The 230,686-nt window shown below is 36.1% G+C and carries 210 protein-coding genes, 8 pseudogenes and 2 riboswitches (2 of these 220 running past the window's edge); of the genes and pseudogenes, 194 read left to right on the top strand and 24 right to left on the bottom strand.

Annotated elements, in window-relative coordinates; genetic code table 11:
• A protein-coding gene (gene purU, locus MHI02_RS15625; RefSeq protein ID WP_060667747.1) for a formyltetrahydrofolate deformylase crosses the window boundary here: on the top strand, positions 1-247 show its 3' portion. Its footprint begins 653 nt before the window's first position; 247 of the gene's 900 nt are visible here — the last part of the coding sequence; its start codon lies beyond the left edge, outside the window; it ends in the stop codon at positions 245-247.
• A 224-nt stretch (positions 248-471) separates the two neighbouring features.
• Positions 472-1,083 carry an NAD(P)H:quinone oxidoreductase gene (wrbA, locus tag MHI02_RS15620; RefSeq protein WP_257454521.1) on the top strand — a complete coding sequence of 204 codons (612 nt, stop codon included), beginning with the start codon at positions 472-474 and terminating at the stop codon, positions 1,081-1,083.
• 302 nt (positions 1,084-1,385) lie between these two features.
• Here the strand turns inward: wrbA and MHI02_RS15615 are convergent, their stop codons facing one another.
• Complete coding sequence (locus tag MHI02_RS15615; RefSeq protein WP_165589174.1) at positions 1,386-1,562, bottom strand: hypothetical protein; 177 nt, start codon at positions 1,560-1,562, stop codon at positions 1,386-1,388.
• A gap of 91 nt (positions 1,563-1,653) precedes the next feature.
• Here MHI02_RS15615 and MHI02_RS15610 point away from each other — a divergent pair, with 91 nt between their 5' ends.
• Both MHI02_RS15610 and yiaA read left to right on the top strand, forming a co-directional pair.
• The gene (locus tag MHI02_RS15610) at positions 1,654-2,310 is read left to right on the top strand and encodes a hypothetical protein (RefSeq protein WP_244986862.1); all 657 of its coding nucleotides are present in this window, start codon (positions 1,654-1,656) and stop codon (positions 2,308-2,310) included.
• Between the two features lie 196 nt (positions 2,311-2,506).
• Positions 2,507-2,974 (top strand): inner membrane protein YiaA, encoded by a 468-nt coding sequence (gene yiaA, locus MHI02_RS15605; RefSeq protein WP_060667745.1) that lies wholly within the window; start codon positions 2,507-2,509, stop codon positions 2,972-2,974.
• Between the two features lie 36 nt (positions 2,975-3,010).
• Here the strand turns inward: yiaA and MHI02_RS15600 are convergent, their stop codons facing one another.
• Positions 3,011-3,403 (bottom strand): ribonuclease HI family protein, encoded by a 393-nt coding sequence (locus MHI02_RS15600; RefSeq protein WP_060667744.1) that lies wholly within the window; start codon positions 3,401-3,403, stop codon positions 3,011-3,013.
• An 84-nt stretch (positions 3,404-3,487) separates the two neighbouring features.
• On the bottom strand, positions 3,488-3,688 hold the full coding sequence (gene cspD / locus MHI02_RS15595; protein WP_047184109.1) for a cold-shock protein CspD: 201 nt from the start codon (positions 3,686-3,688) through the stop codon (positions 3,488-3,490).
• Positions 3,689-4,304: 616 nt separating this feature from the next.
• Here cspD and metA point away from each other — a divergent pair.
• The 3 genes from metA (at position 4,305) to MHI02_RS15580 (ending at position 5,967) form a co-directional block, all read left to right on the top strand.
• Entirely contained in the window at positions 4,305-5,213 is a 909-nt protein-coding gene (gene metA, locus MHI02_RS15590) for a homoserine O-acetyltransferase MetA (protein WP_047184108.1), read from the top strand.
• A gap of 160 nt (positions 5,214-5,373) precedes the next feature.
• Positions 5,374-5,631 (top strand): DUF2187 family protein, encoded by a 258-nt coding sequence (locus MHI02_RS15585; protein WP_341166043.1) that lies wholly within the window; start codon positions 5,374-5,376, stop codon positions 5,629-5,631.
• A gap of 204 nt (positions 5,632-5,835) precedes the next feature.
• Positions 5,836-5,967 carry a YuzL family protein gene (locus tag MHI02_RS15580; protein WP_083452488.1) on the top strand — a complete coding sequence of 44 codons (132 nt, stop codon included), beginning with the start codon at positions 5,836-5,838 and terminating at the stop codon, positions 5,965-5,967.
• 322 nt (positions 5,968-6,289) lie between these two features.
• Here the strand turns inward: MHI02_RS15580 and MHI02_RS15575 are convergent, their stop codons facing one another.
• Positions 6,290-6,904: a CorA family divalent cation transporter gene (locus MHI02_RS15575; RefSeq protein ID WP_341166042.1), complete on the bottom strand. Its 615-nt coding sequence runs from the start codon at positions 6,902-6,904 to the stop codon at positions 6,290-6,292.
• Positions 6,905-7,076: 172 nt separating this feature from the next.
• Here MHI02_RS15575 and MHI02_RS15570 point away from each other — a divergent pair, with 172 nt between their 5' ends.
• From MHI02_RS15570 to MHI02_RS15515, 12 genes are all read left to right on the top strand, one after another.
• Positions 7,077-7,439: a recombinase family protein gene (locus MHI02_RS15570; RefSeq protein ID WP_257454549.1), complete on the top strand. Its 363-nt coding sequence runs from the start codon at positions 7,077-7,079 to the stop codon at positions 7,437-7,439.
• A 327-nt stretch (positions 7,440-7,766) separates the two neighbouring features.
• A complete protein-coding gene (locus MHI02_RS15565) occupies positions 7,767-10,544 on the top strand; it encodes a UPF0182 family membrane protein (RefSeq protein ID WP_341166041.1) in 2,778 nt (925 codons plus the stop codon).
• 437 nt (positions 10,545-10,981) lie between these two features.
• Positions 10,982-11,812 (top strand): ATP-dependent sacrificial sulfur transferase LarE, encoded by an 831-nt coding sequence (gene larE / locus MHI02_RS15560; RefSeq protein ID WP_145524219.1) that lies wholly within the window; start codon positions 10,982-10,984, stop codon positions 11,810-11,812.
• 176 nt (positions 11,813-11,988) lie between these two features.
• Complete coding sequence (locus MHI02_RS15555) at positions 11,989-12,903, top strand: LarC family nickel insertion protein (protein WP_257454555.1); 915 nt, start codon at positions 11,989-11,991, stop codon at positions 12,901-12,903.
• Positions 12,904-12,935: 32 nt separating this feature from the next.
• Positions 12,936-13,679 (top strand): nickel pincer cofactor biosynthesis protein LarB, encoded by a 744-nt coding sequence (gene larB, locus MHI02_RS15550; RefSeq protein WP_047184193.1) that lies wholly within the window; start codon positions 12,936-12,938, stop codon positions 13,677-13,679.
• Between the two features lie 17 nt (positions 13,680-13,696).
• Positions 13,697-14,161: a nickel insertion protein gene (larC, locus tag MHI02_RS15545; RefSeq protein WP_341166119.1), complete on the top strand. Its 465-nt coding sequence runs from the start codon at positions 13,697-13,699 to the stop codon at positions 14,159-14,161.
• A 329-nt stretch (positions 14,162-14,490) separates the two neighbouring features.
• Complete coding sequence (locus MHI02_RS15540; protein ID WP_257454563.1) at positions 14,491-16,035, top strand: ABC transporter substrate-binding protein; 1,545 nt, start codon at positions 14,491-14,493, stop codon at positions 16,033-16,035.
• Positions 16,036-16,101: 66 nt separating this feature from the next.
• Positions 16,102-17,046 (top strand): ABC transporter permease, encoded by a 945-nt coding sequence (locus MHI02_RS15535; RefSeq protein ID WP_257454578.1) that lies wholly within the window; start codon positions 16,102-16,104, stop codon positions 17,044-17,046.
• Positions 17,046-17,861: an ABC transporter permease gene (locus MHI02_RS15530; protein WP_257454581.1), complete on the top strand. Its 816-nt coding sequence runs from the start codon at positions 17,046-17,048 to the stop codon at positions 17,859-17,861. Before MHI02_RS15535 ends, MHI02_RS15530 begins: the two co-directional genes overlap by 1 nt.
• Positions 17,862-17,891: 30 nt before the next feature.
• Positions 17,892-18,881, top strand: a complete 990-nt coding sequence (locus tag MHI02_RS15525; RefSeq protein WP_257454584.1) for an ABC transporter ATP-binding protein — start codon at positions 17,892-17,894, stop codon at positions 18,879-18,881.
• The gene (locus MHI02_RS15520) at positions 18,878-19,723 is read left to right on the top strand and encodes an ABC transporter ATP-binding protein (protein WP_240473204.1); all 846 of its coding nucleotides are present in this window, start codon (positions 18,878-18,880) and stop codon (positions 19,721-19,723) included. Before MHI02_RS15525 ends, MHI02_RS15520 begins: the two co-directional genes overlap by 4 nt.
• A 704-nt stretch (positions 19,724-20,427) precedes the next feature.
• Positions 20,428-22,167, top strand: coding sequence for a phospho-sugar mutase (locus tag MHI02_RS15515; protein WP_060667736.1), 1,740 nt, complete (start codon positions 20,428-20,430; stop codon positions 22,165-22,167).
• Positions 22,168-22,230: 63 nt separating this feature from the next.
• Here MHI02_RS15515 and MHI02_RS15510 read toward each other — a convergent pair whose 3' ends face one another.
• The gene (locus MHI02_RS15510) at positions 22,231-22,680 is read right to left on the bottom strand and encodes an Hsp20/alpha crystallin family protein (protein WP_341166040.1); all 450 of its coding nucleotides are present in this window, start codon (positions 22,678-22,680) and stop codon (positions 22,231-22,233) included.
• Between the two features lie 408 nt (positions 22,681-23,088).
• On the opposite strand from MHI02_RS15510, the gene MHI02_RS15505 reads away from it, so the two are divergent.
• Both MHI02_RS15505 and MHI02_RS15500 read left to right on the top strand, forming a co-directional pair.
• Positions 23,089-23,868, top strand: coding sequence for an ABC transporter ATP-binding protein (locus MHI02_RS15505; RefSeq protein ID WP_257454596.1), 780 nt, complete (start codon positions 23,089-23,091; stop codon positions 23,866-23,868).
• Between the two features lie 250 nt (positions 23,869-24,118).
• Positions 24,119-24,814, top strand: coding sequence for an abortive infection system antitoxin AbiGi family protein (locus MHI02_RS15500; RefSeq protein ID WP_047184099.1), 696 nt, complete (start codon positions 24,119-24,121; stop codon positions 24,812-24,814).
• 14 nt (positions 24,815-24,828) lie between these two features.
• Here the strand turns inward: MHI02_RS15500 and coaW are convergent, their stop codons facing one another.
• Positions 24,829-25,629 (bottom strand): type II pantothenate kinase, encoded by an 801-nt coding sequence (gene coaW, locus MHI02_RS15495; protein WP_341166039.1) that lies wholly within the window; start codon positions 25,627-25,629, stop codon positions 24,829-24,831.
• Positions 25,630-25,909: 280 nt separating this feature from the next.
• On the opposite strand from coaW, the gene MHI02_RS15490 reads away from it, so the two are divergent.
• From MHI02_RS15490 to tnpA, 75 genes and pseudogenes are all read left to right on the top strand, one after another.
• Entirely contained in the window at positions 25,910-26,551 is a 642-nt protein-coding gene (locus MHI02_RS15490) for a 5-bromo-4-chloroindolyl phosphate hydrolysis family protein (protein WP_341166038.1), read from the top strand.
• Entirely contained in the window at positions 26,552-27,709 is a 1,158-nt protein-coding gene (locus MHI02_RS15485) for a toxic anion resistance protein (RefSeq protein ID WP_341166037.1), read from the top strand.
• A 534-nt stretch (positions 27,710-28,243) separates the two neighbouring features.
• Complete coding sequence (locus tag MHI02_RS15480) at positions 28,244-29,473, top strand: NRAMP family divalent metal transporter (protein WP_060667724.1); 1,230 nt, start codon at positions 28,244-28,246, stop codon at positions 29,471-29,473.
• A gap of 32 nt (positions 29,474-29,505) precedes the next feature.
• The gene (gene pxpB, locus MHI02_RS15475; protein ID WP_341166036.1) at positions 29,506-30,231 is read left to right on the top strand and encodes a 5-oxoprolinase subunit PxpB; all 726 of its coding nucleotides are present in this window, start codon (positions 29,506-29,508) and stop codon (positions 30,229-30,231) included.
• A gap of 5 nt (positions 30,232-30,236) precedes the next feature.
• The gene (locus MHI02_RS15470; RefSeq protein WP_047184093.1) at positions 30,237-31,001 is read left to right on the top strand and encodes a LamB/YcsF family protein; all 765 of its coding nucleotides are present in this window, start codon (positions 30,237-30,239) and stop codon (positions 30,999-31,001) included.
• A 1-nt stretch (position 31,002) separates the two neighbouring features.
• A complete protein-coding gene (locus MHI02_RS15465; RefSeq protein ID WP_145523502.1) occupies positions 31,003-31,956 on the top strand; it encodes a 5-oxoprolinase subunit C family protein in 954 nt (317 codons plus the stop codon).
• 33 nt (positions 31,957-31,989) lie between these two features.
• Positions 31,990-32,772, top strand: a complete 783-nt coding sequence (locus tag MHI02_RS15460; RefSeq protein WP_341166118.1) for a putative hydro-lyase — start codon at positions 31,990-31,992, stop codon at positions 32,770-32,772.
• A gap of 314 nt (positions 32,773-33,086) precedes the next feature.
• The gene (locus MHI02_RS15455; RefSeq protein WP_328149864.1) at positions 33,087-34,496 is read left to right on the top strand and encodes a hypothetical protein; all 1,410 of its coding nucleotides are present in this window, start codon (positions 33,087-33,089) and stop codon (positions 34,494-34,496) included.
• Positions 34,497-34,632: 136 nt separating this feature from the next.
• Positions 34,633-35,841, top strand: coding sequence for an acyl-CoA dehydrogenase (locus MHI02_RS15450; protein ID WP_341166035.1), 1,209 nt, complete (start codon positions 34,633-34,635; stop codon positions 35,839-35,841).
• A gap of 20 nt (positions 35,842-35,861) precedes the next feature.
• Positions 35,862-36,641 (top strand): SDR family oxidoreductase, encoded by a 780-nt coding sequence (locus MHI02_RS15445; protein WP_341166034.1) that lies wholly within the window; start codon positions 35,862-35,864, stop codon positions 36,639-36,641.
• 140 nt (positions 36,642-36,781) lie between these two features.
• The gene (locus MHI02_RS15440) at positions 36,782-37,345 is read left to right on the top strand and encodes a TetR/AcrR family transcriptional regulator (RefSeq protein ID WP_341166033.1); all 564 of its coding nucleotides are present in this window, start codon (positions 36,782-36,784) and stop codon (positions 37,343-37,345) included.
• A gap of 102 nt (positions 37,346-37,447) precedes the next feature.
• On the top strand, positions 37,448-38,515 hold the full coding sequence (locus tag MHI02_RS15435) for a phosphotransferase family protein (protein ID WP_047184884.1): 1,068 nt from the start codon (positions 37,448-37,450) through the stop codon (positions 38,513-38,515).
• A gap of 130 nt (positions 38,516-38,645) precedes the next feature.
• Entirely contained in the window at positions 38,646-39,620 is a 975-nt protein-coding gene (locus tag MHI02_RS15430) for a quinone oxidoreductase family protein (protein ID WP_047184883.1), read from the top strand.
• 38 nt (positions 39,621-39,658) lie between these two features.
• On the top strand, positions 39,659-41,302 hold the full coding sequence (locus MHI02_RS15425) for a long-chain-fatty-acid--CoA ligase (RefSeq protein WP_047184926.1): 1,644 nt from the start codon (positions 39,659-39,661) through the stop codon (positions 41,300-41,302).
• 58 nt (positions 41,303-41,360) lie between these two features.
• Positions 41,361-42,962 (top strand): long-chain-fatty-acid--CoA ligase, encoded by a 1,602-nt coding sequence (locus MHI02_RS15420; protein WP_341166032.1) that lies wholly within the window; start codon positions 41,361-41,363, stop codon positions 42,960-42,962.
• A gap of 21 nt (positions 42,963-42,983) precedes the next feature.
• On the top strand, positions 42,984-43,868 hold the full coding sequence (locus tag MHI02_RS15415; protein WP_060667633.1) for a 3-hydroxyacyl-CoA dehydrogenase family protein: 885 nt from the start codon (positions 42,984-42,986) through the stop codon (positions 43,866-43,868).
• A gap of 142 nt (positions 43,869-44,010) precedes the next feature.
• Positions 44,011-44,214, top strand: a complete 204-nt coding sequence (locus MHI02_RS15410; protein WP_145523508.1) for a hypothetical protein — start codon at positions 44,011-44,013, stop codon at positions 44,212-44,214.
• Complete coding sequence (locus MHI02_RS15405) at positions 44,195-44,764, top strand: carboxyl transferase domain-containing protein (protein WP_341166031.1); 570 nt, start codon at positions 44,195-44,197, stop codon at positions 44,762-44,764. Before MHI02_RS15410 ends, MHI02_RS15405 begins: the two co-directional genes overlap by 20 nt.
• Before the next feature lie 6 nt (positions 44,765-44,770).
• Entirely contained in the window at positions 44,771-46,246 is a 1,476-nt protein-coding gene (locus MHI02_RS15400; protein WP_225344038.1) for an AMP-binding protein, read from the top strand.
• A 5-nt stretch (positions 46,247-46,251) separates the two neighbouring features.
• Positions 46,252-46,461 carry an acetyl-CoA carboxylase biotin carboxyl carrier protein subunit gene (locus MHI02_RS15395; RefSeq protein ID WP_047184880.1) on the top strand — a complete coding sequence of 70 codons (210 nt, stop codon included), beginning with the start codon at positions 46,252-46,254 and terminating at the stop codon, positions 46,459-46,461.
• 56 nt (positions 46,462-46,517) lie between these two features.
• The gene (locus tag MHI02_RS15390; protein ID WP_225344029.1) at positions 46,518-48,176 is read left to right on the top strand and encodes an AMP-binding protein; all 1,659 of its coding nucleotides are present in this window, start codon (positions 46,518-46,520) and stop codon (positions 48,174-48,176) included.
• Between the two features lie 29 nt (positions 48,177-48,205).
• Entirely contained in the window at positions 48,206-49,504 is a 1,299-nt protein-coding gene (locus tag MHI02_RS15385) for a GntP family permease (RefSeq protein ID WP_047184878.1), read from the top strand.
• Between the two features lie 43 nt (positions 49,505-49,547).
• A complete protein-coding gene (locus MHI02_RS15380) occupies positions 49,548-51,533 on the top strand; it encodes an acetoacetate--CoA ligase (RefSeq protein WP_047184877.1) in 1,986 nt (661 codons plus the stop codon).
• A 55-nt stretch (positions 51,534-51,588) separates the two neighbouring features.
• Positions 51,589-53,127, top strand: coding sequence for an acyl-CoA carboxylase subunit beta (locus MHI02_RS15375; RefSeq protein ID WP_047184876.1), 1,539 nt, complete (start codon positions 51,589-51,591; stop codon positions 53,125-53,127).
• 261 nt (positions 53,128-53,388) lie between these two features.
• Positions 53,389-54,369, top strand: coding sequence for an NADPH:quinone oxidoreductase family protein (locus MHI02_RS15370; RefSeq protein WP_047184875.1), 981 nt, complete (start codon positions 53,389-53,391; stop codon positions 54,367-54,369).
• A gap of 62 nt (positions 54,370-54,431) precedes the next feature.
• Positions 54,432-56,081, top strand: a complete 1,650-nt coding sequence (locus tag MHI02_RS15365) for a long-chain-fatty-acid--CoA ligase (RefSeq protein ID WP_240473196.1) — start codon at positions 54,432-54,434, stop codon at positions 56,079-56,081.
• A gap of 44 nt (positions 56,082-56,125) precedes the next feature.
• Entirely contained in the window at positions 56,126-56,869 is a 744-nt protein-coding gene (locus tag MHI02_RS15360) for an SDR family NAD(P)-dependent oxidoreductase (RefSeq protein WP_060667627.1), read from the top strand.
• 46 nt (positions 56,870-56,915) lie between these two features.
• Positions 56,916-57,353 carry a hypothetical protein gene (locus MHI02_RS15355; protein WP_047184873.1) on the top strand — a complete coding sequence of 146 codons (438 nt, stop codon included), beginning with the start codon at positions 56,916-56,918 and terminating at the stop codon, positions 57,351-57,353.
• Between the two features lie 21 nt (positions 57,354-57,374).
• Complete coding sequence (locus tag MHI02_RS15350; RefSeq protein ID WP_047184872.1) at positions 57,375-57,584, top strand: hypothetical protein; 210 nt, start codon at positions 57,375-57,377, stop codon at positions 57,582-57,584.
• A gap of 18 nt (positions 57,585-57,602) precedes the next feature.
• Positions 57,603-58,802, top strand: coding sequence for a sodium:solute symporter family protein (locus MHI02_RS15345; protein ID WP_047184871.1), 1,200 nt, complete (start codon positions 57,603-57,605; stop codon positions 58,800-58,802).
• A gap of 5 nt (positions 58,803-58,807) precedes the next feature.
• Positions 58,808-59,107 (top strand): hypothetical protein, encoded by a 300-nt coding sequence (locus MHI02_RS15340; protein WP_047184870.1) that lies wholly within the window; start codon positions 58,808-58,810, stop codon positions 59,105-59,107.
• Between the two features lie 26 nt (positions 59,108-59,133).
• On the top strand, positions 59,134-59,997 hold the full coding sequence (locus MHI02_RS15335; RefSeq protein WP_047184869.1) for a branched-chain amino acid ABC transporter permease: 864 nt from the start codon (positions 59,134-59,136) through the stop codon (positions 59,995-59,997).
• Positions 59,997-60,998 carry a branched-chain amino acid ABC transporter permease gene (locus MHI02_RS15330; RefSeq protein WP_047184868.1) on the top strand — a complete coding sequence of 334 codons (1,002 nt, stop codon included), beginning with the start codon at positions 59,997-59,999 and terminating at the stop codon, positions 60,996-60,998. The genes MHI02_RS15335 and MHI02_RS15330 overlap by 1 nt, the downstream gene beginning before the upstream one ends.
• Entirely contained in the window at positions 60,998-61,783 is a 786-nt protein-coding gene (locus MHI02_RS15325; RefSeq protein WP_047184867.1) for an ABC transporter ATP-binding protein, read from the top strand. Before MHI02_RS15330 ends, MHI02_RS15325 begins: the two co-directional genes overlap by 1 nt.
• Positions 61,755-62,474 (top strand): ABC transporter ATP-binding protein, encoded by a 720-nt coding sequence (locus tag MHI02_RS15320; protein ID WP_047184866.1) that lies wholly within the window; start codon positions 61,755-61,757, stop codon positions 62,472-62,474. Before MHI02_RS15325 ends, MHI02_RS15320 begins: the two co-directional genes overlap by 29 nt.
• A 26-nt stretch (positions 62,475-62,500) precedes the next feature.
• Positions 62,501-63,529 carry an ABC transporter substrate-binding protein gene (locus tag MHI02_RS15315; RefSeq protein ID WP_052771683.1) on the top strand — a complete coding sequence of 343 codons (1,029 nt, stop codon included), beginning with the start codon at positions 62,501-62,503 and terminating at the stop codon, positions 63,527-63,529.
• Between the two features lie 73 nt (positions 63,530-63,602).
• The gene (locus MHI02_RS15310; RefSeq protein ID WP_047184865.1) at positions 63,603-64,838 is read left to right on the top strand and encodes an ABC transporter substrate-binding protein; all 1,236 of its coding nucleotides are present in this window, start codon (positions 63,603-63,605) and stop codon (positions 64,836-64,838) included.
• Between the two features lie 160 nt (positions 64,839-64,998).
• Positions 64,999-66,174, top strand: a complete 1,176-nt coding sequence (locus tag MHI02_RS15305; protein WP_047184864.1) for an acyl-CoA dehydrogenase family protein — start codon at positions 64,999-65,001, stop codon at positions 66,172-66,174.
• A gap of 21 nt (positions 66,175-66,195) precedes the next feature.
• Positions 66,196-66,960 carry a 3-oxoacyl-ACP reductase FabG gene (gene fabG / locus MHI02_RS15300; RefSeq protein ID WP_047184863.1) on the top strand — a complete coding sequence of 255 codons (765 nt, stop codon included), beginning with the start codon at positions 66,196-66,198 and terminating at the stop codon, positions 66,958-66,960.
• A 17-nt stretch (positions 66,961-66,977) separates the two neighbouring features.
• Positions 66,978-67,427, top strand: a complete 450-nt coding sequence (locus MHI02_RS15295) for a MaoC family dehydratase N-terminal domain-containing protein (RefSeq protein WP_216883391.1) — start codon at positions 66,978-66,980, stop codon at positions 67,425-67,427.
• Positions 67,424-67,825: a MaoC/PaaZ C-terminal domain-containing protein gene (locus tag MHI02_RS15290; protein ID WP_060667619.1), complete on the top strand. Its 402-nt coding sequence runs from the start codon at positions 67,424-67,426 to the stop codon at positions 67,823-67,825. The genes MHI02_RS15295 and MHI02_RS15290 overlap by 4 nt, the downstream gene beginning before the upstream one ends.
• Before the next feature lie 20 nt (positions 67,826-67,845).
• Positions 67,846-69,015: a thiolase family protein gene (locus MHI02_RS15285; RefSeq protein ID WP_060667618.1), complete on the top strand. Its 1,170-nt coding sequence runs from the start codon at positions 67,846-67,848 to the stop codon at positions 69,013-69,015.
• 48 nt (positions 69,016-69,063) lie between these two features.
• Positions 69,064-69,504 (top strand): acyl-CoA thioesterase, encoded by a 441-nt coding sequence (locus tag MHI02_RS15280; RefSeq protein WP_341166030.1) that lies wholly within the window; start codon positions 69,064-69,066, stop codon positions 69,502-69,504.
• 247 nt (positions 69,505-69,751) lie between these two features.
• Positions 69,752-70,984, top strand: a complete 1,233-nt coding sequence (locus MHI02_RS15275; RefSeq protein WP_216883389.1) for an acyl-CoA dehydrogenase family protein — start codon at positions 69,752-69,754, stop codon at positions 70,982-70,984.
• A gap of 96 nt (positions 70,985-71,080) precedes the next feature.
• The gene (locus MHI02_RS15270; RefSeq protein WP_145542806.1) at positions 71,081-71,872 is read left to right on the top strand and encodes an MBL fold metallo-hydrolase; all 792 of its coding nucleotides are present in this window, start codon (positions 71,081-71,083) and stop codon (positions 71,870-71,872) included.
• A 66-nt stretch (positions 71,873-71,938) separates the two neighbouring features.
• The gene (locus MHI02_RS15265; protein ID WP_145523511.1) at positions 71,939-72,967 is read left to right on the top strand and encodes an NADP-dependent oxidoreductase; all 1,029 of its coding nucleotides are present in this window, start codon (positions 71,939-71,941) and stop codon (positions 72,965-72,967) included.
• 100 nt (positions 72,968-73,067) lie between these two features.
• The gene (locus MHI02_RS15260; RefSeq protein ID WP_060667614.1) at positions 73,068-73,910 is read left to right on the top strand and encodes a crotonase/enoyl-CoA hydratase family protein; all 843 of its coding nucleotides are present in this window, start codon (positions 73,068-73,070) and stop codon (positions 73,908-73,910) included.
• Between the two features lie 40 nt (positions 73,911-73,950).
• The gene (locus MHI02_RS15255; protein WP_145523513.1) at positions 73,951-74,721 is read left to right on the top strand and encodes an SDR family NAD(P)-dependent oxidoreductase; all 771 of its coding nucleotides are present in this window, start codon (positions 73,951-73,953) and stop codon (positions 74,719-74,721) included.
• A gap of 105 nt (positions 74,722-74,826) precedes the next feature.
• Entirely contained in the window at positions 74,827-76,386 is a 1,560-nt protein-coding gene (locus tag MHI02_RS15250; RefSeq protein WP_341166117.1) for an acyl-CoA synthetase, read from the top strand.
• A 435-nt stretch (positions 76,387-76,821) separates the two neighbouring features.
• On the top strand, positions 76,822-78,084 hold the full coding sequence (locus MHI02_RS15245; protein ID WP_257454676.1) for a dihydrolipoamide acetyltransferase family protein: 1,263 nt from the start codon (positions 76,822-76,824) through the stop codon (positions 78,082-78,084).
• 16 nt (positions 78,085-78,100) lie between these two features.
• Positions 78,101-79,180 (top strand): pyruvate dehydrogenase (acetyl-transferring) E1 component subunit alpha, encoded by a 1,080-nt coding sequence (gene pdhA, locus MHI02_RS15240; RefSeq protein ID WP_244986858.1) that lies wholly within the window; start codon positions 78,101-78,103, stop codon positions 79,178-79,180.
• 10 nt (positions 79,181-79,190) lie between these two features.
• Entirely contained in the window at positions 79,191-80,171 is a 981-nt protein-coding gene (locus MHI02_RS15235; protein WP_047184852.1) for an alpha-ketoacid dehydrogenase subunit beta, read from the top strand.
• A 268-nt stretch (positions 80,172-80,439) separates the two neighbouring features.
• Positions 80,440-81,492, top strand: a complete 1,053-nt coding sequence (locus tag MHI02_RS15230; protein ID WP_047184851.1) for a zinc-dependent alcohol dehydrogenase family protein — start codon at positions 80,440-80,442, stop codon at positions 81,490-81,492.
• A 244-nt stretch (positions 81,493-81,736) separates the two neighbouring features.
• Positions 81,737-82,324: a TetR/AcrR family transcriptional regulator gene (locus MHI02_RS15225; protein WP_047184850.1), complete on the top strand. Its 588-nt coding sequence runs from the start codon at positions 81,737-81,739 to the stop codon at positions 82,322-82,324.
• A 21-nt stretch (positions 82,325-82,345) separates the two neighbouring features.
• The gene (locus MHI02_RS15220) at positions 82,346-83,116 is read left to right on the top strand and encodes a 3-hydroxyacyl-CoA dehydrogenase (RefSeq protein ID WP_047184849.1); all 771 of its coding nucleotides are present in this window, start codon (positions 82,346-82,348) and stop codon (positions 83,114-83,116) included.
• A gap of 199 nt (positions 83,117-83,315) precedes the next feature.
• Positions 83,316-84,467, top strand: coding sequence for a thiolase family protein (locus tag MHI02_RS15215; RefSeq protein WP_047184848.1), 1,152 nt, complete (start codon positions 83,316-83,318; stop codon positions 84,465-84,467).
• A 40-nt stretch (positions 84,468-84,507) separates the two neighbouring features.
• Complete coding sequence (locus MHI02_RS15210; protein WP_204797659.1) at positions 84,508-85,644, top strand: CaiB/BaiF CoA transferase family protein; 1,137 nt, start codon at positions 84,508-84,510, stop codon at positions 85,642-85,644.
• A gap of 81 nt (positions 85,645-85,725) precedes the next feature.
• A complete protein-coding gene (locus MHI02_RS15205; protein ID WP_047184846.1) occupies positions 85,726-86,496 on the top strand; it encodes an enoyl-CoA hydratase in 771 nt (256 codons plus the stop codon).
• 19 nt (positions 86,497-86,515) lie between these two features.
• Positions 86,516-87,502, top strand: a complete 987-nt coding sequence (locus tag MHI02_RS15200) for an NAD(P)H-dependent flavin oxidoreductase (protein WP_047184845.1) — start codon at positions 86,516-86,518, stop codon at positions 87,500-87,502.
• Between the two features lie 25 nt (positions 87,503-87,527).
• On the top strand, positions 87,528-88,304 hold the full coding sequence (locus tag MHI02_RS15195; RefSeq protein ID WP_257454685.1) for an enoyl-CoA hydratase/isomerase family protein: 777 nt from the start codon (positions 87,528-87,530) through the stop codon (positions 88,302-88,304).
• A gap of 32 nt (positions 88,305-88,336) precedes the next feature.
• Positions 88,337-89,377, top strand: a complete 1,041-nt coding sequence (locus tag MHI02_RS15190) for a phosphotransferase family protein (protein ID WP_341166029.1) — start codon at positions 88,337-88,339, stop codon at positions 89,375-89,377.
• 231 nt (positions 89,378-89,608) lie between these two features.
• On the top strand, positions 89,609-91,222 hold the full coding sequence (locus MHI02_RS15185) for a long-chain fatty acid--CoA ligase (RefSeq protein ID WP_186301031.1): 1,614 nt from the start codon (positions 89,609-89,611) through the stop codon (positions 91,220-91,222).
• A gap of 300 nt (positions 91,223-91,522) precedes the next feature.
• Positions 91,523-93,139: a class I adenylate-forming enzyme family protein gene (locus MHI02_RS15180; RefSeq protein WP_341166028.1), complete on the top strand. Its 1,617-nt coding sequence runs from the start codon at positions 91,523-91,525 to the stop codon at positions 93,137-93,139.
• A gap of 14 nt (positions 93,140-93,153) precedes the next feature.
• A complete protein-coding gene (locus MHI02_RS15175) occupies positions 93,154-94,179 on the top strand; it encodes a phosphotriesterase family protein (RefSeq protein ID WP_047184843.1) in 1,026 nt (341 codons plus the stop codon).
• A gap of 270 nt (positions 94,180-94,449) precedes the next feature.
• Positions 94,450-95,591 (top strand): annotated as a pseudogene (locus MHI02_RS15170) (acyl-CoA dehydrogenase family protein).
• Positions 95,592-95,631: 40 nt separating this feature from the next.
• Positions 95,632-96,404: pseudogene (locus MHI02_RS15165) on the top strand (SDR family oxidoreductase).
• An 89-nt stretch (positions 96,405-96,493) separates the two neighbouring features.
• Entirely contained in the window at positions 96,494-98,128 is a 1,635-nt protein-coding gene (locus MHI02_RS15160; RefSeq protein WP_341166027.1) for an acyl-CoA synthetase, read from the top strand.
• A 295-nt stretch (positions 98,129-98,423) separates the two neighbouring features.
• Complete coding sequence (locus MHI02_RS15155) at positions 98,424-100,013, top strand: long-chain-fatty-acid--CoA ligase (protein ID WP_145542792.1); 1,590 nt, start codon at positions 98,424-98,426, stop codon at positions 100,011-100,013.
• Positions 100,014-100,291: 278 nt separating this feature from the next.
• Positions 100,292-101,176 (top strand): NAD(P)-dependent oxidoreductase, encoded by an 885-nt coding sequence (locus tag MHI02_RS15150; protein WP_341166026.1) that lies wholly within the window; start codon positions 100,292-100,294, stop codon positions 101,174-101,176.
• Between the two features lie 211 nt (positions 101,177-101,387).
• Entirely contained in the window at positions 101,388-102,722 is a 1,335-nt protein-coding gene (gene rpoN, locus MHI02_RS15145; RefSeq protein ID WP_052771681.1) for an RNA polymerase factor sigma-54, read from the top strand.
• A 244-nt stretch (positions 102,723-102,966) separates the two neighbouring features.
• The gene (locus tag MHI02_RS15140; protein WP_165589171.1) at positions 102,967-103,794 is read left to right on the top strand and encodes an aldo/keto reductase; all 828 of its coding nucleotides are present in this window, start codon (positions 102,967-102,969) and stop codon (positions 103,792-103,794) included.
• A 200-nt stretch (positions 103,795-103,994) separates the two neighbouring features.
• Complete coding sequence (locus MHI02_RS15135) at positions 103,995-104,297, top strand: heme biosynthesis protein HemY (protein ID WP_047184837.1); 303 nt, start codon at positions 103,995-103,997, stop codon at positions 104,295-104,297.
• A gap of 250 nt (positions 104,298-104,547) precedes the next feature.
• Positions 104,548-106,443, top strand: coding sequence for a PrkA family serine protein kinase (locus tag MHI02_RS15130; protein WP_047184836.1), 1,896 nt, complete (start codon positions 104,548-104,550; stop codon positions 106,441-106,443).
• Positions 106,444-106,907: 464 nt separating this feature from the next.
• The gene (yhbH, locus tag MHI02_RS15125; protein ID WP_047184835.1) at positions 106,908-108,077 is read left to right on the top strand and encodes a sporulation protein YhbH; all 1,170 of its coding nucleotides are present in this window, start codon (positions 106,908-106,910) and stop codon (positions 108,075-108,077) included.
• Between the two features lie 237 nt (positions 108,078-108,314).
• Positions 108,315-108,782 (top strand): IS200/IS605 family transposase, encoded by a 468-nt coding sequence (gene tnpA, locus MHI02_RS15120; RefSeq protein ID WP_216884347.1) that lies wholly within the window; start codon positions 108,315-108,317, stop codon positions 108,780-108,782.
• A 131-nt stretch (positions 108,783-108,913) separates the two neighbouring features.
• On the opposite strand, the gene MHI02_RS15115 is transcribed toward tnpA, so the two are convergent.
• Positions 108,914-109,267, bottom strand: a complete 354-nt coding sequence (locus MHI02_RS15115) for a hypothetical protein (protein ID WP_341166025.1) — start codon at positions 109,265-109,267, stop codon at positions 108,914-108,916.
• A gap of 208 nt (positions 109,268-109,475) precedes the next feature.
• Between MHI02_RS15115 and MHI02_RS15110 the strand changes: the two genes are divergently transcribed.
• The 4 genes and pseudogenes from MHI02_RS15110 to MHI02_RS15095 all read left to right on the top strand — a co-directional run bounded on the left by MHI02_RS15110 (position 109,476) and on the right by MHI02_RS15095 (position 114,705).
• Positions 109,476-110,885 (top strand): SpoVR family protein, encoded by a 1,410-nt coding sequence (locus tag MHI02_RS15110; protein ID WP_145523876.1) that lies wholly within the window; start codon positions 109,476-109,478, stop codon positions 110,883-110,885.
• A 267-nt stretch (positions 110,886-111,152) separates the two neighbouring features.
• A complete protein-coding gene (locus tag MHI02_RS15105) occupies positions 111,153-113,114 on the top strand; it encodes a catalase (protein WP_445668985.1) in 1,962 nt (653 codons plus the stop codon).
• A gap of 77 nt (positions 113,115-113,191) precedes the next feature.
• Positions 113,192-113,380 carry a hypothetical protein gene (locus tag MHI02_RS15100; protein ID WP_047184832.1) on the top strand — a complete coding sequence of 63 codons (189 nt, stop codon included), beginning with the start codon at positions 113,192-113,194 and terminating at the stop codon, positions 113,378-113,380.
• Positions 113,377-114,705 (top strand): annotated as a pseudogene (locus MHI02_RS15095) (amidase). Before MHI02_RS15100 ends, MHI02_RS15095 begins: the two are co-directional and overlap by 4 nt.
• 197 nt (positions 114,706-114,902) lie before the next feature.
• Here the strand turns inward: MHI02_RS15095 and MHI02_RS15090 are convergent.
• Both MHI02_RS15090 and MHI02_RS15085 read right to left on the bottom strand, forming a co-directional pair.
• The gene (locus MHI02_RS15090) at positions 114,903-116,615 is read right to left on the bottom strand and encodes a putative bifunctional diguanylate cyclase/phosphodiesterase (RefSeq protein ID WP_145523875.1); all 1,713 of its coding nucleotides are present in this window, start codon (positions 116,613-116,615) and stop codon (positions 114,903-114,905) included.
• Between the two features lie 168 nt (positions 116,616-116,783).
• Entirely contained in the window at positions 116,784-118,205 is a 1,422-nt protein-coding gene (locus MHI02_RS15085; RefSeq protein ID WP_047184830.1) for an FMN-binding glutamate synthase family protein, read from the bottom strand.
• 180 nt (positions 118,206-118,385) lie between these two features.
• Between MHI02_RS15085 and mbcS the strand changes: the two genes are divergently transcribed.
• Positions 118,386-119,966, top strand: a complete 1,581-nt coding sequence (gene mbcS / locus MHI02_RS15080; RefSeq protein WP_047184829.1) for an acyl-CoA synthetase MbcS — start codon at positions 118,386-118,388, stop codon at positions 119,964-119,966.
• 300 nt (positions 119,967-120,266) lie between these two features.
• Positions 120,267-121,220, top strand: coding sequence for a dipeptidase (locus MHI02_RS15075; protein ID WP_341166024.1), 954 nt, complete (start codon positions 120,267-120,269; stop codon positions 121,218-121,220).
• A gap of 196 nt (positions 121,221-121,416) precedes the next feature.
• On the opposite strand, the gene MHI02_RS15070 is transcribed toward MHI02_RS15075, so the two are convergent.
• Positions 121,417-121,878 (bottom strand): CoxG family protein, encoded by a 462-nt coding sequence (locus tag MHI02_RS15070; RefSeq protein ID WP_060667593.1) that lies wholly within the window; start codon positions 121,876-121,878, stop codon positions 121,417-121,419.
• A 224-nt stretch (positions 121,879-122,102) separates the two neighbouring features.
• On the opposite strand from MHI02_RS15070, the gene MHI02_RS15065 reads away from it, so the two are divergent.
• Positions 122,103-122,297 carry an alpha/beta-type small acid-soluble spore protein gene (locus tag MHI02_RS15065; RefSeq protein ID WP_047184826.1) on the top strand — a complete coding sequence of 65 codons (195 nt, stop codon included), beginning with the start codon at positions 122,103-122,105 and terminating at the stop codon, positions 122,295-122,297.
• A gap of 126 nt (positions 122,298-122,423) precedes the next feature.
• On the opposite strand, the gene MHI02_RS15060 is transcribed toward MHI02_RS15065, so the two are convergent.
• A complete protein-coding gene (locus MHI02_RS15060; RefSeq protein WP_341166023.1) occupies positions 122,424-123,515 on the bottom strand; it encodes a branched-chain amino acid aminotransferase in 1,092 nt (363 codons plus the stop codon).
• Between the two features lie 169 nt (positions 123,516-123,684).
• Between MHI02_RS15060 and MHI02_RS15055 the strand changes: the two genes are divergently transcribed.
• A complete protein-coding gene (locus MHI02_RS15055) occupies positions 123,685-124,470 on the top strand; it encodes an HAD family hydrolase (protein ID WP_257454727.1) in 786 nt (261 codons plus the stop codon).
• Positions 124,471-124,611: 141 nt separating this feature from the next.
• Here the strand turns inward: MHI02_RS15055 and serA are convergent, their stop codons facing one another.
• Complete coding sequence (serA, locus tag MHI02_RS15050; protein ID WP_047184823.1) at positions 124,612-126,198, bottom strand: phosphoglycerate dehydrogenase; 1,587 nt, start codon at positions 126,196-126,198, stop codon at positions 124,612-124,614.
• 1,297 nt (positions 126,199-127,495) lie between these two features.
• Here serA and ilvB point away from each other — a divergent pair.
• From ilvB to opp4A, 13 genes are all read left to right on the top strand, one after another.
• Positions 127,496-129,220, top strand: a complete 1,725-nt coding sequence (ilvB, locus tag MHI02_RS15045) for an acetolactate synthase large subunit (RefSeq protein WP_341166022.1) — start codon at positions 127,496-127,498, stop codon at positions 129,218-129,220.
• Complete coding sequence (gene ilvN / locus MHI02_RS15040; protein ID WP_047184821.1) at positions 129,217-129,735, top strand: acetolactate synthase small subunit; 519 nt, start codon at positions 129,217-129,219, stop codon at positions 129,733-129,735. The genes ilvB and ilvN overlap by 4 nt, the downstream gene beginning before the upstream one ends.
• Before the next feature lie 52 nt (positions 129,736-129,787).
• The gene (gene ilvC, locus MHI02_RS15035) at positions 129,788-130,822 is read left to right on the top strand and encodes a ketol-acid reductoisomerase (protein ID WP_341166021.1); all 1,035 of its coding nucleotides are present in this window, start codon (positions 129,788-129,790) and stop codon (positions 130,820-130,822) included.
• A complete protein-coding gene (locus MHI02_RS15030) occupies positions 130,809-132,353 on the top strand; it encodes a 2-isopropylmalate synthase (protein ID WP_341166020.1) in 1,545 nt (514 codons plus the stop codon). The genes ilvC and MHI02_RS15030 overlap by 14 nt, the downstream gene beginning before the upstream one ends.
• Before the next feature lie 421 nt (positions 132,354-132,774).
• On the top strand, positions 132,775-133,842 hold the full coding sequence (gene leuB / locus MHI02_RS15025; RefSeq protein ID WP_060667589.1) for a 3-isopropylmalate dehydrogenase: 1,068 nt from the start codon (positions 132,775-132,777) through the stop codon (positions 133,840-133,842).
• A gap of 134 nt (positions 133,843-133,976) precedes the next feature.
• Entirely contained in the window at positions 133,977-135,389 is a 1,413-nt protein-coding gene (gene leuC, locus MHI02_RS15020; protein WP_047184817.1) for a 3-isopropylmalate dehydratase large subunit, read from the top strand.
• A 13-nt stretch (positions 135,390-135,402) separates the two neighbouring features.
• Positions 135,403-135,990 (top strand): 3-isopropylmalate dehydratase small subunit, encoded by a 588-nt coding sequence (gene leuD / locus MHI02_RS15015; RefSeq protein ID WP_047184816.1) that lies wholly within the window; start codon positions 135,403-135,405, stop codon positions 135,988-135,990.
• 116 nt (positions 135,991-136,106) lie between these two features.
• Positions 136,107-137,069 (top strand): threonine ammonia-lyase, encoded by a 963-nt coding sequence (ilvA, locus tag MHI02_RS15010; RefSeq protein WP_341166019.1) that lies wholly within the window; start codon positions 136,107-136,109, stop codon positions 137,067-137,069.
• A 328-nt stretch (positions 137,070-137,397) separates the two neighbouring features.
• Positions 137,398-138,393, top strand: a complete 996-nt coding sequence (locus MHI02_RS15005; protein ID WP_328150008.1) for an ABC transporter ATP-binding protein — start codon at positions 137,398-137,400, stop codon at positions 138,391-138,393.
• 3 nt (positions 138,394-138,396) lie between these two features.
• The gene (locus MHI02_RS15000) at positions 138,397-139,335 is read left to right on the top strand and encodes an ABC transporter ATP-binding protein (protein ID WP_047184813.1); all 939 of its coding nucleotides are present in this window, start codon (positions 138,397-138,399) and stop codon (positions 139,333-139,335) included.
• A gap of 245 nt (positions 139,336-139,580) precedes the next feature.
• The gene (gene opp4B / locus MHI02_RS14995; RefSeq protein WP_047184812.1) at positions 139,581-140,543 is read left to right on the top strand and encodes an oligopeptide ABC transporter permease; all 963 of its coding nucleotides are present in this window, start codon (positions 139,581-139,583) and stop codon (positions 140,541-140,543) included.
• Between the two features lie 25 nt (positions 140,544-140,568).
• Positions 140,569-141,474 carry an ABC transporter permease gene (locus tag MHI02_RS14990; protein ID WP_341166018.1) on the top strand — a complete coding sequence of 302 codons (906 nt, stop codon included), beginning with the start codon at positions 140,569-140,571 and terminating at the stop codon, positions 141,472-141,474.
• A 79-nt stretch (positions 141,475-141,553) separates the two neighbouring features.
• On the top strand, positions 141,554-143,332 hold the full coding sequence (gene opp4A / locus MHI02_RS14985) for an oligopeptide ABC transporter substrate-binding protein (RefSeq protein WP_225344035.1): 1,779 nt from the start codon (positions 141,554-141,556) through the stop codon (positions 143,330-143,332).
• Positions 143,333-143,862: 530 nt separating this feature from the next.
• Here the strand turns inward: opp4A and MHI02_RS14980 are convergent.
• A complete protein-coding gene (locus MHI02_RS14980) occupies positions 143,863-144,648 on the bottom strand; it encodes an HAD family hydrolase (RefSeq protein ID WP_341166017.1) in 786 nt (261 codons plus the stop codon).
• Positions 144,649-144,879: 231 nt separating this feature from the next.
• Between MHI02_RS14980 and MHI02_RS14975 the strand changes: the two genes are divergently transcribed.
• Positions 144,880-145,167 carry a hypothetical protein gene (locus tag MHI02_RS14975; RefSeq protein WP_047184809.1) on the top strand — a complete coding sequence of 96 codons (288 nt, stop codon included), beginning with the start codon at positions 144,880-144,882 and terminating at the stop codon, positions 145,165-145,167.
• A 47-nt stretch (positions 145,168-145,214) separates the two neighbouring features.
• Here the strand turns inward: MHI02_RS14975 and MHI02_RS14970 are convergent, their stop codons facing one another.
• Positions 145,215-146,072, bottom strand: coding sequence for a CvfB family protein (locus MHI02_RS14970; RefSeq protein WP_047184808.1), 858 nt, complete (start codon positions 146,070-146,072; stop codon positions 145,215-145,217).
• Positions 146,073-146,580: 508 nt separating this feature from the next.
• Between MHI02_RS14970 and MHI02_RS14965 the strand changes: the two genes are divergently transcribed.
• Both MHI02_RS14965 and MHI02_RS14960 read left to right on the top strand, forming a co-directional pair.
• Positions 146,581-147,483: an AEC family transporter gene (locus MHI02_RS14965; protein ID WP_240473191.1), complete on the top strand. Its 903-nt coding sequence runs from the start codon at positions 146,581-146,583 to the stop codon at positions 147,481-147,483.
• A 90-nt stretch (positions 147,484-147,573) separates the two neighbouring features.
• Positions 147,574-148,365, top strand: coding sequence for an SDR family oxidoreductase (locus MHI02_RS14960; RefSeq protein WP_047184806.1), 792 nt, complete (start codon positions 147,574-147,576; stop codon positions 148,363-148,365).
• Between the two features lie 55 nt (positions 148,366-148,420).
• On the opposite strand, the gene ytaF is transcribed toward MHI02_RS14960, so the two are convergent.
• Positions 148,421-149,047 carry a sporulation membrane protein YtaF gene (gene ytaF, locus MHI02_RS14955; RefSeq protein ID WP_047184805.1) on the bottom strand — a complete coding sequence of 209 codons (627 nt, stop codon included), beginning with the start codon at positions 149,045-149,047 and terminating at the stop codon, positions 148,421-148,423.
• Positions 149,048-149,221: 174 nt separating this feature from the next.
• Between ytaF and MHI02_RS14950 the strand changes: the two are divergent.
• The 6 genes and pseudogenes from MHI02_RS14950 to MHI02_RS14935 form a co-directional block, all read left to right on the top strand.
• Positions 149,222-150,322: pseudogene (locus MHI02_RS14950) on the top strand (DNA topoisomerase); the annotation flags it as partial.
• Between the two features lie 705 nt (positions 150,323-151,027).
• Positions 151,028-151,627, top strand: a complete 600-nt coding sequence (locus MHI02_RS18590) for a reverse transcriptase domain-containing protein (protein ID WP_445668984.1) — start codon at positions 151,028-151,030, stop codon at positions 151,625-151,627.
• Positions 151,628-151,780: 153 nt separating this feature from the next.
• Positions 151,781-152,446, top strand: a complete 666-nt coding sequence (locus MHI02_RS18585) for a hypothetical protein (protein WP_338115002.1) — start codon at positions 151,781-151,783, stop codon at positions 152,444-152,446.
• On the top strand, positions 152,443-152,703 hold the full coding sequence (locus MHI02_RS18580; RefSeq protein ID WP_312030822.1) for an HNH endonuclease signature motif containing protein: 261 nt from the start codon (positions 152,443-152,445) through the stop codon (positions 152,701-152,703). The genes MHI02_RS18585 and MHI02_RS18580 overlap by 4 nt, the downstream gene beginning before the upstream one ends.
• A 103-nt stretch (positions 152,704-152,806) precedes the next feature.
• Positions 152,807-153,877: pseudogene (locus tag MHI02_RS14940) on the top strand (DNA topoisomerase); the annotation flags it as partial.
• A 160-nt stretch (positions 153,878-154,037) separates the two neighbouring features.
• The gene (locus MHI02_RS14935; RefSeq protein WP_060667583.1) at positions 154,038-154,277 is read left to right on the top strand and encodes an indolepyruvate ferredoxin oxidoreductase subunit alpha; all 240 of its coding nucleotides are present in this window, start codon (positions 154,038-154,040) and stop codon (positions 154,275-154,277) included.
• Between the two features lie 122 nt (positions 154,278-154,399).
• Here MHI02_RS14935 and MHI02_RS14930 read toward each other — a convergent pair.
• A pseudogene (locus MHI02_RS14930) lies at positions 154,400-156,481 on the bottom strand (thioredoxin domain-containing protein).
• A 112-nt stretch (positions 156,482-156,593) separates the two neighbouring features.
• Between MHI02_RS14930 and MHI02_RS14925 the strand changes: the two are divergent.
• The 7 genes and pseudogenes from MHI02_RS14925 (at position 156,594) to MHI02_RS14895 (ending at position 161,753) form a co-directional block, all read left to right on the top strand.
• Positions 156,594-156,827 (top strand): hypothetical protein, encoded by a 234-nt coding sequence (locus MHI02_RS14925; RefSeq protein WP_047184801.1) that lies wholly within the window; start codon positions 156,594-156,596, stop codon positions 156,825-156,827.
• Positions 156,828-156,896: 69 nt separating this feature from the next.
• Positions 156,897-157,190: a hypothetical protein gene (locus MHI02_RS14920; RefSeq protein ID WP_257455263.1), complete on the top strand. Its 294-nt coding sequence runs from the start codon at positions 156,897-156,899 to the stop codon at positions 157,188-157,190.
• The gene (locus MHI02_RS14915) at positions 157,184-157,426 is read left to right on the top strand and encodes a hypothetical protein (protein WP_047184799.1); all 243 of its coding nucleotides are present in this window, start codon (positions 157,184-157,186) and stop codon (positions 157,424-157,426) included. Before MHI02_RS14920 ends, MHI02_RS14915 begins: the two co-directional genes overlap by 7 nt.
• 27 nt (positions 157,427-157,453) lie before the next feature.
• Entirely contained in the window at positions 157,454-157,762 is a 309-nt protein-coding gene (locus MHI02_RS14910) for a hypothetical protein (protein ID WP_047184798.1), read from the top strand.
• A pseudogene (locus MHI02_RS14905) lies at positions 157,687-158,520 on the top strand (VWA domain-containing protein). The gene MHI02_RS14910 and the pseudogene MHI02_RS14905 overlap by 76 nt, the downstream one beginning before the upstream one ends.
• 100 nt (positions 158,521-158,620) lie before the next feature.
• Positions 158,621-158,971 (top strand): hypothetical protein, encoded by a 351-nt coding sequence (locus MHI02_RS14900; protein ID WP_047184795.1) that lies wholly within the window; start codon positions 158,621-158,623, stop codon positions 158,969-158,971.
• Positions 158,972-159,689: 718 nt separating this feature from the next.
• On the top strand, positions 159,690-161,753 hold the full coding sequence (locus MHI02_RS14895) for a cation:proton antiporter (RefSeq protein WP_341166016.1): 2,064 nt from the start codon (positions 159,690-159,692) through the stop codon (positions 161,751-161,753).
• Between the two features lie 157 nt (positions 161,754-161,910).
• On the opposite strand, the gene MHI02_RS14890 is transcribed toward MHI02_RS14895, so the two are convergent.
• A complete protein-coding gene (locus MHI02_RS14890; protein WP_341166015.1) occupies positions 161,911-162,342 on the bottom strand; it encodes a ferritin-like domain-containing protein in 432 nt (143 codons plus the stop codon).
• A gap of 327 nt (positions 162,343-162,669) precedes the next feature.
• Between MHI02_RS14890 and ilvD the strand changes: the two genes are divergently transcribed.
• From ilvD to MHI02_RS14870, 4 genes are all read left to right on the top strand, one after another.
• The gene (ilvD, locus tag MHI02_RS14885) at positions 162,670-164,349 is read left to right on the top strand and encodes a dihydroxy-acid dehydratase (RefSeq protein ID WP_412758739.1); all 1,680 of its coding nucleotides are present in this window, start codon (positions 162,670-162,672) and stop codon (positions 164,347-164,349) included.
• A gap of 305 nt (positions 164,350-164,654) precedes the next feature.
• Complete coding sequence (locus tag MHI02_RS14880) at positions 164,655-165,944, top strand: hemolysin family protein (RefSeq protein WP_240473213.1); 1,290 nt, start codon at positions 164,655-164,657, stop codon at positions 165,942-165,944.
• Between the two features lie 144 nt (positions 165,945-166,088).
• Positions 166,089-166,190: riboswitch (purine riboswitch) on the top strand.
• 143 nt (positions 166,191-166,333) lie between these two features.
• A complete protein-coding gene (locus MHI02_RS14875) occupies positions 166,334-167,629 on the top strand; it encodes an NCS2 family permease (RefSeq protein ID WP_047184791.1) in 1,296 nt (431 codons plus the stop codon).
• 90 nt (positions 167,630-167,719) lie between these two features.
• Positions 167,720-168,469: an acyl-[acyl-carrier-protein] thioesterase gene (locus MHI02_RS14870; RefSeq protein ID WP_047184790.1), complete on the top strand. Its 750-nt coding sequence runs from the start codon at positions 167,720-167,722 to the stop codon at positions 168,467-168,469.
• A gap of 360 nt (positions 168,470-168,829) precedes the next feature.
• Here the strand turns inward: MHI02_RS14870 and MHI02_RS14865 are convergent, their stop codons facing one another.
• Positions 168,830-170,239: an ISLre2 family transposase gene (locus MHI02_RS14865; protein ID WP_341165841.1), complete on the bottom strand. Its 1,410-nt coding sequence runs from the start codon at positions 170,237-170,239 to the stop codon at positions 168,830-168,832.
• Positions 170,240-170,359: 120 nt separating this feature from the next.
• Here MHI02_RS14865 and MHI02_RS14860 point away from each other — a divergent pair, with 120 nt between their 5' ends.
• From MHI02_RS14860 to MHI02_RS14805, 12 genes and pseudogenes are all read left to right on the top strand, one after another.
• Positions 170,360-171,613: an ISL3 family transposase gene (locus MHI02_RS14860; RefSeq protein ID WP_341166014.1), complete on the top strand. Its 1,254-nt coding sequence runs from the start codon at positions 170,360-170,362 to the stop codon at positions 171,611-171,613.
• Between the two features lie 488 nt (positions 171,614-172,101).
• Positions 172,102-173,409, top strand: a complete 1,308-nt coding sequence (locus MHI02_RS14855) for an ABC transporter substrate-binding protein (RefSeq protein WP_060668003.1) — start codon at positions 172,102-172,104, stop codon at positions 173,407-173,409.
• Between the two features lie 89 nt (positions 173,410-173,498).
• Complete coding sequence (locus MHI02_RS14850) at positions 173,499-174,359, top strand: carbohydrate ABC transporter permease (RefSeq protein ID WP_047184788.1); 861 nt, start codon at positions 173,499-173,501, stop codon at positions 174,357-174,359.
• Complete coding sequence (locus tag MHI02_RS14845) at positions 174,359-175,177, top strand: carbohydrate ABC transporter permease (RefSeq protein WP_341166013.1); 819 nt, start codon at positions 174,359-174,361, stop codon at positions 175,175-175,177. The genes MHI02_RS14850 and MHI02_RS14845 overlap by 1 nt, the downstream gene beginning before the upstream one ends.
• A gap of 75 nt (positions 175,178-175,252) precedes the next feature.
• Positions 175,253-176,275 carry a LacI family DNA-binding transcriptional regulator gene (locus MHI02_RS14840; protein ID WP_047184786.1) on the top strand — a complete coding sequence of 341 codons (1,023 nt, stop codon included), beginning with the start codon at positions 175,253-175,255 and terminating at the stop codon, positions 176,273-176,275.
• Positions 176,276-176,337: 62 nt separating this feature from the next.
• Entirely contained in the window at positions 176,338-177,054 is a 717-nt protein-coding gene (locus tag MHI02_RS14835; RefSeq protein ID WP_047184785.1) for a ThuA domain-containing protein, read from the top strand.
• A gap of 11 nt (positions 177,055-177,065) precedes the next feature.
• On the top strand, positions 177,066-178,097 hold the full coding sequence (locus tag MHI02_RS14830) for a Gfo/Idh/MocA family protein (RefSeq protein ID WP_060668004.1): 1,032 nt from the start codon (positions 177,066-177,068) through the stop codon (positions 178,095-178,097).
• A 5-nt stretch (positions 178,098-178,102) separates the two neighbouring features.
• Positions 178,103-179,128, top strand: coding sequence for a Gfo/Idh/MocA family protein (locus MHI02_RS14825; protein WP_341166012.1), 1,026 nt, complete (start codon positions 178,103-178,105; stop codon positions 179,126-179,128).
• Between the two features lie 29 nt (positions 179,129-179,157).
• Entirely contained in the window at positions 179,158-180,126 is a 969-nt protein-coding gene (locus tag MHI02_RS14820) for a sugar phosphate isomerase/epimerase family protein (protein ID WP_341166011.1), read from the top strand.
• A gap of 63 nt (positions 180,127-180,189) precedes the next feature.
• Positions 180,190-180,879 carry a YesL family protein gene (locus MHI02_RS14815; RefSeq protein WP_328150013.1) on the top strand — a complete coding sequence of 230 codons (690 nt, stop codon included), beginning with the start codon at positions 180,190-180,192 and terminating at the stop codon, positions 180,877-180,879.
• A 179-nt stretch (positions 180,880-181,058) separates the two neighbouring features.
• Positions 181,059-182,710, top strand: a pseudogene (locus tag MHI02_RS14810) (glycoside hydrolase family 13 protein).
• A gap of 253 nt (positions 182,711-182,963) precedes the next feature.
• Positions 182,964-183,422, top strand: a complete 459-nt coding sequence (locus MHI02_RS14805) for a flavodoxin (protein WP_047184780.1) — start codon at positions 182,964-182,966, stop codon at positions 183,420-183,422.
• 44 nt (positions 183,423-183,466) lie between these two features.
• Here MHI02_RS14805 and MHI02_RS14800 read toward each other — a convergent pair whose 3' ends face one another.
• Positions 183,467-184,789, bottom strand: a complete 1,323-nt coding sequence (locus MHI02_RS14800) for a short-chain fatty acid transporter (protein WP_047184779.1) — start codon at positions 184,787-184,789, stop codon at positions 183,467-183,469.
• A gap of 279 nt (positions 184,790-185,068) precedes the next feature.
• Here MHI02_RS14800 and MHI02_RS14795 point away from each other — a divergent pair, with 279 nt between their 5' ends.
• From MHI02_RS14795 to MHI02_RS14785, 3 genes are all read left to right on the top strand, one after another.
• Positions 185,069-187,072 carry a chemotaxis protein CheA gene (locus tag MHI02_RS14795; protein WP_341166010.1) on the top strand — a complete coding sequence of 668 codons (2,004 nt, stop codon included), beginning with the start codon at positions 185,069-185,071 and terminating at the stop codon, positions 187,070-187,072.
• A gap of 19 nt (positions 187,073-187,091) precedes the next feature.
• The gene (locus MHI02_RS14790; protein ID WP_047184777.1) at positions 187,092-187,550 is read left to right on the top strand and encodes a chemotaxis protein CheW; all 459 of its coding nucleotides are present in this window, start codon (positions 187,092-187,094) and stop codon (positions 187,548-187,550) included.
• Positions 187,551-188,207: 657 nt separating this feature from the next.
• Positions 188,208-188,942, top strand: a complete 735-nt coding sequence (locus MHI02_RS14785) for a Cof-type HAD-IIB family hydrolase (RefSeq protein WP_047184776.1) — start codon at positions 188,208-188,210, stop codon at positions 188,940-188,942.
• Positions 188,943-189,063: 121 nt separating this feature from the next.
• On the opposite strand, the gene MHI02_RS14780 is transcribed toward MHI02_RS14785, so the two are convergent.
• Positions 189,064-190,071, bottom strand: coding sequence for a YeiH family protein (locus MHI02_RS14780; protein WP_216883367.1), 1,008 nt, complete (start codon positions 190,069-190,071; stop codon positions 189,064-189,066).
• A gap of 119 nt (positions 190,072-190,190) precedes the next feature.
• On the opposite strand from MHI02_RS14780, the gene MHI02_RS14775 reads away from it, so the two are divergent.
• The 4 genes from MHI02_RS14775 to MHI02_RS14760 all read left to right on the top strand — a co-directional run bounded on the left by MHI02_RS14775 (position 190,191) and on the right by MHI02_RS14760 (position 193,430).
• The gene (locus tag MHI02_RS14775; protein ID WP_047184774.1) at positions 190,191-191,066 is read left to right on the top strand and encodes a LysR family transcriptional regulator; all 876 of its coding nucleotides are present in this window, start codon (positions 190,191-190,193) and stop codon (positions 191,064-191,066) included.
• Between the two features lie 90 nt (positions 191,067-191,156).
• Positions 191,157-191,339, top strand: coding sequence for a cold-shock protein (locus MHI02_RS14770; RefSeq protein WP_047184773.1), 183 nt, complete (start codon positions 191,157-191,159; stop codon positions 191,337-191,339).
• 429 nt (positions 191,340-191,768) lie between these two features.
• Positions 191,769-192,806, top strand: coding sequence for a hypothetical protein (locus MHI02_RS14765; RefSeq protein WP_047184772.1), 1,038 nt, complete (start codon positions 191,769-191,771; stop codon positions 192,804-192,806).
• A gap of 168 nt (positions 192,807-192,974) precedes the next feature.
• Positions 192,975-193,430 carry an IDEAL domain-containing protein gene (locus tag MHI02_RS14760; protein ID WP_047184771.1) on the top strand — a complete coding sequence of 152 codons (456 nt, stop codon included), beginning with the start codon at positions 192,975-192,977 and terminating at the stop codon, positions 193,428-193,430.
• 34 nt (positions 193,431-193,464) lie between these two features.
• On the opposite strand, the gene MHI02_RS14755 is transcribed toward MHI02_RS14760, so the two are convergent.
• The 3 genes from MHI02_RS14755 to MHI02_RS14745 all read right to left on the bottom strand — a co-directional run bounded on the left by MHI02_RS14755 (position 193,465) and on the right by MHI02_RS14745 (position 197,322).
• Positions 193,465-195,471 carry a penicillin-binding transpeptidase domain-containing protein gene (locus MHI02_RS14755; protein WP_216883366.1) on the bottom strand — a complete coding sequence of 669 codons (2,007 nt, stop codon included), beginning with the start codon at positions 195,469-195,471 and terminating at the stop codon, positions 193,465-193,467.
• Positions 195,472-195,572: 101 nt separating this feature from the next.
• Positions 195,573-196,511: an LCP family glycopolymer transferase gene (locus tag MHI02_RS14750; RefSeq protein ID WP_216883365.1), complete on the bottom strand. Its 939-nt coding sequence runs from the start codon at positions 196,509-196,511 to the stop codon at positions 195,573-195,575.
• A 214-nt stretch (positions 196,512-196,725) separates the two neighbouring features.
• Positions 196,726-197,322 carry a class D sortase gene (locus tag MHI02_RS14745; protein WP_216883364.1) on the bottom strand — a complete coding sequence of 199 codons (597 nt, stop codon included), beginning with the start codon at positions 197,320-197,322 and terminating at the stop codon, positions 196,726-196,728.
• Between the two features lie 502 nt (positions 197,323-197,824).
• On the opposite strand from MHI02_RS14745, the gene MHI02_RS14740 reads away from it, so the two are divergent.
• The 9 genes from MHI02_RS14740 (at position 197,825) to MHI02_RS14700 (ending at position 202,947) form a co-directional block, all read left to right on the top strand.
• Entirely contained in the window at positions 197,825-198,424 is a 600-nt protein-coding gene (locus tag MHI02_RS14740) for a CalY family protein (RefSeq protein ID WP_047184767.1), read from the top strand.
• A 70-nt stretch (positions 198,425-198,494) separates the two neighbouring features.
• Positions 198,495-199,052, top strand: a complete 558-nt coding sequence (locus MHI02_RS14735; protein WP_047184766.1) for a TasA family protein — start codon at positions 198,495-198,497, stop codon at positions 199,050-199,052.
• A gap of 127 nt (positions 199,053-199,179) precedes the next feature.
• Positions 199,180-200,007 carry an amyloid fiber anchoring/assembly protein TapA gene (gene tapA / locus MHI02_RS14730; RefSeq protein ID WP_047184765.1) on the top strand — a complete coding sequence of 276 codons (828 nt, stop codon included), beginning with the start codon at positions 199,180-199,182 and terminating at the stop codon, positions 200,005-200,007.
• Positions 200,007-200,588, top strand: a complete 582-nt coding sequence (sipW, locus tag MHI02_RS14725) for a signal peptidase I SipW (RefSeq protein WP_047184764.1) — start codon at positions 200,007-200,009, stop codon at positions 200,586-200,588. Before tapA ends, sipW begins: the two co-directional genes overlap by 1 nt.
• A gap of 21 nt (positions 200,589-200,609) precedes the next feature.
• The gene (locus MHI02_RS14720; protein ID WP_216883672.1) at positions 200,610-201,245 is read left to right on the top strand and encodes a hypothetical protein; all 636 of its coding nucleotides are present in this window, start codon (positions 200,610-200,612) and stop codon (positions 201,243-201,245) included.
• Positions 201,246-201,361: 116 nt separating this feature from the next.
• Positions 201,362-201,447: riboswitch (cyclic di-GMP riboswitch) on the top strand.
• Between the two features lie 20 nt (positions 201,448-201,467).
• Complete coding sequence (locus tag MHI02_RS14715; protein ID WP_084824045.1) at positions 201,468-201,605, top strand: anti-repressor SinI family protein; 138 nt, start codon at positions 201,468-201,470, stop codon at positions 201,603-201,605.
• A gap of 55 nt (positions 201,606-201,660) precedes the next feature.
• Positions 201,661-201,993, top strand: a complete 333-nt coding sequence (locus MHI02_RS14710; RefSeq protein ID WP_047184763.1) for a helix-turn-helix domain-containing protein — start codon at positions 201,661-201,663, stop codon at positions 201,991-201,993.
• 76 nt (positions 201,994-202,069) lie between these two features.
• The gene (locus MHI02_RS14705; RefSeq protein WP_060668020.1) at positions 202,070-202,555 is read left to right on the top strand and encodes a VanZ family protein; all 486 of its coding nucleotides are present in this window, start codon (positions 202,070-202,072) and stop codon (positions 202,553-202,555) included.
• A gap of 242 nt (positions 202,556-202,797) precedes the next feature.
• The gene (locus MHI02_RS14700) at positions 202,798-202,947 is read left to right on the top strand and encodes a hypothetical protein (protein WP_165589177.1); all 150 of its coding nucleotides are present in this window, start codon (positions 202,798-202,800) and stop codon (positions 202,945-202,947) included.
• A gap of 76 nt (positions 202,948-203,023) precedes the next feature.
• Here the strand turns inward: MHI02_RS14700 and MHI02_RS14695 are convergent, their stop codons facing one another.
• Positions 203,024-203,671, bottom strand: coding sequence for a YigZ family protein (locus MHI02_RS14695; protein ID WP_047184762.1), 648 nt, complete (start codon positions 203,669-203,671; stop codon positions 203,024-203,026).
• 129 nt (positions 203,672-203,800) lie between these two features.
• On the opposite strand from MHI02_RS14695, the gene MHI02_RS14690 reads away from it, so the two are divergent.
• The 29 genes from MHI02_RS14690 to MHI02_RS14550 form a co-directional block, all read left to right on the top strand.
• On the top strand, positions 203,801-204,946 hold the full coding sequence (locus MHI02_RS14690; protein WP_145523677.1) for a sensor histidine kinase: 1,146 nt from the start codon (positions 203,801-203,803) through the stop codon (positions 204,944-204,946).
• Between the two features lie 48 nt (positions 204,947-204,994).
• Complete coding sequence (locus MHI02_RS14685) at positions 204,995-205,687, top strand: response regulator (RefSeq protein ID WP_047184760.1); 693 nt, start codon at positions 204,995-204,997, stop codon at positions 205,685-205,687.
• Positions 205,688-205,818: 131 nt separating this feature from the next.
• Entirely contained in the window at positions 205,819-206,661 is an 843-nt protein-coding gene (locus MHI02_RS14680) for a DegV family protein (protein ID WP_047184759.1), read from the top strand.
• Positions 206,662-207,081: 420 nt separating this feature from the next.
• Positions 207,082-208,218, top strand: a complete 1,137-nt coding sequence (locus tag MHI02_RS14675; RefSeq protein WP_338111374.1) for a DEAD/DEAH box helicase — start codon at positions 207,082-207,084, stop codon at positions 208,216-208,218.
• Positions 208,215-208,895, top strand: a complete 681-nt coding sequence (locus tag MHI02_RS14670) for a ComF family protein (protein WP_145523678.1) — start codon at positions 208,215-208,217, stop codon at positions 208,893-208,895. The genes MHI02_RS14675 and MHI02_RS14670 overlap by 4 nt, the downstream gene beginning before the upstream one ends.
• A 24-nt stretch (positions 208,896-208,919) precedes the next feature.
• Positions 208,920-209,345, top strand: a complete 426-nt coding sequence (locus MHI02_RS14665; RefSeq protein ID WP_047184757.1) for a TIGR03826 family flagellar region protein — start codon at positions 208,920-208,922, stop codon at positions 209,343-209,345.
• Between the two features lie 70 nt (positions 209,346-209,415).
• Positions 209,416-209,679 carry a flagellar biosynthesis anti-sigma factor FlgM gene (gene flgM, locus MHI02_RS14660; protein ID WP_047184756.1) on the top strand — a complete coding sequence of 88 codons (264 nt, stop codon included), beginning with the start codon at positions 209,416-209,418 and terminating at the stop codon, positions 209,677-209,679.
• Positions 209,680-209,706: 27 nt separating this feature from the next.
• Positions 209,707-210,198 (top strand): flagellar protein FlgN, encoded by a 492-nt coding sequence (locus MHI02_RS14655; RefSeq protein WP_047184755.1) that lies wholly within the window; start codon positions 209,707-209,709, stop codon positions 210,196-210,198.
• 23 nt (positions 210,199-210,221) lie between these two features.
• Positions 210,222-211,688 carry a flagellar hook-associated protein FlgK gene (gene flgK, locus MHI02_RS14650; protein WP_216883670.1) on the top strand — a complete coding sequence of 489 codons (1,467 nt, stop codon included), beginning with the start codon at positions 210,222-210,224 and terminating at the stop codon, positions 211,686-211,688.
• Between the two features lie 11 nt (positions 211,689-211,699).
• Positions 211,700-212,566, top strand: coding sequence for a flagellar hook-associated protein FlgL (gene flgL, locus MHI02_RS14645; RefSeq protein WP_047184753.1), 867 nt, complete (start codon positions 211,700-211,702; stop codon positions 212,564-212,566).
• A 274-nt stretch (positions 212,567-212,840) separates the two neighbouring features.
• Positions 212,841-213,395: a DUF6470 family protein gene (locus MHI02_RS14640; protein WP_216883669.1), complete on the top strand. Its 555-nt coding sequence runs from the start codon at positions 212,841-212,843 to the stop codon at positions 213,393-213,395.
• A 112-nt stretch (positions 213,396-213,507) separates the two neighbouring features.
• Positions 213,508-213,954, top strand: coding sequence for a flagellar assembly protein FliW (gene fliW / locus MHI02_RS14635; RefSeq protein ID WP_341166009.1), 447 nt, complete (start codon positions 213,508-213,510; stop codon positions 213,952-213,954).
• Positions 213,954-214,181, top strand: coding sequence for a carbon storage regulator CsrA (gene csrA, locus MHI02_RS14630; protein ID WP_341166008.1), 228 nt, complete (start codon positions 213,954-213,956; stop codon positions 214,179-214,181). Before fliW ends, csrA begins: the two co-directional genes overlap by 1 nt.
• Before the next feature lie 71 nt (positions 214,182-214,252).
• Entirely contained in the window at positions 214,253-214,606 is a 354-nt protein-coding gene (flaG, locus tag MHI02_RS14625) for a flagellar protein FlaG (RefSeq protein ID WP_244986921.1), read from the top strand.
• 13 nt (positions 214,607-214,619) lie between these two features.
• Entirely contained in the window at positions 214,620-216,095 is a 1,476-nt protein-coding gene (locus tag MHI02_RS14620) for a flagellar hook-associated protein 2 (protein ID WP_341166007.1), read from the top strand.
• A gap of 38 nt (positions 216,096-216,133) precedes the next feature.
• Positions 216,134-216,538, top strand: a complete 405-nt coding sequence (gene fliS, locus MHI02_RS14615; protein WP_047184747.1) for a flagellar export chaperone FliS — start codon at positions 216,134-216,136, stop codon at positions 216,536-216,538.
• 1 nt (position 216,539) lies between these two features.
• Entirely contained in the window at positions 216,540-216,893 is a 354-nt protein-coding gene (locus MHI02_RS14610; protein ID WP_047184746.1) for a flagellar protein FliT, read from the top strand.
• Positions 216,894-217,068: 175 nt separating this feature from the next.
• Complete coding sequence (gene hpf / locus MHI02_RS14605) at positions 217,069-217,623, top strand: ribosome hibernation-promoting factor, HPF/YfiA family (RefSeq protein WP_047184745.1); 555 nt, start codon at positions 217,069-217,071, stop codon at positions 217,621-217,623.
• A gap of 262 nt (positions 217,624-217,885) precedes the next feature.
• Entirely contained in the window at positions 217,886-219,010 is a 1,125-nt protein-coding gene (locus MHI02_RS14600; protein ID WP_257455319.1) for a YibE/F family protein, read from the top strand.
• Positions 219,007-219,789, top strand: coding sequence for a YibE/F family protein (locus MHI02_RS14595; protein WP_341166006.1), 783 nt, complete (start codon positions 219,007-219,009; stop codon positions 219,787-219,789). Before MHI02_RS14600 ends, MHI02_RS14595 begins: the two co-directional genes overlap by 4 nt.
• Before the next feature lie 277 nt (positions 219,790-220,066).
• The gene (locus MHI02_RS14590) at positions 220,067-220,234 is read left to right on the top strand and encodes a hypothetical protein (protein WP_157851570.1); all 168 of its coding nucleotides are present in this window, start codon (positions 220,067-220,069) and stop codon (positions 220,232-220,234) included.
• Between the two features lie 231 nt (positions 220,235-220,465).
• Entirely contained in the window at positions 220,466-221,875 is a 1,410-nt protein-coding gene (locus MHI02_RS14585; protein WP_341165774.1) for an ISLre2 family transposase, read from the top strand.
• Positions 221,876-222,236: 361 nt separating this feature from the next.
• Positions 222,237-224,753, top strand: a complete 2,517-nt coding sequence (secA, locus tag MHI02_RS14580) for a preprotein translocase subunit SecA (RefSeq protein ID WP_060668032.1) — start codon at positions 222,237-222,239, stop codon at positions 224,751-224,753.
• A gap of 68 nt (positions 224,754-224,821) precedes the next feature.
• A protein-coding gene (prfB, locus tag MHI02_RS14575) for a peptide chain release factor 2 (protein WP_341166005.1) occupies positions 224,822-225,923 on the top strand; the annotation gives its coding sequence in 2 pieces (ribosomal slippage) (positions 224,822-224,893 and positions 224,895-225,923; 1,101 coding nt in all).
• 246 nt (positions 225,924-226,169) lie between these two features.
• Complete coding sequence (gene cccB, locus MHI02_RS14570) at positions 226,170-226,553, top strand: cytochrome c551 (RefSeq protein ID WP_047184908.1); 384 nt, start codon at positions 226,170-226,172, stop codon at positions 226,551-226,553.
• Positions 226,554-226,796: 243 nt separating this feature from the next.
• Positions 226,797-227,483, top strand: coding sequence for a cell division ATP-binding protein FtsE (gene ftsE / locus MHI02_RS14565; protein WP_047184741.1), 687 nt, complete (start codon positions 226,797-226,799; stop codon positions 227,481-227,483).
• On the top strand, positions 227,473-228,366 hold the full coding sequence (gene ftsX / locus MHI02_RS14560) for a permease-like cell division protein FtsX (RefSeq protein WP_047184740.1): 894 nt from the start codon (positions 227,473-227,475) through the stop codon (positions 228,364-228,366). The genes ftsE and ftsX overlap by 11 nt, the downstream gene beginning before the upstream one ends.
• 133 nt (positions 228,367-228,499) lie before the next feature.
• Positions 228,500-229,930, top strand: coding sequence for a murein hydrolase activator EnvC family protein (locus MHI02_RS14555; protein ID WP_047184739.1), 1,431 nt, complete (start codon positions 228,500-228,502; stop codon positions 229,928-229,930).
• Positions 229,931-230,164: 234 nt separating this feature from the next.
• Positions 230,165-230,686, top strand: partial view of a S41 family peptidase gene (locus tag MHI02_RS14550; RefSeq protein ID WP_047184738.1) — the 5' end (the start) only. Its footprint extends 945 nt past the window's final position; only the first 522 of its 1,467 coding nucleotides appear in the window; the start codon lies at positions 230,165-230,167; the stop codon falls past the right edge of the window.

Raw genomic sequence — 230,686 nt, 5'->3', positions numbered from 1 at the left:
GAAACCGTACGAACGTGCTTATGCTCGGGGAGTAAAAATGATTGGTGCCACTTCCCATTATGTAACAGGTGACCTAGATGAAGGTCCAATCATAGAGCAAAATATTGGCCGTGTTGATCATCGTGATAATGCTAGCGATATGAAAAAAATCGGCCAATCCATTGAACGTAGTGTATTAGCAAGTGCAGTAAAATGGCATTTAGAAGATCGAATTATTGTTCATGAAAATAAAACGATTGTATTTTAAATAATAAACATAGCAGTTCAATTCACGTATGAGTTGAGCTGCTTATTTTTTTGCGATTTCTATCATAAGGAAGGAAATGCTAAAGGGAAGATAGTAATTCACTGCAAATATCTCAAAGTTATATGAATCAAATAAATATTATTCCTGATAATCGGGAATAATAAAATGGTGAAATATATGGGATTATTAAAAAATACTTGGAACACCAAAGGAGAATTGAAAATATGTCAAACGTTAAATTAGCTGTCATTTTTTATTCAATGGGTGGAACAAACTATCAACTATCCAAATGGGCAAAAGAAGAAGCAGAAGCTGCAGGTGCGGAAGTTCGTTTATTAAAAGTTCAAGAGTTAGCACCAGATTCGGTGGTTGAAGCAAATGCAGCTTGGAAAGCAACAGTGGAAGCTACAAAAGACGTTACGGTGGCAACTTCAGAAGATTTGGAATGGGCAGATGCAATCATATTTAGTGTGCCTACACGATTTGGAAATATAGCTTCTCAAATGAAACAGTTCCTAGACCTTCAAGGTGGACTTTGGGCAAATGGTAAGACGATCAATAAGGTTGTCAGTGCGATGACTTCCGCACAGAACCCACATGGTGGTCAAGAAGCAACATTGTTGTCCCTATATACTTCTATGATGCATTGGGGTGCAATCATTGCAACACCAGGTTATACAGATCCAGTCCTATTTAGTGCAGGTGGAAACCCATACGGAACAAGCGTAACAGTGGATCGAGATGGTAAAATGGTAGAAGATGTAGAAGCTGCAGTGAAACATCAGGCGAAACGTACTGTGACTGTTGCCGAATGGGTTAAAAAAGGAAAACAATAATAGATTATAAAGGGGTATAGGTTCCCTTTTTGGGTACAAAACATATTCATAGTGTTTGAACGAAAAGCAACTTGGAATCCTGGTAAACATAGATTTACCAGGATTTTAATATTATACAGAAAAACAAAGATTCTGCTATTTCGTATTTAAAGGGATTACTGTTTTTAAAATAAAAGTATATTCTTTTTTTCTTAATGATTTATACTTTTTATAACAACCCATAGAACGGAGCCAATTATGAGCCGGATTAGATTTTTTGTTTATCAATTCATATTGTTTCTAGCACTTCTTGTTCTGAATATTTATTCTGATTCATACATAAGTAAACCATTTTCGATTGTTGACATAATAGCGATATGCATCAGTTTCCCTATTTTTGTGTCAATTGTCATTCTCATAGGCATGTTGTATAAGCGCTTTAATGCTAGGTTACGAAACAAGATCTTACTTTGTGGAGCAGCCTTTATTTTGGCAATCATCGTTATAGCTACAGTAGAAAATGTTTGGTTTGAAATAAAAGGGGAGATGTTGTTTAAATAAGTTCGCTAAATACGATTAAGAGAGGAGGAATTGGATGATAAGAAGCAAATTGGCACTCATTATTTCGTTTGTTATTTTAGCTATATGTATGTCTTTATATTTCCCATTCCTAATAATGCCATGTTAGGAGCGCATTTTACATTCATGTCGTTCCCACTTAGCAATCATGATGGATATATTTTTCTTGGTATCATTGGATCCGTTTTATTTGTAATCGCCATGATATTACTTGGTATTGGCATGAAAAAATATCACTGGCGTACCATAATCATCGTTGTCCTTGTGTATTCATTTTTGCCTAATATTCTTATTACCATCTACCAAGAAACATTAGCAAGTGGCATTGCAGCCATCTCATACGATAACAATGGCGAGTGTAGTTTTGAATCTGTGGGTCAAGATCTATTGGATGGGGAATGTCATCTTGTTTTACATAATCGAAGCAATGAAGATGTGTCCTTTGAATTAGAATTTATAGATTCCCCGTACATGGAGGATGGGGTACGAATGGAGTCACTTATGAATCTGGCAGGCCCATATCCAATGACGATTGAAGCCAATCAAAAAAAGCCTATTCAATTAAAGGAACTGCTTGAAGTATCAGATGATCCTAATCATATAGAAGAAGGTACATCCTATGATGTTCATATTAAGTTAATGTACGGGAAGAAAGCACGATCTCTTTAGTTAATAGTACAATTCTTGGTTATTCTTTTGCCTAAATAATTAAAATAAAATTATCTTACATTTATTGGTAGCAAATCCATATAATGTATTACCACTTTTGCATAAGATAAACTATCAAGAATTTAATGTATGTTCTAAGTGGGGTATTAGAGCAGCTTAAGAGTCGGTCGTAAATAAAAAATGGGGGGAATCATTCATGGAACGTCAAGATGAGGGATTATTAAATAAAGAAAGCGATGTAAAAATAAAAGAGGAAAGAAGAGAGGGGGAACCGACCTCAGCTTTCAAAGGGGCGTCTTGGGCAGCGCTTTTAATAGGTGTTGCAGCTTATCTAATTGGTTTATTCAATGCTGAAGCAATGCAGCTAAACGAAAAGGGATATTACTTTGCAGTATTAGTATTCGGACTTTATGCAGCAGTATCCTTACAAAAAGCAGTAAGGGATAAAGATGAGGGAGTACCAGTTACTAGTATTTATTATGGTATTAGTTGGTTGGCACTGATTATCGCAATTGCATTAATTGGTATTGGACTATTCAATGCAGGAAGTATGGTCTTAAGTGAGAAAGGATTCTATGGAATGGCATTTGTTCTCAGCATATTTGCAGCTATCACCGTTCAAAAGAATATTAGAGATACACAGAAAGCAAGAGAAAGAGATTGATCACTAATTAATGGGCAGTTCTAAATAGAAACTGCCCTATTTTTGATCTTGAATTGCCTTTCTTGCCAACCTATCCGCATTTCCATTTTGTTTTTCTGGTATCCATTTAATAAAAACATAAGCAAAATGGGTGGATAGTTCTCTAACCTTTTCTAACAGAGGTAGAAATGTTTTGTTTTTCGTATAATCACGGTCAATGGTATTTACGACGATTTGGGAATCCGATCGAAATGATAAAATTTCACCTGGAAACTCATTTTTACAGATTTCCAAAGCTTTAATAACGGCATAAAACTCGGCCTCATGGTTTGATAAATCTTTTAAAGGTATGGCATATTCATATTGTTTTTTATTTGCTTTTATGTATATACCAGCCCCGCTAGGCCCAGGATTTCCACTAGACGCCCCATCCGTGTATATTTCTATCAATTTTTTCACCTTCTTAAAATATAATAGGAAGATAAATAAAAAGCCCTTCTCAATAATGAGAAGAGCTTTTTATGTGAATGCAACTTATAGTTTTGTAACGTTAGCTGCTTGTGGTCCACGGTTACCTTCTTCGATATCGAAAGAAACTTCTTGACCTTCTTCTAAAGTTTTGAAACCGTCGCCTTGGATTGCTGAGAAGTGTACGAATACGTCGTCTCCACCTTCAACTTCGATAAATCCAAAACCTTTTTCTGCGTTAAACCATTTTACTGAACCTTTGTTCATAGAAAATTCCTCCATGTGCTCACGGCACGTTTATTACTAATTTCTGTTCTAGATAACCAAGACCATAATTACTTTGAAGAAGTATTTAGTAGTACTTGGCAGAAAGGAAAGCATAAAACCTTCTTTCTGCATAAGTGCAACTAGGCCTTCACCTAAAGGCTTGGCGAATGCCAAGTTTTTTAATATTGCACACGAACATCAATAAGTTAATAATAGTATATCACAATCCTATATATAAATATACATAAATATTATAAAATATCTTTCAGTAAAATATGGAAGGAATTTTCTCACCTAGTTTTCACTTTTTTCTTCCAATTGTCCTTCCCAATTTTATTAGCTTTTCGAATGAAGTTTGTTTTTCTGCATATGTTTGAATGGCTTTCATAATTTTAGCAGGAAATATACAAAGTCTTCTTATTGTTTCATCAATCCCGATTATAATAAGGATGGGAGCTAAACCAAGGGAAGTGAATTTTTGCTTCTCTTCTGTTATTTAGACTGTAAAAGATATTTTTCGACAAAAATGTATAGGAATCGAAGGGTGACATGGGGCTACTTTAAATTTATAATGGAATATAACATTCAGATAATTTGGGGAAGGGAGAAATGTTCGTTGCCGATTAATATACCAAAACAATTGCCAGCCCGTGAACTATTAAATAAGGAAAAAATATTTGTAATGGATGAGGATAGGGCGCTTACGCAAGATATCCGTCCACTTAATATATTAATTTTAAACTTAATGCCTGAAAAAGAAAAAACAGAACTACAGTTACTTCGACTATTGGGTAATACGCCATTACAAGTAAATATTACTTTCTTAAGGACAGCGACCCATCGCTCTACTCATGTGAGTAGTTATCATTTAGATTCCTTCTATACAACATTTGAAAAAGTAAAAAATAACCGATATGACGGATTAATTATTACTGGTGCACCCATTGAGCATCTGGAATTTGAGAAAGTAAATTATTGGAATGAACTAACTCAAATTATGGATTGGGCAAAGGAAAATGTTACATCGACACTAAACATTTGTTGGGGAGCACAAGCCGCATTGTACTATCATTACGGAATTGAGAAATATGATTTACCTAGGAAATGTTTCGGGGTATTCGAACATACCATAGCAGATCCAACAGTAAAATTAGTAAGAGGATTTGATGAAGTATTCCAAGCTCCACATTCTCGGCATACTGGTAATTCAAAAGAAGCAATTGAATCACATCCAGATTTATTTTTACTTTCGAAATCAGAGGAAGATGCGCCGTTTATTATCATATCTAGAGATGCAAAAAACATTATGATAACAGGACATTTGGAGTATGACGCGATGACACTTTCAGATGAATATCACCGGGACTTAGAACGTGGGAAAGATATAGATATACCTGTTAATTATTTTCCGAATGATGATGTAAATAAACGTCCACTACATACTTGGCGCTCACATAGTCATCTGCTTTTCTCTAACTGGTTAAATTACTATGTATACCAACAAACACCATACGTATGGAAATAAAAGAATATAAGTTCTGTTTTTTACATAGGATGATAGTATACTTGGGATGAAACTTAAAAGCGATTAAAATACACTGATGAATAAAAAAACAACAGCTAATGGGCAATATTGTAAAGGGATGATTTTGGGGAAAAATACAAAGGGAAAAAGGGTGACTATTGTGGAGAAAGTGAAGAGGAGAAAGGTAGAAGCATTTCAAGGGGATAAAGAAAAGGCAAAGCCGGGGGATGTTGTTCAATTTTTACGAAATAATATTATTTTGGAAGGGATTGCATTACCCTCAAATGCGGAAAATAGTATCGTTGTTGATTTATCATCAACGAGCTTTAAAGTATTAGAGGAAATAAATCATGGTTATTCTAATACAGTAGTGGCACATCATAAGTACCGAGTAATAGAAAAATCTAATGAAGAGTGACTGGTAAAATGGCACTTATCATTTCCATAGCATTAAACAAGGCGATCCAAAAAACTGGATCGTCTTTTCCTTTTAGATGATAGGAAAGAAAACTCTTTGCATAAGGGGACTAAGGCTTTTGCCAAGATTTATAGTGAATGTCAATTTTTCTAAAGTAACATAACCACATCATTTTAAGGAACACTAACATTGGAGGTGATTACAATGTCCAAAAGAAAAGTTAATCCACTAACACATGGTTTAGGTTCACCAGATGTAGAAGGGCAAGGAACAACAAATAGGGAAACTGGAAGGAAAAAAGCTGATTCTTCCAGAAAGAAACAAAAACGTTTTTAATATCTAGTGCTATATATTTCATGGAAAAACAGGCGGGAAAATAATTCTATCTATGTTTATTATGTTCAGGCACTCATTACGTCTATGAGAGCCAGTTCTTTGGATTTTCAATTGAGTTTGGGAACTCATTACGACGATGAGCGCCCATTCCCTAGATTTTTAATTGAGTAAGGTCACTCATAACTTCAATGAGTGACCCTACTCCAAATTTTTAATCTTGTTTGGGCACTGATCACCTTAATGAGTACCCATTTTCTAGATTTTAGCCAAGTTTGGGAACTCATTTCCATTATAAGTTCCTATACTCTATATAGCTTACCTTCTAAAACCATCCTTTTTTTCTAAACCATAATATCATCATAATCGGATTGATTGTATGCCGTAATTTGAGTAGTTCATGTCTTAAATCGAATAATTGATCTAATAAAATATCCATGCCCAAATGATGAGGATTTTCTTCCACGACATTAATTTCTTCTTCTAAGTGGTAAATGATTGGAAAAAAGTTATCTACCACTTTATCAAAAATTTCATAAAAGACACGGAATTCATCCCAATTATCCATCTTTTCTTGTTTAATCAAGTTATTCCATACTAAATTAACTTCGGCCAAATCGGTTAGGTGGAATGTTACAATAAAATGCTCTCCAAGAAAGAAACCAATTTCATGTTGATTATATTTCAATTCACCAACTGTATGGGTGATGACTAATGAAAAATCATCATAATAGTCCATTTTGGATCGTTGTTGACCTTGGATGCAGTCTTCTATAGCGAGTGGATGGAAGTTGAGCACGGATTTTAATTTATCAATTTCCTCTTCAGTGGGCTTATTAAAGTCAATCCACCACCATTTATATTTATGGGTTTCGAAATTATCTAAGTCCCTTTCTAAAACTCTCTTGTTTTCAGAAGTTACAGCTAAAATCTGAATCACAGTAAAATTCCCCTCTAATATGTATTCTTCTATATCTTTTAACTATACCCTTAAAGCCTATTGACTATTCCATACCAATTAATCTGCCAATGGTCTGAAAAGCTTTTTTCCTGCCCATACTAGAGATTAAAACCTGATATTACTAGAGTCAGAGAAAAGGAATGGGATAACGTTGAAAAAAGCTATTCTATATATGATAAGACCGCTAGAACCTAATGAACAATTTACAAGGCAAGAGTGGACGATGAATGAACATAGTAAAAAGTTTAATATCCAAATCATAAAAAAATTCTCAGACATTGGCTATCCCGCAAGTAATTTAAAACGCCCGGCTTTACAGGAAATGATTAAATTTATGGTAAATAGTAAAGAAAAAATGGACCTCATTTATTTTTATGGAATCGAACAATGTGAAAAAGATTGGATGCGAATCAAGTACTTAGAATCCACCATAAGAAGCTACGTTCATGAAATTGTATTTATAAAAGATAAGTTAGTTGAAGAACATGTCATAAATAAAAGGGAAATGAGTTAACACCAAATTACCATTTATGCAGGAAGAAAGTTTAGTTTTGTCCCACCTCAAGCTTCTGGGAAAACAAAGAAGTTAGGTGGGAGATCAACTGCTCGTAAAGGTCCGATAAGCGCGCCTAACCATCAGTGGGGATGAAGGAGAGCCCCCACTAATGGAAGTCTTCTTTATACCTCCTTTCTGTCGAAAAACAACTTCGAAAATCTTCCAAAAATTAAGCGACAATATACGGTATATCTGTTACGATATAAGTAGTTATCATTTTTTTGCAGGTAGGAAAGTATAAAAAACTTTCCCGTCTGTATAAGTGCAGCAAATAGGAGGTATGAGATGGCTTTTAGGGGAAGAACAGATGGTCCAAATGGTTCAAATGTAGAGCAGTTAAAAAAGATGAAAAAACTAGGTGGTCGCTCTGGTATTTTTATCGGATTTTTAGTTGTGCTATTCATTATCGTTGGACTTGGTTTAAGCTGGGTTACCGAATACATATGGATGGATTCGCTAGACTTTTCTTCTGTGTTTACCACCATATTAAGTATTAAGGTTATGCTTGGAGCTATAGGGTTTGTATTATTTGCAATTATTACGTATATTACCCTATTTTGGATAAAACGAACTTATCTTTCACAATTTTCTATTCACCAGCTTCCACCATTTTTACAAAGAGGCAAAACATTAAACTTAATTATTTTAGCAGGAACTTTATTTGTTGGCCTAATTGGAAGTACAACGGTGCAGGGGCTTGGTTGGGAACCAGCGCTCAAAATCATGAACTTTGTACCATTTGGTGAAACAGATCCATTTTTTAATCGGGATATTTCATTTTATATGTATGTCTTACCATTCTTGAAATTTGTAGTGAATCTACTATTAAGTTTAAGTATATTTGTTTTAATAGTAGAGGTTGCCGCTTATTCAGTCTTTCATATTTATCGTATGAATAAATCTGCCCAGTCACATTTATCTCTAACGGTATTAATTGTTGGGGTGTTGTTGGCAGTAACTCACGTTTTAGAACCGTTGGGTACGCTATTGACTAATCGTGTTAATATATTTCAACATAGTGTCGTGCACGGGCTAAGTTTTACGGACCGTATGGTTAATATTCCAGTATCTTACGTTCTTGCGGCATTTTCAATTATTGCTGCTGTTTGGATTATTCTTAGTTTACGTAAAGGAAGAATCCATAAGCTTATTATGCCAATAGCTATCTATTTTGGAATTATTATTTTGGGGCAAGGAGCATCATTTGTCGTTCAACAATTTATCGTTTCTCCAAACGAGTTTAATAGAGAGGCTCCGTACTTGGAACATAATTTGAATTACACTAGGGCGGCATATGGCTTAGAAGGAATGGAAGAAAAGGAGCACCCTGGTAATGTTGATTCATTAAGTGAAGATTTAATTAAGCGAAATCAACTAACGATTGATAATGTACGTATTAACGATGCTAGACCACTTTTAGATGTTTATAATCAATTACAAACATTCCGTACGTATTACCAATTTAATGATATCGATATTGATCGTTATAAGATTGACGGGAAGTATCAGCAAGTATTTATCGGCGCTAGGGAATTGAATACAGAAGATTTGCCGGAGCAGGCACAAACATGGGTTAACCAAAACCTACGTTATACACATGGATACGGGATTGCAATGAGTCAAGTGAATAAAGTAACTTCTCAAGGTCAACCAGAATATTTAGTTAGAAACTTACCACCACAAGGTGCAATCGATATTGAAAAACCGCAAATTTATTTTGGGGAAGAAGATTATCGAAGTGTCATTGTCGATACAGAGGTAAATGAATTTGACTATCCAGCTGGTGAAGAGAATGTATCCACCCGCTATGAAGAAGAAGCGGGAATCCCATTAACGGGTCTAAATCGTTTACTATTTGCTATTGATGAAGGATCCATTCGTATTCTAGTATCTGGACAAATCAATAAAGATAGTAAATTACTGCAAACACGTAACATTATGGAACGTGTAGAGCGTATTGCTCCATTCTTTGAGTATGATGATGATCCTTATATTTTCATACGTGATGATGGAAGTCTTGCATGGATGATAGATGCATATCTAATTGGAGAAGGATACCCATATGCGGAAAACTTTGACGGAAGAAACAACTATATTAAAAACCCTGTTAAAGTTGTAGTCGATGCTTATACAGGAGAAACAAACTTTTATATTACTAATCCTGATGAACCGCTCGTACGGACATACCAGAATATGTTCCCGAACTTGTTCACTACGGAAATTCCTGATGATGTACGCAGTCATTTCCGTTATCCGGAGCAACTATTTAAGATTGAATCCGCGATGTATGGAACCTATCATATGACAAATCTTGAACTTTTCTATAATAGAGAAGATTATTGGCAGTTTCCAACCGAAAAATACTATAATGAAGATATCGAAATGGAACCTTATTATACAACTATGAAACTTCCTGAATATGATGAAGAAGAGTTCATCCTTATGGTGCCATATGCTCCAAGAAACAGGCAAAATATGATTGCTTGGATGGGGGTTCGGAATGATGGGGAACACTACGGTGAAAAATTTGTTTATAGGTTCCCTAAACAAGAAAACGTTTATGGACCACAACAAATTGAAAACCGGATAAACCAAGATAGTGTCATTTCTCAGGAATTAAACTTATGGTCACAAGGTGGATCTTCAGTAATTCGCGGAAACTTATTCGCGTTACCGATAGAAGATACGGTTCTTTATGTCGAACCAATCTACATTGAATCTTCTAACGAGACTTCTCTTCCTGAAGTGAAACAAGTCGTTGTTGCATATGGTGATCATATTGCAATGGAAGCTACGTTTGATGAAGCGTTGCAGAAGATTGTGGATCGTGTAGAAAAGGGAATTAAACCAGAAGAAGTTCCAGATGCTGACGGTGAGGTAACAGATGAGGGCAATACAGAGGAAGATCAACAAGACCAGCCAAATACGGATCCAATTCTAAATGCGGATGAAGTACTAGGTGAAGTGTCTGATCTTTTCAATCAATACCAAAAAGCACTATCTGAAGGAGACTGGCAAAAAGCCGGAGAAATAATGAGTGAGCTAGATCAAAGATTGAAATAATATAACTTTTCGACCATCAAATTAATGTAGATTTGGTGGTCGTTGTTATTTTAAATTAATTTGGTAATACATAAGGAAGGGATAAGAATATATATGAATATGATAAATAACTTGTTAAAACCAAATTCGGAAAGTGCCCGGCATTTGGTTTGACAACTAAACAAAAAGAAAGTATTTTAAAGTTATAAGATTTTAAGATTTGGAAAATAAATAAAATGTTATTTTATCCCACCTAAACGGGCAGTAAGACTCTCACCTTAAGCTTCTGGGGAAACAAAGAAGGTAGTTGGGAGATCAACAACCCGTAAAGGTCCGATAAGTGCGACTAAGCATCAGTGGGAATGGAGGAAAATTCCCACTGATGGAAGTCATCTAGATAAAAACTTACTAAGATTAAACCTCCTTAGAGGGAAAATGTGCTGAATGGAGTGACTAGGATGTTAGAAAAGAACCGTCGTTTAGGTGAAATATTAAAGAACATGGGCCGTGTAATGGTTGCGTTTTCTGGTGGTGTTGATAGTGCAGTTGTTTTAAAGCGAGCTCAACAAGAACTTGGAGATGACAATGTATTAGCTGTTGTTGTGAATTCCGAGCTATTCCGTGATTCTGAGTTTGATGCTGCTGTTGCATTTGCGGAAGACATGGGTGTCCGTGTTCATAAGACAGAAATAAAAGAATTAGAGGATTCACGAATCGTTGCAAATAATCCAGATAGCTGGTACTACAGTAAAAAATTGTTGTACACTCATCTAAATGAACTTGCGAAAGAAATGAATTTTCCATATGTATTAGATGGAATGATTATGGACGATGAAGAAGATTTCCGTCCCGGGTTAAAAGCAAGAACGGAAGAGGGCATTCGTAGTGTACTCCAAGAAGTAAATATGTATAAAACGGACGTACGTGAACTAGCAAAAGAATTAAATCTACCAGTTTGGAATAAACTAGCATCTTGTAGTCTTGCATCAAGATTCCCTTATGGAACAACATTAAATAAAAAAATCGTTAATCAAGTAAATGAAGCAGAGCTTTATCTGAAAGGCATCGGTTTTGATGAAGTTCGTGTTCGCTATCATGACAATGTTGCACGTATTGAAGTGGCAGCAGATAAAATCATTTCCTTACTTGAGAAGCGTGAGCAAATTCAACATAAACTAGTGTCATTAGGATTTGATTATGTTTCTTGTGACCTTAGAGGGTATCGTACTGGTAGTATGAATGAAGTATTGTCTGAAGCTGCTAACGGGCAACTTGCAGCTAATGCTTAAATCGTGTTGATTTAGGGATCTATGGTAGCAGTTTTTAATCTCGACATAAGATTAAAAACTGCTTTTTTAGGTGGATTGGAAAAGTTTTTAAACGATTTCCACCTAAACGGTTAGTAAGAAGGTAAAGATGGATATGCTTTTAAAAAAGGAAATTTATAAATACGAGGGGCTTTAGAATGAAAATATTATATTTTGATTGTTTTTCAGGTATGAGCGGAGATATGACAATAGGTGCACTACTTGATGCTGGAGGAGATTTTTCTCACCTGGAGTCAGAACTTAAGAAATTGAACTTTGCGGATGAGTATGAATTGAAAATGGACAAGGTAGTGAAAAACGGAATTACAGGAACTAAATTTGATGTCGTGTTAAAAAATGGAGAACATCATCATGACCACTCACACGAACATACGCATAACCATGATCATACTCATAATCACGAACATCATCATACACATGGTGAGGGTCATGATCATCATGAGCACAATGCTGACCATGAGCACCATCATCATGTACACTCTCATGAGCATTCTCATGACCATGAACATTCCCACCATCATGATCATGGGGACCACCATCACCACCGAGCATATCGTGATATTGTACAGATGATTTCAGAATCGGATTTATCGGAAAAGGTAAAAAATATGTCCTTACAAATTTTTAAAAAGATTGGTGAAGCGGAAGGGAAAATTCATGGGATGCCACTAGAGACTGTTCATTTTCATGAAGTAGGTGCAGTGGATTCTATCATTGATATTGTAGGTACTGCCATATTATTGGAACAACTTGAAGTAGAAGAAATCAAGGCTTCCCCAATCCCAACTGGTTCTGGGAAAATTCATATCGACCATGGAATTTATCCGGTACCCGCACCAGCAACTTTAGAAATTTTACGTGGTGTTCCTATCGCAAATAGTGAAGTCAGGGGAGAGCTAACTACTCCAACAGGTGCTGCTATTGCCGCAGTGTTGGCCAAAGAATTTTGCACTTTTCCTTCGATGAAAGTGAAAAAAGTTGGCTATGGAGCGGGAACGAAAAATTTCCCTCAACATCCGAACGTATTACGCGTTGTAATAGGTGAAGAATGAAAGAATATACTTTCGGGGGGGAAGAAGGAAATATGGAAGATATTTTACTTAAAGTTCAAAATGGATCATTAAGTATTGAAGAAGCAAAGAAACAACTTGCTACATATGAGGATTTGGGCTTTGCAAAAGTAGATCATCATCGTAAGAAGCGTCAAGGTTTCCCCGAAGTTATTTATGGGGAAGGAAAAACAGTAGAACAAATGATTTCCATTTTAGAATCTATAAAAGCAAAGGAAAATGATGTTCTTATTACGAGGATTTCAGAAGAGAAGGCAAATCAAATCTTGGAAGTTCATCCAGAGTTAACGTATAAAAAATTAGCGCAGATTTTATATTGGAAATCCGCTAAAAATACGGATGGAAATAATGATGGGTATATAGCGATACTTTGTGCGGGAACTTCTGATTTAAGAGTAGCGGAAGAAGCTGCTGTAACAGCGGAAATAATGGGATGTAATGTTCGGAGATTTTACGATGTTGGTGTAGCCGGTATTCATCGATTATTAGATCAAGCGAAAGAAATTCAACAAGCCACAGTGTCGGTTGTTATTGCGGGAATGGAAGGGGCATTGCCAAGTGTTGTCGGTGGACTCGTATCACATCCTGTTATTGCTGTTCCTACAAGTGTTGGCTACGGTGCTAATTTTCAAGGTCTTTCTGCACTATTAACGATGCTGAACTCCTGTGCCAGTGGAATTAGTGTGGTGAACATTGATAATGGTTTCGGTGGTGCGTATAACGCAGTATTAATAGATCGGTTAGCACGGAAAAGTTAGGAAGGGAATGAGTGAAAGTGGAAATAAAACACCCTCCAAACGAAGAGCATATCGATAACAATATGGTGAAAATGGAAGTAAACCTTGATGACACTTCAGGGGAATTGCTTGGTTACGTGATGGAGTTATTATTTACAGCGGGTGCTAATGATGTTTTTTATACGCCCATCTATATGAAAAAAAACCGTCCAGGTGTATTGCTTCAACTTCTTTGCTCTATGGATAAATTAGAAAAAATGAAGGAAGTTTTGCTCCAAGAAACGACAACGTTGGGAATTCGCTATTATCCTATAACCGTTCACCGCATGCAAAGGAGATTTATAAAAGTGGATACCAAATGGGGCCCAGTCACTGTAAAACAAGGAATATCAAACGGCAAAGTATTTCAAAGTTCCCCGGAATATGAAGAATGTAAAACGATAGCTAAGACACATTACATACCGTTAAAAAAAGTGTATGAAGAAATATGGAAACTTCTATAAAGAACAAAGACGTTGGAGCCGGACGTGGCCTTTTCTGAATAAAGCTAGAGATTGCGATACGCAATTTTCTCTAGCTTTTTTCTTTAGGACCGGACAGTTAACCCCTAATAACGGAAGTCATCTTTATATAATCAAATCATTATAAAATTTACCAAAAAGTGCGAAAATATTTCTGATAAAAAAGGATTTTTGCCATTCTTTGGCGAAATAATAACCATGACTATCGTGTTATTTTCAAATAAGAGAAGGGTGAGATGTAGAGCTAAAAAGTTCATAAAAACAAGGGGAAAGTTTTTTTATATGATATTACTTTTGGGGGATAGTTTAAAATGAAACTAGTTAGTAAATTAGCTTACATAACCATTGCTATTCTTTTATTAGTAGCATGCTCAGGCTCTAATACGGAAGAATCCAATGGAACTGCAAAAGGTAATAAATCGGAAACAATGAATCAGGATGAAGTAATCAAAATTGCCATGAGTACAGAAGTAGATAATTTAGATCCTTACATATCGGCTGCAACAGACACACAGTCTATGATGGACAACGTATTTGACGGATTGCTAGATACAGATGAAACTGGCAAACTAATTCCAGCCATAGCTGAGTCTTATGAGATATCAGATGATGGCTTAACCTATACGTTTACATTAAAAGAAGGAGTAACATTCCATGATGGTTCTGACTTAACAGCTGAGGACGTTATCTATTCTTATGAAAGATTAAGTGGATTAAATGGAGAAGAACCTCTTTCGTCCCAATTTGAAATGATAGAAAAAATAGAAGCTCCGTCTGACTATGAAGTGGTAATTACGTTAAAAGAAAAAAACTCTGCATTTTTAGCTGCGAATATTCGTCCTATTTTACCTGCAGATTATGAAGAACAAAGTACGAACCCTATAGGTGCAGGTCCATTTAAGTTTAAGGAATATCAAGTTGGACAGAAACTAACATTGGTAAGGAACGAAGAATACTATGATCAACAAAATATACCTGAAATAAGTGAAGTTCAATTTATTGTGATGCCAGATCCAGAGGCTGCCGTTCTAGCCATGAAGTCAGGTGAAATTGACATCATTCTTGGAATCACCCCTCAAGGATTGCTTCAACTAGGTGATTCTATAAATACGGTATCTGGTCCACAAAATATGGTTCAATTAATGGCATTAAATCATGATGTGGAACCATTAAATGATGTCCGTGTCCGTCAAGCTATCAACCTAGCAATTAATAAAGATATAATTATTGAAACAGTGGCAGATGGAAAGGGTACGAAACTAGGGTCAAATTTCAGCCCAGCGATGGATTTTTACTATGAAGCGGGATTAGAAGATGTGTATGCTCCAAATATCGAAGAAGCAAAATCATTATTACAAGAAGCCGGGGTTCCGGATGGCTTCCCTTTAGAATTAACGGTACCATCTGATTATTCATTCCACGTTGATACAGCACAAGTGATTGTGGAACAATTGAGTCAAATTGGTATTGAAGTAAATATTAAACCGATTGAATTTAGTTCCTGGTTAGAAACGGTTTATCAAAATGCACAATATGAAGCAACAGTTGTTTCGTTTACAGGAAAATTAGATCCGTATGAGATACTCGTAAGATATGTAAGTGATTACCGGTCTAACTTTGTTAATTACGAGAATAAAAATTATGATGAATTAATTAAAAAGGCTATTGCTGCGACAGACATGGAAGAGATGGCAGGGTATTACAAAGAAGCCCAACGTCTATTAACAGAAGATGCGGCAAGTGTATATATTATGGACCCTGATCGTACGATTGCAATGCGAAACGATTTAGAAGGGTTAAAAATGTACCCTATTCAGAAGTTTAACTTAGAAGATTTGAAAATTACGAACCAATAGTTTTATTAAGCGAACAGTATTATTGGATCCACATACTGTTCGCATTTTAGTAAGGAGACCGAAACGATGAGATATTTTCTATATAAACTATCAAGCTTTATTACTACGATAATCATTGTTTCTATTATGATCTTTTTCGTTTTTCAACTTTTACCTGGTAACCCTGCGCAAATTATATTGGGAATCGACGCTGATCCGCATCAAGTAGCACAATTAGAGAAACAACTCGGTTTAGATCGTTCCCCAGTTGAGAGATATATGGACTGGGTAGCGGGCGTTTTGCAAGGGGATCTTGGAGAATCTTTACGATATCAACTCCCAGTTAGTGATATCGTAATAGACAGAATTCCTGTTACTGCTTCACTCGCCATTCTATCTTTATTATTTACGGTTGTAATTGGGGTACCTTTAGGAATTTTTATTGCTCGATCAGATGGAAGGTGGATTTCAATCTTTTTAAACGTATTGACCCAACTTGGAATCTCCATTCCTTCTTTTTGGTTTGGCTTTATTCTTATTTTAATTTTTGGTGTGACATTACAATTATTTCCAACCTATGGGTATGTACCATGGTCGGAAGACTTTCTTGGTGCTTTACGTTCATTTTTCTTACCATCATTTGCGATAGCGATTGGAAATATTGCTATCGTTATTCGCTACTTACGAAATACGATATTAGATCAGTCCAAAATGGATTACGTTCGCACTGCTAGGGTGAAAGGACTAAAGGAACGTTCTATTTTATACGGTCATATTTTAAGAAACTCGTTAATACCGGTATTAACCATTATGGGATTGCTTATAGCTGATACGCTTGGTGGTAGTATTATCATTGAAAATGTATTTTCCTTACCAGGACTTGGAAATTTACTCATTCAATCCATTACGTCTAGGGATTTTCCATTAGTTCAGTCGATGGTATTATACATTGCAATCATCGTTCTTCTCATTAATTTCATCGTGGATATGTTATACAAGGTTATTGATCCAAGAATTCGGCTTAAGGGGTGATGAACTTGAAGAAGGCAAAGAGTATTCCGTTTTATATAGGCATCGGATTAATTGTATTTTTACTTTTAGTAATGATTATAAGTATTTTTTATACCCCGTATGATCCGAACGCCATGGATTCCGCTAATCGTTTAGCTGCCCCTTCAATGGAACATCTATTTGGTACAGATAACTTTGGTAGAGATATTTTATCCCGAATAATGGAGGGATCTCAGACCGCATTTATCATTGGAATTTCATCTGTTACAATTGGGTTCATATTTGGCTTTTTATTTGGAGCCATTGCAGGATATTTTGGTGGTTGGTTTGATGAAGTGATTAGTAGATTTATAGATGCGATGCTTGCTTTTCCTGGTATTCTTCTTGCTATTATGCTCATTGCAGTATTTAATACAGGAATGACGAATACCATTATCGCTTTAGGGATTATGAGCATCCCATCTTTTGCTAGAATTACGCGAAGTAGTTTTATTCAATATAAAGAATATGACTTTGTTAAAGCGAGCATTGCCAAAGGAGCCGGCTCATTCCGAATCATTTTCCAACATATTTTACCAAATGCAATCTCTCCTATTTTAGTTGCTGTTGCATTAAGTTTCTCAGGAGCAGTTTTATCTGAATCAGGATTAAGTTATCTTGGGCTGGGCGTACAACCACCAGATCCTAGTTGGGGACGAATGTTAAAAGAAGCACAAGCCTATATAGCATCCGCTCCATGGTACGTTATTTTAACAGGATTAGCGATTACGTTTTTGGTTTTAGGATTTAACTTACTTGCAGATGGCTTACGGGATAAACAAGATAGAAAAGCATAACCCATTCTGTGATATGAGGAGGACAAAACATTGTGTACACCAATACTAACCGTGGAGAATATGAACGTTTCCTTCGAATTAGTTAATGGAAATTACAAGGCATTAGAAAATATAACATTCTCTGTTTATCCAAATGAGGTTGTTGGAATTGTTGGAGAATCTGGTTGTGGAAAAAGTTTAACATCTCAAGCAATCTTAAGTGTTTTGCCTAAAAATGCAATACTAGAATATGAAAAGATGGAATATAAACAAGTAAGTTTAAGGGGATTAAGAGACAAAGATTGGCGAGAAATTCGTGGAAAGGATATTTCTATGATATTCCAAGAACCTATGTCTGCTTTAAACCCTTTAATTACAGTAGGAAAACAAATAGCAGAAGTATTAAAAGTACACACTTCCCATTCAAAGGATGAAATAAAAAAACGGACGATTGAAATGATGAAAAAAGTTGGACTGCCTCGAGCTGAAGAGTTGTACAAAACATATCCCCATCAATTGTCTGGTGGGATGCAACAACGAGTTGCTATAGCAATTGCTCTTATCGCAGATCCTGATCTTATAATTGCTGATGAACCGACAACCGCACTAGATGTGACGATACAAGCCCAAATATTAGCTTTATTAAAAAAAATAAAAAGTGAGCAGAAATCATCGATGATATTTATATCTCATGATTGGGGGGTCATACGGAACATTTGTGATCGTGTACTTGTTATGTATGCTGGACATATTGTAGAAGAAGGTGCTGTATCGGAAATATTAAAAAATCCGAAACATCCCTATACAAAATCATTAATTCAATCTATACCAGATCATCGAAAACGTGGTATGGAGTTATTTACCATACCGGGAAAAGTTCCTTCTTTACAAGATAGAAAAATAGGTGTATGTCCTTTTGCTGATCGTTGTTCTCATCGCTTTGATGCATGTCATATAGAAATGCCAATGACAAAAGAAATAGAAGGAACACATACAGTAAAGTGCCATCTCTATACAAAAGGAGCTGGGCTTACGTCATGACTATACCAATCATTGAGGTAGAAAATGTATATAAATATTATAAACAAGCACGAAAAAGCTTCTCAGATAAAAATAAATATGTTAAAGCTGTCAATGGTGTAAGTTTTTCTTTATATGAAGGGGAATCATTTGGTCTCGTTGGCGAAAGTGGATCAGGTAAATCAACGCTTGGTCAGGTTATTCTTCAATTGATTAAACAAACTTCTGGAACCGTAAAATATAGGGGAAAGAATGTATCCACGTATACAAAAAAGGAATTAAAAGCATGGAGAAAACAAGTACAAATTGTTTTCCAAAATCCGTATGCATCGCTTAATCCCAAAAAGACAATTGGCTGGATAATGGAAGAACCATTAAATATTCACAGAATTGGAAATAAGGCGTTTCGTAGACAAAGAGTAATGGAGGTTCTTGAAGAAGTGGGACTGGATCATACGTTCATGGATCGCTATCCTCATGAATTAAGTGGTGGGCAGAGACAACGCATTGCTATCGCATCAGCCATTATTTTAGAACCGGAATTTATGGTAATAGATGAGGGTGTATCGGCACTGGATGCTTCCGTTCAAGCACAGATTTTAAATCTTCTAAAACGATTACAAAGAAAATATAGACTGACATATTTATTCATTTCTCATGATTTAAACGTTGTCCAATATTTTTGTGATAGAGTTGCTGTTATGTACTTAGGAGAAATTGTAGAGATTGGAGAGACGGAAGAGTTAGGAAGAAGCCCAAGACATCCATACACTAAGGCACTGTTCTCCTCGATTTTATCACTAGATGAATCGGAAGAGTTAAAACTATTGGATGGAGATTTACCTAGTCTTTTAGAAATATAGAGGCTTATCTATTTCATAAAAGATGCATGTATGTAATGGATCTTTGCAAAAACACTAAAGAAAAACGACAAAATTTAGATAATCATCATGAAGTTAGTTGTCACTTATCATTTAAAAAGTAAATAGAAAGCATTCTACCTGAATTAGTGCAAACAAGGCACTGTCAACGAAAGGCTAGTAAATGCTCGATTTCTAATTTCTTTATAAAAAAGACTATGGACTCTAATTTTGTTAGTGAATCATTTTTTACCTGTCGAATAACCTGTTTTACTTATATTCAGTGGAACATTTCCCCGGAAATAATCGGATTTTTACACTTCTGTCGAATTATTTCAAGGTTAATTAACCTTTGTGTCGATTTATAGCGCAATAAGAAGACAAGACATCTTTGATTTAACGACGTTCGGCAAGTATAATGAAATAGACTGTTAATCACATTTTATATCTCACCTAAATAGGCAGTAAGACTCCCATCTTAAGCTTCTGGGGAAACAAAGAAGGTGGTAGGCGGGAGATTAACTGCCCGTTTAGGTCCGATTAGTACGACTAACCATCCGAGGGATATGAAAGAAAACCACCATTGATGGAAGTCTTCTTTATTAAAAACTTGCGATCCGTTTTGGGCTGGGCGGATGCCTAAGTTGCACTTATGCAGTCCTACTAAAAAGATAAGTAATCTATTAGTTTGAACGGAGGAATTAGACTTGAGTTGGGAAGCGAATTACGAGAAGTGGAAACATTTTTCTGAATTGGATCCGGAATTAAAACAACAATTAGAAAGTATTGCAAATGATCCAAAACAGTTGGAAGAACATTTTTATAAAACATTAGAATTTGGAACTGGTGGAATTCGGGGAGAGCTTGGCCCTGGAACGAACCGTATGAACATATATTCAATTAGAAAAGCGACAGAAGGATTAGCCAAGTATATAGAAAGTCATGGAGAAGAGGCCAAAAAACGTGGAGTCGCCATCGCATACGACTGTCGTTTTAAATCACCTGAATTTGCAATGGAGGCCGCAAAAACATTAGGAAAACATGGAATACATACATATGTTTTTGAATCGTTAAGATCCACACCTGAATTATCTTTTGCTATAAGATATTTACATGCCTTTAGTGGGATAGTTATTACTGCAAGCCACAATCCTCCCGAATACAATGGATATAAAGTGTACGGGGAAGACGGTGCTCAAGTAACACCAGAAGTAGCGGAAGAAATTATTGCGAAAGTAAACGCTGTAGACAATGAATTGGCGGTTGAAGTAGGGGACGAGGAACAACTTAAAGCAGCTGGTCTTATTCATATGATTGGTGAAACAGTTGATCGTGCCTATTTAGAACAGCTAAAAACTGTAAACCTTAACGCGGAAGTTATTCAACAAGTGGCAGATGATTTCAAAATTGTGTACACTCCATTACATGGAACAGGAAACAAACCAGTACGTAAAGGATTAGAAGCAATTGGATTTAAATATGTTCAAGTGGTAGAAGAGCAGGAACTTCCGGATTCTAGTTTTTCGACTGTTAAATCTCCTAACCCTGAGGAGCACGCAGCGTTTGAATTAGCAATCCAATATGGTGAAGAGATTCATGCGGACATATTACTTGGGACAGATCCAGATACCGATCGTGTTGGGGTTGCAGTGCGTAATGAAAAAGGGGAATATCAAGTACTAACTGGTAATCAAGTTGGAGCATTATTATTACACTATTTAATTACAGAACAGAAAAAACAAGGTACATTAAAATCTAATGCGACCGTTCTTAAAACCATCGTAACATCTGAAATTGGACGAGATATTGCAACAACACATGGACTAGATACGATTGATACCTTAACCGGGTTCAAATTTATCGGTGAAAAAATTAGGGAATTTGAACAAACAGGAGAAAAATCCTTCTTGTTTGGTTATGAAGAAAGCTATGGTTATCTTGTGAAACCTTTTGCACGTGATAAAGATGCAGTACAAGCTTGTATGCTTATTGCAGAAGTTGCAGCTTACTATAAGACAAAGGGCATGACGTTATACGAAGGTCTTTTAGAAGTGTTTGAACAATATGGGTATTACCGTGAAGGATTAGAGTCATTGACCTTAAAAGGGAAAGATGGGGTCGAACAAATCAACTCTATTTTAACCGCTTTTCGCGGCACCCCTCCAAAAGAAATGGGTGGTAAATCCATAGTAGAAATCGAGGATTATCAATCTAGCAAGCGTCAATTAGTGAATGACGACAAAGTGGAAACGATACATCTTCCAAAATCGAATGTACTAAAATACAAACTAGAAGATGGATCATGGTTCTGTCTACGTCCATCAGGAACCGAACCTAAAATTAAATTCTACTTTGGGGTGAAAGATAACACATTAGAAGCTAGTGAAAATAAACTAGAAGGACTTCGAAATGCTGTGATGGCAAAAGTTGAAGAAATAAATAATTAAAATAAACAATAAAGGTAGTGACTTTATTAATAAGAAGTCACTACCTTTATTCATGTGGATTCATCATTCATCAATATTAATAAATTTTCGTTTCGAGTTTTTCTTCGGAATGATCACTTTTAAAAGTCCATTTTTAAAAGATGCTTTTGTTTCTTTTTCTGGAATTTCAAAAGGGACTGTAATAACTCGCTCCTTATATTGGAAGGATTCTTCATGACGATAAGAAGAATTTTGTTCATCCTTTTCAGAAAAACTTCTTCTATCTTCCACTATAATTCTTAATTGGTTTCCGGTTATTTCCAATTTAACTTGATCACGGCTATATCCTGGTAATTCTGCATGCACAATGATTTCACTATTAGTTTCTTTTACATCAATGGGAAAAGAATTTAGATTAAAATTCTTCTGAAGATGTTTAAACGATTCATTAAATACAGAATCTAACCTTCGCACGAAATTACGAACAGGTGCCATATCCAGATCAAATCCATCAGGAAAATTCCCTTTTTTCACAGAAATCACTCCCTTCTTTTTTAGCAGGTAGGAAAGTATAAAAATCTTTCCAGTCTGGGGCTCCGATTACTCGCCCCACCGTAAAGATTTGCATAAGTGCAACTAAGGCATTCGCCCAAAAGCTTGGCGAATGCCAAGTTTTCTAATCATAGTGTTAATTAAAATTAATATAGAACTTTTATTATTAATGTATGTATAATCTTAACGGAAAGTTTGGGTGCTTATCCTTTTGTTAAGGTAAAAATAAAAAAGAATTAGAACAAAAATGCTGAAGGAGAAAATTGATGAGTGCCTAAATAGGATTCAAACCCAATCATAAACATACCCTCTTATGGTTAAAGGCAGGAAAATAAAAAAAGGTGTCGAATTGTTAGAGAATATATAGTTTTTTAAAATAGGGGGATTCGTGTGGAAACAGTAGTAGATATCCAGGATGTTTCATGGAAAAGGCAGTCAAAATCAATCCTTTCTAATATAAATTGGAAAGTAGAAAGGCGAGAACATTGGGCAATATTAGGCCTTAATGGTTCTGGAAAAACAACATTACTTAATATGATTAATGGCTACATATGGCCAACGACGGGCAACATTTCTGTTTTAGGACAAACGTTTGGGCGGACAGATTTACGGGAGTTACGTAAATCAATCGGATGGGTTAGTTCATCTCTTGGGGAACGGATAAAAGGATCTTCGCTTGTAGAAGAAATTGTCTTAAGTGGGAAGTTTTCCTCCATTGGTTTATACGATTCCTATACTGAAATGGATAGAAATAGGGCTCTAGAAATGATGGAGAAGCTTGGTTGTAGTAAGCTGGTCGGGAGAACCTACCAAACTTGTTCCCAAGGTGAGAAACAAAAAGTGTTGATTGCTAGAGGACTAATGGGATCACCTAAACTGCTTATATTAGACGAGCCAACAAATGGCCTTGATTTTCTTTCTAGAGAAGATTTACTTCTAACAGTGGATCGGTTAGCTCGGCAAGAAAACGCTCCTACGATTATATTCGTAACACATCATGTGGAAGAAATTTTACCTGTTTTTTCTAAAACATTATTATTACGAGAAGGTTCGGTTTACGCTCAAGGCTATACAGAAGAAATTTTCACAAAAGAAAACCTATCGCAATTCTTCTCTACCTCTGTTGAAGTGGAATGGAAACGTAACCGAGCTTGGATGTCTTTGCGGTAGCTATAGATACTAAAGTCGTTGTTCCTTGTTTTAGATGCAACGACTTTTTAGTAGTTAGAATAATAATGAAGTAAAAGAATGTTGTCGAATTACAATATAAGCCTAAGGAAGTGGAGAAAGATCAAGAGAAAGTAAGGGCTTTTTTGTTAATATGTTCGTTTCTCTTTAATTGGATGAATAACTTGTTTAGATAATGTATGAAAAAAGATTGTTATTTTGGCTAGACTAAGTACTAAAAAGGGGAATGTATATGGAACTTATCCAAAGATATGTTTCCAAGGAATTGACACATTTTGTTGGTCGACATAAACCGGAGCATGAGCGATTTGACTTGCTTATTGATATCATTAGGAGCGGTTGGCTTTTACATAAAGACATTGGCGGAAACATAAAAATTAACCCAAATGCTCATGGGTTAGAGAATATTGTCATACCAGGAATTACTTGTTTTGCAGATATCCCGATAAATGATTTATCTCTCCATATGGAAAAGTATAGTAATTTTGGTTTAGCTTTTAAAAAGGATTTTCTTGTGGAAAAAGGAGCCAATCCAGTTTATTATCTTGCTACAAATGGAATAGTTGGAGATTCGAATAAATGTGCTAGGGAAGCATATTTTAAGGAAAATGTAAAAGGTTATTTTACATGGGTGAATGAATTAAAGAAGATGTTTAAAGAACAAGGATTTTCACCGGAACATCTGGAAAACCTTGAACGACTAGATTCCTTTCTCATTAAACATATTTTCGCTTATTTCAAACCTTTTGATGCCTCTAAAACAGATGCAGATGAAGATAATTATTATTTAGAAAGAGAATGGCGGATTGTCGGCGATGTGAAGTTCCATATACATGACATTACAAGAATACTGATACCAGAGCGATATGGGAAAAAGTTAAGAGAAATGCTTCCCAATTATTACGGGCAAATATCCTTTACAGAATGAAAATCGGCATCCTATTAAATGAGGGTGCCGATTGCTCCAGCATATGAGCCTTTTTCTAGAAAAATTGGTTCATATTGCATCATACCTTGAAATCCACTTAAAACTTCTTTTAAAGGTTTATTTCCGTTTAACGTACTTCCTACAAATACTATCTTTTCAACCCCTGTAATTTTGGCTGCTTGACTAGCCAAAGAAATAACCGTTTCTCCGATTAGTCGAATAAGTGCTGCTACATGATCTTCCACCCTTGCTTGCATATTGAAGTGGGCTTTGCCAAAGTTAGCTGCGGTAAGTTCTCCCGGAATTGGTGGCTCATTTGGTGCATAAATATCCCGCACCAATAAATCACTTTTTTGACTAGAGCCTTTCTCAGCAAGATTTATAAGATGTTGATAATTTCCTCTTCCAGTAAGGAGCGAGCCGAGTCCCATCAATGTTCCACCACCAATCCCACTGCCTAGAAGCCGATAAGATTCTTCTTCTTTTACGTGAAAGATAGATGTTCCCGTCCCTAGGCTTACAAGAATAAAGTCATCTTGAAAGCTTGGATTTTCACGCTTTACAAGAAAACGTGCGCCTTTTGTTACTGCTTCAAATTCTTCTATGTACACACATTTTTGCATCACTTGTTCTTTAATGGAGGTGCTTTTTCCACCAGTTATGTAGAGTGTTGCGTCGGGGTTAAGCATTGTTAGCCACTGGATTAGATTCTTTGATTCATCATTTCCGTATGTTTTTACATGGAATTTCCCTTTTTCTTCATACGCTATTTTAAGTAATGAACCCCCAGCATCAATCCCAATTTTATTTGTCATCGGAATATTCCTTTCCATATTAAATTTAATTTGAGAAAGTATTAAATTCTTTTCTTGCATAAGCACAACTAGAGTATCTCCGCAGCATAGTAGCAAATACCAAGTTTTCTAATACTCTACCATATGCGAACTATTTTGACAATTATCTGAACCCGTTCTCTAGTTTGGCTTGTTTGGACAAATTTATTAAAATGAAGATATATGAAACCTTTTGGGGTATGAATACGTATTAGAAGGGTAAATAAAAGATAACCAAGTTTAAAAATAGGAGATGAACCATTTGAGGACATTTGTTCTATTTATGATACAATCGATTTCATCATTTACTATGATGATTGCGATATGGCTTCTAAGTTTTTTAGCTTTGGAGCAAACATTTCTTCTTTCCAGTGTATATGCTTTAATTAGTGGAGGGTTAACGTTTCTAACTGTAGGAAGAGTTTCTAATAGACGTTTTGTAAAGAAAAATGGACTAACTCATAAGGAATATAAATACATTGAAAAAAACTTAAAAGAAGCGAAAGAAAAAATATTACGCTTGCAACGCGCTTTAGTAAATGTTCGTAGTATTCAACATGCGAAACGAAACATTGAAATGATTCGTACCGTTAGAAAAATATATTCCAACACCAAAAAAGAGCCGAAGCGGTTTTATAAAGCAGAAGGATTCTTTTATGAACGTTTGGATTCAGTAGTAGAGCTTGCGGAAAAATATTCTTTCCTCTCCTCACAACCAGCTAAATCAAAGGAAATGATAGTATCCTTACATGAGACAGACTCGACATTAAACAGTTTAAACGAATCCGTGAAGAAGGATTTATATATTATGCTAAATGACGATGTAGATACCTTACATTTCGAATTGGATGTAGCTAAGAATTCCATTAATCGCATGAAGAAAACGAACAGGGGGATTTATTAAATGAACGATTCAAAACGCTCGGATGAAATAGAGGATTTACTTGCCAATCCATTTGGAACTCAGGACGAATCAGCAATGGATATAACGGAGATAAAATCGAACGAAAATGTGCCGAAGAAGATGATTGACGGATTACAGGAATCGGACAAGCAAAAGGCTTATGAAATTGCGAAACAAATTGATCATAAATCACCTGACTCTGTTATTACGTATGGAACGAGTGCTCAAGCAAAGCTACATGATTTTTCTCATTCGATGTTAGAACAAGTGGATAATAATGATGTACAGGAGATTGGTGGTATTTTAAATGATTTAATGAAAAAATTACAATCCGTAAATCCAGATGAATTAAAGACGGAAAAAAGTGGTTTCTTATCAAGAATGTTTGGTAAGATCTCCGGTACGGTGAATGAAATCCTTTCAAAATACCAAAAAACAGGAGCGCAAATTGATCGGATTAGTGTGAGACTAGATCGAAGTAAAAATGCGCTTATGAAGGATAATCAACTTTTACAACAATTGTTTGATAAAAATCGAGATTTCTATGATGCGCTTAATATTTATATAGCGGCTGGAGAAGTGAAAATCCAGGAACTTGAAAAGACAGTAATACCTGAATTAAAACGAAAAGCAGAACGTAGTCAAAATCAAATGGATGTACAAGAAGTAAATGATACGATTCAATTTATGGACAGACTCGATAAACGTATTCATGATTTGAAATTAAGCAGACAAATTACAATGCAAAGCGCTCCACAAATTCGTCTCATTCAAAACACGAATCAGGCATTAGTAGAAAAAATTCAATCATCCGTTCTGACTGCTATTCCATTATGGAAAAATCAAATCGCAATTGCCCTAACATTACTACGGCAACGTAATGCTGTGGAAGCACAGAAACAAGTGACGCAGACTACGAACGATCTACTCGCGAAAAATGCGGAAATGTTAAAAACAAACACGATTGAATCTGCAAGGGAAAATGAACGGGGATTGATCGATATTGAAACATTGAAGAAAACCCAAGAAGATCTTGTTTCAACGATAGAAGAAACATTGCAAATTCAATCGGAGGGACGCCAAAAACGTAAACAAGCCGAAATAGAACTACAAAATATGGAGAATGAATTAAAACAAAAGTTATTGGAACTAAAATAGAAGGTAAAGAGGCACTGGGGCTGGAAATGCTTGGGTGCTTCTTTTTTTAAAATATAAACTAAAAACTACTTCTTCTAATTTATCGTAATTTGGGGGAGTTTGCAGTAGCCTTGGTGTTTATACTAGACAAAAAAATTAAAAATCCCTTATAATTTTACGTATACTGTAAACATTCTAACTGTATTTATCCTACCTTAACGGCAGTAAGATTCCCACCTTAAGCTTCTGGGGAAACATAAAAGTAGGTGGGAGATCAACTGCTCGTAAAGGCCCGATAAGTGCGACTAACCATCAGCAGGGGATAAAGGAAAACCCCTACCGATGGAATCCTTCTTTATCGTTTTTTTCGGCAGATAAGAATGGATAAACATTGTAATCTAGTATAAGTGCAACTAAGGCATTGGCCATAAAGGGTGGCTATGCCTTAGTTTTATAATTTCATGACAAACATTTGGGGAAACAACCTAAAGAATAGTACGAGAAAGAAGGGAAATCCTAAATATTACGAAGAAACACCTAGGAGGAAAGAATTACATGTCGGATAAGAAGAATAGTGGAAAACCATTGCTGTCAGAAAAGGAGAAAAAAAATAGAAGCCGTGCTTTGATTGGTGCTGCTTTTCTTATGGCAACTTCAGCTGTTGGACCTGGCTTTTTAACCCAAACAGCAGTTTTCACCGAAACGCTTTTAGCTAGTTTTGGATTTGTAATCCTTGTATCCATTATTTTAGATATTGGAGCACAGTTGAATGTATGGAGAATTATTGCAGTATCTGGTAAAAGAGGCCAGGAGATTGCCAGTGCAGTGATTCCCGGATTAGGAATAGTTGTTGCCCTCTTTATTGTGATTGGTGGGCTTGCCTTTAATATTGGAAATATTGGTGGTACCGGACTTGGGCTTAATGCTTTACTCGGAATTAATCCGAAAGTTGGTGCAATCATTTCAGCCGCTATTTGTATTTTTATTTTCCTGTCTAAAGAGGCGGGAGCAGCAATGGATCGAATCGTGAATATTCTAGGTGCTGTACTTCTTGTTTTAATTGCTTATGTGATGTTTGTCAGTCAACCACCCGTTGGCGATGCGGTGTATCGAACGTTTGTTCCTTTGGAATTAGATTTTTATGCGATTATTACAATTGTAGGTGGAACGGTCGGTGGTTATATTACCTTTTCTGGCGGGCATCGCTTATTAGATGCAGGAATTAAAGGGAAAGAGAGTATACCAGAGGTTACAAAAACTTCTATAACGGGAATTATAGTTGCCTCCCTTGTTCGTATTTTATTATTTTTAGCAGTATTAGGTGTTGTTTATGCCGGTGTTCATCTGGATCCATCCAATCCAGCAGCAACTGTATTCCAATATGCAGCAGGCGACATTGGGTATCGAATATTTGGTCTAGTGTTATGGATTGCCGGAATTTCTTCCGTTATCGGTGCTGCGTATACTTCGGTATCTTTTTTACGAACGTTTCATCCGAAGATTGAACAGTATTATCAGTATTGGATTATTGGATTTATTTTGTTTTCTACCATTGTTTTTGTATTTATCGGCGAGGCGGCAACATTGCTCGTTTTAGCTGGAGCAGTAAATGGACTGATTTTACCTTTAACATTAGGACCAATGCTTTTTGCAGCACATAATAAGAAAATAGTTGGTGATTATAAACATCCTTTATGGTTAACGGTGTTTGGTGCAATTGTCGTTATATTAACGGCGTATTTAGGTGTGAGAACATTGATTCAAATGATACCGCAACTATTTTAATGGAAAGAAAAACTAGTAATGGTGGGGATAAGATGTTTCAAATTGAACCGTTAGGAGATTGTGGGATAAGAGTGCAATTAGGAAATTCTATCTCAAAAGAAACAAATGCTAAAATCCGCAGCCTTTCGTGGTTTATAGAAAGAGAAAAGATACGAGGCGTTATCGAATGGATTCCTACTTATACGGCGGTTTCCATATATTATGAGCCATATATAATTACATTTGAAGAAATAAAGCAACAAATAGAAGGCATGCGAGAAAAGTTAGAAAAAATAACATTGCCACCAGCAAATGTTATTAAATTACCTGTTTATTACGGTGGTGAGACAGGACCTGACTTAGAACGGGTTGCGAATCACAACCAATTAAGTATAGATGAGGTTATTCGCATTCATACAAGCTCGGATTATTTAATCTATATGATGGGTTTCACACCTGGTTTTCCTTATTTAGGTGGGATGTCTGAAAAAATTGCTACACCTAGACTGAAAGAACCACGATTAAAAATACCAGCAGGTTCCGTTGGAATTGCTGGCTCGCAAACAGGTGTGTATCCTATGGAAACCCCGGGTGGATGGCAAATCATTGGTAAAACACCAGTGAAACTATATGATCCCATGAGAAATAAACCTATTTTATTAAAAGCTGGGAACTATATTCGTTTCGTTCAGGTAACAGAATCCGAATATAAAGAGATAGAAAAACAAGTAGAAGAAAATAGCTATGAAGTAGAAATAGCATTTTATGAAGGGGAGTGAACGTTTTGGGGAATTACGTTGATTTAAATTGTGACTTAGGAGAAAGTTACGGTCCATTTAAAATTGGTCGTGATGATGAGGTCATGAAATACATTACGTCAGCAAATATTGCTTGTGGTTATCATGCAGGAGATCATAATGTGATTCAAAAGAGCCTCCAAAAAGCAGTCGAAAATGACGTTGGAGTGGGAGCACATCCAGGCTTTATGGATTTGCACGGATTTGGTAGAAGAGAAATAAAGCTAGATGCGGACGAGCTTTATAATTTAATCGTTTATCAAATTGGAGCGGTTCAAGCTTTTGCAAGAATAAACAACTCAAAGCTAAATCATGTAAAACCTCATGGGGCATTATATAATATGGCAAGTAGAGATCAGGAGATGGCAGAAACGATAGCTCAAGCTGTTCATGATGTAGATCCAGAACTCATTTTATATGGTTTAGCAGGTAGTGAATTAATACATATGGGGAAGAAAGTTGGCTTGCAAGTAGCGGAAGAAGTTTTTGCTGATCGTACATACCAACCAGATGGAAGCTTGACATCTAGGAGTCATGCAAATGCCATGGTAACTGACCCAGATGAAGCTGTCGGACGGGTTATACGTATGGTTAAAGAAGGAAGAGTAGAAGCGGTCGACGGTTCAGATATACGGATTCAAGCAGATACCATTTGTATACACGGGGATAGTGAAAAATCATTAGAATTTGTGAAGAAATTAAATACAGAATTAACGAATAATGGAATTATTTTAAAAAGAGTAGGGATGTAACTTGGAAAATGCAGTTATAAAGGTAGAAAAATCTGGACTAACTACGTCAGTTCAGGACCTTGGAAGAACAGGATATCAACAATATGGAATGGTAGTATCTGGTGCAATGGATCCTTATGCCCTCCAAGTAGGGAATTTACTTGTTGGGAATGAACGAAACGCTGCTGGAATCGAGGCGGTAATCATGGGACCTAAATTACAATTTTTGAAAGATACTGTCATCGCTATTTGTGGTGCCGATTTATCTCCTCAACTGGATGGGAAAGATATCCCAATGTGGACTTCCATTTTCGTTCATAAAGGACAATCGCTTTCGTTTGGTCAGCCCAAGAAGGGCGTCTATACATACATTGCTGTTGCAGGTGGGATAGACGTACCGGTTGTCATGGGAAGTCGCTCTACCTATGTAAAAGCTGGGATCGGAGGAATCGAGGGTAGATTTTTACAAAAAGATGATTTGTTACCTTCTGGAAAAGTAACAGGGAAGAACAGAGTGAGAAGATTGCCCGATAATCTAATTCCTAATTATCAATCGGATCAAAAAATAAGAGTAATATTAGGACCTGATCGGGATGCCTTTTTACAAGAAAGTATCGAAACATTTTTGACTGGGACATATGAAATTACAAAACAGACGGATAGAATGGGTATGCGTTTAAATGGTCCAAAACTTCAACATGTAACAGGAGCGGATATTATCTCAGACAGTATTTTTCCCGGTACGGTACAAGTTCCAGCAAATGGTCAACCCATTATACTTTTGGCAGACCGTCAAACAACAGGTGGTTATACAAGGATTGCCACTGTCATATCAGTTGATATTGCAAGGGTTGCTCAGAATTTACCAGGTAGAAAATTGCAATTTGAGGCAATAAGTGTACATGAAGCACAAACTTTACGTATTAAACAGGAAAAAATATTACATCAATTGGCAGTTGGAGCAGGGGTTTTTTAATAATGAATTTGATGAAATTAAAGGAGGTTATGCATCGTGAGTAAAACTACAGAAGAGATACGTCAACAAATCAGAACTGGGGAATGGCAAAAGCCGACAACTGGGTTAGCACCAGGGTATACACAAGTAAACCTAGTGATTTTGCCAAAGAAATATGCGTATGATTTTTTATTGTTTAGTATGCGTAATCCTAAATCATGTCCATTAATCGAAGTAACAGATGTCGGTTCCCCTGTACCGAAAAAGACGGCACCAACTGGTGATTTGCGGACAGATATATCAAAGTATCGTATTTATAAACATGGGGAATTGGTCGAAGAAGTTACAGACATCACCCCTTATTGGCAAGATGATTTTGTTTCCTTCTTAATCGGTTGTAGTTTCACATTTGAAAAGCCTTTAATAGATAATGGAATTCCAATTCGATACATTGAGGAAGGTAAAAATGTATCGATGTATAAGACAAATATTCTTTGTGAACCTGCGGGAGTTTTCCAAGGGCCAATGGTAGTAAGTATGCGTCCAATGAAACCTAATAATGCAATTCGTGCTACGAAAATTACGTCTAGATTTCCATCTGTTCATGGGGCCCCGATTCATATTGGCGATCCTTCCATGATTGGAATTGAAGATATTAATGATCCTGATTTTGGTGATCCTGTAACCATACATGAAGGAGAAATTCCAGTATTCTGGGGGTGTGGTGTTACCCCTCAAGCAGTAGTCATGGCAAGTAGACCAGAATTAGTGATCACCCATGCTCCGGGGTATATGTTTATTACGGACATGAAAGAGGAAGAGCATGCGGTGATTTAAGTTCCCGGAGTCGAAGTAAGAATTATTCTTATTCAGCAATCTTCATTGTAATGAAATTCCTTTAATACCACAATTGAAATTCTCAAAATCAACTACATTAGTTTTTACTTCTATAATTTATGAATTTAATATGATTTACCAAAAAATTATCCCTTATTATGGAATACTTTTTTAATTTATACCTTCCAAAAGGCATTCACCTATTCTGTGGCGAATGCTTTTTTTTTTGCTAAAGTTCGACAATAATCCAACAGCTACTGTGCTATAGTGATGAAAAGGGATATAAGAGTACATAGCTGTTGGGAGACATAAACATGCAGTCATTTTTTAGCTTAGGAATAAGAATTACCATTGTGTTGTTTACCATTTTACACTTTATAACCTATTTTTTTGACAGTCGTTTTTTTACCTTAATCTTATCCATTTTTGGCTTTGGGATTTTCACGTTCACCATACTTAAACTTCATATTAAGCATATAAAAATGCCATTTGGGTTACTCGTCGTAGGCCTAATCATCCTTGTCTTTTCTGGGGAATTCGTTGTAGATGGTTTGCTTAACGGCTTAATTCAAATGCGCAATATGATAGGGTTATTAGTTATCGTTCCAATGATAAGCTGGGTGTTACGTAGTGAGGATTATATAGAATCTATCATGAGCTATGCACATAACTTTGTTGATACAAGTAGGAAATTTTATTTGGGAATTATTTCGTTTACGCAGATTATTGCTTATTTTTTATTGTTTGGTTCAATAACGATGATGTACCAATTCGTTAATGGGATTTTAAAAAATGAACACGGAGAGCCTTGGGAGAATTATAAGGGAACTGCCCTTCTTAGGGGATTTTCTTTATCTGTTATGTGGGTAATAAGTATACCGAGTTTTGCCTATGTTGTAGAAGTGATGGATGCTTCTCTTGGTATATCGATATTACAAGGGTTAGGAATCTCTATTGTAGGTGTTGTTATTGCACTTATTTTTTCTTATTTTGAAGAAAAACGTTATGGAGTTGATTTAACGGCTGGATTACAAATGGAGATTGATGATGTTTTACATCATGCAAATCAAAGATATGTGAAGCGGTACACAATAGAATTTTTAGTACTATTTCTTACATTATTCGGATCCATTCTTATTCTACAAGCGTATATTCATATTGAATTATTGGTTCTGATTCCATTAGTAGTAGTCGTTTGGGTTGTTAGTTATTACATAGTTAAAAGAAGACCAAAACAACTAACGCAAGAAATATATTCCTATGTATCGAAAAATATAGAATATCAGGCTTATCAAGTTTGCATGATGTTAGGAGCAGGCATTTTAATTTATGCACTTAACCAAACTTCTTTTGCGCAAATGGTTGTTGACGGAATTTATTCCCTTCAAGAATTAATCCCGTTTTTAAATATGTTATATTTCTTACCGTTTATCATTATCATTCTCGGTTTCTTTGGACTTGGCCCACTGACAGTAATGGTATTAGTAGCGGGAATATTGGAGTCTATTCATTTACCATATGCGAGAGAATTGGTCGTATTAGCTATCACATCGGGGAGTACCATTTCGATATTATTGTCCCCGTTAATTATGCCAGTTATTGTGTTGAGTAGTGAAAATGGGTTGAGTGCGTTGAAGAATGGGATTCGGTTTAATTGGAAGTATGCGGTTGTGATTTATGTGTTGGTACAAGTATATGTACAGACAAAAGTGTATTTAGGATAAATAAATATATTAGATGATAAATAACTGTCGGTATGAAGAGAGGGGTTTACAATTTTTAAATTTTACTATAATATTATAAATATTAGGAACATACTATACGGTAGGTATGTGAAATTATAGAGTTAGGGGAGATAAAATGGATTTTTCATATTCTGAGAAGGTTTTAGATTTAAAGAAAAAGGTTAATACGTTTATGGAAGAGCATGTTTATCCAAATGAGAAGGTTTATCAAGACCAATTAAATCAACAAAAAACTAGATGGTCTGATATACCTCCAATTATGGAGGAATTAAAGAAAAAGGCAAAAAAAGCGGGGTTATGGAACTTATTTTTACCTGAAAGCGAATATGGGGCGGGGTTAACAAATCTAGAATATGCTCCCGTATGTGAAATAATGGGAAGATCGGTGATTGGCCCTGAAGCTTTTAACTGTAGTGCGCCAGACACAGGAAATATGGAAGTCTTAGCGCGCTATGGTTCAGAAAAGCAAAAGAAGGAATGGCTTGAGCCCTTGTTAGCGGGTGAAATAAGATCATGTTTCTCTATGACGGAGCCGGATGTAGCGTCGAGTGATGCAACGAATATTTCCACAAGCATTGTAAGAGATGGTGATGAATATGTTATAAATGGGACAAAATGGTGGTCCTCTGGTGCAGGAGATCCAAGATGTAAGATTGCTATCGTAATGGGAAAAACAGATACATCAGCCCCAAGGCATGAACAACAGTCCATGATTCTTGTTCCATTAGACGCCCCTGGAGTAAAAATAAAACGAATGCTACCAGTATTCGGTTATGATGATGCGCCGCATGGTCATGCTGAAATAGAATATGATAATGTTAGAGTGCCTGTAGAAAATATGCTGTGGGATGAAGGAAAAGGATTTGCTATTGCACAGGGAAGGTTGGGACCTGGGAGAATTCATCATTGCATGCGTTTAATAGGACTTGCGGAGAGAGCTCTTGAAGATATTTGTAAGCGTATACAGGTTCGGGAGGCTTTTGGTAAAAAATTGTCTGAACATGAAGTCATCCAGGAGTGGATTGCAGATTCCCGTATTGAAATAGAACAAGCTCGTTTATTGACACTTAAAGCAGCATATATGATGGATACCGTTGGGAATAAAGTGGCGAAAAAGGAAATTGCCATGATTAAGGTAGTTGCCCCAAATATGGCATTAAAGGTTCTTGATCGTGCTATCCAAGTATTTGGTGCTGCAGGCGTGAGTGACGACTTTACATTAGCGTATCATTGGGCTAATGCAAGAACACTTCGGATTGCGGATGGACCGGATGAGGCTCACCGTCGCCAAATTGCGAGATTAGAAATGAAAAACTACCAGTAATGATAGCGGGAGGGAATAAAATGGGTGTTATGGATTTATTTAATTTAAAAGGAAAAACTGCCATTATTACAGGAGGGGGACGTGGACTTGGGGCTCAAATTGCTGAAGCCTATGCGGATGCGGGAGCAAACCTTGTTTTATGTTCTAGAAAAGTAGATGCTTGTAAAGAAAAGGCTGAAGAACTAAAAAGAAAATTTGGAACGGAAGTATTAGCCTACGGTTGCGATGTTTCCAAACTGGAGGATGTAAAAAAAGTAGTTCACGAGACAGTGAAATATTTCGGAACAGTAGATATTTTAGTGAATAATAGTGGGGCAACCTGGGGTGCACCAATAACCGAAATGCCTTTTGAAGCTTGGGAAAAAGTGATCAATGTTAATATAACTGGAACGTATTTAATGAGTTTAGAAGTCGGGAAAGTTATGATGAAAAAAGGGAAAGGAAAAATCATTAATATTGCTTCGGTTGCGGGGTTTGGCGGGACTGATCCAAACGTGATGGATACCATTGGATATAATACTAGTAAAGGTGCTGTAATGACTTTTACAAAGGATTTAGCCGTTAAATGGGGTCCACACAATATTAATGTAAATGCGATTGCTCCAGGTTTCTTTCCTACGAAAATGTCAAAAGGTTTATTAGAAAAGGGTGGAGATAAAATTCTAGCTGGAACACCATTAAATAGATTCGGTAGTGATGAAGATATGAAAGGTGCAGCCCTTTTTCTGGCATCAACAGCATCAGATTTTGTAACAGGGGATATTCTAAGAGTTGACGGTGGTTCTAGTGCCTATGCTTAGTGAACTTCTATAGACGTTGTGGTACATTATAATAAGAAAGCGCAAGCGCCATTTAGCACGAAGGTGAAGGAAGCTACGGCTTTAGCGCTTGGAGCTAGACATTAATGTACAAAAATCTTATGCGGTGAGGAACGGTTGTTATGAAAGATAAAATTACAGAAGTAAGTATCAAACTATTTGAAAAGAAAGGTTTTAGTGCAACGTCTATTCAAGATATTGTAGATGCAATCGGTGTTACAAAAGGGACTTTCTACTACTATTATTCAAGTAAAGAACAATTGTTAATGGATATTCACTATGATTATATTACAAGTCTGTTGGAAAGACAGAAACATATCGTTGATAACTCTCATCTATCCCAAAGAGAAAAAATTACAGAAATTATTACTTTATTAATTATGGATGTGACAGTAAAAGGACCAAGTGCTAGGGTTTTCTTTAGAGAGTTGAGGCATTTAAGTGAAGGGAATATAGAGAAAATAAAGGAAATTAGAAAACAGTTTTATTTAAACGTAGAAGCGGTAATTAAAGCTGGAATAGAACAAGGTGAATTCAGAAAAGCAGATCGTCCAGACATGCTAGCGTACGGGGTATTAGGTATAGTGAACTGGAGTTATAACTGGTATAACCCAGAGGGTGATGTGTCACCTAGTGAATTAGCAAAAATTTATGCAAATGTTATTTTAAAGGGCATAGAAAACTAGATTATTATCTATATATAGATAATAATTCGGGATAAATTTTTTGAATAATCATAACATACTGGTCGGATAGTATTTAAATGTTTGCCACGGGAGGGAAATGGTATGAAGTTTTCTTATAATGACACAATCAATGTAAGACAAGGTGAAGAGTTAAATGAAGCAATTGTATCTAATTTTATTAAAGAGAATCTCCCTAACATTCCAAGTGGTAATCTGGAAATTGAACAATTCGGAGCAGGGCATTCTAATTTAACCTATTTGTTAAAGATAGGGACATGGGAGGCGGTATTACGGCGCCCTCCCTATGGCCCTGTTGCTCCAAAGGCTCACGATATGGAAAGGGAGTATCGAATTTTAAGTAACCTTAACCCATTATTTTTTACTGCGCCAAAGCCGTATATTTATTCGGATGATAAGTCGATTGTTGGTAGTAGTTTTTTTGTTATGGAACGAAGAAAAGGGATAGTAATTGATACAGAATTTCCTGATTCTATCTCTTACACACCCGAAATAGGTCGTAAGCTTTCACAAATCATGGTTGATAAATTAGTGGAACTACACCAAGTTGATTATACGAAAACTGATCTATTGAATATATCTAAGCCAGAGGGATTTATGGAACGACAAGTAGCAGGATGGATAAAGCGTTATGATCTTTCAAAGACAGATGACATCTCAGGGGTTGAGAAGTTAACAAAATGGCTAGAAAAAAATGTTTCAACTCGAGAGGACTCAGCCATCATTCATTACGATTATAAGTTAAATAATGCCATGTTTTCTGAAGACTGTAGTGAAATGGTTGGCCTTTTTGATTGGGAGATGACAACGGTAGGGGACCCACTTGCTGATTTAGGAGCAGCTTTAGGCTACTGGATAGAGGCTGGTGATCCAGAAGAATTAAAAAGTGGATTCAATAAAGAGCCAGTTACGACTAGAAATGGATTTTATACTAGAGAGGAATTTATGCAAGAATATGCGAAGAAAAGTGGTAGGGATTTATCCAATATCCATTTCTATCTAACTTTTGCATATTTTAAGCTTGCGGTAATTGGTCAACAAATCTATTACCGGTTTAAGAAAGGCCAAACTCAGGATCAGCGATTTGCTAACTTGAATCGGTTAGTTGAAAGTTTAATTCATTATGCATTGAACTATAGTAGAGGTATATAAGTGCGTGTTCAAAAAGAAGGATCACCGGACTTTTTGAACAACCTCTATAAGAGGATGAAGACTAAATAAGTTTATCCAAAGTACCTAACTAAAGAAATGAAACATGAGCAAGTGGAGGAGAGAATAAGATATGAAAGTGGTCCAATTTAAGGAATACGGTGGTCCTGAAGTCTTGAAATTAATTGAATTAGATTTGCCCAACATCGGAGAAACAGAGGTGCTAATAAAAATAAAGGCAATTGGAGTAAATTATGCTGATACAGCTAGACGTGAAGGTGCATATGTAGTACCAACACCATTGCCGTTTATTCCAGGTTTGGAGATTGCTGGTGAAATTGTTGGCATGGGAGAAAAGGTAAAAGGGGTAAAAAAAGGTGACAGGGTGATGGCATTAATCGAATCTGGTGGCTATGCAGATTATGCGATAGTGAAGGCGAATCAGCTTATCCCTATTCCAGATGGAGTAGCCTTTGAACATGCTGTAGCTATACCGGTACAAGGTTTAAGCGCTTACCATATATTGAAGACAATGGGAAGGCTTAAAGAGGGGGAGACCGTCCTTATTCATGCAGCAGCAGGTGGTGTCGGAGTGTTAGCGGTTCAACTTGCAAAAATCTTCGGTGCAGGAAGAATCATTGCTACAGCTAGTACGCCTGAGAAATTGGAATTAGCGAAGGAAATGGGAGCGGATGATTTAGTTAACTACACGGAAGAGGGTTGGGAGAATAAGGTAAGAGAAATTACTGGGGGCAAAGGTGTCGATGTTGCACTAGAAATGGTTGGTGGAGATGTCTTTCATAAGACGGTAAATTGTCTAGCACCTTTTGGAAGACTTGTTATTTATGGAGTCGCGAGTGGAAATATGCCTAAATTTTACCCATCTAAACTAATGAAAAGAAATCAATCCATTATTGGTTTTTTTCTTTCACAGATTATGAAAGAGCCAGATCTATACCTTTCTAGTTTGAAGGAATTAATTAGTTTCGTAGAGCAAGGGAAAATAAAAACAACGATTGGTGGCACTTATCCATTAGAAGAAGTAGCACATGTTCATCAAATTCTACAATCTAGGAAAACAAAAGGAAAGATTATATTAATACCATAGATTTCTGAGCTCAAGAAGGAGGATAAAAAAGTAAGATGATGAGAAATACCAATCATTATAAACATTGGCCATTGAGGTTACCTAAGAACTTAACTGTTCCCCAAACAACGCTATATGAAAATCTTGAAATGTCTACTAGAAAGTATCCGGATAAAGTAGCCTTTCACTATTATGGAGCCTCTTATTCCTACAAGGAGCTTTTTAAAGAAGTGGAAAGTCTAGCGGGATATATGGAAAAAGAATGGGGGATTAAAGAAAAAGATAATATTCTACTGTTCATGCAGAACTCCCCTCAATTTATTATTAGTTTCTTTGCTATTTTACGGTTACGAGCGGTTGTCGTTCCTATTAATCCAATGAGTTTGACAAAGGACCTAGAATTCTATGTGAAGGACTGTGGGATTAATCATGCAATTGTGGGTCAAGAACTATATGAAAAAGCTCTTCCTTTAAAGAAAGAGAATTTATTAAGAAATATAATAGTGGCTACTTATTCCGATTACAGTAAAGAAGATGACGCATTCATTCAAAGGGTTGCTAAGTCAGCCGATGGTGAAATAGAAGCTATCCCTTGGAGGGAAGCATTAAATAAAGAACTTCAGGCTTCTACATATAAAGGAGAGAGTGGAGATATTGCCATAATTCCTTATACTTCAGGAACAACTGGACTACCGAAAGGGTGTGTTCATACAAATAGCACGGTTCAGGCAAATACGGTAGGGGCCTATCATTGGATGAACTTAACGGCGGATACGATTACATTAACAACCTTACCACTTTTCCACGTAACGGGATTAATACACAGCACACTGTCCCCAATTTATGCAGGAAGTACACTTGTGATTATGACGAGATGGGATCGTGAGTACGCTGCAAAAACAATAGAGAAATTTAAATGTACCCATTGGATCAATATTAGTACGATGTTAATCGACTTTTTATCTAACCAAAATTTAAAAAACTACAACATATCATCATTAGAAGTAATTGGAGGAGGTGGAGCACCTCTCCCAGAGGCGGTAGGAGAGGATTTATATGAAAGAACAGGACTCCGATTTATCGAAGGGTATGGTTTAACAGAGACGATATCTCATACCCATTTTAATCCACCTGATCGACCGAAATTGCAGTGTCTAGGAATACCTTCATTCGATGTAGATGCAAGAATTATAGATACTACTACTGGTAAAGAACTTGGGGTTAATCAAGAAGGAGAACTAATTGTAAATGGTCCTCAAGTTTTTATAGGATACTATCAACGTGATGAAGAGAATGAAAAAGCACATATAGAAATCGATGGCAAACGATTCTTCAGAACAGGTGACATTGTTCGTATGGATGAAGAAGGATATTTCTTTATTGTTGATCGTCTAAAGCGAATGATTAATGCCTCAGGTTTTAAAGTGTGGCCTACAGAAGTTGAGTCTATTTTATACAAACATCCAGCAGTACAACAGGCGTGTGTAGTACGTGCACCAGATAAAAAACGTGGGGAAACCGTTAAGGCATTTATCATTTTAAATGATCATTATAAAGGTAAAGTCAAGGAACAGGACATTATGGAATGGTCAAAAGGCCAAATGGCTGCTTATAAGTATCCAAGAATAATAGAGTTCAGGGATAGTTTCCCAACAACTAGTAGTGGAAAAATCTTATGGAGGGTACTCCAAGAAAATGAATAAAAGGTAGAAGAAGCGTGGTGTTACGATGTCTCAAACTAAATCTTGAGGGGGATTCGTAATGAAAAGATGGTTAGAACATTATCCAGAACATATCTCTAAGGAAATAACAATTCCTGATATGTCCTTATCTGATATGTTAAAGCAATCTGTTTCCAAATTCCAAAACAACACAGCAATCCACTTTTATGGGAAGGAGACGACTTATAAGGAACTTAATAATCTTGTAGATGCATTTACTGCAGCTTTACAAGATAAAGGTATCAAAAAAGGTGATAGAGCAGCTATTATGCTACCGAACTGTCCACAGTATGTAATTAGTTATTACGGTATTTTACAAGCTGGTGGTATTGTAACACAGTTAAACCCAATGCTTGTTGGTAAAGAATTAGAATATATATTAAATGATTCGGGAGCAGAAACCATAGTCATCTATGAACCGTTACTACCGGTGCTAAATCAAGTTATGGATAATACTTTTGTTAAACACGTTATTAAAGTGAACATCGAAGGCCGGGATGCAACAGATGATATGGCCACAGGATTTCAGTCTTTCTTAAAGAGTGCAAATAAGCGGCCCGTAGAAGTGGATATTAATCCTCGAGAAGATGTAGCAGTATTGCAATACACTGGTGGTACAACAGGGCGGTCAAAAGGAGTCATGTTGACGCACCGAAATCTTCTAGCAAATATTATGCAATCCTATGAGTTTTTTAAGGATACTATCAATATAGGGAAGGAACGATATTTAAGCGTTATTCCATTATTCCATGTATATGGGATGACCTCATGTATGAACTTAACGATATATATAGGGGCCATAAACATTCTATTACCTAGATTCGATTTGGAAGAAGTACTTGAGACGATTAAAAATATTCAGCCTACATCATTTCCAGGTGTTCCTACTATGTACATTGCTCTGATTAATCATCCTAAGGTAAATGAATATGGTTTAAATAGTATGGAAATTTGTAATAGCGGTAGTGCTCCTATGCCAGTTGAGATTTTACGATCTTTTGAAGAAAGAACAGGGGCAAAAATAGTGGAAGGGTATGGTCTTTCAGAGGCATCCCCAACAACACACTGTAATCCGTTATTTGCTACTAGGAAACCAGGTAGTGTCGGAATTGGTGTTCCAAGTACAGATTATAAAATTGTAGATTTAGCGACTGGGAATAAGGAACTTCCTGCTGGTGAAGTGGGAGAGATTATTATTAAAGGTCCCCAAGTGATGAAAGGATACTGGAATATGCCTGATGAAACAGACCTAACATTACGAGATGGTTGGCTTTATACGGGAGACATAGCTTATATGGATGAAGATGGCTATCTTTATATCGTCGATCGCAAAAAAGATTTAATTATAGCTAGTGGATATAATGTTTATCCACGCGATGTGGAGGAAGTATTATATGAACATCCATCTATTCAAGAAGCAGTTGTTGTAGGTGTTCCGGATCCATATCGTGGGGAAACCGTGAAAGCAGTTATTGTTTTAAAAGATGGCAGTAATTGTACGAAGGAGGAATTGATCTCCTATTGTCGGGCTAATCTTTCTGCATACAAAGTACCTCGCATTATTGAATTTAGAAAAGAACTTCCAAAAACAGGTGTTGGAAAAATTCTAAGAAGAAAATTAAAAGAAGAATTGTCACAATAATTAACAATCTAGAAGGAGGAAATGATAGTGAATCAAGTTCAAAAGGTAGCTGTATTAGGAGCTGGATCCATGGGGCATCAAATTTCCATGCTTTGTGCCCTTGGGGGTTATGAGACTTATTTACAAGATATTAACGAAAAGGCATTGGATAAGGCAAGATTAACATTGGAGAAGCGGATGAACGATTGGGTTAAGAAAGGAAAATTAACCGAGAACGAAAAAAATGAAGCTTTCTCAAATCTTCAATTAACAACGGATTTGGAAACAGCGGTTGCTGAAGCCGATCTTGTAATAGAGGCAGTAGTTGAAAAGTTAGATGTAAAAAGGGAGGTGTTTTCCAAGTTAGATAAACTAGTACCTAAGCACACAGTATTAGCAACGAATAGCTCCACGATTGTTAATTCGAAAATTGCTGATGTGACAAGTAGGCCTGACAAAGTAATTAATATGCATTTCTTCTTTCCTCCATTAGTGATGGATTGCGTTGAAGTAGTTAAAAGCGATCAAACATCCAATGAAACGGCACAGTTAGCAATGGATTTTTGTGAGAGCATTGGCAAAACGGGGGTATTACTAGAAAAGGAGATTTATGGATTTATAGCGAATCGTTTGTTATTTGCTCTTTCAAAAGAAGCTATGTACTTATATGAAAATGGCTATGCCGATTTTAAGGATATTGATTTGATAGCTAAAAAGGCTTTGAGTCACCCTCTTGGACCGTTTGAACTAGCGGATCTTTCTGGAATAGATGTAGGCTATTATGCAAATTTACAGCTCTATGAGGAAACAAGGGATCCGAGAGATAAACCAGCAAAGTCGATTGAAGAAAAAGTAAAACAAGGACACCTTGGCAGAAAAACAGGTAAAGGATGGTACGACTACTCGGAGGAATCAGTAGTAAAATAAGTAATTTAGTATCTTAGAAAGAATGGTGGAATTGCTGTTATAACAATCGACAATCCTGATTATAAATTCCATAAGTGTTGTCGGTGGGAGTAGTAATGTTTATAAGTAATATTCTTAATTGTTTGAGGAAGGAGATCAAGAAATGAGTTGGCAACCAGAAATTGATGAATTAAGAAAAAGGGAAGAACTAGCCAAGGAAATGGGGGGGAAGGAGAACGTAGAGAAACATAGATCTAGAGGGAAATTAACCGTACGAGAAAGAATCCATCATCTACTGGATAAAAACACCTTCCATGAAAAAGGGGCAATTGCTGGAAAAGCAATATATGAGGGAAATGGGAAATGAATTAAAAGAGTTTACACCTGCAAACTTCTTAATTGGAACAGGGAGGATTGGCGGAAGAAAAGTTGTTGTTGGTGCGGATGATTTTACGGTCCGGGGCGGTGCCGCTGATGGTGCAATTATGGAAAAACAGATTTATTTTGAACAAATGGCGCACGATTTACAATTGCCAATGGTAAGGCTGGTAGATGGAACTGGTGGCGGAGGTAGTGTGACCTTTCTAGAAACAGAGGGGCATACCTATGTACCGGTTAACCCCGCTTGGGATTACGTAGTGAAAAATATGGGGAGGGTTCCCGTAGTTGCAGCGTGCTTAGGTTCTGTTGCCGGATTAGGGGCTGCACGAGTTACCGCATCGCATTTCTCAGTAATGGTAGAAGAAATATCCCAATTGTTTGTTGCTGGGCCACAAATAGTTAATTATGGCGTTGGACAAAAATTGACTAAGGAAGAACTTGGTGGTTCACAGGTTCACCGCTCAAGTGGAGCAATAGATAACATAGTTAAAACGGAAAAGGAAGCTTTTGAACATATTAGAAAGTTTTTATCCTAGTTTGGAATATGGAAGGTCGGAGCCGTATTTTGTCCAATCAATTTTAATTATAAAGGCAGATTATTAACCCACCAATTAAATGATACGCAGCCAAGTATTCTCATAACAGAAAGACAGATGATTTCGTTATTAAATGAGGTACAATCCGAGTTGAACCCTATCCCTGTTGTTCTCTATGAGCCAAAGAAAGCAAGTCACGACTATCTTCTAGGATTAAAAGATATCCAAATACATGATAAGTTTCCGACTACTACTTTTGATGAAATGATTTCCGGAGATATAAACAATCCAAATATTGAGATTAAATATTATGATAGCGCAAACATAATTTATACTTCCGGGACAACGGGGAAGGCAAAGGGTGTCGTACAATCTTTTCGTTGGATACACGGGTACACGTATATGTTTCGTGTACTTAATAAGCAAGAGGATATAATTTATAATGATTTACCAATGTATCACGTTGGCGGGGCATTTGCCTTGGTTGCTAGAGGTGCTTTTATCGGGTGCACCGTTGCACTTTGGGATAAATTTAGCCCAAATGATTTCTGGAAAAGGATAAAGGTAAGCAAGGCATCCAACGCTATCTTATTAGATGTCATGATTCCTTGGCTTATGAATAAGGAGCCTAGTGAAAACGATCATATCAACACATTAACACGTGTCCATATGCAACCACTTCCCAAGTATCATCATCAAGTAGCCGAAAGATTTGGCATTCATTTTGTTTCAGCTGGCTATGGACAAACGGAAGCGGGGGTAGGATTTGTCGGAATCATAGACGAATTAGAAGAAGGTCAGGGGACGCCAACCAACTTGTACAAAGGTTACACGAAGGAAGAAACAAAAAGGATTGCGAATGAATTAGGAATTCCTTTGCGAAAGGGTAATCAAGATTTACCGAAAGGATATATGGGAAAAGTCACTCCGTTTTATGAGGCTACAATAGTTAATGAATATGATGAAGAATGTGGTCCTAATGAAACAGGTCAACTCGTTCTAAGGCCATGTTATCCTTTTCTCCAATTCAATGAATATTTTAACACTCCTAATGCCACGGTCGAAGTATTTAAGAATTTGTGGTTCCATACGGGAGATGCAGGCTATAAAGATGAACAGGAAAATTATTATTTCGTGGACCGAATGAAGGATGTAATTAGACATAAAGGCGAGAACATATCTTCCTATCAGGTTGAGGATATGATAAATCAGCATAAAGAAGTAAATGTTTGTGCAGCCTTTCCAGTACCGGCAACTCAAGGCAATGAAGATGATATTGTTATTTATGTAGTTCCTAATTCTGAAAAATTACACAAAGACGAATTGAGAAAATGGATACAGAAAACCATGCCGAAATTTATGTGGCCTAAATATATTTATATGATTTCCGAATTACCCAGAACACCGACTAATAAAGTTGAAAAATATAAATTAAAAGAATTATTTCAAAACCAAATCAATTCAAAAATTATAGGATGGTGAAATTAATGGAAATTAAAGCGAATTTGGCAGGAGTTGTTTGGCAAGTGTTGGTAAGTCACGGGGAAGAAATAATAGAAAATCAGGATGTCGTCATTTTAGAGTCTATGAAAATGGAAATACCAATTGAATCAGAAAAAAGCGGGAAAGTAAAAGAGGTTAAAGTAAAAGAAGGTGATTTTGTTAACGAAGGGGATGTCTTAATGGTAGTTGTTTAAGCTGTTGAGATTAAATAGGAAACTTTGAATATTAGAAATAAAAAGGAGGAGGAAAAGTGAAGGACGTATTAATAAAAAATTGGCCAAAAGAACTTCCAAAAACATTAAATTATCGTTTAGGTGAAAAACCCCTCCATGAATATTTAATGCAAAACGCGGTAGATTTTCCAAATCAACCCGGATATTTGTATTATGGAAATACAATCACTTGGAAGCAGTTAAGTGATTATACTCAAAAATTTGCAAGCTTTTTACAGAGTAAAGGTATCGGCAAAGGGGATCGGATTGCGCTTTATATGCAAAACTGTCCACAATATTTAATTGGACACTATGCTATTCAAATGCTAGGTGCTATTGTTGTTCCGCTGAACCCAATGTATAAGCCGTCTGAATTAATTTATTTTATATCTGAAGCTGAAATTAAAGCAATTATCTCTTCCCAAGAACTTTATCAACATATCGAATCCATAAAAAGTGAAACTCTATCCCTTGAATTTATAGTAACTACTAATTATATAGATTTACTTCCAGAGCAATTAACACTTCCGCTACCTGAAGAATTAACAATCGAAAAAAGGATTATAAATAATACCTATGACATGAAAAACATAATTCAATCCACCGATCCATTATCGAAGACCGAGGAAATTGACATATGGAATGATGTTGGGTTATTGGTATTTACCTCAGGAACGACAGGTCGTCCAAAAGCTGCCATGTTAACCTATGGAAATGCTTTATTTAAAACTGCAGCTACTGTTCATAGCTATAGATTGGGGGAAGGGGATAGAACCCTAGCCAATGCTCCGCTATGCCATATTGCGGGTATGGTAATGGGTGTTAATATTCCTGTATACCAAGCCTTATTCTGTGTCCTCTTTACTCGTTTTGATACGGAAGCTACTATTCAAGCAATAGAGAAATACAAGATTAATAAGTTTTATTCCGTTGCAACGATGAATGCTGCTATTTTAAATTATCCTGGTATTGAAAATAGAGATCTTTCATCCTTAGAATTAAATTTTGCAACTAGTTTTGGTATGAAGGTAGATGAAAAATTAGCAAATGCCTGGAAGAAGCTAACAAAAGGTTGTGTTGTACTTGAAGCATCGTACGGATTAAGTGAAACACATACATGCGATACTTTTATGCCTATCGAAAAGATCAAATTTGGCTCATGTGGAATCGCTACATACGACACAGAATTTCGAATTATTGATTTCGCAACAGGAGAAGATCTTCCACCAGGGAAACAAGGAGAAATTGCGGTAAAAAATCCAGGTGTATTTAAAGGATATTTAAATAGGCCTGAAGAAACAGCAGAAACATTACGTGATGGCTGGGTATACACTGGTGACATTGGATGTATTGATGAAGATGGTTATTTATATTTTCTAGGTCGTGTAAAAGAAATGATTAAATCCTCTGGTTTCAGTGTATTTCCAGAAGATGTTGAAGCTTTAATGAGTGATCATGAAGCTATTTCTCAGGTGGCTTGTATTGGTGTTCCCGATCCAAAACGTGGCGAAAGCGTTAAAGCATTTATCGTGCTAAAACCATCTTATAAAGGAAAAATAAGCGAGAATGAAATGATAGAATGGGCGAAAGAAAAAATGGCTGCTTACAAGTATCCAAGAGCTATAGAATTTATTGATAGTTTACCTGCCACAAGCTCAGGTAAAGTATTAAGGAGACTTTTGAAAAAGGAAGGGTAAACCTATGTAATTAAATTGGGAGGATAATTATGGAAATTGCTAGTGTTGTAGGGACGATTGTTGCATTATCACTACTAATATTTCTTGCATTAAAAGGATTTAATTTATTGATTATATCGCTAGCCGTATCAGCACTGGTCGCAATAACGAGTGGGATTACGATTGATGCGGCTTTGACAAACCATTATATAGAAGGGTTTATTGGTTTTGTAGGTAATTACTTTTTAATATTCTTATTTGGTGCCCTTTTTGGTAAGGTGATGGAAGATAGTGGAGCTGCAACTAGTATAGCTAGAGGAATCCTAAAAGTTACAGGTAAGAAAAGTAGATTATCTGTTATCATAGCAATTATGACTATCACCGGAGCATTAACCTATGGTGGGGTTAGTTTATTCGTTGTTATATTTGCAGTCATGCCAATTGCAAGACCCATTTTTAAAGAGCTAAATATTCCGTGGCCAATATTTATTGGTTCGGCATTCTTAGGTTCTGGTACGTTCACGATGACGATGCTTCCCGGAACACCGCAAATTCAAAATTTAATTCCTATTAATTATTTAGGTACTACTGCAACTGCAGCACCAATTGTCGGAATAGTAGCAACATTGACTATTATACCATTTGGCCTTTGGTGGTTAAGCCGAGAAGATAAGAGGTATCAGATGAAGAACTTGGGTTATGAAGATACAAAAGGGGATGACACTTTTAAATTTGACAACAAGCAAAAATATCCATCTTTTATTTTAAGTATTATTCCATCGGTTATCTTATTACTCTTTCTAAATATCATTAAATTAAGTATAGAAATATCATTGGCTATCGCAGTGATTGCTGCTGGAATTCTACTCTATAAATATATTGATCGGCCAATGAAAACATTTAATACTGGTGCTATGAATGTTGCTTCACCAATTTTAAATACTAGTGCGGTAGTGGGTTTTGGAAGTGTTGTTTCAGCTACAGTAGGTTTCCAAATGTTACAAGATGCTATTTTTAATATTCCTGGTCACCCACTAATCTCATTCGCAATTGCAATAAATATCATTGTTGGTATTACAGGATCAGCTTCAGGTGGACTAGGAATAGCCATGGATACGCTAGGTGGACACTATGCAACTCTTGTTGATCCAGAAGCCTTGCACAGAATTGCTACCATTAGTTCAGGAGGCTTAGATTCCCTACCTCATAATGGTGCAGTTGTTACTGGATTAACAGTCGCTGGATTGACACACAAGGAAGGTTACAAACCTGTATTCTGGATATGTTGTATTGCACCATTAATTGCCTTAATATTTGCAATAATAACGGCATTCATCATCTATGGGTAATTTATTCCGAAAATTAATAACTTTTTAAAGGGGAGAAGGCAATATGACTGTTAAAGAAGGAGAATTACTCTGGAGTCCTAGTAATAAGGAAATAGAAGGGGCAGCTATTACGGATTATAAGAAATGGTTGAGGATGAATAAAAATATTACTCTGAAAACATATGAAGATTTATGGAAATGGTCTGTTGATAATATGGAGGAGTTCTGGGAGACAATTTGGGATTACTATCAAGTGAAATCATATACTCCTTATGAATCCGTTTTAAAGAAAGAGATAATGCCAGGGGCCGATTGGTTTTCTGGATCAACTCTTAACTATGCAGAGCATATATTACGAAATGTCAAAAAGGATAAAACAGCCATTTTCTACACATCTGAGAATCAACCTTTATCAGAATTAAGTTGGACTGAATTATTGGATAAGACTGCTTCGATTGCAGCTTATTTAAAATCCATTGGTGTTAAAAAAGGTGACCGTGTTGTTGCATATATGCCGAATATACCTGAAACCATTATAGCGTTCCTTGCTACTGTAAGCATTGGAGCCATTTGGTCCAGCTGTGCTCCGGAATTTGGTGTTGGAAGTACTCTTGGTCGTTTCAAACAAATTGAACCAAAAGTATTATTTACTGTTGATGGATACAGGTATAATGGAAAACCTTTTAACAGAATTGAAACTGTTTCAAAATTAGTTGAAAATTTGCCTAGTGTTGAAAAAGTAGTCGTAGTACCATACTTAAATCAAGATCCTGATATGAGTGGTATAGAACAAAGAACTTTTTGGAAGGAAATAATCGGACTTCCCGCCAAGCTAACGTTTGAGAGAGTACCCTTTGATCACCCACTATGGATTTTATACTCGTCCGGTACAACTGGTTTACCAAAGCCAATTGTTCAAGGGCATGGGGGAATATTACTTTCTCTTTTATCCGTAAATCTGCAATCAAACATAACTTCGAATGATCGATTCTTTTGGTATACAACTACCGGCTGGGTGATGTGGAATAGTGTGGTAGGAGCTATGGTTACAGGCGCATCGGTTGTTTTATATGATGGAAGTCCTTCGTATCCAGATCACGGCGTTCTCTTTAGATTAGCTGAAAAAACAAAAATGACAATCTTTGGAACTAGCCCCAGCCATATCCTAAATTGTATGAAAGTAGGTATAAAACCGGGTGAAACATACGACTTGTCTAATCTGAATACCTTTGCATATACAGGAGCTCCTTTATCACCAGAGGGATTTAAGTGGGTATATGATTATGTAAAAAAGAGGGTGAGGATAGCCCCTATTAGCGGTGGTACAGATATAGCTGCAGGAATAGTGGCTGGAAACTCCCTATCACCAATTCATGCTGGTGAAATTCCTTCTAGATGCTTGGGGGTTTCTGTTTATTCCTATGATGACAACGGAAAGCCGGTCACAGGTGAAATAGGTGAAATGGTCATTACAAAGCCATTCCCTTCCATGCCGCTTTACTTTTGGAATGATCCAGATGATAAAAGATATAAGGAAAGCTATTTCGATTATTTTCCTGGAGTATGGAGACATGGAGACCTATTAAAAATAACGGAACGTGGTAGTGCTGTCATTTATGGAAGGTCGGATGCAACGATTAATCGAATGGGAGTAAGAAGTGGTTCAAGTGAGATTTATAATGCAGTCGAATCTGTACCTGAAGTGCTCGACAGTCTTGTTGTGGACTTAAGTGGATATCTCCATCAAGCTTATATGCCATTATTTGTGGTATTATCCGGAGAAGTTGATTTAACAGACAAGTTGAAGAAAAAAATAAATATGAAAATAAAAGAAGAAGTGTCTCCACGCCACATACCAGATGATATATTTGCTATTAAAGAAGTACCAAGAACATTAACTGGTAAGAAAATGGAGATTCCGGTTCGTAAAATTTTATTAGGTATTTCTGTGGAAAAAGCTGCAAGTGTTGATGCCATGAGTAATCCAGATTCAATTAATTATTTTGTCAGATTTGCTCAATCAGATAAATTAAGGAGTAATAATTCGTGAAGGTGCCTTCCAAGATGCATTGAATCTTACTAGAATTTCTAAAAGGAGATCATATATGGAAAAAGAAATTAAAGAGTTATTAAATAGAAAAGAAATTGCAAAGTTAGGAGGTGGAAAAGAGAAAATAAAACAACAGCATAAGCTTGGCTTTTTTACAGCAAGGGAACGAATTAATAAATTGGTGGACCCAGGCTCTTTTTTAGAGTTAGGTTTACTAGCACATTCTGATCAAGAGGGCATGGAACATAAAAGTGCTGGTGATGGTATTGTAACTGGTCTCGCAAAGGTTAATGGCCGCCCGGTAGTTGTGCAAGCTGCAGATAAAACCGTATTTGCTGGAACAGAAGGAATTGTATATTTCCGAAAGACGAAGGCACTGCATGAATACGCTTTAAAACGAGGATTCCCTTTAATAAATTTAATGGAAGGTGGAGGACTCCGCATGCCCGATGGAATGGGTTCTGACGGTATTAGTCAAATGCTATTTCCACAAGTAATGTTACGACATCAGCGAGAAGTTCCTATGGTAACATCCATCTTGGGAGATAGTTTTGGTGGTCCAACATGGCTAGCGGTATCCTCTGATTTTGTAACACAGGCAAAGGGAACGACAATGGCTGTTGCTGGACCAAGGATGTTAGAGGTGGCAACAGGAGAAAAAGTAACAAACGAAGAACTTGGTGGATGGGATGTTCATGCGAAGTATACGGGACAAGTGGATCAGTTTTCGGAAAATGAAGAGGATTCAATTGAAAGTATAAAAAAATTCCTAGACTATATGCCACAACATGCTGGTAAAGAACCAAGATGCAAAGAGACAAATGATGAACCGTATCGAAGTTTAGACAAAGTAGTCGATATCGTTACAACAAATCGTAAACGTGCCTATGACATGAAAAAAGTGATTAAGTTGATTGTAGATAATGAAGATTACTTTGAAATGAAGCCAACATTTGGAAAAGCATTAATTACTGTCTTAGCGAGAATGAATGGTAAAGTTGTCGGTATTGTAGCAAATCAACCTATGCAGTTTGCAGGCGCAGCTGGTCCCAATGAATGTGAAAAAGCAACAGATTTTATTTGTCTATGTGATTCATATAATATTCCGTTAATTTTTTTACATGATATTCCTGGTTTTCGAGTATCTAGTGACGCGGAAAAACTTAAAATGCCTACAAAAATTATGATGTGGAATCAAGCACTAGCACAGTCTACTGTACCAAAGATTTCTATTATTATTCGAAAAAGTATTGGTGCAGCATATGGCAATATGTGCGGTCCGACGATGGGAGCCGATTTTGTTGTAGCCTGGCCGACAGCCGAAATTAATTTTACGGGACCAGAGGTTGGCATTAATGTAGTATATGGTCGTCAATTACAAAATACCGAGAACAAAAAGGAAGAACGCTTAGAGTTACTGAAAAACTGGGGATTTGATAGTTCACCATATAAAGCTGCTGGTAAATATTTAATTGATGATGTTATTGATCCAAGAGACACAAGAAAGTTTTTAATTCAGACGTTAGAATATGCATGTGCTAAAAATGGGTCTCTTAGTGAGAGGAAGTTAGCAAATTGGCCAACAGGTTTTTAAAGAAATACTGTAAAAATATATTGAATATTACGAAAACAAGTTATATAATGAACCTAGAAACATACTGTACGTTTAGTATTTTACCCCACCTAAACGGGAAATAAGACCCACCTCAAGCTTCTGGGGAAACAAAGAAGCTTGGTGGTAGATCAACTGCCTGTAAAGGTCCGATAAGTGCATCAGTGGGGGATGAAGGAAAACCCCTACTGATGGAAGTCTTCTTTATATTATTTAAGAATTAAAATGTTAGGAGGAACAGAAATGCGTAGCTGGAAAGTGACTAGATTAGGTGAACCTAGAGATGTATTGGAATTGTTAGAAACGGAACGACCAGAGGTAAAGGTAGGAGAAGTATTAATAGAAGTTGAAGCGTCATCATTAAACTTTTTTGATATTTTACTTTGTCAAGGGAAATATCAGGAAAAACCGCCCCTTCCATTTACACCAGGGGCAGAAATATCAGGAATTATTTGTGAGGTAGGAGGTAATTCAGGACTTAAAGTAGGACAGCGTGTAATTGCTACACCGCCCCTTCCAAATGGAGGATTATCTAAGTTTGTTAGTGTTTCAGAGGATTCTGTTTATGTTATTCCTGATTCGATGTCGGCAAGTGAAGCAGCTGGAATGTTTATCACGTACCAAACGTCTTACTATGCTTTATTTTATCGGGCTAAACTACAAAAGGGAGAAGTCCTTCTCATCCATGCGGGAGCTGGAGGAGTTGGCTCTGCCGCTATTCAGTTAGGTAAGGCAATAGGAGCAAAAGTTATTGCAACTGCGGGTGGTCGAGAGAAAGTAAAAGTCTGTAAGGATTTGGGAGCAGACGTTGTTATTGACTATACTTCCGAAGACTTTGTTTCTACTGTTAAGAAAGAAACAAATGGTCGAGGTGCAGATGTTATTTATGACCCTGTCGGAGGAGACGTATTTGATCGTTCGCGTAAATGTATTGCCTTTGATGGGCGTATTTTAGTCATTGGTTTCGCTGGTGGACGAATCCCAGATGCCCCAGTCAACCATGCATTAGTTAAAAATTACTCTATCGTTGGTGTTCACTGGGGATTATTCGCTAGAAAATATCCAGAAGAGACTAGGAAAATTCATGATAATATAGTGAACCTATACAATGAAGGAGCTGTCCGCCCATTAATTTATAAAGAATTTCCTTTTGAAAATGTTCCAGATGCTTTAGAAGTACTTGCGGACCGTAAGACTTATGGAAAACTAATCGCCATTCCTTAAGTTTTAAGGTGAGTTACGTAAGCTGTTCCCTTAGAAAGTATATATACGAGGGAGATGAGGTCGTGAATTCAAAAGAAAAAAGATGGTTAGAGTTCTATCCTGAAAATGTAGATCCTAATATGAAAATTAAGGAAAGAACTTTAACGGAATTATTAAATAGTGCAGTTAAAAGATTTAGAAATGAAATTTCCCTTCAATTTGAAAATGAATCCTGGACCTACAAAGAGGCTCAGGAAATATCCGAAAAGTTAGCAAGTAGCCTTTTCGAGCAAGGATTGGAGAAGGGTGACCGATTGTCGATTATGTTACCAAACTGTGCACAGTATGTATTTTCTGTTTTTGGTGTTGTTCGGTTAGGTGGAATAGTTGTTCAAACAAATCCGATGTATGTAGAAAGGGAACTCGAGTACCAATTGAATGATACAGAAGCTGAATTTATGATTTGCCATGACTCGGTTTATGAACGAGTGAAAAGAGTCCAGCCTCAGACCTCTCTAAAAAAAATAATCGTTGTTCAGTTTACCGAAAAAAGAAATATTAAACTGCATGAGAATGATATGTTCTTTGATGATTTTATAAATACATATCATTCTCAAGCTCCACATATAAAAATAAATCCTAAAGAAGATATTGCCTTGCTCCAATATACAGGTGGAACAACAGGGAGATCAAAAGGCGTTATGTTAACCCATCAAAATTTTGTTAATCAAACTGAGCTAGTTAATGAGTTTCTATTAAAAGAATTTAAAAACGATGAAACTGCAAATCGTGTGGTCATAAGTTTTTTACCATTATTCCATATCTTCGGTCTAGCAAGTGTTACAATGACAGGTTATCTATTTGGATATAAACAAATCATCTTACCACGTTTTGAGACAGAGACCGTATTACATGTAATTAAGAAGGAAAAACCAATGTTCTTTTTTGGTGTACCTACTATGTTTATCTCTATGCTTCATTTTCCTAACGTTGAAACGTACGGGTTAGAACATATTAAAGTGTTTTTTTGCGGAAGTTCACCGTTGCCGTTGGAAACCTATACCAAATTTGAAAAATTAATGGGAAAGAATTCATATCTTTCTGATGGATATGGATTATCAGAAATGACTTCTGGTGCCATAAGTAATCCGCATTCCAAAATGAAAATAGGTAGTGTAGGTGTTCCTTTGCCATTAACCGAAGCTAAGGTAGTGGTGGAAACAGATAATGGATTAGAAGAAGCCCCATTTAAAACGAATGGAGAGATTATAGTCAGGGGTCCCCAATTGATGAAAGGGTATTGGAATAATCCGGAGGAAACAGAGGTAGCATTAAAGAATGGTTGGTTGCACACTGGTGACATAGGCTATATGGATGAAGATGGGTACTTTTACATTGTCGATCGCAAAAAGGATATGATCATTGCTGGCGGTTATAATATCTATCCAAGAGAAATTGAGGAAGTAATTTATCAAATTCCACAGGTTAAAGAGGCAATTGTAATTGGTATTCCGGATGAATATAGAGGAGAAACTGTAAAAGCTTATATTACATTAAAAGAAAATAAGTCAATAAAAGAAGAAGAAGTTATTACATTTTGTCGTAAAAATTTAGCAGCTTACAAAGTTCCAAGATTGATAGAATTTCGTGACTATCTTCCAAAGTCAAGTGTAGGAAAACTTTTAAAACGAGAACTTAGGGAGCAAGAATTAAAGAGATTAAAAAACAAATAGAAAATACTAACTGGTTAGTTCATTGATCAGAAAGGATGGATGACATGCGTTTAAAGAATAAGGTAGCAATTATTACTGGTGGTGGAGGGGATATTGGGAGAACTACAGCTGTTCGATTTGCAAAAGAGGGAGCAAAAGTAGTTGTAGCTGATGTCAGGGAAGAAGCGGCTAGGAAGACGGCAGCAATCATTGAGGAAAACGGTGGAGAAGCAGAGCACATTCGTTGTGATATGACGAAAGCTGGGGAAGTTAAGAATATGGTAGATCGAGCAATCGGTGTGTTTGGAAGAATCGATATTTTCTTCAACAATGCTGGGGTCAATAGTGAAGAAAAGAAACTACCAGATGTTTCCATAGAAGAATGGGAAAAGGTAATGGATATAAATATTACGGGTGTCTTTCTCGGAATGAAGTACGTTATTCCGAAAATGGAAGCAGGAAGTTCCATAGTTAATACAGCGAGTATCGCAGGTATTAAGGGGCAAAAACTTGTATCTGCTTATTCTGCATCCAAAAGTGGTGTGATGGCATTAACCAGAACGGCTGCTACAGAATTTGGAAGAAAGAATATACGTGTAAATGCAATAGCTCCAGGGATAACAGATACAAATATGGTTGAGGATTGGAAGAAAACAGATAAGTGGCCGATATTATCGACTGCGAATGCATTAAGACGAATTGGGAAACCGGAAGAAATAGCTAATGCTGTTTTATTCCTTGCATCTGATGAGGCATCCTTTATTACTGGTGAAACTCTGATTATTGATGGCGGAACATTAAACCTTTAAACGAGATGATTCTTTACTGGAGTGTTGAAAGGGGAAATGGATATAGATGTTTAATCGGAAATGGGAAGTATATGCAAATATATCCCAAAAAGAGGCGCTTCAATTGTTTAAGCAAATTATTGGAAAACAAGGAATGGACTATAAAATAGAAAAAGCACCGCCAAATATTATGTACGATCCTAACAATGAACAATTTATTATTAAGACTAAAAATTTTTCCATAAATGTAATCTATGTTTCTAATGATCCAATTACTCGTATCTTTGCTAATTTATTAGGAACGGCTCACAACTTCAAAGGAATTTCATTCTTATCTATAGGGTACAACAAAAGTAACTCTGCGGAACTACCAATCATACTAAGGAAATTTACAGAAATGAGTCCCGAATCACCTTGGAACATTACAGCGTATCCACGGTTTAGGTTTGCAGTTTTACTACAGCTTATTACAAAACAAAAGTGGAAGCGTTTTCTATATAAATAATTTTTTAATTGGAGGTTTCGTATGGGGAAAGATAGTTGGTTTCTAATACCGAAGAAAGACGGAATTTTCTTTATAGGTATTGTAGTATATGTTGTTATGTTTTTCCTCCCTTGGACACATGAAATAAAAATTCTCAATGTATCGCTACTTGCATGGGGAGGAGCACTGCTTTTCTTACTTGCACCAATAACTGGAATCATATTAACGCTTATAGATTCAACCGACAGATAAAATTAGGAGGCTATAACGTTGAAATTTATAGAGGTTACGATAATCATTTTCTATATATTGTTTTGTATCTTGTTGGGTATTTGGGCGCAAAAAAGAATCTCTACCTCTGATTCAGGGGTTGATAATTATTATGCAGCAGGGAGAAATGTTGGAACAGTAGCGAATTCTTTAGCAATCCTTGCTGCATTGGGAAGTGGCGGTTCTTTTATGGCTGGTCCAGGTTCTGTATGGCAGTTGGGAATTCCTTTTTTAACCTGGATGACAGTAGGTTCTATTGTAGGTTTTGCTTTAGCAAGTATTTTAGTTGCAAGACCTCTTCGTAATTCAAGAAAGGTTACTGTACCTGAATTTCTTAATGATAGATATGGTGGGAATAAAATCATTAAAATTGCAGTACCAATTGTAATTATATTAGGGTCAGGGATGTATCTGATGTCTCAGATGAAGGCAGGTGGATTGATTACATCTTATGTTACAGGCTTGTCCTATGAATGGGGATTAGTCGTTATTGCATTAGTCTTTATTTTATACGTGTCGATGGGTGGGATGTTGGCCGTTACATGGACGAATTTACTTCAAGGTTCTCTAATGATCCTCATTACATTAAGTTTGTTTACTGCATGTATTATTCATCTACCAACATCATGGATGGATTTCTTTAAAGAGTCCGCAACCCGGAATCCTACTTTAGGAACAGTGGGTACTACTGTGCCGATAGTAGGGTATTTAGGTGCATTTGTTACATGGGCAACAGCGGTTTGTATAACACCACATTTAGTTATGCGTATCTTTACCTCAACAGATGCCAGGTCTGCAAAATTATCTTTAAACATCAGCATGTTAATCTATGGAATATTGATGTTAGGGTTAACCTTTTTAACTGCTCCTTTTATTGGAACATTTGGGGAAGCAGTATTGCAAAATTATGCATCCGATATGTGGTTGTTATTAATAGCGGAAAGTATGTTTGGTCCAATTATGATGGGAATTATTGCTGCTGGAATTATGGCAGCAGTTATGTCCTCAACGGATTCCCTATTGCTCGCTATAAGTAGTGCAGTTGCATATGACTTGTATAAAGGAGTAATAAATCCTAAGGCAAATCAAAAGAAAACGTTGTTCATGTCTACGGTTGTAACCTGGATAATCGGTATTGTAGTAATGGTTTTAGCATTAAACCCCCCAGAATATTTGGTAGTACTTTATACAGTGCAGTAGGTTTTATGGTTGCAGCGTTATTTAGCCCTATGGTTTTAGGAATTTGGTGGAAACGGGCAAATGTTCAAGGTGCAATAGCTGGAATTTTAGTTGGAGGAAGTAGTTTTATAATTGCCTTTTCCTTTTTTGAGATGCCTTATAACTCTGAAATACTAATTGGTCTTCCATTATCCATTGTATCGATGGTGGTTGTGTCTCTAGTGACAGAGAGTCCATCGGAAGAAATCATAAAGAAAATGGAACAGTACCACTTACACGAAGCAGATGATAGGGGAAGTCAAAAGACTTTAGAAAATGTAACATAATTCGGGATTTTTTTAGGAGGGGGAAAATGGATTTATTTTTTCAGCAGCTATTAAATGGTTTATCTAATGGTAGCGTGTACAGTTTGGTAGCTCTTGGCTTAACCATGGTTTTTGGTATCCTACATGTTCCCAATTTTGCACAAGGTGCCTTTTACATGGTAGGGGCATATGTCACCCTGACCGTAATGACTATATTTGGAATTCCATATTGGATTGCAATGTTTATATCCATGTTAGCTATTGCCTCTCTCGCCGTATTATCGGAACGTATCATTTTCCATCCATTGAGAAAGGCTGAAGCATTACATCAAATGATGGGAGCAATTGGGATTCTGTTATTTCTAGTAGCCTTTGCACAAGTTATTTGGGGACCAAATTATCAACAGATGTCAAGTCCATATGGAAATGCAATAAATTTACTAGGTATTACTGTGACTCAGCAACGTTTGATTGTTATTGTTGCTACAGTGATTATCATGATAATTCTCCATCTATTTTTAACTAGAACGATGATAGGTTCCGCGATTGTCGCAATGGCGCAAAACAGAGAGGGGGCATTTTTAGTTGGAATTAATGCTAATACGGTAGCTATGTTAACCTTCGCAATATCTGGTATATTGGCTGCAGCTGCTGCAACATTAGCCTCTCCAATAAATCTAGTATTTCCGGGTATGGGGGATCTAGTCATTATGAAGGCGTTTGTCATTATCATTATCGGTGGTATGGGAAGTATTCCGGGTGCCATTATAGCAGGCTATATTTTAGGAATTGTTGAAAGTTTTGGTGCCACATATATTTCTGGGGATTATAAAGACATCATAGCTTTTGTGTTGTTAGTAATAATTTTATCTGTAAAACCAACAGGATTATTCCCAGGGAGGGTTAATTAATGGAAAAATTATTATCCAAACGCAATGGTTTAATATTCGTGTTGGTTCTAGCTCTTATCATGCCATTCATCGTACCGAATGAATATATCTTACATGTTCTAGCATTAGTCTGCATTTGGAGTATTAGTGTGTACGGAATAAATATTTTTACAGGATATACTGGAAACTTGTCACTAGCTCATGTTGGTTTCTTTGCAATAGGTGCTTATACACTTGGATTATTGACAGTAAAGGCTGAATGGAATTTTTGGCTTGCATTTTTAGCTGCTGGTGTGTTGTCTATTATCCTTGGATTCTTGGTAGGTCTAATTTCCCTTAGGACAAATGGCCACTTCTTTGCAATTTATACGATGTGTGTAGGATATATTATTTATTTGATTATTGATAAGTGGGATACATTAACAGGAGGAGTAAGGGGACTAATTGGAATACCTGGACCGACTCCGATTGGGCCGATCACTTTTGAAAGTCTAACATCACAATATTATTTATTTCTGTTCTTTCTTATTTTAACTATTTTTATAACGAAAAGAATTGTTCATTCCTTACTGGGGCGTACTTTTATTGCGATTCGAAACAGTGAAGAACTTGCCCAAACGATAGGTATTTCTACAAAGAAAAATCAACTTCTAGCCTTCGTTATTTCCTGTTTCTTTGCAGCTATTGCGGGTGCCTTATATGCATCCTTTGTACGATTTATTGGACCAGAGGTAGGAGCTATATTTTTAGGGTTTGAAATGTTGATTTATCTTGTCATCGGTGGCTTAGGTACGTTATCAGGTCCAATTATAGGTACACTTTTGATTGTATTCCTTACCCAATCACTTCAATTTATGCAAGAATACAAAATGCTCTTATTTGGGCCAATTTTGCTTATTATTGTCATTTTTTATCCAAATGGCATAGTTGGTGCGATAGAAGGTATTAAAAGAAAAATAAGACAGAGAAGGAAAAAGCCTGGTTCCAATGAAGGTTATCCCGATGTGAAGGAGGTTGGCTAATGGTATTAATAGTGGATAATTTATCTAAAACTTTTGGTGGATTACAGGCAGTGGATCAAGTTGACCTTAAGGTGGAAAAGGGGGATATTCATGCAATTATAGGACCTAATGGTGCAGGAAAATCAACATTTTTTAACTTGATTAGCGGTTTTCACCCTCCTACTTCAGGAAAGATTACATTCAATGGTAATGATATTACAAAAATGCCCCCTAATAAAATTGCCAGGTTGGGGATTGCAAGAACATTTCAAACAACGAATTTATTTGAGGATGCAACCGTTCTTGATAATGTCATCATCGGTAATCGTTTAAGAACGAAGTCGGGTCTCTGGGATGCAATTTTGCGGACGAAAAGAGAGATAAGGGAAGAAAAGGAAAGCATGGAAAAGGCATATCAGGCATTAGATTTTGTGGAATTGACGGAATTAGCGAATGAACCAATTGCGAATATTAGTCAGGAACAGAAGAAGCGAGTTGCATTTGCACTTGCACTTGCAACGGATCCAGAGCTTGTATTATTGGATGAACCTGCTGCTGGTGTTAATCCAGATGAAACAGATGGGCTCAGTTCATTAATACAAAAGATGGCAGATAGCGGGCTTACGGTATGCTTAATCGAACACAAAATGTCTATGATTATGTCCTTAGCTAATCGAATAATGGTCTTAAACCAAGGTAAACGAATTGCTGAAGGAACTCCGGATGAGATTAAAAACAATCCTGTTGTTATTGAAGCATATTTAGGGAGTGACGAAGATGAGTCAGTTGAAGTTGAAAATATCTGATTTAGAAGTAAAGTATGGTTCGTTTACTGCACTAAAGCAAATTAATATGGATGTTAGTCATGGTGAATTGGTAGTTCTATTAGGGGCTAATGGTGCAGGGAAAAGTACTATTTTCCGCGCTATTAGTGGTCTAAATAAGTCAAGTAATGGAGAAATTCGCTTTTTGGATCAAAAGGTAAACGGTATATCCCCTGACAAACTTGTCAAGTTAGGAATTGTTCAATGCGCAGAGGGTAGAAAACTATTTCCTGAAATGTCAGTATATGAGAATTTGCAAATGGGTGCATATGTTCATAGAAAAAATAAAACTGAGATTAAGAAGTCAACGGAGCACGTATATGAATTATTCCCGATTTTAGCTGATAAAAAAGACGATGCGGCTGGATCATTAAGTGGTGGTCAACAACAAATGCTTGCCATTGGTAGATCTTTAATGGCGAAACCCAAACTTCTCCTGTTGGATGAACCGTCACTAGGTTTAGCACCACTTATAGTAAAACAGATGTTTGAAATTATTCAGCAAATTAATCAAGAAGGCACTACCATACTTTTAGCAGAGCAAAATGCTAGTGCTGCATTGAAAATTGCAGATAGAGGATATGTCATTGAAAATGGTCGTATCGTTGTGAAGGGTACTAGTAATGAACTATTCAATAATGAAGAAATACGTAAGGCCTATATTGGTGCATAGATTTACTTCCAAAAAGGAGGGTAAAAATGAAGCATATTAATGTATTAAATGGACTGGAAATGGCAGCTGAAGAGATCAATCAAGAGGGTTTTGAGGTGGATGGAAAAACGTATAAAATTGAAATTGTTGCATTGGATGATAAGTATTTACCAAATGAAACCGGTGTGAATGTTCAGCGAATGATCTCAGAAAATGATCCGATAGCGGTGTGGATTCCTCATAGTGGAGGGGTATTTGCAACACAGGTTTTTAATGAACAAGAGGATTTAATCATAATGGCACAGACAAGCGAACCTAGGATGTATGAACAGGGAAATGAACTGATGATTGGCGTTTCCCCACAGTATAATATATGGCCCAAGACATTCAGTAAGTACATGATGGAGAACTTCGGGAATAAAATGGCCCTACTTCCTACCAATTCCCAGTATGGTAAGGATTGGATTAATGTAATTAAACCGGTTTGGGAAGAAATGGGTGGAGAAATTGTATATGAAGGTGAAATTGATTTTGCCAAGGAAACTGATTATTTTACGGTTATGACAAATGCATTAAATACAAACCCAGATGTTCTATTTGTTGGAGGACCTTCTGAACCAACATCTCTAGTAATTAAACAGGCAAAAGACTTAGGATTTGAAGATGGTTTTATGGTGATGGACCAGGCTAAAATTGAAGAAATGTCGGGATTTCTAGAAGAGGGCTATGATATGTTGAATGGTTCTATTGGTGCCTATCCAATTGAAGAGTATAATACGGAAGCTAGTAATATATTTGTAGAGAAATATAAATCGGTTTATAAAGAAAAGTTTGCGACAGCGGATTCGTCATTAAGTTACCAATCACTATATGTATTAGTTGAATCAATGAAGGCTGCTGGTACAGTTGATAAACCGAAAGAGATTATGGATGCTGTAAATGAAGGAATACCAAATGTTCCAGTGGAGAAAATGGTTATACCGCTAAATGAGATCAATGATGTTGGAAGCCTACAGTGGGAATTTAATGCTGGTGCCGTTAAAGATGGAGAAGTAATTTCTGTACCACTCGAATAATAATCTTTGTCCGTAATATAAATAATTAGTAATAGATTGACAGCTTACTAGAATTTAAAGTAGGGGGAATGAAATGTTCAATATAAAGAAGATTTCCTTATTTGGTTTACTTTTAATTGCTTTGATTTTAGTTGGATGTGTTGATGTCTCAAATAACCAATCAACGGATAATGATGTCGAGAGTACGGAAGCAAGTGAGGTGGAAGTAAAAACACCGAAAGTGAAAGAGGGAGAAAAAGTTGTAGAGATAGGATACAGCGGACCGTTAAGTGGCCCAGGTGCGCAATATGGCTTAAATGTTTTAAATGGATTGGAAATGGCTGCAAATGAAATTAATGAAACCGGTTTTGACGTAGATGGAACCACCTATAAGATTGAAATTGTAGCACTTGACGATAAATATTTACCGAACGAGACAGGTGTCAACGTAAAAAGAATGGTTTCAGAGAATGAACCTGTGGCCGTTTGGATTCCACATAGTGGGGGTGTGTTTGCGACACAGGTATATAATGAACAGGACAATTTTATAATCATGGCGTATACAAGTGAGCCAAGACAATATGAGCAAGGAAATGAATTGATGATTGGCATTCCACCTAAATACAATATTTGGTCTGAACCATATAGTAATTATATGATGGAAAACTTTGGGACTAAGATGGCATTACTTCCAACGAATTCTCAGTATGGGAAAGATTGGTCTGAATCAATTGTTCCAGTTTGGGAAGAAAAAGGTGGAGAAATAATTTACAAGACAGAGATAGACTTCGCGAAGGAAACGGATTATTTTACAATCATGACAAACGCTTTAGCTACAGACCCCGATGTTCTTTTTGTCGGCGGACCATCTGAACCAACTGCGCTTGTAATTAAGCAGGCAAAGGAATTGGGATTTGAAGGTGGCTTTATGATTATGGATCAAGCAAAGCTTGAAGAAATGTCAGGATTCTTGGGAGGATATGAGATGTTAACTGGTTCTATTGGCTCTCTTCCTATAGAAGACTTAAATACGGATGCAAGTACTACTTTTGTTGAGAAATATAAAGAACTTTATAATGAGCCTTATGCGACTTCGGAAACGGCATTAAATTATCAGAGTTTATATGTATTGGTGGGAGCCATGAAGGCAGCAGGTACTGTTGAAGATAGAAAAGCCATTATGAAAGCAGTTAACGAAGGGATTCAGAATCTATCTGAAGAAGAATTGGTTCTTCCTCTTGAAGGGATTGCCGAAGATGGTGCATTACAATGGGAATATGATGCTGGAATCGTAGAAAATGGTGAAGTTGGAACTTATCCCGTTGATTAATATTATTTTATAGTAAAATAAAGGGAAAATTTGAGATTCAGCGAAATATAATAAATGAAGAGGGGTATAACATCATAATTTTCCTTTTTTTAATAGAAACATACTTACTAGTTAGTATGCAGATTTTAAACTTATAACTAATAGAATAGGAGAGGATAACATGTATTTACGTTTAACAGATGAACAAAAGATGGTACAACAAACGATTAGGAAATTTGTAGAAAGGGAGTTAATTCCACTTGAAAACGAGGTACTAAGAAATGAACGAGAGGGCAGACCTAGTCTATCAAATGAAAAGTTAAAAGAGCTTCAATTAAAAGCGAAAGAGGCAGGATTTTGGGGAATCAATACTCCTGCTGAATATGGTGGAGCAGATTTAGGACAAATGATGATGGCACTTGTAATTATGGAGGTATCCAAGACCTTTGTGCCATTCCAGTTTGGAGGTACAGCAGATAATATTCTTTACTATGGAAATGATGAACAAAAGAAAAAATATCTTATTCCTACCATAAATGGGGATAAGAAGTCATGCTTTGCGATGACCGAACCAGGTGCAGGTTCAGATACGAGAAATATTAAAACGACAGCAGTAAAAGATGGCAACGAGTGGGTTATTAATGGAGAAAAGACATTTATTACAGGTGGGAATGAAGCAGATTTTGTGATGGTGATGGCTATTACGGATAAAGAGAAACATGCTCGCACAGGAAGAGAAGGGGTTACTTGTTTTATTGTAGATCGTGATATGGGATGGAAATCAGAATATATTCATACGATGGGAGAATGGGGACCAGCTGGATTAGTATTTGACAATGTCAGAGTACCGGAAGAAAACATTTTAGGGGAAGTTGATAATGGGTATCAACTTGGTTTAGAATGGATCGGTTTTGCAAGATGGGTTGTCGGCGCAACAGCAGTAGGTGCATCAGAGAGATTGTTACAAATGGCAATCGATTACTCAAAAGAACGGGAGACATTTGGTAAGCCAATTGCTGATAGACAGGCAATTCAGTGGCAAATTGCTGATTCTGCAGTTGAGATTGAAGCTGCAAAATGGCTTGTTTTAAATGCGACTTTTACCTTAGATAATGGAGAAGATAATCGTCATTTAGCATCAATGGCGAAATTATATGGAGCAAACATGGGAAATCGTGTCATTGATCGTGTCCTTCAAATCCACGGTGGAATGGGGTATACCAAAGAATTACCAATCGAACGTTGGTACAGGGAAGCTAGACTATGGAGAATTTATGATGGAACGGATGAAATACAACGTTTAATCATTTCTAGAAATTTACTAAAAGGTAATGTGAAATTAGGACAATATTTATAATAACTAGGGGGAATAAGAATTATGTCCAACCGATTTAATGAAAAAGTAGCTTATATCACAGGTGGAAGCCGTGGAATAGGAAAAGGTATTGCAAAATTATTTGCCGAAGAAGGGGCAAAGGTAGCAGTTGTAGATGTTAATGAAAAGGCTTTAAGGGAAATGGCACAAGAATTCAAAGAGGAAGGATATGAAATTTATACAAAAGTAGTAGATGTTGTTCATGCTAATGAAGTAGAAGAGTCAATGGAAGAAGTGGTTAGTCGTTTTGGCTCACTCGATATTCTTGTGAATAATGCTGGCATTATTCGGGATAATTTACTATTTAAAATGACTGATAATGATTGGGACCAGGTCATGAATGTTCATTTGAAGGGTGCATTTCATGCCACTCGTGCAGCACAAAAGTACATGGTTAAAAATAAGTTTGGAAGGATTATTAATATTTCATCCACTTCAGCATTAGGTAATCGTGGGCAAGCGAATTACGCAACTGCAAAAGCAGGTATACAAGGATTTACAAAGACTCTAGCGATAGAATTAGGTAAATATGGAATTACCGCTAATGCCATTGCGCCGGGATTTATTGAAACAGATATGACGAAAGCAACGGCAGAAAGAATCGGTATTTCTTTTGACGAGATGGTACGGTTAAGTGTAGAGCAAATTCCTGTTGGTCGCAGTGGAAAGCCTTCGGATATCGCGAATGCAGTAGCTTTCTATGCGGATGAAAAATCTGGCTTTGTCAATGGGCAAGTAATCTATGTAGCTGGAGGTCCAAAAGATTAATAGTGGAGGGAACTTTATTGTATAAAAATGTAATCGGAAAAAAATCCCAAAAAGTAAAAAATATTGTGGAAATGGGCATGGTAAAAAGATTTGCGGATTCTATAGGGGATTCACATCCATTATTTATAGATGAAGAATATGGAAAAAAGTCAAGGTATAAAGGAAATATTGCACCACCAACTTTTCCCCGAGTCTTTGATTACGGTGAAATAGAAGAATTACATCTTCCAAATGTTGGGTTAATTCATGGTGAGCAGACATATCATTATAAACGACCACTACTCGTTGGTGAAACTATTTATTGTTTTACAGAGGTAGCAGAATATTATGAAAAGAAAGCTAGTATCGGCTTGCTAGGCTTTATAGTTTTAAAAAGATACGGAGAAGATGAAGAAGGAAATACTATTTTCACAGAAAATCAAACTGTCATTATTACGGAAGCGGTTAGAAAGGAATTGGTTAAATGAACCGTTTACTAGATTTAAAGAAAGGCAATACATTAAGTGAAGTTCAGCTGAATCCTGTATCTCGTCTTGATTTAATTAAATACGCTGGAGCTTCAGGGGACTTTAACCCTATTCACACTATTGACAAGGAAGCTACAAAAGCAGGTTTACCAGGAATTATCGCCCATGGCATGTGGACAATGGGAAATCTATCTAAATTATTTACGCCTTATCTAGAAGAAGGATTTATTCAAGATTATAAGATTCGGTTTGCAGATATGGTCTTTTTGGATGATGTTATTACGTTGAAAGCAGTTTTAGATGAAGTTCATGAAGATTACTTAAATTTTGATGTGGTTGCTCTTAAAGATAATGGAAAAGCGGCTATAAAAGGTCAGGTAAGATTTAAAGTTTATTAATAGAACAGGAGTGTAAAAAAATGAAAAGAGATGCAGTTATTGTTTCCGCTGTTCGGACACCAATTGCTAGACAAGGTGGAGCGTTGGTTACTGTTCCAGCTCATGTATATGGTGCAGAGGTAATTAAAGAGTCGGTCAAACGTGCCAAGGTTAATCCAGAAGAAATTGATGATGTGATTTTTGGAAATGTTTTAAGTGGTGGTGGAAATATTGCTAGGTTAACTGCTTTACAAGCTGGATTATCTATTAATCTTCCAGGATTAACCATTGATAGACAATGTGGATCAGGAATTAATGCAGTTGCATTAGCGGCACAGGCAATTAGAGCTGGTGAAGGTGATGTGTATATAGCAGGCGGAACAGAAAGTATGAGTCGAGCACCTTATCTTATGGATCGGCCGGAAAAGCCTTATGCAGCAACGCCGCCAAAATTTAGAAGTTCTCAACTTTCTCCAAAAGAAATTGGAGATCCTCCTATGGGGATAACTGCGGAAAATCTAGCTGAAAAATATAATATTACAAGGGAGGAGCAGGACGAATTTGCTCTTCGAAGTCAACAAAGAATGGCAATCGCTATGGAAGACGGTCGGTTTGATGAACAAATTGTTCCCATTTCAGTTCCGGTCAGAAAAGGAGAGCCGGTTATATTTAAAAAAGATGAACATCCCCGTCCAAATTCAACAATAGAAGGTTTATCAAAACTACCTGCTGCTTTCGTTAAAGATGGAACGGTTACAGCTGGATCAAGTTCAGGGCTGAATGATGCAGCTTCTGCTCTTGTAATCATGTCCCGTGAAAAAGCAGAAGAACAAGGTCTAAAACCGTTAGCGGTTATTCGTGAAACTGCTGTGGCAGGAGTTGACCCTAATATAATGGGGATTGGACCTGTACCAGCAACCAAGAAAGTGATGGAAAAATCAGGCCTGCAAATAGATGATATGGATATTATCGAGCTAAATGAAGCTTTCGCTGCACAAGTAATTGCTTGTGACCGCGAACTATCATTTAACCCTGAAAAACTAAATGTAAATGGTGGTGCGATTGCACATGGTCATCCACTTGGAGCTACCGGTGCCATCCTTGTTACGAAAGCGGCTTATGAATTACAAAGAAGAGAAGGAAAGTATGCGCTTATAACGGCATGTATTGGTGGAGGTCAAGGAATAGCAACAATTATTGAAAAAGAATAGTAGCAGAATACTCCCACTTATCATTTATTAGGTGGGAGTCTACTAAAAATGGAGGAGAATATGGAAACTAATGAGATTGAAGTATATGTACGGTTCAGTGAAACAGATGCTGCTGGTCATGTGAATAATACAAGTTATTTTTTATACTTAGAAGAAGCTCGAACAAGGTTTTTTAATCATAACTTACGGCAGGATTTTAATGGGAGAGAGGGTCTATCTTTAAATAATTTTATTTTAGCTTCAACCAAATGTGATTATATTTCTCAAGCATACGCTGGGGATATTCTGAAGGTAAATACGACTGTATCTCATATAGGTAACAAGAGTTTTACTTTTAATCATGTTATTACACATGCTGATACAAAAGAAGAAGTTGTTCGTGCCACCGCTACTATGGTTAGTTTTAATTATTCAGAGCAACTATCTCAGCCGATCCCAGAAGAAATAAGAACTCATTTACAACGTAACCTAGTAAAAGAAGGTGTATGAAAAGGCAATAAAAAGTATATTTCTAAGTTGCGTATCTTGTTTATGCTTTGAATTATTGTTTAAATTTATAGAATATTATAAAACCAACATTGTGTTTAAAATAGAACGATGTTAGAATTTTAGGTATACACATTTCCTAATAATCAGAATATAGCGGAGTGCTCCGCTATCAGCCATTTGAAAGGGGATGGCTGAAAGTATATTTCTTATCATGACTTCATTAATTTTATTTAAAGGAGGAGTTTGTATGTTAAAGGAAATATCAAGTTATGCCGAACGACTCAGAGAAGAACTGATTGACTTCATGGAAGAGTATGTATACCCTGCAGAAAAAGAAGTAGAAGCATACTTGGAAACTGCTGAGGACCGTTGGACAATTCCACCAATTATTGAAGACCTGAAACAGAATGCAAAAAGACAAGGATTATGGAATCTTTTCTATGCGGATGAAAAATATGGCAAGGGATTAACGAACTATGAATATGCACATCTTTGTGAAATTATGGGACGATCTCTAATTGCTCCTGAAATCTTTAATTGTAATGCTCCTGATACCGGAAATATGGAGGTCTTAATTAAGTATGGTAATGAAGAACAAAAACAAAAATGGCTAACTCCATTATTAGAAGGTGAAATTCGGTCTATCTTTTCGATGACGGAACCATCTGTTGCTTCTTCTGATGCGACGAATATACAAACTGAAATTATTCGTGATGGCGATGAATACGTTATCAACGGGAGAAAATGGTGGTCTACAGGAGCTATTGATCCTAGATGTAAAATTGCCATTGTTATGGGGAAAACAGACCCTAGTGCGGAAACGTACAAACAACAATCGATGGTATTGGTTCCCATGGATACGCCTGGGGTAGAAATTAAACGCCCATTAAAAATATTTGGTTATGACCATGCTCCTACAGGTCATGCGGAAGTGCACTATAATAATGTACGAGTACCGGTATCTAACTTAATATTAGGTGAAGGTCGTGGATTTGAAATCGCTCAAGGTAGATTAGGGCCTGGAAGAATTCACCATGCAATGCGTGCTATTGGACAAGCGGAACGTGCCTTGGATTTATTAATAGATCGTGCGGAGGAGAGGGAGGCATTTGGATCCAACCTAATTGATAAGGATGTAGTACGTGCTCAAATTGCAGAAAGTAGATTGGAAATTGAACAAGCAAGATTAATAACACTTAGCACTGCTCATAAGATTGATCAGTATGGTGCAAAAGCAGCACGTAAGGAGATTGCGATGATAAAAGTTGCGGTTCCCCGAGCGACTCTAAATGTAATTGATCGTGCGATTGAGGTTTATGGTGGTGGAGGAGTTTCTCAAGACTTCCCATTAGCAGAACATTATGCACATGCAAGAACACTTCGAATTGTGGATGGACCAGATCAAGTGCACATTCGTGATATTGCAAAATTAGAAATTCGAGAAAGAAGAAATAAGAGATCGAAAATAACGGTGAATTAAATCGAAATTTCAGTGAGGGATTTCTTCATTTCATCCCCACTGAAATTTTAATAACTATTGCTTACGTTGGATAAGCAATAGGAGGGATTCAACAAAATGATAGATATTACAAATCATGAAAATATGACCTGTGTAAAGGCAGTGACACCAAGTAAAAATACTGTTTATCTATATTTGGTAGATGGAATGTTAATCGATACGGGTCCAAAAATATTAGAAAATGAATTAATAGCTTTTTATGACCAGTACGATTTTGATTTGGTTACGTTAACCCATAGTCATGAGGATCATGCAGGTACAGCTTCATGGATTCAAAAAAACAAAAATGTCCCCATTTATATTTACCCAAAGGGGATTACGGTTTGTGAGAAACCTGCTGACTATCCCGAATATCGTCAAATAGCATGGGGGATTCGAGAAGAATTCCACCCCTTGCCATTAGGAGAAAGTATACAATCAAGAAATGTAGAATGGGAAGTATTTTACACACCGGGGCATGCAGATGATCATGTATCCCTATTTAACAAGCAAACCGGTAGATTGTTCTCAGGAGATATTTATATTTTACCTACAGTTAAAGTACTCATGAAAACCGAATCTATTTCAAAGATAATGAATTCCATTCAAACGTTACTGAAATTAGATTTTGGAGCGATGTATTGTTCTCATGCCGGTTATTTACCTGATGGAAGAGAAAAATTGGAAACTAAGTTAGATAACTTACGAGGAATATATGATTCTGTAATGGATTTATATAAAAAAGGTTATTCTGTATCAGAAATAGACAAAACCTTATTTGCGAAGAAATATAGACTGGAAGAGTATTCAAAAGGTGAATACTCTTCTATCAATATTGTTCATTCTATTGTTTCGGACATTCAAAGCTAGAATATTTGATTATTAAATTTAAATGTCATTAAAATGGAATTGATAGATAAATATGGAGGAGTGAGAATGATTAATAGAACAAACAGGGAGTTTTTATTAGTAAGTAGACCAAAGGGAATGCCGACAGATGATAATTTTAAATTGCAAACAAAACAGGTACCTAAGGTGAACGATGGTGAAGTGCTGGTTCAAACCATTTATTTATCGGTTGATCCTTATATGAGAGGTAGAATGAATGGGGTTAAAACATACACGTCCCCATTTGAACTTAATCAAGTTTTAACCGGTGGCGTCGTAGGAAGAATTATAGAATCCAACCACGACAAATTCAAGGTAGGGGATATCGTAGAAGGACGACTAAATTGGGCTGATTATTCTGTAACAAGTGGAAAGGGATTAAGAAAGGTCGATCCTAACTTGGCTCCAATCTCTACTGCATTAGGTGTAGTAGGTATGCCTGGACTTACTGCATATTTTGGTTTACTTGATATTGGAAAACCCAAAGCAGGAGAAACGGTGGTTGTTTCAGGAGCGGCTGGAGCAGTAGGTACTGTGGTAGGTCAAATTGCTAAAATTCATGGTTGTCGTGTAGTTGGGATTGCGGGATCAGATGAAAAAAATACGTATCTGGAAAAAGAACTCGGTTTTGATGCAACGATTAATTATAAAACAGAAAATGTTAAAGCCTCACTGAAGGAAAAATGTCCGGATGGTATAGATATTTATTTCGATAATGTTGGCGGTGAAATTTCCGATGCGGTTATGAGTTTGCTGAATTTCCAAGCTAGAATAGCTGTTTGTGGCATTATTTCCGAATATAACAATACGGAACCTTCTTTTGGACCACGTATCCAACGTTATTTACTAAATCGTAGTGCGTTAATGAAAGCGTATATTGTCGGTGATTATTACGAGCGATTTGATGAAGGATACAAACAACTAGGGAAATGGGTGAAAGAAGGAAAATTAACCTATCGAGAGAATATAGTAAACGGACTTGAAAATGCACCAAAAGCGTTTACGGGGCTCTTCCGGGGTGAAAATATTGGGAAGCAATTAGTCCGGGTTCGTAACGAAAACGACGAAATCATATAAATGTATACCTTTCAATCTGCAAACTAAGAAGCCATCAAAATAAATGATGGCTTCTTAGTTATAAGTTTGTTCAGAATATATAAAAAAGGGAGGGAGAAATATGTTTAAAACGATTAAAACAAATATTATGGACAACATCATGACGATTACATTAAATCGACCGGATCGATTAAATGCGTATACCGAGTTTCTGGGAGATGAGATTATCCAGGCTTTGGATCATGCGGATGAAAACGATGAAGTGAGAGTACTCATTATGACAGGGGAAGGTAAAGCGTTTTGTGCCGGTGCCGATTTAGATAAAGATGCTAGTATATTCCGTTCTGAGACTTCTATGGAAGATTACCGTGATGGTGGAGGCTTAGTTTCTCTACGAATTTTTGAACTTAACAAACCTATTATCGCAGCGATTAATGGCCCAGCGGTTGGAGTTGGAATTACAATGACTTTACCAATGGATATACGTATCGCTTCTGAAAATGCAAAGATGGGGTTTGTCTTTGCACGAAGAGGAATTACACAAGAAGCGTGTAGTGGATGGTTTCTACCAAGAATTGTTGGGATAAGTCAAGCGATGGAATGGGTATCAACTGGTAGAGTTTTTTCAGCTCAGGAAGCAAAAGAACATGGATTAGTTAGTCGGGTAGTTCCTGCTGATGAATTATTGAGTACATCACGACAACTGGCAGCTGAAATTGTTGAAAATACATCTGCTGTGTCTGTTGCATTAAATAGACAACTGATGTGGAGAATGCTTGGAGCGGACCATCCCATGGAATCTCATAAAGTAGAATCTAAATATATTTACTGGACCGGTAGAAATGCGGATGTTCAAGAAGGGGTAGAGGCCTTTCTTGAAAAGCGTAAACCCAACTTCAGCCTGAGAGTAAGTTCCGATATGCCAGACTTCTACCCGTGGTGGGAAGAGCGAGAATTTAAATAAAAATATATCTTGAAAAAACAATAACATTAGGAGGATAACGATGAAGAGATTTGAAAATGCAATTGCGCTTATTACAGGTGCTGGTAGTGGTATTGGGGAAGCAACAGCGAAAAGGTTAGCTTCAGAAGGTGCGAGAGTAATTCTAGTCGGAAGAACTGTTTCAAAATTGGAGAAAGTAGCCAGTGAGATTAATAATAGTCGGAATAGCCAAGTAGCATTTCCTTTTGCATGTGACGTAACTTCTGAAAAGGAAGTGGAGAATTTAACGGATTATGTGGAAAAGGAGTTTGGTGATGTAACCGTTTTAGTAAATAATGCTGGAGGGCTATTTAATTCAACTATTCAACAAACCTCTTATGAGGATTGGGAGGAAATCCAAAGGCTTAATTTAAATAGTGTGTTTCTAGTATCGAAACGGATTGGGAAAGTAATGATGGACAGTTCAAGTAAGAATCCGAATGTGGATCGATCGATTATTAATGTGGCATCCCTTTCCGGACATAAGCCTGGTGCACTATTCCCGCATTACAGTGCAGCTAAAGCTTCTGTTATTAATCTAACAAAGGCAATGGCATTTGAGTATTCTAGAAATGGTATCCGAGTTAATTCGGTTTCTCCAGGTTTTGTTGAAACGTCACTGGTTGACGCGGAAAATGAGAAGTTGTTGAAGATCGTCAAGAAGAAAACCACGATGAATCGTATTGGTCAACCAGAGGAAATTGCAAATGTTATTGCATTCTTATCATCTAAAGAAGCTTCCTATGTCACGGGGACTGATATGCTAGTAGATGGTGGGTTTATGTTAACGTGAATTTTGCGATTCAGAAAATATTTTATTTTCTCAGGTCGATAAATGGAATTAATCTAATGGACTTTTCTTACACAACGAAAGAAGAAAAATTAGGAGGTGTAAGTACTGACTAGTTCATCTTTAACTTTATCAAATCAATTATTAGTAGGAGAAATGTTGAAAAGGGCTACACATAAAACACCGAGAGCAGAAGCCTATGTTTATGAAGAAGAGCGAGTAACATTTGAAGAAATCGATGTTAGAGCTTCGAAACTAGCAGCATGGTTTCAAGGAAAAGGTATTAAAAAGGAAGAAAAAATTGGATTTATGTTAAAGAACTCCATGGCTTTTCCAGAGGTTGCATTTGGAGCAGCTTTATCAGGTGGAGTTGGAGTGCCGATAAACTTCCGGCTAGGTTCAAGTGAAGTAGAGTATATTGTAAATAATTCGGATGCAAAAATTTTAATTATTGATAACGAATATATTGAATTGATTCAATACATTCGAGGTAATTTAAAAAAAGTAGAAACAATAGTAGTTGTTGGTACAAATCAAGTGCCGGACGATTTTATGAGCTATGAATCTATTTTCGAAAGTGAATTTTCATATAAACCTATTGAAAATCTAATAGATGATGATCCTTGCTATATTGTTTATACTTCCGGTACAACTGGTCGACCAAAAGGTGCAGTTTTAACACATAAGAATATTACAGTAAATACAATGAATTTAATTTACGATACAAAGTCCAATTTAGGGGATACCCAGCTAATTAGCGTTCCTCAATTCCATATTGCTGGACTACTTCTTACGATGTTAACGTGCTTAACTAGTGGAAAAACCGTTATTCACCGTGATTTTAATCCAGTTAATGTTTTAAGTACGGTGGAAAAAGAGGAAATTAACATTTTGTTTTTGGTCCCTGCCATGTGGAACTTCCTATTACAAGTATCAAACATTAATGAATATGACCTTTCTTCTGTTAAAGTTACTTCTACTGGTGCCGCCATTACACCGCTAGAAGTAAAGAAGCGAATGCTTAAAACGTTTCCGAATGCCATATTAATAGACAACTTTGGTCAGTCTGAAACAACCGCCACTACAACAAGTAACTCCGGAGAAGATGCACTTAGAAAAACGGATTCTGTAGGGAAACCTTATCTGAACGTAGAGATACGAATAGTTGACGAAAGTATGAATGATGTTCTTATAGGAGAAGTAGGAGAAATTGTTTATAGAGGACCTACCGTCATGAAAGAGTATTATAAAAATCCAGAAGCAACAGAGGAAGCCTTTAAAGGTGGTTGGTTCCATAGTGGTGACTTAGTCAAGATGGATGAAGAAGGCTTCATTTATGTAGTAGATAGAAAAAAGAATATGATCATCAGTGGGGGAGAAAATATTTATCCTGCTGAGATTGAAGAAATTCTCTATCAAATGCCTGAAATTCTGGAATGCGCAGTAATCGGAATTCCAGATAAAGATTGGGGAGAAAGTGTCAAAGCTATTGTCGTGACAAAACCAAATCATACATTAACGGCAGAACAAGTTATTGATTATTGTAAACAACATTTAGCATCCTATAAAAAGCCAAAAATGGTTAAGTTTATCGATGAATTGCCACGAAATGCGTCAGGTAAAGTATTGAAGTACGTTTTGCAAAAAGAACCTAAACAACTTAATTAAATTTTACTATGTAAGGCAGTGTCGTTTATATGATACTGCCTATCTTTATGCACTAAATTCTCTCAATCTAGGATATCTATTATTTATCCCATCTAAACGGGCAGTTAGACTTCCACCTCAAGCTTCTGGAGAAATAAAGAAGGTAGGTGGTGGGTGAAGGAAACCTTCTACTGATAGGAGTCTTCTTTATATTCCTTTTCCCGTATATTTTATAACGAATAAGAATAGAATAAAGCAATTACTCTTTATCGCGTCTTAACTGGTAGTAATTTTCCCATTTCAAGAAGTCGAGTTATAACCAAGAAATCCAAGTGGGGGTGGATAGCCTGTAGTAACCTGATTAGTTCAACTAACATTTGGTGGGGGATGAAAGAAAACCCCCATTAATGGAAGTCTTCTTTATAAAAAAATTCGATTAATTGGTGGTGAACGAAATTGAGTTATCAGTTCAAATTTCCTGATGTTGGTGAAGGGTTACATGAAGCGGAAATAGTGAGATGGCTTGTGAAGAAGGAAGACGTCATAAAAGCAGATGATCCTGTTGTAGAGGTGCAAACAGATAAATCTGTTGTTGAAATATCTTCTCCAGTTGCGGGAAAAGTTGTTTCATTAGCGGGAGAAGAAGGCAAAGTTATTCATGTCGGTGATGTATTAATCACCATTGATGAAACAGGAAAATCATCCAAAGAGGATAGTCCTCAGAAAGAAAGCAAGTCCCAACAGGAGGTAAAAGCAATCGAAAGTAAAACAATGGAGTACGGTATTAAAAATAACAATAAGCCACCTCAAAGAGTTAGAGCTGCTCCGACTGTGCGTAAATTGGCACGTCAACTGGGAGTCAATATTGAGGAAGTAGTAGGAACAGGACCAAGTGGAAGAGTAATAGAAGAAGATGTTCGGAATTTTAGTCAAACTGGTAGGCAAGCAGAAACTATTACAGAAAATCATTCAACCGTTTCCGTTCATCCAAGTTTTGATATTCATTCAACTGAATTAATAGAAGAAATACCGTTCAGAGGTTTAAGAAGAAAAATCAGTGAGAAGATGGTTCAGTCTGTCTATACAATTCCTCATGCTACAGGAATGGGTGAATTCGATGTTACTAAATTAGTAGAATTTCGAAATTCACTAAAACCATTTGCTGAGAAACATGGCTGTAAGCTCACTTATCTTCCTTTTATTATTAAAGCAGTTACGAAAGCACTGATTGAAAACCCTTACCTAAACTCATCTTTAGATACGGAAAAGGAAAAAATTATTTTAAAGAAATATTACAACATTGGTATTGCTACAGCCACAAAAGGTGGGCTAGTTGTTCCAGTCATAAAAAATGCAGACAAAAAGTCCATTATTGAAATAGCGTTGGAACTAGATCAATTATCGAATAAAGCACGTGAGGGTAAACTGCTACCAAAACATATGCAAGGTGGAACGTTTACGATAAGTAGTACTGGAAGTATGGGTGGAGGTACATATGCCACTCCAATTATAAATTATCCCGAGGCTGCTATTCTTGGCATTTATAAAATTGAAGATAAACCAGCCGTCGTTGATGGAGAAATAGTGATTAGAAAGATGATGGGGAATGCACTATCTTTTGATCATCGAATAATGGATGGTTTGGAAGTGGGTCTATTTATGAACTCGTTAACGGAAATACTAGAAAACCCAGAATCATTACTTTTAGAAGTAAGGTAAATGGAGGGAGAATTTGATGATTAATATTTTCGAAAAACATCAACCAACGGAGATGTATCAAATAGTAAATGAAAGAGGGGAATATAACGAAGCAGCGTTAAACGATTTAAACTTAAATAATGAGCTTCTTCAAAACATGCATTATTGGATGCTAAAAGGAAGAATCATGGATCAAAGATTTCTAAAGTTACACCGACAAGGAAGGATTGGAACTTATGGACCTTTTTCGGGTCAAGAAGCAGCACAGGTAGGAAGTGCCTTGGCATTATCGAAAACAGATTGGGTTGTACCAAGTTATCGAGAATCCTTAGTTTCCATGATACATGGAACAAGTTTAAAACAGTTTTTAAGCTATCTGAAAGGTTATTTTGGAGGAAATAGACCACCAGAAGATGCCAAACTATTTCCTATCCAAGTAATCATAGCTGGGCAAGTACCGCATGCTGTTGGTTGTGCTTGGGCATCTAAACTTAAGAAGGAAGATAGTGTGACAACCGTTTATTTTGGGGACGGAGCAACATCACAAGGTGATTTCCATGAAGGACTAAACTTTGCAGCTGTTTATAATGTTCCTATCGTATTTTTCTGCCAAAACAACCAATGGGCGATTAGTACCCCATTTGAAAAGCAAACAACTAGCGAAACCATTGCACAAAAAGCAATTGCGTATGGAATGAAAGGTGTCCGAGTCGATGGGAATGACGTTTTAGCTTGCTATCAAGTAGCGAAGGAAGCTATTGAAAAGGCGAGAAAGGGAGAAGGGCCAACTTTAATTGAAGCGGTTACGTATCGCAGGGAATCTCATACTACTGCAGATGATTGGACGAAATACCGAAGTCAAGAAGATGTGGACGCATGGGTTAAAAAAGATCCAATTGTTCGCTTCGAACGTTTCTTAATGAATAAAGGTTTATTAACGACAGAAAGAAAGGAAGAAATGGTTAAGCAATTTGAGGAAGAAATTGAAAAAGCCGTAAAGGATTTTGAGGGGACACCTTTACCACCCGCTCATGAAACATTTGATTATGTTTATGAAAAACCTCATCCACAGTTGTTAAAGCAAAGAGAGGAATTTAAAAATAGGCTAGAGCGTTAGGAGGAATAGTATGCGTAAACTCACGATGATTGAAGCCATTCGAGAAGCGATGGAACAGGAAATGGAAAAAGATCAAAATGTGATTATTTTAGGAGAAGATGTTGGAGTTAATGGTGGGGTTTTTCGAGCGACAGATGGCTTGCAGAAAAAGTTTGGAGAAGATCGTGTATTTGATACTCCTTTGGCAGAGTCAGGAATTATCGGAACAGCAGTTGGTTTAGCTATGAATGGAATGCGTCCAATAGCAGAAATTCAGTTCCTTGGATTCATTTATCAAACAATGGATCAAATTTGTGCACAGGCGGCTAGAATGAGGTATCGTTCTGGCGGCAGATTTACAGTCCCTATGGTAATTAGAAGTCCATTTAGTGGAAATGTAAGATCACCGGAATTACATTCTGATAGTCTAGAAGCATTATTTATGCATTCACCAGGATTGAAAGTGGTAATACCTTCTAACCCATATGATGCAAAAGGATTACTCATTTCTGCTATTCGTGAAGAGGATCCAGTGCTTTTCTTTGAACCTATGAAACTATACCGTTCTAGTCGGGAAGAGGTACCTGAAGAACCTTATGAGATTCCAATTGGAAAGGCATCCGTTATAAAAGAAGGAGAAGATGCCACCATCGCCACATATGGTGGAACCGTCCCAATGGTATTGAAAACGGCACAAGCTTTTCAAGAAAAGGGGATTAACTTGGAAGTAATTGATTTAAGAACGATTAGTCCAATAGATACAGAAGCAATTAAAGAATCTGTAGATAAAACAGGTAGATTAATGATTGTTCATGAAGCAGTGAAAACTGGCGGAGTTGGAGCAGAGATTGCAACTATTGTAAGTGAAGAATGCTTATATTCTCTAGCAGCACCAATTGTAAGGGTAACAGGTTATGATACTCCTTATCCTGTCCAAACGGTTGAGGATGATTGGCTACCGAATGTGGAGCGTATTACAGAGGGTGTAGAGAATCTATTATCGTATCAATAGATGAAAAAAAGATGGAGATTAATGTAAGGGTTATCAAAATTTGAAGTGACAAGGGAGGCTAAATAAGCTGTAATTATTCCCATTATTTAATGAATATTAGCAGATATGGATTCAGATGATTTTGTAACGATCATGTATCAAATTAAAAATATGATAAATCGATGGGGGTGAAAAATATTATTCTGTAGAGGTATGGATGTTTAATAGTAAATACGGTTTAGGGACCGTTAGCTGTCAAACTATTAATATATAAATGGGGAGGAATAACATGAAAGCAGCACAAATAATTGAGTTAAAGAAACCTTTAAGGGTAGGGAATGTACCAGATCCAACACCGGGACCACATGATGTCATTGTAAAAGTGGAGGCAAGTGGAGTTTGTCGTAGTGATTGGCATACGTGGATGGGTGATTTGGATTGGGTAGGATTAACTACAGAGCTACCGCTTATTCCAGGCCACGAGATGGGAGGAGTTGTTGCAGAGGTAGGAAAAGAGGTAAAAAACTTCAAGCCTGGTGACAGAGTATCCACACCATTTCATGAGGCTTGTACACACTGTTCCTATTGCTTAAGTGGAAGATCGAATATTTGTGAGCATTCCCAAGTGTATGGAACGGTAAAGGATGGGGCTTATGCAGAATATATAAATATACCAAATGGTGATTTTAATTTAGTTCATCTTCCGGATGAGGTGGATTCATTAACAGCTGCTGCAATAGGGTGCCGCTATATGACCGGTTTTCATGGAATTAGTCGTTCAAATATAAAACCAGGTGAATGGTTGGTAGTTAATGGAACAGGCGGAGTCGGTTTGTCAGCGGTTCAGGTTGGTAGTGCTGTTGGGGCACAAGTAATTGCAGTAGACGTTGATGATAAGAAATTGGATATGGCAAGAAAAGAAGGTGCAGTCGTAACAATAAATGCTCGTAAAGAAAATGTTCCTGAGGCTGTTAAAGAAATTACAAAAGGTGGTGCACAAGCTTCCATTGATGCACTCGGTATAAGAGAAACCATCTTAAATTCAATTCTGTCATTAAGAAAAGGTGGACGACATGTGCAAATTGGTATTACAACTAGTAAGGAGTCTGGGATTGTTGATATACCAATAGATGTAGTGACTTTAAGTGAATTGGAGATTATTGGTAGCTATGGAAATCCTAGAACAGAATACGATGGATTACTAGGATTGATAGCACAAGGAAAATTAAATCCTAAATCACTTATATCAAGAGAAATATCATTAGATGGTGTTACCGATGTGTTTAATGCAATGTCTAATTATCAAACATATGGTTTTAATATAATTACGGACTTTTCGTAATAACGTTAAATTAATTGATTGATGGTAGAGAGAAAGTTATGTCTACGCCGTAAAGATCCCATCATTGTGGGGATGAAGAACTCCCCCAATGATGGACTTCTTTATGTAACATGACCATTTACTTTTCTCATTTTGTTTTTTTAAGTGCTTTTGCGCCTTTTCAAATTTAACTTGACATTTAAAAAATGAATATTTAGAATTGTATTAACTACATAAGAATATATTACCTAAGGGATGTGTCATTTTGTCATTACGAGAAAAGAAGGCCGAAAAGAAAAAGAAAGAGATCATCCAATCTGCATTAAGTATTATTGCAGAAAAAGGCTATCATGCAACGACAATGGAAGACGTTGCTGCTAAGCTTCTGATGACAAAAGGTTCGGTGTATTATTACTTCAAAGATAAACAGGATTTATTGTTTAAAAGTCAAAAAATGCTACTAGAACAAAGTATTCAAAACATCGAGGAGATAATGTCTAAAGAATTACCTATTATTGAGAAATTGCAAAAAGTCATGGTTGTTCACATCGAATTTTTAATTACGGAACGAACTGGATTTGCAATGGGAGCAAGACCAGATCAATTTTTTGCAGGTGATCAATTACAAGAAATAATTTCGTTAAGGCAGAAATATAGTCATTGTATCGATAAACTTATTGCACAAGGGATAGAAAGCGGCTACTTTAATAAAGTAGATACGAAGATTGTTCGAAATATCATTTTAGGTGCGATGAACTATGTTATTGAATGGTATTCATCAGATGGCAGTAAAGATAAAAATGAATTAGCAAAATCTATTTCAGATTATCTATTAAGAATCCTTATTAATTAAATCATGAGGGGAGAGCTATTTATGGAATTAAATCAAGTATCAGCTGTTATTACAGGGGGAGCATCGGGACTAGGCGAAGCTACGACCCGAAATATTATTTCTAAAGGTGGAAAAGTAACGATTCTAGATTTGCAGGAAGATAGAGGAAGAAATTTAGTAGAAGAACTTGGAGAAAACGTTACGTACATTAAAACAGATGTAACTAGTGAAGAAAGTGTTCAAGCAGCTCTGGAACATGCTGTAAGTACATTCGGCAATATAAATACACTTGTTAACTGTGCTGGAATTGGAATTGCTGAAAAAACCTATAGCAGTAAAAAAGGAGTACATGACCTAGGAACATTTAACAAAGTAATACAAGTAAATTTAGTTGGAACATTTAATGCCATTCGTCTTGCTGCAGAAAAGATGAGTGAAAATGAACCAAATGAGAATGGAGAAAAGGGAGTAATTATCAATACTGCTTCGGTTGCTGCCTATGAAGGACAAATAGGTCAAGTAGCGTATAGTGCTTCGAAAGGCGGTATTGTTGGTATGACATTACCAATTGCTAGAGATTTGGCTTCTGAAGGTATTAGAGTGCTTACAATTGCACCTGGATTATTTGAAACACCATTATTTGCAACAGCATCAGAAAAAGTTAGAACGGCATTAGGTGCTATGGTTCCTTTCCCTTCTAGACTAGGATATCCTAAGGAATACGGACAACTAGTACAAAGTATCATCGAAAATCCAATGTTAAATGGGGAAACAATTCGTTTAGATGGCGCAATTCGTATGCAGCCTAGATAATCTTTCTTTTTTATATAGGTTAATGGTATAATTGCACATGTAAAATTCCGAATGTTTAAAATACAATAGACTAAATCGATGGAATATTTGTAGGTGGTCTATTTTCCAGTAAAAGTAACTATTAATCGTAAAAGGTTAATTTTGATTCTGTTTAGAATGTAAGGGATTTCAAAAATACGAATGAAAGAGGGATAGGAATATGCGTGAAGCTGTTATGGTGGAGTGGGTTAGAACGCCTGTCGGAAAAAGAAATGGTGCATTAAGTGGGATGCGTGCGGAGGATTTAGCTGCGAAACCGTTAGCGGAAGTAGTGAAAAGAGCTGGTATTTCTCCAAGTTTAGTTGAAGATGTCATTTTTGGTTGTGTTGCCCAAGTCGGGGAGCAATCATTGGATATCGCAAGGGTTGCGGCATTACAAGCAGGATTCCCTATTGAAGTCCCCGGTACCACAATAGATAGACAGTGTGGATCTAGCCAACAAGCTGTTCATTTTGCGGCGCAGGCAATTATTAGTGGCGATATGGATGTTGTTATTGCTGGCGGTATTGAAAACATGTCTCGTGTGCCGATGGGGGCGAACCGTTTAGATGTTGATTTTAGTGAAGAATTAACATCGAAATATGAAATGATCCACCAAGGATTATCAGCTGACCGCATTGCGGAAAAATGGGGATTCTCTCGTGAAGAAATGGATACGTTCTCACTAGAAAGTCATCAAAAAGCAATTAAAGCTCGTAAAGAAGGACGATTCGAGAAAGAAATTATGCCATTAGAAGTTACTTTACCAGATGGCACTACAGCGGTACTCAAAGATGATGAGGGGCCACGAGAAAATACCAGTGTTGAAAAATTGGGGAGTCTAAGACCTTCATTTAAAGAAGACGGAAATATTACGGCTGGTAACTCCAGTCAAATTAGTGACGGGGCAAATGCTATTCTTCTCATGTCACGTGAGAAAGCAGAAGAACTAGGATTAAAACCTAGATTCAAAGTCCATACGCGTACAGTTGTAGGTTCTGATCCAACATTAATGCTTACAGGTCCAATTCCAGCTACACAAAAAGCACTTGAAAAATCAGGACTTACCATTGATGACATTGATATTTTTGAAGTAAACGAAGCATTTGCGCCTGTACCTATGGCTTGGTTAGTGGAAACTGGAGCAGATCCTAAGAAATTAAATCCAAATGGAGGAGCAATCGCACTGGGTCATCCGCTTGGTGCTAGTGGTGGTCGTTTAATGATTACGATGATGAGTGAGTTAGAAAGAACTGGTGGCCGCTACGGACTACAAACGATGTGTGAAGGACACGGTATGGCGAACGCTACCATTATTGAAAGATTAGATTGATAGAAAATAATTACTTTTTAATATGAAAGGAGGAAACCCATTGCCATTAACATCCATTCGAGTATTAGATTTATCACGGTTATTACCTGGACCCTACTGCTCGATGCTTCTTGCTGATTTCGGAGCAGAGGTTATTAAAATTGAGGAACCTGGTATTGGTGATTATGCAAGGGAAAACCTACCAAAATTAGATAAGGACAGTGCATTCTTTCATTCATTAAATCGAAATAAGAAGAGTGTATGTTTGAATTTAAAATCAGCTGAAGGTAAAGAAAGCTTTCTTAGGCTTGTTAAAGAAGCTGATGTAGTAATTGAATCATTCCGACCTGGGGTAATGAAGCGATTGGGATTAGATTATGAAACGTTAAGAGAAGTGAATCCAGGTATCATTTATTGTGCGATAACAGGATATGGTCAAGATGGTCCATACGCTAATTTTCCGGGCCATGATGTTAACTATACTAGTTATGCAGGCTTGTTAAATTTGATGGGTGAAAGAAATGGAAAACCCCAAATTCCAGCAGCACAAATAGCTGATATTGGTGGAGGGGCTCTTCCAGCCGCAGTTGGTATCTTACTTGCATTATTTGGAAGGGAAAAAACTGGTAAAGGTCAAATAGTAGATATTTCGATGTTAGATGGGGTTATTTCTTGGCTACCAACCCTTTTACCAGGTTTTCTGGCTACAAATGAACATCCGAAAAGAGGAGAGTTAGTTTTAAGTGGGAAACTAGCTTGCTATGAAGTATACCAAACGAAAGATGAAAAATGGTTGTCTGTTGGGGCACTTGAACTAAAATTCTGGAATGAATTTTGTAAAGCCATAGGGAGAGAAGATTTTATTTCGAAATTAGATGCACCAATGGAAGTTCAAGATCAAATGAAAATAGAAATTCAAAACATTATTTCACAAAAGTCACTAGATGAATGGATGGGAATTTTCTCTGAGGTAGATTCATGTGTGGCACCAGTTCTTTCATTCGATGAGATGATAGAAAACCCACAAGTAAAAGCACGAGAAATGATTAAAAATGTAAATCACAGTGAATTAGGATCGATTAAACAAGTTGGAATTCCAATTAAACTATCAGAGACCCCTGGAGAAATAAAAAATCTAGCACCAAAATTAGGGGAACATACAAAAGAGATTTTGGAAGAAATCGGGGTAATCAAATAAATAGAGAAGGGTTTGCATATCTTTAGAAAAGAGAATGCAAACCTTATATTCTATTAAATAAAATATTAGGGAGATGATGACATGCTTGAATTATTATCTGTGAGTAAAAAAAATGGGGTTGCAACAGTTACGATTGATAATCCTCCAATGAATGTCCTTAGTCAACAAGTAAATAAGGAATTAGATATCGTATTTAAACAACTACAAGAAGACAACGAGATAATCTCTATTATTCTGACAGGTGCAGGAGATAGAGCTTTTATGGCTGGTGCCGATATTAAAGAGTTCCCTGATCGTGACGTAAAAAAAGAGGATGAAATTGATATTCATGCCGTTCTAAATGGGATTGAAAGTATTCCAAAACCAACGATAGCCATGTTAAATGGATTTACACTTGGTGGTGGGTTAGAACTGGCTTTAGCTTGTGATATTAGAATTGCAGAGGATCATGCGAAAATTGGACTACCTGAAGTGAATCTAGGTTTATTACCAGGCGGTGGGGGTACACAGCGCCTTCCAAGAATTGTTGGACCTTCTAAAGCGAAAGAAATGATGTTTACGGGAGATCCATTAAGTGCTGAAGAAGCTTATAGATTAGGAATTGTAAACCAAGTTGTATCAAAAGGAACAGGGATGGAAGCAGCTGAAAAACTCGCAGGTAAATTAGCGAGTCAATCTCTTCAAGCTTTAAGTAGAATAAAACACTTAGTAAATGTGGGAAGTGAATTGCCGTTAGAAGAGGGCTTACAAATGGAGAAACAATTATTTAATGATCTATTTGTAACAGCAGATGCGAAAGAGGGAGTTAGTGCATTTATCGAAAAAAGAAAACCTGTATTCACACATAAATAAATTCTATGGAGGTTCATTCATGCGTAGCGAAGCAATAGAAAGAATTAGAAATTCAGTAGATTTACCAGTTATTGTTGCACCAATGTTTTTAATTAATAGTCCTAAAATGGTTATCAATTCCTGTGCCTCAGGAGTCATTGGTACTTTTCCAGTTTTAAATGCAAGAACAGATGAAATGTTAGAGAATTGGATGAAAGAAATTACATCAGAGTTAGATAGGTTAAAACGTGAAAATCCAGATAAGAAAATTGCACCATGGGGGGTTAACTTTATCGTTCATCGTTCCAACAAACGTTATGTGGAAGATTTAGAGTTAATTAGAAAATATCAACCTCCAGTAGTTATTACCTCTCTTGGTGATCCAGAACCAGTTGTTGAAATTGTTCGTGAATATGATGGAATTGTATTTTCTGATGTAATCAATATTAAATTTGCTAAAAAGGCAATTGAAAAAGGAGCAGATGGTCTAGTTCTTGTTGCAAGTGGAGCAGGCGGACATGCAGGGACGTACAACCCAATTTCTTTCGTTCATGAAGTAAGAGAGTTCTTTGATGGACCTATCGCTTTATCTGGTGGGATGTCAAAAGGGGAAGATATTCTAATTTCGGAAATTTTAGGAGCGGATTACGCCTACATAGGTACAAGATTCATTCCATCAGAAGAAAGTATGGCACAAGATAGATACAAGGAGATGCTTGTAGAATCATCTATTGAGGATATTGTTTATACAGATGCATTTAGTGGGATCCACGCAAACTATTTAATTCCAAGTATTGAGGGAATGGGACTTGATCCAAATAATTTGAAGAAGAAAGATAAGATTGACTTCTCGGAACTTCGAAATAAGGAAGTAAAAGCATGGAAAGATATTTGGGGTGCTGGGCAAGGTATTGGACCAATTACAAAAGTTCAGACCGTTGCTGAAATTGTTGAAGAGTTAAGAGAGGGTTATGAGCAGGCGATTAAAGAGGTTGCTGAAAAAAGTTTAAAAACGTTACAAAAATAATCTTCAAAAATCGGGGTGAGAATATGTGGAAGTATTAAAAGTACGGAAAGAAAATCAAATTGCTTATCTTACCATGAATCGACCAGATAAAAGAAATTCCCTTTCCGATGATTTAGTGTCTGCGCTTCTATCTGCTCTTAAGGATGCAGAAAAAGATGATGATGTGAAGGCTATCATTTTGTCTGGAGAAGGGAAAGCCTTTTGTGCGGGAGGAGATATCGACTCCATGAAACCGGGGAGTAGCCCGAAAGAAGTGATGGATTCGATGAAAGAAACATCCGTCTTAACGAAAACAATCCTTAATTTGGATAAATTTGTGATTACGGCAGTGCATGGATTTGCGGCTGGGGCAGGATTTAGTCTTGCACTAGCTTCCGATTTTGTTATTGCTGATAAGAATACGTTATTTATTTCTAGTTTCAGGAACATAGGTTTAACTCCCGATTTAGGTCTTATCAAATTATTGGCCGATAATGTACCATTACAAACCGCAAAAGAATGGGTGGTTTCTGGTAGAAGAATTACTGCAGAAGAAGTTTATACAAAAGGAATTGTAAATCGATTATCCGAAAGCGGGAATTTACTAGAAGACGCAACAGAATTTGCACAATTCGTGGTAGAAGGACCACCAATTTCAAATCGGTTTGTAAAATATCTATTAAATCATGCAAGTGAATTCTCACATGAAATAGGCATCATGCAAGAAAATATCGTTCAATCCTTCATGTTTCAAACACAAGATTCCAAGGAAGGAATACAAGCGTTCCTAGAAAAGCGCCCCCCGAATTTCGCCGGAAAATAATAGTTGGTAAACAGAGAAAGGAGGATAGGTTAATGCAAAAGGATACAGCCGATAGATCAATAGATTGGAAGAAAGTAGAAGATTACATTCGTGCAAATTTAGATGGAATTCCTAATGGAGAAATGAAAATTAAGCAATTTACGGAAGGATATTCGAATTTAACCTACATGATTAAAATTGGAAATTGGGAAGCGGTATTAAGAAGACCTCCATTCGGATATACTCCTCCAAAGGCACATGATATGGAAAGGGAGTACAGAATATTAGATAAGATTAATCCTGTTTTTCCTTTAGCTCCAAAGCCTTTCATATATTGCGAGGATCCTGAAATAATGGATAAACATTTTTATATCATGGAAAAAAGAAATGGTGTTGTAATTGATGATGATATCCCATCGCAATTTGGAAAAACAGAAGAAACTGGTAGAAATGTATCTGAAGCGGTTATTAAAGCCTTAGTTGATTTGCAAAGTATTGATATTGAAAAATCAAATCTTCGTGATATTGGGAAACCAGAGGGATATCTATCTCGTCAGGTTTATGGCTGGATGAAGCGCCATAAAAATTCAAAGACAGATGATATAGAAGGAAACATCGAAAATATTGAAAAATGGTTAGTGGATCATCTACCTACGAATGAAGAGGCTACCATTGTTCATAATGATTTTAAATTAAATAATATGATGTTTGATCGCAACGATTCAAGTAAAATCGTTGGAGTCTTTGATTGGGAGTTAGCAACGGTAGGTGATCCACTAACCGATTTAGGCTCCACTCTTGCATACTGGATTGACGAGGATGTAGATGTCGGGATTACCGCTGTGACAAGTAATGTAGGTTTTTATAATAGAAGAGAATTTCTGGAAAGATATGTCCAATTATCTGGTCGAGATGTAACCGATATTAACTTTTATTTAACATTTGGCTTTTATAAATTAGCGGGAATTCTACAGCAACTTTATTATAGATGGAAAATTGGTGAAGTAAAGGATGAGCGTTTTTCTACTTTAAATAAAGGTATTTCTAACCTAATGGAGCTAGCGGAAGATGCGCGGAATAATAGATTGCTATAGGAACGTTTATTGATTAAATGCATCTCATCAAATGGCTCATTTAAGAAGAGTATAAAGTGCTACTTCCTAAAAAAGTAGCACTTTCCGAGAAAACATCTAGTCGTTGATGGATGAACATTAAACATCTAGTTCACTTCCAGATTAAACTTGACATTATGGTTTCAAATATTTTAAATTTATAGTATACTGTAAACGTTTGCAATGAGTCTAAAGACAAAGGAGGAATGTATCATGATGGATACACAATTAACGATAGCCTCTATGATTAAACGAACTGAGCAATATTTTCCAAAGAAAGAAGTTATTTCAAGGACACAAAATGGTGTTCAAACATTCACTTATAAGGATATCATAAGTAGAATGAAACGATTAGGCAGTGCTCTTGAATCATTGGGAGTAAAAAAAGGAGACCGTGTGGGAACACTTGCATGGAACCATCACCGGCATTTAGAGGCATATTTTGCTGTACCAAGTATGGGGGCGGTTCTTCACACTATTAATTTTCGACTGTCCAAAGAACATTTGATATATATTATAAACCATGCGGAAAACAAAGTATTGTTAATAGATGAAGATTTATTTCCACTAATTGAAAATATTAAAGACGAATTAGAAACAGTAGAAGCATTTGTTATCATGACAGATAATAATACACTCCCAGAATCCTCTCTACATCAAGTTTATTCCTATGAAGAATTGTTGAAAAGGGCTGATAATTCCTATGAATTTACAGCAGAAATTAAAGAAAATGATCCAGCGGGAATTTGTTATACATCCGGTACAACTGGAAAACCAAAAGGTGTAATCTATTCCCACCGAGGGATCTATTTACACAGTATGGCATTAAGTATGAAAGACACCCTAGCTTTGTCCGAATCGGATATTGTTTTACCAGTTGTTCCGATGTTTCATGTAAATGCTTGGGGTATGCCATTCGCAGCTACTTGGATGGGGACAACACAAGTATTTCCGGGTCCTAACATGACACCAAAAATAATTGCAGAAATGATAGAAAAATACAAGGTTACTTTTTCAGCGGGGGTTCCAACGATATGGTTAGGTTTGCTAAAAGAATTGGAAGAAGGAACATATAATACTAGCAGTCTACGGGGTTTATTATGTGGTGGTTCCGCGGCACCAAAAGGCATGATTCATATGTTTGAATCCAAGTATGGAATTCCATTCTTGCACGGATATGGCATGACAGAGACCACTCCACTTGTATCGGTAACACGTTTTAAAAGTTATCAATCAGAACTTCCAGACGATGAACGTCTAGAAATACTTTCTAAACAAGGATTAGTAGTTCCCGGAATTGAAATAAAAGCAGTGAATGAAAACGGGGAAATCAAGCCTAATGGAAAAGAAATGGGTGAACTACTCATTCGCGGTCCTTGGATTGCAGATGCTTATTACAAAGGAGATAGTAATTCGGAATCCTTTCAAAACGGATGGTTACATACAGGGGATGTCGTAACTATTGATGAGGAAGGTATTATTAAAATTGTAGATCGCACGAAAGATTTAATTAAGAGTGGTGGGGAATGGATTTCATCTGTGGATTTAGAAAATGCAATTATGGCACATGAATCCGTTTTTGAAGCTTGTGTTATTTCCGTTCCTGATCCAAAATGGCAGGAAAGACCTGTCGCTTGTATTGTCTTGAAAGACGGTCCGGGGCACCAAGTTACAAAGGAAGATATTATTGAATTTTTACGACCACAATTTGCAAAATGGTGGTTACCTGATGATGTGCTATTTTTAGATGAAATTCCGAAAACATCTGTTGGTAAATTCCTAAAGGCTAAACTTCGTGAACAGGTTGAAAACCAATTAGCGTTATAGGCATTTAATATTGATCCAAAACACCAATTATTAGGCAGGAAGTATCAACCTTTCTTTCCTGCCTAATGTATTATACACAACGCTGGTATCTATATGGACTTTATTTGCAGAATATTCTATATTGTTGTCTTCCTTAAATTCTCTCACCTTAAGCTTCTGTGAAACAAGGAAGGTAGGAGATCAATTGCTCATAAAGGTCTAATAAGTACGACTAACCTCAATGGAGGATGATGGAAAAACCTTCACTGATGGAAGTCTTCTTTATGTTAGAAAAGACTTTAATATATTGGAGGATAGGATATGCTAAGTTTTTGGAACGAATTGCAACCTCTTATCCATGAGGAAACCATTAATGGTATAAATATGAAGACCTATAAAAATAGACCTAAGAATCTTAACCAAACCCTAAAAGAAAGTGTTAAACGCTATCCGAATAAGGTTGCACTTGTTCATGGAAAAGAACGACTCACTTATCAAGAATTGTATAGACAAGTAAATAATGTAGCCTATCAGTTAAAACATGAATGTGGGGTGGAAAAAGGAGATAGGGTCGCATTCCTTTTAATGAACGGAACGCCATTTACTATAGGCGTCTATGCCACTCTGAAAATTGGAGCGATAGCAGTCCCACTTAATACAAAACTAAAATCACTAGAATTAGAGTTTATGTTACAAAATTCTGGTGCCAAGATTTTAATAGCGAATAAAGAATGGTGGCCTAATATGGAGCCAATCCTAAAAAATACAGAACTTGAAAAGATATTTATTACTGATGAAAAACCACCAAAGGGTTCTATCCCGTTTTCCTCTATTGTTGAAGATTATACTGAAGCAGAAGTTCAAGTAGAAGTTAATGAAAATGATAACGCCTTTATAATGTATACCTCTGGAACAACAGGGAGGCCAAAGGGTGCCTTAATTACTCATAGTAATATGATTCATACGATTTTAAATTACAAGTATTGCTATAACCTAGAAGAAAATGATTCTACTGTTATAGCAGTTCCGGTATTTCATATTACCGGGCTTGCTGCTCAGTTAATGCCTCTTATCTACCTAGGTGGAAAAATTGTTCTCATGCCAATGTTTAAAACAAAAGAATTCCTCGAGATATTGCAGAATGAAAAAATAACACATGTTATCGCTTCTCCGACTGTATTTGTTGTGACTATTCTTGATCCAGCACACAAAAAATATGATGTCACGAATCTAAGAGTAATAGGTTTTGGTGGTGCTCCGATGCCAGGTGAGACATTAAGGGCCTTAAAGGATTGGATACCAAATATTGAGTTGCATAATACCTATGGACTTACTGAAACTACTTCTCCTGCAGTAATTATGCCAAGGGAGCATCAATTGGATCGAATTAGTGCTGTGGGGCCTCCAACGCCTGTAACAGAATTCAAAATTGTTGATCCTGAAACAAGGGTGAAGCTGGGATGTGAAGAAGTTGGAGAATTATTATTTAAAGGACCAATGGTAATTCAAAAGTATTGGCAAAATGTTGAAGCGACACAAAAGGCTATTAAAGATGGTTGGTTTTCTACTGGAGACCTTGCGAAGGTAGATGAACAAGGTTTTATAACGATTATGGATAGAATTAAAGACATGATTAATCGTGGGGGAGAAAAGATCTTCTCTGTAGAGGTAGAAGATGTCTTATATTCGAATCCTAAAGTGATGGAAGTAGCAATTGTTGGTGTTCCTGATAAGAAATATGGGGAAGTAGTTAAGGCTTGTATTGTTCCACGAGAAGGAGAGTTTTTAACTGAAGAAGAGGTTAAAGGGTGGGTAAGGGATAGGTTAGCCAAGTTCAAAGTGCCAACTTATGTAGAGGTAATGGATTTTTTACCTAGAAACCCAAATGGAAAAGTGGTTAAAAAACAACTTAGGTATATACCATCACATATTAAATAATTAGGGGGAGAATTATGAGTGGGACAGTAAATACCGTTTTAGGACCAGTGGCAGTTGATAGTTTAGGAAAAACATTAATGCATGAACATTTCTTTTTCGGTTATGCAGGTCACACAGGAAATACTAAGTATCCTATAGATAGAGACGAAGCGATAAGAGTAGGAATAGAAGTAGCCGATAAAGCAAAACAGCACGGTGTTAAAACAATTGTAGACGCTACGCCAAATGATTCTGGGAGAGACCCAGTATTACTTAAAGAAATTGCTGAAAGAACGGGTCTCCATATAATTTTTTCTACCGGTTATTATTATGAAGGCGAAGGGGCGCCCGCATATTTTAAATTTAAGCAAGGTTTAGGAACTGCAGAAGATGAATTATATGAACTATATATGGATGAAATTCAAAATGGAGTTGGAAACACAGGTCTTAAACCAGGTGTGATTAAGCTAGGAACAGGTAAAGATGCTATTACAGATTATGAGAGAATGTTTTTTAAAGTGGCAGCAAGAGTACAAAAGGAAACAGGTATTTCCATTATTACTCATACGCAGGAAGGAACGATGGGGCCGGAACAAGCTGAATTATTAGTTTCAGAGGGGGCGGATCCTAATCGTATTCTTATTGGACATATGGATGGAAATACGGATATAAGATATCATTTACGTACTTTAGAACAAGGTGTTTATGTGGGGTTTGACCGTTTTGGATTACAAGGGTTTGTTGGAGCACCAATGGATAAAGATCGCATTGGAACTCTAATTGGGCTAATCGGCTTAGGCTATGCCGACCAAATAATGATGGCTCATGACACTGTTAATTATTGGTTAGGAAAAACCCCTGAGTGGCCAAAAGAAATGCAAAAATTAATTACAAACTGGCATGTTGGAAATATTTTTGAAAATATTGTTCCAGCATTAAGAGAGGGTGGCGTAACAGCCGAACAAATCGAACAGATTCTAGTGAAAAATCCAAACAGAATTTTTGGTGGTAGTGAATCACTTAAAGTAAGAAATAAAAATAAAGCTAGTGGTGTACGATAAGTCATTAAAAAGGGCTGAGGATTATCTCCCATACTTTTTATCCCATCTTAAGCTCTTTGGGGAAACAAAGAAGGTAGGTGGGAGATCAACTTCCACTAAAGACCCGATAAGTATGACTAACCATCAGTTGGGATGAAGGAATCCCTCCACTGATGGAAGTCTTCTTTAAATTATTATAATCAACCATGAAAATGAAGTCGTTCCCATTTGTGAGATTACATTGTCTAAATAAATAGTGAAAAAGAATAAATTTACTAGGAGAGTGCTCAAATGGAAAGAAGCATTTTTACAGAAGAACATGAAATCTTTAGAAAATCGGTTCGAAAATTTTTAGAAAAAGAGGCAATACCGTACTTAGAAGAATGGGAGAAAGAAAAGCAAGTACCACTTTTTGGAAAAAAGCAGCTGAACAAGGATTTGTAGCTCCTGCTGTAGATGAGAAATATGGAGGACTTGGTGCGGATTTCGGTTACGCTGTTGTCATATCTGAGGAATTTGAGAAAGTGGCAAGTGGATTAGGTGGAATCGGACTTCATAATGATATCGTTATCCCTTATATAGAAGCATTTGGATCAGAGGAACAGAAGGATCGTTGGCTAACAAAAGCTACTACTGGAGATATGATTAGTGCGATTGCGATGACGGAGCCAGGTACAGGTTCAGACTTGGCCGCAGTACGAACGACCGCTGTTAAAGATGGAAATAGCTATATTATTAATGGAGAAAAGACGTTTATTACGAATGGATATTCTGCGGATTTGGTAATTGTTGTTTGTAAAACGGATACGAATGTAAATCCTCCGCATAAAGGTATTAGTTTGATTGTGGTAGAGGAAGGAACACCAGGGTTTAAGAAAGGTAAAAAATTGAATAAAGTAGGACAACATGCAAATGACACGAGTGAACTAATATTTGAGGATGTACGTGTTCCTCAGGAAAATTTACTTGGCGAAGAAGGTAAAGGATTCTATTATTTAATGGAAAAATTACAGCAAGAACGATTAATGTGTTCCATACAAAGTTTGGCCTCCGTTCAACGAATGATTGATATAACCGTTGATTATGTAAAAGAACGACAAGCATTCGGTAAGAGTATTAGTAAGTTCCAAAATACTCAATTTAAAATAGCTGAAATGCAAACACAAGCTACTATTGGCCGGACTTTTGTTGATCGATTAATTGTTGACCATATAGAAGGTAAAAATGTAGTGAATGAAGTTTCTATGGCAAAATGGTGGACAACAGATTTAGCACAGAACGTTGCGATTGAATGTATGCAACTTCATGGTGGCTATGGATATATGGAAGAATATGAGATTGCTAGAAGGTACCGTGATGTTGGGGTAAATTCGATTTATGCCGGAACAAATGAAATTATGAAGGTTATTATTGCTAAAAATTTAGGTCTGTAACATAGTTCGAGCTTAATAGTGTAAAAAGGAGAATATACCGATGCATGTATACGACTTATTTAAATTAAATGGGAAAACAGCATTAGTAACAGGTGGGGGAAGGGGTCTTGGAGCACAAATTGCCGAAAGCTTTGCTGAGGAAGGTGTAAATGTAGTAGTTTGCTCAAGGAAATTAGACACATGTGAAGAAATGATGAAAAGTTGAAACAAATGGGTGTGGATTCCCTTGCTTTTGCTTGTGATGTAACCAAACAAGAAGATGTCCAAAGGGTAGTTAAAGAAACTTATAATCATTTTAGAAAGATAGACATTCTTGTTAATAATAGTGGTGCCTCTTGGGGTGCCCCAGTGCTAGAAATGCCATTTGACGCTTGGAAGAAAGTAATGGATGTGAATGTAAGTGGTGTTTTCCTTATGAGCCAAGAGGTAGGGAAAATCATGGTGAATCAAAAACAAGGAAAAATTATTAATATCGCTTCTGTTGCTGGAGTAAAAGGAGCTGATCCAAGTTATTTAGATGCGATTGGTTACAATGCTAGTAAGGGTGCTGTAGTAAACTTTACACGAGATTTAGCAGCAAAGTGGGGACAATATAATATCAATGTAAATGCAATAGCTCCTGGATTTTTCCCTACTAAAATGTCAAAAGGGGTTCTTGATCAAGCAGAGGAGAAAATCCTGGAACTAACCCCGTTAAATCGTTTAGGAAACAATGAAGATTTAAAAGGTTCCGCATTGTATCTAGCCTCTGATGCATCTAATTATGTAACGGGAGCAATATTAGCGGTAGATGGTGGAATGCACGCAGTATAATGTTTCAGCCCCCTGAATAACGGAGATAGTTGATTCAGGAATTTTTAATAGTCTGTGTTTCTGAATATTTGAAATAGGGGAGGTCAAAAATGAAATATGAGGAGCTTGTAAGTAAGTTTTCATGGGATGAAATCAGAGCATATTATGAGGGAAATCCTAATGGAGAAATGAATATTGCATTTGAAATGTGTGATCGTTGGGCCACGAATCCAAAAAGAGTTGCAATTTATTGGGAAGATGAAACCGGTAAAAAGGAAGTGTGGACTTATAATAAGTTAAAAGAGAAGTCTGATAGAATGGCGAATGTATTGAAATCAATGGGCGTTAAAAAAGGAGATTGTGTTGCAGGCCTTTTAGGGAAAGATATGGAGTTAGTTGTTACGATTTTAGCTACTTTTAAAATAGGTGCTATTTTTGTTCCCCTATTTACTGCCTTTGGTCCGGACGCAATCATGCATCGCTTAACAGATGCAGGGGTGAGTTTACTTCTTACAAATAAAGAGCAATTAAACAAATTAGAAGGACAAAATTTACCATTTGATATACTTTTAGCTGATGGTATCACAAAAGATGGAAAAACTTTTTGGGAATTAGTAGATTCATTTTCAAGCCAACATAAGATGGAAAGAACATTAGGTAATGACCCGGCGATTATTCAATACACATCGGGTACAACAGGTTTACCAAAAGGAGCAATATCTAGACATAAAACTGTATATAGTCTTTTTCCATATTGGAAATTTGCCATGGACTTAGAAGAGGATGATATTTTTTACGGTGGTGCTGATCTAGGTTGGGCTTTTGGATTAGTAGCTTGTACCATTGGTCCATTAACTTTCGGGGCAAAAGTTATCCTTTATAAAGGTCCATTTGATGCAGAAAAGATATATCGGATTTTAGATGAATATCAAGTAACAAATTTTGCATATGCACCAACTGCTTATCGTATGATGATGGCTTTAGGACCGGAAACACTTAGAAAGTATCGTATTAAAGTAAGAAAATTTAGTAGTGCGGGTGAACCGTTAGATGGGGAAGTAGTAAAATTCTTTAAAGAAAATCTTGGAAGAGCGATATATGATCACTATGGTGCTACAGAGCTAGGCATGATTGTAAATAACTACAATATTACTAATATGGCAATAAAACCTGGATCAATGGGTTTACCGCTACCGGGATACAATATTGCATTAGTGGATGGAGAGGGGAATCCGGTTAATCGAGGAGAGGCTGGTCAAATAGCACTGGATTTATCGGATGATATCACTGGCTTTGGTGGGTATTGGAAAAACCCCGAAAAAGTAAAAGAGAAAATGCTAGGTAATTGGTTTTTATCCGGAGACCTTGCTAAACAAGATGAGGATGGTTACTTTTGGTTCCAAGGCCGTGCTGATGATGTAATTTCAAGTGCCGGTTATCGCATCGGGCCAACGGAAGTAGAGGCTAGTCTAATGGAACATCCTGCAGTATTAGAAGCAGCAGCAGTAGGTAAGCCGGATAAAACAAAAGGTGAAATTGTAAAGGCATTCATTGTCCTGAATGAAAATTATGAACCATCTGCAGCACTTAAGGAAGAGTTAAGTCTTTATGTGAAGAACAAGCTGTCCAAACATCAATATCCTAGGGAAATTGAATTTATAAATGAATTTCCAAAAACTCAAAGCGGAAAGACACAACGTTACTTATTGAAGAAAAGGGAATATGAAAAGTATCCAAAGGGTTAAAAGAATATTTCTTTTGCTCGATCTTTTTCAACCTCTTTTTTGAACAATCATTTATAGGGGAATATGTAAATTAATACTAGTAAATAACTCCTTGCCAATGTAAGGAGTTATTTATTATTTCGATTAATACGAATTAACTTAATTTTATTGACAATTACTTACTCTGTCACTAAAATTAGATATATGTAATCGGTTTCAAATCAGTTGAAAAACATGGCTAATAAGATTAAGTACAAAGCACATTTTTGAGCTCGGAAGAATTAAAAGTAATTAAATAGAAAAGGAGCTGTTATGGATGATTACACCACTAACTCCACTTGATTGGAAACGAAGAGCGATTAAATATTATCCAGACAAAATTGCTGTGATTGATGAGAATAAGGAATTTACATATAGGGAATTTGGGGAGCGAACAGATCGATTAGCGGTTGCTTTACATGAAGCTGGTATCCGGGAGGGTGATCATGTTGCGGTAATGCTACCAAATACACACTATATGCTTGAAAGCTTCTATGGAATTAGTCAATTAGGTGCGGTAACGGTTCCATTAAACTATCGGATTTCAGCATCTGATATGGAATACATTATTAATCATAGTGATGCAAAAATGTTAATTGTCGATGCAGAGTTTGCTGCACCAATTGAAGAAATTATAGACAACTTATCATTAGAGAACATCATTTTAGTCCCTGTAGAAGGACACAATTCTTCGCTAAAAAGTATAGACTACGAAATATTTCTTAATCATGCATCTTCAGCTACACCTCCAGAAGTCGAAATAGATGAAAATCAGTTACTTACAATCAACTACACGAGTGGAACTACCTCAAGGCCAAAGGGCGTTATGCAAACTCATCGCAGTAATTATATTAATGCAGCAGATTTCATGTACCATCTAAACGTCAAACATGATGATGTATATTTGCACACATTACCTATGTTCCATGCAAATGGATGGGGAGGTGTTTGGGCAATAACTGCAGCTGGAGCTACACATGTCTGTTTACGAAAGGTTGATCCTCCAAAAATTCTAGATTTATTTGAACAAAAAGGAATTACTTTATTATGTGGGGCACCAACTGTAATTAATATGCTCGTTAATGATCCAAACGCAAAAGAAGCAAAGATTACGACAAGTCCACGTATGGCGACAGCGGGATCACCCCCGGCAGCGGCACTAATTCAAAAGGCGCAAGAGATTTTAGGATTAGATATGATGCATGTTTATGGTTTAACAGAAACATCGCCATTTATTTTATATTGTGAGTGGAAGAAAGCTTTTGACTCCAAGTCTATGGATGATCAAGCTTCAATTAAGGCAAGACAAGGGATTGAGCTTGCTTTTAACGGAGAAACAAAAGTAATTCGACCAGATGGTGAGGAAGTAAACTGGGATGGGGAAGAATTGGGGGAAATTGTTACTCGAGGAAACGTTGTTATGAAAGGATACTATAAGGATCCTGTAAAAACGGAAGAAGCGATTAAAGATGGATGGTTCCATACCGGTGATTTAGCAGTTACCCATCCAGATGGATATATTGAAATTCGTGATCGTGCGAAAGATTTAATTATCTCGGGTGGAGAAAACATTTCTTCTACAGAGGTGGAAGGAGTTCTTTATAAACATCAAGATGTATTGGAAGCGGCGGTTATTGCCGTACCAGATGAAAAGTGGGGAGAAGTACCAAAAGCAATTATTGTTCTTCAACCGGATGCGAAAGTAATTGAACAAGATATAATTGATTATTGTCGTAATAATATGGCGCATTTTAAGGCTCCAAAAATGGTAGAGTTTGTGGAAGATTTACCAAAAACGGCTACAGGTAAGCTACAGAAATTCCGCTTGCGAGAAATGCATTGGGGAAGTGCTAAAAAGGTGAATTAACATTCTACTATTCTGAAAGTCTCAAGATTAATTTTGCCCAAAGTAAAATGGAGTAGCTAACGTAATAGAAATATCGGTTGAAAATTATCTTCACTCAGCCAATGGATGCTGAGTGAAGGTATTATATTTAGGAAGTGGACAAGATGTCTCAATTATTATTGAGTCCTTGTTATCATTGTTTTTTGGGTATCTAAAAATAGGAAGATTTGAAAAGTCGAGTCTACTGCGGTCATTGATTATGAAGCCCATTCATGTGATATAAAAGGGGATGTTATTTTATGAAACGCATTGGTTTTGTTGGTTTAGGAAATATGGGTTTACCGATGTCAAAAAACTTCGTTAAGAATGGAAACTACCGGGTGTTGGGTTATGACTTAAATGAAAACGCTGAACGTTTGCTTCAAGAGGTGGGAGGTGGCATCAGTCCTTCGATAGCTGAAGTGGTGGAGAATAGTGAAGTAGTATTTACCAGTCTGCCTTCCACTAAAGCAGTGGAAGACGTATACTTAGGTGATGATGGGATAGTAGAAAATAGTCATCCAGATATGATATTAGTTGATACAAGTACTGTTGCTCCAGAAATGAACCAGAAAATCGCAGAAGCTGCTGATTTGAAGGGGATAGGTTTCTTGGAGGCACCTGTAAGTGGTGGGGTGATTGGGGCGGAAAATCAAACCCTTACCGTGATGGTTGGGGGTTCGAAAGCTGTATACGAGAAGGTACTTCCTACATTGAAAGTACTTGGCGAGAACATTTTCCATGTTGATGAACAAGTGGATAGCGGAACTACCGTTAAATTGATAAATAATCTTTTAATTGGCTTTTATACAGCTGGGGTCAGTGAGGCTCTGCATATAGCTAACAAAAAGAATATTGATCTAGACGACTTGTTTTCTATGTTAAACGTCAGCTACGGACAGAGCAGAATTTTTGAGCGGAATTACAAAAGCTTTATTTCTAAGTCAGATTATAACCCGGGCTTTACCTTGAAGTTACTATTGAAGGACCTTGGATTTGCTATGGAGGTTGCCGAACAGGAAGCACTTGATTTGCCAATTAGCAGGGCGTTATTTGATCGCTATCAAGAAGTAGTTACGTCTGGCTATGGTGATAAAGATATGGCCTATTTATATGAAATAGTAAGAGAGAAAACGTGGAAGTAGAATGAATAAATGAAGAGGTTTATCCCACCTATACGTATAGTAAGACTCCCACCTCAAGATTCTGAGGAAGGTGGGGGATAAAGGAAAACCCCCACTTTATTGATTAAAATGAAATAGCTTATTGCGCAATTAATGTTAGTATAGTAAAATTAATTTTAAATATTCGTACAATATTGTTCTACTATGTAAACGTATACATTGGGGGATAATGATGAAACTTGGATTGGATCAAAAGCAAACCATCAATTTGGTGATGAGTCCGGAACTTCGACAGGCAATATCTTTATTACAATATTCAACCTTGGATTTATTCCAGTTTATTCGGGAGCAGGCGATAGAAAATCCGCTTATCGAATTAGAAGAAAAAAATACATCGGTACAGTTTGAAGAAAAATATAGCATGATGGGAAGTAAATTTTATTCACGAAATGTTAATACGGAAGATGATTATGTTAGTCCACTTGATTTCTTATCCACAAAAGAAGGTGGGTTAGATCAGTATTTACTAGAACAGGTAAAATGGTTATCCATTAGCGAGGGAGAAAAATCTATTCTTACCTATCTCATATATAATATAGATGAAAATGGATACTTACCAATGTCTAATAAAGAAATTGAAGTTCAATTAGACATTTCTCCTCAGGAAGCGGAGCATGCTATTAAGTTGTTACAAGGGTTAGAGCCTTTAGGTGTGGGGGCACGAAATTTAAAGGAATGTTTATTACTGCAAGCTCAAGAGTACTATCCGGATGAGTCTTTAGTAGCTTATGTAATTAAGAATTATTTAGAGTTACTTTCAGAGAAAAAGTGGAAGAAAATCTCCACTGAATTAGGAATATCCTTATTAGAAGTAAAAAAAATCTATGAATATATTCAGACACTAAACCCTAGACCATGCTCCGATTTTACAAGTCCCCCCACCAATTATTTATATCCTGATATTTCGATAGAAAAAAAGAATGGAAACTACGTCATATCTCTGAATGACAGTTACTTACCTAATATTCATATCAATCAAGATTATGTGGGTTTAATTAGTGGAAAAGGTGATTGGTCAAAATATGTTACGGCTAATTACCAAAAATATTTATGGCTGAAAAAAAGTATTGAGCAACGCCGTTCTACTATATTAAAAATAACCGAATATATTGTAGAAAATCAGCAGGATTTTCTAGATAATGGATTTTCTTCAATAAAAGCGATGACATTAAAAGAAGTAGCAGAATCTATTGAAATGCATGAGTCGACCGTAAGCCGTGCAATTAGTAACAAAGTTATTCAAACCCCTATTGGTTCCTTTGAAATGAAAAGGTTATTCACATCTAAATTAGCTAGTAATACTGGGGAATATACATCTTCAGTAAAAGTGAAGATGCTTTTGGGGGAGCTTATACGTAATGAAGATAAACAAAAGCCATATTCTGATCAAAAGATAGCTGATTATTTGAGTAAGAAGCATGGGATAACTATTTCTCGGAGAACGGTGGCTAAATACCGTGAAGAGTTAAATATATTATCTTCTGCTAAAAGAAAAATGATCTATTAGGGCGTGCTCAAAAAGAAGGGGGAAGAGGTCAGAGGTCTGCTAAATGTGCAACGTCCTAGGCCTCCGATTGCTCGTTCCACCGTAAAGGTTTGTTGGAACGCCGATCTAGGCAGGGGCATGTCATTTTCACCGGACTTTGAACATCCTCTATTTGTTTTGAATTTAAAAAAAGTTTAGTTTCATTAACGGCAGCTGATGCATTATGATAAGATAAGGGTAGAATCTAAGAATGGGAGGAATTCTTTTGATCACCAATTTACAGGATACAGTCACGTTAAATAACGGTGTGAAAATGCCAGGATTTGGTCTTGGGGTATATAAAATGGAAGATGGTCAAAGTGTTGTTCAATCGGTTAAAGCTGCGTTGAAACATGGATATAGACTTATTGATACGGCTTCCTATTATCATAACGAAGAGGGTGTGGGGCAAGCCGTTAGAGAATCTGGTATTCCAAGAGAAGAGATTTTTGTTACCTCCAAGGTTTGGAATGATCAGCAGGGCTATGACAATACATTAAAAGCCTTTGAAGATAGCTTGGAAAAACTAGGCCTTGATTACTTAGACCTTTATTTAGTTCACTGGCCAGTTACTGGAAAGTTTAAAGATACATATAGAGCATTGGAAAAGATTTATGAAGAAGGAAAAGTACGTGCAATTGGAGTAAGTAATTTTCAAGTACATCATTTAGAAGATTTATTAAAAGACTGTAAGGTAAAGCCGGTAATTAATCAAGTCGAGTATCATCCTCATTTAACACAAGAAGAATTAAAAGTATATTGTGAAAAAGAAAATATTCAACTTGAAGCATGGGCTCCGCTTAAAAGAGGGGGAGTCTTTGATGAGCCTATTATTCAAGAGCTATCTGAAAAATATCGCAAAACCCCTGCGCAGGTTATTTTACGATGGGACGTTCAACATAATGTTGTCACAATTCCAAAGTCGGTAAAAGAACAACGAATTATCGAGAATGCCGATATTTTTGATTTTTCATTAACGAAAGAAGAAGTGAAACAAATAGATAGCCTAAATCGAAACGAAAGAAGCGGTCCTGATCCAGACACTTTTGTATAATATGTAAACGAACGAATCCAGTAGCGAATGGCTTACTGGATTTTTTACTTATAAACAATCTTAGATATTAAATATTCCATTATTGGTTAGACTGATTAAAAATAGTGCTATGTTACAAGTTTCTTTAGATGACAGTTAATAGTTGCCTGTGTGATAATTATGATGGAAAAATATTTAGAAGTGAATAGGAGTAGAAATAGATGAAGGTTAAAATAAATAGAAACGCAGCAAAAGAATTAAAGAAAATGTTAGAATCAGATGAAGCGGAAGGAAAAATGATTCGTATCCATATATCTCATATGCATGGAGACCATGCGCATTATGGGATTTCATTTGATACTCCAGGAGAGCATGATGAAGTAGTAAAAACGGATAAAGATATTGATATCATTCTGGATACTCGAGAAGAGCTTTTAGATGGAATTTGGATTCAATATTTCTATGTTGATAATGAAGGGTTTGTTATTACGAATCCTTCAAAAGGTGGACATCACCATCATTAATGAGGAAAGTCCTTGTCATTTTACGGGTGACAGGGGCTTTTTTTGTCAGAAAGCATAACACTTTCTCCCCCGCATAAGTATCACTTCTTATTCGACATTAATTCCCCGAGGATTACGAAAAGGCCTAGAATTTTGACGATAGTTATTTCTTAATGTAGAAGCGGATGTAATATTCAAACTTTTAGTGAATGAGACGAGATGTACGTGCATAGAATTTATAAACCGCAGTAATGATGGAGGGAGAGTATAAATGGATATTCTAGGTAAGGTAAGAGATTACCGTGATAAAGAGGAAAGTTTGAAATGGGAAGGTACTTTTGCGGAATACTTGGAAATTTTAAAAGAAAGGCCAGAAGTTGCACAGCCTGCCCACTCCCGTATTTATAATATGATTAAAGATGCTGGAATAGAAGAGGTTGATGGAAGAAAAACATATAAATTTTTTAGTAAAGAAATATATGGTTTGGAAGAGGCAATAGAAAGTTTAGTGGAGGAGTATTTTCACCCTGCTGCAAAACGACTTGATGTTAAAAAACGTATTTTACTATTGATGGGTCCAGTTAGTGGTGGGAAATCCACCATTGTTAGTATGTTAAAACGTGGAATGGAAGAATATTCACGTACAGATGCTGGAGCGGTGTATGCGATCAAAGGCTGCCCAATGCATGAAGATCCACTGCACTTAATACCACACCATTTACGAGATGATTTTTACGAAGAATACGGCATTCGAATTGAAGGTAGTTTATCCCCACTTAATACGATGCGGTTGGAAAAGGAATATGATGGTAAGATTGAAGACGTTGAAGTAGAAAGAATCTTTTTCTCAGAAGATAAACGGGTTGGAATTGGAACATTTAGTCCATCTGATCCGAAATCCCAAGACATTGCGGATTTAACTGGTAGTATTGATTTCTCCACCATTGCAGAATATGGTTCTGAGTCAGATCCGAGGGCCTACCGTTTCGATGGGGAGCTGAATAAAGCGAACCGTGGGATGATGGAATTCCAAGAGATCTTGAAGTCAGATGAGAAATTCCTCTGGCATTTACTATCTCTAACACAAGAGGGGAATTTTAAAGCCGGTAGATTCGCCCTGATAAGTGCTGATGAACTTATCATAGCGCACACAAACGAAGCGGAATACCGTTCGTTTATTTCTAACAAGAAAAATGAGGCGTTACATTCAAGGATTATTGTGATGCCGATTCCTTATAATCTCAGAGTGGATGAAGAAGAGAAAATCTATGAGAAAATGATAAAAACGAGTGATATGGCCCATGTGCATGTTGCTCCACATGCTTTAAAAGTAGCAGCAATATTCTCTGTTCTTACTAGATTAAAAGAATCTAAAAAACAGGGTGTGGATTTACTTAAGAAGTTACGCTTATACAATGGAGAGAGTGTGGAAGGGTTTAACGATATCGATGTAGAGGAATTAAGGAAAGAGTATTCGGATGAGGGTATGGATGGAATTGACCCGAGGTATGTGATCAACCGAATTTCATCTACCATTATTCGAAAAGATGTACCGTCTATTAATGCTTTAGATGTTTTACGTTCATTAAAAGATGGACTGGATGCTCATGCATCGATTTCGAAAGAGGATAAAGAAAAATATATGAATTATATTGCAATTGCTAGAAAGGAATATGACGAAATTGCGAAGAAAGAAGTTCAAAAAGCTTTCGTGTATTCGTATGAAGAATCCGCTAAGACGTTAATGGATAATTATCTGGATAATGTGGAAGCATATTGCAACCATAATAAACTAAGAGATCCGTTGACCGGAGAAGAAATGAATCCAGATGAAAAACTTATGCGTTCTATTGAGGAGCAAATTGGTATCTCTGAGAATGCGAAGAAAGCTTTTCGTGAAGAAATTCTAATCAGGCTATCAGCGTTTGCGAGAAAAGGAAAACGTTTTGATTATAATTCACACGAACGTCTCCGTGAAGCTATTCAGAAGAAACTATTTGCTGACTTAAAAGACGTTGTAAAAATCACAACCTCATCGAAAACACCAGATGAGTCACAGCTGAAGAAAGTAAACGAAGTTATCGCTCGTTTAATTGACGAGTACGGTTATAACTCCACTTCAGCAAACGAATTATTACGTTATGTAGGAAGCCTATTGAACCGATAAAGTGAAGCTAATTGTCGTATTCTCCCACAGATTAGGTAAACTTTTCGGGGTTCTACTGAATGTTTTCCCCACTTAAAGTGGTGGTCTTTCATCCAGTAAAGACGGATAAAAATTAGGTTTAAGCTGTATGATGTATTGTCTTTTAGAAAACAGGGCTAATATTATACATTAGTCCTGTTTTTTTTATCTATATTGGAATTGTTATTTCAGTTAGTACGATGAAAAGCTTTAGAAGCTATTAATCCAACAATCTGCACTTGTATGTATTGTCTATATTTTTGAAAAAGTAGCAATAACTAAATAGGTTTTGCATATGATAAATAAAGTAATCTAGTTACTTTTAAAAAATTCTTTTAAAGATAATATTAGAAAACTAAGGCATAGACAGGACTTTTAGCGAATGCTTTAGTTGCATATTTTGCTATCTGTTAAAGAAATTTCAAAGGAAAAGGAGAGGATCGTAATTGTCGGAAAAGCGTAAGACGAATTTCATTGTCTCCCAGGAAAACTGGACTCTCCATCGTAAAGGCTATCAAGATCAACAAAGACATATTGAAAAAGTAAAAGATGCTATAAAAAATAACTTGCCTGATTTAGTGACAGAGGAAAACATTATTATGTCGAATGGCCGTGAAATTGTAAAAATACCTATTCGTTCTCTTGATGAATACAAAATTCGTTATAACTATAATAAGAATAAACATGTTGGCCAAGGTGATGGAGATAGTCAAGTTGGCGATGTCATTGCGAGGGAACCTGGTAGAGGTGATCAAGCGCAAGGGAGCGGTCAAGGAAAGAAAGCGGGTGATCAGCCTGGAAGGGATTATTATGAAGCAGAAGTTTCCATTGAAGAAGTGGAAGAAGCTCTATTTAGAGATTTAGAATTACCGAATTTAGAACAAAAGGAACAAGATGAAATAATTGTAGAAGATATTGAGTTTAATGATGTCCGTAAGAAAGGGCTTATGGGTAACATTGACAAGAAACGAACGATATTAACTGCTCTTAAGCGAAATGCTAGGGAAGGGAAAGCGTCCATTGCACCAATTTATAATGATGACCTACGATTTAAAACATGGAATGAAGTGGTCAAGCCGGAATCAAAAGCGGTTGTACTTGCAATGATGGATACAAGTGCATCTATGGGAACATTTGAGAAATACATGGCTAGAAGTTTCTTTTTCTGGATGACAAGATTTTTACGAACGAAGTATGAATCTGTAGATATTGAATTTATTGCTCATCATACAGAAGCAAAAGTGGTATCCGAAGACGATTTCTTCAATAAAGGAGAAAGTGGAGGTACCATTTGCTCTTCTGCTTATATAAAAGCTTTAGAACTTATTAATGAGAAGTATAATCCGAAACGTTATAATATTTATCCATTCCACTTCTCAGATGGTGAAAATATTACATCTGACAATGCGAAATGTATTGATCTGCTTGGTCAAATTATGGAAGTGTCTCAAATGTTCGGTTATGGTGAGGTAAATGGATATAGTCGATACTCCACATTAATGAATGCGTATCGTACGATAGAAGATCCTAAATTTAGACACTATATTTTAAAAGAAAAACGTGACGTATATCATGCAATGAAAACATTCTTTAAAAAAGAAGAAGAGCTTGTATAATAGAGTCCCCGCATTTTGCGGGATTTTTTGTTTTAGTGTGAATGCTGGTAAAGAAACCGGCATGAGCCGGTTTCCATTTTATTATGACTTTAGTCCGTTGAGTACGCGGCAGCGTGCGAAACAGAAAACCACCTGCTATGCGGGTGGGTAACAAGTGGTTATACCAAACAAAAAACTCACTTTCTTCTATAATAGAGATTGTTCAAGCCTCTAAATATAGAAAGGAAAGTGAGTAAATTGGCCAATAAAGCAAATAGCTTGGCACACACAAAATGGTTGTGTAAATACCATATTGTGTTCACTCCAAAGTATAGACGAAAAATAATTTACAATCAATATCGAAGGAGCATAGGCGAGATACTTCGAACACTTTGTAAATATAAAGGGGTAGAAATAATCGAAGGACATCTTATGCCAGATCATGTTCACATGTTAGTGAGTATTCCACCAAAACTAGCAGTATCAAATTTTATGGGATATTTAAAAGGAAAAAGCGCTCTAATGATATTTGATAAGCATGCAAATTTAAAATATAAGTTTGGAAATAGACACTTTTGGGCTGAAGGATATTATGTAAGTACAGTTGGTTTGAATGAAGCTACCATTAGAAAATACATTCAAGAGCAAGAAAAACATGATATTGCACTTGATAAATTAAGTGTAAAAGAATATGAAGACCCTTTTAAGGGTGGCAAGAAATACTAACACTCCTTCAGGGGTTAGCAAAAGAGGCAACGACAATGAGGCTTGAATGCTATATGAAAGCCAGCGCCTTGAGACGCTGGTCGGTAGTATAGGCTTATAGCCGTTGTGCAAACCACCCGTTGGACGGGTGGTCATGATTCAATCGTTTCTATTGTGTATACACCTCTTGAAGTACTCACTATAAAACGAGAACCATCATATTCATACATTGCTGAGTCCTCGAGAGGAATTTCATATAATTCAGACGGGAGTGACTCGTACTTATTTATTGTGGTTCCAATGATACCACTTCCATTTAAATTCAGGGAATAGATTGGTTCATAACCATCGATGGTTCCCCCGTTTTTAGAATATGAAATGGCACTTAAATCCATTAACGTCTCATCAAAATCATCCAATTCATGCTTTACGATTTTAATTTGTTTCCCATTCCATTGTCTTATTAAATCGTTAAATTGTTCGATTGTTAGAAAATGCTGATTCATGTCCATCCCTCCAGTATATAAAGTTTCCTGTTTCCGATGAAATCATACAGTAATGGGAAGACTATTCACATCATTCTACAAAAGTATAACTAAGATATATTCGCTAAAGTTTTTGATGAACTCCGAGTTTTCTAGGAATTCTTTTCATTTATTCCTTACTTCATTCATAAAATGTATAAAGCGATTTTGGAGGGGATTCTACTTGTCGATGACAAAGGAGCTAGAGTTTGCGATAGAGGAGATTACGGAAATAGCCGAGCATTTTGGCCTTGACTTTTTTCCAATGCGTTATGAAATATGCCCTGCCGATATTATTTATACATTTGGAGCTTATGGGATGCCTACAAGGTTTTCACACTGGAGTTTTGGAAAACAATTTCACAGAATGAAACTCCAATATGATCTTGGTCTTAGCCAGATTTATGAGCTGGTTATTAACTCAGATCCTTGTTATGCCTTTTTACTCAACACGAATACACTGATTCAAAATAAGTTAATCATTGCCCATGTTTTAGCACATTGTGATTTTTTCAAAAATAATATTCGTTTCTCTAAAACAAGAAGAGATATGGTAGAAAGTATGACAGCAACAGCGGAACGTATTGCAGATTACGAAATGAAATATGGGAAAGATGAAGTTGAAAAATTCTTAGATGCAGTATTGTCTATTCAGGAACATATTGATCCATCTATTATTTCGTCTAGGCTTTCGTATGAGGAATTAGAATGGATGGAAGAAGAGGAAGAAAAAGTAGTGAAGCAATCTCCATATGATGACTTGTGGAGTTTGGATGAAAAGCCAAAAGAAAAGAAACCAGTAGGAAGAAAAAAGGAAAGAAAATTCCCGCCACAACCAGAGAAAGATATTTTATTATTTATTCAAGAATACAGTCGTGAGTTAGAAGATTGGCAGCGTGATATTTTAACCATGATGCGTGAGGAGATGCTATATTTTTGGCCACAGCTTGAAACGAAAATTATGAATGAAGGCTGGGCATCCTTTTGGCATCAACGGATCATGAGGGAGTTAGACTTAACTACAGAAGAAACCATTGAGTATTCTAAATTAAATGCGGGGGTTGTTCAACCGTCAAGAACACAAATTAACCCTTACTATTTAGGATTAAAGATTTTTGAAGATATTGAAGAAAGGTATAACAATCCGACTGAAGATATGAAAAAATTAGGTTATAAGCCCGGTAGTGGTCGTGAAAAAATGTTTGAGGTTCGTGAAATTGAATCGGATATCTCCTTTATTCGTAACTATTTAACGAAAGATTTGGCACAAAAAGAAGATATGTATCTGTTTGAAAAGAAAGGTAGAGACTATCGTATTACGACAAAAGATTACGAGCAAGTTCGTGACCAACTAGTGTCTATGCGTGTGAATGGTGGGTTCCCGTATATAACGGTAGAAAATGGTGATTATAACCGAAATGGTGAATTATATTTAATGCATAACTATGAAGGAATTGAATTAGACCTTCACTATTTAGAGAATGTTCTTCCTTACGTTTATCAACTTTGGGGAAGGAAAGTCCATATGGAGACTGTTTTAGAAGGAAAAAAAGCACTATTTTCCTATGATGGGAATAAGGTGATGAGAAAGAGTATGTAAGAATAATAAAGCTTGGTAAGGTTAAATGAAAAATACCTTACCAAGCTTTTTCGGTTTCAGGTCAATACCACCTCTACAATATTCAGTTACCATCTTAGAGGAATATTTACGAGATTACTAACATATGATATAAGCGGAGTTTAAATTGTAAATTAAAGGATGGGTGATTACATGGATGATAAGTCATCAAGAAACCAAAAGCCTATGAATAAAGATGCTAAATAAGAGCAGTTAGATCAATACCGTGTACAAAACACAGGAAAGCCGATGACAACAAACGAAGGGCGAAAAATTTCAAACGATGAAGAAATCTTAAAAGCTGGTGTACGCGGTCCTACATTACATGAGGATTATCACTATTTTGAGAAAATGACGCACTTTGTAAAAGAAGAGGAACCAGAAAGAGTAGTTCATGCAAGAGGTTACAGTGCCTATGGGGATTTTGAATGTTATCAGTCAATGAAGCATGTGACAAAAGCATGTCTTTTTCAAGAACCTGGGAAAAAGACTCCCTTAACCATCCGTTTTTCTACCGTACAAGGGCCTAGAGGGTCTTATGATACGGCAAGAGATTTACGTTGTCAGGGTGTTAAGTTTTATACAGAAGAAGGAAATTATGATTTAACAACGATCGCTATGCCTGTATTAATTAATCAAGATCCAATGAAGTTTCCAGATGCTATGCATGCATACCAAGCTAAGCAGGATGATGATATACCAACAGCTACTGGTGCACACGACAGGTTTTGGGATTATGTAGCCAATAACCCAGAATCACTTCATATGGTGCAGTGGATCATGTCTGATCGTGGTATTGTACGAAGTTACCGAATGATGGAGTCGTGGTCCATTAATACGTACCTATTTGTTAACGAGCAAGGAGTAGCGACATTTGTAAGATTTGTTTGGAAACCCCTCCTGGGTGTTCATTCCCTTCTTCAGGATGAGGCGCTAAAAATCGGTGGGTTAGATCCTGATTTCCACCGTAGAGACCTTCGAGAGGCGATTGACAAAGGTGCTTATCCTGAATACGAATTAGGTGTTCAACTGATTCCGCTAGAGGACGAATTCAAATACGACTTTGATGTTCTCGATCCTGCGAAGTTTTGGCCAGAAGAGCTCGTTCCTGTTCAAATAATAGGGAAGATGACATTAAATAGAAACATTGATAATTACCATACAGAATCAGAGCAAGTAGCTTTTAACCCTGCAAATGTTGTACCGGGAATTGACTTTTCCAATGATCCTGTCCTACAGGGAAGGCTAATTGCTTATCAAAGTGCACAATACCACAGAATTGGAGTCAATCATCAGGAATTACCGATTAATAAGCCAATTTGTCCGTTTCATAATAATCAACGACGAGGCCCTATGAGATATCGAATTGATGTTGATCAGGTAGACTATCATAAAAACTCACTAGCCAATAACACACCATACACAACACCACCGGAAAAAGGCGGTTATGAGCATTGTCCAAAAAAAGTGGAAGGACACGTTATACGTGGGCGTAGCGAATCATTCAACGATTACTTTTCGCAACCTAGGATATTCTGGAATAGTATGAAACCTATTGAAAAACAGCATACTATCCAAGCGTTTAGCTATCAACTCGGAAAAGTTGAGAGTGAATCTGTCCGCCAACAAAATGTCAATTTATTAGTCAATGTTGATAAGGAAATGGCGTGCATCGTTGCTGATAATATTGGTGTAGAGCGCCCAAGTGGATCCAATGTACCTGTTTCTACAAGTTATGCTTCTCTTAGCCAGTACAATACACCTAGTTATGCATATACGCAAAAAGTAGGTGTACTAATTGGTAATGGTTTTAATGGTAAAGAAGTAACAAATGTACTTAACTATTTGCAACAAAATGGGGTCTTTATAGATATTATAAGTGAAACGCTCGGTAAGGTCACAGGAAACGATGGTACAACAATCAAAGTTAATAAGACATTCCTGACAACTAGTCCTTACCTATTTGACTCGCTTTATGTCGTTGGCGGAAGTGCTAAAAATGAAGCAAAGTTCCTGCAAGACATCATGGATTTTGTAAGTAATGCCTATAAGCACTATAAGCCGATTGGTGTTGCTTCGACCGGACAGTCTTATATTCAGACATCAAAAGAAAATAATTTAGCAGGTGTTGTTTTTGCTGCAAATAATCCAAACTTTGAGCAGGATTTTGTCTCTGCAATTGCCCAACAACGCTTCTGGAATAGAACATAATACTGTTTTATAATATACAGGGGATAACTTTAGTTATTTCCCTGTAATTTTATATCCCTAAATAGGAGGTAAGTTAGATGAATGATTCAACTTTTATAAATCAAAGCCTATACCTACAAGGTTTACCTACCTACGAAACAGACATTCAACATATTCAAAACATCCTTCAAACAATCGAACAATCCGAGAAATATCTAAAAAAAATCTCCCCTAATCTAAATCCAAAAGTACCAATTACGGTTGTTGATAAGAGGCTGTTGCTATGACAGATCTAGTTTTTTTTACTGCTAGTGACCTTGCTCCTTTAATTAAAGCTAAGCAATTATCCCCAGTAGAATTGACAAAACATATATTAAACCGTATAGATACAATTGATCCAACCATTCACTCGTATATTACCCCTCTTCATGAATTGGCCCTTAAACAAGCAGGTAAAGCTGAAAATGAAATTATGTACGGGCGATATAAAGGACCTCTTCACGGAATTCCAATCGGTATCAAGGATAATTTCGATACAAAAGGCATACGCACGACAGCTGGTTCAAAGCTTTTTGTTGATTTCATACCTGACAAAACTGCAACAACGGTAGAAAAGTTGTTAGCTGCAGGTGGGATTATGTTAGGAAAGCTAAATATGCATGAGTTAGCCCTCGGATCCACCGGTACTAATCAAACCTTTGGCACTACACGAAATCCATGGAACATTGAATATATGCCAGGTGGTTCAAGTGGTGGTAGCAGTGCTGCCTTAGCAGCTGGGCTAGCAACACTTGCAACTGGAACAGATACATTTGGATCTATTCGCTTACCAGCTGCTATGTGTGGTATTTATGGGTTAAAGCCAACCTATGGGCTTGTTAGTACCTATGGGGTAATTCCTTCAGCTTAGTCATTGGATCATGCTGGTCCGATGGCACGATCGGTTTCAGATTTGGCGTTAATGCTTGATGTTATGGCAGGGTTTGATGCAGATGATCCAGCAAGCCTTCATGTACCTATTCCTAATTACACCGAAGACTTAAATAAAGGAATGAGAGGAGTAAAAATTGGTATTCCTAAGTACTATCTTGAAGGATTAGAATCAGATGTAGAAAAGCTTTTTAAAAATGCTATAACAACACTAAAAGGTTTAGGAGCTGAATTAATAGAAATAGAAATTCCTGAATTATCGATGGCAACATTTTCTGGTTATGTGACTGTATCGGGAGAAGCTTCTACTTTTCATTATGAGTGGCTACAGACTCACGTAGAGGATTACGGAGCAGATAATCGAATTTTCCTTCTATCTGGTACGTTAACAAATACACCACAATACGTCAAAGCCCAACAAGCCCGGAGGAAGATGGTGGAAGCATTTCATAATGCCTTTAAGGATATCGATATCCTCCTCGGTCCGACAATACCTATCACCACCCCAGCGTTCGCGCAGAATTGGGTCGACCAAAATTTGGAAGTTATTAGACGCTGTTTACCATTTACTGTTCCTGTCAATTTAACGGGGCTACCAAGCCTAGCAGTGCCAATGGGATTTGACCAAAAAGGACTTCCAGTTGGCATGCAATTCATTGGAAATCACCTTTCTGAAAAATAATTACTTCAGGTTGGATATGCATGGGAAAGGATTAATCCGTTTCGTTTTCGAATAGCGGATTGAATCATAATCGGTAGGGGTGTATGAAAACTTCCTCCTCGAAGTCAAGCGTTTTACCGTCCAAACATTCTTGCATAAAAGGCATTCGCTGACCCTAAAAGCGAATGCCGGGTTTTAAATTATTGCTGTTCTATTTTCTAAATAGCATTTGGTTTAAGACTTGTACATTTGTAAGCTTGTTCAAGCTCACGTGCGTCAATTGGTTTGCTAAAGTAATACCCTTGACCTTCATGACAATCTTGATCTTTAAGATAGGAGAGTTGGTAATCTGTTTCAATCCCCTCAGCAATTATATTAAATTGCAAGTTTTTCGCCATTGTTATAATGGTATTGACAATGACTTCATCATTCACGTCTAAGTCCCGTATAAATGATTGATCAATTTTTAACGTATTTATTGGTAAACGTTTTAAATAACTTAAGGAGGAATACCCAGTTCCGAAGTCATCGATAGATATATGGACTCCCAAATCTCTTAATTCTTTGAGTGTTTTCTCCGCTTTATCTATGTTGAGGATTGTCCCTTCCGTTATTTCCAACTCTAACCATACAGGGTCCATTTTGGTTTCCCTTATAATTTCCTTAACATCATGTACAAAACTTTGATTTACAAATTGGATTGGCGAAACGTTTACGGCTACTCTATCAATCGAGAACCCCTTTTTATGCCAAGAAACCATTTGATCACATACAGATTGTAAAACCCAGTTTCCCACTGGAATAATGAGTCCTAATTCTTCTAGTAAAGGAATGAATTCACCTGGAGATACCGGACCTAGTTTTTTATTATTCCATCTGAGCAATGCTTCGACACCAGTTATTTCATCATTTCTGAGATTGATAAGTGGTTGATAGACAATAGAAAATTCGTCCTCTTCTAGTGCGTGCTTTATTTCTTGTTCTAATTGATAATAACGTCTCAATTCGTCATTTTGGTCATCTGAAATAAAGCAGTGCGAATTACCTCCATTTTGTTTGGCGTGGTACATTGCTGTGTCGGCTTGTCTAATCATTTCCTCTACTAAATCTAAGTGATCACTTTCATATTGGCTCATTTTTTCTAGGCTAATCCCAATACTAGTAGTAGCAATGATCTTATTTCCATTTACGGTAAATGGTACGTTAAATTGCTTCTTAATTCTCTGTACTACTTTTAAAATATCATCTTTATTATCTACATCAGTAAGGAAGATGACAAATTCATCTCCTCCTTGTCGTACAATGAGATCGGATGTGCGAATACAGGTTTGCAATCTTTTGGCAAGTTCTTTTAGAATCATATCTCCTGTTCTGTGACCATAATTGTCATTGATCGATTTAAAACGGTCGATATCAAGAAATAGAACAGCAAGTTTACCTTCTTTATTTACGTACTCATTTAACCATTCGTTTAATAAATTTCGATTAGGTAATAAAGTCAACGGGTCATAGTATGCCATTTGTTTAATCGTTTCTTCATATTCTATTCGCTTCGTAATGTCATGTCGAATAGAAATATATTGATAAGGCCTTCCATTTTCTTTTAAGAAAGACACAATGGTAGTATCTACCCAATAATAAGTTCCGTCTTTTGCTTTATTCTTTATTTCGCCTTTCCATACCTTTCCCCTACCAATTGTTCTCCACATTTCTTTAAAGAAATCTTGGCTATGATGTCCTGAGTTAACGATATTTTGTCGACTTCCTATTAATTCATTTCTACTGTATTTTGACATATTACAAAATTTATCATTTGCAAATTGAATGATTCCTCTGTTATCGGTAATGGCAACAATGGATGATTCATTCAAAGCTAATTCTATATCTTTTAGCTTTCGTAACGCTTTTTCTAGCTCTATCTTATGGTTCATTGTTTCGCCCCCTAAATGTGGAAAGGTATACATTTTAATTATAGCTTAAAAAAACAATCATAGTTTGACAATTCCCCTACAAATTGAGAATATTTTCCGTCTTTTTTCGAAAGAGAGAGAAAAAGATAATGCACAAAGTAATCAAAGAAAGGATAGACACAACTTCATCTATCCTTTCTCAATCTGTTGTTGTTCTTCTTCCCAAGCTTTAAATGAATAAGGTATTCCAACCATTTTGGCTACATGTTCGTCATAGGATACTAAATCCTTCTTGGTTAATTCGTTTAAAGAACGCTTTCCCATTGCTCTTAACGCCATTTTCATTTCTTCAATACTAGAAGTTAGGAAACTTTCCGCTGTTTTTGCTCCTTCTTCTGCCTTGAATTGGTCTTTAAATTTACCTTCATTCCATACCGCCTGTGTTGGCGGTTCAAAAGGAAGCGCATTTAACAATTGACCATGTGCCACTGCAAACAACATCGCCGAACCTATATAAATAGCATCTGCACCAAGTGCTAACATTTTTAAAAAATGTCCCGGTATTTGCATGCCACCAGAAACAATTAAACTAACTTGATTCCTTTTGTTTCTTTTTTTCAAATGGTTTACAGCGCGGACGATAGCGTGCAAAGAAGGAATTCCCATGTCATCTGTCAAAATAGGGGGAGCACCAAGTGTGGCAGCCTGTCCACCATCTACCGCTATATAATCCACGCCTATTTCCAACAGGTAATCAATGTCCTCCTCAATCTTCCCACTTGCTCCAATTTTTGCACCGATGGGAACTCCACCAGTCATCTTTCGGAGTTCATCAACTAGTTCTTTCAAATCTTTCAATGTCTGATTTTCAAAGAAGTTATCAAAAATAACAGCATCTTCCTCTTCTTCAAGCCCCATTACTTGACGAGCATTTCCTGTTAAATTTTCTGGGGAAATTCTGGAACCTACTCCAAATAGAGCTCCTTGTCCAAACTTTACTTCAATCATGTCTGCACGTTTTATTTTCTTTGTTTCTTTGGACCACTCGGATTTACCAAATTGTAAAATATATTTACCTGCTGTATCTAACTCTTCTTGCATGACACCACCTTCGCCCGAATTAATTGCAGTGCCTGTATTTTTAGCCGCTTGAGCTAAAGCTAGTCTTACTTGTTCGCTAAGTGCGATACCATAAGCCATTCCGCTTATCATAAGTGGAATTTGGATTTTCATTGGCTTTTTTGATTTTGGTCCGATTGTAACTGCCATATCTACCTCATCTTCTCCGTCAATAAGAGGTGGAAGGATTTGTGTGGGGATAAAGGTAATAGAATCTAGATGTGGCCATTTTTTAGAAGAACCAAGTGGTCGATGCAATATATCACCTGATTCAGACCTTAGACTATTTTCTATCATGTTTTGAATTCCTGTATGTCTTAGACCAGGCATTATTTCGATAATGTTTTCTTGATAGTTATCCGATAAAACTATTTTTGCTACTGACTTAGTAATTTTTTTCATTATCCAACGCCAGCCAAATAATATGAAGATAAAGGATAAAAATATAATAAGAATCATCGCAAAAATGATATAAATTAAAAAGTCCGGCATTTACATTTCTCCTATAAAAAGTTGCACTATAAAGTTTTTCCTTTTACCTATAGTATTTCAATATTAAGGATAAATATGTTTGTAATGGTATGATGAAGTTTTCTTTCTTTCTAAAGAGCTTATTGTCTGATATAATAGTTAGGAGTTAGCATCTAGTGCTAAATTATAGGAGGATCGTACATGTCTCAAACAAATTTAATAGCACCTAAAAATTATAATATTGTAATGGAATTTGAAAAATATGCAAAAGAGCCAAATAGAAAAGCTATTATTTGGGAAGACGATAAAGGGAATCGAAAAGAAATCACATATGAAAATTTAATCAAAAATGCGAATAGAATTGGAAATGTACTATTAGAACGTGGTCTTAAAAGAGGCGATAAGATATTAGTCATGATGCCACGTATTATTGAAACATATGAGGTTTATATTGCTGCATTGAAAACGGGAATTATTATTATACCTTGTTCTGAAATGTTTCGAACAAAAGACCTACAATACCGTATTACGCATGGAGAAGTAAAAGGTGTCGTATGTAGTAATTCCTGTGTTTCACAATTTTATGATATAGATGAATACAATCAACTTATTAAATTTACTTACGGGAAATCTGTTGAAAATTGGTTTGATCTTATCGAGTTACAAGGATCTGCATCGGATGAATTAGAAATGGTTAAAACTACCAAGGATGACCTGGCCTTTTTGCCTTATACTTCTGGTACAACTGGTAATCCAAAGGCAGTAATGCATACACATGCATGGGGATACGCCCATATGCAAACAGCACCGCGACATTGGTTAGCAATTGAAGACGGTGATACGGTTTGGGCAACGGCAGCACCAGGCTGGCAAAAATGGGTTTGGAGCCCTTTCCTATCTGTTTTAGGAACAGGCGCAACAGGATTTGTATATAATGGGAAATTCGAACCGAAAAAATATTTGGATTTACTTGAGAAAAATAAGATAAATGTTTTTTGCTGTACACCAACCGAATACCGTTTAATGGCTAAGTTGGATAATTTACAGGACTACCAATTAACCTCCCTGCATAGTGCGGTTTCTGCAGGTGAGCCATTAAACCGTGAAGTAATTGATCAGTTTGAAAAGTATTTTAACGTGACAGTTAGAGATGGTTATGGTCAAACGGAGAATACGTTACTCCTTGGATTCCTAAAAGGGATGAAAGTAAAACCTGGGTCAATGGGTAAACCAACACCTGGTAATAACGTTCAACTAATTGATGAAGATGGTAATCCAGTTCCTGTAGGTAAAGTAGGGGACATTTCTCTTCCATTAGATACACCATCTTTAACTAAAGGTTATTATAAAGATGAGGAGCGCTTCAAAAAAGCATGCCGAGGTAATTTTTATACAACTGGGGATCAAGCTAGAATGGATGAAGAAGGTTATTTCTGGTTTGAAGGTCGGAATGACGATATAATTGTTAGCTCTGGTTATACGATTGGACCATTTGAAGTGGAAGATGCATTAGTTAAACATGCAGCAGTAAAAGAATGTGCAGTAGTTGCAAGTCCACATGAAATAAGGGGAAATGTAGTAAAAGCTTATATTGTGTTACAAGATGGAGTAGATCGTACTAATCCTAACCTTGTGCAAGAATTACAGAAGCATACCAAAACTTTAACTGCCCCATATAAATATCCACGTAAAATTGAATTTGTGGATGAGTTACCTAAAACATCGTCAGGTAAAATAAGACGTGTAGAATTAAGACAGCGCGAGAAAGATCTAGCTAAATAAAAATAAGATAGAGAATAGCCTCACCATGAAGTGGGGCTATTAAAGTATGGTCCATTCAATCAATTGGAATCTAGATATTAGGATAATAAGAATTTTCCCCACCTAAACGGGCAGTAGGACTCTCATCTCAAGCTTGGGGAAACAAAGAAGGTCGGTAGGGGATCAACTGCCTATAAAGATCCGATAAGTGCGTCATCAGCGGGGAGTAAGAAAACCCTCACTGATGGAAGTCCTTTCTTAATCGTAGTGAGTAAAAAAAGATATGAACGGAAAAAAACGAAGGTAAGGGGGAATTTATTCATGAAAATCATAGATACCCATTGTGATGCATTAATGAAATTACAATTAGGAAAAAGAAAACAATTTGGTTTTGACGGCCCGTTTGATTACAAAACATCAGAGAAGATAGAAACAAACTTAAACCGATTAATCCAAGGAAATGTTGCGGTACAATTTTTTGCCATTTTTATCGAACCAGACGTTCCATTTGATGAAAAATGGCAGCATGCATTGGAACAGGTGGATATTTTCTATACAGATGTCCTTGGAAAAAATCCCAAAATGAAGCATATCAAAAATTGGAGTGATTTGGATTTATTAAAAGAGGGAGAGATTGGTGCGGTACTAGCATTGGAAGGGGCAGACCCATTTGGCAACGATCTTATGAAATTAAGACAACTATACAGGTTGGGAATCATGAGTGTTGGATTGACCTGGAATTACGCTAACTATTGTGCAGATGGAATATTAGAACCCCGCGGGGCTGGATTGAGCCTCTTGGGGAAAGAAGTAATTAAGTTAAATAATGAAAATCACGTATTTAGCGATGTTTCCCATGCATCTATTCAAGCATTTTGGGATATTTTAGAAATTGCGGATTATCCAATAGCAACTCATTCCAATGCAAAAGCAATTTGTAACCATCCAAGGAATTTGGATGATGACCAGATTAAAGAAATGTTTCGGAAAAATGGTTTAATCCATGTTGTATTTAACCCACCTTTTATTAATAAAGATAAAGAAGTGGCAACCATTACTGACTTGATAAGGCATATTGATTATTTTTGTTCCTTAGGTGGTGTGAATCAGATTGGATTTGGCTCTGATTTTGACGGAATTACTTCTTTTGTGAATCATTTAGAAAACTCCTCTAACTATCAGAACTTAATTAATGAGTTATTAAAGAATTACTCAGAGGAAGAAGTTCGTGGGTTTGCCTATAAAAATTTTCTGAGCCACCGACCAGGAATATAGTGTATGAATAGGCAAACTATATCCCACCTCAAGCTACTGGGAAAAGTCCGATAGTGCGACTAACTATCAGTGGGGGATGAAGGAAAAAACCTACTGATGGAAGCCTTTTTATATTCCCAGTGAAACAATGCATAGTCATCACCAATAGCAAAAAATCAAAAATGCTTACTACAAAAAATGTAGTAAGCATTTTGTCTTAAATCGTAGCTCGAGCTGTTTCACGATCCATAATATTTGCAGCAATTTTTTCCGTAAAATCTTTTCCTACTTTTGGAATAAGGGTCTTTAACACTGGGTTAACCATTGTTCCGATCATTCCTTTTATGTGAACTTGAAGGCAACCTTTCATTTTACTCTTTGTACCATTAAGTGCCTCAACTTCAAAGTAGCCTTCCCCTTTACATGTTTCATTTGATGTGGCCATCTGGAAAATGATCGTTTCAGTCTCAATGTATTCTACAATTTCTACATTTAAAGTTACTGTTCGCTCCATAATTCCAATGTCTCCATGAATAATCCATACAGAGTGACGGTCATCGATAATTTGATGACTAACGTAACCTGGTACCAATGGGGCCCAATTATTCATATCACTCACAAAACTCCAAATGTCAGAAACTGGTTTGTCTAATTCTACACAATGAATTCCTTTTACCATTTTTAAATTCCCCCTTATGTAAGACACATACATCATCTTTAAAATCAAACATTGTTAGTATATGGAAGCAATTAATGGTTTAGAACACTTCCATAAAATTCATACGTACTTTTTACATTATAATATTAAAATTTTATCTTTCCTAACGTATAAAAATATCAAAAGGTTAAACGCTAAAAAGGAACAGAAAGATTCTGTTCAATACCCCCGAGGAGTGATTCTTCATGGCTAACAGAAATAAGTTGTTAGTACCAGGTGCGGAAAATGCTTTAAATAGCATGAAGGAAGAAATCGCAAAAGAATTCAACGTTGAACTTGGAGCGGATACAACTGCACGAGAGAACGGATCGGTGGGTGGCGAGATGGTCAAAAGAATGATTCAAATCGCCCAACAATCAATGGAAAATGAAGGTAAATAGTGTCATGTATCTAAAAAGAAGTGTTGGCCGTAATAAGCCAACACTTCTTTGATTCATCCATGTTGCAGCTGTAGGGAAAAAGGAAAACCTTCACTAATGTAAGTTTTCTTTATCACGTCTTACACTTTAGTTATTGACACTTGACTTCTCTACCTTTAAAGTCCAATTTAATGGATCCTCTAGTTTACCGTATTGGATTCCTGTAATAGTGTCATATACTTTTTTAGATAATTCACCAGTTTTTCCTTCGTTTATTACTAAGTGTTTACCTTCCCAATATAATTCACCAATTGGGGAAATAACTGCTGCAGTACCGGAACCAAATGCTTCTTCAAGGTTACCATTTTGATGAGCGTCATAAATTTCTTGCATAGAAACTCTACGTTCAGATACTGGAACATTCCAATGTTTTAATAATTGGATAACAGAGTCTCTTGTAATTCCAGCAAGAATACTTCCGTTTAACATAGGGGTTACTACTTCTCCGCTAATTTTGAAGAACACGTTCATACTACCGACTTCTTCAATGTATTTCCGTTCAACTCCGTCTAACCATAGAACTTGAGAAAAACCTTCTTTTTCAACAATTTCTTGAGCTTTTAAACTGGCAGCATAATTACCACCTGTTTTCGCTTCACCTGTTCCACCTTCTACGGTACGGACATATTTATCTTCTACAGCAATTTTAACTGGATTAATTCCTTCTTTATAATAAGAGCCTACTGGTGACATGATCACGATAAATTTATAATGATGTGAAGGTGAAACACCTAAGTATGGTTCCGTTGAAATAATAAATGGACGTATATACAATGATGTACCTTCTGCATCTGGTACCCAGTCTTTATCGATCTCAACCAGTTGTCTGATTGCTTCTAACCCAAGCTTCTCATCAATTGGTGGAATAACGAGCCGTTCGTTTGAATTATTTAAACGTTGGATATTTTTCTCCGGTCTAAATAATTGGACGTCCCCATCTTGTGTACGGAATGCTTTTAAACCCTCGAATACAGATTGACCATAATGGAAAATCATCGAAGAAGGTTCAAGTGATAATTTTTGATAAGGGACAATACTAGGATCGTGCCATCCAATACCTTCCGTGTAATCCATAACAAACATATGATCTGTAAAATTTCTTCCAAATACTAAGTTGTTGGAATCCGGTTTCGCTTTTCTAGATTGACTTTTTTCCACACGAATTGATTGATCTGCCATTTCAATATCCCCTTGCATAAAAGTTTAAAGATTTCTATTAATGATAAATTATAATTTTAATTTAAGCAAGACCTTTTTTGTGTTAAATTAGAATTGGGTGAAAAATGGAATTACGCTGAAACATTGTTTCTGAAACCCGAAATGGGCAAGTAGATACGGAGGAAAACTGATGGAAAGAATTAAGGCAGTATTTTTTGACTTAGATGATACATTATTATGGGATGAAGAAAGTGTTAGACAAGCTTTTCGCAAAACTTGTGAATTAGCACAACAAAAATATAATGTCGATCCGGAAGAATTAGAAATTGCCGTTCGTAAAAAGGCGAGAGAGTTATATGAAAACTATGAAGTATATCCTTTCACACAGATGATTGGCATTAATCCATTTGAAGGATTATGGGGAACATTTCATGATAAGGGTGAAGATTTTCAAAAACTTAGTAAAGTCGCACCTGAGTATCAAAGACAAGCATGGACTAATGGTCTTTTTGAATTAGGAATAGATGATGTGAAATTTGGGGCAGAGCTTGCTAAAGCATTTCCTGAAAATAGAAAACAAGTACCATATTTATACGAAGAAAGTTTAAAAGTACTGGATGCTCTAAAAGGGGATTACAAATTATTATTACTAACGAACGGTTCACCGGAATTACAAAATATTAAATTAGAAATTACTCCAGAATTACGTCCTTACTTTGATCAAATTGTTATTTCAGGTGATTTTGGAAGAGGAAAACCAGATCCGAGTATTTTTGAACATGCTTTAGGGTTATTAAATGTGAAACCTGAAGAAGTTTTAATGGTTGGTGACAATTTGAATACGGATATAAAAGGAGCAAATAGTGCAGGTATTGCATCCGCATGGATTAACCGCAAAGCCATGGAAGCAACTGAAGTAAAACCAACTTATGAAATGAAAAGTCTTGTAGAAATATTGGATATATTAAAAGGTTAATAATGAAATGATTTCCGAAAGCTGTCATCCTAATTTTGGCAGCTTTTTCAATTTAAATATGGAGTGGCCCGAATACACGTGGACTTAACCGTATGTGGGAAGTATAGCATATTCGGGCTAGGATTAGTTATAAAATCCAACTCACAAATCTATTGCAACGACATCTTTAATTTCATCTAATTGAAGTAACTCGTTTAAAGCTGCTTCATCTAGGTGTCGGTCAATGGTAAGGATCATGATTGCTTTCCCGCCCCTATCAGAGCGGTCCACTTGCATGGTTGCGATGTTAATATCATGTTTCCCAAGTAAACTCCCCATTCTACCAATTACACCTGGCTGGTCGATATGCTCGATAACAACCATATGGCCTTCTGGTCGAACGTCCACCCTATAATTATCTACATGAACGATACGAGGCCCTAAGCCGTTTAATAATGTACCGGCAACTTTTCTAATTTGAGATTTCGTTTTAATTTCCACTGTAATTAAATTCGTGAAGCCTTTCGCTTGGGGGGTTTTTTGCTCATTAACTACAATTTCCTTTTTTTCTGCCAAATAAAGGGCATTCACATCATTAACATGCATGCCTAAGTGGCGTTTTAAAATTCCCTTAATCGTATTTCTAGTTATTGGTGCTACTTCTATATCATAAAGTTCGCCTGCGAAGGAAACATTAATCTCCTCAGCGACTTCACTCACAAGGTCTATAAGAAAAGCTCCTAACTTCTCGGCTAAATAAAAATACGGTTCTACCTTTTTCATGATATCTTTCGGTAGGGAAGGTAAATTTACTGGATTAATGACACTTTCGCCATTTAAATGCCTAAGTACATCCTTACATACATCAACGGCAACGATTTCTTGTGCCTCAACGGTACTTGCACCAAGATGTGGGGTTGCGACTACTTCAGGAAGTTCTAATAGTTTATGATCCATAAACGGTTCTTCCTCAAAAACATCTAATGCTGCTCCAGCAACTTTTCCAGAAACAATCGCTTCATAAAGAGCATCTTCATCTATAATTCCGCCTCTAGCACAATTAACGATAAATACACCGTCTTTCATCCTTCCAAATGCTTTAGCATCTATCAAATGTCTTGTTTCTTTTAGTAATGGTGTATGGACAGTTATAAAATCAGCTTGTTGGATCACTTCTTCAAATGTTCCATAACCAATTCCCATTTTGTCTGCCTTTTCTTTTGTGAAAAAAGGATCGTAAGCAATGATATTCATGCGTTGCCCTTTTGCTCTGGTCGCAACTTCTGTACCAATTCTTCCAAGTCCAACAATTCCAAGGGTCTTATCACGTAATTCCACCCCAACAAACTTTTTCCTATCCCATCTATGTTCTTTTAGTGATAAATAAGCTTGGGGAATGTTTCTTGACAAGGCCATTAACATTGCCATCGTATGTTCCGCTGCGGAGTTTGTATTCCCATTCGGAGCATTGACAACGATAATACCGTGCTCAGTAGCGGCATTTAGATCAATATTATCAACCCCAACTCCGGCACGACCAATTATCTTTAAGTTTTTCCCTTTATTAATAATGGATCTAGTAACTTGTGTCCCACTTCGTACCAATAAGGCATCGAATTCAGTTATACGTTCTTCTAAATCTTCTTCTGATAACCCTGTTTCGATAACAACCTTGACATTGTCTGCTAGGCGTAGCGGTAAAATACCTTCTTCACTTAATGGATCACTAATTAGTACATTAAAAGTCATAAATAACCCTCCCCAAAAAAGTAAATCGTATTTAAGTATAAAAATCTTTCCTGTCTGGGGCTCCTATTACTCGCCCCACCGTAAAGATTTACATAGGTGCTACTAAGTCATTCGCCTAACCTAAAGCGAATGTCATGCTTTCTATTCGTTAGGAAAGTAAAAAAATTAGCAGGAAGTACATCGACGCAAACTGAAATTTTCACTTCCCGATCATAAGGAATCTCGTTAAATTGAAAGGTATTGGATTTAATATAGCAGTATAAAATTACTTGTCAATATTATTTTTGTATGCAAACAAAAAAGACAAAAGAAGAAAAAATACAAAAAATTCTTGTAAAAAATTCTTGTATAAATATTGAAAAATTTGACGAATAGAAATATAATTACTTATCCGACCTAAACGGGAAGTAAGACTCCATTTTAAGCTTCAGGGAAACCTAACTAATGGAAGTCTACTTTAGCAGAAAGGTAAAAAATAATCTTATCTAAATAAATTTGCTTATTTTACTAAATAGACTTTATTAAAACGCAAGTAATATATTGCATACCGCAAAATTTTTAGAATGGAGGTTAAGATTAGGATAGATGTGAATTTAATAAATTTTTTGAAAAAATTATTATTTCATAAACGCTAATGTACCGGTGCTGGAAACGGATTCAATATATTGCATATTTCTATGTTGGAGAAAAAAAGTGAAAAACCCTATTGACGTTCTTGCCAAAAAGTTATAACATAAATTCCAATATCAGAAATTTAAAATACATTCCATTTTAAATTCTTTATTGAAAATAAAACTAATATATTACTAAAACGCTGACGGGACATTTAGAAATAAAACCGTGTATTCACAGAGATCTAGGGTTGCTGGAAGCCTAGAAATACACATATTTCTATTCTCTTCCCCGAGTGCCAAGCTGAACGATTCTTTTAGTGCAATCTTTTCTAGTAAGTTTGGTCAGGTATGTTCCTTTACCTGTTATCAAAAAAGACTGTTTATTTCAGTCGGTGAGGTAGTATTCGTGAGGATGCTATGAACTGGGTGGTACCGTGAAAAGATGACTCTTTTCTCCCCAAATAGATTTCTGCAATTGTGTGCAGTATGCATTTAGGGGGAGAAGAGTCTTTTTATTTTACCCTTTAGAAGATATGGGAAGAGTCATTCAATTAGGAAGAGTTTAAGTTTTATCCGTATGGTAAGTATAACGGCATTTAGAGAGTACTCTGAACGTTGTTTTACTATAGATTAATTTAGAGAGATTTATTTGAATTTTGAAACTTATAAGGAGGTAAGTAGTAGTGAAAGTTGAGGCAAAGCCTAAGGAACTTGCAGTTGAAAAGAATACGACAACTGGTGCAGATGTTTTTATTCGTTCATTGGTAGATGCAGATGTTGACACAGTGTTTGGTTATCCGGGTGGTGCAGTCTTACCAATTTACGACGCCTTATACCGAGCTAACACACCTTTCCAGCATATCCTATGCCGTCACGAACAAGGATTGATTCATGCAGCAGAAGGATATGCAAGAGTGACAGGGAAGCCGGGTGTAGTTATTGCTACTTCAGGACCAGGAGCAACTAACTTAATTACTGGTATTACAGATGCGATGATGGATTCTTTACCAATCGTTATCTTTACTGGTCAAGTTGCAACTGGAGTAATTGGTACAGATGCATTCCAAGAGGCTGACATTATTGGGATTACTACTCCAATAACAAAATACAATTATCAAGTAACGGACTTGAAACAATTACCTAGAATTGTAAAAGAAGCATTTCACATTGCATCAACAGGACGTCCGGGGCCGGTAGTAGTAGATATTCCAAAAAATATCTCAGAAAAAATCACAGTAGATGAATTTGATACAGCGTTTCATTTGCCGGGTTATCAACCAACAGTTAAACCTAACCCATTGCAAATTCGTAAACTTGCGGACGCTTTAAGTCGTTCTGAACGACCACTACTACTAGCAGGAGCGGGTGTATTATTTGCTGATGCTGCGGAAGAATTAAAGGCATTTGCTGAAAAATATCAACTTCCAGTTACAACAACTTTACTTGGGTTAGGGAGTTTTCCTGGAACAAATGAACTTGCATTAGGTATGGCAGGTATGCATGGAACCTATACGGCAAATATGGCTATTTATGAATGTGACTTGCTTATAAATATTGGGGCAAGATTTGATGACCGTTTAACAGGAGCTATCAAACATTTTGCACCAAACGCAAAAGTAGCACACATCGATATTGATCCAGCCGAAATCGGGAAAAACATTAAAACCAAAATTCCAGTTGTAGGGGATGCAAAAGAAGCTCTTAAACAATTATTAGATGTTAATGTTAAGTTTACTAACCATGATGAATGGCTACATTCACTTAAGTCTAAGAAGGAAGATTATCCACTTTGGTATGATCGTTCTAAAGAATTAATTTCACCACAATGGTTAATTGAACAAGTATATGAAACCTCTAATGGTGAAGCAATTGTAACAACTGATGTAGGGCAACATCAAATGTGGGCTGCACAATTTTATAAATTTGATAATCCAGATAAATGGGTCACTTCCGGAGGACTAGGAACAATGGGATTTGGATTCCCAGCTGCAATTGGAGCGCAGCTTGGTAGACCCGATGAACTAGTTGTATCCATTGTGGGTGACGGTGGATTTCAAATGACATTGCAAGAACTTTCCGTTATTAAGGAACGCAACTTACCAGTCAAAGTCATCATTATTAATAATGAAGCACTTGGTATGGTAAGACAATGGCAAGAAAAATTCTATGAAGAAAGATATTCAGAATCATTATTAACTGAAAATCCAGACTTTGTTAAACTTGCAGAAAGTTATGGAGTTAAAGGGGTCAGAGTAAATAATGAAGATGATGTACCAAAGGTTCTAGAAGACGTATTTTCTTATAATGGACCTGTTGTTGTTGACTGTCGTGTTGTCAAAAGAGAATGTGTATTTCCGATGGTTGCACCAGGTACAGGGAACCACGAAATGATCGGGGTGACAAGATGAAACGGATTATAACAGCTACTGTACAAAATCGTAGCGGGGTATTAAATCGTGTTACAGGTATGATGGTAAAACGTCAATTTAATATAGAAAGTATTTCGGTAGGTCCCTCTGAAACAGAAGGAATTTCTAAAATGACATTTGTTGTAGAGGTTAGTGATGAACAGAAATTAGAACAACTAACCAAACAATTAAACAAACAAATTGATGTTTTGAAAGTTACTGATATTACGGATAAAGCAATTGTAGCGAGAGAACTAGCACTAATCAAAGTCGGAAGTTCTAGTCAAAATCGTGCAGAAATTCAAGGAGTTATTACTCCGTTTCGTGCAAGTGTCATTGATGTAAGTAAAGATAGCTTGATCATTCAAGTAACAGGTAACCCTGAAAAGATAGACGCACTTATTGATTTATTAAAACCTTATGGAATTAAAGAATTAACTAGAACGGGAGTAACGGCTTTCCAAAGAGGAAGACAGCCGGAAAACGTTCAAGAAATGAATGCATTAATATTTTAAATATTAATATAAATACAGACTAATTATTGAAATAGGAAAGGGAGAATAAATGATGACTAAAGTATTATATGAAAATGACATTAACAAAGAGGTATTACAAGGAAAGAAAGTTGCAATCGTAGGATATGGATCACAAGGTCATGCTCATGCACAAAATCTTCGTGATAGTGGTTATGAAGTTATTATCGGTCTACGTCCGGGGAAATCTCAAGCTAAGGCAAATGAAGATGGATTTGATGTTAAATCTGTAGCAGACGCAACAAAAGAAGCTGATGTTGTTATGATTCTTTTACCGGATGAAAACCAACAAAAAGTTTATGAAGAAAGCATTAAACCAAACCTAAAAGCAGGAAGTGCAATCGCATTTGCTCATGGATTCAACATTCATTTTAACCAAATTGTACCACCAGAAAACGTTGACGTGTTTATGGTAGCACCTAAAGGTCCAGGACATTTAGTAAGAAGAACTTATGAAGAAGGCGCAGGTGTTCCAGCACTATACGCTGTTTACCAAGATGTTACTGGCCAAGCAAAAGACGTTGCTTTAGCATATTCAGATGGAATTGGAGCTGCAAGAGCAGGTGTTCTAGAAACAACATTCCAGGAAGAAACGGAAACGGACTTATTCGGTGAGCAAGCTGTATTATGTGGAGGGCTTACTAGCTTGATTAAAGCTGGTTTTGAAACACTAACAGAAGCTGGATATCAACCAGAAGTTGCTTATTTCGAATGTTTACATGAAATGAAACTAATTGTTGACTTGATGTACGAAGGCGGAATGGAAAATATGCGTTATTCCATCTCTGATACAGCTCAATGGGGTGATTTCGTATCAGGACCACGTGTAGTAAACGAAGAAACGAAAGCAAGAATGAAAGAAGTACTTTCTGATATTCAAACTGGTAAATTTGCTCAAGGTTGGATCTTGGAAAACCAAACTGGTCGTCCACAATTCAACGCAATAAATAACAATGAATACAATCACCCTATTACAAAAGTTGGTAAAGAACTACGCGCGCTAATGCCATTTGTAAATCCGCAAAATAAAGAAAACGAAAAGGAAGGGAAAGTTCATGTCACGAATTAAAATTTTCGATACAACGCTTCGGGACGGAGAACAATCACCAGGGGTAAACCTAAATAAATTAGAGAAACTTGAAATTGCTAAACAACTAGAACGATTAGGTGTAGATATTATGGAAGCAGGATTCCCTGCTTCCTCAGAAGGTGATTTTGAAGCAGTTAAATTAATCGCTGATACGATCAAAGATACGTCTGTAACAGGACTTTCTAGAACGGTTAAATCAGATATCGATACTGCTTGGGAAGCATTGAAAGGTGCTGCTGAACCAAGATTGCATCTTTTCCTTGCAACATCTCCAATTCATATGGAATACAAATTAAAAATGACTCCGGAGCAAGTAGTCGAACAATCTGTGAACATGGTTTCCTATGCGAGGAAAAGATTTCCACAAGTCGAATGGTCTGCAGAGGATGCAACTCGCTCGGATTGGGACTTCTTAGCGAAAATTATTGAAAAAGTAATCAATGCTGGTGCAACTGTTATTAACCTACCAGATACGACAGGCTACACGACCCCAGCTAAATACGGAAAAATGTTTCGATATATGAGAGAAACAGTACCTAATATTCATAAAGTTGACCTTTCTTGTCACTGTCACAATGACTTAGGTATGGCAGTGGCGAACTCCATTTCAGCAGTTGAAAATGGAGTAACCCAGGTCGAAGGAACAATCAATGGTATTGGGGAACGTGCTGGTAATGTTGCGTTGGAAGAAGTGGCGATTGCTCTTAAGATAAGATCTGATTTTTATCCGTATGAGACTAGTCTAAAATTAAATGAAATTAAACGTTCTAGTGATTTGATTTCTAAATTAACAGGAATGCACGTACAAGCAAATAAAGCAGTTATCGGTAGAAATGCATATGCACATGAATCTGGAATTCACCAAGACGGCGTCTTAAAAAATCCGGAAACATACGAAATTATTACACCAGAATTAGTAGGGGTTAGCTCTAATACATTATTCCTTGGTAAACATTCTGGACGCCATGCGTTTAAAGATAAGGTGAAAGAATTTGGTATTGAATTAACGGATGAGCAAATTAAAGAAGCATTTAAACATTTCAAAAAGCTTACGGATCATAAAAAAGAAGTTACAGATGATGACATCTATACAATTGTAATGGAAATCAAGACAGATGCAGAAGGGGTTAATAAATATCAGTTAGAAACATTTCAAGTACATTATGGATCAACTGATATTCCAACTGCCACGGTATCCCTCAAGACTCCTGAAGGGGAATCTGTACAAACTGCTTGTACTGGAAAAGGTAGTGTGGAAGCATTATATAATACTCTTTCTTCATTAGTAAGTGAAGAACTAAAATTATTAGATTATCATATCAACTCTGTTGGTGGAGGTAAAGATGCTTTAGCTGAATCTCACGTTCAACTTTCCGTTAATGGGGAAGCAGTGAATGGTAGAGGTACTGCTCAAGACGTAATTGAAGCATCAGCCAATGCCTACTTAAATGCAGTAAATCGCTATATGATTAAACAACAATCTAAAAAACTAGCAGAGACAGTGAATTAATAATCTAACCACTCCATTAAGCGGGTGTTTGCCGATGAAACGCCACAAAAAAGTGGCGTTATCGGCATTTATAGAACAAAAGCGCAAGCGCCCGGTTAGGGACGTACGGACTGGACTGAGCCGCAGGAGATAAAGGAAACGCGGCGAACGGAGTGAGCCGATGTTGACTTTCACCACAAGGGTATAAGTGCGACTAAGCCTCTGGTTTCACCAATCGGCAAGTCTTCTTTATCGTACGGAGGTGAGGGAAGTCCGCTAGTCCCTGGGCGCTGGAGCTGGACGTGGCTAATCTTGTAAGAAAATTAAATACGTCAAAGTTTTATACTTTCTTATCTCATAAAGAAAGCCTCGCTAGTCTCTGGACGGTTGCTAGATTAATAAAACGGAGGCACGAGTGGATTAGTAGATTTAGGGGGACGTCATGAAAAAGCAAATTGTACTTCTTCCAGGGGATGGAATTGGGAGAGAAATCATGGAATCAGCAAAAGCAGTATTAGAAGCAATAGCAAAAAAATATAATCATGAATTTACTTTTGAAAAACATGCAATCGGTGGAGATGCTATTGATCAGCACGGTATTCCTCTTCCAGAAGAAACAGTTCAAGCATGTCAAAATGCAGACGCTATTCTATTGGGAGCTGTTGGTGGTCCGAAATGGGATACTGTCTCACCAAATATTCGTCCTGAAAAAGGTCTATTAGGAATAAGAAAAGCACTCGGTTTATTTGCTAACTTAAGACCAATCCTAGGATTTAAGGCATTACTTCATGCATCCCCTCTAAAACAGGAAATCATTGAAGGTAGTGACATCTTAATTATCCGTGAATTAACCGGCGGACTATATTTTGGTGAACCTCGTGAACGTAGAGATAACGGAAATAGTGCAGTAGATACACTTCTTTATACGAGGGAAGAAATTGAGAGAATTGTAGAAAAAGGCTTTGAGAGTGCAAGAATTCGTAATAAACATCTTACATCGGTTGATAAAGCTAACGTTTTAGAATCCAGTAGACTATGGCGAGAAATAGTGGAAGAAAAAGCAAAGGAATATCCTGACGTTCAAGTAGAACATTTATTAGTAGATGCAGCCGCTATGAAACTGATAACAAGTCCAAGTCAATTTGATGTTATTGTAACGGAAAATTTATTTGGAGATATCTTAAGTGATGAAGCATCAGTACTTACTGGATCATTAGGAATGTTACCTTCTGCAAGTGTTCGAACAGATGGAGTAGGATTATATGAACCAGTTCATGGATCGGCTCCGGATATTGCGGGAAAAGGAATAGCAAACCCATTAGGGATAATTCTTTCCGCAGCTTTGATGTTAAGACATTCGTTTGGATTAGATGAGGAAGCAAAAGAAATCGAAAGTGCTGTGAATGCTTGTTTAGAAGAAGGATATCATACAGCTGATTTGGCAATTAAAAATGGTCATCAAGTGGGAACTATTGAGATGACAAATGCTGTATTAGAATACTTAAAATAAAATGTATAAAGTAATAAGAAAACATGGCCTTCTCTATTTGGTTAGGCGAAGGAAGGCCTTAGTTGCGCTTAACGCAGATGGAGGAGATTTTTATCTGCCAAGAGAAACGGTAAGTATGAATGGAGGCGAGATTTATGAGTAAACCAAAGACAGTCATTGAAAAGATCTGGGAAAAACACGTTGTTCATCAAGAAGAGGATAAACCAGATTTAATATATATCGACCAACATCTAGTACATGAAGTTACATCGCCACAGGCTTTTGAAGGGTTAAGATTAAATAATAGAAAAGTACGTAGACCAGATTTAACTTTTGCAACAATGGACCACAATGTACCGACAAAAAATAGAGATGTTGTAAAAGACGAGATTTCTAGAAAGCAAATGGAAACACTACGTAAGAATTGTGAAGACTTTGGTATTAAGTTGGCAGATATGTTTCATCCTGACCAAGGGATTGTTCACGTTATAGGTCCACAGCTTGGTTTAACACAGCCAGGTAAAACAATCGTTTGTGGAGATAGTCATACATCCACCCATGGAGCATTTGGAGCCCTTGCATTTGGTATTGGAACAAGTGAAGTAGAACACGTTCTTGCCACACAAACGTTGATGCAAGAAAAACCAAAAACGTTAAATGTACATGTTAAAGGCGATCTAGGTCCAGGCGTAACAGCGAAGGATTTAATCTTGGCTATTATTGCAAAATTTGGCGTAAAATTTGGTACAGGATATGTCATGGAATATACAGGTGAAGCGATTCGTAACCTTTCTATGGAAGGCCGTATGACTGTTTGTAATATGTCTATTGAAGGTGGAGCAAGAGCAGGTCTAATTAGTCCGGATGAAAAGACGGTAGAATACTTGAGAGGTAGAGAGTATGTTCCAAAAGGGGAAGCTTTCGATAAAAAAGCCGAAGAATGGTTAGCTCTAGCAACGGATGAAGATGCTGTTTACGACAAAACGGTTGTTATCAATGCAGAAGAAGTAGAGCCACAAGTTTCTTGGGGAACCAATCCAAGTATGTGTGTACCAATTAGTGGAACTACTCCAAGTTTAGAGAGTGTAAAAGAACATAAAGAAGATGTCAAACGTGCACTAGAGTATATGGGATTAGAGGAAAATCAACCAATCACTTCTATTGAAATCGATCATGTATTTATTGGTTCTTGTACCAACTCTAGATTAAGAGATTTGCAAAATGCTGCAGAAATTATTAAAGGTAAAAAAGTGAAAGATGGTATTAAAGCAATCGTTGTTCCAGGATCATTTACTGTGAAACTAGAAGCAGAAAAACTAGGTATTGATAAAATCTTTATTGATGCAGGTTTTGAATGGCGTGATTCAGGATGTAGTATGTGTTTAGGAATGAACGATGACATTGTTCCAGCAGGAGGACGTTGTGCATCAACTTCTAACCGAAACTTCGAAGGAAGGCAAGGTAATGGTGCTCGTACACATCTTGTAAGTCCTGAAATGGCAGCAGCTGCTGCAGTAGAAGGACATTTCGTTGATGTTCGTAAATTCAAATCTGGAGTATTGAGCTAGGGGGTAGTTAGCAATGGAAGCAATCAAAGAACATAAAGGATTGGTTTTTCCTTTAAATCGCACAAACGTTGATACAGACCAAATTATCCCGAAACAATTTTTAAAACGTATTGAAAGAACAGGTTTTGGTCAATTTGTATTTTATAACTGGCGTTTTGATGATAATGGGAATAAAAGAGAGGATTTCGCTCTAAATAAATCCCAATTTGCTGGAACGTCCGTCTTACTCGCGGGTGAGAATTTTGGTTGTGGTTCTTCTCGTGAACATGCACCTTGGGCATTACTTGATTTCGGGTTTAAAGTAATCATTGCACCAAGCTTTGCGGATATTTTTTATAACAATGCTTTGAAAAATGGCATAATTTTGATTAAAATGGAAGAGAGCCAAATTACAGAATGGATGAAAGAAGCAGAAAACGGTGCTTTTTATCTATCGATTGATTTGGAAAAACAAGAAATTCAGGATGACGAAGGAAATGCCGTACATTTTGATATCCCTTCTTATCATAAAGAAAAATTGATCAATGGATGGGATGACATTGCTTTAACTTTATTGAATGAAGATAAAATTAAAGCATACGAAGAAGCAACACAAGCATAGGTTTTAAAAGAACGTTAGACCATACTTTATGAAATATAATTCATCTAAAAACTAAGGAGTGTGACTTAATTGGGGATTGCCTAAAAGGTGAGTTAGTCCACAACGCCTGGAAGCGTTTGGGGCATATTGTTCACCGTACACCACTATTAACATCAGCAACAACAGATAATTTATTAGGAAAGCATGTTTATTTTAAAATGGAAAACCAACAAAAAACTGGTGCATTTAAGTTCCGTGGAGCAAGTTATAAGCTTATGCAATTGAAAAAATCCCAGTTAAGAAAGGGAGTTATCACTGCTTCAGCAGGAAATCATGCACAGGGTGTAGCTCTTGCCGCTAGAAAATTAGGAGCAAAAGCAACTATATTTATGCCTGAGGGAACTCCATTAGCAAAAGTAAATGCTACTAGAAATTATGGGGCTGATGTCGTACTTACTGGAGAGAGTTTTCAAGAAGCATATAAGGCTTCTGTTGAGCATCAAAAGGAACTTGGAGCTACTTATGTTCATCCGTTTGACGATTATGATGTCATGACTGGTCAAGGAACGATGGTTATGGAAATGCTTCGTCAAGAGGATCGAATAGATACCATTCTCGTGCCAATTGGCGGAGGGGGTTTAATAAGTGGCGTTGCCGTTGCCGCAAAACACGTGAATCGAAATATTAAGGTGATCGGTGTACAAGCGAGCGGTGCACCTGCTATTTTTCAAAGTTATCACAGTAATTCGGTGAAAAAGTTAAATACAGTATCAACCATTGCTGACGGGATAGCTGTTAAAGAACCTGGTGAATTAACACTGCCGATTATTAGAAATTATGTAGATGATGTCGTAACCGTAACGGATGAAGAAATAGCATCGGCAATAGTCTATATGCTTGAACGAAACAAGACATTAATGGAAGGTGCTGGAGCAGCTGCATTAGCCGCTTTGTTTGCCCATAATGATAAGATACATTCCAGGCATTGTGGAGTAATTATAAGTGGCGGGAATTTGGATATCGGTAAGATGGCCAAGATTCAAGAACTTGCAAATCAATCACACCCAATGGAAACCAAGAAGACCTCCATTGCATTATGAAAGAGATAAAGGGCTTGTTATCCTTTTTAAAGGGTAGTAGGCTCTTTTTTGCGCTCTTCATGTTTTATTTTAGGTAAAATGTGGAACAATAAGAACCCTATCCTGATTGCTTAATCAAAAATATTTACATATACTGTTAATGATTTAGATCGATAAGTTTTCCTAACACCTATTGTGGGAATGGTTAAGTACCTTTTAAAAATTTATCCTACCTAAACGGGTAGTAAGACTCCCACCTCAAGCTTTAGGGGAAACAAAGCTAGGCGGGGGATGAAGGAGAACTCCCACTGTTGGAAGTCTTCTTTATCAAAGATGCTGGAGGGATTCCATGAGTAATAAATTACTTGAAATTAAGAACTTAAAAACATCTTTTTATATAAATGATGGGTACTATGCAGCTGTAGATGATGTTACATTGACGGTAAATAAAAATGAAATATTAGGTATTGTTGGAGAATCTGGTTCAGGAAAAAGCGCTCTAGCATTTTCTGTTATGGGTTTACATACTCGAGCAAAAATGGAAGGAAATATATTTTTTAATGGGAAAGATATTGTAAACGTTTCAAAGTCAGAATTAAATAAACTGCGCGGAAATGAAATGGCGATGATTTTCCAAGATCCCCTTACTGCGTTAAATCCCCTAATGGAAATAGGTGCACAAATTAGTGAAACTTTCATTTTGCATAGACCAACCATGACCAGAAGAGAACGTAAAGATCGAGTAATTGAGCTTCTAAAGATGGTCGGGATTCCCCGCCCTGAATATGTTTTTAGTCAGTTTCCACATGAATTATCGGGCGGCATGAGGCAGCGTGTTATGATTGCAATTGCTATTGCCAATCAACCGAAATTATTGATTGCGGATGAACCGACAACAGCCCTTGATGTAACGATACAAGCACAAATTCTTGATTTGATTCGGGAATTAAAAGCGACAATCGAATCGGGAGTTATTTTGATAACCCATGACTTAGGTGTTGTTGCTGAAATGGCAGATAGGGTTGCTGTTGTGTATGCAGGGCAAATTGTAGAAATAGCGAATGTATACACCCTGTTTAAGAAGCCATTACACCCATATACGAGATCCTTACTTCATTCGGTACCTGCGGATGGTCAAGATAAATTGCATGTTATACATGGAATTGTACCATCGTTAAAACATCTGCCAAGAGAAGGTTGTCGATTCGCCCACCGAATACCTTGGATGGATGCTAGCGATCATGAAGAAAATCCGATTTTGCATGAAGTAGAACCTGGCCACTATGTACGCTGTACTTGCTATAAGAATTTTTCCTTACAAGAAGATGAATCCAAGGAGGCATAAGACATGGCGATACTAGAGGTAAAGGATTTAAAGATTTATTTTCCGATAAAGGCTGGATTATTAAATCGAACGGTAGATCATATTAAGGCAGTTGACGGAGTCTCTTTTCAAATAGAGCAAGGAAAAACGTATGGGTTGGTTGGAGAGTCTGGTTCAGGTAAATCTACAATAGGTAGAGGAATTATTGGCTTGGAGAAGATAACTTCAGGTAAAGTGTACTTCAATGGAGTAGATATTACGAGCAAGAATGGAAAAGAAATACGAAAGAACTTACAGATGATTTTCCAAGATCCCTATTCATCTTTAAATCCGAGAAAAAGAATCTTGGATATTATCGCTGAACCATTAAGAAATTTTGAAAGGTTAACGAAAAAGGAAGAAATAAAGCGGATAGAAGAGTTGTTAGAATTAGTAGGTTTATCAAAAGAAAGTATGATGAAATATCCCCATCAATTTTCAGGTGGTCAACGACAAAGAATTGGTATAGCCAGGGCAATCGCGTTAAAGCCAAAATTAATTATTGCTGATGAACCTGTTTCCGCACTTGACGTGTCCGTTCAAGCTCAGGTTTTAAATTTTATGCAAGATATTCAAAAGGAATTGGGACTAACTTATCTTTTTATTAGTCATGATTTAGGAATTGTAAAGCATTTTTGTGACGAAATTTCCATTATGTATAAAGGCAGGTATGTGGAACAAGGAACAAAAGAAGAAATATTTAATCATCCGCAACACATTTATACGAAAAGATTATTATCCGCTATACCTGATATGAATCCTAGTAACCGAGATAAACAATTCCGAATTCGAAAAAAGGTACAGCAAGAATTTGATCAACGATACCATGATTATTTTGATAGTGAGGGATTAGCGTACAGTTTGAAGCCTATTTCCGAAACCCATCTGGTTGCTCTACAAGAGGATGTTCAAAAAGTCCGGTGAAAATGACACTTCGCATTTCTTCGTTGGCTCACTTTTCGGATACTCACGTATTAATTGCATACGTTCCGTTCCTAAAAGCTTCGCCGCCTCGAACTGCGACGCACAGGACGTGCTAGTGTCGGCGTTGCAACAAATCTTTACGGTGGGGCGAGTAATCGGAGCCCCAGGACGTTGCGCACTTAGCCGACCTCGGTCCTTTTCATCCTCCTTTTTGAACACACTCTGTAATAGAAAGGTTGATTTAAATGTGGAAATTTATTGTACGAAGGTTAGTAATTACTTTTCCTCAATTAATTTTACTGAGTGTACTTATTTTTTTGCTTGCACAAGCTATGCCAGGTGATGCTCTTACCGGTCTTGTTGATCCGAATATAGATCCAGCAACTATTGACGAGCAAAGGGAAAAATTAGGTTTAAATAAGCCATGGTATGAAAAATACATAGAATGGGTTGGTGGAGTATTTCAAGGTGACTTAGGTCAATCCTTCCGTTATAAAATACCAGTTACAGATTTAATAGAGGAACGAATCGTGAATACATTTTGGTTATCTGTTGCGACATTGATTTTTACGTATATGATTGCCGTTCCACTAGGTATGATAAGTGGGCGCTACAACGATACTATTCTTGATTCTTCTATTACTGGATATACTTATATCGGATTCGCTACTCCATTATTTATATTTGCATTGGTAATGTTATCGATTTTTGGATATCATCTTGAATGGTTTCCTACTGGCGGCAGTGTTGCACCTGAATTAAAACCGGGAACTTTGGAATATGTTCTGAGTAGAATCCAGCATCTTCTGTTACCGGCACTTTCCATTGCTCTTATTCAAACCGTATCAACCGTTCAGTATTTACGAAGTGAAATAGTAGATACGAAACAAAAGGATTTTATCATTACAGCAAGGGCAAAAGGTGCTTCTGAATCTAGAGTTTATAACAGACATATATTAAGAAATTCATTGTTGCCAATTGCTGCTTTTTTTGGCTATGAAATTACGACGTTGATAACTGGAACTATCTTTATAGAACAAATTTTTAGCTTTCCCGGTATGGGGCAGTTATTTATTGAATCGGTATTACAACGGGATTTTAGTGTGGTAAACGCTGTTGTACTTTTATTTGGTGCAGCGGCAATATTAGGTGCATTGCTTTCCGACATCATTCTAAGTATTGTTGACCCGCGTATACGGATTAAGTAGGAACTTAGATCTATGGGGTGATTATATGGAATTCGGAAAAAAGGAAACACAAAGTCAACAAAATACAGAAAATAACCAAACCGGTTTAAAAATATTTTGGAGCGAGTTAAGAAGAGATAAACTTGCCCTTCTCTCCTTCGTTTTGTTAATTGTAATCGTTGTATTTGTATATGGGATTTCTTTTGTGATGAATCAGGATGAAGTCGCAAAAATAGATTTGTTTTCCATTCACGAACCTCCATCAAAAGAATTTATATTAGGTACGGATTACGGGGGAAGGGACGTGTTTGGACAGTTGATTATTGGAACGCGCAATTCGCTCTCCATTGGATTCATTGTAACGTTTTTAAGTGGTGTCATCGGAGTAGTATTTGGTTTGGTTGCGGGATATTTTGGTGGTCATATTGACAATATTCTAATGCGTGTATTAGACTTCTTCCAAGTATTACCGTTTATTATGCTAGTAATCGTATTTGTTTCAATTGTTCCAAACTATACAATTATCGCTTTTTCTTTAATTTTTACCGCGTTCAGTTGGATGGGGATTGCCAGGCTAATTAGATCGAAGGCCTTGCAAGAAAAGGAATTGGATTATGTACAGGCATCCAAAACATTAGGCACATCCCATTTCAAAATTATATTTAGAGAAGTGATGCCGAATATTAGTTCCTTAATTATTGTAACGATGACGTTGAACTTGGCGTCCAATATTGGGTTAGAATCCGGACTTTCCTTTTTAGGCTTTGGATTTCCAGAAAGTACACCTAGCCTTGGGACACTTTTAAGTTATGCCACTAATCCACAAACACTAGAGCATCGATGGTGGATTTGGTTTCCTGCTGCAGTGATGATCATAGTATTAATGCTTGCGGTTAGAAACGTTGGTGAAGCTTTACGGCGTGCAACAGATGCAAGACAAAGGAGAGGGTAGCAATTCCTTATTGAGATCTACACCAAAGTTTAGCGTTTGTAATTAAAGGACTGATAAAACATAAAAGGAGGTTATTTAGTTGAGAACGACACACGTTAGTAAATGGCTTCTAGCCCTCATGTTTTTTATGTTTTTAGTATTGGCTGCATGTGGTAATGGTTCAGGGGACGCCATATATTCTATAGAAGACTTCTCTGAAAACGCATCAACAGAAGGTGAAGCTATCGATGGTGGTACGTTGAATTATGGTTTAGTGACAGATACAACTTTTGAGGGAACGTTAAACTATAATTTTTATTCTGGATCATTTGATAATGAAATTATTAAATGGTTCGATGAATCACTGCTTTCGGTTGATAAAAACCATAAGTATACCCAAGATGGCGCAGCGACATTTGAAGTAAGTGAGGATCATCGTACGTTTACTTTTACCATTCGTGATCATGTCAATTGGCATGATGGTGAGCCGGTTAAGGCAGAGGATTGGGCGTATGCAATCGAAGTAATTGGACATCCAGATTATGATGGACCGCGCTATGACTCCTCCTTTAGAAATATAGAAGGTATGGAAGAATACCATAATGGAGATGCGGATTCGATTTCAGGCCTAGAGGTAGTGGATGAAAAAACATTGAAAATTACATATATAGAGGGTACGCCATCTCTATTAGCTGGTGGTATTTGGCCATATGCATTACCTAAACATGTTTTTAAAGATATCCCCGTAGCTGATATGTCGGCATCAGATGCAGTTAGAAAAAATCCAATTGGCTTTGGCCCATTTAAAGTGGAAAGTGTTGTTCCAGGGGAATCTGTAAGTATGACAGCTAATGAAGATTATTGGCAAGGACCTCCTAAATTGGATGGGGTGACAGTAAAAGTAGTCAATCCACAAACGATCGTTCAGGCACTGAAGTCTGGGGACGTAGACACGGTTGATAGTTTCCCGACTGATCAATATGCAGATGTTGAAACGGAACTTACGAATGTAGAGTTTTTAGGAACTGTTGATATGTCTTACAGTTACATCGGATTTAAGTTAGGGACTTGGGATAAGAAAGCGCAAGAAGTAAAACCAAATCCAGATGCAAAAATGGCAGATGTAAACTTACGTCGTGCAATGTGGTATGCAGTCGATAATGAAGCGGTAGCTAAACAGTTTTATAATGGACTTAGATGGAATGCTAATACGCTAATTCCGCCTTCTCATCCTGATTATCATGACTCATCGATTGAGGCTCCAACCTATGATCCAGAAAAGGCTAAGCAAATTTTAGATGAAGCCGGATACTTGGATACGAACAATGATGGAATGCGTGAAAATCCAGATGGAGAAGAATTAATCATCAACTTCGCTTCTATGTCTGGTGGAGGAGATATTGCTGAACCGCTAACCAATTACTATATTCAAGCTTGGAAAGAGGTTGGATTAAACGTACAACTATTAGATGGTCGTTTAATTGAGCTTAATAGCTTTTATGACAAAATTGGACAAAACGGAGACGATGCCCCAGAAGTTGATATGTACCAAGGTGCTTGGAGTGTTGCAACAGATGTAGACCCATCTAGTTTATATGGACGCCAGGCAATTTTTAACTTCTCGCGATACGCTAGTGAAGAAAATGACCGTCTTTTGGAAGAAGGTACATCGGAAAAAGCATTTGATCCGGAATATCGCAAAAAAGTGTACAGTGAGTGGCAACAACTAATGGTAGATGAAATTCCTGTATTCCCAACGCTTTACCGCTCTAAACTGGTACCAATTAACAAACGTGTCGTGAACTATTCGATTGGAGCTGACTTTATGGGATTACACGAAGTTGGTGTAACTCAAGAAAAACCGTTTAAAGCGGAATAACGTATGGTGGAAGTTCGTTGATATGGGAAAATCTTCAAAAAGCGATAGCATACCAAATCACTGGGTGGTATGCTATTTCTATTGTTTAGCAGTAGTTTATTCATGATATTGAATGAGTGACCATTTAGTAAGAAATCTAAGTGAAAGGGTCACTCATAAGTCCGATGAGAGCCCGTTTGGAGTAGAAAACAAAGAGAAAGGTCACTCATAAATCCGATGAGAGCCCGTTTAAAGTAGGGAACAAAGAGAAAGGTCACTCATAAATCCGATGAGAGCCCGTTTGAAGTGGGGAACAAAGAGAAAGGTCACTCATAAGTCCAATGAGAGCCCGTTTGGAGTAGAAAATAGAAAGAACGGTCACTCATAAATCGTTGAGTAACCATTCTAGATACAAATCTTAGAATCGTCTTTCATAAGAAGAAATCGCAAACCTTTGGGAACATGATGAGACATTTGAGATAAGAGCGTTTCATTAGCGAAGAGAGAAAAGAAAGCAAAGCCTCCACCTTGGCTTTGCTTTCTTTTAAGAATTAATGTACTAAACCTAATTTTTTTAAACCATTAAATATACCGTCTTCTGTAACGGAAGTAGTTTTATGCTTGGCAAATTGGAATAGATTCGGGTTTGCATTTCCCATGGCAAATCCTTCTCCGACAAATTGAAGCATTTCTTTATCATTCATTCCGTCCCCAAAAGCAATGGTTTCATCAGCAGTAATATTTAATCGCTCTAATGTCTTTTTAATAGCTTCTCCTTTATTAACATTCGTACGAAGAACATCGTAGGTATCATTTAAATTATTGACTTTAACTTCAGCAAGCACAATACTAGGATCAAATTGATAAAGTGCCTTTTCATTTTCTTTGACGTTCATGATGGTTATTCCTAGTATTTGATCCGCCACATCAGATGTATAATTTTCGATGTGTTTCATTTGAAAGGTTTCACTAAAATAACGGGAAGAAGGGCTATCCACGTTTGCAAAATAACTCTTCTTATTCGTATACATAACAAATTCATGTTGTTTCTCTTTGGATATAGCTACCATTTTTTTTACTAATTCTTCACTCATTGTTTCATCTACAACGGTTTCATTATTATAAATGGCAAGTGCCCCATTATAGCCGATAAAAGAATCGATATTCAACGATGTTGCTAGTTCTTTAATTTCATGAATAGGTCTACCAGTCGCAAGAAATACTTCTATTCCTTTGTTTTTTAGTTGTTGAATCGCATCTTTTGTTTTTTCTGAATACGAATGGTCTGGTCTTAAAATTGTTCCATCAATATCTAAAAATAACGCTTTAAAAGACATATTTATCTCCTTTTAAGATTGATTTTATCCCACCTAAACGGGTAGTAAGACCCCACTGATGGAAGTCTTCTTTATGTAAATGTAGATTGGATTATCTATTATTATAAATGTTAGATCTTTTAACATTCAAGGAAAGATCATTCAAATGGACTAAAAAGGATAAACAATTGACTTTGTAAGCGTTCGAATGTAGACTAAGTTATAGGATTATTTTATAGTGGGGTGAAGAGGATGGTTGCATCAGTTTTAACATTTGGTGGTATCCTAGCATTTGTCGCATTTGTGATTAGTTTATTTTTAGTAAAAGCATCAAAAGAAAAGAACATAGGATATTATCCTGGAATACTTATTGCTGCAATCGGATTATTATGTTTGTTCGCATCTCCTTTAGCGCATGCTCAAGTTATGGGCGCGCCATTAGGTGGAATTGGAATTGCATGTATGTTCGCAGCTGCAGTTACCCTAATCCTTATTTCTGTTATTGATGCTTATCAACAACCAAATACGAAAAATGCGTAAAACAAAAAAACGATAGAACCTTAACGGAAGGGACTATCGTTTTTAGTTTATTTTATTAAATACGACTTTCCATCTCGTTGTTCCACTTTTCCCTCTTTCATTAACTTTCCAAGTGCACGTTTAAATGCTGCTTTACTAATTTGGAAAGTCCCTCGAATATCCTCTGGATCACTCTTATCTCCAAAAGGAATCATCCCACCATTTTCTTCAAGATGTTGAAGAATTGTTTCTGCATCCTCAATCATTCCGTGTTTTTTAAACGGTCGTAAGGAAACATTTAACGTACCATCTCCTTTTACCTCAATCACTCGACCAGTTACCAACTCACCTAGTCGGGGTTCTGATTTTCGTTCTGTATGATGAATAAATCCCCGATAATATTCTTCGGTAATGATAGCAGAACCTTCTTTACTCGTATGATAAACTCTCCCGCTCACCTGTTTATTTAACAAATCTTCCTTAGCTGTTTCAAATTCACGGTACAGAATACCTTCCGTTGCTGGAATAGCTAATAATTTTCCTTTTTTATCAACACCTAACGTAACAAATAATTTATCACCTGGTTTTGGCCATACCTTCGTATACAATGGTAAATCATCACTAGAAACTAAAAAGTCTTTTGTAACACCAATATCTACAAAGACACCAAGCCGAGGAATACTTTCAACGACCTCTACCCAGCCGTATTCATCCATTTGGACTTTTGGAAAACTAGTTGTTGCTGTTATATTTCCTTTTTTATCCATATAAAGAAAAACATCAATATCTTGCCCTTCTTCATGTTCCTTGTCTGTTTCATTCACATGCAATAGAGCTTGTTCACCATCTTTTTCTAAGACATAACCTGTATCAATTTTGCGTAACACCGTCATGGTTTGTACGGTGCCAAGTTTTAATCTATTCATATTTATAACCTACTTTCTGTATGTATATCTCAATCTATTTGGAAAAGGGGGTACCCTATTATAAGAGTACCCCCTTTGATTAAAAGTAACACATAAGTTTTTTTATTTTTAATTCCGATTCTTTTAGGAAAATTCAGCATGATTCATTAATTAACCGCGGTACATTATCTACACCGTTATAGCTAAGCTATCCTTCTGCCTATATAACAGGGGCTTTTGCTAATTTATTTTATGTTCTCTAACTTAACAACGTAAGCCCTACCTGCTCTTACGTCCTTGCGTCCCCTTAGACGCGCCAGTGTGAATAAGCATCTTCAAAAACATTGTAGAATGCCAGAACACTTAGTTGTTACTCTTGTGCAACTTATTAACTATACATTTATTTCACTTTAATGTCAAATTTTAAAGATAAGAGGGATACAAGATTTTGTTTCTATCAAAATCATGTAATTATGATAAACTATTATTTAGTTTATCATTATAAAAGAATTAGTCTAGTAAGATGGAGATGAAAGTATTGTCCTTATTTTTTAATGTTATTTTACCAATTATGCTTGTATTTTTATCCGGATTTATTTTACAAAGGCTTCGGGTTTTAGACGTTAAATCAGTTTCTGCTGTAACCATCTATATTCTATCACCCGCGTTGGTTTTTATTTCTTTATATGATGCAGAATTTAACAGTGCTTATGTCATGATTTTTGTTTATATGATTGTTTTATTTTATCTTATGGTTTTTCTTAATAAAATACTTGCCAAAATTTTCAAATGGTCCAAAAATGTAGAGAGTGCATCGATTTTATCTACAGGTTTCATGAATTCTGGGAACTATGGGTTACCAGTTGTTTTATTTAGTTTAGGGCAAACGGCTCTACCATACGCGGTTTTTATTATGGTTGTACAAGGATTACAAAATAACTTCTTCGGGGTTTACTATGCTTCACGTAGTTCAAGTGGAATCAAAAGAGCTTTGATAAATGTGTTTAAAATGCCAACAACCTATGCGATGATTTTAGCTTTTATTTTTCAGTTTTTCCAGATTCCAATAACTGATTCCATTCATTCCACTTTATCAATGGTTGGTGACGCATCGATTCCTGTTATGATGATCGTACTCGGAATGCAACTAGGATCGATTATGGGAATTAAATTGGATTGGCAGGTTATTACTTCTAGTGTTCTATTAAAAATGATCGTTGCACCTTTATTTGCAGCTGGATTTGTTTATTTCCTAGATATTAATCCATTGATTGGAGCAATCCTTATTATTATTTCTGCAATGCCTCCTGCAGCAACGACAACGATGTATGCGATTGAATTTGATACGGAACCTGAGTTAGTATCTAGTATAACGTTTATTTCTACCGTTACTAGTATTTTAACCATCACGATTTTGTTAAATATTATGTAATGAAATGAAGAATGAATTCAAATAGTAGGAGTATTGGAACAGGCTTGTTTATAATGGGGATAGGATAAATTTAAACAAGGGGTGAAGGAAATGGATCTAGGGTTAAAAGGAAAATCTGTCATTGTTACTGCGGCAAGTAAAGGTTTGGGAAAAGCTTCAGCACTTGAGTTTGCAAAAGAGGGAGCACACGTATTAATCAGTAGTCGAAGCAAAGATGAATTAAAGTCAACAGTAGAAGAAATAAAACGGGAAACCGGAAATGACCACGTGGCTTATATTGTTTGTGATATGAAAAAGGCAGATGATATTGAGCGCCTAGTGGAAAAGGCCATATCTTGGAATGGTACAGTCGATGTGTTAGTCAATAATGCTGGGGGACCACCAGCTGGGAAATTTTTAGATATGACAGATGAAGAGTGGTACCATGCGTTTGAATTGAACTTACTTAGTTTTGTTCGCACAATTCGAAAGGTAGTTCCATATATGCAGAAACAAAAACGCGGAGCAATTGTTAGTATAGCTTCTTCATCAATGTTTCAAAGTTTAGATAATCTTGTCCTATCCAACACGATGAGACCAGGGGTTGTTGGACTTTCGAAAACATTAGCCCGCGAACTTGCGGAGGACAATATTCTAATTAATACAGTTGGCCCTGGGATCATTCAGACGGATCGAATTAACGATTTATATCAATTTACTGCGGAACAACAAGGTGTGTCCATTGATCAAGTTATAGAAGAAGAAGTAAAAACAATTCCAATGGGGCGTTTGGGAAAACCGGAAGAATTTGCAAAAGCGATTATATTTTTAGGATCAGGAGCAAATACGTATATAACTGGGCAAACTTTAGTTGTGGATGGTGGATCGGTAAGGGCGTTATAATATAAGACAGGTTTCTTATTCGGGAAGAAATAGGAAACCTGTCTTTACGTTTATCTTAAATTAGGTTTAGTACACCTAATCCAATCAATATAGCCGGAGCAAGAAAAGAAAGTTTTTGTAACTTCTCATGTTTAGCTAAAAATATCCCAATTTTCATACCAGAAAATAAGAAAATTCCACTCATCGTTGCGATTAATAAGGCAGTTACCCAAGGAATATAACCTAATAAAGATGCGCCAATCCCTGCGCCAAAAGCATCTAGAGCAAGTGCAAAACCAAGTATGAGAGCTTCTCCAATAGAGATATTTCCGGATTTATCCAAATCGGCCTTATCAGGAGTTGCAAATACAGTTGTTATATCCTTCAATTTACTACTTGAATGATTCACTTCCATTTTTTTCCCTTTGTTTAAATTTGACCGGATGATATTAATCAAAGAAAACAATCCTAAAGAGATTAATATAACTCCACCAATCGATTGTGCGATATCAACGGAAATAAATTTTTCGAGAAAATTACCGATTGTCATGGAGGCCAACAATACAGTACCAGAACACAACATAATGATGAGTATAGCCCATATTGGTACTTTAATTTTTTGCATTCCATAAGTTATTCCCACACCGAGCCCATCGATGCTTACTGCTATAACTAATAAGAACAATCCTGTATAATATAGCATTCATAACTCATTCCTTTACAACATTACTAACATATTGTATGGATGGAAAAGATCAGGTGTGCTTCATTAATTGGGCAAATATAACATTTTTCGATGTCAGACAAGTTCTGCAAGTTTTTCATGAATGTGATAAAGTAAAATATAATGTTTTTTGGAGAAAGGAAAAATAAATTTATGAGTAAAACAGTTGTACTAGCAGAAAAACCATCTGTTGGTCGAGATATAGCGAGAGTATTAAATTGTCATAAAAAAGGGAACGGATTTATAGAAGGATCTAAATATATTGTGACGTGGGCATTAGGACATTTGGTGACATTAGCGGATCCGGAAGCCTATGATGATAAATATAAATCGTGGAAACTGGATGACTTACCAATGCTTCCGAATCATCTGAAGCTAGTAGTCATGAAAAAAACTGGTAAACAATTCAATGCGGTAAAAACACAATTAAATAGAAAAGATGTTTCAGAAATTGTTATTGCTACAGATGCAGGGAGAGAAGGAGAACTTGTTGCACGCTGGATTTTGGAAAAAGCACGTGTCAATAAACCAGTGAAGCGCTTATGGATTTCATCAGTAACAGATAAGGCGATACGAAATGGATTTAAACACTTAAAACCAGGTAAACAATACGAAAATTTATATGCTTCAGCTGTAGCTCGGTCAGAAGCGGATTGGTATGTAGGGTTAAATGCTACAAGAGCATTAACAACTAAATTTAATGCTCAGCTTTCTAGTGGCCGAGTTCAAACACCAACATTAGAAATGGTTGCCCAACGTGAGAAAGAGATTAAAGAATTCCAGCCTCGGAAATTTTATGGAATTGAAGCGAAAACGAATAAAGGTTTCAAATTTATTTGGCAAGATGATAAAAAGAATCAACGCATGTTTTCTAAAGAAAAAGCCGACAGACTACTAGAAAAATTGAAAAGCCAGTCCGCAAAAGTGGTTCAAATTAATCAAACTTCTAAGAAAAAATTTGCACCCCAATTATATGATTTAACAGAATTACAACGAGATGCAAACCGTATCTTTAACTTTTCAGGGAAACAAACGTTATCCATCATGCAAAAACTGTATGAACAACACAAAGTTTTAACATATCCACGAACAGATTCTCGTGTTATTTCAACGGATATTGTTCCAACCTTGAAGGATCGCTTAAAAGCTTGTGGAGTGGATCAATACGCCAAAATGGCAGGAAAACTATTGCAAAAGGATTTTAAACTTCCGAAATCTGTAGTAGATAATGCAAAGGTATCTGATCACCATGCTAGTGCGACACGTTAACCTGAAATTCTGATAGAAATATCAGTTGGGATGGTTTAGTAGAAAACTGAAGAATCCTTGAGGGGAATGAAAGCCGTCATGCTGTGCTGAAACCCTCACACTAATACTCCCCTAAGCAGGGAAGCAGACTATGGTGGAACTGTTTAAAGCGGGGTGAAGTCGGCGAAAGTGAACAGGAATTAAGAACTGTCACTTAGAGTAGTCGGGTGGTTGTAATATATGGTGAGAATGTGTTTATACACTGACGAACCTCTGAATGTACGAGTCTATAGGTGGTTACGGTATCTGTGATGATAACGTAGTACCAATTTGGTACGTTAGCGGAGTTGAGTAAGAATTGGCGTTATGAAAGACTCTATACCGAGCGGATGACGGTATTAAGCTAACAGGCTCAAAGGAGGCACCTAAGTATTGCGTTAACGGGAATCTTTGGAACGTGGGAAGCCAAGAACTGTATCTGTCATGACAGAAACTCATAGTCGAGGACAGTTGTAGACGAAAAGCCAGATGATATAATAAGCTACTTAATCTTGGTGAAAGTAGTGCCACAGTACCGATGAAGCAGTGATAATAAGCTGTAGAGGGATAGGCACAAGTCAAGTAAGGACAAGTTGATTGATTCAAACTATGACTCTGTTTTTCGGGTAAGACAGGGAAAGCAACATCCTTGAAAGGAGTTGTCCCAACAGAGTGGCGAACAAATACAGGTATAATGATTACTATGAGATGACACAAGTCTTTGACGACTTGTATCAAAAATCGAAAAACAACTTTTCGTTTCGTAATCTGATGAACACCATCACCAGTGAAAATAATATTCGATTGGCATTTAGAATGATAAAAACTAACACTGGAAGTCAAACAGCGGGTGTTGACAACATTACAATTAAAGACATTAAAGACAAGGATTTGGACTCTTATATTAAAATGGTTCAAGCAAATCTAAGTAACTACAAGCCTGATACTGTTAAAAGAGTCTATATTCCAAAAGCAGATGGTAAGAAAAGACCATTAGGGATACCGACAATGGTGGACAGATTGGTACAACAGAGTATTCGACAAGTCCTTGAGCCAATATGTGAGGCAAAATTTCATCCGCATAGCTATGGTTTCCGACCAAATAGGAGTACCAAACATGCAATATCTCGTATGATGTCCTTAATCAATATCGGAAAAATGTACTATACAGTGGATATTGATATAAAAGGATTCTTCGATAATGTAAATCATACAAAGTTGGTTAAACAAATGTATGCATTAGGTATTCGAGATAGGAAACTATTAGCATAATCAAAGCGATGCTAAAAGCCCCCATACAAGGAGAAGGAATACCAAATAAAGGAACTCCACAGAGAGGCATTTTATCCCCTCTACTATCAAACATTGTCCTTAATGAACTTGATTGGTGGATTTCATCCCAATGGGACCGCTGTAAAAGAGTGGTTGAATATCAGATTAAAGTTAGAAATAAGTGAAGAGAAATCAAAAATTATTAATCTGCGTAAAAATTACTCAGATTTCTTAGGAGTCAAAATAAAAGCCGTCAAAAAGGGAAAAACCTTCGGAGGATATGTAGCACAATCTCACATTTCAGACAAAGCAATTAAACGAATGAGCGATGAAATCCGAAGTCAGGTTGAGCTAATTGCTAAACAACCTGAATCCTCACATGTGACTAAGCTGAATAGCATGATTTTAGGTTGGCATGAGTATTATAGCTGTGCTACCTATGCTAATATTGACTTCTCTAAATTAGCTTTCTCTTTGGATAAGTTTATGCTCCACAAACTAAGAAATGTAGCGAACTATGGAACACCTAAACGTAGCGAATTATCACCTTTGTATAAAAAGTTCTATGGAAATTCTAAAGCGAAAACGTGGAAGATTCACAAGGTTTTCATCTATCCAATCGACCATGTTCAACACAAACCAGTTATGAATTTCAGCCAAGACATATGTGATTACACCCAAGAGGGGCGAAACAAATCCTCTAAGAAATTGGAAAACAGCACTAATAATAACATCATTCAACTCATGAAAAATTATAATCCATATGAAACGGCTGAATACAACGACAATAGAATTTCAAGAGCTTCCATGACAAAATGAAATGTGAAGTAACAAAAATAGATCTTGCTATAGACACGCTACATTGTCATCACGTCATACCAAGAGAACTTGGGGGAACAGATGGCTACCAAAATCTTAGAATTGTTCATAAAGATGTCCATAAACTTATTCATGCTACTAAACCCGAAACAATAGAAAAGTACAGCAATCTCATTGAAGATAAAAAAGCTCTTAACAAGCTAAATAAACTTCGAACTCAATGTAATCTTGAACCAATCAATCTTGTAACTACTTGATGGAACGCCGTATGAGAGGAAACTTTCACGTACGGTGTGGAGGAGGGGAAAATGAGTACACTTAACGGATAATGCCGAAGTAGAAAGTTACCTATTCCTATTTATTCCAACAGAAGAGCAAGTGGTATTAGAAGATCTTAATGACAAAGAAAGAAAAATTTATGATTTAGTTGTAAAACGCTTCTTAGCTGTTTTATCGGATCCACATGAATATGAACAGACTACTGTTTTTGCAGAAATAAATGGAGAAACATTTGTTGCAAAAGGGAAAGTAGTTAAAAAGCAAGGTTGGAAAGAAGTGTATGACAATCGTTTTGATGATGAAGAATTTTCGGATGATCAGAGATTACCGGTGATTCAAAAAGGAGAAGTTTTTACTACTGTCGTTCTTAAACAAACAGAGGGGGAAACAAAACCTCCAGAGCGTTTTACAGAAGGTGCCTTATTACAAGCGATGGAAAACCCAGCTAAATACATGAACACGAAAGAAAAAGATTTAGTAAAAACAATCAATCAAGCTGGTGGAATTGGAACGGTTGCAACACGTGCAGATATTATTGAAAAACTTTTTAACAGTATGTATATGGAATTAAAAGGAAAACATATTTTCATTACATCGAAAGGTCGTCAGCTATTGGATCTTGTACCAGATGATTTACGGTCTCCAGTACTTACCGCAGAGTGGGAGCAAAAACTTCAAGCCATTGCGGAAGGTAAGTTAAAAAAGGAGAAGTTTATCTCTGAGATAAAAGGGTATACGAAACAAATTGTTACAGAAATAAAAAGCAGTGACGAGACTTTCAAGCATGATAACATGACAGGAACGAAATGTCCGAAATGCGGAAAGCTTATGCTTGAGGTGAAAAATAAACATGGAAGAATGTTAGTTTGTCAAGATCGTTCTTGTGGCCATAAGAAAAATATTGCGAAACAAACCAATGCAAGATGCCCGAACTGTCATAAACGAATGGAACTTCGTGGGGAAGGCGATGGTCAATTATTCGTTTGTAAATGTGGTCATCGAGAAAAGGTATCAACATTTAATAAACGAAGAAGTCAAGAGAAGCAGCATAAAGTGTCTAAAAAAGATATTAATAAATACATGAAAGATCAAGATGATGGATTTAAAAATAATGCACTTGCTGAAGCCTTAGCAGCGAAATTTAAAAAATAGTATTACTCTAGTCCTCTATTTAGTATAATAGGGGACTTTTTGCATCTAAATCTAAGTTTATGATAAATGTATAAGACGTAAGCCAAATAGTTTACATCTAATCTAGAAAGCATTATCATTTAGTATAATATAAGTTTTGACATGAAGGAGGTAGACATAAATGGCATTTGTTATATTAGATCCTTGTAGGGGAGAAAAGGCTGGCGAATGTGTTAGTGTATGCCCTGTTGATTGTATAGAGGAAGGTCCAGACCAATTTTACATAGATCCAGATATTTGTATTGACTGTGGTGCTTGCAAGGCGGTTTGTCCTGTTTCAGCAATAGAAGAAGAATACGATTTAACACCGGATCAAGAAACGTTTTTAGAAAAGGCAGAAGAATTTTTTGCCAATAGATAAAAAATATATATCCCCGTTACATTTCTAATAGGAGTGTAACGGGGATTTTTATATGGGGGCCGATTTATCTTTTTGGCGATTGGATTTCGCTTTTATGTAAAAAAGTAACGCTATTGAAAACGTTACTTTTTCTTAATTGCTTTTAACGCATTTTCTATATTGGTAGTTGGTTGTCTACAAGCGAAGTTCTCGCAAATATAAACGGTTGTTTCATCATCTATTTGCTTGTACGCTGTAGCAAATGGTGCAACTTCCGAAAAATTCTCAGGTGCTTCACCGAAAAGGAAGACAACATTTGGTAAAAATTCTGTTTGAACTTCTTTTAGTAAATGAATTCCTTTATCGTTGTCCTTTTTACCTAGTATGACAACTTCTTTTGTTTTGTATTCCATCAGTTGTAGGCTTTGGAGAAAGAAAGGACTTGCGGAAGCCATTCTATTTACATCATTGAAAAAGGTAAAATACATTTCCTCTACTTTATCAAGATATGAAGTGTTCCCAGATAAATAACCTAGTCGTGTAAGCATTACTGCTGCAACACTATTTCCCGATGGAATCGCACCATCGTAAATTTCCTTATCTTTTGCAATTAGTTGCTCACTATCTTTTCCGCTAAAATAAAAGCCGCCATGTTCTTCATCCCAAAATAATTCTAGCATTTGTTCCGAAAGAAAATGTGCATGTTTTAAATGTTTTTTAGAAAAGGTTGTTTCATATAGCTCGATATATGCCCATAAAAGAAAGGCATAATCATCGATATACGCATTATATTTTGCTTCGCCTTCTCTATACCTTGCCATTAAGCGATTCTTAACAAATAGATTTTCCTCAACAAATTCCATCGCATTTTCTGCCATTTTCTTATATTCTTGATTGGAAAAAACCCGACTGGCTTTTGCTAATGCAGCAATCATCAAACCATTCCATGCAGTCAGAATCTTATCATCAACATGTGGATAGACACGTTGCTCCCGTTTTTCCAATAGTTTTGTTCTAGCTTTTTCCAATTGCTTCAATAAAGCATCTAATGGTAAGTTAATTTCCCTTGCAACGTATTCCAAATCTTGATCAATGAGATTCGGGATATTTTTTCCTTCAAAATTCCCTTCTGGTGTTAAATCATACACATCTACATAAAGCCCACCTAAATCATGACCCAGAATATCAAAAATCTCTTCATAATCCCAGACATAATATTTACCTTCGACACCTTCCGAATCCGCATCAATTGCTGAATAAAAAGCACCTTCATTACTCGTCATTTCTCGCTTAATAAAAGTAATAATTTGTTCTGAGATTTGTCGGTAGAATGGGTTCTTCGTTATTTGGTAACATTCAGTGAAAACCATTAATAACAATGCATTATCATAAAGCATTTTCTCAAAATGTGGAACGAGCCATTCTTCATCTGTCGAGTATCGGGCAAACCCATATCCAATATGATCCCATATTCCTCCCGCAGCCATATCCTTTAAGGTTTTTTCCACCATCTTAAGGGCAGCAGTATTTCCAGTGAAATAGTAATGACGTAATAGAAAAAGAAGATTTTGAGGCATCGGAAACTTTGGTGCCTCCCCAAATCCTCCATACGTAAAATCATAACCTTTGGCAAGTTGTTTATATGCTTTATCTAATGTTTCTTTTGTAAGCCGACGATCACTTTTAGGAGTGATGGAGCGGGTTAATGCATTGGTAACACTTTGAGTAACACTTGCAATATGATTCGGGTCTTCCACGTATTTCCGATGTAATTGTGTCAAAGCCTCGATTAATCCTGGTCGACCGTATTTACTTGTTTTTGGAAAATATGTCCCAGCATAAAAAGGGACTTTATCTGGGGTCATAAAAATAGTTAATGGCCAACCACCGTGTCCTGTCATCATTTGGCAAACTTTCATATAGATGGAATCGACATCAGGGCGCTCTTCACGGTCCACTTTAATGGATACGTATTTTTCGTTTAGTATTTTTGCTACTTCTTCATCTTCAAATGATTCATGGGCCATCACGTGGCACCAATGACATGTGCGTTAGATTACCAACTAGCTATACCCAATAGATAAAAAGATGGGTTTACCTTCTTGTTTCGCTTTATCGAATGCTTCTTCTTTCCACGCATACCAATCAACGGGGTTATAAGCGTGTTGTAATAGATACGGCGATTTTTCAGCGATCAATCTATTGGGTTTTCTGTTAGTTGTCATAGGGCATCACCTGCCTTTCTTTAAGGAACTGTTACGGATAATTTACCACAATCAGCAAGTTATATACAAAAAATCCACTTACTGTAATAGGTGGATAAAGACTATACGGTTATTGGAAACAATTACACCTAAAAAACTGTTAGGTGATTTGTCAAAGAGAAATAAGGCATCTGAACAAGATTTGAAAATTGTTAGGGAAGTAATGATTTCACAAAGTTTACCATCTCCAGTAATGAATGTGTTAATTCACTATGTCTTGTTACAAACTACTATTAAACTGTTCCATAAAGGGTTGTTGAAAATTTTGGGAAGAAATAAATCGTATATAGGCACTATTGAAAAATAGACAAATCACTGAAAAAGGGAAAAAGAATTGGATTTTTTTTAGGAAGAAAAGAACGAATTTTTACGTCAAATGTGGAATGATTTCGTAGTTACTTTAGGGAATCCAGTTGTTGAAAAAGATTTAAAAGCAGAGTATCTACACAACCATTTAAAGGATGATAATGGAAAGGTGTATCAAAAAGTGGTAGAAGAAACGTTGAATAATAGAAAACTTATACCGATTTTAGAACCTTTTTTAGACAAATATTATCAGAATAAATTTTTTCCTATTTTCTCTTTGTATCGGAAAGCAAGAAAAGGGAAGTTTGGAGAAATGATTGAGCGAATTCTTCTGAAGCACGGAAATGAGGGGAAAGTATGTTAGAAAAATTGATTACATCGTTTGTTGCTTATCTTAGACAAAACAATATTTCCGTTCCTACCTCTGCTATAGCAGATATTCTAAAAAGTTTACCCTACTATAATGTAACGATTAAAGAAGAATTTCAAATGGTTATTCGTCAACTGCTGATTAAGGATAGGGAACTTTTTGATCACTTTGATGCGTGTTTTAATGAATTTTTTTACATGCAATTTTACGATAAGGTATATGAAATATAAAAAGAAAGAAAAGAAAACGAAGCCCGTATGGAAATGAGTGAACTAGAAGAAAAGCAAATCAAAAAAGAAAGGAAATCGAAAACAGAAAACAAGCAGCAAATAGGAAAAGGCTGGTTACTATCAAGGCTAGGAAAGGCAGATGGAGAAATAGAGAAACTCTTTTTAAAAGAAGTTGAAAAAAGATTGAGTGAAGACTTTCAAAATCATATAAATATAATGAAAGGCCTAAAACCTGGCGATATCAACGAGTTTGCAGTATTATGTGGGAAGCGGTTTTATCAGACCAACCATCTATTGTGTTCGATGCTATCAATCAAGCTAGGAAAAATTTACTAAACATAAGAAATGAAGTAAACAAAGTGAAAAGGCGACAAGAAGAGGTACTTTCAAATGTTGAAAAAACAGAATATCGTGGTATGAGAAAAATGGTCCAAACTGAAATTGATCAATTAAAAGAAAGGCTAATTTCTTCTTTAAATAAGAGGCAAATATCACTATTAAAAGAAAGCTTGGAGCGTTCATCAACTTCATTACTAACAAAGTTCTCAAACCTAATGAAAATAGCCAAAAATGAAAATGAAATCGACATGCAACGGACCATTTCTAATAGCTTACAAACGTTTGGGGTACCTATGGAACTCGTGTTTCGAACAGCGAAGAAAAAGAAAACCAAAATCGATATTATTCAAGATGTATCGGGATCCGTTATTAAAAGTGCGGAGTTTTTATCCCTATTTGTCTTTCTTATTCATAAACAATTCCCCGGGTAAGTCCGGACTTTTGCTTTTGTCGGTAAATTGGATGAAACCACACATTTCTTTGAAACAGAGGATATAGTAAAGGTAGTGAAAGATTCGCTTATGAAAGCAAATATTGATTATAGGGGTTACTCTAATTATGATAAAGCTTTAAAAATGTATGAAGAAAACTATATGGAAAAGATTGATGATGAAACTATTATTTTTGTTTTAGGTGATGCAAGGAATAACCGGAATGATGCACGGATGAAAACATTTCTTAATCTATCCGACAGAGCAAAACATGTATTTTGGTTGAATCCTGAAGAAAAGCGAAAATTTGATAATAAATCTTGAATAGATCCTCTAGGATAATTTTTTATCCATTTTTCAATGCGAATCACTTATGTTAGAAAACTTATAGTGAATTTTACGGTAATAGAAAGGAATGAAAAGAATGAGAGAAATAACAGATAATTTAATTAAAATATTAGAGGGTTTATATGCAAGTGAAAAGCGGGTTGGCGAAATTGTATGCATTTTACAGGAAAGTCGTATAACAGGACAAGGTCTTCTAAATAAATCTATAAACGAAATAGAATATACAATCATTAAGTATTTGGGTGGAAGTAGAAAAAATCTTTATTTTTTCAGGGAACTTCTTGAAAAAGATCCATTTCATAATTTAGAACAAGGGAATATTACCAAGGAGGAATTTTTGAAGCAAATTAAAAGGGGCATTGAATTAGATCTGACGCCCGAAGCTTATCTAAAGGGTTATTGTTCCGCAGAAGATATTATAAAATAATTTCACAGTTAATAACAAACATGACACCAATAACAGGCTCCTAATTAGACACTGAATTTATAGGCCATTGAATGTATCAATGAGTGAATGGTTTCCAAAGAAGTGGATACTAAAACATCGATTACAAGTTTCGGTATGATAAATAAGCCTCAAGAGGTTGGGACAAAAATGTTTTATCAAAAGGGAAATCCGAACTTTAAATAAGTTATGGAGTAGATAAACCGCTACGGAAATATACTTCGCTTTCCGCGGGCGGCTGGTGAGCCTCCTCGTGCTCGTCGTGTTGCAAGTAATTCAGTGTTGCGGCACTCCTCGCAGAAAAGATTGCTAACGCACTGCGGGGTCTCACCCAGGCCTTTTTTCCCGCAGGAGTCTACGTATATTTCCTCCGCTAATTCTGTGGGATTGTTCGTCTTTTGAGTTAAACATATCGTTATGTCCCAACCTCTTTGAAAATCATATGAATGTTACTTTCCCACAATTCACCAAATTAATTTCAAATAAGGGGTAAAGAAATTATTTAACCGCTTTTATGCATTTGCAATGAGAGTGGTTTTTTATTGTCTTTTATAGCCAAATCTAATACTCCACAAAAATTATTTAAATAGATTTTAGACTAGTATTTTAAAATGAAATATAGTACATTATTAATTTATAATAAAGAAATAACCAAAATACAAATTATAAAATTAACATATAAAGAAAGTGAGGAATGCATATGACCCTCCCACTACAGCAACCAGTTCTCATATTTGGATTGGCTGTTTTAATTTTTTTGTTTTTCCCTGTATTAATGGGGAAACTTAGGATTCCTGCCATTATTGGACCAATTGTGGCAGGGATTATCGTTGGACCGCATGGATTAGGAATTTTAGCGCGCGATTCGACGATTGAGTTACTTGGAACGGTCGGATTATTGTTTATTATGTTTATAGCAGGACTAGAACTTGATTTTGATGGTTTTAAAAAGTACAGGAATCGCAGTATTTTCTTTGGATTACTTTCCTTTGGGATTCCTTTTATACTTGGAATAATAGTAGGTTTATTACTTGGTCTTAATACACTTTCGGCTATACTATTTGGTACCATTCTATCGTCCCATACACTGTTAGGTTTTCCTGCAGTAAGCCGTCTTGGTGTCACAAAAAACAAAGCTGTAACGACAGTACTTGGTGGTACATTAATAACAGATACATTGGCAATGCTTGTGCTTGCTGTTGTAACAGGAGCATCCGAAGGCAATTTAACATTTGGGTTCTGGGTGTATTTGATTATTGCAATGACACTTTTTGCTGCGGGTATTCTAATTATCACCCCCTACTTGACAAAGTGGTTTTTTAAACGTTCAAATAATGAGGGAACATTAGAATTTAACTTTGTTATGGCAGTTTTATTCGTAGCTGGGGCAATATCCTTATTTGTAGGCTTGGAACCAATCATCGGTGCGTTTTTGGCCGGTCTAGCTCTAAATCGGTACATTTACGATCATGGTCCATTAATGAATAGAATCACATTTACAGCGAATGCATTGTTTATTCCGTTTTTCTTATTATCCGTGGGAATGATGATGGATCTTAGTGCTCTTGTATCCAGTCCCGACGCGTTACTAGTAACAGTATTAATCTTAATTACAGGAATCATCGGTAAAATACTTGCAAGCTGGATTACGAGTAAAGCTTACGGTTATTCTAAAGTGGAAAATAGGGTAATGTTTGGACTTTCTATTTCACAAGCTGCGGCAACATTGGCAGCGACACTTGTAGGTTTTAGACTCGGGTTGATTGACCAGCAAATAGTCAATGCTGTCATTATAATCATCTTGGTATCTTGTATTATGGGTCCATATTTTTCGGAAAAGTATGCTAGAAAACTAGCTCTTTCTGAAGATAAAGCCGTACTAGATGAAACACTTCCTGAACGTATCTTAATCCCACTGGCGAATCCAAATACAATGGAATCTCTAATGGATTTAGGATTTGTTTTAAAAAGGGCGATAAATACAAATGAACCTATCTACCCATTAACAATTGTTCAAAAGGATTTGAAACAGGCAAGCAATGAAGTAGCGCAAGCGGAAAGAATGCTTGGTCGTTCTATCATGTATGCTTCAGGCGCAGAAGTATCTGTTAAACTGTTGACACGAGTAGACCATAATATTGGCTGGGGTATAGAACGCGCTGCAACGGAAGAACGTATCACAGCAATTGTTGTGGGCTGGGATGGAGTAAATGAAGGAGGTCAAAAGGTTTTCGGGAAAGTTATTGATAATTTCCTTGAGCATACGTATCAACGTGCGCTCATAACAAATATCAAGCAACCGTTGAATACGATGGAACGTGTAATTCTTATTTTACCAAATAATGTCGCCTTTAAACCAGGATTTGAAGATTCTATATCCATTATTAAGGGTATTGCTTCTCAGCTTAGTACAACAATTAAAGGACTTGTCATTCGTGATAACTTAGAGATATACGAAAAAGTTTCACAACAAGTACACCCTAATATTAAAGTCGAGTTCCAATCAGTTGAGGGGTGGGAGTCCCTCTATGAACACGATTTGAAGGATGTTAAATCAACAGACCTTGTGATTTTATTAAGTGCTAGAAGAGGGACTGTGGCATGGCACCCAGAATTAGAAACTTCACCTAGCAAACTAGCTACTTTGAATCGTGGTAACTTAATCGTGTTCTATCCAACAGAAATGAAGGAAACGGATATTCGTGGATCACGTGGTTCGGAAATTCCGAAAGAGTTACTTTTTAAAAGCGATTATGAGGCCTAATAAAATAAAAATATAGTAATTATTATTTGAAAAGAAGGATATCAAGGTGTATAAGACATCTTTATCCTTCTTTTTTAGTTTTTGATGATTTACTTACTAAATGCAGGCGGTTTTTCTTAAAATCTTTTTTATCTGTTTCTATTAGTGGTTTCTATTATCATTGAATGAGATTGTTTAATTGGTTAATATGTTCTCTGTCCTCATTTAAATTTTCTTCTACAATTTTCCTACTTTCTAAATCGATGTCGCCCCTCACAATTTCTTCCACCATTTTCATTCCTTTTTCTTGTCCATCAATAGCATCTTTTATAATTTCATCTACTGTATTAGGAAAACCTTTTAGGTTCATCATTCCCTCTTTTATGGAAAGCATTACCCCATTATCCTCAACAGCCTTACCACCAAGGTTCTGTATTCTTTCAGCGATTTTTGTAGCGTGTTTCTTATGCTCTTGTTGAATACGTTGTAGTTCTTTTTTTATAGCTGGATCAGACACTTGCTGGATGTAATGTTCATATGAGTGAATTCCCATAAACTCTCCCTTTAAGCATGCGTTTAATTCCTTAATTGCAACATCTTCATTATTCAATATCTTAACCTCCATTATGATACATAGTAAAAAGACAAGCCGTAAACATCAATATTAATATGATTTGTAAAAGTGCATTTCATTATACAGAATAATGAGACCTTAATTTATGTTTCTCTATACCTTCATTTGGAGTTTTTTCTTACATTAAACGAATGTGAATAAGCCATTGTGGGAGTGTAAACATGATTCTATATTATTCGACAATTTCTCGAATTCTATTGAAAAAATTGAAATTTTACCCCTACCCTTATTACGCCAAAAGTGTTAAAATAGGAAAAAGTTTAAAAACTTTAATTAATAGAAGTTTTAGAAAGGGGGATTATAGTGGCAGAATTACGCAGTGACATGATTAAAAAAGGTGTCGATCGAGCACCCCATCGAAGCCTGCTTCATGCTGCAGGGGTAAAAGAGGAAGACTTCGGTAAACCATTTATTTTAGTTGTTAATTCCTATATAGATATTGTTCCGGGACATGTACACTTACAAGAATTTGGAAAAATTGTAAAAGAAGCAATTCGAGAAGCTGGTGGAGTCCCATTTGAAATGAATACCATTGGTGTTGATGATGGGATTGCAATGGGCCATATTGGGATGAGATATTCCCTACCAAGTCGTGAAATCATTGCCGATTCAGTTGAAACTGTAGCAAATGCACACTGGTTTGATGGAATGGTATGTATTCCGAACTGTGACAAAATTACTCCGGGAATGTTAATGGCTTCCTTACGTGTTAATATCCCTTCAATCTTTGTTAGTGGAGGACCGATGAAAGCTGGAACGGATAGCGCAGGAAATCCTCTATCCTTAACCTCTGTTTTTGAAGGGGTTGGAGCCTATCAATCTGGTAAAATTGATGCAGCTAAATTATTAGAAATAGAACAAAATGCTTGTCCTACTTGTGGTTCTTGCTCAGGAATGTTTACTGCAAACTCTATGAACTGTTTAGCAGAAGGAATAGGACTAGCTCTTCCAGGAAATGGTACTATCTTAGCTGTTTCTGAAGAACGTAAAGAGTTTGTTAAGAAATCGGCGAAACAATTAATGGAATTAATTAAAAAAGATATTAAACCACGTGACATCGTTACAAAAGATGCTATTGATAATGCGTTTGCATTAGATATGGCGATGGGTGGTTCAACCAATACAGTATTACATACGCTGGCTCTAGCACATGAGGCAGATGTTGATTATCCACTTGAGAGAATTAATGAAGTTGCTAACCGTGTTCCACATCTTGCTAAACTTGCTCCAGCATCTGACCATCATATTGAAGATCTGCATCGGGCGGGTGGTATTAGTGCAATTATTAATGAACTACTTAAAAAGCCAGGTGCATTTAATGGGGACTGTCTAAGTGTTTCAACTAAGACCATTCGTGAAACAGTACAAGGCGCAGAAATTATGGATACAGATGTTATTCATACACTGGAAAATCCGTATTCAGAGCGTGGCGGACTTGCGGTATTATTTGGGAACCTAGCCCCAAATGGATCTATTATCAAAGTTGGTGCGGTAGATCCTAAGGTTGGCGGCTACCATAGAGGTCCAGCTATTTGCTTCGATTCACAGGAAGAAGCGATGGAAAAAATTGAGTCCGGGGAAGTGAAAGAAGGACATGTTGTCGTTATTCGCTACGAAGGACCTAAAGGTGGACCGGGAATGCCTGAAATGCTTGCTCCTACATCACAAATCGTAGGTCGTGGTCTAGGTGCTAAGGTTGGTCTAATTACAGACGGGCGATTCTCAGGTGCATCACGGGGTATTTCTATCGGTCATATCTCTCCAGAAGCGGCTGAAGGGGGACCAATTGCCTTTGTTGAAGATGGCGATATGATCGAACTTGATCTAAATAAACGCACAATTACATTAGAAATTTCCGATGAACAATTTGAAGAACGTAAGGCGAACTGGAAAGGGTTCGAACCTAAAGTGAAAAAAGGCTGGCTTGGTCGCTATTCCGCTCTGGTAACTTCAGCTAATACGGGTGGAGTTATGAAAATATAATAAATATACAATCAAAGCATTGCCTAGAGTGATTAAACTCTGGACAATGCTTTTTTACGTTAATTAAAGAAAGTTAGGTGAAGTTTATGGGCGTAGAATGTAGACAATTACACCTCAAATAAATATAATATAACTAATAAGGTAGGTGATTCATATGGGAAGGTAAATCAGTTTAATTGTTTCAACTGTGATTCATTAACATTTGTTTTACCTTATGTTTTGAATCACAATCGATTATGCCAGATATTAAAAATGGAATATCACGGAGGTGAAAATCCTTGTATCTTGTGATGCAAGGATACTAATTGGACGATATTGTTAACTTGTTTTTGGTTGCTATATTGATATTGCTAACAGCATTCTTTGTAGCAACCGAATTCGCTATTGTGAAAGTACGAACGACTAGAATTAATCAGTTGGTAGCTAAGGGAAATAAAAGTGCGGTTTATGCAAAGAAATTAATTGATAATCTGGACGATTATTTATCAGCCTGTCAGTTAGGTATTACGGTAACAGCACTTGGGTTAGGTTGGCTAGGTGAACCAACCGTTACACGCTTATTAAAACCGGTATTTAATGGGCTAAGTATTAATGGAACAGTCGCTACTTTCATATCTTTTCTAATTTCTTTTCTTCTTGTTACATTTTTACACGTCGTTATCGGGGAATTAGCTCCAAAGACTATCGCCATACAAAAGGCGGAATCTGTAACATTGTTATTTGCAAGACCTCTTATTCTTTTTCATAAAATAATGTATCCGTTTATTTGGTTATTAAACGGATCGGCAAGGTTGCTTGTTCAACTTTTAGGGTTTAAACCGGTAAAAGAACACGATGTAGCACATTCGGAAGAAGAGGTTCGAATGATTGTGACGGATAGTTATAAAAATGGGGAAATCAATTTATCTGAAATGACCTATGTAAATAATATATTTGACTTCGATGAAACGCTTGTAAGAGAGATTATGGTACCACGAAATGAAGTGGTTTGCTTTTACAAGGAAGACAATTTAACAGATAACATTGATATTATTCTAGAATCCCAATACACTAGATATCCAGTGGCAGACGGAGAAAAGGATAGTATCATTGGTCTTGTTAATATAAAAGAAGTTTTTACAAGTCATTTAGAAGGTAATCGATCCGTATCAATAGAGAATTTAATTCGCCCCATCATTCATGTACCTGAGGTAACTCCTATTAGACAACTTCTTTCAAAAATGCAAAAAGAACGGATTCATATGGCTATTGTACATGATGAATACGGAGGTACGTCGGGAATTGTAACGGTAGAAGATATATTAGAAGAAATCGTAGGAGATATCCGTGACGAGTTTGATAAGGATGAATTACCAGAGATTGAAGAAGTAAATGAAAAAATAAAAGTAGTTTCTGGTAAATTAAAATTGGTAGATTTGAACAAACTACTGGGCATCAATCTTCCAAATGAAGAAGTAGAAACAATTGGAGGATGGGTGTTTTCAAAAAATATGGAAGCTACAGTAGGTAGTTCTATCGTACACGATGGATATAAATTTATCATTGATGAAATGGATAAATATAAGGTTAAAAGGATAAAAATCGTAACAAGTTAGTTGAAAAAGCAAACTCTTTTGTGAGTTTGCTTTTTTTGGGTATAAAGTCAATGAACCTCATTAGAAATAAGGATTCAAATGAAATTTTAATGAGCTTTCCCAATTGACGTAATGGCATAATCTTGTTATCATTTCATCTGTTATATAAAATAATAGTTATCGCCTTGTATAAGTTCAAGAATATGGCTTGAACGTTTCTACCAGCTACCTTTAAATAGCCTGTCTACAAGGAGTGAAAATATGTATATTTTTTCATTTCTAGATAAAACTTTGGCATGCTGTGGTCAAAGTTTTTTTGCTTTTTAATAATGTCATAAAAAGCAATGGCTGTGGAAAGTTAAATGTATGAGCTATTCAAGGTCAATTCACCAGAATAGGAGATCGTCATCATGAAAAACTTCTTTCAGTTTACAGAAAGAAAAACTTCTTATAAACAGGAAACACTAGCAGGAATAACGACCTTTCTCTCAGTCGCTTATATTTTAGTGGTAAATCCGCTCATTTTAAGTCAAGCAGGAATGGATAGGGGAGCTGTATTTACTGCAACTGCTCTAACTGCTATTATTGGAACCTTACTGATCGGATTGCTTGCCAACTATCCGATTGCCATTGCACCGAGTATGGGATTGAATTCCTTTTTTACATTTTCCGTTTGTATTGGGATGGGAATAGAGTGGCCAGTAGCTTTAACTGGTGTATTTATAGCAGGTATTATTTTTATGATTTTAAGTTTATTGAAAATCCGGGAAAAAATTATTAATGCGATTCCTGAAGATTTAAAACATGCCATAGCTGCAGGAATTGGATTTTTCATCGCGTTTATCGGATTGAAAAATTCTGGAATAATTGTAGGAAATCCAGATACCTTTGTTACAATAGGAAATTTAACTACCCCCACGACTGCACTTGCTGTTGCAGGTCTTGTATTAACTATCGTGATGATGGTTCGAAATGTCAATGGGGCGATTTTTTATGGGATGGTTATCACTACAATCATTGGCATCATTTTTGGTTTAGTAAAGATGCCGACTTCCATTATTGGATCCATCCCTAGTCTTGAGCCAACATTCGGTGTAGTGTTTGAAAATTTACATGAAGTTTTTACACCGGACGTGTTAGCAGTTATTTTTACTTTTTTATTTGTGGCATTTTTTGACACAGCAGGAGCATTAATTGCCTTAACTAGCCAAGCGGGGATAATGAAAAATAACGAAATCCCTCGAATCGGGAGTGCATTGTTAGCTGATTCTTCTGCAGGAGCGGTCGGAGCAATTTTAGGAACTTCTACACCGGCAACAAGTGTGGAATCATCGGCCGGGATTGCGGTTGGTGGAAGAACAGGGTTTACATCGGTAATCATTGCACTATGCTTTGCAATTGCTTTATTCTTTTCTCCAATACTGTCTGTCATTACAACAGAGGTAACGGCTCCTGCGCTAATCATTGTCGGGGCATTAATGGCAATGGGAATTAAGAATATTAATTGGAGCAACTTAGAAGTCGTTATCCCATCCTTTATGACGATTATTATGATGCCTCTTACTTCAAGTGTTGCGATGGGACTAGCATTTGGTTTTGTACTTTATCCATTGGCGTTAATTGCTCAAAAACGTTCCAAAGAGATTCACCCGATTATGTACGTACTGAGTTTGTTATTTATTTTATATTTTATTTTTGTTGCTTGACTAAAGACACTCCTAAGGGGTGTCTTTATTAATTGGAATTGCATTTTGTGATAGAATTAAACTTACAATTTAGTATAAGGAGTACTTAGAATGTCTGAATCATTATTTACGAGTAAATATCATATTGATCTACGCGATGTTGATTTTAAAAAAGAGCTGAAATGGAGTGCGTTATTTAGTTATTTTCAAGAAATTGCAAGTCTAGCCGCATCAGACTTAGGACTTGGAATTGATACGTTACAAAAAGGGAATGGTCTTGCTTGGGTTTTAACGAAAATTCGTGTGGACGTAGATCGCTTACCTAGCTGGGGAGAAGAAATAATAATAGAAACGTGGCCATTAGAACCCGGAAAATTAAACTTTGATCGTGATTACATTGTACGGGATCAAGACGGGAAAAGTATTATAAGGGCTATTTCGTCTTGGGTGATAATAGATTTGAAGGAAAGGAAATTAAAAAGGTCAAAATCTATTCCATTCTCATTTCCAACTCCTAAAGTAGATAGGGCAATGAAGGATACTTTTAGCAAATTAAAACATAATGAGCAAGTGGAAACCGTCTATACAAAAACAATAGGTTATAGTGATGTTGATTTTAATGGACATTTGAATAATTCTAAATACATTGATTACATTATGGACTGTTTTGATATAAATGATCATAAAAAATACGATGTAATGTCAATTGAAGTGAATTTTATCCATGAAGCACTGCCTGGTGAAAGTATTTTATTAAAGAAAGATGTTACATTACATGATAATCAGGTTTATGTGGAAGGTATCAACGAGAAAAATAATCGAATTGTGTTTAAAGCGAAGTTAAAAGTTGTTAAACCATAATTTAAGTGATATTAAGGGGTTGTACAATAAATGACGTTGGTGGGAAAAACTCACCTACGTCATTTTTGTGTTTATAAATAGAAAACAAGTGAGATTCCCTGTAGAATTAAAGTCGCTGAAAACCATTCCTAGGAGGGAACTCACTTGTCTATATCAAATGATATTAGAAATATGTTAGATATTCAAGATAAAAATATTTATAGTATGTGTCAAGTTTTTCTCGGTGTGTCTTTCACACCAATATTTCCGGCACTCTATTTTTGTACACTTTTTCGGCTACCGCGCGACCCTTGTCGCTTGCTGTCCCCAATTTTTAGGTAACGTTCTAAAAACCAAGAACCTTACCTAAAAATCAGGGTGTTATCTAAAACTTTTTATTAACTGTCCAATAGCTGATGAATGAGCTGTATTTAGGCTTATTTTACCTTGTTTTGCTCCAATTGACGGCTGGGTTTCCTGGCGTAGAAATTCAGTCATACGAACCACTTTTTTCACGTCTCGTTGTTTTCTTACACTTCGCCTTTGGTCTCTCAAATAGACGGATCGTAATGTTTTATTTAGAATCCCTTGTTTGATCTTCACCATTGCCTCACTACCTTCTAAACTCCAATGCATTCCACGCTTTTTCATTCGGAATGAAATATGTCGTTGGTTGGATTCCATTGCACCCATGCCCCTTGCCTCTTTTGGTGGATTCTCAACTTTTTCTCTCCAATCAAAAATTCGATCCCAATTACCGCCAATATATCTACGAAAATCCTCGGCCTTTTCTAACTGCTTATCCGTTTCTAAAGTGCTCTCCAATGTATCCATCCAACGTATGAAATCATCCAGTTCGTGTTCTTTGATTGCCTTTTGTACACCTTCTTTAAACTCGCTCTTTTTAACTCCAAAAGTTCGATTCAGTGCTTTAGAAATGTGAAAGGAATCCAATTGATTTAAAACAGGATAACTAGACTGTGAGAAAGCCTCTTGAAAACGTTCTGCCGTATAACCGGGACCACCATCACTATTGGTGACAACTTGAGTGTTTTCTAAGGAATAATGATTAGCTGTATACGCCTGGACTTCTTTCCAAAAATCATTCGTTGGTTTGGTTGTCATGATGACCTGTGGATTCTTTAGGGAAATACGCTTCCCATTTTTACTCCAACCTTCATGAATGATCGCATGATGGACTTCATGACTTGTCTTTTTCTTTGTTCCACGCACAAATACACCATCTGCCTCGGCAAATAAAAAATCCAACTCATCTCCCTTTGGTAAATAAGCAGCTTCCTCTAATTCCGCTAACATTTCTTCATCAGCTCGCGCTTGTGCCTTCCCAACACGTTTCACAATACTTCCCACAGTTGTATGACTAAGAGTTACTGCGGTCCATTCACCTAATATGCGTGCCGTTTCTCGGTACGTACTCTCACTAGCCAACTCTGCCACTTTTACTTCAACTAAAGGACTATGTCGCTGATATTTTCTAAATCCAACCCACTCATCAAAAGGATAATGCGCTTTCCCATTGATATCGTGCATTAATGTATGCGTAAAACGAACTGCCCCAAAGATAAACTGAATTGTCTTTTCATCTTCTCGTTCAACCGTCCAACCCTTACTTTGCATTCTTCTTTTTATCGTTTGATTAAGTTGTGTAAATACGCTCCCCATCAGTTTAGTAAGGAGATCATATACATAAATTTGAACATGTTCCTCAAAGTCAATTAAATCATTTGTATCCTTTAATAATTCGCTGATTTTTGATATAATTGTATTCATGAAAAGGCCTCTTTCAAATGTATTTGCCGGTCAGCATACATTTATGATAGAGCGCCTTTTCTTTTTTTTCTAGAATTTTGTTTCAAATCCCCGAGAACTATTTTACACATAGATATTTATATGAGCGAAAATGCAGTAACGTATGGCAAACATAAAGGGAAGTCTTGTAAATTTATTAAGGCGAAATTAACATATGATGCAGATCAATGCCCAAATTGCCAGGTGGAGAAAGTAGGCTCTTCTATTTATAAAAACGGAACACAATTATCTCGTATTACCATTCCGACCATGGGAGTTTATCCAACATATTTATTATTAAGTAAGCAGCGTTTTATGTGTAAACATTGTGGTGTTAGTTTTACTGCACAAACAAATATCGTAAAGCGTCATTGTTTTATATCCTCAAATACAGAAGCCCAAATCATGATTAAATCAGCTGGAGCGCAGTCCGTTAAAGATATTTCCCAGGATTGTGGTGTATCTGAGGCAACTGTTCAGAGAATCATTAATAAAGAAGCAAATAAATATAAACCGCATTATAAAGCCCTACCTAAGCATCTATCGTTTGATGAATTTAAGTATGCCAAGGGCAAGATGGCTTTTGAATATATCGATGTTGAAACGGGTGACATCTTAGACATTTTAAATAGTCGTGATAACCGGTCTATTACAGATCACTTCATCACAAATTATAGCTTATCAGCTAGACAACGAGTAGAAACCGTGACAATCGATATGAACGCAGGTTATGTAAGTTTGATAAAAGAGATGTTTCCAAATGCAGATATTATTATTGATCGTTTTCACTTAGTTCAACTCATATCAAGAGCGATGAACAAAACGCGTGTTAAAATCATGAACCAACTCAGAACATCTAATGGGGAAGATCAGAAAAAGTATCGCCGCCTTAAACGTTATTGGAAGCTTTTACTGAAAAAAAGATCGAGTTTATCTTATACAGAATATAAATATTACGGCTTATTTGGCCAACGTCTTGAAAGTTCAATAGTGCAAGAAATGTTGGATTATAGTGAGGAACTTAAAGTCAATTATGGTATATATCAGGACCTGTTGGAGGCAATTGACGAAAAGGACTATCATGCATTAGAGAACACATTAAACAAAAAGTGTCCAACCCAGTCATCAACCTATTTAAGAACAAGCATTAAAACATTAAGAAAGCACTTGCCCTATACGAAAAACAGTTTTCAATATACGTATAACAATGGGCGAATTGAAGGTATTAACAATAAAATCAAGGTACTCAATCGGATTGCATATGGCTATCGGAATTTTAAGCATTACAAAAACCGAATAAGATTACATTTTAAACTGAAACCCGTAGTAAACAAATCACACTCTAGAGTAGCATAGCTTCCCTAGAGTGTGATAATCAAATACATATTAAAAGTCGACTAAAATACAGTACCAACGTCACTTGACGTAGAGCCTATTAAGGCCGAAATAGGATTTTGGTCTTTTTTTTATCCCATCTAAACGGTCGGTAAGACGCCTACCTCAAGCTTCTGGGGAACAAAGAAGATGGGGGATAAGTGCAACTAACCATCAGTAGTAGATGAGAAAATTTTTTCTAGCGGAATTTAAGCAGTATAACATAATAAACGTTCGCAATGTAATAGAGATGTTAGTAGAAAATAGGTAGTAATGACATATAAATAAATGAAATACTCTTGCCTAATATAGATATAGTGTGTTAATATAATCATGCAAACGTTTTCCCTATCTTTCGATAACAAGAGTATTTTAACAAATTACTAGAAAAGAAATCTATAAAACTATTTTTTGTTAAAATAATGAAACCGTTATCAAGGATGAGAAAGAAAAAAATAAGGAGTGAGGAAATGGGAGAAAGGAAGTTTTTATCAAAAATCTTTTTAATCGTTACTTTTTTAACAGTAATTGTTATTGCCGGTTGCAGTTCTTCAGATGACAAAACTGCATCAGAAGGTAATGGTGGTTCAGGTAAAGTTACTTTAGATGTCTTCCAGTATAAGGTTGAGTTCAAAGAACAATTTGAAAACCTTATAGCAAAATATCAAGAAGAAAATCCTGATGTAGTAATCAATGTTCAAACGGTTGGCGGAGGAAATAGTTATGCATCAGCAGTAAAATCACAGTTTTCATCCGGAAATGAACCGGATATTTTCAACGTTGGTGGTCCAACAGAAGTAGAAGAATATCATGATTATTTAACAGATTTATCAGATACAGCGGCAGCAAAAGCCGCTTTAGAAGGAACGCTTAATGGTGTAACAGAAGGGGACAAAATTCTAGGTCTTCCTTATGCCCAAGAAGGATATGGACTGATTTACAACAAGGAGATTTTTGAAAAAGCGGGAATTAATCCAGATGAATTAACAACCTTTGACGATCTTGAAAGTGCTATTAAAACATTAGATAGTAAAAAAGATGACTTAGGGATTGATGCAGTATTTGCTTTTCCTGCAAAAGAATTATGGGTAATGGGTAACCACTTAGCAAATACGTATATTGCACCAGAATTTGATAACGATGTCACAAAGGCATATGAAGCAAAAACAGTCGATTTTGAGTACGGTGATCAAATGAAGAGAATGCTTGACTTACAAAGTGAGTACTCTGTTCAACCGGTATTAAGTCTAGACTATTCACAACAAGTGGAACAATTATTTTCTTTAGGGAAGGTTGCAATAATTCAGCAAGGGAATTGGGTATATCCTACAATTGAACAAATGGATAGTGAATTTGCCAAAAACAATATTGGCATGATTCCAATGCCCGTGGAAGGTCTAGAAGGTCATTTGCCTGTTGGTGTACCTCAATACTGGGTTGTAAATAACAATAGTAGTGATGAGGAAATACAAGCTGCAAAGGACTTCTTGGATTGGATGTATACCTCAGATGAAGGTAAAGAAATGGTGCTAAATGAATTTAAGTTTATCCCTGCATATGAAGGTTATGATACAGAGCAAATTGCTGATCCCCTATCAAAAGCAGTATATAGCTATGCGGAACAAGGAAAAACGATTGGTTGGACATTCCTTGGAACCCCTGTTGGTTGGAATGAGGATGTTATAGGAGTTTATTTCCAACGCTATCTTAGTGGCGATATGGATTGGAACGGTGTACTAGAACAAGCCAAAGAAGAATGGGAAAAAGATAGAAAGTAATGTAATATGTGCAACCAACAAAATAAGAATTCCATTATTGTTGGTTGCCATCTTTCAAAGTTTTTGATTTTCGAATGGAGTTGTTATAAATGAAAAATAGAAGTGTATCATTTTGGCTATTTCTTACACCAACGTTACTTTCATTAGCACTCGTTGTTTTTGTACCATTTATTTATGGTTTTTTCTATTCCTTCACTGATTGGAACGGTTTAAAAGCGACAGAATTTATGGGACTTGCAAATTATGCGGAATTATTTCAGGATGAAGCATTCTTAAGTTCAATTTGGTTTACGATTAAATTTGCTGTTGCCTCTATCATTTTAGTAAATATAATTGGATTGGGTTTAGCCTTGCTGGTTACACAAAAGATAAAATCAAGTAATATCTTAAGAACAGTATTTTTCATGCCTAACTTGATAGGAGGGTTAATTTTAGGATTTATTTGGCAATTTATCTTCATTAGTGCATTTGACGCATTTGGTAATGCGTTAGGAATTGAAGCATTAAGTGGTTGGTTATCTACTTCAGAAACAGGTTTCTGGGGAATGGTCATCCTAAATGTTTGGCAATACGCAGGATATATTATGATTATCTATATTGCATATTTGGAAAGTGTTCCAGAGGAGTTATTAGAAGCTGCTGAAATGGATGGAGCAAATAGCTTTAAACGATTCTGGAATGTTAAATTCCCACTAGTAGCACCGGCATTTACAATTAGTTTGTTTTTGACATTATCTAATGCATTTAAACTTTATGATCAAAACCTTGCGCTAACAAATGGTGGACCATTTCGATCAACAGAAATGGTAGCTATGAATATTTATAACTCGGCGTTTAAGGAGTATGATATGGCATATGCACAGGCCAAGGCTGTTATATTCTTTATTCTTGTCGCTGTAGTTGCATTAACACAGGTTTACTACAATAAGAAACGGGAGGTTGATTTATAATGAAGAAGAAAAGGAGAAATAAATTGGTTATTGGAACCATTGGTATTCTTCTTGCTTTATTATGGTTATCCCCGTTCTATTTAATGGTTGTGAATTCTTTTAAAACAAAAAAAGGTATATTTTCTAATGTATTAGGTTTACCTGAGGAATGGACATTTGTAAACTTTAAGCAAGCATTTATTGACTTAGATTTTGTAAATGCATTCATGAATTCCTTATTTATATCTCTGGTCAGTGTTACTATAATCATATTATTTTCGTCTATGGCTGGATATGCGTTGGCTCGAAATAAAAGTAAAATAAGTAATGGCTTATTTATGGTTTTCGTTGCAGCAATGTTAATACCATTCCAATCTGTAATGATTCCGCTTATATCGCTCTTTGGTAAAGTGGATATGCTTAATCCTGATGGTCTAATTTTTATGTATTTAGGATTTGGATGTAGTCTTTCCATTTTTTTATATCACGGAGCAATGGCAAGTATACCCGCTTCGTTGGATGAGGCAGCAACAATTGATGGCGCAAACAAATGGCAGATATTTTGGAAAATTATTTTTCCAATGTTAAAACCAATTTCTGTAACGGTTATGATTTTGAACATTATCTGGATTTGGAATGACTATTTGCTTCCATCACTTGTACTGAGTGCAGAAAATGCAACAATTCCGCTAAATATGTTCTTTTTCTTTGGACAATATACGAAACAATGGCATTTAGCGCTTGCAGGATTAACGTTAGCTATTATACCAATAATTATTGTTTACTTCTTCGCTCAAAAGCAAATTATTAAAGGGGTAACTGACGGTGCGGTAAAATAAACTATATTTATGCGATGCAAAGGAAATGTTAGTATATAATGGATAAATAGTAATTAATGAAGGAATGAGATTTTAATGTCAGTTACAATAAAAGATGTAGCAAAACAGGCTAATGTATCTCCATCAACTGTGTCCCGTGTAATATCAGATAGCAATAAAATTAGTGAAAAGACGAAAAAAAGGGTAAGAAAAGTGATGGAGGAAATGGGCTATCATATTAATTTAAATGCAAGAGTATTGGTTCAAAAGTCAACACAAACTATTGGTATTGTAATGAAACACTCGGCAAGTCAAACCTTGGAGAATCCTTTCTTTCCAGAATTGTTAAGAGGAATTAGTGCGGAATGTAATGAAAAAGAATACAGTATCTTACTTACTACAGGTAATTCTGAAGAGGCTATTTTTGATGAAGTAAAAAAGTTGGTAATGGGTAAACGTGTAGATGGAATTATAGTGATATATTCAAAAAAAGATGATCCAGTTGTTCCATATTTACTTGAATCTGGAATTCCATTTGTTGTTATAGGAAAGCCAACAAAAGAACAAAATCGAATTATGTATGTGGATAATGATAATGTTCAAGCAGGAACGGATGCAACCGAGTATTTAATTAATTGTGGACATAAGAGAATTTGTTTTATCGGTGATGATCCAGAGTATCAGGTTGTGCAAGATAGAATGAGCGGATTTGATATTGCGGCAAGAAAGCATGAATTAAAAATTCCTGATAAACATTATTTGACATTCCCTATGAAAGTGGATGAGATTGCCGAGAAAAAGATAAGCGCTTTATTAGAAACGAAAGATAGACCAACAGCAATCATCTCTTCGTCTGATGTCCATACTTTAATGGTTATTACTGCATTACGTAAGAAAGAAATAAAAATACCAAATGAAATGAGTATCATTACATTTAATAATACTATTATTTCCAAATTATCTACTCCACCTTTAACATCGATAGATATTCAAACCTATCAATTGGGATTCGAGGCGGCAAAAAGTGTGATTGAACTAATAAAAAATCCAGAAATGTTTAGAAAAAGTGTGATCATACCGGCTATTATCGTAGAAAGAGAATCTGTATCAAAGTTATAGAATATATATTTTTTAGATATAAATGCAAACGTTTGCCTTTATTTAGGAGAGGAGACTTAAAAATGAATGTAGTAGTTTGGAATGAATATAGACATGAGAAAGAAAACCCTGCTGTAAAAGAAGTATATCCAGAAGGAATCCATGAAACATTAGCCACATTTTTACGGGAGGATGGGATGAATGTAAAAACCGTAACACTTGATGAACCGGAACATGGTTTAACAGATGAATTGCTACAAGAAACTGATGTTCTTGTATGGTGGGGGCACAAAGCGCATGAAGAAGTAAAAGATGATATAGCTGAAAAAGTGAAGCAACGTGTTTTAGATGGAATGGGCTTAGTTGTATTACACTCTGGGCACTTCTCTAAAGTATTTAAGAAGTTAATGGGCACAGGCTGCGACTTAAAGTGGCGTGAAGCGGATGAAAGAGAACGTCTATGGGTTGTTGATCCGACTCATCCGATTACAGAAGGTATTGGGGAATATATAGAACTTGAAAAAGAAGAAATGTATGGAGAGCATTTTGATATTCCTACACCGGATGAATTAATTTTTATAAGTTGGTTCGAGGGTGGGGAAGTATTTCGAAGTGGTGCAACCTTTAAACGTGGAAGAGGAAAGATATTTTATTTTAGGCCTGGACATGAGACTTATCCAACCTATCATAACGAAGATATTAAACAAGTTATAAAAAATGGTGTGAGATGGGCTAAAAATAAAAATACACCGACACATGTTTATGGAAATCATAAACCAATAGAAAACTTAGATAAATAGGGGATGAGATAATGGGAAAAGTACGTATTGCTGTTATAGGAACTGGAAGCATTGCACAGAATCGTCATCTACCAGAGTATGATGAAAATCCTAATGTAGAAATTGTAGCTGTTTGTGACATTGTAGAAGAAAGGGTTAAGGAAGCTGCGAAAAAGTATAATGCTAAGCCGTATACAAATTATGAACAATTACTTGAATTAGAAGAGGTAGATGCGGTAAGTGTATGCTTACCAAACTATTTACATGCTCCTGTATCGATAAAGGCACTAGACTCGGGGTGTCATGTCTTATGCGAGAAGCCAATGGCAACCTCTAGATCTGAAGCAGAAGACATGATTGATGCGGCGCAACGAAATAATAAAAAACTAATGATTGGACATAATCAACGATTCGTATCCTCTCATCAAAAAGCAAAGGCAATTATTGAAAGTGGTGAAATTGGGAAAATTTATAGTTTCCGTACCGCTTTTGGACACGCTGGACCTGAAAGTTGGAGCGCTGAAGGAAAGGGAAGTTGGTTCTTCAAGAAAGACCAAGCATTTATCGGTGCTATGGGTGATTTGGGTGTACATAAGGCAGATCTAATTCGTTATTTATTAAGCGATGAGATTAGAGAAGTCGGTGCGTTTGTTGAAACTAGTGCAAAAGAAAATGCGGATGTTGATGATAATGCTGTATTTATTTTAAAAACAGATACCGGTATTATTGGAACCCTTGCCGCAAGTTGGGCTTATACGGCTGCAGAAGATAATTCAACAGTGATCTATGCAGAAAAGGCTATTTTACGTTTAGAAGATGATCCGAGATATTCGTTAATCGTGCAATATAAGAATGGGGATACGGTTAGATATGAACTTGATGGAATACAATCAAATGAAGACGGTGGGCAATCAAAGTCCCATGTGATTGATCATTTTATTGATTCCATTGTAAAAGATAAGGAACCATTAATTGATGGGGTAGAAGGAATGAAATCATTAGACATTATTCTAGCAGCAATAGAATCAGTGAATACAAAAACTATTTACAAATTAGAGAAGTGAATGAAATGAATAAATTAAAGATGGGAATTATTGGAGCGGGAGGAATTGCTGTCTCACGGCATATTCCCGCCTACCTTTCATTAAAAGATAAAGTAACTATATTTGCTGTTCAAGATGTGAATATAGAGCGTGCTAATGAGATAGCAAGAAAATATGATATCCCTAATGTCTATCAGGATTATCATGATCTATTCAAAGTAGTTGATGCTGTTACGATCTGTACCCCAAATAAATTTCATGCGGAAATAACAATCGCAGCTTTAGAAGCTGGTTGCCATGTTTTATGTGAAAAGCCGATGGGGATGAATACTTTTGAATGCGAAAAAATGATTGAAGCCGCAAAGAGAACTAGAAGACAATTAGCAGTTGGATATCATTACCGATTTATGCCGGAAGGACAACTTGCTAAACAAGCTATTCATGAAATTGGTGATCCACTTGTAACAAGAGTACAAGCATTAAGAAGAAGAAAAGTACCGGGATGGGGGGTTTTTACTAACAAGGAACTACAAGGTGGAGGTAGTTTAATTGACTACGGTTGTCATTTACTCGATTTGTCCCTATGGCTGTTAGGGGAAATAGAGCCAGTAGAAGTAATTGGTAAAATGTATAATCGCCTTAGTAAAACACCAAATCAAATCAATGATTGGGGTACTTTTGACTATGAATCTTTTGATGTGGATGATCACGTATCCGCATACATAACCTTTACAAATGGAAGTACTATGTTGTTTGAATGTTCTTGGGCGGCAAATATTAAAGAAGATACTACGCATTTAAGTATTTCGGGATCAGAAGCGGGAATAAATGTATTTCCTTATGAATTCTATACACCTAAATATGGAACATACATGACAACAACTGCAAATATAGAAAAGGAAAAATCAGGTCTTTTACAGGCTGCAAATTTTGTAGAAAGCTGTCTTGGTGAATCGGACTTAATTGTAAAACCAGAAGAATCTTTAAAAGTAACAAAGATTATTGACGCAATCTATGAGAGTAGTCAATCAGGAAAGAGCGTACGATTTTAATAAAAAAGAAAATTAATGGAGGGGATAGTATGAAATTAGGTGTATTTTCGGTTCTATTTGCTGGTAAGACTTTCGAGGAAATGCTCGATTATGTGAAAAATGCAGGACTAAATGCGGTAGAAATAGGAACGGGTGGAAATCCGGGTAATAATTTTTGTGATCTTGATGCACTACTAGCTAGTGAAGATAAACGAAAGGAATACCTAGAAAAAATTCAATCACGAGGACTTACGATTAGTGCATTCAGCTGTCACGATAATCCTATTTCGCCTAATAGGCAACATGCGGAAGAATCACATGAAACGTTCGTTAAAACAATAAGATTAGCTGAACTAATGGGTGTTCCTGTTGTGAATACATTCTCTGGTGTCCCAGGTTCAAATGAAAATTCAAAATACCCGAATTGGCCTGTAACTCCATGGCCTACAGAATACTCCGATATTCTAAATTGGCAGTGGGAAAAAAGATTAATACCATACTGGAAAGAACAAGCGCAATTAGCAAGGGATCATGGTGTTAAAATAGGACTTGAATTACATGCAGGTTTTCTTGTACATACACCATATACTTTACTTAAACTAAGGGAAGCAACCAATGATGCTATTGGTGCCAATCTTGACCCAAGTCATTTATGGTGGCAAGGCATTGATCCCGTTGGAGCGATTAAAATATTAGGAAAAGAAAATGCCATTCATCATTTCCACGCTAAGGATACGTATATCGATCAAGACAATGTAAACATGTATGGCTTAACGGATATGCAACCTTATTCTGACGTACAGTCAAGGGCATGGACTTTTCGTTCTGTTGGGTATGGTCATAGTTTGCAAGAATGGACCAACATTGTGAGCGCATTAAGAACCTATGGATATGATTATGTAATTAGTATTGAAAATGAGGATCCTATTATGTCAATAAACGAAGGGTTCAAACAAGCAGTAAAAAATTTAAAATCTATAAATATCGAAGAACCTCCTGTAGAAATGTGGTGGACATGAAACATTAATTAGGTATCTATACGTATTTATTAAAAATAATTGGGAGGAAAGGAGGAGTTACATTTGAAATATTCAGGGGTTATGAGAGGAGTTTACGCTATAAGTATGTGGGTGATGCGTTTTTCCATTATAAATTTACTGTGGCTTCTCTTTCAATTACCAATTATTTTTATTGTTGTGAGTATACTTTATGCAAATAGCAAAGAAGATATCATTATCCTACTCCCAATTCTTATTATCTTGATACCCTTTTTACTTTTTCCAGCAACTCAAAGTATGTTTTCAACAGTTCGTGACTGGTTGATAAATGACGATGATAAAGGACTCATTCAATCATATATTAAGTATTATAAAGAAAATTATAAAAAGAGTATGAAGACAGGAATAATCTTAACAGTTGTATGGGGTATCTGGGGTTTCGATTTTTATTATTTTAGTAAGGAAAGTGTTGTATTAATGTTTATGGTTGGGTTTTTAGGATTACTTCTATACGTCTATACAATTAATATATTTTCCTTGAATGCCCATTTCCACTTAAGTTTAGCTGGACTTTTAAAAAAGTCATTGATTATTACGATTGGTAGTCCAATTTTGACCATTATCATATTGTTGAGTAATTTTCTTCTCTTAGTAATAAGTATCTATAAACTAACATTTTTAATTCCTTTCTTTACAGGTGCTTTGATAACCTTTTTATCATTCTCAGCTTTTTATCGACAGTATATAAATTTATCCCACCTAAACGGGCAGTAAGACTCCCATTCCAAGCTTCTAGGGAAACAAAGAAGGTAGGTGGAGATCAAACTGCCCGTAAAGGTCCGATAAGTGCGACTAACCATCAGTGGGGGATGAAGGAAACCCCTACTAGTGGATGTCTTCTTTATCTAGTTCGAATCTAAAACAAGAATGACTTGTTAATAAGGAGGATTGCTATGAACAGGAAATGGTGGAAAGAGGCAGTAGCTTATCAAATCTACCCACGAAGCTTCATGGATTCTAATGGCGATGGAATTGGTGATATACAAGGAATCATTTCTAAACTAGATTATGTGAAAAATCTTGGTATCGACGTCATTTGGGTAAGTCCCATTTATAAATCGCCAAATGCTGATAATGGATATGATATAAGTGATTACCAAGAGATTATGGATGAATTCGGTACAATGGAAGACTTCGATGAATTATTGAAAGAAACCCATAAGCGTGGTATGAAACTAATTATGGATTTAGTTATTAATCATACCTCCGATGAACATCCGTGGTTTGTGGAATCTAGAAAATCAAAGGAAAATTCGTTTCGTGATTATTATATTTGGAGACCGGGAAAAGAAGGAAAGGAACCAAATAATTGGGAGTCGATTTTTGGAGGATCCGCTTGGAAATATGATGAAAAGACGAATGAATATTTCTTGCATCTATTTTCAAGTAAGCAACCAGATCTTAATTGGGAAAACGAAAGGGTAAGAAAAGACTTATATAACATGGTTAATTGGTGGTTTGAAAAAGGAATTGATGGGTTCCGAGTAGATGCCATCACGCATATTAAGAAAAAACCAGGATTACCTGACCTACCAAATCCGAAAAGGTTAAAATATGTACCTTCCTATTCTGCGCATATGAATCAAGATGGGATTTTGGATTTTCTACAGGAATTGAAGAAAAATACGTTTGATAAATATGACATTATGACGGTTGGAGAAGCAAACGGAGTTCAAGCGGAGGAAGCAGAGGAATGGGTCGGAGAGAAAAAAGGGATTTTTAATATGATCTTTCAGTTTGAACATTTGGATCTTTGGGGTAAAGATACGAATACTGGCATTGAAATTCATAAATTTAAAAAGATATTAAGTAAATGGCAAGAAGGACTTGATGGTATTGGTTGGAATGCATTATTCTTAGAAAATCATGATCAGCCACGAGCTGTATCGACATGGGGAAATGACGGATATACCGTGAGATGTCCGCTAAGAGTCTTGCCACGATGTATTTTCTTATGCAGGGTACCCCATTTATATATCAAGGGCAAGAAATAGGGATGACGAACGTTCAATTCCCTTCTATTAATGATTATAATGACGTGGAAGCAAAGAACTTATATCGAAATAAACGTAAAGAAGGTATGTCTGACCAAGAAATTATGGAAATTATATGGAAAACTGTTCGTGATAATTCTAGAACTCCAATGCAATGGAATGCGGAGAAGAATGCAGGTTTTACAACTGGAAGGCCATGGTTAAAAGTGAATCCGAATTATAAGGAAATTAATGTAGAATTGGCATTGAGGGATGAGAACTCTATTTATCATTATTACAAAAAGTTAATTGAGATTAGAAAGAAATATCAAGCGCTTATTTATGGTAGCTATGATTTAATTTTAGAAAATCATAACGAAATATTTGCCTACACTAGAAAATTGGAAGACGAACAAGTTTTGGTGTTGACTAATCTTTTTGCAAATAATGCAACGTTTAACTTACCGGCTTCTTTAAAATCAAAAAAGAAGAAATTACTCTTAAGTAATTATCATCATGATTTGAAGCCATTGGAATTAAGACCATATGAAGCGCGTGTATACTTAGTTTAAGGAGGCCTATGGAGCTTCCTTTTTTTTATCCCTCCTCAAGCTTCTAGGGAAACAAAGAAGGTAGGTGGGAGTCTTAGTGCCTGTAAAGGTCCGAGAAGTGCGACTAAACATCAATGGGGGATGAAGGAAATCTCCCATTGTTGGAAGTCTTCTTTATTATTAAAAGAGTCATCAATTTGTTAAAAATTATTTACGTTATATCTTGATATTGATAATCATTATCAATTAAACTAAATCTAAGGAGGAGACACTAATGAGTGATATTTTAGTTCTTTACGCTAGCGTAAGTGGAAATACGGAAATGATAGCTAGAATTATTATCGATTCCTTGAAGGAAAAGAATATAGAATTTGATGTAAAAGTATTTGATGAAGATCCAATAAAAGCAAAAGATATCTTAGAATATGACGCCATTTTAATGGGGGTATATACATGGACGGATGGTGAATTACCATTTGAAGTTGAGGATTTCTATGATGGTGTATCCGATCTAGATTTAACTGGAAAAGTTTGTGGGGTGTTCGGCTCAGGGGATCAGTTTTATGATCATTTTTGTGGAGCTGTGGACATCATGTATGAACAATTTGAAGAGGTTGGAGCAACGATGATTGCTCATAAGGTGAAAGTAGATATGGATCCTGAGGGGGAAGAAATTATGGAATGTCAACGCTTAGCGGAAGAATTTTGTGAATTGGTCGGTGAAATAGTATAAAGGATCCCGAGCCGAATTTGGCTCGAGAATCTCTTATTCTTTTTCTAAAATATCAACAATCCCAATGCGATAGGAATAAAGCTAAATAATAGAATCATGACACAAAATCCCATAATATCACGAACTTTCAAACCGGCAATGGCAAGTACAGGTAATGCCCAGAACGGCTGAATCATATTGGTCCACGCATCTCCCCAAGCCACAGCCATCGCTGTCTTCGCAATATCAGCATTAAGCAGAATTGCTGCATCTATCATAATTGGACCTTGTACTGCCCATTGTCCACCACCAGAGGGAATAAAGAAGTTGACAATACCGGCACTAATAAAGGTAAAGAATGGTAAAGTATAGTCTGATGAAAAGCTAACAAACCAATTAGAAATCATATGAGAGAGTCCGGAACCAATCATCATTCCCATAATCCCCGCATAAAACGGAAATTGAATAATGATTCCACCAGCATTTTTAATACCTTCTGTAACAGTATCAAGGAATCTTTTCGGAGTACGGTGGAAAAGAATTCCTAAAAATAAGAATGTAAAATTCACAATATTAATGTTTAGGTCAAGCTCATTCCATACAAAATGATAAAAAATAAATACCAATCCCATCATTCCGATAACGAGGGATACGAGTTGGCTATTTTCTAATTTTTCGGCTGGTGTATCGGGAACGAAGTCATCTTCTTTTTCATCTTCCTCAGGTATGTTTAAATTAGAAAACTTTGTTTGAGCACCTATGTTAGAACTTTTTAAAAGAAATCGATTAAAAATAGGTAAGGTAATTAACATTGTGATCACAACGAAAATATTGAAGGGACTAAATATGGTTTCTGCAACGGGGATTAATTGTATTTTATCTTCTAAAAAGTGGCCGGGAGTTGCTATTGTAAGTGGAATGGATCCAGAAAAACCGCCATGCCATACTAACATCCCGCTGTAAGCACTTGCGATTAGAATGCGGTAATCAACAGCAGGAACACGTCTCGCAACGTGAATGGCAAAAAGTGCTCCAACAACAAGTCCAAATCCATAGTTGATTAAACAAGCAATAATGGCAACAAACGTAACTAAAAAGACTGCTTGTGGAGGTGTTTTTGCTAGAGAACTAAGTTTCGTTAATAGTTTCTTCACAATGGGTGTACTAGCTAAAATATAACCAGTTACAACAACTAAAGACATCTGCATTGCAAAAGCAAGCAAATCCCAAAAACCTGTTCCCCAGTGTTCTACCATTTGGACCGGTCCACTATCCGTAAAGATAATACCTAGAATAAACACGACAAAAGTTAAAATGATAGCAAAAAGAAAGGCATCTGGTAAATAACGCTGAACCATTCGATCAAAGAACGATGTTAAAGCTTTCATCGTTATACACTCCTCCTTTTTGGACTGATAGCGATTTCATAAAAGAGTATATGCAAAATAAAAAATAAATAGCCCATTTTATTTGGACAATATTAACTTACATAAGAAATAATATGAAAATGGCTTCATATATGAAGAAAATTTTCCGATATAGTAAGATAGAACTAGAAAATTATATTCTTCTTGATTTGTACGTAAATCATGTCGATATTAGAATAAAGAACGTTAACAATGTTAGGTGAAAAAACGATATACATATAGCAGAAAGAAGGAAACGGAATGGAGACAGATCAGTATTTAGATATGTTTTTGGACGAAAGTCGTGAACATTTGCAAGCAGTTAATGATCATATTTTAGAATTAGAAAAGCAGCCAGACAACATAGATTTAGTAAATGAAATTTTCCGCTCCGCTCATACATTAAAAGGAATGGCAGCGACTATGGGGTTTGAAGATATTGCTTCTTTAACGCATAAGATGGAAAACGTATTAGACGGAATAAGAAACTATAAATTAAATGTTACAACAGAAGTTATCGATGTTATTTTCGTTGCCATTGAATATTTGGAAAATATGGTGGATTCCATTGCCGCTGGAAATGATGGAAAAAAGGACGTTACAGATCTAGTGGCTCGTTTGGATATGATTGAAAAAGGAAAGTCTATAAAAAATGAGGGTGTCCAAGAGGTTGCTGCTACATTAGAAGCGGGGACGCCCACCGAATTACAATTAGATCAGTTTCAATTAGAGATTGTTCAACAAGCAAAGGAACTAGGAATCAATGCTTATCAACTAACAGTCTCTTTAGAAGACGAATGCATTTTAAAAGGTGCACGTGCTTATATGGTTTTCGATGTTATGGAAAAGAACGGTGACATCATTAAGACAAACCCTGCCATTGAAGATATAGAAGAAGGAAACTTTGACGATTCATTTTCCTTCGTCTATGTATCTAGTGAACCTCCCGAAAATATACAGGAACAGGTTTCAAAAGTTTCTGAGGTTAAAAATGTTGAGATTGTTCGTTTTGTAGTGGATAATAACTCTTCTCAACAGCAAAAACAAACAGAAGAAAAGGTAGAAAAAAAAGGTAAAAAAGTAGCTGATGAAAAGTCAGAAGTTACTCACCATACATCTAAAACTATCCGTGTGAATCTTGAACGAATTGATGATTTATTAAATATTTTTGAAGAAGTAATTATTGATCGTGGACGTTTAGAAGTTATTTCAGAGGTATTTGATAATCAAGAGTTGACAGATACAGTTGAACACCTGGGGCGAGTGACTTCAGAAATGCAAAATTTAATTTTGTCCATGCGTATGGTTCCGATTGAACAAGTATTTAATCGATTCCCAAGAATGATTCGTGGGCTTGCTAAAGAACTGAATAAGAAAATAAATTTGGAAATAATCGGATCAGAAACGGAATTAGACCGAACTGTTATTGATGAAATTGGTGATCCGTTAGTTCATTTAATCCGTAATTCGATAGATCATGGAATTGAACTACCGGAAGTAAGAGCGCAAGCGGGAAAATCAGAAGAAGGCCATTTAATATTAAGAGCGTATCATAGTGGGAACCATGTCTTTATCGAAATAGAAGACGATGGCGCGGGAATTAATCGTGAAAAAGTACAAATGAAAGCAATTGAAAAAGGATTAATATTAGCAGAAGAGGCTGAATTATTATCCGATGATGAAATTGCAAACTTTATCCTTTCATCAGGATTTAGTACGGCCGACCAAATATCGGATATTTCTGGTCGTGGTGTCGGTTTAGATGTTGTAAAAAGCAAGATGGAAGCATTAGGTGGGGAAATAAGTATTAAAACGGAAAAAGGGAAAGGAAGTATTTTCTCTATTCAATTACCGTTAACCCTTTCTATTATTGCTACTTTACTTGTAAAGGTGAAACATGAAACATATGCAATCCCTCTATCTTCTATTATTGAAACAGTCTTATTACAAGATGAACAAATTTTAAGTGCACACGGCAGAAAAGTGATGGACTTTCGAGGACAAGTGGTTCCACTTGTTTCTTTATCTGAAGTTTTCGAGGTTCCAATACGAGAGGAAAAGAATGAAAAATACCATGCTGTAGTTGTCGTGAAGAAAGGTGAGAAATTAACTGGGCTAATTGTCGATTCTTTTATAGGTCAAAAAGAAGTCGTATTAAAATCACTCGGCTCCTACTTAAAAGATGTATTTGCCATTTCAGGCGCAACCATTTTAGGTGATGGCGAAGTAGCATTAATTATTGATCCAAATGCTTTGATTAAATGATGAAAAATGAGGTGATTAAATGGATGAGATGACAAAATATATTATATTTAAACTTCAAAATCAATCATTCGGAGTGGATGTTCAACAAATTATTTCCATTGAGCGGATTCAAGAAATAACCGAAGTACCAAGGACATCCGAGTTTATTAAAGGTGTTACGCATATAAGGGGAGAGACTACCCCAGTAGTTGACCTGCGGGAAAGACTACTAATGGAGCAAAAGGATTATACAGACAGTAGTAGAATCTTAGTCGTACAAATAAAAGACATGCAAATCGGCCTAATCGTTGATGCGGCAACAGAAGTAAAAGATATTAACCAAGAATTAATTAAACCCGCACCTTCCTATGTAGGTGGTGTAAAAGATACATTTGTCAGTGGTGTAGCAAATTTAGAAGACGGTCTGTTAATTATTCTAGATTTAGAAACGATAATCAACCTTGAGGAAACAAATGAGCTTCAAGAAGTAATCGATTAAAGCATGAATAAAAGGTAGTTTGATAAAGGTTAGGAACCTATATCAAATTACTCTTTTTGTTATTGGGAAAGTATAGAAGTTCTACCAAAATACGTGCATCTAAGGCATTCGCGAAAGCTTTTGGGGCATTACCTAGTTTTTTAGCAGAGAAGAAAGTATAAAAATTTAGCTTATTAAATCTTTTCATAGGGAAGGCCGCGTCCAGCTCCAGCGCCCAGCGACTAGCGAGACTTCCTTCACCTCCGTACGATAAGTCAACATCGACTCACTCCGTTCGTCGTGTTTCCTTTATCTCCTGCGGCTCAGTCCAGTCCGTACGTCGCTAAACGGGCGCTTGCGCTTTTGTTTAATGGTATTTCATCAACAATATGACATTAAAAATATTAATCGATATTAATAGACAAAATTCAACAGTAAAAAGATTCATATTTCCCAGGAAATGCTTATGTTAGGCCAACATGATTATAAAGGATATAAAGGATCGTCGTATGTATCATATCTAACATGGATAAAAGTAGTAAACAACTCATAGAAGATGAACTACCCAACCATCGTTAATGTTTTTGGTGATAAATGGTTTTCTTATCTTTTTAGCACAACCTTTGATAAAATGGAAAACAGAAACAAATTCGCAAGAGCATCGGGAGGAATGTTGTTATGGATAGTAATATAAAATTAATTGCATTAGATATGGACGGGACATTATTGACATCCAATCAAGAGGTTTCCGATAGAACGAAAAAGGCAATTTCTGAAGCATTAGCAAAAGATGTACATGTTGTTTTAAGTACAGGACGTGCATTAAAAACAGCCTATCGATATGCGGAAGAATTAAAATTACAGTCTTATCTTATAACTGCAAATGGTGGACAAATTTATACGGTAGATAAAGAGTTACTCGATCAACATACATTGGAAACAGAGATGGTAGATAGAATGTGGAACATTGGGAAGGAAATCGGGGTCCACATGTGGCTTATATCTACTGATGACGTGTTCTATGGGGAAGCTCCTGATAATTTACATGATCATGAATGGTTAAAATTTGGCTGTCAATCGGACGATAAAGAGAAGCTAGATAAAATGGTGAAGGAATTATCCTATTACAATAACTTAGAACTCACGAACTCACTACCAACTAATATAGAAGTAAATCCAAAAGGGGTAAGTAAAGCAAATGCTCTTCGTTTTTTATGTGAAAGAATTGGAATTACGATGGACGAAGTAATGGCATGTGGGGACAGTTTAAATGACATTAAAATGATTCAAGAAGCTAAAATTGGTGTAGCAATGGGGAATGCTCAAGAAGCAATTAAAAAGGTAGCAAATCATATTACCGATACGAATGATCATGATGGAGTTGCTAAAGCAATCGAAAAGTTTGTATTGTAATAAGAACAAAGGCGCTGGAGCCGGACGTGGCCTATTCTGAATAATTTTCGACATGCAACAAATTTTATAACTTTCTAAACCATGAAAAAGGCTTGCGTAAGTGCAAGTCTTTTTCTCAATATTAAATTCCTGCAACCCAATACATCAAAATGGAAACAAGAACCGAGGTTATTAACATAGCATAAAAAGGTTTTAATGCTTTTGCTTTCAAATCTTTTAAACTTACATTTAATCCTAGCCCTACCATCGCTGAAGTCAAAATAAACGTAGTAGCGATACTTATAAAACTCATTACCGATTGCGTTACTGGGATATATACTCCTAATACATAACTACCTAATAAACTCATAGCAATAAATCCTAGTAAGAACCATGGAAATGGCACTTTTGTCGGTTCGTTTACGGAACGATTTTGCCGTCTTTTCCAAAAAATGATGACAAAGCATAATGGAACGAGTAAAAATACACGACCTAGTTTTGCCAATAAAGCGATAGCTAAGGCATCTTCCCCGGCTGGTTCTACCGCTAAAGCGACATTAGCAAGTTCGTGCAAGCTAAGTCCTGACCAAATTCCGTATTGAACATCTGAAATAGGCAGAAATGGCAAAAGCAAGGCATAAACAATGGAAAAAACAGTTCCTACTAATGCAATGATTCCCACACTAATTGCGGTATCTTCATCTTTTGGTTTAAGGATTGGAGCTACAGCTGCGATGGCCGCTGCACCGCAAACCCCCGTACCGATACCTAAAAGAAGAGAGATTTTTGAGTCAGCTTTTAATAATTTCGCCAATAATACAGTGACAAGAATAGCAAAGATTATTGTGAGTGCTCCCTTTAATACTAATCCAAGACCATCATGAAAAATTACATCCATATTTAGTTTAAGACCATATAAAATAATCGCAAAACGTAATAAATATTTAGATGAAAATTGTATTCCCGGACGAAAAAACTCTGGGTATCCCCAAATTTGCCTATAAACAATGGCAAGAATGATGGAAACAGCAAGGGGACCAACACGATTAAATATAGGTAGAAGAGCAAGTAAATAACCGATGAAAGCAAATAAAAATGTAAATCCAATTCCTAAGATAAATTTCTTCTTACCTGAAGCTTCATTCATCATTTTTATCTATCCTTTCAACTCCGCTTGCTTTTATTGTAAATTATATTTTATTATAAGGAAAATAAATTATAATGATGGTGATAATAAGTCTTCTTTATTGTATCCATAGGAGGAGTAAAATGGACCAACATCTCATCGTATTCATAGAAGTAGCGGAACGAAAGAATTTCACTCGAGCTGCGGAAGCACTTCACATGACCCAACCTGCTATCAGTCAGTATATAGCCGCATTTGAAAAGGAGATAGGAGTAAAGTTAATTGAAAGAACGAATAAATCAGTAGAATTAAATAAAGCCGGGGAAATGGTTTATCTTTATGCGAAATCCATTGTGAAAGAATATGAGCATATGAAATCACTTATCTCTGATATGAAAAGCGAGCCAGGCGGGGAATTACAAATAGGTGCTAGTTATACGATAGGGGAATATCTTTTACCCAAATTATTAGCAAAACTTCAAGAACAGTATCCTTCTATTATCCCTTATATAACAATAGGGAATACAGAAGATATTGGGTCAAAACTACTACAACGTGACATTGATATTGGTTTAATCGAGGGGGATTTTTTTCATAAACAGATTCATATTGAATCTTTTGCTACAGACGTGATGTACCTTATTGGAAGTAGCGAAGAATTTATTTCTGAACAAAAGATCACACATAAAGAACTTGAAAATCAAACGTGGATCATTCGTGAAGAGGGTTCTGGTACTCGTAGAATGCTTGAGGAGTTTTTGAAATTTAATAAAATAAATCCCAAACGGGTAATAACACTAGGAAGTACACAAACGATTAAGGAAGGAGTAGAATCTGGTTTAGGTATTAGTTTACTTTCTCAACTTACATTTCAAAAGGAATTAGAGTTACATCGGATTGTTAAACTTTCTACCTCAGGAACACCAATAAAGCGGAATTTTTCTATCATTAAATATGATCAAGTTTTTCAACCAAAGACATTACAAGTATTTCAGGAGATAGTTAAGGAATTCGCTTAAACACGTGCTTTATATCACATTTTTAGTGCCCTTTATTTGTCAGATAATAAAGTGTATAATGAAAGTAGGAACAAGAAAGGGGATGCTTTCATGGCTTTTTCACGTGGACCGAAAGAACCGGTTCCAGAGGTGGAAACAAATGTATGGTCATGCACTAGTGAGGAATGTCAAGGATGGATGCGAGAGTCATTTAGCTTTCAAACCGAGCCAGAATGTCCACTATGTCATTCCAATATGGAGCTAGAAGTACGTGTACTTCCCGAAATAAAGTAAGTATCTCCATCATTAAATATAGAAACAGAATAAAAGTTTTATCCAACCTAAATGAGCAGTAAGACTCTTACCTCAAGCTTCTGAAGAAACAAAGAAGGTAGGTATCAACTGTTTGTAAAGGTCCGATAAGTAAGACTAACCATCAGTGGGAGATGAAGGAAACCCCCACTGACGGAAGTCTTCTTTATTATGTTTTTCTTAGAAACCTTGGTTAAGGATACCGGGGTTTTTCTTTTTTAGCAGGTAGGAAAGCATAAAAATCTTTTCCGTCTGGGGCTCCGATTACTCGCCCCACCGTAAAGATTTGCATAAGTGCAACTAAGGCATTCGCTAAAGCCTAGCGAATGCCAAGTTTTCTAATGGGCTAAATTCACATATAGCCCATAAATATCATATTTTATTATAAACATAAATAAAGGATGTGTCTTTTTGAAGAAATATTACGTGACTGGAAATACTGCAAAAGGTTTAGTCAATTACATCTCTTCGAATCTTCAAAACATAAAACAAACCATTATTCTTAAGCATCCATCTGATTCTTTGAAAACAAGTTTAATTCAACAAGTTATAGATTCTTATCAGTCTAACTACGAAATCGAAGTGTTATTAAGTGCACTTAGTTCTAAGTATTTAGATGGTGTTATCATTAGAGAAAAATCACTTGCTGTTATTTGTGACCGAGTGGCAAAAAACAATAAAATACCTAATGCAGTCGAAATTGATTGTAGCTTATTTACAAAAGATAAACCAGCCATTAATACAGAATTAAAGGAAAAAATCATTCATCATACAGAAAAGGCATACAAAAATTTTAGAACAGGATTATCCATACATGATGATTTAGAAGCAATTTATATTAATGAGATGGATTTTGACCGTGCGAATGAACTTGCACAAGAATTTATTCAACGGATTATGAAGAATCAGGAGAAACAAAACCGTAAATCAACAACATATCACCGATTATTTGGAACGAACACTGCCGATGGCGTCGTGAATGAAGTACCACATATTACCGAACGAATGAAAAAGGTTTATTATATTAAAGGTCGGGCGGGAACAGGTAAGTCTACTTTTATGCGTAAAGTTGTAAAATCATGTAAAGAATATGGATTCGATATAGAGGTATATCATTGTAGTTTCGATCCAGGAAGTATGGATATGGTTTTAGTTCCGGAACTTGAATTTTGTATGTTTGACAGTACCGATCCACATGAATTTTTCCCTACACGAGAGGGGGAAGAAATCATTGACCTTTATGAAGAAGCAGTAAAGCCCGGAACTGATGAAAAATATGAAGAACAAATAACTAAAGTTCATAATCATTATAAATCTTTTATGAAACAAGGTGTTAAAGAATTAAAGAAAGCTGGAGAATATCGTGAGAAATATGAAAGCCAGTTTATTTTTACGGAAGAAGATAAGAATGCGATAGTTGAATGTATAAATCAACAAGTGATCCAATAAGAAAAGGGAGGCAGCACTCAATAGAGTACTGTCTTTTTTTCATAAGTAAACCAATCGACAAAATTTTCTAAAAAATTTCACTTGATATATTTGAAAATCTGATGTAAAATGAGTTAACAGAAAATTTAGATAGGGTCTATCGAAAAATTTGGGAGGTTGGTGAGTTGGATGGTTAGTGTAAAAATGCTTAAGCCTTATTATATTAAAACGGATAAAGAGTATGTACGTATCGTTTTAGCATATCAATATTTTTCAGTAGTAATTAATGAAAAAGATTATCAATTTATCCCTATCGAAGCAAATGAGTTCCGTATTAACCGACGAACTCAGAAGGTGGAAAATGTGGATGCTAAATTCGCATTTCAAAATGGGAAAGAGGTAGTATACTTAACTCTCGCAAAATTAATTACTCTCCCAGATTTCTTACAGCAACTTCATTCTATAGCAAGTTCTTATTATATAAAAGATGATGAGGAAAATAACGAAGGCGATATTCAGGAAGATGGTTTTGAAAGCGTAATCATTATTGAAGAACTAGAGAAAATGAATGTAAGAAGGTTAATTGACAAAGCCTTAGACGAAAGAAATGAACAAGCATTTAACGAACTTATAAAGTATCTTTAATAATATTTAAAAAAGCTACTCAAGAGAGTAGCTTTTAACGTTTCATGTTTATAAGAAGATTACTTACTTTTTTTACAGGACTTTCCGTTTTAGATTCATGGCTATTTTCCACCATCATGGCAATTAAGATATCTTGAGAGTCTGTAGGGTATGCGACAAACCATTGATTTTCTGCACCTTTTTCCTCTTGTGTATGTTTTAACTCTGCTGTTCCAGTTTTACCTGAAATCGTAACTTTATCGTTGTTTGCTTCTTTAGCGGTTCCATCTGTTACAACAGCTCTAAGTGCATCTTGGATAGTACTTGCTTGTTCCTTCGTAATGAGACCTTTCTTCCAGAACTGCCCTGTCTCTTCATCAGAGAAAAATGTAGGTTTTAGCATATTTCCATCATTCAAGAAAGTTGTATAAGCTGTAGCAAGGTGAATAGCTGTCATTTGAATTTGCCCTTGACCGTAACTTGAGTCAGCGAGCATTACTTCATTATCGATTTCCCCACTTTTTGAAATAGTCGAAGCAGTTACTGGATAAGTTAATGGAAAATCTTCGCCAATCCCAAAGTTATGAAGGCCTTTTGTGAATTTATCTTTACCCATTTCTAATGCCTGCATGGCAAAATAAATATTATCAGAGCGAACTAATGCATCTTTTAAATCAACTGGACCATTGGAAGTGGAAACACGAGTAACTTTATAATCTCCCCAAGATTCCTTGCCCCACTGTAAGCCATTGATTTCAAATCCTTCGTTAGGCTTAATGACTCCGTTTTCTAATCCAATTGCTGCCGTAATAGGCTTGAATGCAGAACCTGGAGCAAACGTAGAAACAATTCGATTGATTAAAGGTAATTGTTCATCTTTATCTAAAGCTTCCATATAGCCTTCAGTTGTGCCATACATCACCTTATTCGGATCGAAACTAGGGCTACTCACAAGTGCCAGTGTTTCACCCGTTTTAGGATCAATAGCCGCAGCTGTACCCGCATCTTCTCCGTATGAATCATATAATTCTTCTTGTAAGTTAATATCTAGAGTGAGAGTAAGATTTTTGCCATTTTCAACTTCTTTTTCAGCTAAAACAACTTTTTCATTGTTTTCTTTTTCAATATAAATAGTAGCACCAGGCTCGCCTTTTAATTGTTCTTCATATAGTCTTTCTAAACCCCTAGCGCCAATCATGTCGTCGGCAGCATATTTACTTTCATCAAATTCCTCAAAATCTTCGGCACGAACTGTTCTTAAATAACCGGTTAGATGAGCAGTGGATTCACCACCTGGATAAACTCGTCCATTTACAGTATTAATTTGAACGCCACTAATTTGTAATAATTGATTTTTTACTTTTTCATTATCTTTTGTGATTTTCGCAATCGGTACTGCCCATTCTGGCTGTACCCAGCTTTGATTTAATTTCCCATCAATACTTTCAACCGATACACCTAGAAGTTTTGCAATGTCTTTTTTCGCTTGGTCAGCCGATTCTCCTAATTTATCAGGAATAACACTGACTTCATAAATATCATCATTCAGAGCTAGAGGCATTTGATTTCTGTCTAAAATTTCTCCCCGTTTTGGTTCAGTTGTCGTATATTTAATTTCTCCACCATTTTTCAAATCTGGAAAAATAAAACCAGGATCCCAGTCCACAAACCAATTTCGATTTTCACCTTCACCTTCAAGCTTTAATGTAGCTTTATAATTAAATTGGATTGGCCCTCCAATCGTATTCATTTCAACACGGAAGGGGATTTTAGCAACTCCTTTGTCCATTGCAGCATCTAAATCATCATCTTTGATTGGACTAAAGGTAACCTTTAAATCGGTTACGTTAAGATCGTTATATAACTTTTCGTTACGTAGCACAGATTCTTCTGCTGAGAAAGTAGATTTTGCTTCCGAAGTAAACATATCATACAACTTTTCATACTTTTGTTCATTCCAGTCACTAACGAACGAATCGAAACGTTCATTCGGAGTGACGCGATCATCGGAACAAGCAACAAGCAAGATAAGAATAAATAACATAAATATTCTTTTTCTCATTATGTGACCCCCCATAAATTTCTTTTAACATTATAACACTAAACCGTTTTCTTCTAAATGAAAAGCCACGCTGTCTCGCAACAGGTGACTTTAAAGATGACTTATTTTGCTTCCATGTGGTTAGTTATTTCAGTATTTATCCGATTAAACTCTGATTCAGGTACAACGTAGTAATATACTCCGTTCATTTTTTGGCCATTACCTTTGATTTGTAGGGTTTCAATATTTTTTCTTGTACCTAAATAATTTGAGAATAGGTTTTGAATTTTTTTCATATCCAAATCGGTTTGAACATTGGACCCAACTATTCCTAAAATATCCCCAAATTTAGTAATGCTCGAAAAGTCTGCTGCTTCATCAATTGCAGCTGCAATAACTTGTCTTTGGCGATCATTACGTCCAAAGTCTCCACGTGGATCGTTTTTTCTCATTCTGGTATATTCAAGTGCTTTTTTTCCATCTAAGTGAATTTCTCCTTCTGGGAAACTATACCCACCTTGATTAAAAGCAAATGTATTATTAACAGTTACACCGCCTATTGCATCTATACCTTCTATGAAACCTTCCATATTGATACGACCATACACATGAATCGGTATATCAAATGTTTCTTCCACCGTTTGTACGGATAACTCAGGTCCACCGAATGCATAAGCATGATTTATTTTATCCATACCACGACCGGGAATGTTCACATAAGTGTCTCTTGGTATACTTAACATTTCCATTGAGTTCGTATTCGGATTTAATGATAATAGAATCATCGTATCTGAACGCCCTCTGTCACCAGCACGTTCGTCCACACCAAGTAGTAGTGCATTTATACTTTCTTTTTGTTTAAATCGACCTTCTGTTTCTTTGTAACGGTCATCATTTCCTTCTAAAGGATTGTGCATCGTTTCTACTGTATTTCCAAGTTGATTCCACACATAAAATCCAAAACCAACAACTGCGAGTATGAAGGCAAGGATGATTCCTCCTACCCAATAGAGCCATTTTCTTTTCTTATTATTTTTACGATTATTTTTTCTAGAATCCACTCGAATTCTCCTCTGATTGTTTATTTTTGTGAACTAAGAAATTTCAATAAATCAGCTGATTAAAGCCTGTCCCTGGGAAGGCCACGTCCACAAAATCCTGTATAAATTATAACCGAATTGTCGAAACTCGTCTACGAAATTTTGACTTTCCTTTAGATTATGTGGGAAAGCATTAATTATAAATGAAAAAATAACCAGTAAAAAAAGGAACAACTTACTTGTCCCCATTTCCAACTGGTAACGCAGTGATAATATAACGATCAGGAGCGCTTCCTATAAAGTTAAAAGGATAACATGTAGTAACGGTTAAAATTTCTTTCCCTTGTGGTTTAATAATCGTTCGGTCATCTGCACCCACTATTTTAGTATCTACAATTTCATAGGAAAATTCACCATAAGGAAGTTTTACAGTCAATATATCCCCAAGCTCTAACTCTCCCATTCGTTTAAATACCGTATCGCGATGACCTGATAATACAATTTGTTCTCCTTGTGTCGGATAAGCCGACCCTTTATAATGACCAACACCTTTTTCCAAATCATCCTCATCTGTTCCTTCGACTATAGGAAGATTGGATTCCAGTTTTGGGATATGTAGGATTCCAGCTGTTTCCCCCATTGATGGTGAAAAATGAGAACCATCGATTTTAACTTCGTCTTCCGATTGAATTTCTTCGGTGGAGTCGTTAATTAAATCCTTCGCTTCTGCCAAACTATTTTTCTGTGCAGTTTCTGTAGTATACCATTGATAACAACCAATACCGAGAAAGACAATTCCTGCAGTGATTAATAACATAGAAAAAATGCGCATAAGTTCATACTCCTCATTAGTACTACTTTTCATTATATATAGGATTTGAAAAACATGGAAGATGTGAAGTTAACTACATATTTGTTCTTTATAGTGATATTTTATATTTAAATATATTCAAAATGATAAGAAAGTAAGAGATAAATGATGGAAACTAAAGAAAAGTGTTCTTTATAACGCAAAAACAGGAAATTTTAGAACTTTCCTTTCTAAGCATAATGACCTATACTGCAAATGTGCTGTTCTTAATAACAAACAATTTTGGTTTTTAAAGAGAACGGTATATAAAAATCTATACATAAGTGAAGGGGGAATGACCAGATTTTTCTGAGTTAAATAATTATCTCTACCAATGAACGTTCTAAATCATTTCAGGTCTGTCTGAACCACAAGGTGGTGGGGAAGGAGATCAACTGCCATAAGTGCGACTAACCATCAGCGGCGGATGAAGGAAAACTAAGGGGCTTTTTTATTAAAAATTATATTATTGGGGGAATAGAAAATGAGTCTTAAAAAGAAAATTGGAATGGGTGTAGCAACAGCAGCATTAGGATTATCTTTAGTCGGTGGAGGAGTATTTGCTTATTTTAGTGATACGGCAGAATCCAACAATACATTTGCAGCCGGTACGTTGGATTTAAATTTAAATCCTGAAGTCGTTATTGATGTAAAAAATATTAAACCAGGGGATTGGATGAACCGAACTTTTGAATTAAAGAATGATGGTTCATTAGATATATCAAAGGTTTTATTATCAACAGATTATACCGTAACGGATGCAAAAGGTGATAATGCAGAAGATTTTGGTAAACACATTAGAGTTAACTTTTTACGAAATATAGATAAGAGTGGAGCAATAAAACCGAATGACATTATTTATAGCACAACATTACATGATTTGAAAGGTACGGCCCCTGATGCTGTTCAAAAGAAAATTTGGTCTGTTTTTGGTGAAAATAGTGGGCTAAAGGCTGGTTCTAAAGACACATTAAAAGTGCAATTTGAATTTGTAGATGATGGCGACCAAAATCAATTTCAAGGAGATTCATTGCAACTTAAATGGATATTTGATGCTAAACAAACAGCGGGTGAAAGAAAATAATAATTCCATCTGGAAGACGAGTTTAATCTCGTCTTCCCATATACATATCTAACACTTAGGAGGGGATCCTATGAGTTTTAAGAAAAATATCTTGATGGGGATGGCAATAGGGTTGGTTGGAATGGCATTGCTTAGTGGAGGCACTGTTGCATATTTTAATGATAGTGAAGATACAAAGAATGAAATTATATCTGGAACATTAGATTTAGGTGTGACAAATGTAAGTGACGGTGTTCTGTTTGAGTTCAAAAATAAACAGCCCGGTGATGTCTTTCATTATAAATTTGACCTGTCTAATAACGGAACTTTAGATATCGGAAAGGTGACTTTAATTTCCAATCATACAGTTGACGGTAAGAAAGATTTTGGAAGTCAAATAGAAGTTGTTTCGTTAAAAGTTAATGGAGAAGAGAAAATTACTTCTAATAAAAAGGTAACATTAGATGATTTAAAAGGAGTAGAAAATGCAATAGTTCTATTAAATAATTTTCCAAAAGAGAGCCAGAATGTCGAAGTGTTTGTAGAATTTAAATTTATACAGACGGAGCAAAGTCAAAATGATTATCAAGGAAATACGATGAATCTGGATTGGACTTTTGAGGCAATGCAGGTCATGAACGAAAAATAAAAGTTGTAAATTATAGGGGACTATTTTATTTGTAGCCCTAAGCATGTTATTTCTTTAATATTTTTAGAACTACAAATAAATAGCAAAAGGCACAAAATGGATTTCAATAAAAAGGCGGAGATTGTTAGTGAGAATAAGTCGTTTTCGAAAATTAAAATCAAAAAATCAGGGTTTTTGGTTTATAGCAAAAATTGCTCTGATCTGGTATTTATTTCTTTTCTCTACAACTTATTTCACTTCAACAACTTCAGCTGTTTTTTCTAGTAAGGTTGAGCCAAAAGGAAGTATTGAAGCAGCGGATTGGTTGAGGGGACAATATGAGCTTGAATTTGAGAGAAGTGGAAATCCACATAGATCGTGTATGATTGACACCGTTGTAAGAAATATAGGACCCGGAGATATGACGGAAGATGTTATATATGATGTTTTTTACGTTGAAAACGGAAATCCTGTAAAAGGTGAAAAAGTAGGCGAGGGACGAATTAATGCACTAAAAAATAGCGAATCTGAAAAAGTTAGTTATGAAGCAAATAAGACTGGCAGATATGTCTTTATCGTGAACGAAAAAGATAAAAAAGTTGAGAGTAAGAAATTTATTGTTGAATGTAATCCAAATCATAAAACAACGACTAACCCAGAACAGGAAATAGAAGAAAATAATGCTAATAAAGAAGCTGATGAAGAAGTAATTGAAAATAAAGATGAGCAGAATAAGACAGAGAATAAAGCGAAAAGCATTCAAACGGAATCCGCTAAACCTAAACACCATGAAGAACAAGTGAAAGAAGAAAAAACAGAGAAAAGCAGTCAACTCAATCAAACCACAGACAAACCTATTGAACAAAAAACTATAGAAGATCAGGAACCTGCACAAGAACAGCAACAAAAAAAGATAGAAACTAAACCCGAAGTAGAGTCTAGTCAAGAACAGGAAAACAAGGAAGGTGTTGAATAATGAAAAAGAAAACAATATTTAAATGGGTGAATCGAATAATATCTATTGTGCTAATGGTAGTACTCATAGCTGTTGCAGCATTAGTAGTTATAAACAAGGCCTCAGGAGGGGAACCGGAAATTTCAGGGTATCAATTAAAAACGGTTTTGTCTGGTTCCATGGAGCCTGGAATACAAACAGGGTCCATCATTGCAGTAAAACCGATTGAAGGTGAAGAACGTAATAATCTAACAAAAGGTGATGTCATTACATTTATGGAATCAGAGGATAAGCTAGTGACACATAGGATTATTGATATACAGACGAGCGGGGAGAATGTTATGTATACGACAAAAGGGGATAATAACAATGCCCCAGATTCAAATCCAGTATTAGCAGAGAATGTAGTTGCGGTTTATAACGGATTCACTATACCATATCTTGGATATATTTCAACCTTTGCACAGTCACCGAATGGTAGCATTGCCTTCTTGATTATACCTGGATTTCTAATGTTAGGTTATTCTATTTTTATAATTTGGAGAGCATTAAGGGAATTAGATGATCAAAAGAAACCTCAAACTAATGTAACGAATTCCTAATACTTAATGGGGAAGATGTATATGAAAATCCAGGAAAAAGCATTGGCCATCTTTTTAACAAATATACTAATTTTTACCTTTATGGGCCTGGCTACTGTTTCAGCTGAGGAAAATTTGTCCATCGAAGTACTACCACAAAAAGAGTTATTTGATGTAGGTAACATGAAACCAGGGGATTGGGCACCGCGAACGGCTACAATAAAGAATAATGGTGAAATTAGTTTTAAATATACTACTTCAGTAAAACCAGATAGTAAATCATTAAAGCTTTATAACGAATTATTACTAGAGGTTTGGAGTAGTAATGAAGAACTATATAACGGGAAATTATCCGATTTCACGGGATTTTCCCCACGCGCTCTTTCACCGAATGAAGGTGAAAAATTAGAATATGTCCTTCGTTTTCCGGAACACCTTGGAAATGACTTTCAAGGCCTTGATGCTAAGTTCACTATTTATTACACAGCTGAAGGTGAAGCAGATAAAGGAAGTGATTTAGAGACAGTAACAGGGGTAATTGATAGTGATGATGGAAGCGGGGAGAGTATTTTACCGAATACTGCTACGAATATGTTTACTTTTTTAGTAATCGGTGTGCTACTTATTACTGTTGGTAGCATAACTGGTTTACTAGTCTTATACAATAAAAAAACGTAAAGACTTAGATAAAATATGATTATATCTGTAATACAAAACTAGAAGTTTTTCGACAAAACTAGTCACACCAAAAGGCACTAGGAAATAGTATAATAGTCTCAGATAAAAATGAACGTCAGAAAAAAAGGCAAACTTATTGAAAGGTAAGGGCGCAAAGTCACAGGTCTAACGCTTTTTATGCTATGACGGCTGGATTACCTGATTTAAAATGGGGGAAACAAGATGAGCGAGTTAATAAAAAGTGTGACGCTTGATAGTGGTTGGGTTCAATTGATTAAACAGGCAAAGGATATGGGGATAACGAAAGAAGAAATACGAGCATTCTTACTACAACAAGGACAAATAAAATTCACTAAGTAATAGAACAACTCACCTGTTTTATGGTATAATCCCCAATGAAAGTAGGTGAGAAGACTTGATCGGTGAAAAAATTAAACAATTGCGTAAAGAGAAAAAAATGTCAATTTCCGAATTAGCCGAGCGAGCTGGAGTTGCTAAGTCTTATCTAAGTTCCATTGAGCGGAACCTACAATCCAATCCGTCCATCCAATTTATAGAGAAAATTAGCGAAGTGTTAGGTGTAACCGTAAATGAATTGTTAAATAATGAAACAAAACAAAGCATAGAGTATGATACTTTAGATAATGAATGGTTAGATATTGTTCGTGAAGCAATGGATTCAGGAGTAACCAAAGAGGAATTTAGAGAATACCTTGAATTCAGTAAATGGAGAAAGAATAAAATATGATTAGTGGACCGTTTGGCACTCTGCTTTAACGGTTTTTTAGTTTGGGAAAAATCTATAGAAACAAGGAAGGTGACACATGCGAAAAAAATACTGGTACTGGATTTTGACACTAGGATGGATGGGAATTATTTTTTATTCTTCTTCTACTCCTTATGAAAAACAAGATATGAGGCCATTTTTAGGAAACTATATAGATTTATCCTTTTTAGAACCCGTCCTTTCAGGAATTTCTTTTACGTATCATCAATCTGTTGTAAGTGTGGAAACATTAGGTATTGCAGGTTTTATTGAATTTTTTATTCGTAAGGGGGCACATTTTACTGTTTTCTTCTTGTTAACGTGCCTTTTTTATATTGCTCTTAAAAAGGCCACCCATATTCAAAAAAAACAAGCTATTTTAATTTCATTTTTATTAACTTCTGCATATGCTATGGTAGATGAAATCCACCAGGTTATTACGCCAAATCGCACGCCATATATTGGGGATGTATTTATCGATGTATTTGGAGCATTTGTTGCTGTAATTTGTTTTATTATTTTTGGGCAGAAAAGGAAAGCATAATGCTTATCTGCATAGGTCTAACTAAGTTAATTAAAGATTTGTGAATGCCAAATTTCCTGATAGCGGAAACAATTTATTGAAAATAATGAGAAAACTATAGAATAAATTGTAGATATATAGTAAGATACCCTATGTACGTTATTTTTTCTTAAAAAATAATAAATATCGACACAATGTAAAATGAAATATGTCTATTCATCTGGTTTTAGCGATAAATTTGAACAAAAGGCGGGAACCATTCCATGGGGGAACAAGAATTATATAAGCGGATGCTGAAGAAATTAATAGTTGAAACCGAAAATCAACAAATTAAATCAGCCGAAGAGTTGATTCAAAAAATAGTAAAAGAGTTAACAAATAATCAACAATTAAGCGGAAATACACAAATGTAAAAAAGAAAAGCTCGCTAGTGAGCTTTTCTTTTTTTAAAGTGAATAAAAGACCTTCCATGCCTTCATTATCTAAGGCTTATTCCGATGTCGATTCTACTTCAATTTCGATATATTTTGGGTCTAGCTCTACTATTTTAGCTTGGTCGTTTGTTAAATCAACGATCCATTCTGTGAATTTTGTTTCTTGCCCATCTTCCACAAAAACGATAAATTCTACATTTTCTAAGTAATGAATCGTTTCTAGGATATGTTCGGAATTACGAAGAACATTTTCTAGTTTGCCTAGTAAACCATAGTCTACTGTGATAGAAAAACCTTTCATTAATTGTCTTTTTACAATTCCTGTTGTTTTAATGGCTTGTGAAGTTGTACTTCCGTATGCACGAATTAACCCACCAGCCCCAAGTTTAATTCCACCGAAATATCTTGTCACGACAACCGCAGTATCTTTTAATCCTTGTTTTTTTAACACTTCAAGTATCGGTACTCCTGCAGTTCCGCTCGGTTCTCCATCATCATTTGCTTTTTGAATTTCATCATGTTCCCCAATGATATAAGCAGAACAATTATGGGTAGCGTCGTAATGTTTTTTCTTTATTTCCTGAATAAAGGCTTGTGCCTCTTCTTCAGTTTTCACTCGACGCACATATCCAATAAACCGTGATTTTTGTATGATTATTTGGTCATTTCCTTCAGGTTTTACGGTATAATAGGTAGATAACATAGATAATAAATCCTCCTATATGATTAATAATCTTAACATGTAGGGGTAGTAATTCCTAGAATTTTATAGTTAACCCTATCAAAACAGTGGGTATATACGTATAATTATAGTATAGGTTGGTGGGAACGGATGTCAAAGAAATTCGGAGACAATGCATTAGATCATATCATTGATGAGATGATTGATGTTGTCATTTATAGTAAAGATGAAATTTTTGATATTAGTGAATGGGCTCGTTCCGAATACGAACGCCTTCAATTAGAATTGAAAGAGATAAAAAAAAAGGTAATTCAATACATTGAAAATGGCGACCAACTAGAGGTGAAATTTCGTTTTTCCAAACAGCGTTTAGCAGAAGTAAGTAAACTCTTTGACCGATATTCTGAGGATGAAATTCGTAAGGTTTATGAGATTACTCATGGAATGCAGACGAAATTAACGATTATTCGTAAAGAGGAAAAGGATCTTCGGGAAAAGCGTGATGATATTGAAAGAAGACTAGTACAATTAGCTAGTACGATGGAAAGAGCAGAACGTTTAGCTAGTAAAATCACAGTAGTTCTTAATTATTTACAAGAAGATTTTAAACAAGTAAACGAAGTAATTGAAGATGCAAAGGAAAAACAAAAATTCGGCCTAAAAATTATTGAGGCGCAGGAAGAAGAACGTCGGAAAATTTCTCGTGAAATTCATGACGGTCCTGCACAAAGTTTAGCGAATATCTTACTACGTTCGGAGTTAATCGAAAAGATTTATCTCCAAGGTGATGTTTCCAAAGCAATGAATGAAATCAAAAGTATTCGCGGAATGATTCGCTCCTCGCTTGTTGAGGTAAGAAGAATTATTTATGATTTAAGACCAATGGCGTTAGATGATTTAGGACTGGTTCCGACCATTAAAAAATACCTTTCTAACGCAGGTGAATACAACAACATACAAATTGATTTTGTTATGATGGGCACGGAAAAACGCCTAAACCCCAAATATGAAATAGCATTTTTCCGATTGATGCAAGAAGCATTACAAAATGCGATTAAACATGCGGAAGCATCCGTTATCCAAGTAAAATTGGAAATAGGTACAAATTATTTAACTTTAATAGTTAAAGATGATGGTAAAGGTTTTAATACAGAACTAAAAAAAGAACAGTCCTTTGGATTAATTGGAATGAAGGAAAGAGTAGAAAACCTTCAAGGTGAATTATCTATCCAATCAGAGATTGGGAAAGGGACCGTTATTACTATTAGAGTTCCGTATAACGATTCCGTGCTATGATAAGAGACAGAGCAAAAAACGTAATAGATATATATGGAGGAAAATAAGATGAGCGAGGAAAAAATGATTCGAATTGTACTTATAGATGATCATAAATTATTTCGTGAAGGCGTTAAACGTATTTTAGACTTTGAACCTAGTTTTGAAGTAGTTGCAGAAGGTAGTGATGGTTCAGAGGCAGCAAAATTAGTGAAAGAAACTAATCCTGATATTGTTTTAATGGATATTAACATGCCAAATATAAATGGTGTAGAAGCTACAGCTGATTTAGTTCGTTATTTTCCAAATTCCAAAGTAATTATTTTATCCATTCACGATGATGAAAATTATGTTACGCATGCTTTGAAAACAGGTGCCCAAGGTTATCTATTAAAAGAAATGGATGCAGATACCTTAATCGAAGCGATCAAAGTCGTTAGTGAGGGTGGTTCTTACTTACATCCGAAAGTAACTCATAATCTAGTGAAAGAGTATCGTAGACTTGCAAAAGAAAACAATCCTTCTGTGAGTGATAGAGGTATTGAATATCGTAAACCGCTTCATCTATTAACAAAACGTGAGTGCCAAGTATTACAATTACTAGCTGATGGAAAAAGTAATCGAGCGGTTGCGGAAACACTATATATAAGTGAAAAAACAGTTAAAAACCATGTAAGTAATATTTTACAAAAAATGAATTGTAATGACCGTACACAGGCAGTAGTCTCAGCTATCCGAAAGGGTTGGGTAGAGGTTATCTAATAAAAGGATACCCTAGTACATTGTATTAGGGTATTTTTTATTGTGAAAACCTAGTATATGAATGCTTTTTTTCATGGATTCATGTAAAATATTGCTCAAGAATCTTAATTCTAAATAAGGAGAAGATTATTATGAAGGTAGCTGTCATGACTGATAGTACAGCATACATACCAACTGACCTCCGCAAACAAGAGAATATACATATGGTACCACTCAGCGTTGTTTTCGGAGAAGAAACATATCAAGAGGAAATCGATATTTCAACAGATGAATTTTATAAAAAACTAAAAGAAGTAGACGATTTACCAACTACATCGCAACCATCAATCGGATATGTGACTGCTAAGTTGGAAGAATTGGCAAAAGATTATGATGCAGTTGTTTCTATACATCTTTCTAGCGGAATAAGTGGTACATACCAATCGGTAATTAGTGCAGGAGAAATGGTAAAGGGAATCGATGTCTATGCATACGATTCGGAAATCAGTGCGATTGCACAAGGTTTCTATGTACTAGAGGCTGCTGAAATGGCAAAAGCCGGTAAAACCGCTGAAGAAATCATCACTCGTTTAGATGAAATGAAACAAACGTTACGTGCTTATTTTATGGTGGATGATTTAACGAACTTACAGCGAGGTGGACGATTAAGCAGTGCTCAAGCTTTAGTAGGTGGTCTTTTACAAATTAAACCAATTCTACACTTTGAAAATAAGGTCATCGTTCCATTTGAAAAAATCCGAACTCGTAAAAGGGCAATTAATCGAATCATGGGTTTACTCGAAGAAGATGCGGCAAAAGGAAAAGAATTAAAAGTTGCCTTTATTCATGGAAACGATGAACAGTCAGCTAAAAACCTCAGGGACTCTTTTTTAGAAAAATACCCAAACATGGATACCATCATTAGTTATTTTGGACCTGTTATAGGAACTCATTTAGGAGAAGGTGCAATTGGTATTGGGTGGTATGTGAAATAAATCCATAGGGTTAGCTGATTTTAGTGTTACCTTTTTTGACAGGAAAGAAAGTATAAAACTTTCTTCCTGCATAAAGGCAACAAAGTCAAACGTCCAGCCTAATACGAGTACTAAATTTTTAAAGGAAAGTGAGTGAATGCTATAGTGGAAACAATAACTCCCACACAATTAGAAAATCTATCTAGGAACTTTTCCGGTAGAATTTTATTACGAAAAGAAATTCCGCTTAATGAACCTACATTTCAACAACTCCTCGATAATCAATATTTAATTCCTCAGAAATCCATCATCAAGAAGTTACTTACCCAACAGTGCATGCGATGTGGGAATGAAAAGAAATCCTTATTTGCAAAAATCCCGTGCTCCATATGTAATAAGACACATTTATATTGTAGAAAATGTATTCAAATGGGACGCGTGATGGAATGTGAGCCTTTGTATACATGGGGTGGAGAACCACCAAACTGGTCTACATATAAACAACCATGTACATGGGATGGAACATTAACACAAGGTCAACTACAGGCGTCCAATCATATGGTTCAAGCGATTCGCAGTGGGGAAAAGGAATATTTGATCTGGGCGGTTTGCGGAGCAGGAAAAACAGAAATGATTTTTCCAGCAATTACCGAAACACTCCAACAAGGAAAACGTATTTGTATTGCTACCCCGAGAGCTGACGTCGTTCGTGAGCTTTATCCTCGATTACAGAAAGCATTTGAAGAAGTTCCTGTTCAAGCATTATATGGTGGGAGTGAAACGAAGGATGCAACTGCACAGTTAATCATTGCAACAACCCATCAGTTACTTCGCTTTCAACATGCATTCGATGTTGTCATTGTTGATGAAATCGATGCCTTCCCTTTCCATGCTGATCCTTCCCTTCCCTATTCCGCAAATCGTGCGAAGAAACAAGATAGCACCATGATTTATTTAACAGCAACTCCAAGAAAAGACCACCAAAAGCGAATAGCTAAAAAAACGCTCCCGCATACATTTGTGCCTGTCCGGTTCCATGGACATCCTTTACCGGTTCCTAAAACAAAAATTTGTTTTTCTCTTAAAAAAGATTTAGATGAATATCGGTTACCGAAGGCATTCTATAACTGGCTTCCTAAAAGAGAAAACTCCAAACGACAACTCTTAATCTTTGTTCCTACCATTAAACTAGCTGAGAAAATGAAAGATTCACTTGCTAGTATTTTAAAAAAAGAAAAAGTAATCTCATCAGAAGCGATGCTCACATCCGTTCATGCAGAAGACGTAGATCGGGAAGAGAAAGTAATTCAGTTTAGACAGAAAAAAATAACTGTCATGATTACAACGACCATATTAGAAAGGGGAGTAACATTTCCCTCTGTGGATGTTGCAATAGTGGATGCTGGCCATTCTGTTTTTGATGAAGCTGCTTTAGTGCAAATTGCTGGACGAGCAGGGAGGAGTGCAGACGACCCAATCGGGGAAGTGATTTTCTTTCATGATGGGAAGACAGAGGCAATGGAAAGAGCAATTGCCTCTATTAAAAAAATGAATAAACGTGGAGGATTTGAAACATGAATTGCGCTTGGTGTGATACGGAAATTATTCTTTCATTAAGTTGGGCGAATTTAATTATGCTGGAAAAGGAAGAGATCTTATGTTCCGAGTGTAAGCTAGGTTTAGAATGGATAAATGGGAATCGGTGTGATCGATGTAGTAGAAATACAACAGAAAAAAGATGCGCGGATTGTATGTGGTGGGAAGAAAAAGAGAAGAATGAATCCCTTCAATTCAATTATTCTATTTTCACCTATAATCCATTTATGAAAGAGGTTATTGCAAAATGGAAGTATCGTGGTGATTATTATTTAGGATATATTTTTGAAAATTATTTGATGGAAGCATTTAAAGAAAATTTTTCATTTCTAAAAAAGAACGGGTTTGTCGTTCCTATTCCATTAAGCGAAGAACGATTGCTTGAAAGAGGTTTTAATCAAGCGAAAATGATAGCCGATTTTTTACCGATAGAAACAAAAGAAATTTTAACAAGATTGCATGGAGAAAAGCAGTCAAAAAAGTCCCGTATGGAGAGAATAATATCGAAAAATCCTTTTTTTATAACGGAATCTATTAACAAACCTGTCCTATTGGTCGATGATATATATACAACAGGAACAACCTTGCGCCATGCGGCTCGACTATTAAAGAAACATGGCTGTCCAAATGTTTACGCATTAACATTGGTACGAGGGTAATTATACGAGAAAAGAGGGTATAAGATGGCAGAATTAGCTAATTGTTCCCGCTGTGGAGCCATCTTTGTCAAGGCACTCCGGGATATTTGTCAAGATTGTTATCATGAAGAAGAGAAAGCTTTTCAAACGGTAAATACATTTTTACGTGATCAGAAAAATCGTAAGGCCACAATGATTGATATAATAAATGCTACAGGAGTACAAGAAAGCTATATCACAAAATTTATAAGAGAAAAACGTTTATTATTATCAAAGTTTCCCAATTTATCTTATCCATGTGAAATTTGTGGAATCGGTATAACGTCAGGTAAGCTCTGCAAGGATTGCCAAGAATCCATTGTAAAAGATTTAAAAAGAGAAGAAGAACTGGAAAGGAAAGTAGAAAGGAACAAAAAGATGAATTCTGTTGCGAATACGTATTATACAATGGATAAGCAAAATAGAAAATAAGTCTTTATTTTTATTGAAATGTGCCGATAATATAAAGTAGAGAAGTTTATGGGAGAAAGGGTGAAGAATTTTGAGAATAAATGGTTCGAATCAGCCAAATTTTAACCCCTATAAAAATATTGTAAAGAAACAAGCGGAAGTTAAACGAGAAATCAATAAACAAGATCAAATTGAAATATCGAAAGAAGCGAAACAATTACAAGAAAGTGAAAGACCAAATGAAAAACGGGCGGAATATGTTCAATCAATCAAGAATTTAGTTCAATCTGGTGAATATAAGGTGGATTCTGAAAAAGTAGCAAAAAAAATGATTGAATTTTGGTCAAATAAGTAAGGGTTATATGTAAAAGGAGGACTTATTATGTCCGTAAAACCTATCATTCAATCGTTAGGTAAACTACTAGAAATTCATAAAGGATTACTTGCTATCTCTGAACAAAAAACAGAATTAGTAAAAGCAGGTACGATAGATAAGTTGCAACAATTGTTAGTGAAAGAACGGAAGCAAATCCGTCTCTTAGAACAAATGGAAGGAAAAAGGCAGCAAGAAGTGGAAGAATGGTTGACTGCACAAGGACTTCCAACAAAGGATGCAACGATCACAACGATATTGGAACATCTTGAAAATGAAACGGAAAAAGTAGAGATTACTAACGTATCGGAACAATTAACTAATTATATAATGAAATTAAAACAACAAGAATCATTAAATCAAACATTAATCAATCAATCATTAGAATTTGTGCAACTATCTTTAGATTTATTAAATCCGTCCATTTCCAATTTGAATTACGGAAAACAAAAACAGGAAAAGAAATCATATAATCGATCGATTTTTGATTCACAAGTATAACACGAGGTAAAGAGGAGAAGACAATGAGTACATTTCGTGGATTAGAAATGGCGAAACAAGCCATATTTACACAACAATCTGCACTTCATACAACCGGGCATAATATTGCAAATGCCAATACGGAAGGATACACGAGACAACGTGTTAACTTTGAAACAAATAAGCCATCCCCTAACGCATCTAGAAATCGTCAAGAGTTACCCGGACAAATTGGTACAGGGGTAAAGGCGGGTTCCATTCAACGAGTAAGAAACCAATTTTTAGACGTCCAATTCCGTGGGGAAAACAGCAAATTTGGTTATTATGAAACAAGGAATGAAGCACTAGCCCGGATGGAAAATATGTTAAATGAGCCGTCTGATACAGGATTGTCAGCGTCAATGAATCAATTTTGGCAGTCTTTACAAGATTTAGCGGTTAATCCGGAAAATGCTGGTGCAAGGTCTGTTGTTCTTCAGCGTGGAAAATCACTTGCAGGTACATTTAATTATCTTTCCGATTCTTTAAATAAAATTCGTGGTGATTTAAAAAATCAACTCGAAGTTACCCTAAAAAATGCAAATACCATGCTTGAGGAAGTCAATAAAATCAACCAAGAAGTAAGAAATTTGGAAACGCATGGATATGCTGCTAATGATTTATATGATAAACGAGACGTATTATTAGATGAACTATCCAAAATTATTCCGATCGAAGTGACGTATGATAAACAAAATAATGGAGATGGGGTAGCAACTGTATCCATTGTTGATGACACAGGAAATGAGATTGCCACTTTAATTGATGGGAAAACGAATACCGTAAATACCTTTTCGGAAACAGGTATTTATTCCGAAGTAAATAAATTGGATGTAGTCTCACAAATAAAAGTTGGAGACACTACCCTTTCAATGGATAAGCTTTTATCTTCAAAAGGTTCTCTAAGCGGACTGATTGAATCACAAGGCTATACATTAGATGGGCAAACAGTAGAAGGAGATTACCCAGTCTTTCTTTCCAAACTAGATGCGATGGCTTTTGAATTTGTTGAAGCATTTAATAATCTACATGGGGATGATTTTTTCGGCTTTGATGGCAACATTACTGATCAAAATGGAGCAGCGGGGGCTATAAAAGTTGTTTTAGATGATCCGACAAAAATTAATGCAGGAAGTGAATCAGGTAATGGGCAAAATGCATTGGATTTAGCTGATTTATTGCATGAACCGTTAACAAATTTAGATGATTCTTCGATGATGGATTTCTATGAATCTGTTATTGGTGATCTTGGGGTTATAGCTGAACATGCAAAAAGAATGACGGAAAATACTACCATCTTGAAATCACAGGTGGAAAATCAACGTATGTCAGTTAGTGCCGTATCATTGGATGAAGAACTTACGAATATGCTTCAGTTTCAACATGCTTATAATGCAGCTGCTAGAAGTATGACGGCAACAGATGAACTACTCGATCAAGTAATTAATCGTATGGGATTAGTAGGAAGGTAGGTGAATAATACATGCGTGTTACACAGGGAATGATTTCGAATAATATGCTTCGTAATTTATCAAACAGCTATTCCAAAATGGATCAGTACATGAATCAGTTAAGTACGGGGAAAAAGATTACTAGACCTTCTGATGACCCTGTCGTTGCCATGAAGGGGATGGGGTATCGTTCTGAAGTTCTTCAAGTAAAGCAATATCAACGGAATACCAATGAATTACATAATTGGTACGATAATTCGGATGCTGCTCTTGATAAAGCAACCAAAGCGATGCAACGTGTGAGAGAATTAGCGGTTCAAGCAAGTAATGGAACGTATGATGAAAATGAACGCAAAAGTATTGCGCAAGAAGTGGCGCAATTAAAGGAACATTTAGTTGAAATTGCGAATACGCAAGTAAATGATAAATATATTTTTAACGGTGCCCATACAGAAGCACCACTAGTGAAAGATAATGGTGCGAACTTCGATGAGTATGTTCCAGTTGAAATAGAAGTTTCTAAAGGAACGTCATTAACTGCTAGCGTAAACGGTCAAGAGGTTTTTGAAGGATTGGTTACGACATTAGATACGTTTGTTAATCATTTGAATAGTAATGATAATGATGGAATTAATAATAGTATCGAAGAAATCGATAAAGGTATCGATAAAATTATTAATTCTAGAGCAGATTTAGGGGCTCGAATGAATCGTTTGGAATTAGTTGAAAATCGTTTAAGTGAACAAGAAACAATTGCTACGAAAACGATGTCCGAAAATGAAGATGTGGACTACCCCCAAACGATTACCGAATTAATAACTCAAGAGAGTTTACATCGTGCTGCACTTTCAGCTGGAGCGCGAATTATTCAACCAACGTTACTTGACTTTTTAAGATAAGAACAAAAGCGCAAGCGCCCGTTTAGCGACGTACGGACTGGACTGAGCCGCAGGAGATAAAGGAAACACGACGAACGGAGTGAGGCGATGTTGACTTATCGCACGGAGGTGAAGGAAGTCTCGCTAGTCGCTGGGCGCTGGAGCTGGACGTGGCCTTTCTGATGATAAGCTTTAATAAGCTAACTTTTTATACATTCTTACTTATTGATAAGGTCCTACCTTCATTTAAAGGGAAGGGCCTTTATTTAACTTTCTGAATCAGGAGAGGATTATGATGCAGTTTCCCCAAATTCGTTTACAATCACAACATGCACAAATTCAATTACATATTAAAGACGCGACACTAGAAATACAACAACCAAAAGCAGATCTTTCCATCCAACAGCCTCCTGCCGAACTATCGATTCAAACAATGCCTGCAAAGCTTGATATAGACCAGTCTCAAGCATGGGCTGAAATGAATTTTAAAACTATTACACAATTGAATCAAGATTTTGCCGCAGAAGGCCGTAATCAATCATTGGAGGGTACTGGAAGACGTGCGAGTGAGGGAGCGGAATTAATGCGGATTGAAAATGGAGGAAACCCATTAATATCCCAGGCGGTAAATAATGCGTTTGAACCGATGAAACAATTGGGAATTACTTTTATTCCTTCCCCATTTTCCGTAAAAATGAACTATCAACCTGCAGAAGTACAAGTAGATGTAAAAGTTAAGAAACCAAAGATCGAAAGCACCCCTAATAAGCCAGTCATTCATTATGAAAAAGGGTCAGTTGAAACATCATTAAAACAAAAAGAGGAACTACAAATAGATTTTGGCAGATAAGAAAGCATAAACTTTCTTATCCTGCATAAGTGCAACTAAGGCATTCGCCCAAAAGCTAGGCGAACGCCAAGTTTTCTAATAAACATTACAGTTTAAAGAGGTGAAAAGAAAAATGAAATTACAAACAAAGTATTTAGGTGAAATCGCAATAGAGGAGCAAAAACAAATTTATTTTGCTAACGGTATTCCAGGTTTTCCTGATGAAAAACAATTTGTTCTATTAGATGTACCGGATAATCCAGTGTTTCAAATTTTGCAGTCGGTTCAATCCAACTTTACTGCATTTTTCGTTATCAACCCTTTTCTGCTTTATAAGGATTATAGTTTTGATTTAGACGATAATACGATTGAAACCCTTCAAATTAAAAGTGAAAACGAAGTAGTGATACTCTCCATTGTTACGTTAAAGGACCCGTTTCACTCAAGTACCATCAATTTAAAAGCTCCTATTGTGATTAATTCCAACCAAATGCTCGGTAAACAATACATTTTAAATCATGAAGATTATCCATCTAAAGCATCAATTAACCCAAGTCTTATTTTGGAAGGGGAGAAATAATGCTTATTTTAACAAGGAAGAAAAATGAGTCTATCCAAATTGGTGATGATATAGAAATCAAAGTACTTGGAATAGAAGGAGACCAAGTAAAGTTAGGCATTGCAGCACCCAAATCGGTGGAAATACATCGGAAAGAAATTTACTTGGATATTAAGGAGCAGAACAATGAAGCGGCTAATATCTCCTTGGATGTATTAAAGTTATTAAAGGATTCGAATAAAAATTAAAGGAATGGTTTAAATTTAGTTAGAAATATCCGATATTAAGGTTGATCAAACATTTATGGGGAGAAATGAAAATGGTAATGGACAAATTAATGCCAATTACGCAAACATTAGAAGTTCCATATAGTAGAATTTCAACGATGTCGGATAAGATCACATTGGGAGAAAAGGTAAATCCTATAGGAAATATGGATCCTAAAGTAGTTAAAACGGAAGTAGAAAAAACAGTAAACGCTCTAAATGACTTTTTGATACCAGAGCAAAGAAATATTAAATTTGAATTTCATGAAAAACTTGAACGGTATTATGTAACTGTCGTGAATTCAGAAACAAATGAAATAATTAGAGAAATCCCACCTAGAAAATTATTAGATTTGTATGCAGATATGGCTGATTTTATGGGATTTTTGATTGATAAAAGGGTATAAGGAGTGTATGAATATGAGAATAAGTGGGTTAGCCACTGGAATGGATACGGAATCAATCATTAATGACTTAATGAAAGCCGAGAAAATCCCTCTCGATAAGATGGAACAAGATAAGACGAAAATAGAATGGCAACGGGACAAGTTTCGCGAGATTAATACATTGAGACAAAAGATTGATGATATGGCATTTGACATGCAACTATCAAAAACTTTTAAAACGAAATCAGTACATTCGTCGATGGAAAATGCCGTAACAGCTACTGGCGGCGCGAATGCACCAGAAGGGACGTATAAGATAGAGGTAACGCAATTAGCGACTTCTGCTATTAATGTGAGTGCTGATATTAAAGTGGATCCAGAGGCAAACTTGTTTTCGGAAATGGGTTATACAGATACTCAGAGTTTCACCTTAACTACATTTGATAAGAATGGAAAAGCGGTTAATTTCGATTATGAAATCAAACAAGGTGACACATTAAAAGACGTTATTAAACGAATCAACGATGACGATAATAATATTCGAATGTTCTATGACGAGAATACAAATAAAGTTATCATGGAAACGACTAGAACGGGAAAATATAATTTGAATGAACAGGGCAACGAAATCGAATTTGATAGTTCAGCAGATTCGGTATTTAAAAGTATTTTTAGAATGAGTCGTGCTAATGAAAAAGGCGGAACAAATGCCAAATTTAAATACAATGATGCCTATGAAATAGAAACGAAGGAAAATAACTATACTTTAAACGGGATTAATTTTGAATTTAAGAATACAACTGATGGAGTTCCAGCAACTGTTACGTTAACTAACGATATCGATGCTACAGTAGATCATATTAAAGAGTTTGTTGAAAAATACAATGAACTAATCGACCTAATGAATAAAACGCAACGGGAAGAAAAATATCGTGATTTTCCACCACTTACAGAGGAACAGAAGAAGGAATTAGAGGAAAGAGAAATAGAACTTTGGGAAGAAAAAGCAAAAAGTGGAATACTTCGTGGAGATTCTATCATTACATCAGCCTTAACGAATTTACGTCAAAATTGGTACCAGTCTGTTGATACAGGTGGCGAATATAATGTCATTAGTCAAATCGGAATAACTACTACGAAAGACTATTTAGATGGTGGAAAAATAGAAATAAATGAGGAAAAGCTGAAAGAAGCATTACAAAAGGATCCAGATAGTGTTTATAAACTTTTTGCTGGGAGTGGAGACAAGAAGGGGATCATGGATCATCTGGATGATAGTTTGGAAACCATGAAAACAAAGATCAATGAACGGGCTGGAAGAAGTTCAGACACGTTATCAAACTATACATTAGGAAAGCGAATAAAGGATATCGATACCAGAATGAATGATTTCCAAAATCGCTTGCAACAGATAGAGACCCGCTATTGGCGCCAATTCACAGCAATGGAAAAAGCAATTTCAACGATGAATAATCAATCCGCAATGTTAATGAACAACTTTTTCCAATAATTTAAAGTTATAGCCCTTTAAGAGGAGTGTAATCAATTATGACAACTAATAAAGCATACAGTACATATCAAAATAATACTGTTAATACAGCGTCTAGTGGGGAATTAACCCTCATGCTATATAATGGATGTATGAAGTTTATTAAACAAGCAATGAAAGATATTGGAAGTAATAATTTTGAAGCAAAAAATACAAACATCCAAAAGGCACAAAATATCATTCAAGAATTAATGATTACCTTAGATCCTAAAGCGGAGATATCGAAGCAAATCATGCCACTCTATGAATATATGCATTTTCAATTAAAAGAAGCTAATGTGAAAAACGATCCGGTTATTTTAGAAGAAGTTTTAGGTTTTGTAACAGAATTTAGGGACACATGGAAACAAGTACTCATCGAAACAAGGAAACAAAACTACGTGAAGCAAGGTGCCCAAATATAATATGAACCAACTACAAACAGTTTTTGATATAACCGTAGAAATGAAGCAAATTTTAGATAAAGATATTTCCTCCAATGAAAGAGAAGCGACAATTGAACAATTAAATAATTTATTACTTCAAAGAGAGCCGTTCCTAGAACAACTAACTCCACCTTTTTCAGAGCAAGAGGACTTGTTGGGAAAAAAACTTGTGCTTTTAAATCAAGAGGTTCAACATTTAATGGATCAATTATTTTCTACATTAAAGACGGAAATAAAGCAAATGAATAGACAAAAGAAATCGAATAAGAACTATACAAATCCCTATCATAATGTACATGTTATGGACGGTATGTATTTGGATAAGAAAAAATAACAGGAATGTTTCTTAACCATTCTAATAAATATAGAACGTATAAATCATTAATATGTGAAGAATTAGTAAACATTTAATTAATATTTAAATTTTTTCTAAAGATTCTTCACCATTAAGCAGGAAAAATACGTCGAAATATAGTATAGTTTAAGTATAAGGAAAGGAGGACACTTACATGAAATTTAACATTCGTGGTGAAAATATTGAAGTAACAGGGGCAATACGGGAATATGTAGAGAAGAAAATTAGTAAATTGGAAAGATACTTCGATTCCCCGCTTACATCCGAGGTACATGTTAATTTAAGTGTCTATAATGACGAGCAACGTATAGAGGTAACTATACCTATGACGAATTTGCTACTACGTGCTGAGGTTCAACAACTTGATTTATATGCTGCTATTGATTTAGTAGTAGATAAACTAGAAAGACAGATCCGTAAGTATAAAACAAAAGTAAATCGCAAATCTCGACAAAACGGAGCTCCTAAGTACGCCTTTGCCGAAATGGAAAAACAAATAATGAATAATGAAACGGAAGATGACGACGATTTTGAAATTGTTCGTACCAAACGATTTAATTTAAAACCTATGAATCCAGAGGAAGCGATTCTACAAATGGATATGCTAGGTCATGAGTTCTTTGTATTCACTAATGACAGTTCTGGTGAATCCAATGTGGTATATCGTCGTAAAGATGGAAAATACGGTTTAATTGAACCGACTGTTTAAAATGAAAGATTAATAGAATAATTTTAAAAGGACAACTCTTTATATAAGGGGTTGTCCTTTTTATGATGTAAATATATATTAAGTCAACTTGCATAGCAAATGATGATTTCCTGCCTAAAAGATAAACGCCCTTGACCACTAATATTATAACTGCTATTCTATCCATTGTTATAATACCGCATCGGAGTTTTGTTATCTATTTATTATTGGAAACTATGAATGGACTTGCATTTTAACGTCACACTTATGTTAAAGGTTTGGAGTGGGTATTATCATTTACAAATTTAAGAAAAAGCCATTAATTTACACATTCATCTTTATTTGCTTTATTACTTCTATTATCTTCGTATATCACAACTATGGATTTTATGAACGTCCGATAGCAAAAGTCATCCAAACAGACCTAGAAGATTCAACTGATATAACGGATATACATGATAACAATGATCGGATCTTTACCCAGCAAATTATAGCTGAAATAAAAAATGGTGAGGAAAAAGGACAGCTTATCCATTTAACAAATAAGTATTCACTGTCTAGAGCCAATGATCAACCTTATCAGAAAGGTAATGAGGTATTTGTTTCATTTGAAAAAAATACAATAGAAACCCCGCAATTAACTGGAAACATTACAGATGTAAAACGTGATAAATATATTGTAATTGTGGCATGGATTTTTATCTTTACTTTACTTATCGTTGGGAAAAAACAAGGGCTATTTGCCAGTATCAGTTTAGCGGTGAATATCCTTTTATTGTCCTATGCATTGGATATTTATGTAAGGACGGATTTGAATTTATTATGGATATGCGGGATAACGGTTATTTTATTCACCATTATTTCTTTGCTACTTGTTAATGGATTTAATGAAAAAACGTATACAGCTATTATTGCGACTTTATTAGGAACATTTAGCTCCCTTTTAATTACGTATTTTGCTATCTGGATAGCTTCTGAGAATGGGCTTTACTATGAAGAAATGCAATATTTGACAAGACCATATCGACTAATATTTTTAGCAGGGTTATTTATTGGGTCTTTAGGAGCCGTAATGGATGTTGCCATTTCACTATCGTCTGCTACGTTTGAATTATACAATAAAAACAACGATATATCGGTTAAAGCACTTAAGGCATCTGGAATGGAAATTGGAAAAGATATTATGGGGACGATGACCAATATTTTATTTTTTGCCTATATAAGTGGATCCATTCCAATGCTTATTTTATATTTAAAAAATTATTCGCCACTAGGCTTTACTCTTTCTATCAATCTTTCATTGGAGCTGGCCCGTGCTCTAGCTGGTGGCATAGGAATTGTTTTAACCATTCCAATAGGCCTATATACATCTATTTTCTTTATTAAGCGAAAGAGGGAAAATTCATGAATGTACTAGTATTATTGGCGATTATTTTATTTGCATTGATGATATGGATTGGTGGAAAAAAAGGAGCACGATCTTTTATTTCTTTATTTTTAAATTTTGGGGTTATCCTAGTATCCGTGTTTTTTATGATGGATCCAAATGCTGATCCAATTATTATCACTTTAATTGCTTGTACGGTAATAAGTTGTATCAATCTTTTTTATATTAATGAAGTAAATAGTAAAACAGTAACAGCCTTTATTTCTACCCTTATTACGGTGACTATTTTATTATTCTTTATTTATATCGTAACAAAGAAGGCCATGATTCAAGGCTTTGGGGAAGAAGAAATGGATGAAATTAGTGTCATCTTCTCTCTTTATCCTGGGTTAGATTTTGTTAAAATTTCTGCTGCGGTGATTATTATGAGTACCATTGGCGCCGTTACAGATATAGCCATTTCTATAACATCTCCTATGCAAGAAATTTTTAACCAACATCCGTCCATTAAGAAAAAGGAATTGTTCACATCTGGATTATCTATTGGGAAGGATATTTTGGGTTCCAATACCAACACATTATTTTTCGCTTTTATCGGTGGTTATATGGCTTTACTTATTTGGTATAAGGATTTATCCTACTCCTTTGGTGATATTGTTAATTCAAAAATATTTAGTGCTGAGATGATTACGATTTTTTGTGCTGGGATTGGGATAGCTCTGGTCATTCCCATCGCATCCCTAATTAATGCACATTATTTAATTAAAATAAGGGATAAAAAAAGTGATAGTAAGATTTAATTGAAGTTTATCAGTCCAATTTGCACATATAAATTGGACTGATTTTTTACTTTTTAAGCATGTTACGGTTTTTAATATGCGTGGCGAAAAATGTCGAATGGTTGACTGAAATTTAAAAATGGTTAATCGTTGGGTTCCGTTTTTAAAAATCATGCAAATTTATAGAAAATATTGAAGAAAAATGCTTATTTTATCGAGCCAAAACTGCATTTCTTCAATTAGTACTTTAGATACTATATGTGGTAAAAATAAGTCAACGGAACTAGGAGGTGGTGATGTGAATGAGCGTGATAAATTAGTTTTACTTGAGTTACAAAAGAAGGTTCACCAGCATGAACAAACAATCAGCCAATTACTTAAAATTGTGGCTGCCACTAATAAAAAAATGACGGAATTAACAATGAACCAGAATAATACTGCAGCAAGGAGACTACTTATCAAATAACTCCCCCGAAAGTTTCCCCTATTTTCTCCATAAATTCCGCGAAATATGACCTCTTAAGAGAGTAATCTATCCCCGGATTACTCTCTTTCTTAATTTTTCTGTCCAATTCATTCCATGTGCTATGTGTAAAATAGTTCTCGAGGATTTGAAACTAAATTCTAGAAAAAAAAGAAAAGGCACTCTATCATTAATGTATGCTACCAGGCAAATACATTAGAAAGAGGCCTTTTCATGAATACAATTATATCAAAAATAAGTGATTTATTAAAGGGTACAAATAATTTAATTGACTTTGAGGAACAAGTTCAAATATGTTTATATGATCTTCTTACAACACTGATGGGTAACGTTTTTACACAGCTTAATCAAACAATTAAAAGAGAATTGCAAAGTAAGGGTTGGACAGTGGAACGAGAGGATGAAAAGACGATTCAGTTTATCTTTGGGGCGGTTCGTTTTACTCATACATTAATGCACGATGAGAATGGGAAGGCACATTATCCCTTTGATGAGTGGATTGGATTTAGAAAGTACCAACGACACAGTCCTTTGGTTGAAGTAAAAGTGGCAGAGTTGGCTAGTGAGAGTACGTATCGAGAAACGGCACGTATATTAAGGGAATGGACTGCCGTAAACCTAAGTCACACAACTGTGGGAAGTATAGTGAAACGTGTAGGAGAAGCACAAGCAAAAGCCGATGAGGAAATGTTAGTTGAATTAGAGGAGGCTGCCTATTTACCAAAAGGAGAAGAATTAGACTTTTTATTTGCCGAGGCAGATGGTGTATTTGTGCGTGGAACAAAGAAAAAGACAAGTCACGAAGTCCATCATGCGGTACTCCACGAAGGTTGGTGTAGAAATGGAAAGCGCATTTCACTAAAGAATCCACAGGTCATCATGACAACCAAACCAACGAATGATTTTTGGAAAGAAGTCCAAGCGTATACGGCTAATCATTATTCCTTAGAAAAGACTCAAGTGGTTACGAATAGTGATGGTGGCCAAGGCTATACTGCAGAACGTTTTCAAGAAGCTTTCTCACAGTCCGAATATCCAGTTTTAAATCAATTGGATTCCTTTCATATTTCCAAGGCGTTGAACCGAACTTTTGGAGCTAAAAAGAGCCAGTTTAAGGATGGTGTACAAAAGGCAATCAAAGAGCACAATCTTGATGATTTTACACGTTGGATGGATACATTTGAGAGTACTTTAGAAACGGATAAACAACTGGAAAAAGCAGAGGTTTTTCGTAAATATATTGGCGGTAATTGGGATCGGATTTTTGATTGGAGAAAGAAAGTTGAGAATCCACCTAAAGACGCAAGAGGCATGGGCGCAATGGAATCCAACCAACGCCATATTTCATTCCGAATGAAAAAGCGTGGAATGCATTGGAGTTCAGAAGGTAGTGAAGCAATGGTGAAAATTAAGCAAGGGATTCTAAATAAAACATTACGATCTGTATATCTGAAGGATCAAAAACGAAGTGTTAGAAAGCAGCGTGACGTGAAAAAGACGGTTCGTATGACAGAATTCCTACGCCAGGTGACACAACCATCAATAGGAGTAAAACAAGGCAAAATAAGCCTAAATACAGCTCATTCATCAGCTATTGGACAGTTAATAAAAAGTTTTAGTTAACTCCCTGATTTTTAGGTAAGGTTCTTGGTTTTTAGAACGTTACCTAAAAATTGGGGACAGCAAGCGACGGAGGTCGCGCGGTAGCCGAAAAAGTGTACAAAAATAGAGTGCCGAAGATATTGGTGTGAAAGACACACCGAGAAAAACTTGACACATACTTCCATGTGCACAAAGTTGTCATTGGTCAGTCTAAAATGTTATTATTAATCAATAGATGTAGTATGATTTTATCTACGGATGGGGAAATTTTTCCTCCTGGGGTTCCGATTACTCGCCCCACCGTAAAAATTTGCATAAGTGCAACTAAGGCATTCGACTAAAGATCTGTCGAATGCTGAGTTTTCTAAGGGAGCGTATATATATGGCAGGATTTCTCACAAAAATTTTTGGTGATGGAAATAAAAAACAACTGAATCGAATTCAAAAAAAAGTTGATCAAATAGAAGCTCTAGAACCCCAAATTGAAAAATTATCAGATGATGAACTAAAAGAAAAAACGACGGAATTTAAGGAACGTTTTCAAAATGGCGAAAGCTTGGATGATTTGCTTGTGGAAGCTTTCGCTGTTGTTCGAGAGGCAGCTAAACGAGTATTAAACATGCGGCCGTTTCCTGTGCAATTAATTGGTGGTATAGCCATCCATGAAGGTAATATTGCGGAAATGAAAACAGGGGAAGGTAAAACACTTGCCTCTACTTTGCCAGCGTATTTAAATGCACTGGAAGGTAAAGGTGTCCATATTATTACAGTGAACGATTATTTAGCTGATCGTGACTCGAAACAAATGGGAGAGCTTTTTGAATTTCTCGGCTTAACTGTTGGATTAAATACAAACGGGTTATCTAAAGAGGAAAAACGTGAAGCATATGAATGTGATATTACGTATGGTACAAATAACGAATTTGGATTTGATTACCTACGTGATAATATGGTGCTTTATAAAAATCAAATGGTTCAACGGAAACTTAATTTTGCCATAATCGATGAGGTCGACTCCATTTTAATCGATGAAGCAAGAACACCATTAATTATTTCAGGTTCGGCTAAAAAGTCAGCAACTTTATACCAACAAGCTAATAGCTTTGTCGTTACTCTCAAAGAGGACGACTATACGTATGATGAGAAGACAAAAGGTGTTCAATTAACGGAAGAGGGTATTAATAAAGCTGAGGGATTCTTCCATATTGAGAATTTATTTGATTTAAAAAATGTTTCTCTAATTCACCACATTAATCAGGCTTTAAAGGCACATGTTTCCATGCATCGTGATGTGGATTATATGGTGCAAGAAGGGGAAGTAGTAATTATTGATTCCTTTACTGGCCGATTAATGAAAGGTCGTCGTTATAGTGATGGATTGCACCAAGCGATTGAAGCAAAAGAAGGCTTACAAATCCAAAATGAAAGTATGACACTAGCTTCTATCACTTTCCAGAATTTCTTCCGAATGTATAATAAACTAGCGGGGATGACTGGTACGGCGAAAACGGAAGAAGAAGAATTTAGAAATATTTATAACATGGATGTAATTGCGATACCAACGAATAAACCTATTATCCGTGATGACAGACCGGACCTTATTTATAAATCAATGGATGGAAAATTCCGTGCTGTGGTTGAGGACATTAAGGCAAGACATAAAGAAGGACAGCCCGTTTTAGTAGGTACGGTTGCGGTAGAGACATCTGAATTAATTTCGAATTACTTGAAAAAAGCTGGAATTAAACATGATGTTTTAAATGCTAAAAACCACTTTAAAGAAGCGGAAATCATTGAGCATGCTGGTCAAAAAGGAGCAGTTACTATTGCAACAAATATGGCTGGTCGTGGTACGGATATTAAACTAGGTGAAGGTGTCTTGGAATTAGGCGGTCTTGCTGTTATTGGTACAGAACGTCATGAATCTCGCCGAATTGATAACCAGTTACGTGGTCGTTCTGGACGTCAAGGTGATCCTGGGGTGACTCAATTTTATCTTTCTATGGAAGATGAATTAATGCGACGTTTCGGTTCGGACAATTTGAAGAGCATGATGGAACGTTTAGGAATGGACGACTCTCAACCAATCGAAAGTAAAATGGTATCACGTGCTGTGGAATCTGCACAAAAACGAGTGGAAGGTAATAACTTTGATGCCCGTAAACAAGTTCTTTCTTATGATGACGTATTAAGGGAACAACGTGAAATTATCTATAAACAACGTTTTGAGATAATTGATACAACAGAGAATATGCGTGAAATTATTGAGAATATGATGAAATCTACCATTGACCGTATTGTATCTACGCATACTCAAGATAATGATGAAGATAATTGGGACTTACAAGCGATTGTCGATTATGCTCATGGTAACTTAATGGATCCAGAAGATGTTTCTATTAATGACCTAAAAGGAAAAGAAAGTGACGAAATCTCAGAAATTTTATTAGAAAAAGCGAAAGAAAAATACAATCAAAAATCTGAAGAGTTACCACCAGATCAATTCCAAGAGTTCCAAAAAGTGATTGTATTACGTACAGTTGATACAAAATGGATGGATCATATTGACCAAATGGATCAACTTCGTCAAGGTATCCATTTACGAGCTTACGGACAAAACGATCCTTTACGTGAGTATCAACTCGAAGGATTCCATATGTTTGAAGATATGGTAGCAAGTATTGAAGAGGAAGCTGTCAAATATATTCTAAAAGCTCAAATACGTGAAAACCTCCAACGTGAAGAGGTAGTAAAAAATACCCAAGCTGTTTCAGGTGGAAGCGAAGAAAAGAAAAAAGTAAGAAAACCATACGTGAAAAAGGTTAATGTTGGTCGTAATGACCCTTGTCCTTGTGGAAGTGGTAAGAAGTATAAAAACTGCCACGGTAAAAATGAATAATTGTAGAAAGCACTCCTTTTCCATTAAAGGAGTGCTTTCCTACTTAAATTTAACAAGAGGTGAATGAGATGGAATTAATTGAAATTAGACATGAATTAGACAAAATAGCTTCAAGAATTGAAGATTTTAGGGGGTCTCTTTGACTTAGATTGGAAAAGGGAAAGAGTTAAAGAGTTGGAACAAATGATGACAGAACCGAATTTCTGGGATGATCAAAACGCTGCGCAAAAGGTGATAAATGAATCCAATAACTTGAAAAACTACATTAGCAGTTTTGAGGAAATAGAAGAACGATATGAGGATATGGAAGTATCGTACGAGTTAGTTAAAGAAGAAAAAGATCAAGAACTTTTTGATGAACTAAATGAAGAAATGACAACTTTTTTAAATGATATTAATGACTTTGAATTACAGCTTTTACTTAATGAACCATATGATGCGAATAATGCCATCTTAGAACTCCATCCAGGTGCTGGTGGTACAGAATCACAAGACTGGGCTAGTATGCTTTTAAGAATGTATCAGCGTTGGGCAGAAGATAAAGGATATAAAGTGGAGACATTGGATTATTTACCGGGTGAAGAAGCTGGGGTTAAAAGTGTAACATTGCTCATTAAAGGACATAATGCCTATGGATATTTGAAAACAGAAAAAGGCGTACATCGTTTGGTACGTATTTCTCCATTTGATTCATCAGGAAGAAGACATACTTCATTCGTTTCTTGTGATGTGACTCCAGAAATGGATGATGATGTTGACATTGAAATTAAACCAGAAGAAATAAAAATTGACACGTATCGTGCAAGCGGTGCAGGTGGTCAGCATGTTAATACGACCGATTCAGCTGTTCGTATTACACACATTCCTACCAATACAATTGTTACGTGCCAAAATGAACGATCACAAATTAAAAACCGTGAAGCAGCGATGAAAATGTTAAAATCCAAGTTGTATCAATTAGAAATTGAAAAACAACAAGAAGAACTTGCGTCGATTCGTGGGGAACAAAAAGAAATCGGTTGGGGAAGCCAAATTCGCTCTTACGTATTCCACCCATATTCTATGGTAAAAGACCACAGAACCAATACAGAAATTGGAAACACTCAAGCAGTAATGGACGGGGAGATAGATCCATTTATTGATGCTTATTTAAGATTACAGATAAATTAATGGTGGATAAAAGTTAATTCAAAAGTCAAGGTATTGGCCGTTGAATTAGCTTTTTTCAGTAGGAGGATATCATTTTCCTCCCCTTCCATTATTTCATAAATTTGCCATAATTATCCAAAAGCCTTGGTGATGCTGGATTACAACAAAAATTCTAGAAAAGTATTATGGTTGAGTACTTTTAAAAAAAATGGATACGGGTATAATAATCAGTGAAGTACTTTATATTGATAGGAGGATGAAGACATGATGAAAAAATGGTTATTAGCCATTATTTTCGGTACAGTATTAACACTTGCAGCTTGTGGTGGAGCAGGCAATGATAACAATGACAACGAGCCACCTGCAAATGATAATGCTGCTGAAGAACAAGATAAAGGGGATACAAACGGAGCTGGCGAAGCAGTTGACACTGCGGCAGGTGAAGAAGTGTTTGCGAACAACTGTGCAATGTGTCATGGTGCTGATTTATCTGGTGGAGCTGGTCCAGATTTAACAAATGTTGGATCTAAATACTCTGCTGATGAAATTAAAGATATCGTTCAAAACGGTAAAGGACAAATGCAGCCACAGAAACAAGTTACAGGTGATGATTTAGATAACTTGGCAAATTGGTTAGCAGAAAAAAAATAAATTATCATAAAAAAGCTTGTCGTGTAGATAAGCTTTTTTCTTCTCTTTAAAAATCCTATCATAGAGACATAAACTGACAATTATTACCAACTACTTACAAATGAAATACAAATGTAATAATTTTATACCTAAACTTTTCGTCGAAAAATGATATAATGTAAAAGACTTGTTGAAAAAGAGTGTCTAATAAAAATATTTTTCGACATTATTTGAAAATCAAAAAATTATAAAGGTGATTTTAAAATGATCTTAATGAAAGATGTATATAAAACCTATGCAAATGGGGTAACAGCACTTAGTGGTGTAAATGTTAAAATAGATCAAGGTGAATTTGTATATGTTGTTGGCCCGAGTGGAGCTGGGAAGTCAACATTCGTTAAATTAATTTTTAGAGAAGAAAAACCATCGAGTGGCCAAATTTTTATAAATGATATTAATCTCTCGGAATTAAAGGAGAGGAAAATACCTTATTTACGAAGAAATATCGGCGTAGTATACCAAGACTTTAGACTTCTTCCAAAACTAACAGTCTATGAAAATATCGCTTTTGCCTTAGAGGTAATAGAAGAATCTCCACGTAATATTCGTAATCGTGTAATGGATGTTTTAGATGTTGTTGGACTAAAAAATAAAGCTAAATCGATACCAGATGAATTATCAGGTGGTGAACAACAACGTGTATCCATTGCTCGTGCCATTGTAAATCGTCCAAAGATTGTAATTGCTGATGAGCCTACAGGAAATTTAGATCCCGAAACGTCACTAGATATTTTGAAAACTTTCGAGTCCATTAACGAAGGTGGTACCACTGTGATTATGGCGACCCATAGTAAAGCAATTGTGAACCAATTTAAGAAGCGGGTTATTGCAATTGAGGATGGAATTATCGCTAGAGACGAACAACAAGGAGAATACGGATATGAAGTTTAGAACATTTTTAAGACATATACGAGTAGGGTGTAGCAACATCTTTCGTAATGGCTGGATGACGGTGGCTTCAGTAGGTGCCGTTACTACTACCCTTATTCTAGTTGCAGTATTTCTTGCGCTAATCTTGAACTTAAATGAAATGGCAAAGAACATTGAAGATGATGTTGAAATTCAAACGTTAATCGATCATACAGCGAATGAAAAAGATGTACAGAGTCTAGGAAAGCAAATTGAAGAAATTAACGGAGTGGATACGGTTTTCTTCTCTTCCAATGACGATGAGTTAAATAAACTCATTAAAGGTATGGGAGAAGAAGGAGAAGCATGGAAATTATTAGAACAGGACAATCCACTTAACCATGCCTTTATTGTTAGAGCAAAGAATCCACAAGATACGGAAAAGATTGCAGATCAAATTAAAGATTTGGACCATGTGGAGGAAGTTGTTTTTGGACAAGAAGTTGTGGAACAGTTATTCAAGTTTACTAAGTATGCAAGAACCATTGGAGTTGTACTCATTATTGCATTAGTGTTTACAGCTATATTCCTCATTTCTAATACGATTAAAATTACTATTATGGCACGTAGTAAAGAGATAGGAATTATGAAATTAGTAGGTGCAACGAATTGGTTTATTCGCTGGCCGTTTTTTATTGAGGGTATGCTTCATGGTGTGCTTGGTTCGATTATACCAATCGCACTCATCTTGGTGGGGTACCATTATGTAGAAGATGCAGTAGCAAATCAAGTGTCATTTAACTTTGTTGAGGTACTACCGTATAATCCATTTGCATGGCAACTTTCCTTACTAATTATAGCAATAGGTGCCATTATTGGTATTTGGGGAAGTGTTATGAGTATTCGCAAATACCTTAAGATTTGATAGACTTTAAGATCTCAAGCCAATCCCCTCTATTTAAATAGAGGGGAACATAAGGCTTAGTGCATTATACATAGATCATGTTTCATTAACAATTCCATATTAAGGTTAATTTTTATGGGGAAGGAAGATTGAAATGAAGAAGGCATTATCATGTGCGTTAATCGGAACCTTAGTAATATCATTAAGTCCGATTCAACAAGCATCGGCACAATCCATTGAAGATTTAAATAAGGAAATTGAGAATTTAGAGAAAGAACAAAATACTAAACAAAATGAAACGAACGAATTAGAGAAAAAACAAAACGAGATGGAAAACAAAATAAATGATAATAAAGCCGAGCAAAACAAGACGCAATCCGATATAAATAATATTGATCAGAAATTAACAGATACAAGAAATAAGATAGATGCCAAAGAGAAACAAATAGATGCAACGAATAAAGAAATTGAAGATTTAACAAATCGAATCGAAGAACTAAAGAAAGAAATTAAAGACTTAGAAGAAAGAATCGAAAAAAGAGATAAGTTACTAAAAGACAGATTACGTTCCATTCAACAAAATGGTGGAGAAATGCCATACATAGAAGTGATTTTTGGTTCACAAAGTTTCGGAGACTTTATTAGTAGATCAATTTCTGTTAATAAAATAATGGATTCTGATAAAGAAATAATGGATCAACAAAAGAAGGATAAAGCAACTTTAGAAGCTGCAAAAATAGAAGTGGAAGATAAAAAGGAAAAAATTGAAACTGAAAAGGCAAACTTAGAGGCCCAGAAGAAAGAATTAGAATCTTTAAAACAAGATTTAGATAAGCAAATAGCACAAAAAGAAAAGATTATGGAAAAATTGGAAGAGGAACATAATCATCTTGAGGAATATAAGATATCTATAGAAGATGAAAAACAAATTTTGGCAAATCAAGCTGCTGCTGCCGCTAAAGCGAAGGAAATAGCAGAAAGTGAAAAAGGTAAATTAGAACAAGCTGCTAGAGAGCAAGAAGAAAAGGCTAGAAAAGAAGCAGAGGCTGCTGCAGCCGCTAAGAAGCAAGCTAGTGAAAATAATAATACTTCATCATCTAGTTCAGATTCTAAATCAAGTTCTACATCCAGTCCATCACAGTCTACACCGGAAGTTACCACACAAAGTGGTGGTGGAAATGGAACGTTTTCTTGGCCAACATCAGGTACGATCAGTTCTACTTATGGTCATAGATGGGGTAAACTTCACAGAGGTATAGATTTTGCTGTGTCAGTAGGAACTCCAGTTAAAGCAGCTGCACCTGGTGTTGTTATTCAAACAAATACAGAGCATGGTCCTGGGATGAATGGATATGGAAATGTAATCCTAATTGCGCACTCTATTAATGGTGAAACTTATACAACGTTATATGCTCATTTAAGTTCTATGGCTGTATCATCTGGAGATGTTGTTAGTGCTGGACAGGTAATTGGTAATTCTGGTAATACTGGCCATTCAACTGGTCCACATTTACATTTTGAAATTCATAAAGGTGGATGGAATGGCGATGCTAACGCTAAGGATCCAATGAACTATCTACCTTAAATAAAAAAGAAGACATTGCTCATCACGAGCAGTGTCTTCTTTTTTATTTACTGATTTAAAGACCCAGTAGTGTATGCAATCGTTAATAAATGAAATTACTTTGTTATAGTTTTTCTAATAGTAAAATGCAATATAACGTGTTATGCTTTTTTTAGCAGATAAGAAGGGGTTTGAAAATGAAAAGCTGTTCGTTATACAATGGTTAAAAGTTAACTAAAATATTGAGGTGGAAAAATGAGACTTAAAAATTCGCATATTATCCTCATTTTAGTTGGGGCTTTACTTTTAGGTGGTTTTGGTTCTTACACTGGTGTGAAGTTGGCTCAAGCGAATGATGATGGTAAGGGGCAAACATCCATTACGGATTCTGTTCTTTTCGGTAAAAAAGGAGCTCAGTCCGATCAATTGCCTAAGGATATGGAAAAAGTAGCACAGGCTTTTGCGCTGATTCAAGATAATTATATTGAAGATATTGATGATAAGCAGTTAACCGAGGGAGCAATTGAGGGAATGCTTGCCACTTTAGAGGATCCACATAGCTCTTATTTAGATGTTGAAATGATGGATCAGTTCAATGAACAAATTGAATCATCCTTTGAAGGTATCGGTGCAGAAGTAAGTATGGTAAATGGTGTTGTTACGATTGTAGCGCCTATAAAGGATTCCCCAGCAGAAAAAGCGGGAATGCGACCGAATGATGAAGTGCTTTCCGTTGATGGGGAAAGCTTAGAAGGATTAAATCTAAATGAAGCTGTA

The sequence above is a fragment of the Oceanobacillus sp. FSL K6-0118 genome (genome assembly GCF_038006665.1).
GTDB classification, from domain to species: domain Bacteria; phylum Bacillota; class Bacilli; order Bacillales; family Amphibacillaceae; genus Oceanobacillus; species Oceanobacillus caeni.
The sequence above is the reverse complement of the archived record's forward strand: the minus strand, read 5'-3'. Positions and strand labels throughout refer to the sequence as shown.

Bases quoted from the DNA above. Each gene is read 5' to 3' on its own strand.
- wrbA (WP_257454521.1), top strand. From the start codon at position 472: ATGTCAAACGTTAAATTAGCTGTCATTTTTTATTCAATGGGTGGAACA.
- MHI02_RS15615 (WP_165589174.1), bottom strand. From the start codon at position 1,562: ATGATTGCCAAAATAAAGGCTGCTCCACAAAGTAAGATCTTGTTTCGT.
- yiaA (WP_060667745.1), top strand. From the start codon at position 2,507: ATGGAACGTCAAGATGAGGGATTATTAAATAAAGAAAGCGATGTAAAA.
- cspD (WP_047184109.1), bottom strand. From the start codon at position 3,688: ATGAACAAAGGTTCAGTAAAATGGTTTAACGCAGAAAAAGGTTTTGGA.
- MHI02_RS15580 (WP_083452488.1), top strand. From the start codon at position 5,836: ATGTCCAAAAGAAAAGTTAATCCACTAACACATGGTTTAGGTTCACCA.
- MHI02_RS15565 (WP_341166041.1), top strand. From the start codon at position 7,767: ATGGCTTTTAGGGGAAGAACAGATGGTCCAAATGGTTCAAATGTAGAG.
- larE (WP_145524219.1), top strand. From the start codon at position 10,982: ATGTTAGAAAAGAACCGTCGTTTAGGTGAAATATTAAAGAACATGGGC.
- MHI02_RS15555 (WP_257454555.1), top strand. From the start codon at position 11,989: ATGAAAATATTATATTTTGATTGTTTTTCAGGTATGAGCGGAGATATG.
- larB (WP_047184193.1), top strand. From the start codon at position 12,936: ATGGAAGATATTTTACTTAAAGTTCAAAATGGATCATTAAGTATTGAA.
- MHI02_RS15540 (WP_257454563.1), top strand. From the start codon at position 14,491: ATGAAACTAGTTAGTAAATTAGCTTACATAACCATTGCTATTCTTTTA.
- MHI02_RS15535 (WP_257454578.1), top strand. From the start codon at position 16,102: ATGAGATATTTTCTATATAAACTATCAAGCTTTATTACTACGATAATC.
- MHI02_RS15530 (WP_257454581.1), top strand. From the start codon at position 17,046: ATGAACTTGAAGAAGGCAAAGAGTATTCCGTTTTATATAGGCATCGGA.
- MHI02_RS15520 (WP_240473204.1), top strand. From the start codon at position 18,878: ATGACTATACCAATCATTGAGGTAGAAAATGTATATAAATATTATAAA.
- MHI02_RS15500 (WP_047184099.1), top strand. From the start codon at position 24,119: ATGGAACTTATCCAAAGATATGTTTCCAAGGAATTGACACATTTTGTT.
- coaW (WP_341166039.1), bottom strand. From the start codon at position 25,629: ATGACAAATAAAATTGGGATTGATGCTGGGGGTTCATTACTTAAAATA.
- MHI02_RS15485 (WP_341166037.1), top strand. From the start codon at position 26,552: ATGAACGATTCAAAACGCTCGGATGAAATAGAGGATTTACTTGCCAAT.
- MHI02_RS15480 (WP_060667724.1), top strand. From the start codon at position 28,244: ATGTCGGATAAGAAGAATAGTGGAAAACCATTGCTGTCAGAAAAGGAG.
- pxpB (WP_341166036.1), top strand. From the start codon at position 29,506: ATGTTTCAAATTGAACCGTTAGGAGATTGTGGGATAAGAGTGCAATTA.
- MHI02_RS15455 (WP_328149864.1), top strand. From the start codon at position 33,087: ATGCAGTCATTTTTTAGCTTAGGAATAAGAATTACCATTGTGTTGTTT.
- MHI02_RS15450 (WP_341166035.1), top strand. From the start codon at position 34,633: ATGGATTTTTCATATTCTGAGAAGGTTTTAGATTTAAAGAAAAAGGTT.
- MHI02_RS15445 (WP_341166034.1), top strand. From the start codon at position 35,862: ATGGGTGTTATGGATTTATTTAATTTAAAAGGAAAAACTGCCATTATT.
- MHI02_RS15440 (WP_341166033.1), top strand. From the start codon at position 36,782: ATGAAAGATAAAATTACAGAAGTAAGTATCAAACTATTTGAAAAGAAA.
- MHI02_RS15435 (WP_047184884.1), top strand. From the start codon at position 37,448: ATGAAGTTTTCTTATAATGACACAATCAATGTAAGACAAGGTGAAGAG.
- MHI02_RS15430 (WP_047184883.1), top strand. From the start codon at position 38,646: ATGAAAGTGGTCCAATTTAAGGAATACGGTGGTCCTGAAGTCTTGAAA.
- MHI02_RS15425 (WP_047184926.1), top strand. From the start codon at position 39,659: ATGAGAAATACCAATCATTATAAACATTGGCCATTGAGGTTACCTAAG.
- MHI02_RS15420 (WP_341166032.1), top strand. From the start codon at position 41,361: ATGAAAAGATGGTTAGAACATTATCCAGAACATATCTCTAAGGAAATA.
- MHI02_RS15415 (WP_060667633.1), top strand. From the start codon at position 42,984: ATGATAGTGAATCAAGTTCAAAAGGTAGCTGTATTAGGAGCTGGATCC.
- MHI02_RS15410 (WP_145523508.1), top strand. From the start codon at position 44,011: ATGAGTTGGCAACCAGAAATTGATGAATTAAGAAAAAGGGAAGAACTA.
- MHI02_RS15405 (WP_341166031.1), top strand. From the start codon at position 44,195: ATGAGGGAAATGGGAAATGAATTAAAAGAGTTTACACCTGCAAACTTC.
- MHI02_RS15395 (WP_047184880.1), top strand. From the start codon at position 46,252: ATGGAAATTAAAGCGAATTTGGCAGGAGTTGTTTGGCAAGTGTTGGTA.
- MHI02_RS15385 (WP_047184878.1), top strand. From the start codon at position 48,206: ATGGAAATTGCTAGTGTTGTAGGGACGATTGTTGCATTATCACTACTA.
- MHI02_RS15380 (WP_047184877.1), top strand. From the start codon at position 49,548: ATGACTGTTAAAGAAGGAGAATTACTCTGGAGTCCTAGTAATAAGGAA.
- MHI02_RS15375 (WP_047184876.1), top strand. From the start codon at position 51,589: ATGGAAAAAGAAATTAAAGAGTTATTAAATAGAAAAGAAATTGCAAAG.
- MHI02_RS15370 (WP_047184875.1), top strand. From the start codon at position 53,389: ATGCGTAGCTGGAAAGTGACTAGATTAGGTGAACCTAGAGATGTATTG.
- MHI02_RS15360 (WP_060667627.1), top strand. From the start codon at position 56,126: ATGCGTTTAAAGAATAAGGTAGCAATTATTACTGGTGGTGGAGGGGAT.
- MHI02_RS15355 (WP_047184873.1), top strand. From the start codon at position 56,916: ATGTTTAATCGGAAATGGGAAGTATATGCAAATATATCCCAAAAAGAG.
- MHI02_RS15350 (WP_047184872.1), top strand. From the start codon at position 57,375: ATGGGGAAAGATAGTTGGTTTCTAATACCGAAGAAAGACGGAATTTTC.
- MHI02_RS15340 (WP_047184870.1), top strand. From the start codon at position 58,808: ATGGTTGCAGCGTTATTTAGCCCTATGGTTTTAGGAATTTGGTGGAAA.
- MHI02_RS15335 (WP_047184869.1), top strand. From the start codon at position 59,134: ATGGATTTATTTTTTCAGCAGCTATTAAATGGTTTATCTAATGGTAGC.
- MHI02_RS15330 (WP_047184868.1), top strand. From the start codon at position 59,997: ATGGAAAAATTATTATCCAAACGCAATGGTTTAATATTCGTGTTGGTT.
- MHI02_RS15325 (WP_047184867.1), top strand. From the start codon at position 60,998: ATGGTATTAATAGTGGATAATTTATCTAAAACTTTTGGTGGATTACAG.
- MHI02_RS15320 (WP_047184866.1), top strand. From the start codon at position 61,755: ATGAGTCAGTTGAAGTTGAAAATATCTGATTTAGAAGTAAAGTATGGT.
- MHI02_RS15315 (WP_052771683.1), top strand. From the start codon at position 62,501: ATGAAGCATATTAATGTATTAAATGGACTGGAAATGGCAGCTGAAGAG.
- MHI02_RS15310 (WP_047184865.1), top strand. From the start codon at position 63,603: ATGTTCAATATAAAGAAGATTTCCTTATTTGGTTTACTTTTAATTGCT.
- MHI02_RS15305 (WP_047184864.1), top strand. From the start codon at position 64,999: ATGTATTTACGTTTAACAGATGAACAAAAGATGGTACAACAAACGATT.
- fabG (WP_047184863.1), top strand. From the start codon at position 66,196: ATGTCCAACCGATTTAATGAAAAAGTAGCTTATATCACAGGTGGAAGC.
- MHI02_RS15290 (WP_060667619.1), top strand. From the start codon at position 67,424: ATGAACCGTTTACTAGATTTAAAGAAAGGCAATACATTAAGTGAAGTT.
- MHI02_RS15285 (WP_060667618.1), top strand. From the start codon at position 67,846: ATGAAAAGAGATGCAGTTATTGTTTCCGCTGTTCGGACACCAATTGCT.
- MHI02_RS15280 (WP_341166030.1), top strand. From the start codon at position 69,064: ATGGAGGAGAATATGGAAACTAATGAGATTGAAGTATATGTACGGTTC.
- MHI02_RS15275 (WP_216883389.1), top strand. From the start codon at position 69,752: ATGTTAAAGGAAATATCAAGTTATGCCGAACGACTCAGAGAAGAACTG.
- MHI02_RS15270 (WP_145542806.1), top strand. From the start codon at position 71,081: ATGATAGATATTACAAATCATGAAAATATGACCTGTGTAAAGGCAGTG.
- MHI02_RS15265 (WP_145523511.1), top strand. From the start codon at position 71,939: ATGATTAATAGAACAAACAGGGAGTTTTTATTAGTAAGTAGACCAAAG.
- MHI02_RS15260 (WP_060667614.1), top strand. From the start codon at position 73,068: ATGTTTAAAACGATTAAAACAAATATTATGGACAACATCATGACGATT.
- MHI02_RS15255 (WP_145523513.1), top strand. From the start codon at position 73,951: ATGAAGAGATTTGAAAATGCAATTGCGCTTATTACAGGTGCTGGTAGT.
- pdhA (WP_244986858.1), top strand. From the start codon at position 78,101: ATGATTAATATTTTCGAAAAACATCAACCAACGGAGATGTATCAAATA.
- MHI02_RS15235 (WP_047184852.1), top strand. From the start codon at position 79,191: ATGCGTAAACTCACGATGATTGAAGCCATTCGAGAAGCGATGGAACAG.
- MHI02_RS15230 (WP_047184851.1), top strand. From the start codon at position 80,440: ATGAAAGCAGCACAAATAATTGAGTTAAAGAAACCTTTAAGGGTAGGG.
- MHI02_RS15220 (WP_047184849.1), top strand. From the start codon at position 82,346: ATGGAATTAAATCAAGTATCAGCTGTTATTACAGGGGGAGCATCGGGA.
- MHI02_RS15215 (WP_047184848.1), top strand. From the start codon at position 83,316: ATGCGTGAAGCTGTTATGGTGGAGTGGGTTAGAACGCCTGTCGGAAAA.
- MHI02_RS15205 (WP_047184846.1), top strand. From the start codon at position 85,726: ATGCTTGAATTATTATCTGTGAGTAAAAAAAATGGGGTTGCAACAGTT.
- MHI02_RS15200 (WP_047184845.1), top strand. From the start codon at position 86,516: ATGCGTAGCGAAGCAATAGAAAGAATTAGAAATTCAGTAGATTTACCA.
- MHI02_RS15190 (WP_341166029.1), top strand. From the start codon at position 88,337: ATGCAAAAGGATACAGCCGATAGATCAATAGATTGGAAGAAAGTAGAA.
- MHI02_RS15185 (WP_186301031.1), top strand. From the start codon at position 89,609: ATGATGGATACACAATTAACGATAGCCTCTATGATTAAACGAACTGAG.
- MHI02_RS15180 (WP_341166028.1), top strand. From the start codon at position 91,523: ATGCTAAGTTTTTGGAACGAATTGCAACCTCTTATCCATGAGGAAACC.
- MHI02_RS15175 (WP_047184843.1), top strand. From the start codon at position 93,154: ATGAGTGGGACAGTAAATACCGTTTTAGGACCAGTGGCAGTTGATAGT.
- MHI02_RS15160 (WP_341166027.1), top strand. From the start codon at position 96,494: ATGAAATATGAGGAGCTTGTAAGTAAGTTTTCATGGGATGAAATCAGA.
- MHI02_RS15155 (WP_145542792.1), top strand. From the start codon at position 98,424: ATGATTACACCACTAACTCCACTTGATTGGAAACGAAGAGCGATTAAA.
- MHI02_RS15150 (WP_341166026.1), top strand. From the start codon at position 100,292: ATGAAACGCATTGGTTTTGTTGGTTTAGGAAATATGGGTTTACCGATG.
- rpoN (WP_052771681.1), top strand. From the start codon at position 101,388: ATGAAACTTGGATTGGATCAAAAGCAAACCATCAATTTGGTGATGAGT.
- MHI02_RS15135 (WP_047184837.1), top strand. From the start codon at position 103,995: ATGAAGGTTAAAATAAATAGAAACGCAGCAAAAGAATTAAAGAAAATG.
- MHI02_RS15130 (WP_047184836.1), top strand. From the start codon at position 104,548: ATGGATATTCTAGGTAAGGTAAGAGATTACCGTGATAAAGAGGAAAGT.
- MHI02_RS15115 (WP_341166025.1), bottom strand. From the start codon at position 109,267: ATGAATCAGCATTTTCTAACAATCGAACAATTTAACGATTTAATAAGA.
- MHI02_RS15110 (WP_145523876.1), top strand. From the start codon at position 109,476: ATGACAAAGGAGCTAGAGTTTGCGATAGAGGAGATTACGGAAATAGCC.
- MHI02_RS15105 (WP_445668985.1), top strand. From the start codon at position 111,153: ATGACAACAAACGAAGGGCGAAAAATTTCAAACGATGAAGAAATCTTA.
- MHI02_RS15100 (WP_047184832.1), top strand. From the start codon at position 113,192: ATGAATGATTCAACTTTTATAAATCAAAGCCTATACCTACAAGGTTTA.
- MHI02_RS15090 (WP_145523875.1), bottom strand. From the start codon at position 116,615: ATGAACCATAAGATAGAGCTAGAAAAAGCGTTACGAAAGCTAAAAGAT.
- MHI02_RS15085 (WP_047184830.1), bottom strand. From the start codon at position 118,205: ATGCCGGACTTTTTAATTTATATCATTTTTGCGATGATTCTTATTATA.
- mbcS (WP_047184829.1), top strand. From the start codon at position 118,386: ATGTCTCAAACAAATTTAATAGCACCTAAAAATTATAATATTGTAATG.
- MHI02_RS15075 (WP_341166024.1), top strand. From the start codon at position 120,267: ATGAAAATCATAGATACCCATTGTGATGCATTAATGAAATTACAATTA.
- MHI02_RS15070 (WP_060667593.1), bottom strand. From the start codon at position 121,878: ATGGTAAAAGGAATTCATTGTGTAGAATTAGACAAACCAGTTTCTGAC.
- MHI02_RS15065 (WP_047184826.1), top strand. From the start codon at position 122,103: ATGGCTAACAGAAATAAGTTGTTAGTACCAGGTGCGGAAAATGCTTTA.
- MHI02_RS15060 (WP_341166023.1), bottom strand. From the start codon at position 123,515: ATGGCAGATCAATCAATTCGTGTGGAAAAAAGTCAATCTAGAAAAGCG.
- MHI02_RS15055 (WP_257454727.1), top strand. From the start codon at position 123,685: ATGGAAAGAATTAAGGCAGTATTTTTTGACTTAGATGATACATTATTA.
- serA (WP_047184823.1), bottom strand. From the start codon at position 126,198: ATGACTTTTAATGTACTAATTAGTGATCCATTAAGTGAAGAAGGTATT.
- ilvN (WP_047184821.1), top strand. From the start codon at position 129,217: ATGAAACGGATTATAACAGCTACTGTACAAAATCGTAGCGGGGTATTA.
- ilvC (WP_341166021.1), top strand. From the start codon at position 129,788: ATGACTAAAGTATTATATGAAAATGACATTAACAAAGAGGTATTACAA.
- MHI02_RS15030 (WP_341166020.1), top strand. From the start codon at position 130,809: ATGTCACGAATTAAAATTTTCGATACAACGCTTCGGGACGGAGAACAA.
- leuB (WP_060667589.1), top strand. From the start codon at position 132,775: ATGAAAAAGCAAATTGTACTTCTTCCAGGGGATGGAATTGGGAGAGAA.
- leuC (WP_047184817.1), top strand. From the start codon at position 133,977: ATGAGTAAACCAAAGACAGTCATTGAAAAGATCTGGGAAAAACACGTT.
- leuD (WP_047184816.1), top strand. From the start codon at position 135,403: ATGGAAGCAATCAAAGAACATAAAGGATTGGTTTTTCCTTTAAATCGC.
- MHI02_RS15005 (WP_328150008.1), top strand. From the start codon at position 137,398: ATGAGTAATAAATTACTTGAAATTAAGAACTTAAAAACATCTTTTTAT.
- MHI02_RS15000 (WP_047184813.1), top strand. From the start codon at position 138,397: ATGGCGATACTAGAGGTAAAGGATTTAAAGATTTATTTTCCGATAAAG.
- opp4B (WP_047184812.1), top strand. From the start codon at position 139,581: ATGTGGAAATTTATTGTACGAAGGTTAGTAATTACTTTTCCTCAATTA.
- MHI02_RS14990 (WP_341166018.1), top strand. From the start codon at position 140,569: ATGGAATTCGGAAAAAAGGAAACACAAAGTCAACAAAATACAGAAAAT.
- MHI02_RS14980 (WP_341166017.1), bottom strand. From the start codon at position 144,648: ATGTCTTTTAAAGCGTTATTTTTAGATATTGATGGAACAATTTTAAGA.
- MHI02_RS14975 (WP_047184809.1), top strand. From the start codon at position 144,880: ATGGTTGCATCAGTTTTAACATTTGGTGGTATCCTAGCATTTGTCGCA.
- MHI02_RS14970 (WP_047184808.1), bottom strand. From the start codon at position 146,072: ATGAATAGATTAAAACTTGGCACCGTACAAACCATGACGGTGTTACGC.
- MHI02_RS14965 (WP_240473191.1), top strand. From the start codon at position 146,581: ATGAAAGTATTGTCCTTATTTTTTAATGTTATTTTACCAATTATGCTT.
- MHI02_RS14960 (WP_047184806.1), top strand. From the start codon at position 147,574: ATGGATCTAGGGTTAAAAGGAAAATCTGTCATTGTTACTGCGGCAAGT.
- ytaF (WP_047184805.1), bottom strand. From the start codon at position 149,047: ATGCTATATTATACAGGATTGTTCTTATTAGTTATAGCAGTAAGCATC.
- MHI02_RS18580 (WP_312030822.1), top strand. From the start codon at position 152,443: ATGAAATGTGAAGTAACAAAAATAGATCTTGCTATAGACACGCTACAT.
- MHI02_RS14935 (WP_060667583.1), top strand. From the start codon at position 154,038: ATGGCATTTGTTATATTAGATCCTTGTAGGGGAGAAAAGGCTGGCGAA.
- MHI02_RS14920 (WP_257455263.1), top strand. From the start codon at position 156,897: ATGTGGAATGATTTCGTAGTTACTTTAGGGAATCCAGTTGTTGAAAAA.
- MHI02_RS14915 (WP_047184799.1), top strand. From the start codon at position 157,184: ATGTTAGAAAAATTGATTACATCGTTTGTTGCTTATCTTAGACAAAAC.
- MHI02_RS14910 (WP_047184798.1), top strand. From the start codon at position 157,454: ATGGAAATGAGTGAACTAGAAGAAAAGCAAATCAAAAAAGAAAGGAAA.
- MHI02_RS14900 (WP_047184795.1), top strand. From the start codon at position 158,621: ATGAGAGAAATAACAGATAATTTAATTAAAATATTAGAGGGTTTATAT.
- MHI02_RS14895 (WP_341166016.1), top strand. From the start codon at position 159,690: ATGACCCTCCCACTACAGCAACCAGTTCTCATATTTGGATTGGCTGTT.
- MHI02_RS14875 (WP_047184791.1), top strand. From the start codon at position 166,334: ATGAAAAACTTCTTTCAGTTTACAGAAAGAAAAACTTCTTATAAACAG.
- MHI02_RS14870 (WP_047184790.1), top strand. From the start codon at position 167,720: ATGTCTGAATCATTATTTACGAGTAAATATCATATTGATCTACGCGAT.
- MHI02_RS14865 (WP_341165841.1), bottom strand. From the start codon at position 170,239: ATGAATACAATTATATCAAAAATCAGCGAATTATTAAAGGATACAAAT.
- MHI02_RS14860 (WP_341166014.1), top strand. From the start codon at position 170,360: ATGAGCGAAAATGCAGTAACGTATGGCAAACATAAAGGGAAGTCTTGT.
- MHI02_RS14855 (WP_060668003.1), top strand. From the start codon at position 172,102: ATGGGAGAAAGGAAGTTTTTATCAAAAATCTTTTTAATCGTTACTTTT.
- MHI02_RS14850 (WP_047184788.1), top strand. From the start codon at position 173,499: ATGAAAAATAGAAGTGTATCATTTTGGCTATTTCTTACACCAACGTTA.
- MHI02_RS14845 (WP_341166013.1), top strand. From the start codon at position 174,359: ATGAAGAAGAAAAGGAGAAATAAATTGGTTATTGGAACCATTGGTATT.
- MHI02_RS14840 (WP_047184786.1), top strand. From the start codon at position 175,253: ATGTCAGTTACAATAAAAGATGTAGCAAAACAGGCTAATGTATCTCCA.
- MHI02_RS14835 (WP_047184785.1), top strand. From the start codon at position 176,338: ATGAATGTAGTAGTTTGGAATGAATATAGACATGAGAAAGAAAACCCT.
- MHI02_RS14830 (WP_060668004.1), top strand. From the start codon at position 177,066: ATGGGAAAAGTACGTATTGCTGTTATAGGAACTGGAAGCATTGCACAG.
- MHI02_RS14825 (WP_341166012.1), top strand. From the start codon at position 178,103: ATGAATAAATTAAAGATGGGAATTATTGGAGCGGGAGGAATTGCTGTC.
- MHI02_RS14820 (WP_341166011.1), top strand. From the start codon at position 179,158: ATGAAATTAGGTGTATTTTCGGTTCTATTTGCTGGTAAGACTTTCGAG.
- MHI02_RS14805 (WP_047184780.1), top strand. From the start codon at position 182,964: ATGAGTGATATTTTAGTTCTTTACGCTAGCGTAAGTGGAAATACGGAA.
- MHI02_RS14800 (WP_047184779.1), bottom strand. From the start codon at position 184,789: ATGAAAGCTTTAACATCGTTCTTTGATCGAATGGTTCAGCGTTATTTA.
- MHI02_RS14795 (WP_341166010.1), top strand. From the start codon at position 185,069: ATGGAGACAGATCAGTATTTAGATATGTTTTTGGACGAAAGTCGTGAA.
- MHI02_RS14790 (WP_047184777.1), top strand. From the start codon at position 187,092: ATGGATGAGATGACAAAATATATTATATTTAAACTTCAAAATCAATCA.
- MHI02_RS14785 (WP_047184776.1), top strand. From the start codon at position 188,208: ATGGATAGTAATATAAAATTAATTGCATTAGATATGGACGGGACATTA.
- MHI02_RS14780 (WP_216883367.1), bottom strand. From the start codon at position 190,071: ATGATGAATGAAGCTTCAGGTAAGAAGAAATTTATCTTAGGAATTGGA.
- MHI02_RS14775 (WP_047184774.1), top strand. From the start codon at position 190,191: ATGGACCAACATCTCATCGTATTCATAGAAGTAGCGGAACGAAAGAAT.
- MHI02_RS14770 (WP_047184773.1), top strand. From the start codon at position 191,157: ATGGCTTTTTCACGTGGACCGAAAGAACCGGTTCCAGAGGTGGAAACA.
- MHI02_RS14760 (WP_047184771.1), top strand. From the start codon at position 192,975: ATGGTTAGTGTAAAAATGCTTAAGCCTTATTATATTAAAACGGATAAA.
- MHI02_RS14755 (WP_216883366.1), bottom strand. From the start codon at position 195,471: ATGAGAAAAAGAATATTTATGTTATTTATTCTTATCTTGCTTGTTGCT.
- MHI02_RS14745 (WP_216883364.1), bottom strand. From the start codon at position 197,322: ATGCGCATTTTTTCTATGTTATTAATCACTGCAGGAATTGTCTTTCTC.
- MHI02_RS14740 (WP_047184767.1), top strand. From the start codon at position 197,825: ATGAGTCTTAAAAAGAAAATTGGAATGGGTGTAGCAACAGCAGCATTA.
- MHI02_RS14735 (WP_047184766.1), top strand. From the start codon at position 198,495: ATGAGTTTTAAGAAAAATATCTTGATGGGGATGGCAATAGGGTTGGTT.
- sipW (WP_047184764.1), top strand. From the start codon at position 200,007: ATGAAAAAGAAAACAATATTTAAATGGGTGAATCGAATAATATCTATT.
- MHI02_RS14720 (WP_216883672.1), top strand. From the start codon at position 200,610: ATGAAAATCCAGGAAAAAGCATTGGCCATCTTTTTAACAAATATACTA.
- MHI02_RS14715 (WP_084824045.1), top strand. From the start codon at position 201,468: ATGAGCGAGTTAATAAAAAGTGTGACGCTTGATAGTGGTTGGGTTCAA.
- MHI02_RS14705 (WP_060668020.1), top strand. From the start codon at position 202,070: ATGCGAAAAAAATACTGGTACTGGATTTTGACACTAGGATGGATGGGA.
- MHI02_RS14700 (WP_165589177.1), top strand. From the start codon at position 202,798: ATGGGGGAACAAGAATTATATAAGCGGATGCTGAAGAAATTAATAGTT.
- MHI02_RS14695 (WP_047184762.1), bottom strand. From the start codon at position 203,671: ATGTTATCTACCTATTATACCGTAAAACCTGAAGGAAATGACCAAATA.
- MHI02_RS14690 (WP_145523677.1), top strand. From the start codon at position 203,801: ATGTCAAAGAAATTCGGAGACAATGCATTAGATCATATCATTGATGAG.
- MHI02_RS14685 (WP_047184760.1), top strand. From the start codon at position 204,995: ATGAGCGAGGAAAAAATGATTCGAATTGTACTTATAGATGATCATAAA.
- MHI02_RS14680 (WP_047184759.1), top strand. From the start codon at position 205,819: ATGAAGGTAGCTGTCATGACTGATAGTACAGCATACATACCAACTGAC.
- MHI02_RS14675 (WP_338111374.1), top strand. From the start codon at position 207,082: ATGGAATGTGAGCCTTTGTATACATGGGGTGGAGAACCACCAAACTGG.
- MHI02_RS14670 (WP_145523678.1), top strand. From the start codon at position 208,215: ATGAATTGCGCTTGGTGTGATACGGAAATTATTCTTTCATTAAGTTGG.
- MHI02_RS14665 (WP_047184757.1), top strand. From the start codon at position 208,920: ATGGCAGAATTAGCTAATTGTTCCCGCTGTGGAGCCATCTTTGTCAAG.
- MHI02_RS14655 (WP_047184755.1), top strand. From the start codon at position 209,707: ATGTCCGTAAAACCTATCATTCAATCGTTAGGTAAACTACTAGAAATT.
- flgK (WP_216883670.1), top strand. From the start codon at position 210,222: ATGAGTACATTTCGTGGATTAGAAATGGCGAAACAAGCCATATTTACA.
- flgL (WP_047184753.1), top strand. From the start codon at position 211,700: ATGCGTGTTACACAGGGAATGATTTCGAATAATATGCTTCGTAATTTA.
- MHI02_RS14640 (WP_216883669.1), top strand. From the start codon at position 212,841: ATGCAGTTTCCCCAAATTCGTTTACAATCACAACATGCACAAATTCAA.
- fliW (WP_341166009.1), top strand. From the start codon at position 213,508: ATGAAATTACAAACAAAGTATTTAGGTGAAATCGCAATAGAGGAGCAA.
- csrA (WP_341166008.1), top strand. From the start codon at position 213,954: ATGCTTATTTTAACAAGGAAGAAAAATGAGTCTATCCAAATTGGTGAT.
- flaG (WP_244986921.1), top strand. From the start codon at position 214,253: ATGGTAATGGACAAATTAATGCCAATTACGCAAACATTAGAAGTTCCA.
- MHI02_RS14620 (WP_341166007.1), top strand. From the start codon at position 214,620: ATGAGAATAAGTGGGTTAGCCACTGGAATGGATACGGAATCAATCATT.
- fliS (WP_047184747.1), top strand. From the start codon at position 216,134: ATGACAACTAATAAAGCATACAGTACATATCAAAATAATACTGTTAAT.
- MHI02_RS14610 (WP_047184746.1), top strand. From the start codon at position 216,540: ATGAACCAACTACAAACAGTTTTTGATATAACCGTAGAAATGAAGCAA.
- hpf (WP_047184745.1), top strand. From the start codon at position 217,069: ATGAAATTTAACATTCGTGGTGAAAATATTGAAGTAACAGGGGCAATA.
- MHI02_RS14595 (WP_341166006.1), top strand. From the start codon at position 219,007: ATGAATGTACTAGTATTATTGGCGATTATTTTATTTGCATTGATGATA.
- MHI02_RS14585 (WP_341165774.1), top strand. From the start codon at position 220,466: ATGAATACAATTATATCAAAAATAAGTGATTTATTAAAGGGTACAAAT.
- secA (WP_060668032.1), top strand. From the start codon at position 222,237: ATGGCAGGATTTCTCACAAAAATTTTTGGTGATGGAAATAAAAAACAA.
- cccB (WP_047184908.1), top strand. From the start codon at position 226,170: ATGAAAAAATGGTTATTAGCCATTATTTTCGGTACAGTATTAACACTT.
- ftsE (WP_047184741.1), top strand. From the start codon at position 226,797: ATGATCTTAATGAAAGATGTATATAAAACCTATGCAAATGGGGTAACA.
- ftsX (WP_047184740.1), top strand. From the start codon at position 227,473: ATGAAGTTTAGAACATTTTTAAGACATATACGAGTAGGGTGTAGCAAC.
- MHI02_RS14555 (WP_047184739.1), top strand. From the start codon at position 228,500: ATGAAGAAGGCATTATCATGTGCGTTAATCGGAACCTTAGTAATATCA.